214 protein-coding genes and 7 pseudogenes (2 of these 221 running past the window's edge) are annotated in these 224491 nt (G+C 62.6%); 97 read left to right on the forward strand and 124 right to left on the reverse strand.

Features of this window, described 5'->3' with window-relative positions; all coding sequences use genetic code 11:
• On the forward strand, positions 1 to 329 hold the 3' portion of the coding sequence (locus NKH13_RS05165) for a hypothetical protein (protein ID WP_352910930.1). It extends 112 nt beyond the left edge of the window; 329 of the gene's 441 nt are visible here — the last part of the coding sequence; its start codon lies off the left edge, out of view; its stop codon occupies positions 327 to 329.
• Between the two features lie 108 nt (positions 330 to 437).
• Here the strand turns inward: NKH13_RS05165 and NKH13_RS05170 are convergent, their stop codons facing one another.
• The 4 genes from NKH13_RS05170 to NKH13_RS05185 form a co-directional block, all read right to left on the reverse strand.
• Positions 438 to 731, reverse strand: coding sequence for a hypothetical protein (locus NKH13_RS05170; RefSeq protein ID WP_352910933.1), 294 nt, complete (start codon positions 729 to 731; stop codon positions 438 to 440).
• Between the two features lie 38 nt (positions 732 to 769).
• The gene (locus tag NKH13_RS05175; RefSeq protein ID WP_352910935.1) at positions 770 to 1024 is read right to left on the reverse strand and encodes a DUF768 domain-containing protein; all 255 of its coding nucleotides are present in this window, start codon (positions 1022 to 1024) and stop codon (positions 770 to 772) included.
• Positions 1025 to 2224: 1200 nt separating this feature from the next.
• Entirely contained in the window at positions 2225 to 2872 is a 648-nt protein-coding gene (locus NKH13_RS05180) for a hypothetical protein (protein WP_352910937.1), read from the reverse strand.
• Between the two features lie 76 nt (positions 2873 to 2948).
• Positions 2949 to 3212, reverse strand: coding sequence for a hypothetical protein (locus tag NKH13_RS05185; RefSeq protein WP_352910939.1), 264 nt, complete (start codon positions 3210 to 3212; stop codon positions 2949 to 2951).
• Between the two features lie 17 nt (positions 3213 to 3229).
• On the opposite strand from NKH13_RS05185, the pseudogene NKH13_RS05190 reads away from it, so the two are divergent.
• Both NKH13_RS05190 and NKH13_RS05195 read left to right on the forward strand, forming a co-directional pair.
• Positions 3230 to 3478: pseudogene (locus NKH13_RS05190) on the forward strand (AhpC/TSA family protein); the annotation flags it as partial.
• Between the two features lie 438 nt (positions 3479 to 3916).
• Complete coding sequence (locus tag NKH13_RS05195) at positions 3917 to 4294, forward strand: MAPEG family protein (RefSeq protein WP_352911603.1); 378 nt, start codon at positions 3917 to 3919, stop codon at positions 4292 to 4294.
• A gap of 226 nt (positions 4295 to 4520) precedes the next feature.
• Here NKH13_RS05195 and NKH13_RS05200 read toward each other — a convergent pair whose 3' ends face one another.
• The 3 genes and pseudogenes from NKH13_RS05200 to NKH13_RS05210 all read right to left on the reverse strand — a co-directional run bounded on the left by NKH13_RS05200 (position 4521) and on the right by NKH13_RS05210 (position 8236).
• The gene (locus tag NKH13_RS05200; protein WP_352910941.1) at positions 4521 to 6758 is read right to left on the reverse strand and encodes an adenylate/guanylate cyclase domain-containing protein; all 2238 of its coding nucleotides are present in this window, start codon (positions 6756 to 6758) and stop codon (positions 4521 to 4523) included.
• Between the two features lie 215 nt (positions 6759 to 6973).
• Positions 6974 to 7572: pseudogene (locus NKH13_RS05205) on the reverse strand (tyrosine-type recombinase/integrase).
• 454 nt (positions 7573 to 8026) lie between these two features.
• Positions 8027 to 8236, reverse strand: a complete 210-nt coding sequence (locus tag NKH13_RS05210) for a hypothetical protein (RefSeq protein WP_352910944.1) — start codon at positions 8234 to 8236, stop codon at positions 8027 to 8029.
• Here NKH13_RS05210 and NKH13_RS05215 point away from each other — a divergent pair.
• A complete protein-coding gene (locus tag NKH13_RS05215; RefSeq protein ID WP_352910946.1) occupies positions 8235 to 9323 on the forward strand; it encodes an AI-2E family transporter in 1089 nt (362 codons plus the stop codon). The two genes, NKH13_RS05210 and NKH13_RS05215, sit on opposite strands and share 2 nt — an antisense overlap.
• 172 nt (positions 9324 to 9495) lie before the next feature.
• Here the strand turns inward: NKH13_RS05215 and NKH13_RS05220 are convergent, their stop codons facing one another.
• The 6 genes from NKH13_RS05220 to NKH13_RS05245 all read right to left on the reverse strand — a co-directional run bounded on the left by NKH13_RS05220 (position 9496) and on the right by NKH13_RS05245 (position 15606).
• Positions 9496 to 9861, reverse strand: a complete 366-nt coding sequence (locus tag NKH13_RS05220) for a response regulator (RefSeq protein ID WP_352910948.1) — start codon at positions 9859 to 9861, stop codon at positions 9496 to 9498.
• Positions 9854 to 10798 (reverse strand): HWE histidine kinase domain-containing protein, encoded by a 945-nt coding sequence (locus NKH13_RS05225; RefSeq protein ID WP_502912336.1) that lies wholly within the window; start codon positions 10796 to 10798, stop codon positions 9854 to 9856. The genes NKH13_RS05220 and NKH13_RS05225 overlap by 8 nt, the downstream gene beginning before the upstream one ends.
• A gap of 752 nt (positions 10799 to 11550) precedes the next feature.
• Positions 11551 to 13194 carry a chaperonin GroEL gene (groL, locus tag NKH13_RS05230; protein ID WP_352910950.1) on the reverse strand — a complete coding sequence of 548 codons (1644 nt, stop codon included), beginning with the start codon at positions 13192 to 13194 and terminating at the stop codon, positions 11551 to 11553.
• A gap of 54 nt (positions 13195 to 13248) precedes the next feature.
• Entirely contained in the window at positions 13249 to 14505 is a 1257-nt protein-coding gene (hemA, locus tag NKH13_RS05235; RefSeq protein WP_352911609.1) for a 5-aminolevulinate synthase, read from the reverse strand.
• 173 nt (positions 14506 to 14678) lie between these two features.
• The gene (locus NKH13_RS05240) at positions 14679 to 14921 is read right to left on the reverse strand and encodes a hypothetical protein (RefSeq protein WP_027154144.1); all 243 of its coding nucleotides are present in this window, start codon (positions 14919 to 14921) and stop codon (positions 14679 to 14681) included.
• Positions 14922 to 15000: 79 nt separating this feature from the next.
• A complete protein-coding gene (locus NKH13_RS05245) occupies positions 15001 to 15606 on the reverse strand; it encodes an SCO family protein (RefSeq protein ID WP_352910953.1) in 606 nt (201 codons plus the stop codon).
• 194 nt (positions 15607 to 15800) lie between these two features.
• Between NKH13_RS05245 and NKH13_RS05250 the strand changes: the two genes are divergently transcribed.
• The 9 genes from NKH13_RS05250 (at position 15801) to NKH13_RS05290 (ending at position 25054) form a co-directional block, all read left to right on the forward strand.
• The gene (locus tag NKH13_RS05250) at positions 15801 to 16499 is read left to right on the forward strand and encodes a carboxypeptidase regulatory-like domain-containing protein (protein ID WP_502908328.1); all 699 of its coding nucleotides are present in this window, start codon (positions 15801 to 15803) and stop codon (positions 16497 to 16499) included.
• A gap of 91 nt (positions 16500 to 16590) precedes the next feature.
• Entirely contained in the window at positions 16591 to 17736 is a 1146-nt protein-coding gene (locus NKH13_RS05255; RefSeq protein ID WP_352450402.1) for a metallophosphoesterase family protein, read from the forward strand.
• A gap of 11 nt (positions 17737 to 17747) precedes the next feature.
• Complete coding sequence (locus tag NKH13_RS05260; RefSeq protein ID WP_352910958.1) at positions 17748 to 18209, forward strand: c-type cytochrome; 462 nt, start codon at positions 17748 to 17750, stop codon at positions 18207 to 18209.
• A gap of 147 nt (positions 18210 to 18356) precedes the next feature.
• Positions 18357 to 19799 carry a cbb3-type cytochrome c oxidase subunit I gene (locus NKH13_RS05265; protein WP_352910960.1) on the forward strand — a complete coding sequence of 481 codons (1443 nt, stop codon included), beginning with the start codon at positions 18357 to 18359 and terminating at the stop codon, positions 19797 to 19799.
• On the forward strand, positions 19796 to 21460 hold the full coding sequence (locus NKH13_RS05270) for a cbb3-type cytochrome c oxidase subunit II (RefSeq protein WP_352910963.1): 1665 nt from the start codon (positions 19796 to 19798) through the stop codon (positions 21458 to 21460). Before NKH13_RS05265 ends, NKH13_RS05270 begins: the two co-directional genes overlap by 4 nt.
• A 151-nt stretch (positions 21461 to 21611) precedes the next feature.
• On the forward strand, positions 21612 to 21836 hold the full coding sequence (locus tag NKH13_RS05275; RefSeq protein WP_023718671.1) for a hypothetical protein: 225 nt from the start codon (positions 21612 to 21614) through the stop codon (positions 21834 to 21836).
• Between the two features lie 153 nt (positions 21837 to 21989).
• Complete coding sequence (locus NKH13_RS05280; RefSeq protein WP_352910965.1) at positions 21990 to 22112, forward strand: hypothetical protein; 123 nt, start codon at positions 21990 to 21992, stop codon at positions 22110 to 22112.
• A 30-nt stretch (positions 22113 to 22142) separates the two neighbouring features.
• Positions 22143 to 22871 (forward strand): sulfite exporter TauE/SafE family protein, encoded by a 729-nt coding sequence (locus NKH13_RS05285; RefSeq protein WP_352910967.1) that lies wholly within the window; start codon positions 22143 to 22145, stop codon positions 22869 to 22871.
• 56 nt (positions 22872 to 22927) lie between these two features.
• Positions 22928 to 25054, forward strand: a complete 2127-nt coding sequence (locus tag NKH13_RS05290) for a heavy metal translocating P-type ATPase (RefSeq protein WP_352910970.1) — start codon at positions 22928 to 22930, stop codon at positions 25052 to 25054.
• A gap of 8 nt (positions 25055 to 25062) precedes the next feature.
• Here the strand turns inward: NKH13_RS05290 and NKH13_RS05295 are convergent, their stop codons facing one another.
• The 4 genes from NKH13_RS05295 to NKH13_RS05310 are packed head-to-tail and all read right to left on the reverse strand — an operon-like array spanning position 25063 to position 27530.
• Positions 25063 to 26331: an NAD(P)/FAD-dependent oxidoreductase gene (locus NKH13_RS05295; RefSeq protein WP_352910972.1), complete on the reverse strand. Its 1269-nt coding sequence runs from the start codon at positions 26329 to 26331 to the stop codon at positions 25063 to 25065.
• Between the two features lie 6 nt (positions 26332 to 26337).
• Entirely contained in the window at positions 26338 to 26679 is a 342-nt protein-coding gene (locus NKH13_RS05300; RefSeq protein WP_352910974.1) for a c-type cytochrome, read from the reverse strand.
• 53 nt (positions 26680 to 26732) lie between these two features.
• Complete coding sequence (soxZ, locus tag NKH13_RS05305) at positions 26733 to 27059, reverse strand: thiosulfate oxidation carrier complex protein SoxZ (RefSeq protein ID WP_352903451.1); 327 nt, start codon at positions 27057 to 27059, stop codon at positions 26733 to 26735.
• Positions 27060 to 27080: 21 nt separating this feature from the next.
• A complete protein-coding gene (locus NKH13_RS05310) occupies positions 27081 to 27530 on the reverse strand; it encodes a thiosulfate oxidation carrier protein SoxY (RefSeq protein WP_352910976.1) in 450 nt (149 codons plus the stop codon).
• An 815-nt stretch (positions 27531 to 28345) separates the two neighbouring features.
• Between NKH13_RS05310 and NKH13_RS05315 the strand changes: the two genes are divergently transcribed.
• Positions 28346 to 28912 carry an NnrU family protein gene (locus NKH13_RS05315; RefSeq protein WP_352910979.1) on the forward strand — a complete coding sequence of 189 codons (567 nt, stop codon included), beginning with the start codon at positions 28346 to 28348 and terminating at the stop codon, positions 28910 to 28912.
• Positions 28913 to 29178: 266 nt separating this feature from the next.
• On the forward strand, positions 29179 to 29448 hold the full coding sequence (locus tag NKH13_RS05320; protein ID WP_352910982.1) for a hypothetical protein: 270 nt from the start codon (positions 29179 to 29181) through the stop codon (positions 29446 to 29448).
• Between the two features lie 493 nt (positions 29449 to 29941).
• Here NKH13_RS05320 and NKH13_RS05325 read toward each other — a convergent pair whose 3' ends face one another.
• The 4 genes from NKH13_RS05325 to NKH13_RS05340 all read right to left on the reverse strand — a co-directional run bounded on the left by NKH13_RS05325 (position 29942) and on the right by NKH13_RS05340 (position 31722).
• Positions 29942 to 30466, reverse strand: coding sequence for a hypothetical protein (locus NKH13_RS05325; protein ID WP_352910985.1), 525 nt, complete (start codon positions 30464 to 30466; stop codon positions 29942 to 29944).
• A 110-nt stretch (positions 30467 to 30576) separates the two neighbouring features.
• Positions 30577 to 30864 (reverse strand): DUF6074 family protein, encoded by a 288-nt coding sequence (locus NKH13_RS05330; protein ID WP_352910988.1) that lies wholly within the window; start codon positions 30862 to 30864, stop codon positions 30577 to 30579.
• An 85-nt stretch (positions 30865 to 30949) separates the two neighbouring features.
• A complete protein-coding gene (locus NKH13_RS05335) occupies positions 30950 to 31519 on the reverse strand; it encodes a hypothetical protein (RefSeq protein WP_236391415.1) in 570 nt (189 codons plus the stop codon).
• Complete coding sequence (locus NKH13_RS05340; protein WP_287322029.1) at positions 31516 to 31722, reverse strand: helix-turn-helix domain-containing protein; 207 nt, start codon at positions 31720 to 31722, stop codon at positions 31516 to 31518. Before NKH13_RS05340 ends, NKH13_RS05335 begins: the two co-directional genes overlap by 4 nt.
• 104 nt (positions 31723 to 31826) lie before the next feature.
• On the opposite strand from NKH13_RS05340, the gene NKH13_RS05345 reads away from it, so the two are divergent.
• The 3 genes from NKH13_RS05345 to NKH13_RS05355 all read left to right on the forward strand — a co-directional run bounded on the left by NKH13_RS05345 (position 31827) and on the right by NKH13_RS05355 (position 35446).
• On the forward strand, positions 31827 to 32615 hold the full coding sequence (locus NKH13_RS05345) for a hypothetical protein (protein ID WP_352910991.1): 789 nt from the start codon (positions 31827 to 31829) through the stop codon (positions 32613 to 32615).
• 2 nt (positions 32616 to 32617) lie between these two features.
• Positions 32618 to 33763 (forward strand): tyrosine-type recombinase/integrase, encoded by a 1146-nt coding sequence (locus tag NKH13_RS05350; protein ID WP_352910994.1) that lies wholly within the window; start codon positions 32618 to 32620, stop codon positions 33761 to 33763.
• 636 nt (positions 33764 to 34399) lie between these two features.
• On the forward strand, positions 34400 to 35446 hold the full coding sequence (locus NKH13_RS05355) for a hypothetical protein (protein WP_352910996.1): 1047 nt from the start codon (positions 34400 to 34402) through the stop codon (positions 35444 to 35446).
• Between the two features lie 295 nt (positions 35447 to 35741).
• On the opposite strand, the gene NKH13_RS05360 is transcribed toward NKH13_RS05355, so the two are convergent.
• Positions 35742 to 36401 carry an acyl-homoserine-lactone synthase gene (locus NKH13_RS05360; RefSeq protein ID WP_352910998.1) on the reverse strand — a complete coding sequence of 220 codons (660 nt, stop codon included), beginning with the start codon at positions 36399 to 36401 and terminating at the stop codon, positions 35742 to 35744.
• 84 nt (positions 36402 to 36485) lie between these two features.
• Complete coding sequence (locus NKH13_RS05365) at positions 36486 to 37208, reverse strand: LuxR family transcriptional regulator (RefSeq protein ID WP_352789657.1); 723 nt, start codon at positions 37206 to 37208, stop codon at positions 36486 to 36488.
• Positions 37209 to 37360: 152 nt separating this feature from the next.
• Between NKH13_RS05365 and NKH13_RS05370 the strand changes: the two genes are divergently transcribed.
• Genes NKH13_RS05370 through NKH13_RS05380 form a run of 3 tightly spaced genes read left to right on the forward strand, consistent with a single transcriptional unit; the run spans position 37361 to position 40097 of the window.
• Positions 37361 to 38008, forward strand: coding sequence for a cysteine hydrolase family protein (locus NKH13_RS05370; RefSeq protein WP_352911001.1), 648 nt, complete (start codon positions 37361 to 37363; stop codon positions 38006 to 38008).
• Positions 38005 to 39318, forward strand: coding sequence for a type I glutamate--ammonia ligase (locus NKH13_RS05375; protein WP_352911004.1), 1314 nt, complete (start codon positions 38005 to 38007; stop codon positions 39316 to 39318). Before NKH13_RS05370 ends, NKH13_RS05375 begins: the two co-directional genes overlap by 4 nt.
• A complete protein-coding gene (locus NKH13_RS05380; RefSeq protein WP_352911006.1) occupies positions 39318 to 40097 on the forward strand; it encodes an N-formylglutamate amidohydrolase in 780 nt (259 codons plus the stop codon). The genes NKH13_RS05375 and NKH13_RS05380 overlap by 1 nt, the downstream gene beginning before the upstream one ends.
• A 46-nt stretch (positions 40098 to 40143) precedes the next feature.
• Here the strand turns inward: NKH13_RS05380 and NKH13_RS05385 are convergent, their stop codons facing one another.
• Entirely contained in the window at positions 40144 to 40923 is a 780-nt protein-coding gene (locus NKH13_RS05385) for a hypothetical protein (protein WP_352911009.1), read from the reverse strand.
• 145 nt (positions 40924 to 41068) lie between these two features.
• Here NKH13_RS05385 and NKH13_RS05390 point away from each other — a divergent pair, with 145 nt between their 5' ends.
• The 6 genes from NKH13_RS05390 (at position 41069) to NKH13_RS05415 (ending at position 47025) form a co-directional block, all read left to right on the forward strand.
• Positions 41069 to 41701: a DUF4129 domain-containing protein gene (locus tag NKH13_RS05390; RefSeq protein ID WP_352911012.1), complete on the forward strand. Its 633-nt coding sequence runs from the start codon at positions 41069 to 41071 to the stop codon at positions 41699 to 41701.
• Complete coding sequence (locus NKH13_RS05395) at positions 41698 to 42897, forward strand: DUF4350 domain-containing protein (protein ID WP_352911014.1); 1200 nt, start codon at positions 41698 to 41700, stop codon at positions 42895 to 42897. The genes NKH13_RS05390 and NKH13_RS05395 overlap by 4 nt, the downstream gene beginning before the upstream one ends.
• Positions 42884 to 43840, forward strand: coding sequence for an AAA family ATPase (locus NKH13_RS05400; protein WP_352911017.1), 957 nt, complete (start codon positions 42884 to 42886; stop codon positions 43838 to 43840). Before NKH13_RS05395 ends, NKH13_RS05400 begins: the two co-directional genes overlap by 14 nt.
• A complete protein-coding gene (locus NKH13_RS05405) occupies positions 43837 to 45144 on the forward strand; it encodes a DUF58 domain-containing protein (protein WP_352911019.1) in 1308 nt (435 codons plus the stop codon). The genes NKH13_RS05400 and NKH13_RS05405 overlap by 4 nt, the downstream gene beginning before the upstream one ends.
• Positions 45141 to 46172, forward strand: coding sequence for a stage II sporulation protein M (locus NKH13_RS05410; protein ID WP_352911021.1), 1032 nt, complete (start codon positions 45141 to 45143; stop codon positions 46170 to 46172). Before NKH13_RS05405 ends, NKH13_RS05410 begins: the two co-directional genes overlap by 4 nt.
• Positions 46173 to 46236: 64 nt before the next feature.
• Positions 46237 to 47025 carry an RDD family protein gene (locus NKH13_RS05415; RefSeq protein ID WP_352911023.1) on the forward strand — a complete coding sequence of 263 codons (789 nt, stop codon included), beginning with the start codon at positions 46237 to 46239 and terminating at the stop codon, positions 47023 to 47025.
• Positions 47026 to 47775: 750 nt separating this feature from the next.
• Here the strand turns inward: NKH13_RS05415 and NKH13_RS05420 are convergent.
• Positions 47776 to 48462: a D-lyxose/D-mannose family sugar isomerase gene (locus tag NKH13_RS05420; protein WP_352714925.1), complete on the reverse strand. Its 687-nt coding sequence runs from the start codon at positions 48460 to 48462 to the stop codon at positions 47776 to 47778.
• Between the two features lie 141 nt (positions 48463 to 48603).
• Here NKH13_RS05420 and NKH13_RS05425 point away from each other — a divergent pair, with 141 nt between their 5' ends.
• Entirely contained in the window at positions 48604 to 49662 is a 1059-nt protein-coding gene (locus tag NKH13_RS05425; protein ID WP_352714927.1) for a D-TA family PLP-dependent enzyme, read from the forward strand.
• Between the two features lie 13 nt (positions 49663 to 49675).
• On the opposite strand, the gene NKH13_RS05430 is transcribed toward NKH13_RS05425, so the two are convergent.
• The 8 genes from NKH13_RS05430 to hutI all read right to left on the reverse strand — a co-directional run bounded on the left by NKH13_RS05430 (position 49676) and on the right by hutI (position 68054).
• Positions 49676 to 50431, reverse strand: coding sequence for a heme ABC transporter permease (locus NKH13_RS05430; RefSeq protein ID WP_352911025.1), 756 nt, complete (start codon positions 50429 to 50431; stop codon positions 49676 to 49678).
• A gap of 344 nt (positions 50432 to 50775) precedes the next feature.
• Positions 50776 to 52545: a glucan ABC transporter ATP-binding protein/ permease gene (locus NKH13_RS05435; protein ID WP_352911028.1), complete on the reverse strand. Its 1770-nt coding sequence runs from the start codon at positions 52543 to 52545 to the stop codon at positions 50776 to 50778.
• A gap of 364 nt (positions 52546 to 52909) precedes the next feature.
• Positions 52910 to 61480 (reverse strand): glycoside hydrolase family 94 protein, encoded by an 8571-nt coding sequence (locus NKH13_RS05440; RefSeq protein ID WP_352911030.1) that lies wholly within the window; start codon positions 61478 to 61480, stop codon positions 52910 to 52912.
• A gap of 267 nt (positions 61481 to 61747) precedes the next feature.
• A complete protein-coding gene (locus tag NKH13_RS05445) occupies positions 61748 to 62335 on the reverse strand; it encodes a HutD/Ves family protein (protein ID WP_352911032.1) in 588 nt (195 codons plus the stop codon).
• A gap of 8 nt (positions 62336 to 62343) precedes the next feature.
• A complete protein-coding gene (hutU, locus tag NKH13_RS05450) occupies positions 62344 to 64014 on the reverse strand; it encodes a urocanate hydratase (protein ID WP_352911035.1) in 1671 nt (556 codons plus the stop codon).
• Between the two features lie 32 nt (positions 64015 to 64046).
• Entirely contained in the window at positions 64047 to 64865 is an 819-nt protein-coding gene (gene hutG, locus NKH13_RS05455) for an N-formylglutamate deformylase (RefSeq protein ID WP_352911037.1), read from the reverse strand.
• A gap of 421 nt (positions 64866 to 65286) precedes the next feature.
• A complete protein-coding gene (gene hutH, locus NKH13_RS05460) occupies positions 65287 to 66822 on the reverse strand; it encodes a histidine ammonia-lyase (RefSeq protein WP_352911039.1) in 1536 nt (511 codons plus the stop codon).
• Positions 66819 to 68054: an imidazolonepropionase gene (hutI, locus tag NKH13_RS05465; RefSeq protein WP_352911041.1), complete on the reverse strand. Its 1236-nt coding sequence runs from the start codon at positions 68052 to 68054 to the stop codon at positions 66819 to 66821. Before hutI ends, hutH begins: the two co-directional genes overlap by 4 nt.
• Positions 68055 to 68152: 98 nt before the next feature.
• Here hutI and NKH13_RS05470 point away from each other — a divergent pair, with 98 nt between their 5' ends.
• Both NKH13_RS05470 and hutC read left to right on the forward strand, forming a co-directional pair.
• Positions 68153 to 69505 (forward strand): formimidoylglutamate deiminase, encoded by a 1353-nt coding sequence (locus tag NKH13_RS05470; RefSeq protein ID WP_352911043.1) that lies wholly within the window; start codon positions 68153 to 68155, stop codon positions 69503 to 69505.
• A complete protein-coding gene (hutC, locus tag NKH13_RS05475; RefSeq protein WP_352911045.1) occupies positions 69502 to 70263 on the forward strand; it encodes a histidine utilization transcriptional repressor HutC in 762 nt (253 codons plus the stop codon). The genes NKH13_RS05470 and hutC overlap by 4 nt, the downstream gene beginning before the upstream one ends.
• Before the next feature lie 124 nt (positions 70264 to 70387).
• On the opposite strand, the gene NKH13_RS05480 is transcribed toward hutC, so the two are convergent.
• The gene (locus NKH13_RS05480) at positions 70388 to 70732 is read right to left on the reverse strand and encodes a RidA family protein (RefSeq protein ID WP_352714942.1); all 345 of its coding nucleotides are present in this window, start codon (positions 70730 to 70732) and stop codon (positions 70388 to 70390) included.
• 212 nt (positions 70733 to 70944) lie between these two features.
• Here NKH13_RS05480 and aztA point away from each other — a divergent pair, with 212 nt between their 5' ends.
• The 4 genes from aztA (at position 70945) to NKH13_RS05500 (ending at position 74114) form a co-directional block, all read left to right on the forward strand.
• On the forward strand, positions 70945 to 71751 hold the full coding sequence (gene aztA, locus NKH13_RS05485) for a zinc ABC transporter ATP-binding protein AztA (RefSeq protein ID WP_352911047.1): 807 nt from the start codon (positions 70945 to 70947) through the stop codon (positions 71749 to 71751).
• Positions 71751 to 72626 carry a zinc ABC transporter permease AztB gene (gene aztB / locus NKH13_RS05490; protein WP_254817491.1) on the forward strand — a complete coding sequence of 292 codons (876 nt, stop codon included), beginning with the start codon at positions 71751 to 71753 and terminating at the stop codon, positions 72624 to 72626. The genes aztA and aztB overlap by 1 nt, the downstream gene beginning before the upstream one ends.
• A 22-nt stretch (positions 72627 to 72648) precedes the next feature.
• Positions 72649 to 73590 (forward strand): zinc ABC transporter substrate-binding protein AztC, encoded by a 942-nt coding sequence (aztC, locus tag NKH13_RS05495; RefSeq protein ID WP_352911050.1) that lies wholly within the window; start codon positions 72649 to 72651, stop codon positions 73588 to 73590.
• 185 nt (positions 73591 to 73775) lie between these two features.
• Positions 73776 to 74114: a protein tyrosine phosphatase family protein gene (locus NKH13_RS05500; RefSeq protein ID WP_023674411.1), complete on the forward strand. Its 339-nt coding sequence runs from the start codon at positions 73776 to 73778 to the stop codon at positions 74112 to 74114.
• Between the two features lie 13 nt (positions 74115 to 74127).
• On the opposite strand, the gene NKH13_RS05505 is transcribed toward NKH13_RS05500, so the two are convergent.
• Positions 74128 to 74595: an Lrp/AsnC family transcriptional regulator gene (locus tag NKH13_RS05505; RefSeq protein ID WP_023674409.1), complete on the reverse strand. Its 468-nt coding sequence runs from the start codon at positions 74593 to 74595 to the stop codon at positions 74128 to 74130.
• Between the two features lie 141 nt (positions 74596 to 74736).
• On the opposite strand from NKH13_RS05505, the gene hppD reads away from it, so the two are divergent.
• From hppD to NKH13_RS05520, 3 genes are all read left to right on the forward strand, one after another.
• On the forward strand, positions 74737 to 75852 hold the full coding sequence (gene hppD / locus NKH13_RS05510) for a 4-hydroxyphenylpyruvate dioxygenase (protein ID WP_352911054.1): 1116 nt from the start codon (positions 74737 to 74739) through the stop codon (positions 75850 to 75852).
• Positions 75853 to 75921: 69 nt separating this feature from the next.
• On the forward strand, positions 75922 to 76149 hold the full coding sequence (locus NKH13_RS05515; RefSeq protein WP_352662998.1) for a type II toxin-antitoxin system Phd/YefM family antitoxin: 228 nt from the start codon (positions 75922 to 75924) through the stop codon (positions 76147 to 76149).
• The gene (locus NKH13_RS05520) at positions 76146 to 76520 is read left to right on the forward strand and encodes a type II toxin-antitoxin system VapC family toxin (RefSeq protein ID WP_352911057.1); all 375 of its coding nucleotides are present in this window, start codon (positions 76146 to 76148) and stop codon (positions 76518 to 76520) included. Before NKH13_RS05515 ends, NKH13_RS05520 begins: the two co-directional genes overlap by 4 nt.
• On the opposite strand, the gene NKH13_RS05525 is transcribed toward NKH13_RS05520, so the two are convergent.
• The 6 genes from NKH13_RS05525 to hmgA are packed head-to-tail and all read right to left on the reverse strand — an operon-like array spanning position 76499 to position 80899.
• Positions 76499 to 77059, reverse strand: a complete 561-nt coding sequence (locus NKH13_RS05525) for a DinB family protein (RefSeq protein ID WP_352911059.1) — start codon at positions 77057 to 77059, stop codon at positions 76499 to 76501. The two genes, NKH13_RS05520 and NKH13_RS05525, sit on opposite strands and share 22 nt — an antisense overlap.
• 1 nt (position 77060) lies before the next feature.
• On the reverse strand, positions 77061 to 77348 hold the full coding sequence (locus NKH13_RS05530) for a hypothetical protein (protein ID WP_352911062.1): 288 nt from the start codon (positions 77346 to 77348) through the stop codon (positions 77061 to 77063).
• A 30-nt stretch (positions 77349 to 77378) separates the two neighbouring features.
• The gene (locus NKH13_RS05535; protein ID WP_352911065.1) at positions 77379 to 77624 is read right to left on the reverse strand and encodes a hypothetical protein; all 246 of its coding nucleotides are present in this window, start codon (positions 77622 to 77624) and stop codon (positions 77379 to 77381) included.
• Between the two features lie 44 nt (positions 77625 to 77668).
• Positions 77669 to 78691 carry a fumarylacetoacetate hydrolase family protein gene (locus NKH13_RS05540; RefSeq protein WP_352911068.1) on the reverse strand — a complete coding sequence of 341 codons (1023 nt, stop codon included), beginning with the start codon at positions 78689 to 78691 and terminating at the stop codon, positions 77669 to 77671.
• Positions 78688 to 79575 (reverse strand): MBL fold metallo-hydrolase, encoded by an 888-nt coding sequence (locus tag NKH13_RS05545; RefSeq protein WP_352911070.1) that lies wholly within the window; start codon positions 79573 to 79575, stop codon positions 78688 to 78690. Before NKH13_RS05545 ends, NKH13_RS05540 begins: the two co-directional genes overlap by 4 nt.
• A 10-nt stretch (positions 79576 to 79585) precedes the next feature.
• Positions 79586 to 80899 (reverse strand): homogentisate 1,2-dioxygenase, encoded by a 1314-nt coding sequence (hmgA, locus tag NKH13_RS05550; protein WP_352911072.1) that lies wholly within the window; start codon positions 80897 to 80899, stop codon positions 79586 to 79588.
• 153 nt (positions 80900 to 81052) lie between these two features.
• Between hmgA and NKH13_RS05555 the strand changes: the two genes are divergently transcribed.
• Positions 81053 to 81496, forward strand: a complete 444-nt coding sequence (locus NKH13_RS05555; RefSeq protein WP_352911075.1) for a MarR family winged helix-turn-helix transcriptional regulator — start codon at positions 81053 to 81055, stop codon at positions 81494 to 81496.
• Between the two features lie 206 nt (positions 81497 to 81702).
• Here the strand turns inward: NKH13_RS05555 and tdh are convergent, their stop codons facing one another.
• Positions 81703 to 82737, reverse strand: a complete 1035-nt coding sequence (gene tdh, locus NKH13_RS05560; RefSeq protein ID WP_352911078.1) for an L-threonine 3-dehydrogenase — start codon at positions 82735 to 82737, stop codon at positions 81703 to 81705.
• 67 nt (positions 82738 to 82804) lie between these two features.
• A complete protein-coding gene (locus NKH13_RS05565; protein WP_352911079.1) occupies positions 82805 to 83992 on the reverse strand; it encodes a glycine C-acetyltransferase in 1188 nt (395 codons plus the stop codon).
• A 264-nt stretch (positions 83993 to 84256) separates the two neighbouring features.
• Between NKH13_RS05565 and NKH13_RS05570 the strand changes: the two genes are divergently transcribed.
• Complete coding sequence (locus NKH13_RS05570) at positions 84257 to 86329, forward strand: putative bifunctional diguanylate cyclase/phosphodiesterase (protein ID WP_352911081.1); 2073 nt, start codon at positions 84257 to 84259, stop codon at positions 86327 to 86329.
• Positions 86330 to 86334: 5 nt separating this feature from the next.
• Here NKH13_RS05570 and NKH13_RS05575 read toward each other — a convergent pair.
• Both NKH13_RS05575 and NKH13_RS05580 read right to left on the reverse strand, forming a co-directional pair.
• A pseudogene (locus tag NKH13_RS05575) lies at positions 86335 to 86567 on the reverse strand (type II toxin-antitoxin system Phd/YefM family antitoxin).
• Positions 86568 to 86595: 28 nt separating this feature from the next.
• Positions 86596 to 87024, reverse strand: a complete 429-nt coding sequence (locus tag NKH13_RS05580) for a MarR family winged helix-turn-helix transcriptional regulator (RefSeq protein WP_352714969.1) — start codon at positions 87022 to 87024, stop codon at positions 86596 to 86598.
• Positions 87025 to 87141: 117 nt separating this feature from the next.
• On the opposite strand from NKH13_RS05580, the gene NKH13_RS05585 reads away from it, so the two are divergent.
• On the forward strand, positions 87142 to 87549 hold the full coding sequence (locus tag NKH13_RS05585; protein WP_352650330.1) for a hypothetical protein: 408 nt from the start codon (positions 87142 to 87144) through the stop codon (positions 87547 to 87549).
• Between the two features lie 140 nt (positions 87550 to 87689).
• Here the strand turns inward: NKH13_RS05585 and NKH13_RS05590 are convergent, their stop codons facing one another.
• Entirely contained in the window at positions 87690 to 89735 is a 2046-nt protein-coding gene (locus NKH13_RS05590; protein ID WP_352911083.1) for an oxidoreductase, read from the reverse strand.
• A gap of 114 nt (positions 89736 to 89849) precedes the next feature.
• On the opposite strand from NKH13_RS05590, the gene queF reads away from it, so the two are divergent.
• Complete coding sequence (gene queF, locus NKH13_RS05595; protein WP_023674394.1) at positions 89850 to 90311, forward strand: preQ(1) synthase; 462 nt, start codon at positions 89850 to 89852, stop codon at positions 90309 to 90311.
• Between the two features lie 29 nt (positions 90312 to 90340).
• Here queF and NKH13_RS05600 read toward each other — a convergent pair whose 3' ends face one another.
• The 5 genes from NKH13_RS05600 to NKH13_RS05620 form a co-directional block, all read right to left on the reverse strand.
• Complete coding sequence (locus tag NKH13_RS05600; RefSeq protein WP_352911085.1) at positions 90341 to 91525, reverse strand: mandelate racemase/muconate lactonizing enzyme family protein; 1185 nt, start codon at positions 91523 to 91525, stop codon at positions 90341 to 90343.
• 11 nt (positions 91526 to 91536) lie between these two features.
• On the reverse strand, positions 91537 to 92079 hold the full coding sequence (locus NKH13_RS05605; protein ID WP_352911086.1) for a hypothetical protein: 543 nt from the start codon (positions 92077 to 92079) through the stop codon (positions 91537 to 91539).
• Positions 92080 to 92083: 4 nt separating this feature from the next.
• Positions 92084 to 92563, reverse strand: a complete 480-nt coding sequence (locus tag NKH13_RS05610) for a DUF3828 domain-containing protein (protein WP_352911088.1) — start codon at positions 92561 to 92563, stop codon at positions 92084 to 92086.
• A gap of 105 nt (positions 92564 to 92668) precedes the next feature.
• Positions 92669 to 94318, reverse strand: coding sequence for an ABC transporter substrate-binding protein (locus tag NKH13_RS05615; protein WP_352911089.1), 1650 nt, complete (start codon positions 94316 to 94318; stop codon positions 92669 to 92671).
• Between the two features lie 41 nt (positions 94319 to 94359).
• Positions 94360 to 95910, reverse strand: coding sequence for a trimethylamine methyltransferase family protein (locus tag NKH13_RS05620; RefSeq protein WP_352911092.1), 1551 nt, complete (start codon positions 95908 to 95910; stop codon positions 94360 to 94362).
• A 92-nt stretch (positions 95911 to 96002) separates the two neighbouring features.
• On the opposite strand from NKH13_RS05620, the gene NKH13_RS05625 reads away from it, so the two are divergent.
• Entirely contained in the window at positions 96003 to 96905 is a 903-nt protein-coding gene (locus NKH13_RS05625; RefSeq protein WP_352911095.1) for a LysR substrate-binding domain-containing protein, read from the forward strand.
• 17 nt (positions 96906 to 96922) lie between these two features.
• On the opposite strand, the gene NKH13_RS05630 is transcribed toward NKH13_RS05625, so the two are convergent.
• Entirely contained in the window at positions 96923 to 97912 is a 990-nt protein-coding gene (locus NKH13_RS05630) for a zinc-dependent alcohol dehydrogenase family protein (protein ID WP_352911097.1), read from the reverse strand.
• 103 nt (positions 97913 to 98015) lie between these two features.
• Between NKH13_RS05630 and NKH13_RS05635 the strand changes: the two genes are divergently transcribed.
• Positions 98016 to 98918: a LysR family transcriptional regulator gene (locus tag NKH13_RS05635; RefSeq protein ID WP_352911100.1), complete on the forward strand. Its 903-nt coding sequence runs from the start codon at positions 98016 to 98018 to the stop codon at positions 98916 to 98918.
• Positions 98919 to 98998: 80 nt separating this feature from the next.
• Complete coding sequence (gene mutL, locus NKH13_RS05640) at positions 98999 to 100858, forward strand: DNA mismatch repair endonuclease MutL (protein WP_352911102.1); 1860 nt, start codon at positions 98999 to 99001, stop codon at positions 100856 to 100858.
• A gap of 241 nt (positions 100859 to 101099) precedes the next feature.
• Here the strand turns inward: mutL and NKH13_RS05645 are convergent, their stop codons facing one another.
• A complete protein-coding gene (locus NKH13_RS05645; protein ID WP_352911105.1) occupies positions 101100 to 101993 on the reverse strand; it encodes a DMT family transporter in 894 nt (297 codons plus the stop codon).
• A gap of 90 nt (positions 101994 to 102083) precedes the next feature.
• Here NKH13_RS05645 and NKH13_RS05650 point away from each other — a divergent pair, with 90 nt between their 5' ends.
• Positions 102084 to 103010 (forward strand): LysR family transcriptional regulator, encoded by a 927-nt coding sequence (locus tag NKH13_RS05650; RefSeq protein WP_352911107.1) that lies wholly within the window; start codon positions 102084 to 102086, stop codon positions 103008 to 103010.
• A gap of 235 nt (positions 103011 to 103245) precedes the next feature.
• A complete protein-coding gene (locus NKH13_RS05655) occupies positions 103246 to 103479 on the forward strand; it encodes a DUF2093 domain-containing protein (RefSeq protein WP_031211156.1) in 234 nt (77 codons plus the stop codon).
• 251 nt (positions 103480 to 103730) lie between these two features.
• On the opposite strand, the gene lpxK is transcribed toward NKH13_RS05655, so the two are convergent.
• From lpxK to NKH13_RS05695, 8 genes are all read right to left on the reverse strand, one after another.
• Positions 103731 to 104759, reverse strand: coding sequence for a tetraacyldisaccharide 4'-kinase (lpxK, locus tag NKH13_RS05660; protein ID WP_352911110.1), 1029 nt, complete (start codon positions 104757 to 104759; stop codon positions 103731 to 103733).
• A gap of 1 nt (position 104760) precedes the next feature.
• Positions 104761 to 106077 (reverse strand): lipid IV(A) 3-deoxy-D-manno-octulosonic acid transferase, encoded by a 1317-nt coding sequence (gene waaA, locus NKH13_RS05665; protein WP_352714994.1) that lies wholly within the window; start codon positions 106075 to 106077, stop codon positions 104761 to 104763.
• Complete coding sequence (locus NKH13_RS05670; protein WP_352911113.1) at positions 106074 to 106853, reverse strand: lysophospholipid acyltransferase family protein; 780 nt, start codon at positions 106851 to 106853, stop codon at positions 106074 to 106076. The genes waaA and NKH13_RS05670 overlap by 4 nt, the downstream gene beginning before the upstream one ends.
• A 5-nt stretch (positions 106854 to 106858) precedes the next feature.
• The gene (locus tag NKH13_RS05675) at positions 106859 to 107104 is read right to left on the reverse strand and encodes a DUF4170 domain-containing protein (RefSeq protein ID WP_352911116.1); all 246 of its coding nucleotides are present in this window, start codon (positions 107102 to 107104) and stop codon (positions 106859 to 106861) included.
• A 74-nt stretch (positions 107105 to 107178) separates the two neighbouring features.
• Entirely contained in the window at positions 107179 to 107985 is an 807-nt protein-coding gene (locus NKH13_RS05680; protein ID WP_352911118.1) for a 3'(2'),5'-bisphosphate nucleotidase CysQ, read from the reverse strand.
• Positions 107972 to 109315: a TldD/PmbA family protein gene (locus NKH13_RS05685; protein WP_352911121.1), complete on the reverse strand. Its 1344-nt coding sequence runs from the start codon at positions 109313 to 109315 to the stop codon at positions 107972 to 107974. The genes NKH13_RS05680 and NKH13_RS05685 overlap by 14 nt, the downstream gene beginning before the upstream one ends.
• Before the next feature lie 252 nt (positions 109316 to 109567).
• The gene (locus NKH13_RS05690; RefSeq protein ID WP_352911124.1) at positions 109568 to 110818 is read right to left on the reverse strand and encodes an NAD(P)/FAD-dependent oxidoreductase; all 1251 of its coding nucleotides are present in this window, start codon (positions 110816 to 110818) and stop codon (positions 109568 to 109570) included.
• Positions 110819 to 110827: 9 nt separating this feature from the next.
• Positions 110828 to 112216, reverse strand: a complete 1389-nt coding sequence (locus tag NKH13_RS05695) for an aminotransferase-like domain-containing protein (RefSeq protein ID WP_352911126.1) — start codon at positions 112214 to 112216, stop codon at positions 110828 to 110830.
• Positions 112217 to 112526: 310 nt separating this feature from the next.
• Between NKH13_RS05695 and NKH13_RS05700 the strand changes: the two genes are divergently transcribed.
• From NKH13_RS05700 to NKH13_RS05715, 4 genes are read left to right on the forward strand one after another with little or no spacing between them, the layout of a single operon-like run.
• On the forward strand, positions 112527 to 113696 hold the full coding sequence (locus NKH13_RS05700; protein ID WP_352911128.1) for an ABC transporter ATP-binding protein: 1170 nt from the start codon (positions 112527 to 112529) through the stop codon (positions 113694 to 113696).
• A gap of 5 nt (positions 113697 to 113701) precedes the next feature.
• Entirely contained in the window at positions 113702 to 114751 is a 1050-nt protein-coding gene (locus NKH13_RS05705) for an ABC transporter substrate-binding protein (RefSeq protein WP_352911130.1), read from the forward strand.
• 5 nt (positions 114752 to 114756) lie between these two features.
• A complete protein-coding gene (locus NKH13_RS05710) occupies positions 114757 to 116037 on the forward strand; it encodes an ABC transporter permease (protein WP_352911132.1) in 1281 nt (426 codons plus the stop codon).
• 2 nt (positions 116038 to 116039) lie between these two features.
• Positions 116040 to 116864, forward strand: a complete 825-nt coding sequence (locus NKH13_RS05715; protein ID WP_352911135.1) for an ABC transporter permease — start codon at positions 116040 to 116042, stop codon at positions 116862 to 116864.
• An 82-nt stretch (positions 116865 to 116946) separates the two neighbouring features.
• Here NKH13_RS05715 and NKH13_RS05720 read toward each other — a convergent pair whose 3' ends face one another.
• A complete protein-coding gene (locus NKH13_RS05720) occupies positions 116947 to 117555 on the reverse strand; it encodes a DUF8692 domain-containing protein (protein WP_352911138.1) in 609 nt (202 codons plus the stop codon).
• Between the two features lie 380 nt (positions 117556 to 117935).
• Positions 117936 to 118997: an EF-P lysine aminoacylase EpmA gene (gene epmA, locus NKH13_RS05725; RefSeq protein ID WP_352911141.1), complete on the reverse strand. Its 1062-nt coding sequence runs from the start codon at positions 118995 to 118997 to the stop codon at positions 117936 to 117938.
• Positions 118998 to 119111: 114 nt separating this feature from the next.
• On the opposite strand from epmA, the gene efp reads away from it, so the two are divergent.
• A complete protein-coding gene (efp, locus tag NKH13_RS05730; RefSeq protein ID WP_292661679.1) occupies positions 119112 to 119678 on the forward strand; it encodes an elongation factor P in 567 nt (188 codons plus the stop codon).
• 143 nt (positions 119679 to 119821) lie between these two features.
• Here the strand turns inward: efp and NKH13_RS05735 are convergent, their stop codons facing one another.
• Positions 119822 to 120829, reverse strand: coding sequence for an AraC family transcriptional regulator (locus tag NKH13_RS05735; RefSeq protein ID WP_352911144.1), 1008 nt, complete (start codon positions 120827 to 120829; stop codon positions 119822 to 119824).
• 226 nt (positions 120830 to 121055) lie between these two features.
• Here NKH13_RS05735 and NKH13_RS05740 point away from each other — a divergent pair, with 226 nt between their 5' ends.
• The 4 genes from NKH13_RS05740 (at position 121056) to NKH13_RS05755 (ending at position 125056) form a co-directional block, all read left to right on the forward strand.
• The gene (locus tag NKH13_RS05740; RefSeq protein ID WP_352911146.1) at positions 121056 to 122438 is read left to right on the forward strand and encodes an FAD-binding oxidoreductase; all 1383 of its coding nucleotides are present in this window, start codon (positions 121056 to 121058) and stop codon (positions 122436 to 122438) included.
• A 477-nt stretch (positions 122439 to 122915) separates the two neighbouring features.
• Positions 122916 to 123956, forward strand: coding sequence for a glycosyltransferase family 2 protein (locus NKH13_RS05745; RefSeq protein WP_352911149.1), 1041 nt, complete (start codon positions 122916 to 122918; stop codon positions 123954 to 123956).
• Positions 123931 to 124623, forward strand: a complete 693-nt coding sequence (locus tag NKH13_RS05750; protein WP_352911152.1) for a class I SAM-dependent methyltransferase — start codon at positions 123931 to 123933, stop codon at positions 124621 to 124623. Before NKH13_RS05745 ends, NKH13_RS05750 begins: the two co-directional genes overlap by 26 nt.
• The gene (locus NKH13_RS05755) at positions 124616 to 125056 is read left to right on the forward strand and encodes a GtrA family protein (RefSeq protein ID WP_352911612.1); all 441 of its coding nucleotides are present in this window, start codon (positions 124616 to 124618) and stop codon (positions 125054 to 125056) included. Before NKH13_RS05750 ends, NKH13_RS05755 begins: the two co-directional genes overlap by 8 nt.
• Here NKH13_RS05755 and NKH13_RS05760 read toward each other — a convergent pair.
• From NKH13_RS05760 to NKH13_RS05770, 3 genes are read right to left on the reverse strand one after another with little or no spacing between them, the layout of a single operon-like run.
• A complete protein-coding gene (locus NKH13_RS05760; RefSeq protein WP_352911155.1) occupies positions 125053 to 125685 on the reverse strand; it encodes a hypothetical protein in 633 nt (210 codons plus the stop codon). The two genes, NKH13_RS05755 and NKH13_RS05760, sit on opposite strands and share 4 nt — an antisense overlap.
• Complete coding sequence (locus NKH13_RS05765) at positions 125672 to 126835, reverse strand: putative hexosyltransferase (protein WP_352911158.1); 1164 nt, start codon at positions 126833 to 126835, stop codon at positions 125672 to 125674. The genes NKH13_RS05760 and NKH13_RS05765 overlap by 14 nt, the downstream gene beginning before the upstream one ends.
• Positions 126836 to 126876: 41 nt before the next feature.
• The gene (locus NKH13_RS05770) at positions 126877 to 127212 is read right to left on the reverse strand and encodes a hypothetical protein (RefSeq protein WP_352911160.1); all 336 of its coding nucleotides are present in this window, start codon (positions 127210 to 127212) and stop codon (positions 126877 to 126879) included.
• Between the two features lie 92 nt (positions 127213 to 127304).
• Here NKH13_RS05770 and NKH13_RS05775 point away from each other — a divergent pair, with 92 nt between their 5' ends.
• The gene (locus NKH13_RS05775) at positions 127305 to 128051 is read left to right on the forward strand and encodes a gamma-glutamylcyclotransferase (protein WP_352911162.1); all 747 of its coding nucleotides are present in this window, start codon (positions 127305 to 127307) and stop codon (positions 128049 to 128051) included.
• On the opposite strand, the gene NKH13_RS05780 is transcribed toward NKH13_RS05775, so the two are convergent.
• The 7 genes and pseudogenes from NKH13_RS05780 to NKH13_RS05810 all read right to left on the reverse strand — a co-directional run.
• Positions 128038 to 130020 carry a glycoside hydrolase family 127 protein gene (locus NKH13_RS05780; RefSeq protein ID WP_352911164.1) on the reverse strand — a complete coding sequence of 661 codons (1983 nt, stop codon included), beginning with the start codon at positions 130018 to 130020 and terminating at the stop codon, positions 128038 to 128040. The two genes, NKH13_RS05775 and NKH13_RS05780, sit on opposite strands and share 14 nt — an antisense overlap.
• 28 nt (positions 130021 to 130048) lie before the next feature.
• Positions 130049 to 130906 carry a carbohydrate ABC transporter permease gene (locus NKH13_RS05785; RefSeq protein WP_352911166.1) on the reverse strand — a complete coding sequence of 286 codons (858 nt, stop codon included), beginning with the start codon at positions 130904 to 130906 and terminating at the stop codon, positions 130049 to 130051.
• Positions 130906 to 131832: a carbohydrate ABC transporter permease gene (locus NKH13_RS05790; protein WP_352911168.1), complete on the reverse strand. Its 927-nt coding sequence runs from the start codon at positions 131830 to 131832 to the stop codon at positions 130906 to 130908. The genes NKH13_RS05785 and NKH13_RS05790 overlap by 1 nt, the downstream gene beginning before the upstream one ends.
• A gap of 172 nt (positions 131833 to 132004) precedes the next feature.
• Complete coding sequence (locus NKH13_RS05795) at positions 132005 to 133258, reverse strand: ABC transporter substrate-binding protein (RefSeq protein ID WP_352911170.1); 1254 nt, start codon at positions 133256 to 133258, stop codon at positions 132005 to 132007.
• Between the two features lie 70 nt (positions 133259 to 133328).
• Positions 133329 to 134378: a LacI family DNA-binding transcriptional regulator gene (locus NKH13_RS05800; protein WP_352911173.1), complete on the reverse strand. Its 1050-nt coding sequence runs from the start codon at positions 134376 to 134378 to the stop codon at positions 133329 to 133331.
• Positions 134379 to 134627: 249 nt separating this feature from the next.
• Positions 134628 to 136037 (reverse strand): DUF6600 domain-containing protein, encoded by a 1410-nt coding sequence (locus NKH13_RS05805; RefSeq protein ID WP_352911175.1) that lies wholly within the window; start codon positions 136035 to 136037, stop codon positions 134628 to 134630.
• Between the two features lie 204 nt (positions 136038 to 136241).
• Positions 136242 to 136398 (reverse strand): annotated as a pseudogene (locus NKH13_RS05810) (LacI family DNA-binding transcriptional regulator); the annotation flags it as partial.
• Between the two features lie 363 nt (positions 136399 to 136761).
• On the opposite strand from NKH13_RS05810, the gene NKH13_RS05815 reads away from it, so the two are divergent.
• The gene (locus NKH13_RS05815; RefSeq protein ID WP_352911178.1) at positions 136762 to 137748 is read left to right on the forward strand and encodes a 5'-nucleotidase; all 987 of its coding nucleotides are present in this window, start codon (positions 136762 to 136764) and stop codon (positions 137746 to 137748) included.
• Positions 137749 to 137982: 234 nt separating this feature from the next.
• Here the strand turns inward: NKH13_RS05815 and NKH13_RS05820 are convergent, their stop codons facing one another.
• The 4 genes from NKH13_RS05820 to NKH13_RS05835 all read right to left on the reverse strand — a co-directional run bounded on the left by NKH13_RS05820 (position 137983) and on the right by NKH13_RS05835 (position 140604).
• A complete protein-coding gene (locus NKH13_RS05820) occupies positions 137983 to 138615 on the reverse strand; it encodes a class I SAM-dependent methyltransferase (protein ID WP_352911181.1) in 633 nt (210 codons plus the stop codon).
• A gap of 108 nt (positions 138616 to 138723) precedes the next feature.
• Positions 138724 to 139137, reverse strand: coding sequence for a nuclear transport factor 2 family protein (locus tag NKH13_RS05825; RefSeq protein ID WP_352911184.1), 414 nt, complete (start codon positions 139135 to 139137; stop codon positions 138724 to 138726).
• 83 nt (positions 139138 to 139220) lie between these two features.
• Positions 139221 to 139820 (reverse strand): NADPH-dependent F420 reductase, encoded by a 600-nt coding sequence (locus NKH13_RS05830; protein WP_352911616.1) that lies wholly within the window; start codon positions 139818 to 139820, stop codon positions 139221 to 139223.
• A gap of 31 nt (positions 139821 to 139851) precedes the next feature.
• Complete coding sequence (locus NKH13_RS05835; RefSeq protein WP_352911187.1) at positions 139852 to 140604, reverse strand: SDR family NAD(P)-dependent oxidoreductase; 753 nt, start codon at positions 140602 to 140604, stop codon at positions 139852 to 139854.
• A 185-nt stretch (positions 140605 to 140789) separates the two neighbouring features.
• On the opposite strand from NKH13_RS05835, the gene NKH13_RS05840 reads away from it, so the two are divergent.
• The gene (locus tag NKH13_RS05840) at positions 140790 to 141713 is read left to right on the forward strand and encodes a LysR family transcriptional regulator (RefSeq protein ID WP_352911619.1); all 924 of its coding nucleotides are present in this window, start codon (positions 140790 to 140792) and stop codon (positions 141711 to 141713) included.
• A gap of 148 nt (positions 141714 to 141861) precedes the next feature.
• Here NKH13_RS05840 and NKH13_RS05845 read toward each other — a convergent pair whose 3' ends face one another.
• The gene (locus NKH13_RS05845; protein WP_352911190.1) at positions 141862 to 142761 is read right to left on the reverse strand and encodes an HNH endonuclease; all 900 of its coding nucleotides are present in this window, start codon (positions 142759 to 142761) and stop codon (positions 141862 to 141864) included.
• A 626-nt stretch (positions 142762 to 143387) separates the two neighbouring features.
• On the opposite strand from NKH13_RS05845, the gene NKH13_RS05850 reads away from it, so the two are divergent.
• Both NKH13_RS05850 and NKH13_RS05855 read left to right on the forward strand, forming a co-directional pair.
• Positions 143388 to 145118 (forward strand): adenylate/guanylate cyclase domain-containing protein, encoded by a 1731-nt coding sequence (locus NKH13_RS05850; RefSeq protein WP_352911621.1) that lies wholly within the window; start codon positions 143388 to 143390, stop codon positions 145116 to 145118.
• 229 nt (positions 145119 to 145347) lie between these two features.
• Positions 145348 to 145890: a dihydrofolate reductase family protein gene (locus NKH13_RS05855; RefSeq protein WP_352911192.1), complete on the forward strand. Its 543-nt coding sequence runs from the start codon at positions 145348 to 145350 to the stop codon at positions 145888 to 145890.
• A 191-nt stretch (positions 145891 to 146081) separates the two neighbouring features.
• Here the strand turns inward: NKH13_RS05855 and NKH13_RS05860 are convergent, their stop codons facing one another.
• The gene (locus NKH13_RS05860) at positions 146082 to 146984 is read right to left on the reverse strand and encodes a LysR family transcriptional regulator (protein ID WP_352911193.1); all 903 of its coding nucleotides are present in this window, start codon (positions 146982 to 146984) and stop codon (positions 146082 to 146084) included.
• A gap of 146 nt (positions 146985 to 147130) precedes the next feature.
• Between NKH13_RS05860 and NKH13_RS05865 the strand changes: the two genes are divergently transcribed.
• Positions 147131 to 148027 (forward strand): MBL fold metallo-hydrolase, encoded by an 897-nt coding sequence (locus tag NKH13_RS05865; protein ID WP_352911196.1) that lies wholly within the window; start codon positions 147131 to 147133, stop codon positions 148025 to 148027.
• Between the two features lie 91 nt (positions 148028 to 148118).
• Here NKH13_RS05865 and NKH13_RS05870 read toward each other — a convergent pair whose 3' ends face one another.
• From NKH13_RS05870 to NKH13_RS05890, 5 genes are all read right to left on the reverse strand, one after another.
• A complete protein-coding gene (locus NKH13_RS05870; RefSeq protein WP_352911199.1) occupies positions 148119 to 148988 on the reverse strand; it encodes a patatin-like phospholipase family protein in 870 nt (289 codons plus the stop codon).
• Positions 148985 to 150235 carry a M16 family metallopeptidase gene (locus tag NKH13_RS05875; protein ID WP_352911202.1) on the reverse strand — a complete coding sequence of 417 codons (1251 nt, stop codon included), beginning with the start codon at positions 150233 to 150235 and terminating at the stop codon, positions 148985 to 148987. The genes NKH13_RS05870 and NKH13_RS05875 overlap by 4 nt, the downstream gene beginning before the upstream one ends.
• Before the next feature lie 289 nt (positions 150236 to 150524).
• A complete protein-coding gene (locus NKH13_RS05880; RefSeq protein ID WP_352911205.1) occupies positions 150525 to 151889 on the reverse strand; it encodes a M16 family metallopeptidase in 1365 nt (454 codons plus the stop codon).
• 97 nt (positions 151890 to 151986) lie between these two features.
• The gene (gene rsmD / locus NKH13_RS05885) at positions 151987 to 152541 is read right to left on the reverse strand and encodes a 16S rRNA (guanine(966)-N(2))-methyltransferase RsmD (RefSeq protein ID WP_352911208.1); all 555 of its coding nucleotides are present in this window, start codon (positions 152539 to 152541) and stop codon (positions 151987 to 151989) included.
• Complete coding sequence (locus NKH13_RS05890) at positions 152522 to 154450, reverse strand: pseudouridine synthase (RefSeq protein ID WP_352911209.1); 1929 nt, start codon at positions 154448 to 154450, stop codon at positions 152522 to 152524. The genes rsmD and NKH13_RS05890 overlap by 20 nt, the downstream gene beginning before the upstream one ends.
• A gap of 76 nt (positions 154451 to 154526) precedes the next feature.
• Here NKH13_RS05890 and NKH13_RS05895 point away from each other — a divergent pair, with 76 nt between their 5' ends.
• Positions 154527 to 154979 carry a nucleoside deaminase gene (locus tag NKH13_RS05895; protein WP_292653914.1) on the forward strand — a complete coding sequence of 151 codons (453 nt, stop codon included), beginning with the start codon at positions 154527 to 154529 and terminating at the stop codon, positions 154977 to 154979.
• Between the two features lie 71 nt (positions 154980 to 155050).
• On the opposite strand, the gene NKH13_RS05900 is transcribed toward NKH13_RS05895, so the two are convergent.
• Together NKH13_RS05900 and ileS are read right to left on the reverse strand one after the other, a co-directional pair.
• A complete protein-coding gene (locus NKH13_RS05900) occupies positions 155051 to 155731 on the reverse strand; it encodes a hypothetical protein (protein WP_352715085.1) in 681 nt (226 codons plus the stop codon).
• A gap of 195 nt (positions 155732 to 155926) precedes the next feature.
• A complete protein-coding gene (gene ileS / locus NKH13_RS05905; RefSeq protein WP_352911212.1) occupies positions 155927 to 158908 on the reverse strand; it encodes an isoleucine--tRNA ligase in 2982 nt (993 codons plus the stop codon).
• A gap of 301 nt (positions 158909 to 159209) precedes the next feature.
• Between ileS and NKH13_RS05910 the strand changes: the two genes are divergently transcribed.
• A complete protein-coding gene (locus NKH13_RS05910; RefSeq protein ID WP_254817430.1) occupies positions 159210 to 159584 on the forward strand; it encodes an Xre family toxin-antitoxin system antitoxin in 375 nt (124 codons plus the stop codon).
• 2 nt (positions 159585 to 159586) lie between these two features.
• Positions 159587 to 160021, forward strand: a complete 435-nt coding sequence (locus NKH13_RS05915) for an RES family NAD+ phosphorylase (RefSeq protein WP_352911216.1) — start codon at positions 159587 to 159589, stop codon at positions 160019 to 160021.
• A 16-nt stretch (positions 160022 to 160037) separates the two neighbouring features.
• Here NKH13_RS05915 and NKH13_RS05920 read toward each other — a convergent pair whose 3' ends face one another.
• Together NKH13_RS05920 and NKH13_RS05925 are read right to left on the reverse strand one after the other, a co-directional pair.
• Positions 160038 to 160850: a MipA/OmpV family protein gene (locus tag NKH13_RS05920; protein WP_352911219.1), complete on the reverse strand. Its 813-nt coding sequence runs from the start codon at positions 160848 to 160850 to the stop codon at positions 160038 to 160040.
• A 200-nt stretch (positions 160851 to 161050) separates the two neighbouring features.
• Complete coding sequence (locus NKH13_RS05925) at positions 161051 to 161956, reverse strand: alpha/beta hydrolase (protein ID WP_352911221.1); 906 nt, start codon at positions 161954 to 161956, stop codon at positions 161051 to 161053.
• A 351-nt stretch (positions 161957 to 162307) separates the two neighbouring features.
• Here NKH13_RS05925 and NKH13_RS05930 point away from each other — a divergent pair, with 351 nt between their 5' ends.
• Positions 162308 to 162862, forward strand: coding sequence for an HdeD family acid-resistance protein (locus NKH13_RS05930; RefSeq protein WP_352911224.1), 555 nt, complete (start codon positions 162308 to 162310; stop codon positions 162860 to 162862).
• A 77-nt stretch (positions 162863 to 162939) separates the two neighbouring features.
• Here NKH13_RS05930 and NKH13_RS05935 read toward each other — a convergent pair whose 3' ends face one another.
• Together NKH13_RS05935 and NKH13_RS05940 are read right to left on the reverse strand one after the other, a co-directional pair.
• Positions 162940 to 163923, reverse strand: a complete 984-nt coding sequence (locus NKH13_RS05935) for a bifunctional riboflavin kinase/FAD synthetase (RefSeq protein WP_352911227.1) — start codon at positions 163921 to 163923, stop codon at positions 162940 to 162942.
• Positions 163924 to 163932: 9 nt separating this feature from the next.
• Entirely contained in the window at positions 163933 to 164793 is an 861-nt protein-coding gene (locus NKH13_RS05940) for a TIGR01459 family HAD-type hydrolase (protein ID WP_352911229.1), read from the reverse strand.
• A 262-nt stretch (positions 164794 to 165055) separates the two neighbouring features.
• Here NKH13_RS05940 and NKH13_RS05945 point away from each other — a divergent pair.
• Positions 165056 to 165687, forward strand: a pseudogene (locus NKH13_RS05945) (LysE family translocator).
• Positions 165688 to 165693: 6 nt separating this feature from the next.
• On the opposite strand, the gene NKH13_RS05950 reads toward NKH13_RS05945, so the two are convergent.
• Both NKH13_RS05950 and NKH13_RS05955 read right to left on the reverse strand, forming a co-directional pair.
• Positions 165694 to 166518: a DUF2189 domain-containing protein gene (locus NKH13_RS05950; protein WP_352911232.1), complete on the reverse strand. Its 825-nt coding sequence runs from the start codon at positions 166516 to 166518 to the stop codon at positions 165694 to 165696.
• 143 nt (positions 166519 to 166661) lie between these two features.
• Positions 166662 to 167366 (reverse strand): glutathione S-transferase family protein, encoded by a 705-nt coding sequence (locus tag NKH13_RS05955; RefSeq protein ID WP_352911234.1) that lies wholly within the window; start codon positions 167364 to 167366, stop codon positions 166662 to 166664.
• A 108-nt stretch (positions 167367 to 167474) separates the two neighbouring features.
• Here NKH13_RS05955 and NKH13_RS05960 point away from each other — a divergent pair, with 108 nt between their 5' ends.
• The 3 genes from NKH13_RS05960 (at position 167475) to NKH13_RS05970 (ending at position 169866) form a co-directional block, all read left to right on the forward strand.
• Positions 167475 to 167840, forward strand: a complete 366-nt coding sequence (locus tag NKH13_RS05960) for a winged helix-turn-helix transcriptional regulator (RefSeq protein ID WP_352911237.1) — start codon at positions 167475 to 167477, stop codon at positions 167838 to 167840.
• A 516-nt stretch (positions 167841 to 168356) separates the two neighbouring features.
• On the forward strand, positions 168357 to 169196 hold the full coding sequence (locus tag NKH13_RS05965) for a hypothetical protein (protein WP_352911239.1): 840 nt from the start codon (positions 168357 to 168359) through the stop codon (positions 169194 to 169196).
• Positions 169197 to 169347: 151 nt separating this feature from the next.
• On the forward strand, positions 169348 to 169866 hold the full coding sequence (locus NKH13_RS05970; protein WP_352911241.1) for a CAP domain-containing protein: 519 nt from the start codon (positions 169348 to 169350) through the stop codon (positions 169864 to 169866).
• Between the two features lie 45 nt (positions 169867 to 169911).
• Here the strand turns inward: NKH13_RS05970 and NKH13_RS05975 are convergent, their stop codons facing one another.
• The 5 genes from NKH13_RS05975 to NKH13_RS05995 all read right to left on the reverse strand — a co-directional run bounded on the left by NKH13_RS05975 (position 169912) and on the right by NKH13_RS05995 (position 177337).
• Positions 169912 to 172596 carry an EAL domain-containing protein gene (locus NKH13_RS05975; RefSeq protein ID WP_352911243.1) on the reverse strand — a complete coding sequence of 895 codons (2685 nt, stop codon included), beginning with the start codon at positions 172594 to 172596 and terminating at the stop codon, positions 169912 to 169914.
• Between the two features lie 173 nt (positions 172597 to 172769).
• Positions 172770 to 174305: a DHA2 family efflux MFS transporter permease subunit gene (locus tag NKH13_RS05980; RefSeq protein WP_292653931.1), complete on the reverse strand. Its 1536-nt coding sequence runs from the start codon at positions 174303 to 174305 to the stop codon at positions 172770 to 172772.
• 312 nt (positions 174306 to 174617) lie between these two features.
• A complete protein-coding gene (locus NKH13_RS05985; RefSeq protein ID WP_352911245.1) occupies positions 174618 to 175796 on the reverse strand; it encodes an HlyD family secretion protein in 1179 nt (392 codons plus the stop codon).
• Positions 175793 to 176272: a MarR family winged helix-turn-helix transcriptional regulator gene (locus NKH13_RS05990; protein WP_352911623.1), complete on the reverse strand. Its 480-nt coding sequence runs from the start codon at positions 176270 to 176272 to the stop codon at positions 175793 to 175795. The genes NKH13_RS05985 and NKH13_RS05990 overlap by 4 nt, the downstream gene beginning before the upstream one ends.
• 156 nt (positions 176273 to 176428) lie before the next feature.
• Positions 176429 to 177337 (reverse strand): LysR substrate-binding domain-containing protein, encoded by a 909-nt coding sequence (locus tag NKH13_RS05995; protein WP_352911248.1) that lies wholly within the window; start codon positions 177335 to 177337, stop codon positions 176429 to 176431.
• Between the two features lie 150 nt (positions 177338 to 177487).
• On the opposite strand from NKH13_RS05995, the gene NKH13_RS06000 reads away from it, so the two are divergent.
• The gene (locus NKH13_RS06000; RefSeq protein WP_352911250.1) at positions 177488 to 178876 is read left to right on the forward strand and encodes an FAD-binding oxidoreductase; all 1389 of its coding nucleotides are present in this window, start codon (positions 177488 to 177490) and stop codon (positions 178874 to 178876) included.
• A gap of 40 nt (positions 178877 to 178916) precedes the next feature.
• Here the strand turns inward: NKH13_RS06000 and NKH13_RS06005 are convergent, their stop codons facing one another.
• Entirely contained in the window at positions 178917 to 179852 is a 936-nt protein-coding gene (locus NKH13_RS06005) for a bifunctional helix-turn-helix transcriptional regulator/GNAT family N-acetyltransferase (protein ID WP_352911252.1), read from the reverse strand.
• A 218-nt stretch (positions 179853 to 180070) separates the two neighbouring features.
• On the opposite strand from NKH13_RS06005, the gene groES reads away from it, so the two are divergent.
• Together groES and groL (NKH13_RS06015) are read left to right on the forward strand one after the other, a co-directional pair.
• A complete protein-coding gene (gene groES, locus NKH13_RS06010; RefSeq protein ID WP_006203049.1) occupies positions 180071 to 180367 on the forward strand; it encodes a co-chaperone GroES in 297 nt (98 codons plus the stop codon).
• A 62-nt stretch (positions 180368 to 180429) separates the two neighbouring features.
• A complete protein-coding gene (groL, locus tag NKH13_RS06015) occupies positions 180430 to 182085 on the forward strand; it encodes a chaperonin GroEL (protein WP_352911254.1) in 1656 nt (551 codons plus the stop codon).
• 95 nt (positions 182086 to 182180) lie between these two features.
• Here the strand turns inward: groL (NKH13_RS06015) and NKH13_RS06020 are convergent, their stop codons facing one another.
• Positions 182181 to 182780, reverse strand: coding sequence for a TetR/AcrR family transcriptional regulator (locus NKH13_RS06020; RefSeq protein ID WP_352911257.1), 600 nt, complete (start codon positions 182778 to 182780; stop codon positions 182181 to 182183).
• A 97-nt stretch (positions 182781 to 182877) separates the two neighbouring features.
• Between NKH13_RS06020 and NKH13_RS06025 the strand changes: the two genes are divergently transcribed.
• The 3 genes from NKH13_RS06025 to NKH13_RS06035 are packed head-to-tail and all read left to right on the forward strand — an operon-like array spanning position 182878 to position 184791.
• Complete coding sequence (locus tag NKH13_RS06025) at positions 182878 to 183888, forward strand: zinc-dependent alcohol dehydrogenase family protein (protein WP_352911260.1); 1011 nt, start codon at positions 182878 to 182880, stop codon at positions 183886 to 183888.
• A gap of 52 nt (positions 183889 to 183940) precedes the next feature.
• Complete coding sequence (locus NKH13_RS06030) at positions 183941 to 184387, forward strand: OsmC family protein (protein WP_352911262.1); 447 nt, start codon at positions 183941 to 183943, stop codon at positions 184385 to 184387.
• A 17-nt stretch (positions 184388 to 184404) separates the two neighbouring features.
• Positions 184405 to 184791 carry a nuclear transport factor 2 family protein gene (locus tag NKH13_RS06035; RefSeq protein ID WP_352911265.1) on the forward strand — a complete coding sequence of 129 codons (387 nt, stop codon included), beginning with the start codon at positions 184405 to 184407 and terminating at the stop codon, positions 184789 to 184791.
• Between the two features lie 6 nt (positions 184792 to 184797).
• Here NKH13_RS06035 and NKH13_RS06040 read toward each other — a convergent pair whose 3' ends face one another.
• On the reverse strand, positions 184798 to 185409 hold the full coding sequence (locus NKH13_RS06040; RefSeq protein WP_352911268.1) for a LysE family translocator: 612 nt from the start codon (positions 185407 to 185409) through the stop codon (positions 184798 to 184800).
• A gap of 86 nt (positions 185410 to 185495) precedes the next feature.
• Complete coding sequence (locus NKH13_RS06045; protein ID WP_352911270.1) at positions 185496 to 185915, reverse strand: nuclear transport factor 2 family protein; 420 nt, start codon at positions 185913 to 185915, stop codon at positions 185496 to 185498.
• Between the two features lie 218 nt (positions 185916 to 186133).
• Here NKH13_RS06045 and NKH13_RS06050 point away from each other — a divergent pair.
• Positions 186134 to 186577 (forward strand): annotated as a pseudogene (locus NKH13_RS06050) (cupin domain-containing protein); the annotation flags it as partial.
• A 96-nt stretch (positions 186578 to 186673) separates the two neighbouring features.
• A complete protein-coding gene (locus NKH13_RS06055; protein WP_352911626.1) occupies positions 186674 to 187006 on the forward strand; it encodes a helix-turn-helix domain-containing protein in 333 nt (110 codons plus the stop codon).
• Positions 187007 to 187040: 34 nt separating this feature from the next.
• Here NKH13_RS06055 and NKH13_RS06060 read toward each other — a convergent pair whose 3' ends face one another.
• The 7 genes from NKH13_RS06060 to NKH13_RS06090 form a co-directional block, all read right to left on the reverse strand.
• Positions 187041 to 187382 (reverse strand): YkgJ family cysteine cluster protein, encoded by a 342-nt coding sequence (locus NKH13_RS06060; RefSeq protein WP_352911628.1) that lies wholly within the window; start codon positions 187380 to 187382, stop codon positions 187041 to 187043.
• A 50-nt stretch (positions 187383 to 187432) separates the two neighbouring features.
• Positions 187433 to 187597, reverse strand: a complete 165-nt coding sequence (locus tag NKH13_RS06065) for a hypothetical protein (RefSeq protein ID WP_352867447.1) — start codon at positions 187595 to 187597, stop codon at positions 187433 to 187435.
• 1 nt (position 187598) lies between these two features.
• Entirely contained in the window at positions 187599 to 188006 is a 408-nt protein-coding gene (locus NKH13_RS06070; RefSeq protein WP_352492579.1) for a hypothetical protein, read from the reverse strand.
• Positions 188006 to 188233 (reverse strand): hypothetical protein, encoded by a 228-nt coding sequence (locus NKH13_RS06075; RefSeq protein WP_352911631.1) that lies wholly within the window; start codon positions 188231 to 188233, stop codon positions 188006 to 188008. Before NKH13_RS06075 ends, NKH13_RS06070 begins: the two co-directional genes overlap by 1 nt.
• Positions 188234 to 188588: 355 nt before the next feature.
• A complete protein-coding gene (locus NKH13_RS06080) occupies positions 188589 to 188798 on the reverse strand; it encodes a cold-shock protein (RefSeq protein WP_010915421.1) in 210 nt (69 codons plus the stop codon).
• A 541-nt stretch (positions 188799 to 189339) separates the two neighbouring features.
• Positions 189340 to 190128, reverse strand: coding sequence for an SDR family oxidoreductase (locus tag NKH13_RS06085; RefSeq protein ID WP_352911273.1), 789 nt, complete (start codon positions 190126 to 190128; stop codon positions 189340 to 189342).
• Positions 190129 to 190175: 47 nt separating this feature from the next.
• Complete coding sequence (locus NKH13_RS06090; RefSeq protein WP_352911275.1) at positions 190176 to 190637, reverse strand: RidA family protein; 462 nt, start codon at positions 190635 to 190637, stop codon at positions 190176 to 190178.
• 97 nt (positions 190638 to 190734) lie between these two features.
• Here NKH13_RS06090 and NKH13_RS06095 point away from each other — a divergent pair, with 97 nt between their 5' ends.
• Positions 190735 to 191586, forward strand: a complete 852-nt coding sequence (locus NKH13_RS06095) for a LysR family transcriptional regulator (RefSeq protein WP_352911278.1) — start codon at positions 190735 to 190737, stop codon at positions 191584 to 191586.
• Here the strand turns inward: NKH13_RS06095 and NKH13_RS06100 are convergent.
• Entirely contained in the window at positions 191514 to 192362 is an 849-nt protein-coding gene (locus tag NKH13_RS06100) for an SDR family NAD(P)-dependent oxidoreductase (RefSeq protein WP_352911280.1), read from the reverse strand. The two genes, NKH13_RS06095 and NKH13_RS06100, sit on opposite strands and share 73 nt — an antisense overlap.
• A gap of 75 nt (positions 192363 to 192437) precedes the next feature.
• Positions 192438 to 193066 (reverse strand): annotated as a pseudogene (locus tag NKH13_RS06105) (glutathione S-transferase).
• A 148-nt stretch (positions 193067 to 193214) separates the two neighbouring features.
• Here NKH13_RS06105 and NKH13_RS06110 point away from each other — a divergent pair.
• Complete coding sequence (locus NKH13_RS06110) at positions 193215 to 193394, forward strand: CsbD family protein (protein ID WP_352911281.1); 180 nt, start codon at positions 193215 to 193217, stop codon at positions 193392 to 193394.
• 64 nt (positions 193395 to 193458) lie between these two features.
• On the opposite strand, the gene NKH13_RS06115 is transcribed toward NKH13_RS06110, so the two are convergent.
• Positions 193459 to 194589: a metallophosphoesterase gene (locus NKH13_RS06115; RefSeq protein ID WP_352911283.1), complete on the reverse strand. Its 1131-nt coding sequence runs from the start codon at positions 194587 to 194589 to the stop codon at positions 193459 to 193461.
• Between the two features lie 119 nt (positions 194590 to 194708).
• On the opposite strand from NKH13_RS06115, the gene NKH13_RS06120 reads away from it, so the two are divergent.
• Complete coding sequence (locus tag NKH13_RS06120) at positions 194709 to 195302, forward strand: hypothetical protein (protein ID WP_352911286.1); 594 nt, start codon at positions 194709 to 194711, stop codon at positions 195300 to 195302.
• Positions 195303 to 195363: 61 nt separating this feature from the next.
• Here NKH13_RS06120 and NKH13_RS06125 read toward each other — a convergent pair whose 3' ends face one another.
• Positions 195364 to 195975, reverse strand: coding sequence for a TetR/AcrR family transcriptional regulator (locus NKH13_RS06125; protein ID WP_352911288.1), 612 nt, complete (start codon positions 195973 to 195975; stop codon positions 195364 to 195366).
• Between the two features lie 149 nt (positions 195976 to 196124).
• Here NKH13_RS06125 and NKH13_RS06130 point away from each other — a divergent pair, with 149 nt between their 5' ends.
• On the forward strand, positions 196125 to 196925 hold the full coding sequence (locus NKH13_RS06130; protein ID WP_352911290.1) for an NIPSNAP family protein: 801 nt from the start codon (positions 196125 to 196127) through the stop codon (positions 196923 to 196925).
• A 34-nt stretch (positions 196926 to 196959) separates the two neighbouring features.
• Here NKH13_RS06130 and NKH13_RS06135 read toward each other — a convergent pair whose 3' ends face one another.
• Genes NKH13_RS06135 through choX form a run of 3 tightly spaced genes read right to left on the reverse strand, consistent with a single transcriptional unit; the run spans position 196960 to position 200197 of the window.
• Entirely contained in the window at positions 196960 to 198408 is a 1449-nt protein-coding gene (locus tag NKH13_RS06135) for an amidase (RefSeq protein WP_352911293.1), read from the reverse strand.
• Positions 198409 to 198416: 8 nt separating this feature from the next.
• Positions 198417 to 199265, reverse strand: coding sequence for an alpha/beta fold hydrolase (locus NKH13_RS06140; protein ID WP_352911295.1), 849 nt, complete (start codon positions 199263 to 199265; stop codon positions 198417 to 198419).
• On the reverse strand, positions 199262 to 200197 hold the full coding sequence (gene choX / locus NKH13_RS06145; protein WP_352911297.1) for a choline ABC transporter substrate-binding protein: 936 nt from the start codon (positions 200195 to 200197) through the stop codon (positions 199262 to 199264). Before choX ends, NKH13_RS06140 begins: the two co-directional genes overlap by 4 nt.
• Before the next feature lie 122 nt (positions 200198 to 200319).
• On the opposite strand from choX, the gene betI reads away from it, so the two are divergent.
• From betI to NKH13_RS06170, 5 genes are all read left to right on the forward strand, one after another.
• Complete coding sequence (betI, locus tag NKH13_RS06150) at positions 200320 to 200922, forward strand: choline-binding transcriptional repressor BetI (protein ID WP_502908325.1); 603 nt, start codon at positions 200320 to 200322, stop codon at positions 200920 to 200922.
• A gap of 115 nt (positions 200923 to 201037) precedes the next feature.
• Positions 201038 to 201796, forward strand: a complete 759-nt coding sequence (locus tag NKH13_RS06155; protein WP_352911301.1) for an SDR family NAD(P)-dependent oxidoreductase — start codon at positions 201038 to 201040, stop codon at positions 201794 to 201796.
• 145 nt (positions 201797 to 201941) lie between these two features.
• Positions 201942 to 203339 (forward strand): class II fumarate hydratase, encoded by a 1398-nt coding sequence (gene fumC / locus NKH13_RS06160; RefSeq protein ID WP_352911303.1) that lies wholly within the window; start codon positions 201942 to 201944, stop codon positions 203337 to 203339.
• 128 nt (positions 203340 to 203467) lie between these two features.
• Positions 203468 to 203896: a DoxX family protein gene (locus NKH13_RS06165; RefSeq protein ID WP_352911306.1), complete on the forward strand. Its 429-nt coding sequence runs from the start codon at positions 203468 to 203470 to the stop codon at positions 203894 to 203896.
• 119 nt (positions 203897 to 204015) lie between these two features.
• Positions 204016 to 204441, forward strand: a complete 426-nt coding sequence (locus tag NKH13_RS06170) for a DoxX family protein (RefSeq protein ID WP_352911309.1) — start codon at positions 204016 to 204018, stop codon at positions 204439 to 204441.
• A 262-nt stretch (positions 204442 to 204703) separates the two neighbouring features.
• Here NKH13_RS06170 and ppx read toward each other — a convergent pair whose 3' ends face one another.
• Both ppx and NKH13_RS06180 read right to left on the reverse strand, forming a co-directional pair.
• Positions 204704 to 206236 (reverse strand): exopolyphosphatase, encoded by a 1533-nt coding sequence (gene ppx / locus NKH13_RS06175; RefSeq protein WP_352911312.1) that lies wholly within the window; start codon positions 206234 to 206236, stop codon positions 204704 to 204706.
• Entirely contained in the window at positions 206236 to 208437 is a 2202-nt protein-coding gene (locus NKH13_RS06180; protein ID WP_352911314.1) for an RNA degradosome polyphosphate kinase, read from the reverse strand. The genes ppx and NKH13_RS06180 overlap by 1 nt, the downstream gene beginning before the upstream one ends.
• Before the next feature lie 150 nt (positions 208438 to 208587).
• On the opposite strand from NKH13_RS06180, the gene NKH13_RS06185 reads away from it, so the two are divergent.
• The 3 genes from NKH13_RS06185 (at position 208588) to NKH13_RS06195 (ending at position 210548) form a co-directional block, all read left to right on the forward strand.
• Complete coding sequence (locus NKH13_RS06185) at positions 208588 to 208833, forward strand: zinc-finger domain-containing protein (protein ID WP_254820632.1); 246 nt, start codon at positions 208588 to 208590, stop codon at positions 208831 to 208833.
• Positions 208834 to 208852: 19 nt separating this feature from the next.
• Positions 208853 to 210088: an FAD-dependent monooxygenase gene (locus tag NKH13_RS06190; RefSeq protein ID WP_352911317.1), complete on the forward strand. Its 1236-nt coding sequence runs from the start codon at positions 208853 to 208855 to the stop codon at positions 210086 to 210088.
• A 241-nt stretch (positions 210089 to 210329) separates the two neighbouring features.
• Positions 210330 to 210548, forward strand: coding sequence for a hypothetical protein (locus tag NKH13_RS06195; protein ID WP_352911320.1), 219 nt, complete (start codon positions 210330 to 210332; stop codon positions 210546 to 210548).
• Here NKH13_RS06195 and NKH13_RS06200 read toward each other — a convergent pair whose 3' ends face one another.
• Positions 210549 to 211220 (reverse strand): TIGR02117 family protein, encoded by a 672-nt coding sequence (locus NKH13_RS06200; RefSeq protein WP_352911323.1) that lies wholly within the window; start codon positions 211218 to 211220, stop codon positions 210549 to 210551.
• 104 nt (positions 211221 to 211324) lie between these two features.
• Between NKH13_RS06200 and NKH13_RS06205 the strand changes: the two genes are divergently transcribed.
• Genes NKH13_RS06205 through NKH13_RS06215 form a run of 3 tightly spaced genes read left to right on the forward strand, consistent with a single transcriptional unit; the run spans position 211325 to position 213357 of the window.
• Positions 211325 to 211588, forward strand: a complete 264-nt coding sequence (locus tag NKH13_RS06205; RefSeq protein ID WP_352911326.1) for a metal-sensing transcriptional repressor — start codon at positions 211325 to 211327, stop codon at positions 211586 to 211588.
• Positions 211585 to 212613, forward strand: coding sequence for a cation diffusion facilitator family transporter (locus NKH13_RS06210; protein ID WP_502908324.1), 1029 nt, complete (start codon positions 211585 to 211587; stop codon positions 212611 to 212613). Before NKH13_RS06205 ends, NKH13_RS06210 begins: the two co-directional genes overlap by 4 nt.
• Before the next feature lie 30 nt (positions 212614 to 212643).
• Positions 212644 to 213357 (forward strand): HoxN/HupN/NixA family nickel/cobalt transporter, encoded by a 714-nt coding sequence (locus tag NKH13_RS06215; protein WP_352911329.1) that lies wholly within the window; start codon positions 212644 to 212646, stop codon positions 213355 to 213357.
• 74 nt (positions 213358 to 213431) lie between these two features.
• On the opposite strand, the gene NKH13_RS06220 is transcribed toward NKH13_RS06215, so the two are convergent.
• Entirely contained in the window at positions 213432 to 215348 is a 1917-nt protein-coding gene (locus tag NKH13_RS06220) for a multicopper oxidase domain-containing protein (RefSeq protein ID WP_352911331.1), read from the reverse strand.
• A gap of 376 nt (positions 215349 to 215724) precedes the next feature.
• Between NKH13_RS06220 and NKH13_RS06225 the strand changes: the two genes are divergently transcribed.
• From NKH13_RS06225 to NKH13_RS06235, 3 genes are read left to right on the forward strand one after another with little or no spacing between them, the layout of a single operon-like run.
• Positions 215725 to 215877, forward strand: a complete 153-nt coding sequence (locus NKH13_RS06225; protein ID WP_352911333.1) for a hypothetical protein — start codon at positions 215725 to 215727, stop codon at positions 215875 to 215877.
• 47 nt (positions 215878 to 215924) lie between these two features.
• Positions 215925 to 217433: a multicopper oxidase family protein gene (locus NKH13_RS06230; RefSeq protein ID WP_352911334.1), complete on the forward strand. Its 1509-nt coding sequence runs from the start codon at positions 215925 to 215927 to the stop codon at positions 217431 to 217433.
• A gap of 13 nt (positions 217434 to 217446) precedes the next feature.
• A complete protein-coding gene (locus NKH13_RS06235) occupies positions 217447 to 217887 on the forward strand; it encodes a YqaA family protein (protein WP_352911336.1) in 441 nt (146 codons plus the stop codon).
• 117 nt (positions 217888 to 218004) lie between these two features.
• On the opposite strand, the gene NKH13_RS06240 is transcribed toward NKH13_RS06235, so the two are convergent.
• The 4 genes from NKH13_RS06240 to NKH13_RS06255 all read right to left on the reverse strand — a co-directional run bounded on the left by NKH13_RS06240 (position 218005) and on the right by NKH13_RS06255 (position 222265).
• Positions 218005 to 218754, reverse strand: coding sequence for an amino acid ABC transporter ATP-binding protein (locus tag NKH13_RS06240; protein WP_031194215.1), 750 nt, complete (start codon positions 218752 to 218754; stop codon positions 218005 to 218007).
• Positions 218755 to 218823: 69 nt separating this feature from the next.
• Positions 218824 to 219981 (reverse strand): amino acid ABC transporter permease, encoded by a 1158-nt coding sequence (locus NKH13_RS06245; protein ID WP_352911339.1) that lies wholly within the window; start codon positions 219979 to 219981, stop codon positions 218824 to 218826.
• Positions 219982 to 219985: 4 nt separating this feature from the next.
• On the reverse strand, positions 219986 to 221173 hold the full coding sequence (locus NKH13_RS06250; protein ID WP_352911342.1) for an amino acid ABC transporter permease: 1188 nt from the start codon (positions 221171 to 221173) through the stop codon (positions 219986 to 219988).
• 63 nt (positions 221174 to 221236) lie between these two features.
• Positions 221237 to 222265, reverse strand: coding sequence for an amino acid ABC transporter substrate-binding protein (locus tag NKH13_RS06255; protein ID WP_352911345.1), 1029 nt, complete (start codon positions 222263 to 222265; stop codon positions 221237 to 221239).
• 427 nt (positions 222266 to 222692) lie between these two features.
• Between NKH13_RS06255 and NKH13_RS06260 the strand changes: the two genes are divergently transcribed.
• On the forward strand, positions 222693 to 223862 hold the full coding sequence (locus tag NKH13_RS06260) for a cystathionine beta-lyase (RefSeq protein WP_352911348.1): 1170 nt from the start codon (positions 222693 to 222695) through the stop codon (positions 223860 to 223862).
• Positions 223863 to 224115: 253 nt separating this feature from the next.
• Positions 224116 to 224491 carry the 5' portion of an RNA polymerase sigma factor gene (locus NKH13_RS06265; protein ID WP_352911351.1) on the forward strand. It continues 296 nt past the right edge of the window, so the window shows 376 of its 672 coding nt (coding positions 1-376); the start codon lies at positions 224116 to 224118; the stop codon falls past the right edge of the window.

Raw genomic sequence — 224491 nt, forward strand, 5'->3', positions numbered from 1 at the left:
ATGGCACAAATGACGGTAAGGAGATTGCCCCCGGCGTTCGCATAGTGGAAGTAGGCACTTGGGACTCGGATATGACAGGCATCAAAAGTATTCTAGTGCTCGATGCAGTATTCCAACCTGGGGCTGCCGACAAAGAATCCGTCATGGACAACGACATGGTCTGTTTTATCACCGCTGGTGAGTTCACCATCAAGAAGACGAACCCCGATAAGGAATTTAACGTTAAGAAAGGTGAGTACTATACCTGCGGCAAAGGCAAAACGGACCATGCCACGAACATAAGCAAGGAAGTCGGGATCCACCGGATCTCCGTTCTGATACCTGCCTAAGCGTTTTAGAGGGCCGCCTACTGAGGTGGCCCTTCGCCCCTCCTAACGCATGTCTGGACAAGCCCATCGTCTCGCATGCGCACTCCCCACAAGCGGCGCCGGCCACTTTCAGCCCCTTCGTTCGAAAGTTGGCTTCCAGTCGCGATTGCGCGCTCGCTGCTGGCCTTCGTAATCAGGAATGCATGTGAAGAACACCTGCCGGCGCTCACGACCGGCAGCCTTGCAATTTGAGCAGACAAAAAGCCCGACCAGGTCATCATGCATCGAGCCGTGATCACGGCCGAGCCTTTCAATCAGCGCCTGGATGTCGAGCTTCGTCGATTTGCAGCACATCGGGTGCGCACAATTGACATAGATGGTTTCTCGGGCGGCCAGGGTATCGGCGAGTGTCTTCTGAGGCATGCATGGCGATCTCCGTTGATGGGGTCGCCGCACCGAATTCACTGTCCCCGGTCTGTCGGACGGATGCAAGTCGCTTCCACCATGCCGCCTTCACGATGCAGCATGGCGGCGACAATGACGTCGAAAACGTTCCCGACCTCCTCTTCGATCTCATGTGCCTTGATGCCGCTCTCCTCAGCCGCTTTCAGGGCCTGGTCGGCAAGATCCCTAATGGCGAACGGATCGCTTGACCTTGCGTTAGGCAGATGCTCTGCCATCCATTTGTCGAAGAAGTTGACGCCACGTGTGCTCATCCAGCCATAAGCTGGCGAATGGGATTAAGTTCCTTCTTCCCGTACCATGATCATTTTATTAAATTAGCAATGATGCATGAACGGGCGTATGATCCGCTCCAGCTGGAGCCAAACGCTCTCAGCCGGTACGCCCAGCGGCCAAATCGTCCCCAAATGCCGTCGCGCTATCCCAACAGGTTGTGATGGGTGACGACGTGAGACGGGATAAGCACAATCCGCCAACTATGAAGGGCAAAATCCACGGTTCGCCGGACAACGACGAACGGGGGCATTTGGAGTTCTGCCCAATTTGCGGCCAGACATTCGATAAGCGAAAGCTTGTCGAAGTGCTGCATCATCACCTTCCCGAGCATGAGCCGTTCACGACGGATCGGTGACGGAGGTCGAAGCCACTTCGGTTTTCTGCCAGTTGGATAAAAGTCCCGCCGCACATGCCCCATGACGGCGGGACCCGATCAAGCGACTTGCACCAGTCTGGGGGGATGCGGGGGTGGGCTCGCCCGGTGCACGCAGACCGTCAGGAATCATAGGCGCATCAACTGCAACGCGTCCACCAACCGACGGTGGAAGAAGACTACTGCAGAGCCGGGGGACTGGCTACCCACAGAAGCAGGGCAACACCGATCCCGTAGGGAACCAGCACGACGAGAAGCGTACCCAAAAGCCGGGATCCGCCAAAACAGCCATTTCACTGCGAAGCTGTTCCATCGCGTGTTTCCAAGGAGGGTGTGTTTTCAGCCCTCAGCCGCTGTTCGCGGAGCCGAGCCGTCTTCGCGTCTCGGGCCGCGCGCTCAACATCGATCAATGACCGTGCAGCATCTGACGTGCGCTGCTCTCTCTCATCTCTTTGTGTCCAAGTGGCCAAGCGGCGCTCCCTAAAGTGCATGCCGCCGACCTGGCGGCACGGTGCTGCTTTATCGAACCATGGTCGCAGGCGAGTGTTCCACCAAGACAGCAAAAAATCCCGCCGGACCTTCGGCGCGGTCAGGCTAGGTGGAGAAGTACAGGGCGCCGAAACGCAAGAACCCCCTACGGGACATGCGACAGGCGCGCTTCACGAACGAGCGCGCGACAGCTTGGTGTCCCTCATTCCCAAGGCGCTTTCACCGGGCGGTTCTGGCTGACAAACCCAATCGAAAATAGGAATATGCCAGGACGCCGGGACCCGATCAAGTGACTTGCACCTTTCGGCGGCCCACGTCAGCTTAATTGCAGGTAGCCGCTGACGAGCGCGTTGGCGTTGTTGTCGGTCATGTCGATCGTGTGATTTGCTGGCGATGAATTGTATATTTTGTAGCCGGCAATGGCGAAATTAGCGCTGCCGAAGTTTTCCGTCGCGTCAAAAGCAGGCGATGCCGTGGAGAATGTCGTGTTCCCATTCGTGCCAATATTGGCACCAAAGACGACAAGAGGCGGTGCACCCGGCGAAGCTAAAACCGTCTGTGGAGCAGGATCGCCAGTCGTCGCCTCAGAATTCCATGTCGATGGTACTACAGCAGTTATCGGAACGTTGCCGCGATATATATAGAGGCACTTTCCGGCGCCGATACCGCTGGAGATACCCATGATATTGCCCGCTTCTGTTCCATCCAGAATTTTGTAGTCGACCATGAGCCTATGAACGACGCCGGGGCAATCAACAACGTTCGTAAAGCCTGTGGGTGTCACGGAAGCCGGGGCGCCAATGCCGCTCCCGGCATCGGCTAACACAGCGACATCGCCGGCCTGAAGGCCTGCCGGCCAAGCGATCGTTGCCGCCGAGGTTATCGTGATCGAGATCAGCGTAACGGAGGTCACGCCGGACGGAGCGTATGTGCCCATCATCGCCATCTGACCAATTAGTGCCATCAGATCAATCCTCCGCCAGAGATGCACAGTGTGCGTCAGAACCTTTAGAAAAAACAATGGCGGTCATCTTGCACTCCTATCGATTGGCCGCTGCGGCGTCCGGCAGGCCCAAGGCATCACCGGTAGCGGCCTCGATCCGGTCGAACAGCGTGCGAACGAAGAAAAGATTCTGGATCGGCAGCAGCTTGCGCACGGTATGCAGATCGCTCTGCTTGAAATCCCCGGCCGAAATGGCGCCGGAAATCTGAAACAGGTCGGACGCAGCGTCGAGCGTTGGCCCTAGCAGGGCGCCAGCGGTGTTCCTGGAGGCGTAGCGAGATATCTGCTTGCCCGTGACCATCGAAAGGCCCAGCTTGGCCGGGCGAGATGCCGGAGCCGATGGACCCGTTTGCGGCGCTCGAATATCTGAACAAGAAGGACAGCTACGATATCACGGAAGCGGATCAACAGATGATGGCCACCGGCATGGGGCAGCTCGTCGGCCAGTTCCTGCTCGACCGCGACGGTGTCGTTCGCTGGACCTCCACCGAGGTTCTCGATGGCGGCCTGTTCGGCGCTCCGAATATGCAGGAGCTAATGTCGGCAGCGTCGCACATTGGTCAGTAGCGGCGCAGTTGCGGACATCGGCTGCACGGATAGCAGGTGTTATGCAAACCGTTAGTTCGAGCCGGGGTCGACGCGCTTCGGCGCGAAGCGTTTCACCCACTCGTCGATGCTGATTTGGTGGTGGTGGGTGTCCGGAATGGGCGAATGGGCTTCCTGATCGTGCTGTTGATCTCTGCCTTGTCAACGACAAGGCCCAGCAGTCGGGCCTTGGCCATGATTGACGCGGGCGGCGCAGCTGTCCGCCCATCCAGATATGCCAAGGCATCGTCGGCCCATCTCATCTACGTGGAAGTCTAACGCTTGGTGCCCCATGCGGGATGCCTGTTCCGACCTCGGTGGACAATCAGCCTGGCCAGCCGGCAGGCACACCACGCGGGGTTCTGGTAAAGTCCATGAAGAATGGGCAGGTGGGAGGGTTGAATGAGCTTCGAGCTAGCAATGCTTGCGGCGAGCTGCGTGCTCTGTTTGATCCAAATTGTTATCTCCTCCCACGCAGCCAGCCTTCAGCGAGGTTATCGGTGGACTGCCAGCTCCCGTGACGCCGAAGTCCCCCCGCTCACGGGCATAGCTGGGCGCTTGGAAAGAGCGCTTCGAAACTTCCTTGAGACGTTTCCGGTGTTTGTGGCTGCGGTCTTCCTTGTTCACTTGCTCGGCCGTGAGAGCGCTCTCAGCGAATGGGGAGCTGGTCTCTATGTTTCGGCCAGGTTGGTTTACCTTCTACTCTATGCAGCGGGCGTTCCCTTGCTCCGCTCGCTCGTCTGGAACGCCGCGTTCGTTGGAATTATCCTTCTTTTGCTCGCGTCAGTCTGGCCTTAGCTGTCGTGACCGTATGCCGATCGCCGCTGCGGCGACGTCCGCTTCCTTGACCATCGCGGAAGTTCCAAGAACAACTCTCGAACGACCTCATTGGGTCAGGTTTTGCCGCTTGAGCCGGCGGCCCGAACCGGTAACTAGCGCCAATTCCGGTCGTTTGCGGTTATGGCGAACAAGGTCGCATGTATATCCCGCAAGCAGACTTTCGGCCTTTGCGGCATTTGGGAGTTCACTTGACGACCGAAAATTCGAACTGGTCCCAGCGGTAAACGGCCTTGTATTCGTCGTCGCGCCCCGGCGTCCTGAACACATTGCGATAAATTGCTCCACAGCTTGTCAGCTCTACCGGAAAGGCATTGCACAAGAAATTGCCTTGCACCCACGAGGTTCCCGAGTGGGTCGTTTGGCCAATGGTCTCGCTGACGGCGCCATCGACGGAGGTCGTGCGCTGCATAGGCAGGAACTTGTCAAACGCCAATTTTCCGCGCGTTTCGTGGCCGAACATGAGAGACCTTATTTCCGCGCCTGTGAGCCGGTCCTTCGGATTCATGCCTGCCCTTGCCAATGCCGGCAGATCGGGCACACCTGCCTTGGTCAGGCCGGCCAAAAGGCGTTCGATATCGGCCGTATTCTTGAACACCATGTAGTCCTGGGTGATCAACTGGCTCGTGTCGTATTCCATTCTGCGCGCAACAGCCTTCCTAAACATTTCCAAGGCGGCCGCGGCCTGGTCGGTGCGCCCAAGATGCCCATAGGCCGAAACAAGGACTTGCAGGGCATAGAAGTTGGCCGGTGGATCGGGCGAAGCAAGGTCCATCTTCTCGATGGAGCGAACCGCGCCCTTGAATTTCTCTTGACCGAACTCGGCCAGTCCGGCCTGGTAGCGCCTGTAGTCCATCCACGAGATCGGGTCGACGCGCGCAGCCGCATCGAGATAGCTCAGCGCTTCCTTCGGCCGGCCGTTGAAATTCAGGGCATTGGCCAGCGAGAGATAATTCCAGGAATCGCTAGGATCGAGCGCCACCGATTTCAGAAGAACGGTGACTGCTTCGTCCGAGTTGTGCTCCCTGACCATCAACTCGGCGACCAGTTGATAATAACCCGGCGAGGGATGTCGGGCGGCGAGCTTCAGGGTTTCGTGGACTTTGTCATAGGCCTCGGCTCGCGTGAGTCCCATCACCACGGCCCGGGTGATGTCCGCGTCCCAATAGGCCCAGGCGAGTTGGGCATGAGCCGCGCCGAAATCGGGGTCGAGTTGCACCGCGTGCTGGAAATGCTTCACAGCCTGCGCAAACTCCTCGGGGGTGTTGATGCGGTTATAGATGTCCATCCCTTTGAGATAGACATCATAGGCCTCGGGATTGTTTGTGCCTCCCACGCGGGCGGCCGGCGCGACGCTCACCAGGCGGAGCTGGAGCGCGCCGGCAATGCTGCCGACGACCTTGTCCTGCAGCGCGAACACGTCCGCCCACCGGCCGTCGAAGCGCTCCGCCCAGAGATGTCCGGATGTCGAGCTGTCGATCAGTTGCGCATTGATGCGCATGTTGTCGCCGACGCGGCGAATCGAGCCTTCCAGCAGATAGCGGACGCCCAATGCCGCAGCAATCTCCGCCGGCTTCGTGTCCTTGTGCTTGTAGGCAAAGGCCGCGTTGCGGGAGACGACGAAAAGGCCGGGCACGCGCGCCAGTTCGGTCGTCAGGTCCTCGGTGAAGCCGTTGGCGAGATATTCCTGTTCCTTGTCGTCGCTGAGATTGTCGAAGGGCAGGACTACGAGCGACGGCCGGGCATCTACCGCCTCGCTGGCCGCGGGCGCAGCAGGTTGCGCAGGCCTCTCCCACGGCTGCCACCATGCCGCGGCAAGGCCGAGGGCCAGGATGAGAACAGCCGCCGCTACCGGAAGGCGCCAGGCGCGCGGCCGGCGGCGAGCTTTGAGGGTCGTGCCCGCTGCCGCTGGATCAAGCACCACGCGATAGGTCTGAACTGGTTGGGCAATGTTTTTGACCCTCTGCTCGCCCATCGGCTCGAAGGCGAAAGCCAGTTTCCTCTCCACCTCCTTGGCCACTTTTCCCGACAGGCAGATGCCGCCGGGCTCCGCCAGTTGCTGAAGCCTGGCTGCGATGTTGACCCCGTCACCATACCGGTCCTCGCCCTCGACGATCACCTCGCCGAGGTTGATGCCGATCCGCACGTGAATCTGCTCGGTTTCGGGAAGCGAAGCGTTGCGTTCGCCAAGCCCGCGCTGCAGCGACGCCGCACATTCGACGGCATCGATGACGCTGCCGAATTCGGCCAACATCCCGTCGCCCATCAGCTTGAAGATATGGCCGTGGTGGCGTGCAATTTCGGGTTCAAACAGTTCCTTGCGTCCGGCGCGAAGGCGCTCGAACGTGCCGGCCTCATCGCGCTCCATCAGAGCCGAATAGCCCACGACATCGGCGGCGAGAATCGCGGCAAGCTTGCGGTCCATTGTTGGCCTGGCCCCGCAGGATCATAGTATCAGTTGTTCTGAAAGGAAACCGACCTCACCGGCGCTCAGCAAATCCCTTCTTTCCGCGCTTTCATCGACGGCTGAGGTTTTGTCAATGTCGTATTCACCACATTCGAGACATTCGAGCTTGCCTGCCGGAATGGCTCGTTTGGGTCACGGAGCGCCGCTTCGGGAATGCGACGCTCCGAGTTGCTCTACAATTCGACTTGTTCAGAAATAGCCAACGCGTCGTCCACTTCAATGCCAAGGTAGCGGACGGTGCTCTCAAGCTTAGTGTGCCCGAGGAGCAGCTGCACGGCCCGGATATTGCCGGTCTTCTTGTAAATCTGCGAAGCTTTCGTGCGTCTCATGGAATGTGTTCCATACCGCTTCGGGTCGAGCCCAATGCTCGAAACCCATTTGTCGACAATCCTTCCATACTGCCTGGTCGACATGTGCGGTTTCGCCCGCACGCGACTTGGGAACAAATAGTCCCTTTCGGTGAGACCGCGACGGGTTATCCAGGCACCGACGGCGGCTCGGGTCTGCTCCGTGATCTCGAATTGTACCGGCCGCCCCGTCTTTCTTTGAACAATCACTGCTCGGTCGCGGACAACGCCGGAAAGCGCAATGTCGCCAACCGTGATGGTGACTAGGTCGCAACCTCGAAGCTTGCTATCGATGGCGCGAGATTGAAGAGTGCCAGATCCCGTTCCGCGCCGGACACCTGCAGCCGTGTTCGAATGCTCCAGACCTCGCGCGGTTTGAGAGGAGGCTTCTGACCGACGATGTGGCCTCTGTTCCTGTTAGGCATGGCTCTTCTCCCATGCCACCCTCCGCAGCCGCAGCGCTCAACGCGAGCAGGCGAATGTAACAATGGGCTGACCGAGGATTCAGCCGAATGGTTTACCGGACTCCGGTCGATCGAAGCCGCGGGCCGTCAATGGGCGCAGTCGCGCCATATCCAGACGTTACATCCCGGGGAATTTTAACCGGCATCCTCGTGACAGAAGCGGACCTTCCTCGCCAGGCAGCTATCTCGACAGCCAATCCGGTTGCCTTGCACTCCGGCATCCGTCTTCAAGTCGTCTCGCGCTGAATACACGACTGCGTATATGGAGGTCGCCAAGTGAAACGTTGAGCGCGCCGGGCACATGGGCCAAGAACAAACTCGTCCGGCGGCTGACGTCGATGACGGGTCACGAGGTCCTCGCGTATATGCCCGGGTAAGTTCCTCGCGCATGACCGGCTCCATGTCATCGCGACGATCAGTAGCCGCGTACAATGCGGTCCACCTCGGCGAAGTGGCGCTCGGCAACGCTGTGGTCTTCCCTCGACTGTGTGCGGAGCTGTATACCCTTGAACACCTTGTCGGCGGCTTCGTTGTTGCCTAGTTGTGGGCCACGGGCCGAGTGAACTGGAACCGCCATGACCATGCGCGGGCAGAGACCCAGGCCGCCTCGAGGCTGATTGGTCATGATACCCCTCGGCAAGCCAATTGAGCAGATTCTTGGGATCGGCGCCCTCCTGCTGTTGTCGATTGGTTGCGCCATTGTGCTCTGGCCCTTCCTGTCGGCCCTGTTGTGGGCGGCGGTCATATGCTATTCCACATGGCCCATCTACACGTGGTGCGAGCGGACCCTGGGCGGCCACAGAGGGCTGGCGGCCGCCCTGATGACATTGTCGGTCGCCCTTGTTCTGGTCGCACCGTTCGCCATTATGGTGGCGACACTGGCGGACAGTATAAGCAGCCTGATCACAGCGGCGACCCGCGTCCTCGATCAAGGCCCGCCGGCGCCACCGCATTGGGTTGCAGGGCTCCCGGTGGTCGGCGAGAGCCTCGCTGCCTATTGGGAAGCGTTAGCCCACAACGCACCCGCCTTCATGATTGAGCTCAAGAAGCTGATCGGCCCCGCCACCGACATCGCCGTCGCCAGCGGGACTGTGCTCGGCATCGGCCTTCTCGAACTCGGTCTGAGTGTATTCATCGCCTTCTTCTTCTACCGTCACGGCCGTCAGATGGCAGCGTACGTGCGCGAGAGCGCCGAACGATTCGCTGGTTCGCGCGCTCGGCACCTGCTCACGGTCGTGGGCGCGACCGTGCACGGCGTTGTTTACGGCTTGATCGGCACAGCACTCGCCCAGGCTCTATTGGCCGGCATTGGTTTCTGGATCGCCGGTGTGCCTCAGGCGCTATTGCTCGGCTTCCTTACGTTTGTCCTGTCGTTCGTGCCGGCGGGCCCCCCGCTTGTGTGGGGCTCGGTGGCGCTGTGGCTGTTTGTCCAGGGAGCCGTTTGGTGGGGTATCTTCGTCGCGGTTTGGGGCTTGCTCCTCGTCAGCAGCATTGACAATGTCCTCAGGCCTTATCTCCTCACTAAGTCCAACAGCTTGCCCGTGGTACTCGGATTCTTTGGATTCCTCGGCGGCATTCTCGCCTTCGGCTTCATCGGCGTGTTCCTAGGCCCAACGCTGCTGGCGGTCGGCTACAGCCTCTTCCTCGAGTGGCACGCGGCCGAGGTCAAGGACCGCAGGCACTCCAAGTCGGAGCCGCCGGATGCCGCTTGAGTGATATGGGTCTCCGAGCCCAGTTCCAGCTCCTGTGGAAAATCGGGAGCTGCTCTGTGTCGAGCTATGTGCAGCCCGACTCCAAGTCATGGCCTGCGGGCGGGAACGGCTGAGTCCCGCCGATCACGCGTCATTGGGTCGATATTGATTAATGGAGGATGTGGCTATTCGATCAGCGAGAAAGTAGGCGCGTAAGCATCTCGACCAGTTCCTTATCCATGAACGGCTTCTTCAGGACTGGACGGTCGCGGTAGCCGTCCCTCATGTCGTGACCGCTATAGCCGGTCGAGAAGACGAAAGGCACGCCACGGGCGACGAGTGCGTCGGCAACCGCATAAGTCTGGTTGCCATTCAGGTTCATATCCAGCATGGCGACATCGAAAATCTGCGCGTCAATCAAAGTGAGAGCCTGATTGATGGTCGCAGCGGCGGTTACGGACTCACATCCAAGATCGGCCAGCATGTCTTCGATCATGATGAGGACCAGCATCTCGTCCTCGACAACGAGGCTTCGCCGGCCAGAAAGCAATTTATCCATCCCGAGCACCGTTCGGTGCGGGAAAATTGATCGTGCAGACCACACCGTCCGTCCGGTAGTCGAGATCAACCGCGCCCTCCAGTTCATGAGCCAGACCGCGCTCGATCACCCGCGACCCGAACCCTTTACGGGAGGGTGGCCTTACAGGCGGGCCGTCTTTCTCCTGCCAGCGCAGGATTAGCCGATCGTCATCCGACGACGGCTCAATCATCCATGAGATCAGGACTGAGCCAACCTTGTTGGAAAACGCGCCGTATTTCACGGCATTGGTCGCGAGTTCGTGCAACGCAATGCCAAGGGCAAGCGCTGCTTTCGGGGAGGCGCGGATATTGCTGCCCGTAATGACAAAATGCTCAGACCTTCCATTTGCAACCCCGAACGGCTCCAAGGCAGCTTTCGTCAGATCGAGCAGTCCTGCACCTTCCCATTTCTCATGGGTCAACAGATCGTGCGACCGGGAGAGGGCGAACAGGCGCGACTCGATGGCTTCCCGGATCACTTCGGGATCGGAAGTATTCCGCAAAGCCTGCCAAACAATCGATTGCACAGTGGCCAGGGTATTTTTCACGCGATGGTTCAACTCGTCGATGAGCATCCGGGACTGGGCTTGTTCCTGCTTATGATCAGTAAGATCGACGAAGGAGGCGAAATGCTGGACGACATTGCCGCTTTCATTCCGAACAGGACTGATGAGGATCGCCGACCAGAACAGGCTGCCATCCTTGCGGCGATAGGAAATTTCTGAACCGCCGACCGCGTTTCCCGCGAACGCGGCTTCGATGCGCGCCAGCGAATCAGGATCGGTTCCGCGCGCCATCAGGAAGTTGAAGCTCTGCCCGAGCACCTCCTCCCGGCTGTATCCGGTCAGTTCGAGAAAGGCGTCGTTGACAAAAATTATCGGATTTTCGTGTTTTGCGTCCGTAAACACCATCGCCATTCGTGTCGTCTCAGCAGCGACGACGAAAGGGCCAAGATCTTTCCGAAAACCCTCGACCTCGGCCTCGGCGATTTTCTGACCGTCGGATTTGATGGGCTACTTCTGGCATGCACCACCCTGTCCTGTTATCTGCCAGGCCGCAGCCAGTAAGCGGCATCATAAGCCGCTCAGAGTTCTTCCGCCAGTGGATAGGAAGCTATGCCTTCCCGTGAGTGGGTATCTTGCCGAATGATTTCGGTATTGAGGCGTTGCTCAGTACCAGCGACCGCGGCCAAACCAGCCGCCGCCGCCTAGCAGGACAAGGACGATAAGTATAATGAGCAGCGTGGTGGTATCCATGTGAGTCTCCTGGGAGTACTCTTAGACATCTCGCCGCTCTTTTTTACTAAATGGTGAGTTGTCGGGTCATCGCACTCCAACCTCAAACAACGTTCCGCACGCTTTCTTGTCCATTGGAACGAATGCACATCCACAGTCGGTCAGTTGTGAGGGTTTTCAGATGCCGGCGGGTCAATGACGGCTGCCAGCGCTGCTGCAGCCGACGAAGTTCTACGTCCGCCTACACACCCATTAGGGCCCTTCTCGGTACCACCGGGGACGGTCTGGAACGGGTCAGTTTTTCCGGTTCCTGAACCGGGAGGTTGCGCCATGAGCCGACCTTGCATCCCGTGATCCTCGACGACTTGTCTCACCTCGATAGCGGACGAGATCATTGTTGATGGTCGCGAGCCCGGATTACGGCCGCGAAGAGGTCAGAAATCCAAATCCATATCGTGATGATGATGCTCGTGACCGGGAAGCTCCGGCGGCGGCGGGCCAGGCACTTCGGCCACCATGGCCTCCGTCATGATGAGGAGGCCCGCCACCGAGGCTGCGCCCTGGAGCGCCGTTCGCACCACCTTGGCCGGGTCGATGATGCCCTTTGACACCAGATCCCCGTACTCGCCCGATTGGGCATCGTAGCCATAGGCGTTGTCGTCCTTTTCGAGGATCCCGGCGATGACGACCGAGCCTTCCAGCCCGGCATTGATCGCGATCTGCCGAGCCGGCCAGGTGATCGCCTTCCTGACAATCGCGATACCGACCTGCTGGTCCTCGTTGCTGCCCTTGAGCTTCTTGAGCGCCCTGCCGGCGCGCAGCAAGGCGACCCCACCGCCCGGGAGAATGCCCTCTGCAACCGCGGCTCTTGTCGCGTTCATAGCGTCATCGATGCGATCCTTCTTCTCCCTGACCTCGACTTCGGTGGCACCGCCGACCCGGATCACGGCGACGCCACCGGCGAGCCTGGCCAGCCGCTCCTGGAGCTTCTCGCGGTCGTAGTCGGAGGTGGTTTCCGCAAGCTCCAGCTTGATCTCGGCGATGCGGGCCTCGATTCCTTCCCGCTTGCCGGCGCCGCCGACGATCGTGGTGTTTGCCTTGTCGATCATCACCTTCTTGGTGCGCCCGAGCATATCGAGGGAAGCATGCTCGAGCTTGATGCCCAAATCTTCCGAGATCACCGTTCCGCCGGTCATCAGCGCGAGATCCTGCAGCATCGCCTTACGACGGTCTCCGTAGGCCGGCGCCTTCACGGCTGCAACCTTGAGAGCGCCGCGCAATTTGTTGACCACCAGCGCCGCAATCACCTCACCCTCGACATCTTCGGCGATGATGAGCAGCGGCTTGCCGGCCTGCACCACCTTCTCCAGCAGCGGCAGTATTTCGTTCAGGCTGGACAGTTTCTTCTCGCTGATGAGGACAAAGGCATCCTGCATCTCGACCCGCATCTTTGCGCGATTAGTGACGAAATGGGGCGAGATATAGCCGCGGTCGAACTGCATGCCCTCGACGAATTCGAGTTCGGTTTCGAGCGACGTCCCGTCCTCGACAGTGATCACGCCGTCATTGCCGACCCTCTTCATGGCGTCGGCGAGGCAGCGGCCGATCTCCCTGTCGCCGTTGGCCGAGATGGTGCCGACTTGCGCAATCTCGACGTTCGAGGTGACCTTCGTGGTGTTGTTTTTGAGTTCCGCGACGACGGCTTCGACCGCGAGATCGATGCCGCGCTTCAGGTCCATGGGATTCATGCCGGCGGCCACCGCCTTGGCGCCCTCCCGGGCGATCGCATGCGCGAGCACGACGGCGGTGGTCGTGCCGTCGCCGGCCAGATAGGAGGTTTTTGTTGCTATCTCGCGCACCATCTGAGCGCCCATGTTCTCGAACTTGTTGTCGAGTTCGATTTCCCTGGCGACGGTCACGCCGTCCTTCGTGATCCGCGGTGCGCCGTGCTCCCTGCCGATCGCGACGTTGCGCCCCCGCGGGCCAAGCGTGACGCTCACCGCATTCGCCAGAGTGTCAATGCCGCGCAGCATTCTGTCGCGAGCCTCGAACGAAAACATGATTTCCTTGGCAGCCATTTCCTTGATCCTTAAGACCCAATTTTCGGGAAAGGCGACGCCTCATTCGGCCGCTCAGGCGAGATTGTCCCGTGGCAGCCCAAGCCGGTTCCAGACATCGAACAGAGCTGCCGCGAGCCGATCAATCATGATGTCCTCATGACAGGGTGTCGGCGTGATGCGCAGCCGCTCAGTTCCCTTCGCCACGGTCGGATAATTAATCGGCTGGATATAGATGTCGTGCTCGCTCAGCAGCAGGTCGCTCGCCGCTTTGCAATGCGCCGGATCGCCGATTGCCACCGGAACGATATGGGTGTCGCTCAGGATGACCGGCAGCCCAGCGGCACCGAGCGCCGCCTTGACCCGCCGGACCCGGTCCTGCTGGCACTTGCGCTCCCACTGCGAGGTTTTCAGATGCCGGATCGCCGCTGTGGCCGCGGCGCAGATCGCCGGCGGCAACGCGGTGGTGAAGATGAAACCCGGAGCATAGGAACGAACCGCATCGATCAGCACAGCACTTCCCGTGATATAGCCGCCGAGGCAGCCGAAGGCCTTGGCGAGCGTGCCTTCGATCACATCGATCCGGTTCATGGCGCCGTCGCGCGCGGCGATACCGGCGCCGCGAGGGCCGTACATGCCCACAGCATGGACCTCGTCGAGGTAGGTCAATGCGCCGTAACGATCGGCGATTTCGCAAATGCGATTGATTGGCGCGACGTCGCCGCCCATTGAATAGAGACTTTCGAAGACGATGAGTTTTGGCCGATCCGGATCCGCCGCCTTCAACAATTCCTCGAGATGATCGACGTCGTTGTGGCGGAAGATGCTCTTCTCCGTACCGGACTGGCGGATGCCCTCGATCATCGAATTGTGGTTGAGCGCATCGGACAGGATCAGACAACCGGGGATCAGCTTGGCGATAGTCGAGATGCCAGTCTGGTTCGAAACATAGCCGGACGTGAAGACCAGTGCCGCCTCCTTGCCGTGGAGATCGGCAAGCTCGCCCTCAAGCTCTACGAGCGGATGGCTGGTGCCGGAGATATTGCGCGTCCCGCCGGCCCCCGTTCCCAGGCGGATAGCAGTCTCCACCATGGCGGCGACCACCCTTGGGTGTTGACCCATCCCGAGATAGTCGTTGGAGCACCAGATCACGACGTCCTTCGGTCCATGCGGGGAATGCCACACGGCATTGGGAAAGCGCCCGGCGATGCGCTCAAGGTCCGCGAACACACGGTAGCGCCGTTCCTCCTGCAGACGCGCGATCGCATCCGCAAAGAAACCGTCATAACTCGTAATGCCTGGCTCCAAGATATTGCCTTGCCCATCGGCCATATCGCCCGCATTTCCGGTCATCGGAGGTCCAAATCGCCGCGGCGCAATGACGTTCTTTACGCCGCCGGGTTTGCCGGTGTGCAACGCTGTGGATTCCGCCATCGCCCGATTCCCCTGCTTGCATACGAACGATGTCGAAGCGCAATGCGCGCCGGTCCCGCTCGCATCGTTCCTCACGACCCGCGTTCAGGAAGGTCGAAGTTGAGCTGCAGCATTCGCGCTATGTTTATCAGAATCGTCTCGCAGACCTTATCTTGATTGGGATCCAGATATTTGACAGTCCAGTTTGCCCCGTTCTCCTTGGTTTCGAGCCGCTGAATCACAAAATCGGTGACGTGCTCGCATCCCGGCTCCTTATGAAGATCCGCGAGGATCAATGCCTTAAGCTCCGAAGCTTCCTTTGTATGCCTTTGCATGGCCGCTTTCCTTCCGGATGACAACTGCTATGCATTGATCAACTGCATAATCGTGATCTCCGTCATGCCAGGGCTCGTGTCATCGCACCAATTCACCCAACGCAGCGGCAATACCGCTGCTTGGTGTGTCAGAGTCTAGCCCCTCCACGAATTGCCCCTGTGGGTTCATGATGTATATGTAGGTGCCATGATCCATTAGGTAGTCGTCATCGCCCGCCTCGCCCTGGCGCGCCACACCATAGGCGCCATATGCCTCCGAAACCGCAGCGATCTGTTGCGGGCTGCCGGTCAGCCCGACGATCCGCGGATCGAACGCCGCGGTAAAGCTTCCCATCACCTCAGGCGTGTCGCGTTCGGGATCGACGGTGATGAAGAGCGGTTGCAGTTTTGCGGCGTCGGGGCCGAGTTCCTTAATCGCCGCGGCGATTGAGGACAGCGTCGTCGGACAGATGTCGGGGCAAGACGTATAGCCGAAGAAAACCAGCAGCCATTTGCCGCGATAAGTCTCATCCGTGACCGTCGTTCCGTCCGGCGCCGTGAGCGTGAATGGGCCACCGACCGTCACAGGCGCCGTGTCGGCCCGCACGAGCGGTGGGCAGATCGACAGGGCCGCTGCGAATATGATGCAGAAGAGGGTATGCAGACCGTAGGCCCAGGGACTGAGGAGTCCATGCCGCCGCTTCATCAAGTACCTCCGGCACTTCAAGAATGACGCATCAACCTCCGCGTGTGTTTGTGATTAACACACTCGCCTAAACTATCCCACTTTATCATATTTTGATGCTGAATGGCTAGACATGGTACTGGTTTAGCTCTACTTTTAAGCATTGCCCCTCATCTCTCTAGAAGGAGGCGGCTTTTATGACGATTCGCGAATTGATGAGCGGACTAGCGGCGATCGCTTTCGCTGCGACAATGTCCGCGCCTGCCCAAGCCTACGAAGTGGGTCCGGTCACGGGAGGCGGAACGATCGAGGGTACGATCGTCTACCGCGGCGACGTGCCGACAACAAAGATCATCCCCACCAAGAATATCGAGGTGTGCGGCGACCCCCGCGAGGAGCCGCTGATCCAAGTCGGCAGCGAGCAGGCCGTGCTGAACGCGGCGGTGCAGCTGGTCGACGTGGCACAGGGAAAGGCCTGGCCGCAGCCCGGAAAGCTGCCTGAGCTTAACAACCTCAAATGTCGCTTTGAGCCCGCGGTGCAGATGATACCGGCCGGTTCGTTGGAGGTGGTCAACAGCGACCCAGTGCTCCACAACACTCACGGCTATTATGGCAAGCGCACCGCCTTCAACGTGGCGTTGCCCAATAAGGGCCAGCGTATACCGGTCGAACTGAAGCGTGCCGGTACTGTCCGCATCGATTGCGACGCGCATGGCTGGATGGAGGGCTGGGTCTATGTGGTGGACAATCCCTACTACGCGGTCACCGGCGCCGATGGCAAATTCAGCATAACCGATGTTCCGCCGGGGGAATACAAGCTCGTGGCGATCCATCCCTTCACCGGGCCCATCGAGCAGCCCGTAACGGTAGAGGAGAATAAGGCCACCAGTCTGACGATTGAACTGAAAAAATAACAAAATGGGCGACCTGCTGATTCAACAGGGTCGCGTTCCCTGCGAGAAGACCGACGCTTTAAGAAACGGTCTGCACTGAGGAGGAACCCTGATGTCTGACGAGCTTGACCGCATTCGGCGCGAAATGCATGCGGTGCTGCAGCAGCCTGGCGTACGCCCCGACGACTCGCTCCAAATCACCCGCCGCACCTTCATTCACAGATCGCTGCTGTTCGGCGCTGCTTCCGTCGGCCAGACGTTCGCGTGGTGGCCGCTGCTCAACACCATCGACGTCGCTCACGCCGCCGAAGCGCCCTTCAAGTTTGCCTGGATTTCGGACACCCATCTCTACGAGAGATCCCTCAACACGCGCTTCGTCGACAAGGTGGTGCGCGCCGTGCAAGAGGTCCAGGCCATGGATCCGCCGGCCGACTTCCTGATCTTCGGCGGCGACCTGGCCCAGCTCGGAAAGATCGAGGAACTTGAGCTTGGCGTTGAGCTCCTCAAGGATCTGACGATCAAGAAATACTACATCCCGGGCGAGCATGACTGGTATCTGGATATGGGCAAGAAGTGGGGCGAGTTGTTCGGCCAACCCAATTGGACCTTCGATCACAAGGGCGTGCGCTTCATTGGGCTCGATACGGTCAGCCGGGGACCGGACTACTGGACAGCGAAGAAGATGACGCCAGAGGAGCGCATGGGCCATATGGCTACCCTCGACGGCACGGTAGCCGGCGCGTGGGCCGGCGTCGGCCGCGACCAGCTCGACTGGATGCAGAAGACACTCGCCGACTGGGATAAGTCCAAACCGATCGTCATCTTCAGCCATAATCCGCTGTACGAGTACTACCCGCCCTGGAACTTCTGGGTGCGCGACTGGCGCGAAGTGAATGACGTGCTGAAGCCTTATACCAAAGTCACCAACATCCACGGTCATGTGCACCAGGTGCTCTACAACGAGATCGGCAGCATGCGCTCGATCGGCATGCTGGCGACCTCCTGGCCGTGGCCGTATGCGCCGGAAGGCCTGCCCAAGCTTACCAAGCCGATGATCCGTGTCGATCCGGGCGATCCCTTCGACGGGGTCGGTTGGGAAACCGTGAACGTCAACGCCGACGATAAGGTCGATGTCGAGTACATCATGTGGGGCCGCAAGGAGGTGTTCGTCCAGTCGCCGGAGGACCACGACAAGAGCATTGCGGAAGTCATACGGTCACGCATCGCCGACAAACAGTACCCATGGGCAAATCCGTAAGGGTGGTGGCTATGATAAACACATCGACATTCCTCTGCATTCTGAGGCGTTCCACCGTCGCCGGAGCAGTCGTCGCAGCTGCTGTCGTCGGGCCGGCCAGTGGCAACAAGGATCCGGTGACGCCAAAGCAGCTGAAACTCTATCAAGAAGCGTTCATGGAGGAGGTCAGGAAAGGAGACCTCCTGTTCCATGGTGATGCGGCGATGAAGGAGCAGTTGGGCGTCAAGCTGTCGAACACCGGCTGGGCCTGCGCCATGTGCCATCCGATGGCATCCGATACCCATCCGCAGGCGTTCCCGAAGTTCCAGGCGTCGATGGCCAAGTTCGCGACACTGCGCGACATGATCAACTGGTGCATCGAGAAACCAAGCCAGGGCGAGAAGATCGATCCCGAATCGGAGGCGATGAAGGCGCTCGAGGCGTACATCACTTGGTCGAACAGCGGCTCGGTGTTGGTGCCAGGCAAATACTAGTCTCGACGATAGCCGGGGGCACCGGCTTCAGGGAGCGCGAAGCGAGTCCGCCATCGGAGTGACACCTCGATGGGGAACGGTAGGCTTAAAGCAGTCGTGCGGCCCGGGAACCGCGCGGGGAAGGGCCATGCGTTGGCAGAGACTGGGATGGAGCTGCGCGGCAAGTTCGCGAATGTGGACCTGGATGCGCTGGTCGACAAACGGGTCGTGCGGACCTGGCTTTATTTCGGCATGTTCTGGCTGATGGTTACGCCATCCGTCGGCGTCATGATCTCGGGCACCTTCAACTACCCCGACTATCTCGGATCGGGGAACCTCGAGCTCACCTTCGGCCGGCTGCGCCCGGTCCACGTCAATGGTGTCATCTTCGGCGCCTTCTCGACGCTTTTCATCGGCCTTTGCTACTATCTCGTGCCGCGTCTGTCGGGGGTGCGGGTGATATGGTCGGAGTGGTCGGTTCTTCTCGCATGGGTCTGGAACGTCGCAACGCTTGCCGGTTTGGTCGGCTTGCTGCTCGGCGACAGTGACGGTTTGGAAGCCGGAGAGCTTCCGCTCTACGCGAAGGTCGCATTCTTCATCGTGGTGGCTGTTGCTACCGCGCAGTTCCTGATCACGATCAGTCGAAGGCTCGAGCCGGCGATCTATGTCGCGCTATGGTACCTGATCGCCACTTTCGTGTGGACGACGATGAACTTCGTGCTTGGAAGCTTCATCCTGCCATACACGATCTCGGGCATCAACAGCGCCGCCTTCCATGGCCTCTATCTCCACTACATCGTTGGGCTGTGGATAACGCCCGCGGGCTACGTGATCATCTACTATTTCCTGCCGGTCAGCGCGCGAAATCCGCTCTATGCCCATAAGCTCTCGCTGGTAGGCTTCTGGTCCCTGGCACTGTTCTACCCGTTCGTCGGCATTCACCATTACCTCTACAGCCCGATCGCGGACTGGGCCGAGACCTTGGCCGTCGTCACGTCGATGCTGCTGATCATTCCGGTGTGGACGGTGCTGGTGAACTTCTTCGGCACTATGATGGGCAGGTGGCATGAGTTCGGCAGGAACTTGCCGGCGAAGTTCCTGATCATGGGCTCGCTCATGTATCTCGTCGGCTGCTTCCAGGGCTCGACCGAGGCGCTGCGGCAGCTGCAGCAGCCGACCCATTTCACCGATTTCGTCATCTCGCATTCGCATCTCACCGTGTTCGGCACCTTCGTCGTCTGGGCGATGGGGGGCCTCCTCTATACTTGGCCGCGGCTGTTCGGGCGCGAACTCTGGTCCTTCAAGCTCGGCAACTGGTCGTTCTGGCTGATCACCGTCGGCATCACGACCATGGGCCTGGTCCTCACAGCGGGCGGGCTGCAGCAGGGTTATCAATGGATGAATGGGGTCGAATGGCTCGACTCGCTCGTCTGGGTGAAGCCCTACTGGCTGGCGCGGACCCTGGCAGGCATCAGCATGGATCTCGGTATGTCGCTGCTGGTGGTGAATCTGATGCTGACCGCACTGACCAGCCCGGCGGCTGAGGCGCGACGCGCCCGCGGGCCGGTGGAGGCGCCTATCCCGGCGCCGGCGGGAGGGCCCGCGCAGTGAACGTTCGCTTCTTCGCGCTGTTCGCCGGCGTCTTCTGCATCACCCTTGCGGTGATCACGCAGGGCGTGCTGCCCTTCGTGGAGCCGTCCTCGCGAACTACGCGCGTGACCTCGGTGGTGCGCACGGATTTCGGCCAGCTGAAATGGACGGTTTCAGAGGCGACGGACTACACCGAGCAGCAGCGTCGCGGCCGCAACATTTACCTGCGCGAAGGCTGCTGGTACTGCCATTCGCAATTCGTGCGGCCGGTGACCGGCGAGATCCGCCGCTGGGGACCGGTCAGCGAGGCGGGCGAATACGCCTATGACGTGCCGCACCTGTTAGGCACACGCCGGATCGGACCGGACCTGACGCGCGTGGGCCTGAAATACAGCGACGAATGGCACCTGGCGCACTTCTACAATCCGCGGATGCTGGTGCCGGACTCGATAATGGCGCCGTATCGCGGCCTCTTCCACGAGCCCGATGCAGCCGTCCGTATCGTTGACGACGGCGCTGGCAATCGGACCCTGGAAAGGACAGAGGTCACCAAAGGCCTGTTCGACTTCGACAGCAAGCAAGCGATCCAGCTGACGCCCAATGCATACGGGTTGCTGTTCGTGCCGCTGAAGGCGCGCGAAAGAAGGCCGATCATCCTGACGCCGAACGACGAATACACAGGCGAAACCGTCAGCATCGCGGCGGAGACGGAATCGCTGGCAGCGCTTGTTTCCTACGTCCAGAAGCTCGGCACGAACCGGGGTAAATGGCGCGATCTGTTCGAGCCGCAAAGCCTGGAGGTCATGGATGCGACGATGCCGCGCTCCGAGGAATGGATTGCTTATGGCAAGGAAGTCTATGAGCGCCGCTGCATCGGTTGCCACGGTGCCAGAGGCGACGGCAACGGGCCGGCCGCCACCTTTATGTTTAACCAGCGGCCCAGGAACTTCACGTCTGCAGTCTTCAAGTTCAGATTGACAAAGGAGCCCCTGCCCACGGACGGCGACATGCTGCGCACCATTACTCGCGGCATCCGCGGCACGGCAATGCCCCCTTGGTACGAACTGCCGCTCAACGATCGGCTGGCGGTGATTCAGTACATCAAGTATGAGCTAGCGGTTGACCGTTCCGATCCCGCCAGCCCTTACGCTTTCTTCGTCGAGGAACCGCCTGGCCCACCGTTGTATATCGGGCGCCCGCCGACCCCGTCCCAGACGATGCTGGACCGTGGTAAGGAGGTTTGGCAGGTGGCGAAGTGCTGGGAGTGCCATGGCCAAGGTGGCAAGGGCGACGGCGAGAAGGCGGCCGGCCTCAAGGATGATATCGGGTTCGCCATCGTGCCGGCCGACCTCACCAGCGGCCAGTTCAAGTCTGGCCCGGCCGTCGAAGACATCTTCCGGACGATAACTACGGGCCTCAGCGGCACGCCGATGCCGTCCTATCGGGATGCCTTTCCGGACGAGGACCGGTGGGCGCTTTCCTATTTCGTGGTGGCGCTTTCCGCCTATAAAGACCCGCTCTCGCTGCAGCCGCTCTCGATCAAGAAGGAGGCCCGCGCGGCGCTGAACGATCTGGAACTGGTCGCTGACAAGCCGGAGCGAGCCTATGTGCCCGATCCGTCGGTGCCGGCGTCCGGCCCGCCAGCTCCGCCTGGCGAGGAACAGGCACCCGCCGGAGGTTAGCGCATGCTCGGTTTTGAAGTCACCGGACCCTATGCGGGCGCCATGCTGATGAGCCTGGCGGCCCTGTTCTTGTTCATCTGGGGCGTCCTGTCCGGCGCGTTGAGCGGCACCGACAAAGCCGCCAATGGGTTTTTTGAAAGGGAAATGGAGAATGAGCGATCTGCAGAGCAGCGATCCGGAGAGCCCGACGCATCCGGAACTGGATGTGCGTCAAAGCTCGCACCCTGAACTGGAGGACTATGCCGGCGGCCTGATACAGGCGCGTGTGGGATTCATTCCGCTATGGCTTCTCGTCGTCTACGTGCTGCTGTTCGCCTGGGGGCTGTACTACATGTATGTTTATTGGGGCGGGCTCGGGCCCGGCCGTCTGTTCTAAGTAGACGGTCGCAAGGGCTGGTAAGACAGGAGTGATGGAGACGATGATAGCCAAAATTCTCCTTGGGGTCGCCGCATTGAACCTCCTTTTCCTGTGCTTCGAGCTGGCGATAAACGTGCTTCGTCTTTATTTCGGCTGAGATAGGAGCAGCGGATGCTACAGGACACCGCCTTCAAGCTTGCTGACGCCGGCTTGCCGCAGATGCTTGGCTTCCTCATCTATGGCGGCTGCACCGTCGGCTTTATCCTCTTTCTTTTGTATCTTGTGCGGCAATAGCGCCGCGTCCGCGCCACTGCGCAAACGCCAATGATCTACTACCTCGTGATCTTCGCCGCTGGATTTGCAGGCAGCTTTCATTGCATCGGCATGTGCGGCGGCTTTGCCTGCGCGCTGGGCCGCGATCAGCGAGGGGGAGGCGCAACCGTCCTTCGCCACCTGCTCTATAATACCGGACGATTGACAACCTATTGCTTTTTGGGCGGGCTCGCGGGCGCGATCGGTCAGGTCATCTGCACCACGCAAGGGCTAACGGCGGCGCCGCTCTTGAACGGCTCCCTCGACATCGCCCAACGAATTCTCGCGATCGTCGCTGGCCTGCTCATGATTGCCATGGCGTTGCAGTTCTTCGGCTTGCTGCAGGTCTTTCATCGCCTTGCGATCGGATTTGGCGGCAGCACATTTGCATTGTCCCTGCGCGGTCTGTTGACGGCCCGGAGCAGCGCCGCACCGCTCGCCTTTGGCGTTTTCAACGGCTTCCTGCCGTGTCCCCTGGTCTATGCCTTCGCCGCCCAGGCGGCGAGCACCGCCGGAGCGCTTCCCGGGTTTCTCGTCATGGCATCGTTCGGACTGGGAACCTTCCCCGCGATGTTGATGATGGGCGGCGTTGGCCGGATACTCGGGCCAGCCTGGCGGCGGCGCGGCGTGCGGCTGGCTGGTGGTTTTATTCTTTTGCTCGGTCTCATCACGCTCGGCCGTGGTCTCCTGCCTTCCGACACGCATATCGGCCTTGCCTGGCCAGGTGGGCATCCCGCATGACTGCGCATGGCGATATCCTCTGTAGCCATTGTTCGCTGCCCGTCGGTCTGCGCCCGATGGAGCGCAGGCTCAACGGTGAGGCTTGCGCGTTCTGCTGCTACGGCTGTTGTATCGCCTTTCAGGTGAAGAGCGGCAGACACGAAGAGTGGGAAGCCGCCTGGCTTCTGATCCAGCTCGGCGTGGGAGGCTTTCTCTCCATGAATATCATGATGTTCAGCCTCCTCCTCTATTCGGACGCGTTCACGGGCGTCGATGCGGGCGTGCTGCCGTGGATTCACTTTTTGCTCTGGATCTTCGCCACGCCGGCGGTGGTGATTCTCGGCGGACCCTATCTGCGCGACATGTGGCTCAATGGCATTCAGGGACGAGTGACGTCGTCGGCACTCATCGTGCTTGGCGTCGCTGCCGCTTACCTCTATTCGGCATTTGCCGTGTTCGAGGGCAGCACGCATGTCTATTTCGACACCGCCGTGATGGTGCTGATGCTATTCACAGTTGGCCGCTATCTCGAGGCTGTTGGCCGCGCCAGGGCGGCGCGCGACCTCGAACCTCTTCTGGCCGCAGAAAGCGAGAGCGCGACCGCGGTCGATGGCGCGGCAGAGATCCGCCGTCCGGTGCGGGAGGTGACGGCCGGCATGCTGGTGCGGGTCCGGCCAGGCGAGCGCATTCCGGTCGACGGCGTGGTTGTCGAGGGGGAATCGAACACCGATGAAGCCGTAATTACCGGAGAAAGCCGGCAAGTGACAAAGCGCGCCGGCTCCAAGGTGATTGCCGGCAGTATCAATATCGACGGCCCGCTCCTGATCCAAAGCAGCGGTGACGGAACCGCAACCCGCTGGGCACGGATTTGCCGGTCGGTGCGCGAAGCGCTGGGTCGTCGCAGTCCAACCCAGCGCCTTGCCGATCGCGTCGTTGGCGTGTCCGTGCCGCTCGTCCTCGCCCTCGGCGGGCTGACGACCGTTTACTGGGCCCAGTCATTGCCGTTCGATCGGGCGTTGCTGATTGGCCTCTCGGTGCTGGTGGTTGCCTGTCCTTGTGCCGTCGGCCTCGCTGCTCCGATGGCGACATCGCTCGGCATCGGCCGGCTGGCGCGGCACGGCTGCCTCGTCCGCGACCCCGGCGTGCTCGAGACACTCGCGCGTGTACGGTTGCTCGCCTTTGACAAGACCGGCACTCTGACGGCGGGCAAAGCGCGTCTCGTCGGCGTCGAACGCGAGGAGGTCGGCATCGACGAAGTACTGGCGCGCGCCGCCGGTCTGGAGCGCCATTCCGAGCATGGTCTGGCGCGGGCCATCGCGGCAGCCGCCGCTCAGCGGGGCATCACGCCGCTCGTCACCCGCGAGGTCCGGATGGTTCCCGGCCGTGGCATCCGCGGCAACGCCGAAGGCCGGCCCGTGGCGGCAGGGAACGGCAGATTGATGAATGATCTGGGCTGGCCGCTTCCCCCGTCGCTAGCCGAGCGTGCACGGTCGCTGGAGGCGAGCGGTCATTCGGTGGTCTATGTCGGTTGGGGCGAGCGGGTTCACGCTGTGCTGTCGCTCGATGATTCGCCGCTTCCCGAGGCGCAGGCCGCGATCGCGGCCCTGCGTGAGCGCGGGCTCGACGCCACGCTGTTGACCGGCGACTTGGCGCAAGCGGCGGAGCGGATCGCGGCCCTGGTCGGGATCAAGGAGGTCCAAGCGGGCCTTTCGCCGGAGGCCAAACGGCTGGCCTTGGATCGGCTCCGCCATGACCACGATTCGGTGGCGATGGTCGGCGATGGACTGAATGACGGGCCGGTTCTGGCCGCCGCAGATGTCGGTATTGCCGTCGGCTCCGCCACCGATCTCGCCCGCGAGACTGCGGCGCTCGTGCTGCCTGCGGAGGGATTGTGGATGCTGCCCTGGATCGTCGACGTGGCCCGCGCGGTCCGCAGGACCATCTTGACCAACCTTATGTGGGCGTTCGGCTACAACCTCGTCGCCCTGACGTTCGCAGCATTCGGACTTCTGCAGCCAATCCTTGCGGCGGCGGTCATGGCCGGCTCGAGCATCCTCGTGGTGGTGAATTCGCTGCGGCTGGAGCGGCTGCCCGATCCTGTTCCAACGCTGATCCCGGAGCAACGATCCGGCGCCGAGGCGGAGCGCGCCCAGAATGGTGACGGCATTTCCGCAATGGCCGGCCCGGCCGTCGAGCGGAGTTGAGTTTCGTTTCAGCCAAACACGTCGTGCGTGAAGGCGTCGTACCAGCCTTCCGCGGCGCGCGCAGCCTGCCGGCGGACCTCGGTGCTTTCCTCGACCTTGCTGACGAAGCTGATGACGCTCTTGAGCTTTCCGTCGACGGGCTTGAAGCTGATGGCGTTGCTGAACGCATCGTCGGGGGCGAGATAGGTGTAGCAGGTGTTGAACAAATGCGCCGGGAAACGCGCTGATCCGGTGAGATCGGCCGCGATGGCAAAGGCGCAGGCTTTGGCCTGGCTGTTGGCGCAGAAGGCGGATTTCGGCATATCCCCGCCGATGATCGCGTCGCCGACCAGATGGACGCCGGGCTGCAGCGCCGATTCGAAGGTGACCGGATCGACGGGACACCAGCCCGACTGATTGGCGAGCCCTGCCTGCTGCGCCAAGCGCCCGGCCATTTGCGCCGGGATGACATTGGCCACCGCGGCCTTGAATGTTGCTCCCTCGGTGATCACCGACCGGGTCTTCGCGTCGATCGCCGTGACCCCGCCAGTGAACTGGGCCGGTAGCCATTCGATCATTCCCGGATAGTGGCGGTTCCAAGCGTCCTGGAACAGGTCCTGCGCGTTGAAGCTGTCTTTCGAATCGAGGATCAGAATTTTGGCCCTGGGTTTGCTGCGCTGGAAATAGGAGGCGATGAGCGAAGCGCGCTCATAGGGGGCGGGCGGACAGCGAAACGGATTCGGCGGGACGACGATGACGAACAGGCCGCCGTCCTCCATGCTTTCCAGTTGCTGGCGCAACAGCCTGGTTTGCGGCCCTGCATTCCAGCCGTGCGGCATGATCTCCATCGCAGCTTCGTCATAGCCCTTAAGCGCCCGATCCCTGAATGCGATGCCTGGCGCAACAACGAGACGGTCGTAGCTGAGCTTCGAACCGTTGTTCAGCGCAACGGTTTTCGCCGCCGGGTCAATCGCTTCAGCGGATTTATGAATGACGGTGATGCCGTATTGCCTTGCCAGCGCTTCATAACCATGGCTGAGCGATTTGAACGGGCGGAGCCCGGCGAGATAGAGATTGCTGAAGAAGCAGGTCGTGTAGCTCTGCCGCGGTTCGACCAGGGTCACCTCGATAGCCGTGGCGCTGACGGCGAGATATCTGGCGACCGTTGCGCCGCCGATGCCGCCGCCGATCACGACGACACGCGCCTTGGCCTGGCCCCGCGCCTTCGGCTGGTTGAGCGCCGTTAGCAATGCTGCTCCAGTCAGGCGGCCGAACTCGCGACGCGTCAAGAATTTCATGGCGCGCTACTTTCCCTGCGCTGCGACGTAGCGCGCGACGCTCGCGATCTCCTCGTCGCTGAGCGACAGCGCGATAGCGTGCATGATGTGATTTGGACTCTCGCTCGCCCGGTAGGCAAGCAGGGCGTTGGTGAGCCTCTCCTCACCAAGCCGGATGATGCTGGGAATGCCTGTGCCGCCGCCATCGAGACGATGGCAGGACGCACAGGTCGCGGCGAGTTGAGCGCCTTGATCCGCCCCCGCCGCCGCGCCGGATTGACTGACGAGAAGCACGAGGCTCGCTGCAATCGCAGATCTCGCGACGGGGCGCATGCTGAATACCCGTCTGTTTTGGAGTTTTCCGGTCACGCTCCCACTCAACTTGTCACGCCATAATTCGCGCAGTCGATTGCGTCGCCACCTCAACCGACCGTGAGCTGGTGCGACAACGTATAGACGGCACCGCCGTCTTCCTCCCAGACGAAATCGAGCCGGCCGCTCTCTGTCGCGCGCAGGGAAAATTCGAAGAACGGGTTAGCCGAAATCGCCTCGTGTAGATCGACGCTGAACACCACGGCGTCGTTACAGCGGCAGACAAACTGGTTAATGATCTTGCGCGGGATCACATTGCCTTGATCATCGTGGCGCAGCCCTGTTTCCATCTCATGGCTGATGATGGTCTTGACCTGGAAGACGTCGCCCTTCGCCGCAGCGCTTGGTACGATCACGCGTGGTGTGGGGGTGATCACTGTCCGGCTCCCTCTCAGATGTCAGGCGCAGCCATTTGTGGCGACGTCAACCCAAGCCGTGGTCATCAGCAGATTGCCGTCATTCATTTCGGCGACTGCGATGACATGCTGCGGTTTGGCAAGGCGGATGCGGGTCGACACGCGGGGCAGGCTGCGTTGCGGGACGAAATGGAAACTGGCCACTTCGATGATCGGGTTCTGCGGCGCGAACACGCGGATTTGCCTCACGTGGTCGGCCTCCGTCATGGGGCTGTCGATGTCGAGGCTCATAGGCACGGTGTAACCGGTCGGGAAGACCGCCGGCATTATCAGGTGAAGGCGGTCCGACTCCGTGGCCGTCCGCCCGATGAGCTGTTTGACGAGTTCCAGCGCTTCATCGTTCGCACGCGCGCTCAGCGGCGAGGAGAGCGCGACTCCGGCAAACCCTGCACTCCCGGCGATCAACACATCGCGGCGCGTCAAGCTCATCATCCCGGTCTCCGCCTTTTTTGCGTCACTCCGAAGACACACATCAACAGCGGCAGGAGGCGGCGCAATCGGACACATCAGTGCGGCAGCTTTGAAGTTTAGCACCGCCAACCGCTGCGAGCAAATCTCTTAGAAGTGTCCAAGGTCTCTTAGCCGCCCTCAAAACGGTCAAGGCATTGCAGGAAAGGACGCTCCTGCGTTTGTCGGATTTCTAATCACGCTCTTGGCCGGCTATCGGACGCTCGAACTAACTGGAGCGCTCTGAACAGCGCCAGCGCAATGTCGGATTTACAAGCATGTGCGACATTCATGATAGGCTGAAGAAGGACCGGTTAGGGTCAGGTTTTACCGTTCGAGCTGGCCACCGGAATGGGCAACTAGCGCCAGAAACGGATCTATAGGCTGGTCAAACTCAAGGTCGTGTTCGACCATTTCCGGACCTTCGTGTACCATCTGCGGAGGGCCGGCAATTAGGTCGAAGCAGCATACCGCTCAGCCTTGGATGCCGTGACGACGAGAACGGGCATATCGAACGCTACTGCGCCGCCCGCCCGTTGCCCTCATGCAATTTATGTGAACGGAACGTCGCCACAGGCATTCACCGGGGCGGTTCCGTGCTGAACGCGAAGAACCTGCGCGCAGGCGATGCCGCTGTGCCGTGCCAATCGGCAGCTTTGCCCATTCCAAGATTGCGGGTCCCTGATATATTACTCTGACCATCTCGTTCGCAGGATCCGTTTTGCGCATGCAGCCGGCAACTCGAGCGAGGGCGTAAGCAAGCCTTCCTTCCCGCCGACGCGCCGAACCTCGGAGGTGTTATGCTAGTACTGGTTTTCGGCCTCGTGATCTTCTTCGGAATCCATTCTGTTCGGATCGCCGCCGGCAGCTTTCGTGATGAGCAAATCGCCACAAACGAGCGGCGCTGGAAGGGACTTTATTCGCTCCTATCGATCATCGGCTTCGTGCTGATCGTCTGGGGCTGGAGTCTTTATCGGCCCAATGCGCCTGAGATCTACGAGCCGCCCTCTTGGGGCCGCCATGTCGCGTCGGTGTTGGTGCTCGCCGCATTCGTCTTTCTGGCAGCCGCTTACTTGCCCACGGGTTCAATCAAGCATCGGCTGAAGCACCCGATGCTGGTGGGCATCATCCTTTGGGCCATCGGCCACCTCCTGGCCAATGGCGACCTTGCCTCGCTCCTAGTCTTCGGAGCGTTTCTGGTTTACGCGATTGTCGATCTCATTGCCGTCATTCCACGCGGCGATCCGGCACCCGCGGTCGTGCGACCGCGTAGCGACCTGATTGCTGTGGGCATCGGCTTGGTGGCTTTCGCATTGTTCGGGCTCTGGCTGCACGGCTGGCTGTTCGGAGTCTCGCCCTTCGCTTGAACGTCGGCAGCGACGGCGCGCCTTCGAGGATGTCCTGGCGAATCCCACCAGTTGCCGCGGATCGAGCGCCTCGCAGACGCCACAGGGAACCAATGCTTGGCATAAGGTCGGCACATCAGAATTTTGATCCATAGACGGCTCCAGCCGGCAACGTTGCAGTAATTCGGCTCGGATCGCGCCTTGCTTTGCCAACCGCGCGCGACGCTGTAAACACGAGCGGTACGGGATACAATTATCGGAGCGAATGCGTCCCCGGGATGGCTCAGATGTCCTCCGTCGATTCTCGGGAGTTCCCGCTAACTGGCCCTGCCTCGTCTGGCCGCCTTGGCCCGCCGGATGGTTTCGAGGATCCTATCTGGATCGCGGAAAGCTATCTTAGTGGCTCGGGCGGCATGATGGAGCACGAGGCCGAACTGTTTGTGGAGGGAGCGCGAAAGGCCGGACTCAGAGCCTGGGCTGCCGGACTCAAGGACAATCCCAATCTGATCCGTGCGAAATCATGCGACGAGGAACGCGCCAAATCCTCGGAGGGCTGACCAAAGGGTCCGCGTTCACTCATGCTTCGCCGTGGAGGTACAGCATAACCTTGCGGCGCGACAAGGCTGCATCAACGTCGCGCCTGCGCTCGCTGGGCGTCGCGCCCCAACAGCACAAGGCAGTCGTTTCGGCGAAGGTCCGAGAAGTGTCGATATTTTCACCTTCCTAGGGACGCAGGCACAACGCCAGAATGAAGGCCGCGACAAGCAGCATGGCGACTAGTTCCCAGTTAATCCGGTAGATCATCGATCGACTGCCGACATATTCGCGCCATTGCCTGGACAACCGCCAAGGCTGCCATTGTGCGTTTGGTCCTGCCTCCGTTGCGATAGTTGCCGTTCCGCTTGCCTTCAGGTGCGCCACCGCCCGCACCGTGCATGCGACAGACTGCGCTGCCCCTCACCGCTGGCGATCGACACTGGCAACCCGTCCGCTTCGACCGAGCATGACACCGAGGCGCTAGGTTCATGAGGTTGACGTTATTTTTTTCCGTCACCCTGCCCCCCCATGCGAGACGTTGCCGACAATAGCTTGGCCGCCTTCGTTCACCGTGACGTGCTTCACCGTGACGTGCTGCTGGCCGCCCGTGCGGTATTTCTTTAGGGCTTCGACCTGGGCCACGAATGTCCTGGTGAGCTTGTTGAAAGCACGTTCGGCGCTGTCTTGCTGCGGGATAGTTTCGCAGTGAGCAAGGCGGCGGGCGAACGTCATTGTCGCCATGTGCACCGCAGCCATCTGGGATGCCAGCATAGCTTCGATTTGATCCTGCGGTTCAATGCCTTTCACGATCGAGGCGACAAAGGCCGTTCCCTTATCGTCTGGCGTTTTGCCGTGGCTGCCGACATTCACCAGCTGGCGCAGGAGGCCATTGATGAAATCTTCGTCCGATGATCCGAACGCTTTCTGGGCTGCCGTATGGTCGATAGTGACGGTGCTTCCGTCGATCTTTAAGAGGCGCGACGGGTTCGATTGGTGCGCGTGATCGGGCGCGGGGAGGACTTTTGTTTTTGCCGTCATGGATTAGGCCGCCAATATTTCATGAATGCAATTCGCGGCATCTCGCCCTTGCAGGACAGGAACTCTTGCCACCGCCCGATCATGCAGCGTTACCGGAAGGCCAATCGATTTCATGCTGCACCATTGGTTTCGGGTTGACGGTAATTCCGGATTCTGCCGAAAACCTCGTCGGCAAACGCCCGAAGTTCCTGGTCAATGACCTCGTCGGCCAGGCCAGCGGACACCATTTGCGTCCGCATGCCCGCGATGACTTGTTTCCAATAATGGTTTCCGCCCTTTGCGGTCCGATCAGACAGCACTTCGACGGTCCTACGGATCTTCCCGACGCGTCGAACGGTCGGAAACGGCAGTACGGTGCACACCGCATCGTCGATAGCATGAGGGCCCAGCCCGCGCATCGGTATCCCCTCCAAAATATGTATAGGACTTCGGACTTCCGAAATGTGCCTGATATTGAAATCTTTGACCTTTTCGGTACGAAAATCATCGCGACACCTTGCGCATTTCGGAACTCCGAAGCGGGGACATTTCGGAAGTCCGAAGCGGCGTTTTTTTCTTGCGCCCGAGCTTGCCGCGCTGTTCGGCCTGTTGTTTCCTGACGGTCGTTGACCACGCCTTTGCCATCGCCATTGTGCAGCGCCGCCATTCGTTGGTCGCTGGCGCGCCCTCATAATCACCGGTGAAGGTCAGGCGGTATGTGTTCGGATGCGATGTCCCGTCGCCAGCTTTGCCGCGCTGGACCCGGATGATGCCCTTGAACTCTAACTCGCCGGTCGCGTCGGCGACGTATTCGCCGGTTACGCCGTATTCGATGAACTGCGTGTGGGTCACGATCAGCCGCCCATTGCAAAGCGCCGCATGGGAGACATGTTCTATAAGGATCCGAAAGAGCGCTCTGTGGGCGTTGCCGCTGAGCGTCCGAAACGCATCGGATTCCATGAAGTCGCGCGTCAACCACTGCCAACCGTTCTCTTCGGCCGACGGCTTGGTGTGCTTTCTCACAAGGTTGTAGGTCTTACCCTTGCACGTCCGGTCTTTCTGGACAGCGCTCAAGCCGCCCTCCCCAGGTTCGCCCGGATGCCGAGCTTCTCGGCAAGAGGTGCTACAGGCACCATGATTTTCCGGCCGATTTTGATTGTGGGGATATCGCCGCGCTTTGCAGCCTCATACGAGCCATTTCGGCTCAGTCCATAAAACACGGCGCCGGCGTCCGGGACCGATAGTGTTGGGCGGTTCAAGGCATCTTCGAGGGTCATGTGTGCTCCTTTCGATGCCTCAATTTACTTATTCGTCCTTGCTAGTGCCAGCACAATGCCATACGTTGCGTTACAAATGTTAAGACAAATAAGGTGATTGAGCGATGGCAGGAAAGCGGGCCGCCGGCGGCGGACGGAAACCCAAGGGAGAGTTTGCCGGGAAGTCCTCGGCATTTTCCACGCGGATAACACCAGAGTTGCGCGCTGCTCTGGACAGCGAAAGTGAGAAAACCGGAAAGTCTGTTTCGCAGATTGTCGAGCGGCGCCTGCGCGAGAGCTTCGAGGAGCAGAAGCGGATGCAGCGCAACCTTGGAAAGGATCACGTTAAGGCGCTGGCCTATCTCGTGGCCCACATGACAACTAGGATTGAAAGTTACACGAAGGCGCGCTGGCACCAAGACATGTTTACCAATCGCGCAGTCGCCTCGGCGATTGCTACTACCGTGGGCCGGTGCCGTCCGGAAGGAGACACAGACGATATAAGCGCTGCTCTCCCGGCGGTGGACGAGCACATCGCGCAAGCGGCGGAAATGTTCAAGCAAACCACTCCGGACATGGCAGAGCGGATGTCATATTTGCGCAATCCGGAAGCGTTGGGCATGTCCGTGGCAGTGCCCTTCCTCGACTACCCTGATGAACCGCCGCCGCTGGGTGACAAGCGCGATTGGCACGATGAGATGTATCTGATGCCTTTCGTGTGGAAGGCGCTCCGAGAAGAGGACGCTCCCAAAATTGGAGAATGGCTAGGGGAAGATAAGGATGGACGTCTCGTATTCGGGAATTTTCCTCCAGAAGATCTATCAGACGAAGAAAAGCGGAAGTGGCTGGCAATGCAGCGACGAGGCTTGAAGCGTGCTGTACACAAAAGCACCTCGAAAACAGGGGAGTCCTGATAATGGCTAAGGTCCGCAAACGCACCCTCCCCTCCGGCGAAGTCCGCTGGCTCGCCGACTATTTCGACGCTGGCGGCAACCGCCGCTCAAAGCAGTTCGACAAGCGCAAGGATGCCGACGCCTATTTGGTCAAGGTGCGGCGCGACCTACAGCTCGGCGTCCATGTAGCAGACAGCGCCTCGATCACGATCAAAGAGGCAGCTAAGCTGTGGCTGGAAAGGTGTGATGCCAAAGGACTGGAGCGCTCCACGCGCACAGCCTACGCCGAGCACGTGAACATCCACATCGTGCCGCTGATCGGCGCCAGGAAGCTTTCGCAGTTCAATACGCCGCACGTCCATGCCTTCGCCGATGAACTGGCAAAGGATCGATCGCCGGCCATGGTCAAGCGCATCGTGCGTTCGCTCGGCGCGGTCTTCGTTGAAGCAAGGCGGCGTGGCTTGGCGGCGACGAATCCGGTGTCAGATGCCAAGGTGAAGACGAACGACCGCCGCAAGTCGAAGCGGCCAGAGATCCCCACCAAGGCGGAATTGCGCACGATCCTCGACGCCACCCCCACCCAAGGCAAGCACCGCGCACTGATCGTCACTGCCCTGTTCAGCGGCTTGCGTGCCTCCGAGTTGCGCGGCCTAAGATGGAACGCTTTCGACCTCAAGCGCGGCGTTCTGACTGTGAAAGGCCGGGTCGATGCATGGGGCGATTTCGGGCTGCCGAAGACATCGGCCGGCGAGCGCGACGTGCCGTTGGCGCCGATGGCAATCAACGCGCTGAAGCAGCAGCGCCTCTCCGTCGCGAACGGTCCCGATGGCTTGGTGTTTCCTTCCGACGAAGGAACGCCGCTTGACCACCACAACATTCTTTCCCGCGTCTGGACGCCCCTGCTCGTCGGTGCCGGGCTATTCCGCCTTCACCCGACCAGGCTCGACGCCGACGGCGCCCCGCTCAAAATCGCCAAGTACAACTTTCATGCCCTGCGTCATGCGGCGGCGAGCCTGTTCATCGAACAAAAGCTTTCACCGAAGCGCGTCCAGATGATCATGGGGCATAGCTCGATCACGGTGACGTTCGACACATACGGCCATCTTTTCGAAGACGACGCCGCCGATCAGACGGCAGTTGCCGAGATCGAGGCCCGGCTACTTTCGTAGCGAAGACTGCAACACGGCTGCAACACAAGGCGAAATTTCCTAGCGAAAACAACGGATCAATCTGTCTCTGACTCCGTTAGTCCTGGTTCGAATCCAGGTTCCCCAGCCAACGACTTCCCGGATGAAATCAAAGCGCAACTGCCCGAAAGCCTAAACCCCGCGTGCGAGCTGTCGTTCTTTGATACGGTGACCGTGCACTTTTTACCATGTCGCCCCCGCCGCATGGTGCACCTTGCCCGCGTTCCCGGTCTGCCGCATCCCCAAGCACCGTACGTAAGGGCGAACCGAAGTGTTTTCACGTCCGAAGACTATGTGTTCCACAAGAACTGCTCGTCGAGTATTGCCGCATCGCCGATGTCGCGGTTTTCGATGCACCCGTGGGCCGAGCATCGCCGGGCAAACCGGCAAAGCCGTGAAACCTGGAAAAACGAGGCAGGTGGCGAAAGGAAATGGTGCACTGTCACCGTAATCGCCAAATCACGATATGCGATCCCCTTGCCCTACTGAGGGGCGGAAATCCTGCTATGCAGGGAGAGTTGACGAGAGGGTTGTTTGCGGGCGTTATGGCCCGAGATTGCAGCGGGGTTTTCATGAGTCAAGCGGAACTGGGCAAACTTTGAAGATCGAGTGCGCGAAATGGCAAGCCTCATATGGTCTCGCCCCTGCACTCCTCAACGCGTCGGCGGAGTTAATATTGACGGCGTCACGATACTTAAGGCCGAATTGCAATGTTTCGTTGAAATAACAGAGGAGAAATCTCTGTCAAAAGTTCGCGAAGACGTCATAAAGCTCCATACCGCGAAGAACACCATGTTCTCAAAGGGGGTTATGGCAAGATGTTTCTGCATAGTAAATGGCAACATCACGCCCGCAATGCGAGATGCAGGGAGAGAGCAGCATATTCATGTTCTTTCATTTGACGAATTCAGTAAGCAATTTTTTGATTTCGACTCTTACTCGTCGATTAGGATGTCAGCACCTTTCGGTAGCTCCATCAATCCTTTAACTGGCGAGACTGATGATACAAAGTATGTTCCGGTACGATATTCTGTGGATGGCAAAAAGGGTGACATCTCGACAAAGGACGTAACTGAATACTTATTGGGCGGAAAGAACGTCGTTTTACTTGGCGAATACGGGAGTGGAAAGAGTCGGTGCATTCGAGAGGTGTTCACTTTGCTCAGCGAAACAGCAACGGTGAACTTCTGCCATCCTATTGCAATCGATCTGCGTAAATCATGGGGACTGCGTCAGAGCGGGGAACTGATTAGGCGTCACTTCAATGAGCTCGGGCTTGATTCTCTAGAAAGCAGCGCAATTAAAGCGTTTAACGCCAAGTCTATCATCTTTTTTCTTGATGGTTTTGATGAAATAGGCTCTCAGTCCTGGAGTAACGATAGCAATCGCCTAAAATTTATTAGAGCAAAGTCGCTAGAAGGCGTAAAGGACGTTGTTCAAAAGAATGCCGGAGGCAGCCTTGTGGCCGGGCGCGAGCATTATTTTCCGAGCACGGATGAGATGTTCGCGGCGTTGGGGATAAACCCACAAAACACAGTCGTAATCCGCTCTAAGAGCGAATTTAGCGAAAGCGAACTCCTCGAGTACTTTCAGAATAGAGATATTGATGTTGACGTGCCAAACTGGTTACCTCGCCGACCGCTTATCTGTCAGACTATAGGTTAGCTCGCTGCAGACGAATTTGAAAAAATGTTCGGAGAGGACGGGGACGAGATCTCCTTCTGGAACCATTTTATGGACGTTCTGTGCCAGCGCGACGCAAACATACATGTTTCCTTCGACGCACCTACAATATTGCGAATATTTGTACATCTTGCCCGTTTGACGCGCACCAAGGCATCAAACGTCGGACCTATATCGCTTGCGGAACTACAAAGCGCATTCGAGGCGGCCACTGGAACGGCTCCTGTTGAGGAGGCTTCTGTAATGCTGCAACGTCTGCCGAGTCTAGGTCTAACCATTACAATACAGCTGCATATCGCTTGTTATTGCTCTCCCAGAACGGCAGCTGCCTCCCCCGCCGAACCAACAGCGAATGCCCAATCCCCAGGATCTTCCGCACACTCGCCAGCGCCGCCTCGTTCACCTCGATATATGCGACGATGTACCATTCGCCGTTTTCTTCCCTGGCCATGCCCATCGGCTCGGCCCGCCATTTGAGGGCGCCGTGGTGGGGCATGAAGTAGGTTTCCTGGACGCCGCCGACGGCGCTGAGGCCCTCGTCGAGAGCGTATTCCATCACCGCGCAGCACAGCTGTGTCAGCGTGCCCCTCAGCCCGGCAGTTCGCTTGTCGGGAACGACAAATGTGCGGGTCCATTCGGCCCAATCGGGACGTCTTGGGACGCCCGATTTTTCGCACATGTGAGAAAAAACCTCCGAGACCATGTGCGGCTCGCTCGTTGGGATCAATCGAGCCGAAGTCACTACGCGATCGTCTTCAATGCCCAGCAGGTATGTCGCCGCGTCTGTATCGAATTGATCCAGTTCGCGACCATCCGGGCTCGGAGGGCGCCAGCGCTTTTGATGCACGAAGAAATCGTGCCGCCGGCGCAGAAATTCGTCGAATTCGTTTTCGTAGAGATGCTTGTTATGCGCGTTGACTACGTGGGCCGTTATCATGGTGCGATCCCCCGATCGTTGTCGCGGGGGATATTTGCAGCCTCGCTAATGTACGTCACCTGTCCGATAGGACAATTGACGCGTTTAGGGGTGGATCAGGCGCCGGCGCACTGCCTCGACGACCGCCTGCGTGGTCGTTGCGACGCCAAAAGCCTCGCGGGCCCGCGTTGAGTGCCATTTGACCGTGCGTTCGGTCAGGCCGAGGATCTGGGATGTTTCCGACGAGGTCTTGCCGGCCGCGGCCCACAACAGCACCTCTTTTTCGCGGTCGGTCAGCACGCCTTCATCGTCATCATTGTCGTCCGCCAACGCCTGGATCGACATGCCGGCATAGACCGCCATGGTCACCAGTTGCACTTGATGGCGTGGCGAGAGATTGCAGGACTTCGCGGAAGAGGCGAACGACAGCACGGATTGCCAATGGTGAATGCTGAGCATCGGCACAGCGAAGCCGCTACAGATGCCGAACTCCGTCGCCTCGCCGGCGACGCGTCGTGAACCTTCCGTATCCGACCACTTTGCCGGAACTTCGGACCAAAGGAACGGCTTCAGGGTTTTTGCCGAGTAGATGCAAACACCATCGACGGCGGCGTGCTCGGCCTCGACATAGCGTTCGAACCAGCCGGCCGGCCAGCCATTCAGTTCAACCATCGGCGCAAGTTTCTGGCCACTGAGCGGAACCCCGCTCAGGATAAGGTGCTCGAAGCCGAGATTCCTCACGGTATCAAGAAGGTCGCTCAGCAGCGGCCCGGTGGCTGTATGTTTCCTGCAGCGTTCGACAAAGTCGAACACGTCTGAATCGATCATGACAGAGACCCCCGTCTCCACGCCCGAAAACAAAGTTTAACTCAAATTAGCGACTTCGAATACTCCCAATAAGTGTGTCCGCCACGCAGGACGCGTGGACCAAAATCAGCTAAATCAGCCGGATTATGATCAGCAACACAGGACCAGAAAGCATGACTCCAGCATTGCCGAAACGAAACGAGCCGTTCCGGGCCGGCGAAACCGCGCTGCTCTTGGTCGACATGCAACGGGTCTGGCTGGAGCCCGGCGCAGATCCGGCGCATCCGGAGCGTGGTCCCGATCACTATTTCTACCGGCAGACGGCGTCGCAAACGATCCCCAACCAGGAGCGCCTGCTGGCGGCGGCGCGGGCCAACGGCGTCGAGGTGATCCATACGATCATCCAGAGCTTGACCGAAGACGGCCGCGATCGCTCGCTCGACCATAAGCTGACGCCGATCCACATCGCGCCGAGCCGGCCGGAGGGCCTGCCGGTGCCGTCGCTGGCGCCGGTTGGCGACGAGATCATGCTGCCGAAGACATCGTCGGGCGTCTTCAACTCGACCAACATCGACTATGTCTTGAAAAACCTCGGCGTGCGTTACCTGATCGTCGCCGGCATCATGACCGACCAGTGCGTCGACATGGCGGTGCGCGATGCCGCCGATCGCGGCTACCTCGTCACCTGCGTATCCGATGCTTGCGCCGCCGCCTCGCAGGAGCGCCATGACGGCGCGCTCAAGGCGTTTGGCGGCTATTGCTGGGTCGCCGATACCGCCACCGTTACGGCCCGTTTCGAAGCCTTGGGAAAAGCCGCATGACCGTCGAACCGCTGGTTGCCGTCGTCACCACCGACCTTTCGGCGATCACGCGCGGCCGCTCCGTCGTCGAAAGCAGGCTGCAGAAGATCGCTGCGACCGGCGTCGGCTGGCTGCAGGCCAACCTGTCGCTGACACCGTTCAACTCAATCGTCGATCCCAATCCGTGGGGGTCGTCCGGCGACGTGCGGCTCATTCCCGATCTCAACGCGCGATTTCGCACCGCGCTGACCGGATCGGCGACGCCCTTCGATATGGTCGCCGGCAACATCGTCGAACTCGACGGCAGCCCGTGGGTCGGCTGTACACGGACCATGCTCAAGGATGCGCTGGCGGAATTGAGGGCGGCGACCGGGCTTTCCGTCATCGCCGCCTTCGAGCATGAATTCCATATCGAGGGCGACTTTGGGCCGGCTCATTCGATGTCGCTCGCCGCACTGCGCCGCACCGATCCGTTCGCCGCCAATCTGATGGCGGCGCTGGCGGAATCCGGCGTCGCGCCCGAAGTGGTGATCGCCGAATTCGGCACCGACCAATTCGAGGTGACATGCGAGCCAGCCGATGCGCTTGCCGCGGCCGATCGCGCCGTTGCCATCCGCGAGGTCACGCGCGAAGTGGCGCGATGTGCAGGCTGGCGTGCGAGCTTCGCGCCCAAAACTGCTCCCGATGCCGTCGGCAACGGCGTCCACATCCATTTCAGTTTCGTCGACGAGGCTGGCAAGCCGGCGACCTACGATCCGGCACAGCCGGGCAGTCTTTCCAGCCAGGCCGCTTCGTTCTGTGCCGGCGTGCTGCGCCACTTGCCCGCGATTACCGCCATGACGGCGTCGAGCGTATCGTCCTACTACCGGCTGAAGCCGCACAGCTGGAGCTCGTCCTACACCTGGCTTGCCGATCGCGACCGCGAGGCGAGCCTGCGCATCTGCCCGACGGTGACGCTCGGCGGGCGCGATCCGGCGCGGCAGTACAACGTCGAATACCGGGCGGCCGACGCCACCGGCAATCCCTATCTGTCGCTGGCGGCCATCGTGCGCGCCGGGCTGGAAGGGCTGAAGGCCAAGCTGCCGGCGCCGCCGCTGGTCACCGGCGACCCGACGCTGATGAGCGCCGCCGAGCGCAACAAGCTTGGCCTCGTAAGACTGCCGGAAACGCTGCCGGCGGCACTCGACGCGCTCGTCGCCGACAAGACCGTGACCGGATGGTTCGCGCCGGTGTTTGTCGAGACCTTTGTCGGCCTCAAGCGGCATGAGACCGAGCGCCTCGCCGGTCTCGACCAAGTGGCTGTCTGCGATCTCTACCGGACGCTGTATTGATGGCTGAGCCGCTCGCTAACGCCATCCTACCTGAAGGTTGGCCTCCCGCGGTCGATGCAATCAACGAAACGGGGCGTTCCGATATCGTTTTGATATGCGAGCACGCTTCCAATCATATTCCGGCAGAGTATGCGCGGCTCGGTCTCGACAGCAGCCATTTGCAGCGCCATGTCGCCTGGGATATCGGCGCCGCCGCAGTGACCCGCACTCTGTCGAAGCTGCTCGATGCTCCGGCTTTCCTCAGCTCCTATTCGCGGCTTTTGATCGATCTCAACCGGCCGCTTGGTTCCAGCGGCAGCATTCCGGTGCTATCGGAGGACACTGACATCCCCGGCAATGTCGGCCTCGATCCGGAGGAACGAAGCCGGCGTGCCGGAATCATGTTCGCGCCGTTCCATGACCGCGTGGCCGCCCACCTCGACGAGCGGGCGAAGCAGGGCAGAGCGACGCGGATCGCGACGATCCACTCCTTTACGCCGGTCTTCCTCGGTGTTCGCAGGCCCTGGCACGCCGGCGTGCTTTACGATCGGGCAATCGATTTCGGCCAGGCAGTGCTTGCCGGCCTGAGCACCGACAGTGGGCTCAACGTCGCGGCAAACGAGCCTTATGTGATCAGCCGCGACGGTGACTACGCCATACCGGTCCATGGCGACGATCGCGGCATTCCCGCCGTCCTCATCGAGATCAGACAGGATTTGCTGGCGAGCCGCTCCGGCATCGAGGAATGGGCGAAGCGTCTGGCCGCAGCGTTGCCGGCGCAGCAGAAGGAGGCTTCCTGAACAAGTTCGGCTTCCCGATGCGATGAAGGCGGCAGATCCCTTGCCGCTACGAGAATATTTCCGACAGTTCTTCGACGCTGGTGCCTTCCTTGACCTGACGCAACTCGACATAGCTAACCGCAGTAGCAATCGACATCACCATCGACGTTACGCTCGTCACCAATGCGTCCACCACAGCACCCACCATCCCTCCTCCAAACAGGGCGGTTGCGGCGCCAAGCGCCAACTGAATGGTCACCACGGCGATGATCAGGATAAGGAACAGGCCGAACAGCGCCCAGCGGCTTCCCTTGGTCAGGTCGCGGCTGCGCGCCATGCTACCGAATACGCCGAGTCGCTCTTGCACCAGCGCTGGCACTGCGACCGACCAGCGGAGCGCCAAAATGATGCCAGGCACGATAAGCAGCATAAAACCGATGCCCGCGCCCAAACCGACCAGCAGAGCAATCGCGAGTGTCGGCAAGAGAAAGGAGACTGCTTTCGCGATGCAATCACCGAACGAAGGCTGCTTGCCATTCAAGTCCTCGATGGTTGCACGCACCAGCGATGCCTGGAGCAACAACGAAAGGATGTAGGAAACCAGCCCGAAGCCTATCGCGATGTTGGAATAGCTCCACACGAAAATTGGCTCAATCGAGGCAGGCACCGGGGTAACGGTTGCGAGCCGACTCAAAGCCCAAAGCTGAAAACCAAGTGTCGGCAAGCCCGAAAATACTGCGGCAAGCCCCAGGCAGAGCCCTGCATTACGGCCAATGACCGCAAAGCTATTGTTGAACACCCTGCCAATCTGGAATTTCTCAGGCCGTTCGAGTGTCATTGACGTCATGATGCTTCCCCCTGCCCCACCGCCGCATATCGCTGGCCGCGCCGGCAGCAAATCTGCCAAGATTGACGGTCGCCGTCCAGCCCACTTGCAATTGTTCCGCTGCATTGTCAGTGTCGGCCGGGAACCACAGGTTGCAGGGGAGCGGGTGGCGTTGGCACAGCCAGGCACAGCGGAAGCCGAACGGCTGACCAATCTGCACAAGCAGCTGATCGCCGATGAGTCGATCCAATTCGACCTGCCGGCCTATGTGCCGCCAAAGCCGCCCGAGTGGCTGAAGCCGCTGCAGGATTTTTTGTCGTGGCTCGGTCCATACATGATCTATCTGTTCTGGGGGGCGGTGATATCGGGCGTCGCAATCATCCTGCTTCTGGTCTTCCTCGAGGTGAAAGGCATCGCCTGGCGCCTGCCTTGGCAGCGCGCCCGGCCGGAGGCCGAAGCCGAAGAGACCTGGCGCCCAGACGCCGGCGCCGCGCAGGTCCTGCTGTCGGAAGCGGACGCGCTGGCTGCGCGCGGCGACTATGACGAGGCGGTTCACCTTTTGCTTCGGCGCAGCGTCGCCGATATTGCCGGACGGCTGCCGGATTTCCTGCGCCCGTCGCTGACCGCGCGCGACATCGCCGCCGCCCCTTCCCTGCCGGCAAGGGCACGCCATGCGTTTACCGAGATCGCCCGCATTGTCGAGGCGGCGCTGTTCGCGCGCCGGCCGGTCGGCGCGGAAGGCTGGCGGCAAGCACGCGGCGCCTATGAACGTTTCGCCTTCCGGGATGCCTGGACGTGAGCGCACCTGCGGTCGAGGCACAGGAGCCGTTCAATCGAAAGACACTGTTTTGGGGAATTTTCGCCAGCCTGCTTGCGGCAGCCGGTTTCTTCCTGCTGTCCACCTATGCCCCCGACTTCCGGCAGCCCGGCAATGGCGGCGCCACGCCGCTATCGAAAAGCGGCGTCGGCTACGCCGGTCTGGCGGAATGGCTGCGGCTTACCGGCGAGGCGCCCTTGATGGCACGGACCGAAGACGATCTTGCCAGAGATATACTGCTGATCGTCACCATCTCGCCCGACAGCGACCAAGAGGCGCTTGACCGCATTCTTGAGCTTCGCGATGACCGCGAGACTCTCTTCGTGCTGCCCAAATGGCAGACCTTGCCCCTCCAGCAGCACGAGGGATGGAAGATGAAAATCGAGCGTTTGCCCGACACCGTAGTCAACGGTTGGCTCGGCCGGATCGTCAAGGCCAAGCTCGGTGTCGGCAGGAGCACCGTCGAGCAACTCGAGATCCGGGGCCATCTCGTCGCCGCGCCGCAAGACATGCAATGGGTTGCCGACGATCACCCGATCATTGCGGCAGGCAGCGGCAAGGCCGTCCTCGTCGAATTCCAAGACAAACCCTTTTTCATCCTGACCGATCCCGACCTAATCAATAATTCCGCGCTTGGGGATGCCGAAAAGGCGGTCGCGGCGCGCGACCTGATCCAATGGCTGCGGCCTGGCAAGGGTCTGGTCATGTTCGATCTGACGCTGCACGGCGCGGGGCGAAAGTATGATCTGGCCAAGCTCCTGGTCGAGCCGCCGTTCCTGGCGTTGACACTGACGATCCTGGTCGCCGCGGCGCTGGCGTTCCTGCATGGCCTTGGCCGGTTCGGCCCGCCGCGCGCTGACCAGCGTGCGATTGCCTTCGGCAAGCGTGCGCTGGTCGATACGACGGCGATGCTCATGCGGCGTGCCGGCCGGCTGGACGAGTTGGGAGGCCGCTATGCGGCCTTGATGCGGGTGCGCGCCGGCGCGCTGCTCGGGGCACCGCAAGGGTTGCAAGGCAAAGCGCTCGACCGCTGGCTCGACTCTCGCGATAAGGAGGAAGTCGACGGATTCACGATGCGCTCGCAAGCCGCTGGCGAGGCAAAGAATTTGAACCAGATGCAACAGGCGGCAGAGCGGCTGCACGACTGGACGGCAAGGAGGCTCGGTGAACGTCGATGATGTGAAGGCCCTGGCGACACGGATCAGGGAAGAAGTGGCCAAGGCGATCACCGGGCAGCACGATACGGTCGACCTGATGCTGACCGCCTTGTTTGCTGGCGGGCATATCCTGCTCGAAGGTCCTCCCGGCACGGCCAAGACCATGACCGCACGCTGCTTCGCCCAGGCGCTTGGGATCGCCTACGGGCGCATCCAGTTCACGCCGGACCTGATGCCCGGCGATATCGTCGGGTCGAACATCTACAACTTCCAGACCGGGCAGTTCACGCTGACGCGCGGTCCGATCTTCTGCGATCTTCTGCTTGCCGACGAAATCAACCGCACGCCGCCCAAGACGCAAGCCGCATTGCTCGAGGCGATGCAGGAACATGCGGTCACCTTCGACGGCACCACGCATTCGCTCGGCCGCAATTTCATGGTCGTCGCGACCCAGAATCCGATCGAGCACCAAGGTGTCTATCCGCTGCCGGAGGCGCAGCTCGACCGCTTCCTGTTCAAGCACCGCGTCAGCTATCCCGGCCCCGAGGAAGAACGAGCCATTATCGTCCATCACGGCGGCGGCTCCGCCTCGCACGACATCGCGCAATATGGCATCAAGGCGCAGACGGACCGCGAGACGCTGCAGGAGGCACTCGCAACCGTCGGCTCCGTCACCCTCGTCGACGATGTCGTCGGCTATATAGCGGCGCTGGTTCGGGCTACGCGCGAAAATGCCGATCTGGAAGTCGGAGCCAGCCCGCGCGCGGGCGCCATGCTGGCGCGGGCGGCGCGTGCCCGGGCGGCGCTGGACGGACGCGCCTATGTGATCCCCGACGACGTCAAGGCGCTGGCAGTGCCGGCGCTGCGCCATCGCGTCATCCTTTCGCCTGCCGCCCAGATCGATGGCCGCCTGGTCGAGCAGATCGTCTCTGACCTGGTCGACCAGACGGAAGCACCACGTTGATCTATCCCAGCGGCCGAGCGGTATGGGCAGCAGCGGCCGGCGCGGTGCCGGCCTTCCTGGTCGCGCTGGCACTGCCGTCGTTCTGGTATCTGGGATTGCTGTGGAGTTGCCTGCTGCTTGCCTTCCTGGCGGTGGATGCCGCGGCCGGACACGGACGGGCATCGCTGAATGCCAGCATCGATGCGCCGCAGCAGGTCGGTGTCGGCGGGGAATTCGGCGTGCAAATCGCCGCCCGTCACTCGGGGTCGCGCGCCGCGGAGGCTCGCGTCGGACATGATGCGCGCCTGGCGCCGGTGAGCGGCAGCGGTGGGACTTTGCGGCCGACGGCCGGAGGCGGGTCGCTCGACCTTCGCTTCCAGGCGCTGCGGCGCGGCGTCGCCAGCTTCGACCGTCTATGGGTGCGCTGGCGCGGGCCGTTCGGGCTGGTCTGGAACCAGGTCGTGCTGCCAGTGGAAAGCAAGGTCGCGGTGCTGCCCGACGTCAGCAGCGCCCGCGGCGAGGCGATCACGCTGCTGCAACATGCGGCGCTTGCCGAAGGCCATGCGCAGCGCCGCGCCGGTCAAGGCCGCGAGTTCGACGCGCTCAAGGATTACCAGCCGGGCATGGGCCGGCGGATGATCGACTGGAAGCGCAGCGCCCGCCACGGCAAGCTCTTGGCGCGCGAGTTCCGCATCGAGGAGAACAACAACATCGTGCTGGCCATCGATAGCGGACGCCTGATGTGCGAGCCGGTCGACGGAGTGCCGAAGGTGGACCGGGCGGTGACGGCCGCCTTGCTGTCGGCATTCATCGCGCTGAAGGGCGGCGACATGGTCAGCCTGTTCGGCTTCGATGCAAGGCCGCGCGTTTCAAGCGGCGCGGTACGCGGCCCCGCCAGCTTTGCGATGATCCAGAAACGGGCCGCCGAGATCGACTATTCCAGCGAGGAGACCAATTTCACGCTGGCATTGACGACGCTGGCGGCGCGGCTCGACCGCCGCTCGCTGGTCATCATCTTCACCGATTTCGTCGATCCGATCAGTGCCGAATTGATGCTGCGCACCGTGGGCCGGCTCACCGAGCGGCATCTCGTGCTGTTCATGATGATGAAGGACACCGAACTGGAGGGCCTGGCCGACATGCCGCCACGCTCCGGCGAGGACGTTGCCCGCGCGGTCGTTGCCGGAGGGCTCTTGCGCGAAAGGCAGGTCGTCATCGGCCGGCTGCGGCTGCTCGGGGCGCATGTGATCGAAGCCGACCATACCCGGCTTGGTCCGGCGCTGGTCGAGCGTTATCTGCAGTTCAAGCAGGAGGATTTGCTGTGACGGCGCCAGTGCCCGGCAATGCTGTAGGCGGCGATGCGGTACGCCAGTCGCTGGCCAGCTTCCGCCGCGAGCGCGAGGCCGACTGGAAAGCATTCGAGGCGCTGCTCGCGCGTGTCGAGAAGCGTGCGCCGCGGACGCTTTCCGAAGAGGAGCTGCTGTCGCTGCCCCTGCTCTATCGATCGGCGCTGTCTTCTCTTTCGGTGGCGCGGGCGACATCGCTCGACAACGCGCTGGTCGCCTATCTCGAAGCGCTGTCGTTGCGCGGTTATTTCTATCTCTACGGCGCGCGGCGTGGGCTGCGGCAGCGCCTCGCCGATTTCTTCCTGCACGACTGGCCCGAAGCCATTCGCGACCTGTGGCGCGAGACATTGGTTTCGGTTGCGCTTATGGTGATCGGCATTGGTGCAGGCGCCTGGCTGGTGGCATCCGACAAGAGCTGGTTCGACGCGATCATCCCGCCCGGCCTGGCAGGAGGCCGCGGCCCCGACACCTCGGCCGAACTGCTGCGCAGCATGCTTTATGATGGCGACAATGGCTTTCTCTCAGGCTTTGCCGCCTATCTGTTCACGCACAACGTCCAGGTCGCAATCCTGGCCTTCGCCCTTGGCTTTGCCTTCGCCGTGCCGACGGTACTGCTGATGCTGTTCAACGGCTGCATGATCGGGGCGTTGTTCCAAGTCTATTGGTCCAAGGGGCTTGGCATGGAGCTTGGCGGCTGGCTGGCCATCCACGGCACCACCGAATTGCTCGCAATCTCTTTGGCCGGCGCGGCCGGTATGCGCATCGGCACCAGCATCGCCTTTCCCGGCGAATTGACGCGAATGGCGGCAGCGGCTCGCGCCGGACGCATCGCCGCGAACGCCATGGTCGGGGTCTCGGTCATGCTGCTGTTTGCCGGGCTGCTCGAGGGCATTGGCAGGCAGACCATCACCAGCGACGTCACGCGCTACGCCATTGGCGGTGGCATGCTGGTGCTGTGGATCGGTTATTTCTATATGTTCCGGGCGGTGCGGCATGGCGATCGTTAAACGCGCTGCCTTCGCGGCTATACGACCGCTGATCACGCCCGAAGGCGTCGATCTCCGGATAAAGTTGGCCGACGCCGGCACGCGGGCTGCCGCCTTCCTTCTCGACGTCGTGTTCATCGCCGTAGCTGCAATCGTGATCACGATCGTCGCGCTGTTCGGGGTGGGAGGCCTGGGCAGCGAGGGATTTCAGCCGCTCTTCGTCGTCTGGATCATCCTGATCTTCTTTCTTCGCAACGCCTACTTCACCGTCTTCGAAGCGGGCCGGCGTGCGTCTACGCCCGGCAAGCGGATCGTCGGCATCCGGGTCGCGTCGCGCAGCGGAGACGGCCTGTCGATCGACCAGGTGATAGCCCGCAACCTGATGCGCGAGATCGAGGTGTTCCTGCCGCTGTCGATCATCGCCGGACGCAGCGGGACCGACCTCGCCGACACGCTGACGACCGTGTTCGGACTGGTGTGGACGCTGCTGTTTGCCTTGTTCCCGCTGTTCAATCGAGACCGCATGCGGATCGGCGACCTGTTGGCGGGGACCTGGGTGGTCGAAGCGCCGAAGCGCGCCTTGCTTGAAGACCTGTCGGCACGGCAGGATCCGGCGGCCGGCGCGTTCCGGTTCAGCCACGCCCAGCTCGATGCCTACGGAATTGCCGAACTCCACAAGCTCGAGGAAGTGCTGCGCCGCGACGACTATTTCGCATTGCGGACGGTTGCCGAAACGATCGGACGCAAGATCGGCGCGGCACCACAAGCCCATGACGCACGCGCGTTCCTGACGGCGTATTATGGGGAGTTGCGGGCGCATCTCGAACGCAAGCTGCTGCTGGGCAACCGCAGGGCCGACAAACATGCGCGTTAGACCAGGAGTGGAAATGCACGAAAAGCGTGCGCAGCAGCCCATTGCCACCGAAGATTGACGCTTGACCGGTGCCATCTTCTCCCGCAAATTCAGTCTCGCGGGGTTGAAATGCCTTTCCCTCCGAGGGTGCTCGTGTTCCCTATCCTCTGGCAGTCGCAAGCGGATGTTGCGAGAAAACTCCTCGAGAGTTCCAGGTTCTACGGAAATCAAGCTGCAAGGAGACTTCCTTGGCCACTTTCGTCACTCAATCCACTTTCCAACGAGCTGGCAGCCAAATGGTGTGGTTTTGGAAGCTCGGAACAGGCGATGCCTACTGGGGGTACTCGGTACGTGCGGCAGTCGTCCTTCGCACGGCCACTTTGCGCTGGGAAAGCCTGTATACCTACATCGACGAGACAGGCCAGACCGAGGTAATACAGACGAACGTATCAGACGATATGCAAATAAGATTCGCGGCGATAAGTTCTCCCTGAGGAGCCAAGACATGCCAATAGCGCTTCACGCGGTATACGATTCCCGAGGCGTCATCATTGCTGCCTCACGAGTCGATTCCGACGATGACAAGTCGGCCCCGGCGCCAATCCCACAGCCCGGCGAGGGCAATTACTACGCGCTAATCCCGCTTGACGAAGCCCACGTCAAAATGCCGCTGGATCAGCTGTGCACAACGACTCGGGTCGACTTGCGACAGAAGCGGCTGATTGCCGAGGACCTTCACTCTCAAGCGTAAGTGTTCCTCGCCACCCTGCCCTACCCCACCCACTTCTCATAATCGGACACCAACAGGTGCAGCGGTGCTGTGTCCTCGTCGATGTCCGCGAAGCGGCCGATCGGCTCGCGGAAGACGTTGTCGGTGAGATCGTCGTTGACGGTCGAGACCTCGCCGATCAGCACGTCCTTGCCCTCGGCCCAGAAGGCGTGCCAGACACCCGGCAGCAAAGTGACGCTCTGGCCTGGGTCGAGCTTCAGGAGCCCACCCGCAGGTAGTCTGTGGATGGTTCCGTCGACAGGCACCGATACTTCGGCCTTCGGATCGATGCCGCCATCGCGATCATGCATGAACAGCTCCAGCACCAGTTTGCCGCCGCCACGGTTGATGATGTCCTCGGCCTTGATGTTGTGGCGGTGCATCGGCGAAAGCTGATCCTTGCGCGAGATCATGATCTTCTCGGCATAGAGCATGCCCATGCCCTTCTTCATGTCCTCGTAGCGGCCGTTGCGAACGGTGAACAGGAACAGGCCGAGGTCGTCGAACTTGCCCTGGCCGTAGTCGGTGATGTCCCAGCCAAGCCGAGAAGAGAAGATCGCCGCCGAATCCTGCCGGCGCGCCTTCATCTCTTCCGGGGTCCAGTAGGCGAAGGGCGGCATGATGTAGCCGAACGAGCGGATGAAAGCGTCGGCGTCGCGGATGATGTCGTTGATGGCGGAGCGTTTCATGATCGTGGTTCCTTCTTCAGGCGGCGCCTACAGCGCATAACCGAACACCGATCCGGTGTCGACGTAAACCGCATTCTGGCCTCATGACATCGGCGACGATCAGGGCCATAAGTCCCGACAAATTCCCAAAGGTGACATTCCATGCGCAGCATAGACGACCTCGATACGCCAGCGATCCTGATCGATGCCGACCGCGCCGAAGCCAATATCGCGCGGGCGCAGGCCCATGCCGACAGCCATGGGCTGAAGCTCCGGCCGCACATCAAGACCCACAAGCTGCCCTATTGGGCGAAGAAGCAGGTCGCGGCGGGCGCCATCGGCATCACCTGCCAGAAGATCGGCGAGGCCGAGGTCATGGCCGATGCCGGACTGACCGACATCTTTCTGCCCTACAATATCCTCGGGCGGGCCAAGCTGGGGCGCCTCAAGGCGCTGCACGGCCGCGTAACCCTGTCGGTGACGACCGACAGCATGGACACCCTGATGGGACTTGCCGCCACCTTTACCGATCCCGGCCACCGCCTGCCGGTGCTGGTCGAATGCGACACCGGCATGGGCCGCTGCGGTGTGCAGTCGGCCGGCGAAGCAGTCGCGCTGGCGAGCGAGATCGACAAGGTCCGGGGGCTCGTCTTCGGCGGCTTGATGACCTACCCGGGGGCGGGCCGCGCCGTTGAGACCGAGGCGTGGCTCGCCGATGCGCAGCAAGCGCTTGCCGCATCCGGCCTTGCCTGCGATCGTATCTCCAGCGGCGGCACGCCCGACATGTGGCGTTCCGGCGAGCATTCCGTCGTTACCGAATACCGCCCCGGCACCTACATCTATCTCGACCGCTACCAGGTCGCCAAAGGCGTCGGCAGCCTCGACGATTGCGCGCTGACGGTGCTGTCGACGGTGGTCAGCCGTCCAACGCCGACGCGCGCCATACTCGACGCCGGCAGCAAGGCCCTGTCTAGCGACACGCTGGGGCTCGCCGATTTCGGCGAGCTGCTGGGCATTTCAGGCGCAAGAGTGACCAGCCTCAGCGAAGAGCACGGCAATGTCACGCTGTCAGGCGACGCCGAGCTTCGCATCGGCGAGCGCGTGCGGGTCGTGCCCGACCATTGCTGCGTCGTCACCAACCTGTTCGACGAGGTGCATCTGATCGAAGGCGAGACGGTGATCGAGACGCTGCCGCTCAAGGCGCGAGGACGTATGGCTTGATCCTGTCGGTTGGCTAACGCTCGGCTTGCCTCGCGGCAACCCGGCGCATCGAAATGACGCGGCGGCGCCGGATCTCGGTGCGCATTGCCGTCAGATGCAGCGCGAAGAACAGCACTGTGAAGCCGAGTGCCATCACCAGCAAGGGCCACAACAGGCTTGGATCGATGGTCGGCCCGCCGAGCCGGAACACCGACGCCGGCTGGTGCAGGGTGTTCCACCAGTCGACCGAAAATTTGATGATCGGGATGTTGATGAACCCGACCAGGGTGATGATGGCGGCGGCCCAGGCGGCGCGCCCGGCATCGTCGAGCGCGCGGGTCAGGGCGATGATGCCGAGATACATCAGGAACAGGATGAAGACCGAGGTCAGCCGAGCGTCCCACACCCACCAGGTGCCCCACATCGGCTTGCCCCAGATCGAACCGGTGATCAGCGCAAGGGCGGTGAAGACGGCACCGATGGGCGCCGCCGATTTCAGCGCCACGTCGGCCAGCGGATGGCGCCAGACCAGCGTGCCCAGCGCCGAGACCGCCATCAGCGTGTAGCACATCATGGCAAGCCAGGCGAAAGGCACGTGGATATACATGATGCGCACGGTGATGCCCTGCTGGAAGTCCTCAGGCGCCGTGAAGCTCATATAGAGACCCACAGCGAGGACGATGGCGGCGACGCTCGCCAGCCAAGGCACGACCTTGTCGGCCAGCCCGACGAACCGCGTCGGGTTGGCAAGGTCCATCCAGCCGGAGAGGCGTGAAGTCGTGTCGCTCATGCGGCTTTACATAGACCCCCGGCGGAGTTGCGGCAACCACAGGCGGCGTACGGGGTCTCCCGTTCTCCCCGTGAACGGCGGGGCAATCGCATTTGGATTCTTGCGAAGATGGACCCCCACCCTAACCCTCCCCACAAGGGGGAGGGAACGCTGCCGCCCGCCTTTACTTCCGCTTTGGCGCCGAAAGGCAGGCAATTTGCAAAGGTCAGCGCCAACGGAAGTCTCCCTCCCCCTTGTGGGGAGGGGTTAGGGGTGGGGGTCCATCGTAGAGCGAAAGCCGCGGCTTTCCACCTGCGATAGCCCGCCTTCCCACTGTGTTCCCACAAGGGGAGAAGGGAGAGCACTCAGGCGGCTTCGTTCACCGGACGGCTAAGGCGGCGGACCTCCTCGTCGTTGAGCAGGCCGCCGGCGCGCAGCAGGCTGGCGAAGCGGCCGTTGCGCAGCGACAGTTCGGTGAACCCACCCATCTCGACCACCCGGCCCTTGTCCATGAACACGACCAGATCGGCATCGCGAACGGTGGTCAGGCGGTGGGCGATGATGAAGGTGGTGCGGCCGCGCCGCAACTCGTCGATGGCGTCCTTGACGCGGTCTTCCGTCTCGACGTCGAGCGCGCTGGTCGCCTCGTCGAGAACCAGGATGGGCGCGTCCTTCAGCACGGCGCGGGCGATCGCGATGCGCTGGCGCTCGCCACCGGACAGCTGTCCGCCGCGTTCGCCGACGACCGTGTCGTAGCCCTCGCACTTCGACAGGATGAAATCCTGCGCGGCGGCGGCGTTGGCCGCCGCATGGACCTCGTCATAGGTCGCCTCCGCACGCCCGACGCGGATGTTGTCCTCGATCGAGCGGTTGAGCAGGCCGGCATCCTGGAACACGGTGGCGATCGAATGGCGCAGCGATTTGCGGGTCACCGTGCGGGTGTCGATGCCGTCGATCAGGATACGGCCGCTGGACGGGGTGAAGACGCGCTGCAAAAGGTTGATGAGCGTGGTCTTGCCGGCGCCCGTCGGGCCGACGATGGCGACGGTCTGGCCGGCCTGGACCTCGAACGACGCGTCGTCGACGCCCTGCCCGGAGTTGCCGAACTCGAAGCAGACATTCTCGAAACGCACGTGACCGGTGACGTTGACGAGCTCGCGCAGCCCGTCGGGCTCGGCGGCATCGGAAGCGGAGTCCTCGAGATAGTAGAATTCCTCGAGCTTGGCGCGTGCCTCGGAAATCTGGTTGGCGAAAGCCGACATCTGGTCGAGCCGGGCAATCAGCAGCGTGGCAAAGCCGGTAAAGGCGATGACGTCGCCGATGCGCAACTGGCCGTGTGTCACCAGATAGGCGCCAATCAAGAGCACCACCATCATCGAAATCGTCGACGACAGGCGATGCAGCGCGTTGGCCATCGCCCACCAGTCGAGCACCGGATTCTGTGCGTCGAGCAGGTTCTTGACGTAGCGCTTCAGCGCCTCGGTCTCATGGCCGATGCGGTTGTAGCTCTGCAGGACGGCGACGTTGCTGACCGAGTCGGTCACATGCGCAAACACCTTGTGGTAGTGCCGCTCCACGGCCGCCTGGCCTTCCTTGGTGCGCCGCATCACCAGCCGTCCGATGCCGACATAGAGCGCGCCAAGCGCCAGCAGCACCATCGACATGCGGATATCCATGCTGAGCGCTGTGGGCACCAGCAGAACCAGCGCAACCGCGGTCGACAGATGCTGCCGCATGAATTCCAGCCAGAGGCTGAACAAGGTCTCGACGGCACGCAGGAGCGTGTGCAGGGAATTGGAGGTGCCGCGCTGATGATGCCAGGCAAGCGGCATGGTGATCACGCGCTCGAACGATTGGCAAAGAACCTCGCTGCGCCGCTGGTGGGCAAAGCGATCGGCGCCGCGCGCTACCAGAACGAAGGCGATGATGTTGAAGGCGCCGAGGCCGGCCCACATTGCGAGCGTCGAGAATACCGAGCCGCGGTCCGAAATGGCATCGATCACCCGGCCGAACATGATCGGCTCGAGGATGGCGATAATGGCAAGCGCGACATTCGCCCCGCAGATAAACGCAACGCGTTTCCTGTCGGCAGCTAGATAACCGAGCGCTCGCCAGTAGATTTGCAGAAGTGACACTTCAGCTACTCCGCCAATTATTTATGGTGCAGTGCGTCATTTTTTGACTCGTATCGGTTGACGCGTCGCAAAACAATGCTCGTCTACCTCTTCCGTTCCCATTCCGCGAACAAAAGATGACGACGCTTCGAAATTTGCCGTGATCGTCTAACAGTTTGAGATAAAAGGTGAAATGTCAGCGTTGCGGCAAAATCATGGCAGCTGGAAAGCACTGCCACAATTTTAATCAGCAAGACCCCGGGCACGACGTCTAAAGTCGTGTGCAGGCATTCAGCAAGGTCAAACGCAAATATAACCGGTAGAGGCACTTGGAGCGCCCGCGCGTGCCCTGGGGAACCCTGAGCGACGCTCCAAGTCTTTGAATCTAGGTCGGTATTCTAACGACCACCTCGGCATTGTTTCCGGCTTTTGGCTCGAAGGACGAAGATTTGGTCTTCGTGCCATTCACTTCAAGTGAGATGGCCCGGGCCTTTTTGTCGCGGACGACGCGTACCTTGATCTCGGCGCCCAGCATCTTCAGGGTTGCCGAATAGCCGTCCCAATGGCTGGGAAGTCGCGGCGTGAATTGGATGCGCTGTCCGCGGCGCTCTATGCCGAGAATGCTCTCGACCGCAGCGCGATAAAGCCAGCCCGCCGACCCGGTATACCAGGTCCAGCCGCCTCGGCCGCCCTTGTCTTGCCCGGAATAAACATCGGCCGCGACGACGTAAGGTTCCACCCGGTAGCGCTCTGCCGCGGCTTCATCGAGAGCATGGTTGACCGGATTTAGCATCGAAAGGCAACGGTAGGCATCGTCGGTGCGACCCATCTCGGCGAGCGCAATAACGAACCATGTCGCGGCGTGCGTGTATTGGCCGCCGTTTTCACGGACCCCCGGCGGATAGCTCTTGATGTAGCCCGGGTCCCTTTCCGTCTTCGAGAAGGGCGGGGTGAACAGTTTGACGATGTTGAGCTCGTCGTCGACGAGCGCTTTCATCGCCTGCCCCATTGCCGTGGTCGACCGCGCCGGGTCGCCCTCGCCCGAAAGCACGCTCCAGGACTGGGCGATCGAGTCGATCTTGCACTCGTCCGATTTGCGCGAGCCGAGCGGCGTGCCGTCGTCGAAGCTGCCGCGCCGATACCACTCGCCATCCCAGGCAGTGCTTTCCAGCGCCCGCTTCAGCACCTCGGCGTGCTTCGTCCAGGCTTGCACGCGCTTGGCATCGCGCTCCGCCTTGGCGACAGCGGCAAAGTCGCCCAGCGTCTTCAGCAGGAACCAGCCCAGCCATACGCTCTCGCCCTTGCCGTGCTCGCCTACGCGGTTCATTCCGTCGTTCCAGTCGCCGCCGAGGATCAGCGGCAGCCCGGCCGGGCTGCTGCGCTTGACGGCAAGATCGAGCGCCCGCGCGCAATGGTCATAGAGCGAGGCTGTCTTCTTCGAGATTTCCGGGATGAAGAAAGCATCGTGCTCGCCTTCGCCCAGCGGCTGCCCTTCGATGAAGGGCAGTTGCTCCTTCAGGATCGCGGTGTCGCCGGTCACCAGCAGGTAGCGGGCCGTGGCGTGGGCCAGCCAGACCACGTCGTCCGAGATCATGGTGCGGACGCCGGCCTCGGTGCGCGGCAGCCACCAATGCTGCACGTCGCCTTCGGGGAATTGCCGCCGCGCCGCGTTGAGGATCTGATCACGCGCCAGCCTGGGGTCATGCGCCAGCAAGGCCAAGGTGTCCTGCAACTGATCGCGGAAGCCGAAGGCACCGCTCGCCTGATAGAACGCAGAGCGGGCACGGATGCGGCAGGCCAGGCTCTGGTAGGGCAGCCAGTGATTGACCATGGCGTCGAGTGCCTTGTCCGGCGTCTCGACCTGGATGGTGTCGAGAAAGCCGCGCCATGTGCGCTGGTTGTCGGCCAGCCGCTGATCGAAATCCCTGGAGCGATGGGTCTGCACCAGCGCGCTGGCCTCCTCGGGCGAGGCCGCGTCGCCGAGCAGCCAGAGCAGCGTGACGTCGCCACCGGCAGCGATGTCGATGTCGCGTGCGATGGCGGCGCAGGGATCGTCGCCGGCCTCGACACGGCCCGACAGGCCGGCGCCGCTCAGCACGGCATGCGGAAACTCGCTCGTGCCTTGCCTGCCGATGAACTCGCCGCGGTCGGCGGTGACCGAATGCACCGGACCGTCGGCGGCCAGAAAGGCGATCCGCTCGCCGAAATCGAGCCCATAGGGATTTTGCGCCAGCAAAGCGCCGGTCGCGGCATCCCTCGACGGAACGATGCTTGCAGCGGTGCGCGAGCGATGGCCGCCAAGAACCCATTCCGCATAGGCGTAGACGCGCAGCCGCATCGGCACCGAACCCGAATTCTGGATGCGCAGCCGCGATATCTTCACCGGATCGACGGGATCGACGACATGGGTCAGGTCCATCGACAGCGGCCCGCGCTTTGAGCGGAATGTCGAAAAACCCTGCCCGTGCCAGGTTTCGTAGGTCATTGTCGGATCACGCACCACGGCAGCCATTGGCGAGAACGCCCTGCCACTGGCCTGATCGTAGATATAGATGCCCTCGCCCGGGCGGTTGGTGACCGGATCGTTCGACCATGGCGTCAGTTGATAGTCGCGGCTGTTGCGGCTCCAGGTGAAGGCAGCGCCTTCAGCCGATATGTGGAAACCGAACGATGGGTTGGAGATGACATTGATCCACGGCTGCGGCGTCGTGCGCCGGCCGGCAAGACGCACGACGTAGTGGCGTCCGTCGCTGTCGAAGCCGCCGAAACCGTTCCATTGGTCGAGCCCGCTGCCGTCGACGCGGCCCTCGATCAGTGCCTGGGCGGCAGATGCGTGCGACGTCGGCACCGGCAAGGACGGCTCGCGAAGGGCTGCAAGGTCTGCCGGCTGGAGGGCGGCGTCTCGCGCCTGCAGTGCCGCGGTCTCGGCACGCTCGATCTGGTCGAAGATGGTGCCGTTGCGCGTATGCAGCACCACCCGAGCGACGGCGAGCAAGGTCCTGTAGGTCGTTTCCTCCATCAGGTCACGGCGCACCGCGAAGATGTGCTGGCGGGGTCCGAGCTCCTTGCCGCGCAACCGGCTGTTTTCGCACAGCGTCTCCACCGCGCGCTGCAGGTCCTGCACGTAGGATGACGCCTGCTCGTTGACGACGACAAAATCGATCATCATGCCGCGGGCACGCATGTATTCCTGGAAGCGAAGCGCCTGGGCGACGATCTCCAGATCGGCGACATCGGCGATCCTGACCAGGAAAATCGGAAAATCGCCGGATATGCTGGTCGGCCACAGGCTGGACTGCCTGCCGAGCCCGGAGACGATGGATTCGCCCGGAAGGCGCAGGAACGGATCGGGATAGATCAGATAGCGCGCCAGCTTCTGCACATTGGCGGCGTCGGACAGGCTGAGGCCAAGGTGTCGGGTCTGCACCTGCGAGCGCGTCCAGGCGAGCATCGCCTGGCGGGCGAAGCTTTCGGGATGGTCGAGCCGTGCGATGGCGGCATCCAATTCGGCGCGATGGGTACCGACGACGGTCCAGAAGGTCAACGAAATCTTCTTGTTGGCCGGCACACGCACCTGCCGGCGAAGCGATGCGATCGGATCCAGGGTGAAGCCGGAATGGCCGCCAAGCTTGGCGCCGGGATCAAAGGCAGCCGCCTCGGTGATGGTGCGGCCGCGGCCGATGAAGGCGCGCCTGTCGGTTTCCGCCTCGGCGTCTCGCGCCGATCCAGACGGGTCGGTGACGAAATGCACCATGGTGACGTCGGGTTCGTCCTTTTCGCGCTTGCGCCTGGTGGCGAAGATCGCGCCGTTGTTCGGCGCGATCTCGGTTTCCACGAACATCTTCGAAAAAGCCGGATGGGCATTATCCGAGGGCTCGGAGCCCAGCACCAGTTCGGCAAACGAGGTTACTTCGATATGCCGGTCGGCGGGGCCATCATTGTGGAGCGTCACCCGTCGGCCCTCACCATTGCCTTCCGAGATGACGATACACTCGACTTCCGAACGCAGCGATCCGATCGATTTGACGAAGCTCGCCTTGTCGTCGGAAAACAGCGTCTGCGCACGCTCGCCAGCGGCGCGCTTCGGCTCGGCGGTGGCCGACCACCAATCGCCGTTGCTGGCGTCGCGCAGGAAAATATAGGAACCAAGGCGGTCCTCGGTCGGATCCGGCTGCCAGCGCGTGACGGCAAGTTCGCCCAAGCGGCTGTAGCCGGACCCGGTGGCGGTGACCATGACCGAGTAGCGGCCATTGGACATGACACTGGTCGAGCGCAGCGCCCTGAGCGGATCGAGCACGATGCGCGTATCCGGGCTTTCCAGCTCGGTCTCGTCCTTCGAGCGCTCGTCGGCCTCGGTCCTGACGGTCGCGGTCGGGATGTCGCGCGGCGCCCTTTCCTGCAGCAGCAATTCGGCCGACTCGATCACCGGATCGCTGTGGAAGCGGTCGCGCAGGCGCCCTTCGAAGATCGCATCGGCAACTGCGGCAATCGACATGCCGGAGTGGTGGGCCATGTAATTGAGCACGACGGCGTGGTCGGTGCCCTCGGGGACGCGTTGCGGCGTGAAATCCACCGCGTCGTAAAAACCGTGCCGGCCCAGTGCGCCCAGCCGCCTCAGCCTGGCCAGGTTCTGGACGGATTCATGCGGCGTGAACTGCGCTGCCAGGACGGTCGCGTAAGGCGCGATCACCGTGTTTTGGCCAAGGCCGCGCTTCAGGCCGAGCCCGGGCACGCCGAAATTGGTGTACTGATAGGTCAGCTCGCGGTCGCGGGCGTTGTAGGCCGCTTCCGAAATCCCCCAGGGAACGTTCTTCGAACGGCCATACTGGATCTGGCGCTTGATGATGAGCTTGCTGGTCTGGTTGAGAATGCTGCCTTGCGGCTCCTTCATCACCAGTGGCGGCATCAGATATTCGAACATCGAGCCGGACCAGGACATCAGTGCGCCCTGGAAGCCGATCTCGACGATCGGCCGGCCGAGCCGGAACCAGTGCTCGGTCGGCAAATCGCCCTTGGCGATGGCGAACAGGCTGGTCAGCCGCGCCTCGGAGGCCAAAAGGTCGTAGCAGCTTTCGTCGAGCTGATGCTCCTCGACCCGGTAACCGATCGACAGGAGCTTGCGTTCGGGCCGCATCAGGAACGAGAAATCCATCTCGAAGGCGAAACGGCGCGTGCGCTCGCGCAAGGTCAGAAGCTTGGCCCGCAATGCCGCGACGGCGTTTTCGTCGCTGTGCGCGTCGTGCACATGCGCCTCGCAGGTGGCTTCGAGCCTGGCCGCCCAATCGGCGATGGTGTCGCTCTGGGTCGATGCGGCTTCGGTGTGGATGGCTGTCGCGAGCTTGCGTATCTCGCCGGCCAGGACGGCCAGGTTGATGGTGCGGATCGACGCCATCTCCGGCTGCGCCTTGATCAATTCGACCGCCCTACGCATGCCGTCGAGACGGTCGGCGAGCCGCTGGCGCAAGGGCCGCAATTGACGCCGGTCGTCGGGCAGTTCCTCAAGGCTCTCGTCGAGGATGGTGACGGTGTCGAGGATGCCTTCGAAGTCGCCCTGCACATGCACCGACGGCGCTTCGGCCCATTCGGCGCAGGCAGCGGCCACGGCCACCAGATGGCCGGCGAGATTGCCGCTGTCGACGGCCGAAATGTAAAGCGGGTAGAGCGGCTTCAGGGTCGTCGTGTCATACCAGTTGAAGAGATGGCCGCGGTCGCGCGGCATGCTCTCGATGGTCGACATGGTCGCGTCGATGCGGTTGACGGCGTCGGAGAGGCTGATCCAGCCGAAATCGCGCGCCGAAATCACCGACAGCAGGTAGACGCCGATATTGGTCGGCGAGGTGCGGGGCGCCACAACGGGGGCCGGGCTTTCCTGGAAATTATCCGGCGGCAGATGGTGATGCTCGGCCGTCACGAAGGTCTCGAAATAGTGCCATGTACGCCGCGCCACGGTGCGCAGCGCGTGGATGTCGGCGGCCGATATGCGCAGGCGGTCCTCGGTTTCGGCCGAACGGCTGATCCAGCAGGCGATCGCGGGCGAGCCGATCCAGAACAAGGCAAAGAAGAAGGCGACAAAGGCGCCGGTGGAATCGGCCAGCACCGGGACGGCGAGGCCGACGACGCCGATGATCACCGCGCCGTACATGATGCTGTAATAGGAGCCGAGATCGTTGTCGCCGCCCTTGTGTGCCTGCGAGGCGGTGCGCCATTCGAGCAGGTTCTGGCGGCTGACGAACAGGCGGTAGAGCGTTCGGATGATTGCGTCGCCCATCATCCAGGCTAGGTGCGCCATCAGCACGATCTTCAGCGCTACCAGGGCGGTACCGAATGCAACGTCGCGTGCCAGCGCCGAGAAATGGCCGCGCGGCGTCTGATCGCCGCTCTTCGGCAGGATGGCGTTGACGATGTCGAAAGTGGGCGCCATGAACAGCGTAAGGATCAGCAGCGCCTGCCATTGCGCGGCCTGCGTGAAGGGCAGCAGCGTCCAGCCGGCGATCGCGGCCATCACCCAGAAGATCGGCGTCACCGAGCGGCGCAGATTGTCCACCATCTTCCAGCGCGACAGCGCCGGCACGTTTGAGCGCGGGCCGAGGATGAAGCCCAGAAGCTGCCAGTCGCCGCGTGCCCAGCGATGGTGGCGCGACGCATCGACCGAATAGCGGGTCGGATAGTCCTCGACCAGTTCGACGTCGGTGACCAAGGCCGATCGCGCCAGCGCGCCTTCAAGCAGATCATGGCTGAGGATGGTGTTTTCCTCGATGCGGCCCTTCAGCGCCGCCTCGAAGGCGTCGACATGGTAGAGACCCTTGCCGGTGAAGGAACCGTCGCCGAAGATGTCCTGGTAGAGGTCCGACACGGCAAAGACATACGGGTCGAGCCCGCGATTGGCGGAAAAGACACGCTGAAAGAACGACGCCTCGTCGCCGCTGGTCAGCGACGCAGTGATGCGCGGCTGCAGGATGGAATTGCCTGCGATGACCTCGCGCCGGGCCACGTCGAAATGCGGACGGTTGAGCGGGTGGCAAAGCTTGCCGGCCAGCGCGGCGACGGCGTCGCGGGTGGTGCGGGTGTCGGCGTCCAGCGTCATCACGTGGACGACGCTCTCCGGCAATGGCACTTCCAACGGCAGGAAGGTGGTGTCGCTGTCGCCGCGCAGCAGGAGGTTCAATTCGTGCAGCTTGCCGCGCTTGCGCTCCCAGCCCATCCAGACGCCTTGCGACGCGTTGTAGAGCCGGCGCCGATGCAGCAGATAAAAGCGCGGCGCGCCTTCCGAGGGATAGCGGGCATTCAGCCTGGCGATTTCGGCACGTGCGAATTCGAGGATTTCGACATCCGCCGTATCGATCTCGGTCTTCGAGTCAGGCCAGTCGGAAAGCAGCGCGAAATAGACCTCACCCGCCGTGTTGGCGAGGTGATGCACCTCGATGTTGCGGATGTTCTCCTCGACATCGTCGCGCGAGCCGATCAGCGACGGCACCACGACCAGTGTGCGTGCCTCGGCCGGCACACCGTGCCTGAAATCATAGCCGATGAGACGTGTCGGCTTCAAAAACAGCGAGACGACGGTGTTGAAGAATGCGAGCGCGCCTTCGCTGGCCGGCACTGCGAACAGGGCCAGCATCAGGACGATCGACGGCACCGACAGGCCGAGATTGACAAGCGCATTGCCGGAAACGACCAGAAGCAGGACCGTCAGCGCAAAGACCGGCACGACGATGCCCAGCCATCCGGTCTTGCGGAATGTCCGGCTGATCGTCTTGCCGATGGTCGGCCGATAGCCGATCGACCGCTCGAGCTCCATCCGGCGCGGGCCGACGAGAAAGAAGCCGACGTCGGTGTGAGCGATCGGGCCGGTTTCGGAGCCCGGTGCATCGGCAGCATGGCCGGCGAGTTCGATCGCCCTTTCGGCAACGCGAAATTCGGAGAGATCGGAACGGCGTGCCAGCTCCTCGATCGCAGTCCGGTATTGGTCGCGCGAAAAGAAATCGAGCGCGGCGAAATCGGTGCGTTCGCGCAGCAAGGTGTCGATGCGGCTGACGCCCTCGAACCACACCGTCCAGTCGATGTCGTTGATGAGGCGCAGGCCGCGGATGATGTTGCCGGTGGTCACGTTGCCGCTGGACAGCGTGTGGTGCTCGCTGAGGATGATTTCCTCGGCGTCGGAGCCGGTCCTTTCCAGCTCGCCCTCCAGCCATTCCAGCGCCCTGCCGGCATTTTGCGAGCCGTCACGCAGCCGGTAGAGCAACTGGGTGGCGAAGGTGGTGTCCTGCGCATGGGCGCTGTAATGGGAAAGTATCGCCTGCCGGTCGGCGCTGTCGTCCGTCGCCAGCACACGGTCGGCGACCTCGTTGGCGATCTGGCGCAGTTCCCGCGTGCGATTGACGCGGACCGCGATGCGGCGAAGGTTCTCGATCAGGACGAAGCGCAGCAGCGACGGCAGCGCCCACAATTCGCCGATCTTCAGCGGCTCGACGGACTGGAAGCCTTCGACGATCGCCTTGAACATGGCCGACGAGACGGAACTGTCGGAATGCGCGACATAGGTCCATGCGACCGCCAGCGCGCGCGGCACGCTGGATCCGTCGGACAGTTTCAGCGTCGGCAACTGGCGATAGAAGCGGCGCGGCAGGTCGCGCTTGACCTGAAAAATGGTCTCCTCGACCAGGTAGTTGTTGTCGAGCAGCCACTGCGCCGCGGGCGTGATCGTTTCGCCCCTCGCCTGGGCAGCGTTGGTGGAACGGTAGACATCGAGAATCTTCCTGGCGCTGTCGCGGATGCGCGCCTGAAAATCGAAAGGCGTCAGACCGAACAAATCCTTGGCATCGCCATTGGCAAGGGCTGCGCCCAACGCTCGCAGCCGATCTTCCGGCAGGAAATGGGAGCGTATCGGCTCGTCGGTGACAGCCGGGAAGCTGGCGCTCGTCTTTTCGATCTGTGCGAGATTGGTCTGGATATTCATCTAAGGTTCCGTGTTGGGGACGCAGTGCGGCGTCACCGCCACGGCAATGTCCCTAAAACCGGTCCAAATGCAATTGGTTGCATCGCAACACTTGGCCGAATGTTTGTTTCCGCACCACGACAAGGTGTCGTCTTTCGACAACGTCCAGGCGAGCGCTCCGAGCATCGTTTCGGCCTCTGATCGGCGGAAGATTCAGGCTTTTTCGTGATGCAGCGACCAGCTTACGCGATATTTGGCCGGCATCGCGATCATGTTTGGAAACAGGCGTTAATCGTTGCCGGCAATGAGGTCGATGCGGATCACGAACAGCATCGCCGGCCGGACGGGATGCAGGCGCAGTTCCGGCGCTTGCGGCCCGAGCAACAGCGCATCGAGCGGCCTAAGTTGCATGGGCGCCGCGCCGGCCACCCTGAGCTCGCCGTCGAGGGACAGGATGAGTGTTTCATCGGCTCCAGCCCGGATTTTCGTCGGAGCCGAAATCAGCAGGCGCTCGACCGTGTGGGCCGCCCGGGCGCGGCGGGTCATGACGTTGAGGTCGGTGATGGGACCGGCGATCAGCGTGGCTTGCGTCGGCACGTCGGCTGGAAAGGCAAGTGGGGCGGAAGCCTTGGTGATTTCGACCGGCGGCCGGCCGGCGATATCGAGGACCATGCCCTCGCCTACCAGCAACGCCAAGGTCCGGTCGACGCCGGGAAATCCGGAAAACGGGCCGCCGCCCTCGACCAGCGCCATCGAGACGCGCCAGTCGAAATCGTCGAGCCCAGCACCTGGCGGCGAGACGGCAATCTCCGTCGTCACCCCGCCGCCGTTCTTCCACGGCATCGACCGGTATTCGGCTGCCCGAAGGATGCGCAAGGCGCGGCTCAGCCCAATATGCCGGGCAGGTTGAGCTGGTTCTCCCTGGCGCATTCGATCGCAATGTCATAGCCGGCATCGGCGTGGCGCATGACGCCGGTCGCCGGGTCGTTCCACAAAACCCGCTCCAGGCGCTTCGCCGCCTCTCGCGTGCCGTCGGCGACGATGACCATGCCGGCATGCTGGGAAAAGCCCATGCCGACGCCGCCGCCATGGTGCAGCGACACCCAGGTGGCGCCGGAGGCGGTGTTGAGCAGGGCGTTGAGCAGCGGCCAGTCGGAGACGGCATCGGAGCCGTCCTTCATCGCCTCCGTCTCACGGTTCGGCGAAGCGACCGAGCCGGAGTCGAGATGGTCGCGGCCGATGACGACCGGTGCCTTCAGTTCGCCCCTGGCGACCATCTCGTTGAAGGCGAGGCCGAGCCGATGGCGGTCGCCAAGGCCGACCCAACAGATGCGTGCCGGCAGGCCTTGGAAGGCGATGCGCTCGCGCGCCATGTCGAGCCAATTGTGCAGATGGGTGTTACCGGGCGTGAGTTCGCGCACCTTGGCGTCGGTCCTGTAGATGTCCTCGGGATCGCCGGAAAGTGCTGCCCAGCGGAACGGGCCGATACCGCGGCAAAACAGCGGACGGATATAGGCCGGCACGAAGCCAGGGAAGGCAAAGGCATTCTCGAACCCCTCCTCCTTTGCCACCTGGCGGATGTTGTTGCCGTAATCGAGCGTCGGCACGCCGGCGTTCCAGAACGCCACCATCGCCTCGACATGCTCGCGCATTGACGCGCGGGCAGCCTTTTCCACCGCCTTCGGGTCGCTGGTGCGCTTCTCGCGCCACTCGGCCAGCGACCAGCCCTTGGGCAGATAGCCGTTGAGCGGGTCATGCGCCGAGGTCTGGTCGGTGACGATGTCGGGGCGCACGCCTCGCCGAACCAGTTCCGGCACGATGTCGGCGGTGTTGCCGACCAGGCCGACCGATTTCGCCTCACCGGCTTTGGTCCAGCGCTCGATCTTCTCGAGAGCCTCGTCGAGCGTGTCGGCGCGCTCGTCGACATAGCGGGTGCGCAGCCGGAAATCGATGCGGTCGGGATCGCATTCGACGGCCAGGCAGCAGGCGCCGGCCATGACCGCGGCGAGCGGCTGGGCACCGCCCATGCCGCCGAGGCCGCCGGTCAGGATCCATTTGCCCCTGAGATTGCCGCCATAGTGCTGGCGGCCGGCCTCGACGAAGGTCTCGTAGGTGCCCTGCACGATGCCTTGCGTGCCGATGTAGATCCATGAGCCGGCCGTCATCTGGCCGTACATCATCAGGCCTTTCCTATCGAGCTCGTTGAATTTCTCCCATGTCGCCCAGTGCGGCACGAGGTTCGAATTGGCGATCAGCACGCGCGGGGCGTCCGGATGGGTGCGGAACACGCCGACCGGCTTGCCGGATTGCACCAGCAGCGTCTCGTCGTCTGCAAGCGTCTTCAGCGAGGCAACGATGCGGTCGAAATCGTTCCAGGTGCGCGCCGCCCGGCCGATGCCGCCATAGACGACCAGCTCGTTGGGATTTTCGGCGACGTCCGGGTCGAGATTGTTCATCAGCATGCGCAGCGGCGCTTCCGTCAGCCAGGTGCGGGCGTTGAGTTCGTTGCCGCGCGGGCTGCGCACTTCACGGATGTTGTGGCGAGGATCGGTCATGATTGTCCCTTTCGAGTGAGGCGCGCTGCGCATCAGCGCTCCGCCCAGGCGATCGCGGTTTCCAGGATCTTCTTCAGCGTGACGCGGATCGGCGCCGCGAATTTGGCATCGTAAGGCACCGGCCAATTGCCGGGCATACCCTTGCCTTCGGGCTCGCGCAGATAGCCGCGGTTGGAGAGCTCCATCTGCAACGCGTGGACGCCGGCTTGCGGCTGGCCGAAATGGCGCGTGATCCAGCCGCCCTTGAAGCGGCCGTTGACGACGTAGCTCTCGCCGGTTTCGGCGAGACTCTGCGTGACTTTCTCCTGCAGCGTGGGATCGGCGCTCTTGCCGTCATTGGTGCCGAGATTGAAGACCGGCAATTTGCCTTCGAACAGGCGCGGCAGCACCGAGCGGATCGAATGGCAGTCATAGACGACGATCTTCGCATGCAAAGCGCGCAGCCTGTCGATCTCGGCCTGCAGAGCGGCATGATAGGGTACGAAGAATTTTTCGCGGCGTTCGTCGATCTCCGACGGTCCCGGCTCTTCGCCCTCACGGTAGAGCGGATCGCCGTCAAAGGTCTCGGTCGGGCAGAGACCGGTCGTCGTCTGGCCGGGATAGAGCGAAGCGCCCGACGGATCGCGGTTGACGTCGATGACGGTGCGCGAAATCGCCGTATGCACGACCGTCGCGCCAAGGCTCTCGGCAAAGTCATAAAGCTTGTCGATCCACCAGTCACAGTCGCGGCGGCCGAGCCAGGTCGAGATTAGCCGGCTGTCGAGGCCGGCGAGGTCGATGCCGGTGTGCGGGATCGAGACCAGCAGGGGTGCTGTGCCTCGGGTGACGGTGAGCCAGGAGGGTGAGGTCATCGGAAGTCTCCGCGCGACAGAACGCGACCTTGCAATCGTCCGTGAACACCGACCTCGCTTTTTGCCGGCCGTGTCGTATTTTGTTCTTGCTTTGTGCCGGCAGCTATGCTAATAATTTCAGTATGGTGCTGATTCGGCGCGACAACCCGCCCTCGAGGCGGGCTTTTTGTTTCTGACTTTGAAAGTTTCGGTGTTGCCGGGCTGAGGTTGGCGGGACAGCGCCCCCCTCTGTCCTGCCGGACATCTCCCCCTCTAGTGGGGAGATTGGCGGTCACGACTGCTTTCGCCAATCTCCAACGTTGCAGAAATGAACGCAGGGCCGAAGCTGCCAATCTCCCCCCTGGAGGGGGAGATGTCCGGCAGGACAGAGGGGGGCGCGACGGAACACGACCCATGCCGGCGTAACGCAGCGACGACGGCCTCACGACGTCACCCCCGGCAGCTTTACCGCGCTTGCCGCTTCCACCGCCGCACCGCTGCGTACCATGGCGATGGCCTTCTCCATGTCGGGGTGGAAGTGCCGGTCGTTGTCGAGATGCGGCACCTCTGCCCTGACCAGCCGGCGCACCGCCTGGAGTGCCGCGCTCGAGACCAGCGGTGTATGGAAATCGCAACCTTGTGTGGCAGCCAGCAATTCGATGCCGATGACGGCCGTCGCATTCTCGACCATGCCGATGAGGCGGCGCGCTCCATGCGCCGCCATCGAGACATGGTCTTCCTGGTTGGCCGAGGTTGGGATCGAATCGACGCTGGCCGGATAGGCTTTTTGCTTGTTTTCAGAAACCAGCGCTGCCGCCGTCACTTGCGGGATCATGAAACCGGAATTCAGCCCCGGCTTGGGCGTCAGAAAGGCCGGCATGCCCGACAGTGCCGGATCGACCAGCATCGCGATGCGCCGCTCCGATAGCGAGCCGATCTCGCAGACGGCGAGTGCGATCATGTCGGCGGCGAACGCCACCGGCTCGGCGTGGAAATTGCCGCCCGAAAGTGCGGAGTCATCCTCGGCAAAGATCAGCGGATTGTCGGTGACGCCGTTGGCCTCGGTGCCGAGCGTGTCGGCGGCCTTGCGAAGCACGTCGAGCGCTGCGCCCATCACCTGCGGCTGGCAGCGCAGGCAGTATGGATCCTGCACGCGCTCATCGCCGACGCGGTGCGATTCACGGATGGCGCTGCCGGCCATCAAATTGCGCAACGCCTCGGCCGTCTCGATCTGGCCGCGATGCTTCCGGAGCAGATGGATGCGTGGATCGAACGGAGCGTCGGAGCCCTTGGCGGCATCGGTCGACAGCGCGCCGGCGACCAGCGCCGACTGGTAGAGCACTTCCGCTTCGAACAAAGCGGCCAGCGCATAGGCGGTCGAAAACTGGGTGCCGTTGAGCAGCGCCAGGCCTTCCTTGGCGCCCAATGTCACCGGCTCCAGGCCGTGCGAAACGAAGGCGACCTTGGCGGGAAAGCGGCCATGCGGGGTAAAACATTCGCCGACGCCGATCATCACCGCGGTCATGTGCGACAGCGGCGCAAGGTCGCCAGAAGCGCCGACCGAGCCTTGCGCCGGCACCACGGGGATAACGTCGTTGGCCAGCATCGCCTCGAGCAGTTCGATCGTCCGCGGCCGCACGCCGGAGGCGCCCTGTGCCAGGCTGGCCAGCTTCAGCGCCATCATCAGCCGGCAAATTGCGACGGGCATCGGCTCGCCGACGCCGGCGGCATGAGACAGCACGATGTTTCGCTGCAGCGTCTCCAGGTCGGCGGCGGGGATGCGGACGCTGGCCAGCTTGCCGAAGCCGGTATTGATGCCATAGACCGGCTCGCCTTTGGCAACGATCCTGGCGACGGCCTCGGCGCTGGCCTTGATCTTCGGCCGGCAGGCATCGTCGAGCCGCAGTGCGGCGCCGCGATAGATGGCGCGCCAATCGGCCAGCGTCGCATTGCCTGGCCTTAGCGTGAGTTCAGTCATTGTCCCCTCCAGATGCGGGCATGCAGCGGGTTGAAGCCCATGCGGTAGACGAGCTCGGCCGGGCGCTCGACGTTCCAGATCGCCAGATCGGCGGATTTTCCGACCTCCAGCGTGCCGGTCTGCCCAAGCAGCCCGAGCGCCCGGGCAGCCTCGCGCGTAACGCCGGCAAGGCATTCATCGACGGTCAGGCCGAACAACGTGGCCGCCATGTTCATGGTCAGAAGCAGCGAGGTCAGCGGCGACGTGCCGGGATTGTTATCGGTGGCAACGGCCATCCTGACGCCATGCTGGCGAAACAGGGTGATCGGCGGCTTCTTGGTCTCGCGTATGAAGTAGTAGGCGCCGGGCAGGATGGTCGCCACGGTTCCTGCCTTCGCCATCGCCGCCGCACCGGCCTCGTCGGTATATTCGAGGTGGTCGGCCGATAGCGCACCATAGCGCGCCGCAAGTTCCGCGCCGTGAAGATTGGACAGCTGGTCTGCATGGAGCTTGACCGGCAGGCCCGCCGCCTTCGCGGCATCGAACACGCGGGCAATCTGCTCGGGCCAAAAGGCAATGCCTTCGCAAAAACCGTCGACGGCATCGGCCAAGCCCTCGGCCGCGACGGCCGGCAAAATCTGGTTGGCGACAAGATCGATAAAGGCGTCCTTGTCACCTTTTGCTTCTTGAGGCAGCGCATGAGCGCCGAGGAAAGTGGTTCTGACCGTCACCGGCCGCTCACCGCCCAGCCGTCGCGAGGCGCGCAGCGACTTCTTCTCGTTTTCGAGGTCGAGGCCGTAGCCGGATTTGATCTCGACGGTGGTGACGCCTTCGGCGATCAGCGCATCGAGGCGCGGCAGCGACTGGGCGACCAGCTCGTCCTCGCTGGCGGCGCGCAGTGCCTTGACCGAGGAAACGATGCCGCCGCCGGCCCTGGCGACCTCCTCATAGGTGGCGCCGGCCAGCCGCATCTCGAATTCATTGGCACGGTTGCCGGCATGGACCAGATGGGTGTGGCAGTCGATAAGGCCAGGCGTGATCCAGCGGCCTTCGCAGTCGGTCGCCTCGGCGCCCTCGCGGAGTGCTGCCGGCATGTCGGCTTCCGGCCCGGCATAGACGATCCGGCCATTGCGCACGGCGATTGCACCGTGCTCGACGACGCCTAACCCGGCGCTGCTTTCGGCCATGGTCGCGAGCCGCGCATTGCGCCAGAGGCGAAGCTCCCCTGCCCGGCTTTTGCTCTGTGCAGTCATCATCTTTTCCGTTTCAATCGGTGGCGATTATGTATATACATATCAAAAGGCACTGCAAGCGCTATCATCGCATGGCAGGCCGGGATTTGGAGAAAAACGTGACGGCAATCTTTGCGGAACAGGCGCTTCTGCCCGACGGCTGGCACAGCAATGTGCGGATCGTCATCTCCGACGGCAGGATCGCCACGGTCGAGGCGAATACCTCGCCTCTGCCTGGCGACGAGCGCCACGCCATCCTCTTGCCCGCCATGCCGAACCTGCACAGCCACGCCTTCCAGCGCGGCATGGCCGGCCTTGCCGAATTGCGCGGGCCTTCCGCCGACAGTTTCTGGAGCTGGCGCGAGGTGATGTACCGCTTCGCGCTGGCGATGACGCCGGACCAGGTCGAAGTGGTCGCGGCCCAGCTCTATGTCGAGATGCTGGAGGCCGGGTTCTCGCGCGTCGGCGAGTTTCACTATCTCCACCACGACCGTGACGGCCGGCCCTATGCCAACATCGCCGAGATGGCGGAGCGTATCATTGCTGCAGCGTCCGAGACAGGCATCGGGCTGACTTTGCTGCCGGTGCTCTACGCGCATTCCTCTTTCGGCGGCGCTGCGCCAAATGAAGGCCAGCGGCGATTCATCAACGATGTGAACCAGTTCTCGCGGCTTGTTGAGAAAAGCCGCGAATCCATTCGCGCGCTGAATCAAGGCGTCGTGGGCGTCGCCCCGCACAGCATGCGCGCTGTGATACCGGAGGAACTCGCCGCGCTCACAATGTTTGCACCGGACGGGCCGATCCACATCCACATCGCCGAGCAGATGAAGGAGGTCGAGGATTGTCTTGCCTGGTCCGGCGCGCGGCCGGTCGAATGGCTGCTTGCCAACGCCAACGTCGACCAGCGCTGGTGTCTGATCCACGCTACCCACATGACCGAAGCCGAGACGATCCAGATGGCGAAAAGCGGCGCCGTTGCCGGCCTCTGCCCGATCACCGAGGCCAATCTCGGCGACGGCACCTTTGCCGCGCCCCTGTTCATGCAGCATGGCGGCCGCTTCGGCATCGGCTCGGATTCCAACGTGCTGATCGGCCTGCCCGATGAGTTGCGCCAGCTCGAATATTCGCAGCGCCTCGCTCACCGCGCCCGCAACGTGTTGGCGGTGGCCCGTGGCTCGACCGGCCGTGCTTTGTTCGATGCGGCGCTCGAGGGTGGCAGTGCCGCGCTTGGCGCCGGCCCCTCGCAGATCGCAGCAGGTGCCTCGGCCGATTTCGTCTCGCTCGACGGCAATCATCCATCGCTGGCCGGCAAGACGGGCGATGCAATCCTTGACGCCTGGATTTTTGCCAACGGCACCAAGGTCGATTGCGTCTGGGTGCATGGCAAGAAACTGGTCAGCGACGGCAGGCATGCCAGGCGCGAAGCCATCGCCGAGCGGTTCCGCAAGGTGATGACGGTGCTTTCGGCATGAGCATGATCGAGACAATAAGCGCGGATTCTGGAAGCGCGGACGGCGGCGAGGCGCTTTCGCTGCACCAGCGCATCCTGTCGGACATCAGCGAACGGATCCTGTCTGGGGCCTGGGCGCCCGGCCACCGCATTCCGTTCGAGCATGAACTGACGGCTGAGTACAATTGCTCGCGCATGACGGTGAACAAGGCGCTGTCGCAGCTAGCCAAGGCCGGGCTGATCGAGCGCCGGCGTCGTTCGGGCAGTTTTGTCCGCCGGCCGCAATCGCAGGCGGCCGTTCTCGAAATCCACGACATCCGGATCGAGGTCGAGGCACTTGGCCTGCCCTACCGCTACGAGCGCGTGGCGCGAAACAGAAGACGCAGCAGCGCCGACGACCGCGCCCTGCTGGAACTCGACGTCGCTGGGCCGGTGCTGGTGCTGGAATGCCGGCATTTCGCCGGCAAGCGGCCATTCGCCCACGAGCAGCGGCTGATCAACCTGGCTGCCGTGCCGGAGGCCGCCGAAGAGGCGTTTTTCGACACCGCGCCCGGTCCGTGGCTGATCGGGCGCGTGCCGTGGAGTGCCGCCGAGCATCGCATCCGCGCGGTTGCCGCCGAAAGGCATATCGCGGCGGCGCTCGACATCGAGACGGGCGCGCCGTGCCTGGTGATCGAGCGGCGGACATGGAGCGCGGAGCACCCCGTCACCCATGTCCGGTTCACCTATGCGGCGGAGAACCACACGCTGGTCGCGCGGTTCACGCCGTCGCAGGGGTAAACCCTCCCCCTTGAGGGGAGGGTCGCGGAGCAAATTGCCGCATGGCGGCATTTTGTGACGCGGGGTGGGGTCGGTGCAACCTCGCCGACCCCACCCCTCGAGGGGGAGGGTTAGAGCTGCATTCTCAAATCGCCGCGGTAACAATAATCTCGACCAGATATTCCGGTCCGGCAAGCTTGGCTTCGCCCGTGGCGCGGGCCGGCGTGTTGCCCTGCGGTATCCACTTGTCCCACTCCGCGTTCATCTCGGCAAAGGTGCTCATGTCGGCCAGCCAGATGATCGCCTGCAGGATCTTGGTCTTGTCGGTGCCGGCCTTGGCCAGCAATTCGTCGATCGCCGCCAGAATGTCCCTTGTCTGGGCGCCGACGTTTCCGCCCGGCTTGCCGACCTGACCGGCCAGATAGACGGTGTTGCCGTGGATGACGATCTGGCTCATGCGCGGGCCCACATCGATGCGACGAATGCTCATTGGATATTCCTTCTCCTCTTGTCAGCTGCGCCTGTTTAGGGGCCGGGTTCGCCGGGGGCAAGGTCGCTCGAGCGGAACTTCTTGAGCCAAGCCAAAGCACACAATATGACGGCCCGGCCGCAATTCCGCCCGATTGGCTTGTTGACTAATGTAATAACATCACATATCGAATCCGCCCCTGCAGCACCGATCGTCGCCCCATGGATCGTCACATGAGCCAAACCTGCCTGACCTTCCGCGACCTGACGCTGGGCTACAACAGCCATCCGGCGATCCACCACCTCGATGGTACGATCCGCAAGGGATCGTTGACGGCGGTCGTCGGCGCCAACGGCTCCGGCAAGTCGACGCTGATGAAGGGCATCGTTGGCGTCCTGAAGCCGATGGCCGGCGCGGTGATCCGGGCGCCGGGCGTGCGTGCCGCCTATCTGCCGCAGCAATCGGAACTGGACCGCTCCTTTCCGGCCCGGGTCGTCGACCTGGTTTCGCTGGGCCTGTGGCCGCGGCGCGGTATGCTCGGCCGCTATACAAGGGAAGATCGCGACTCGGTCAGCAAGGCGCTGATGGCCGTCGGCCTCGGCGGCTTCGAGAAGCGCCCGATCGACACACTGTCGGGCGGCCAGCTGCAGCGCACGCTGTTTGCCCGCGTGCTGTTGCAGGATGCCGAGCTCATCCTGCTCGACGAGCCGTTCAACGCGGTCGACACGAAGACGGTCGGCGACCTGATCGCGCTGATCAAGCGCTGGCATGGCGAGGAGCGCACCATCATGGTGGTCGTCCACGATCTCGACCTGGTGCGGCAGAATTTCCCCGAAACACTGCTGCTGGCGCGCCAGCCGGTCGCCTGGGGCGAGACCAGGGAGACGCTGCGGCCGGAGAATCTGTTGCGTGCGCGCCGCTTCCACGAAGCCTGGGAGGACAACGCGCCATGGTGTGAGCCCGGCGAGCATGATCACGAGCACAGTGGCCACGAGCACTTGCACGACCATCATCACGGCTCCGGGCCGAGGGCGGCATGATGGACGTGCTTTACGGTCTTTTCGTCGCTCCTTTCGCCGACTACGCCTTCATGCAGCGGGCGCTCGCCGGTTCGATGATGCTGTCGCTCGGCGCCTGCCCGGTCGGCGTGTTCCTGATGCTGCGGCGCATGAGCCTGTCCGGCGACGCCATGGCGCATGCCATCCTGCCCGGTGCTGCCGCCGGCTTCCTGTTTTATGGCCTGGAAATCCTGCCGATGACCATCGGCGGACTGATCGCCGGCATCATCGTGGCGCTCGGCGCCGGTGCCGTCTCGCGCTTCACCATCCAGCGCGAGGACGCCTCGATGGCGGCCTTCTATCTGATTTCGCTGGCCATCGGCGTGCTTATGGTGTCGATCCGCGGCTCCAGCGTCGATCTCATGCATGTGCTGTTCGGTACGGTGCTGGCGCTCAACAACGAGGCGCTGACGCTGATCGGCGGCATCGTCGTGGTGACGCTGGCAAGCCTCGCCATCTTCTGGCGGGCGCTGGTCGCCGAATGCCTCGACCCCTTGTTCCTGCGCTCGGTCAGCCGGATGGGCAGCCCGGTGCATTTCATCTTTCTCGGCCTTGTCGTGCTCAACCTCGTCGGCGGCTTCCAGGCGCTCGGCACCTTGCTGTCGGTCGGGCTGATGATGCTGCCGGCGGCCGCCGCCCGTTTCTGGACCTCCCGCGTCGAGCCTATGTGCGTGCTGGCCACAGTGATCGGCTTTGCCTCCTGCATTGCCGGGCTGCTGTTGTCCTACCATGCGTCGCTGCCCTCCGGCCCGGCCATCATCCTGTCCGCCGGCGTCGTCTATTTCGCCTCGATCCTGTTCGGCACGCGCGGCATCCTGCGCGCCCGTATCGTCCACCACCGCCACAGAACCGCCTGATCCCAACAAAGGAGACCCGTCAATGCTGAAATCGATCCGCGCCGCCTTGGCCGTGAGCGTTATAACATTAACCGCCCTTGGCGCGTCGTCGGCCTTCGCTCAGCCGTTGAAAGTCGTCGCCAGCTTCACCATCATCGGAGACTTCGCCAAGAATGTCGGCGGCGATCGGATCGATCTGACCACCATCGTCGGGCCGGACGGCGACGCCCACGTCTACGAGCCGAGCCCCGCCGACGCGGTGGCGATGGCCAAGGCCGACATCGTGCTGGTCAACGGCCTGCATTTCGAAGGTTTCCTGCAGCGCCTGGTCGACGCCAGCGCCACCAAGGCCTCGATTGCCGTGCTGACCAAGGGCGTCACGCCGATCAATTTCAAACCCGAATTCGCCGAAGCCGACGCCGCCGAAGGCGCGGAAACCGATGGCGGCAAGACGGTCACCGATCCGCACGCCTTCCAGTCGATCGCCAATGCCAAGATCTATGTGAAGAACATCGCCGACGCCTTCTGCACGGCCGACGCTGCGGGTTGCGACAGCTACAAGGCCAATGCAGCCGCCTATACGCAAAAGCTCGATGCGCTTGAGGGCGAAGTGCAGGCGGCGATCCAGTCGATCCCGCAAGAGAAGCGCGTCGTCATCACCTCGCACGACGCCTTTGGCTATTTCGAAAAGGCCTACGGCTTGACCTTCCTGGCCCCGGAAGGCGTGTCGACCGAGTCGGAACCTTCCGCCGCCGACGTCGCCAAGCTGGTCAGCCAGATAAAGCAGGACAAGGCGGCGGCGATCTTTGTCGAGAACATCACCAACCCGCGGCTGATCGAGCAGATCGCCAGCGAGACCGGCATCAAGGTGGGCGGCACGCTCTATTCCGATGCGCTGTCGCAGCCCGACGGCCCGGCCTCGACCTATATCGACCTGATGCACAACAACATCGCCCAGATCAAAGGCGCGATCCTCGGCAGCTGAGCCGACCGATCCGGTTCATCCAGCCGGGCTGGCGCATGATGCGTCCTGGCGACATGCGGCGTTAGCCCGGCTGGATTTCCGGCATCGAAATCTCTATCTGCGCGGATGGATTTCTTTTCGCGCGGATTGCCGACCGGGTCAGGGAGTGGCAAGACTGCCGCTAACCAGATTGCGAGGACACCGCCATGGAATACCGTCAGATCAGCGAGGACTATTCGGTCTCGGGCCAGATCCAGCCAGAGGATGTCGCGACCATCAAGGCGGCCGGCTTCAAGAGCGTGATCTGCAACCGGCCGGACGACGAGCAGCCTGGACAGCCATCGGCCGACACCGTCAAGGCGGCGGTCGAGGGCGCCGGGCTCGCCTTCCGCTACATCCCCGTCATCAGCGGCCAGATCACGGCCGAGAATGTCGAGGACCAGGCCGAGGCGCTTGACGAACTCGAAGGCCCGGTCTTCGCCTATTGCCGTTCCGGCGCCCGCTGCACCAATCTCTATGGGCTGATCCAGCAGTCGAAGGGGTGAACGTTCGCGCCCCTCAGATCGGCAGCGCGCCGGTTTCCTTCAGCGTCTCCAGCACGATCGCCGTCTTCACGTGCTGCACCGATTCGTGCGGGAGAAGCACGCCGTTGACGAATTCCGACAGCGACTTCAGGTCGGGCGTCACGACTTTCAATATATAATCCATCTCGCCGGTCAGCGCGTGCGCTTCCTGCACTTGCGGCAGCCGCGCCACCAATTCGCCGAAACGCCGCGCATTGTCGCGGTTGTGGGTGGCGAGCGTCACCGAGATGACGTTGACCAGGGAAAAGCCGAGCTTGTCGCGGTCGAGCACCGCCCGGTAGCCCTTGATATAGCCGTCCTCCTCCAGCCGCTGGCGACGACGCGAGCATTGCGAAGCGGATAGGTTCACCCGTTCCGACAGATCGTTGTTGGTCAGCCGTGCATCGCCCTGCAGCAGAGCCATTATCTTGCGGTCAAACTGGTCGATGCGCGCCTCATCCATGAATTTCAGCTCCGCAGTGCACAACTCGCGCATGATCAGACCATTTCAAGCGTTTGAATGCAAGCAATTTGCATCCGCTCCGCGCTATGATTGCGCCCAGATACGGCCGACGCGGCCGATGCCAGATTTCGGAGCAATGCCATGGGTCCCTTCCCGCACGACGCACCGCCCGCCAAGATCAGCAAAGCCAATCCCGCCGGCACCGACGGCTTCGAATTCGTCGAATTCGCGCATGCCGAGCCGGAAAAACTCGCCGAGCTGTTCACCCGCATGGGTTATGTGCCGGTCGCCAAGCACCGCAGCAAGAACATCACCGTCTGGCGGCAGGGCGACATCAATTATGTCGTGAATGCCGAACCCGGCTCGCATGCCATGAAATTCGTCGACAAGCACGGGCCTTGCGCCGCCTCGATGGCATGGCGGGTGGTCGATGCCAGGCACGCCTTCGATCACGCTGTGGCCAAGGGCGCGACGCCCTATGAAGGTAACGACAAGACGCTCGACGTGCCGGCGATCGTCGGCATCGGTGGCTCGCTGCTCTATTTCATCGAAACGTACGGCGAGAAGGGCTCGGCCTATGACGCCGAGTTCGACTGGCTCAGCGAGCGCGATCCCAGGCCGGAAGGCGTCGGCTTCTATTATCTCGACCACCTGACCCACAATGTCTATCGCGGCCAGATGGACAAATGGTGGGATTTCTACCGCGACCTGTTCGGCTTCAAGCAGATCCATTTCTTCGACATCGACGGCAAGATCACCGGCCTGGTCAGCCGCGCCATCACCTCGCCCTGCGGCAAGATCCGCATCCCGCTGAACGAGTCCAAGGACGAGACCAGCCAGATCGCCGAATATCTGAAGAAGTATAATGGCGAGGGTATCCAGCACATCGCGGTCGGCACCGACGACATTTACGGCGCCACCGACAGGCTGGCCGCCAACGGCCTGAAGTTCATGCCGGGACCGCCCGAGACCTATTACGACATGTCCTTTGCCCGCGTGAACGGCCATGAAGAGCCGATCGATCGCATGAAGAAGCACGGTATCCTGATCGACGGCGAAGGCGTCGTCGACGGCGGCACGACCAAGATCCTGCTGCAGATCTTTTCGAAAACCGTGATCGGCCCGATCTTCTTCGAGTTCATCCAGAGAAAGGGCGACGAAGGCTTTGGCGAGGGCAATTTCCGCGCCTTGTTCGAGTCGATCGAGCAGGACCAGATCAAGCGCGGCGTGCTGAAGGTGGACGGCAAGGCAGCGTAGCCAGCTCGGCCGAGATGCCTTGTGGTTTGATCAGTTATGACCTAAATTCTGGTCATAAGAGGTCTGACCATGAATGTTCCGATGGCAAAAGCGAAGGCCCAACTCTCCGAGTTGGTGAAACGTGCCCAGGCCGGCGAAGAGATCCATCTGACGCGGCATGGAGAGGTGGTGGCGACCTTGAGCGCGCCCACCCGGGCTGGCGGGAGCAAAGGCCTTTTTGGGGCCCTGAAAGGCCAAATTCGGATATCGGATGATTTTGATGAACTCGGTCCCGAATGGGACGAGTACATTAAATGAGCCGCCAATATCTGGTGGATACTCATATTCTGCTTTGGGTACTCAACGCGGATTCACGCCTTTCGGATCACCATCGCGACATCTTTCTTGCGGGCGAGGATGTGGTCGTCAGCGCCGTCTCGGTAGCAGAGATCGCCATTAAGAAATCGCTCGGCAAAGTCACGCTCACAGGCAACATCGTGGAAATCCTGCGATCGAACGGCATTCCGATCCTCAGTGTGAATGAACTACACGCAGCCAGGCTTGAGCATCTGCCGTTCCATCATCGCGATCCCTTCGACCGTCTGCTCATCGCACAGGCTCAAATTGAAGGTCTGACGGTGGTCACTGCGGATCGACATTTCTCAGCCTACGACGTCGCGTTGGTCTGATCATCCAGCTCCAGCCGCTCGACTTCGGCTTTCCTCAACTTCACATCGTAATCGAGGAAGAACTCGTCGAGTTGCGGCGGTTTCACCGAGGTGCCGGACAGCATCGCGTGCACCTGGCCGCGATGATGGATGTCGTGGATGAAGAGATGGGCGAGCAGGTCGCCGATCCGTTCCGGTATCATGCCGTCCTCGCGCCGGTCGGTGACGACGCGGCGATCGAGGTCGTCCGTCGACAGGCGGTCGCAAAAAGCGATCAGCCGCCGGTCGGCCTCCGTCCGCTTGCCAAAGAGCGCGTCCGCTTCGTCGAAGAGCAAGAACTCATCGTAGGCCGCGGCGCCGACGCCGCCCTCTTCGAGAAAATCGAGATAGAGATAATCGACGGCCAGGATGTGATTGAGCGTTGCCTTGATCGATGGGAAGAAGCTTATCCTTTCAGCCTCGAATTCGCCGGGCTCAAGCTGCAGCACGGCACGATAGAGCCGGTCGTTGGACCACAGATTGTTGCGCGCCATGCGGCGGAAATGGTTCAGCAGGTCCATGTTACACACCAGCCCAGGCAATCAAATTCACAGCGATACCGATAGCACCTATGGCTAGCAGACGAGCGATCATACCGCGGCGCAGCGCTTGCGTTTCAACATCGCTCGCAACATCCCGATTCATAGCGACGTCAGCAAGCTTCGGCCGATGCGCCACGCTACTGAAGTTACGCAGTCCTTCAGATCGATCCTCGACCTGACGGCAGAGCCGGATGGCCGAAATCAAAAGCCAGGCAGCAGCGATGCCAGAAATTCCCACAAACCAAAGGTAAGTAGCGGTGTAAGGCATCTTGGGTCCACCAGCGCTAGGAACGATTGATCACGCCGGTGACCGGACCAAAGACAAGCCTGCCCACATTAGCAGGAATCCAGCCAAAACAATCAGCAGCAGCCCGATCATGCGCCGCCGCATGGCCTGCGTTTCCTGGTCCAGCGCGACATTCGTGTTGGTGACGGTGTGAAACATCATCGCCTTGCGCGGAAAGCCGCTGCGGTTGGTCAGGTCGGGCGAGCGCGCCTCGATGCGATAGCTCAGGCGGATCGCCAGGATGAAGATCGCCAGCATGACAAGGGCCCAGACACCGCACAGCAGATAGAATGTCTCGCCCGTCATTCTCTTGCCCCCTCGTATTTCTCGACCTTCTGCTCGATGGCGCCGAAGATCGAATGCCCGCCCCTGTCCTTCATCTCGATGCGCACGGTATCACCAAAGCGCAGGAACGGCGTTTTCGGTTCGCCGGCTTCGATGGTCTCGATCATACGCAACTCGGCGATGCAGGAATAGCCGGCGCCGCCTGCCGAGACAGGCTTGCCCGGCCCGCCGTCGAGCTTGTTGGAGACGGTGCCCGAACCGACGATGGTGCCGGCAGCCAGTGGCCGCGTCCTGGCGGCATGAACAATCAACACCGGAAAGTCGAAGGTCATGTCGATGCCGGCGTTCGCCCGGCCGAACGGTTTGCCGTTGAGATCGACCAGCAGCGGCAGGCTGACCTTGCCGCCATCCCAGGCGTCGCCCAATTCGTCCGGCGTCACCGCTACCGGCGAAAAGGCCGATGACGGTTTCGACTGGAAGAAGCCGAACCCCTTGGCGAGCTCGGGTCCGGTCAGGCCGCGCAGCGTCACGTCGTTGACCAGCATGACCAGCCGGATCGCTGCCCGCGCCTCATCGAGGCCAGCACCCATTGGCACGTCGTCGACGATGACGGCGACCTCGCCTTCCATATCGATGCCAAGTGTCTCGTCGGTCATGCGGATTGGGTCGCGCGGTGCGAGGAAAGCGTCCGAGCCGCCCTGGTAGATCAGCGGATCGGTCCAGAAGCTTGCCGGCATCTCGGCGCCGCGCGCCTTCCGCACCAGCTCGACATGGTTCACATAGGCCGAGCCGTCGGCCCATTGGTAGGCACGCGGCAGCGGCGAATGAGCGTCATGCTCGTGAAAGCGGGCAGACGGCACCGCATTGTTCTCCAGCGATTCGGCCATGGCAGCGAGATGCGGCGCGATGCGACGCCAGTCGTCGAGCGCCGCCTGCAGCGTCCGCACAAGGAACGACGCATCGGTAAACCGCGTCAGGTCACGCGAGACGACGACGAGCTTTCCATCGCGCGTCCCGTCCTTCAAGGTGGCAAGCTTCATGCGGTTTCCTCTCCTGGCGCAGCTTTGGTGCTGCTTAATTCCACAACAAGGCCGTCGCGGCCGATCGTCAAGTCGCCGGCCCATGTTTTCCTGACGGCGGCAATCCAGTCGGCTTCGCCGATCTCCGGATCGTCGGCGGGAATGAGGTGGTTGAGGACCAGTCTTTTGACGCCTGCATCACTGGCGATGCGGCCCGCTTCCTCGGCAAAGCTGTGGCTGGCAAGCAGGTGTTCCCTCAGCCTTGCGCCGTTGCCGGTCTTGGCGACCAACCGCTCGATGCCCTCTGCCAACATGGCCTCGTGGACCAGGACGTCGGCGCGTTGGGCGAAATCCGACAATGGCGGAAAGAATGCGGTGTCGGACGAGAAGACGATGCTTTGCACGGCTTGCTCGAAGCGCAGCGCAAAGCAGTCCGTCACCGGCGGATGATCGACGCGCAAGGCCGATATTTTGAGACCGCGCTCTTCGACTACTTTGCCTTCGCCAAACTCGACAATCGAGACCAGGTCGTGGAGATCCGGCCTGCCTTCGTCGGCGATGCGGATCTCGATGTCGAATTCCATTGCCTGGCAAAAGCGCTGCCAATAATGGCCGATGCCGGGCGGGCCGAAGACGCTGACCGCTGTCGCCAGGCCGGCCGTCCATGCAGTGTGGATCAATGGTCCGAGTTCCAGCACATGGTCTGAATGCAAATGCGTGATGAAGATCAGGTCGAGCGCCTTCAGGCTGACACCGGCATCGGTCAGCCCGCGCGTTATGCCCAGCCCGCAATCGACGACGAGGGTGCGGCCGCCAATCTCCAGCAGCGACGAACTCGGCCACGGTCCGCCCGGCCGGAGCGCCGGACCACCCTTCGAGCCAAGAAGCACCAGACGATCTGTCATGCGACGGCGCTCAAGACCAGTCGCCCTCGGGCGTGCCGTTGAAGCGTTTCTTCAGATCGGCCCAGCAGTCGATATAATTGTCCTGCCGGGTTTCGAGCTCGGCGCCATAGCGGGTCACCATCTGCGGAAAGCGTGTCTCGAACATGAAGGCCATGGTGTTGTCGAGCTTGACCGGTTTCAGCTCCGCGCGCGAGGCTTTTTCGAAGCCAGACGCATCGGGTCCGTGAGCCAGCATCATGTTGTGCAGACTGATGCCGCCGGGCACGAAGCCCTCTTCCTTGGCATCGTACTGACCATGAATCAGGCCCATGAACTCGCTCATGATGTTGCGGTGATACCAGGGCGGGCGGAACGTATCTTCGGCGACCAGCCAGCGCGGCGGGAAGAGGACGAAATCGATATTGGCGGTGCCTTTCTCGCCGCTCGGCGCGGTCAGCACGGTGAAGATCGACGGGTCGGGGTGGTCGAACAGAATCGCACCGACCGGCGAAAAGGTCGCAAGATCATATTTGTAGGGCGAATAATTGCCGTGCCACGCCACCACATCCAGCGGCGAATGGTCGATCTCGGTGACATGGAACTGGCCACACCATTTCGCGATCAGCCGGCACGGCGTCTCCTTGTCCTCGAACCAGGCACAGGGCGTCTTGAAATCGCGCGGATTGGCCAGGCAGTTGGCGCCGATCGGGCCGCGATCCGGCAGCGTCAGCTTGGCGCCGTAATTCTCGCAGACATAGCCGCGCACTTGCGGATCGACCAGTTCGACCTTGAAAACCAGGCCGCGCGGCAGCACGGCGATCTCGCCCGGCCTGAGGTCGATGACGCCCATCTCGGTGACGAAGCGCAAGGCTCCAACCTGTGGCACGACCAGCAACTCGCCGTCGGCATTGAAGAAATGGTCGTCGACCATCGAACGGTTGGCGACATAGATATGTGCCGCCATGCCGGTCTGGCCGAGCACGTCGCCGGCGGTGGTGATCGAGCGCATGCCGGCAATAAAATCGGTCGGCTCCTTCGGCATCGGCACTGGGCTCCAGCGGTACTGGCCGAGAGCGAGCTGGTGGTCGCCGACATTCGGCGCGCTCTTCCACAGCGGATAATTCGCCGGTTTGAAGCGGCCGGTGTGCCTGACGCTCGGCCTTATCCGATAAAGCCAGGAGCGCTCATTGGTGCCGCGCGGCGCGGTGAAAGGGGAGCCCGAAAGCTGCTCGGCATAAAGGCCGTAGGCCGGCCGCTGCGGCGAGTTTCGCCCTTGCGGCAGCGAGCCCGGCAATGTCTCTGTCTCGAAGTCGTTGCCGAAACCCGGCATGTAGGAATAGGCCATGGAATCCTCCCGAATTCATAGTCCCGGAGCATCGTCTACGCATTCCGAAAGATGCTCCGAGTTGACCAGAGTGGTTTCATTTGTAACCATCGAAAATGTAACCATCAATGGTGATTTCGGCGCGGGCCGCGAGCCTGCCCAGTGAAGGCCAAAATGGAACCCGAAATCCTCGAGCTGGAATCCTTCCTGCCTTATCGGCTCTACCGTCTTGCCGATGCCGTCAGCCGCGAATTCTCAAGAATATACAAGGACCGTCACGGCCTGACCCGGCCCGAATGGCGCACGCTTGCGGGACTTGGACAGCACGGCACGATGACGGCGACGGCACTCGGCGAGCAATCGGCCATGCACAAGACCAAGGTTTCGCGCGCGGTCGCCGAACTCGAGCGCCGCCGCTGGCTCATCCGGACGCCAGACGAAAAGGACCGCCGTGTCGAGCATCTGACGCTGACCAAGGCTGGCGTTGCCGCCTATCGCGAGATGGTGCCGCTGGCGAAAGCCTTCGAGCGGGAGTTGCTGGCAAGGCTGAGCGCAGATGAACGTATAGCAGTCGCGGAAGGGGTGGCCGCGCTTGAGACGGCTTTGTATGGGGATTAGGTCCTCAGCAACTTTTGATGCAGGCGGGACAGCACCCCCCTCTGGCCTGCCGGCCATCTCCCCCTCAAGGGGTGAGATTGGACGTCGCTTCGGCTTTCGCCAATCTCCAAAGAAGAGCGATGTCAGCGAAGCTGCTAATCTCCCCCCTTGAGGGGAGATGGCCGGCAGGCCAGAGGGGGGTGCTGTCCCGCCAACATTTCTGATCGTTACCAGTCCATCACCACCTTGCCGGAGTTACCGCTCTTCATTGCCTCGAAGCCGGAGATGTAGTCGTCGATGCCGATGCGGTGGGTGATCAGGCCACTGACATCGAGAGGACCTTGCACCAGCGCGATCATCTTGTACCAGGTCTCGAACATCTCGCGGCCGTAGATGCCCTTCAGATGCAGCATCTTGAAGATGACCTTGTTCCAGTCGATCTCGAAGCCGGTCGGCGCGATGCCGAGAATGGCGATCTTGCCGCCATTGTTCATGGTATCAATCATGTCGCGGAACGCAGGTGCGGCGCCAGACATTTCGAGGCCGACGTCGAAACCCTCGGTCATGCCGAGCGCCGGCATCACGTCGCGCAGCTTCTCCTTCGATGCATCGACGACATGCTGGACGCCGAGCTTTTTCGCCAGCGCCAGGCGCACCGGATTGATGTCGGTGATGACGACTTTTCGCGCCCCGACGCATTGGGCGACGAGCGCACCCATGATGCCGATCGGCCCGGCGCCGGTGACCAGCACGTCCTCGCCAACGAGATCAAAGGACAATGCGGTGTGAACCGCATTGCCGAGGGGATCGAAGATCGCGGCGATCTCGTCGGGCACGTCGTCGGGGATCGGCACCACATTGTGCTGCGGAATCGCAAGGTATTCGCCAAAGGCGCCAGGCCGGTTGACGCCGACGCCTAGCGTGTTGCGGCACAGATGCCCCCTGCCCGCCCGGCAGTTGCGGCAATGGCCGCAGACGATATGGCCTTCGCCGGAAACGCGCTGGCCGAGTTTGTACTCGGTCACCGCCGTGCCGAAATCGGCGACGGTTCCGACAAATTCGTGGCCGGTCACCATCGGAACCGGCACGGTCTTTTGTGCCCACTGGTCCCAATTGTAGATGTGGACGTCGGTGCCGCAGATCGCAGTCTTCCTGATCTTGATCAGCACGTCGTTCGGACCGATTTCCGGCACCGGCACTTGTTCCATCCAGATGCCCGGCTCGGCCTTGGCCTTGACCAGCGCCTTCATCATATTCGACATTCTTTTGTCCCCAGAACCTTAGTCGCTTGAATCTCTTGATCCGGAATCGCTTTTCGGTCCCGGCCGTTCAGGAAATCACGCCGAGTTCGCGACCGACTGCGGCGAACGCCTCAACCGCACGATCGATATCTGCGCTGGAATGGGCGGCCGACATCTGCGTGCGGATGCGCGCCTGGCCCTTCGGCACCACCGGGAAGGAAAAGCCGATGACATAGATGCCGCGCTTCAGCATGCGGGCCGCCATCTCCTGCGCCAGCGTCGCGTCGCCCAGCATCACCGGGATGATCGGATGGTCGGCGCCGGCCAGTGTAAAGCCGAGCCTGCCCATCTCGGAGCGAAACCGCGCTGCGTTGGCATATAGGCGCTGACGCAACGCGTCGCCATTGCGGATCAGTTCGAACACCCGGATCGAGGCGCCGGCGATCGCCGGCATCAGCGTGTTGGAAAAAAGATAGGGCCGCGAGCGCTGGCGCAGCCAGTCGACCACCTGCTTCCTGCCCGAAGTGTAGCCGCCGGACGCGCCACCCAATGCCTTGCCGAGCGTGCCGGTGATGATGTCCACCCTGCCCTCGACGCCACAATGTTCGGCCGAGCCACGGCCATTCCTGCCGACGAAACCAACTGCATGGCTGTCGTCGACCATGACCATCGCATCGTATTTGTCGGCGAGGTCGCAGACGCCTTTCAGATTGGCGACGATGCCATCCATCGAGAACACGCCGTCGGTGGCGATCAGCCGGAACCGGCAGTCGCGCGCCTCTTTCAACCGCGCTTCGAGATCGGCCATGTCGTTGTTGGCGTAGCGGAAGCGCTTTGCCTTCGACAGCCGTACCCCGTCGATGATCGAGGCGTGGTTCAGCGCATCGGAGATGACCGCATCCTCTTCGCCGAGCAGCGTCTCGAACAGGCCGCCATTGGCGTCGAAGCAGGAGCCGTAGAGGATGGTGTCCTCCATGCCGAGGAAATCAGAAATGGTCGCCTCGAGCTGCTTGTGTTCTTCCTGCGTGCCGCAGATGAAGCGCACCGACGCCATGCCGTAGCCGTAGCGGTCGAGTGCCTGCTTGGCCGCACCGCGCAGTTCGGCGCTGTCGGCGAGGCCGAGATAATTATTGGCGCAGAAATTCAGCACCTTCTCGCCACCGACCTCGATCTCGGCCGATTGGGTCGAGGTTATCACCCGCTCGGATTTGTAAAGGCCTGCCGTTTTCAGTCCTTCGAGCTCGCTGTCGATGTGGGAAAGGAATGCTTCGGTCATGATCGGGCCCTGTTGAGATCGACGAGGACTGTCGCGCCGCGCGGACGAAAAATCCATCGCAAAAGCGACCGCTTCGGTGGCGGCAATGGCACGTCAGAGGCAACGATGTTCGAATGCGGAGGTGCCGCGAAAGATTGCAATAACCACTTTGCGGATTTCCCGCCACGGTCGCCACCGCCGGCCTGCTGCCGTCCCAAACCTGTTAACACTTTGAAGCCAAAGGTTATCGCACAAGAATTCGTTGGCGAGAGGCCGCCTCAGAAAATGTCGCAGCAGCCGGTGCACGCCGTTTCGGGCAGGCTCATACTCCTCATCAAATCCGGATACTGGCTGGCTCTGCTGATCATAGCCGCCATGGTCATGGCCTCCTTCATCCTGCTGCAACAGGTGATGGCGACCCAACGGCACAATCAGGCGCTGCTCGATATCGTCAGCACACAAAAAGCCCTGTCGCAGCGCATCGTCTTTCTTGCCGGCGCGACAGGCAGCGCTCAGCGCGATAAACAGCGCGCTCTGGTTATCGCGCTCAAGCAAGCGACGGTGGAGTTCGAGAAGAATTACGATCTGCTGCTCGAGCGGACCGCCGCCGATCCGGTGTCGCCGGCAAGGTTCGATCCGAAATCGATCGAGAGCGTGCTTTTCGCCAAGCCGTACCATCTCGACTATTTCTCGGTTGGGCTTATCGCCAACGGCGAGCGCCTGATCTCTTCATTCGAATCGCGGCTCAACACGACCGGCAGCGGCGGCTACAAGGGCGGCGAGGAGCGCGTCAACCTGGACGCTTCCGTTGCCAATGCAACATTGTCGGGCTACGCAGCACTCGGCCAGCGCATCAGCGCCTACGCGGACCAGCGCTCCGAAAGGCTCCTCGATCTTCATCGCACATTGTTCTACTCGACCATCGGCGTCATCCTGCTGGTGGCACTTTTCATTTTCCGGCCGATGTCGAATGCCATCCTGCGCCGGACGCGCGAGCTGGTCGATGCGCGCAATTCCATGGCCTTTATTGCCGTACATGACGGGCTGACCGGCCTGCACGACCGCACTTTCCTGACCGATCATTTCGATACGTTCATCAGTTGTGCGCGGCGAAGGCGTGAACGGGTTGCCGTAGTGCAGTTCGACCTCGACCGGTTCAAGCAGATCAACGACGCGCTCGGCCACGCCGCCGGCGATTATGTGCTGGTGGTGGCCGCGCAGCGTATGCGCGATTCCTGCCGGACGTCGGATCTCAACGTGCGTCTCGGAGGCGACGAATTCGTCGTCGTCCTCAACGATGCCGGCAGCACCGAGGACATCGATATCGTCGCCAGGCGCATGCTGGCCAAACTCAATGAGCCGGTCATATTCCGAGGTACGACGATCCATCCGGGCGTAAGTGCCGGGATTGCGGTCTACCCGATCGATGCCGACAATGCGGAGGACCTGCTCGTCCATGCCGACCTGGCGCTGTATTCAGCCAAGAAGCAGGGCGGCGGCAGTTTGTCGTTCTTCTCCGATGAGCTGAGGCGCGAACTCGACAGTCGAAAGCAGCTCGAGCTCGACATCAGGGTCGCCATCTCTGAGAAGGCGTTCGAAGTCTATTTCCAGCCGCAGGTGTCGCTGTCGGACGGCGCCATCAGTGGTATCGAGGCTTTGGTTCGCTGGAGGCATGCCGAACGCGGCATGATCGCGCCGGGCGAGTTCATTCCAATCGCAGAAAAATGCGGCTTGATGTCCGAGATTGGCCGCATCGTCATTGCCAAAGCGATCGACGAAGCAGCCGAATGGAACCGCGCAGGCATCACCTTCGGACGGATCGCCGTCAACGTGTCCGGTTCGGAGCTGCGCGAGACAGATTTCGAAGTCTTCCTGTTCGATACGCTCGAGAGGGCCGGCCTGCCAGCGCACAAACTATCGCTGGAGATCGTCGAATCCGTCATTCTCGACGACGAGAAGACCGGTATCGCGGCAAAGCTGCGGCACATCCGCGCCGCCGGCATCCATCTTGAGCTTGATGATTTCGGCACCGGCTACGCATCGCTCAGCCATGTCAATCCAAACGAGATCGACCGGCTGAAGATCGACCGCCGTTTCGTCCAGAACATCAACGAGAACGGCGGCAACACCAAGATCGTGCGTGCCCTCACAGAACTCGCTCGTGGTCTCGGCATCTCGATCGTTGCCGAGGGCGCTGAAACCGAAGCCGAGCTCGACTCGCTGATGGCGATCGGCTGCGACCAGGTGCAAGGCTATTCCATCGCTTTCCCGATGCCCCCGGACAGGGTGCGCGAATGGTTGGTGGCACGGGCGCCCAAGAAGGCCAGGCTGACGGTGCTGCAGGGCAGCCGGGCGTAGATCCGTCATGGTCCGGCCTTGCGAACCGACCTGATAAGCCGAGGCGGAAGGTCATCCTCATCACCCGGAAATGCTGCCAGCAATTGTCCAAAGCTGGGCACACGCGGAGTCTTTCGTAGTCCTGAAACGACGAAATGACCGCCTGCTTGCGCCCAGGCCGGGTGATGACGGCCGGTTCTCCCGCGACGACCTCATCAAGCACCGCCGAGAGTGTAGCCCGGGCATCCTTCAGCGAAATTCGCGCAGGCCTTTGCTAGCCTTAATTTCTAACCCTCGACATTGGCCCGCAACGCGGCCAGCACCTCTGCAAACTCCGCCAGCCTGTCGTCGGACAGTCCTTTCCGCAGCCGCTTGTCGAAGGCTAACGCGGCGGTGCGCAATTTCAGGAACAATGCCTCTCCGGCTTGGGTCAGCTCCACCTGGTGAACCCGGCGGTTCTCGGGATCGCGGCGCCGCATCAGCAGGCCTTGCGTCTCCATGGCGTTGAGATGGTGGGTCAGCGTTGCGCCCCGAATGCCGATCATGCCGGCTAGCTCGCGTTGGTTGGCCAGCTCCCGCGACTTGACCGACAGCAAAGTGACCCAGACCGGCAGCGTGCCGCCGGCTTCGACCAAGGCAGCGTCGAACGCCTGCGCAACCAGCTTGGCGGTGCGGGCGAGATTCATCCCGATCGGCGGGCGGTCAAAGGGCGTCATGGTCCAACACTAGAACAAGGGCAAAGCCTATGGAACCGGCTCGAGCTTATGCGTTGACATCTAATCATTTGATATCTATCCATATGGTTAGCGGTGGGCAAGAGAGGAAATGCGGTCATGCAATATGTCTACATCATCGTCCTCGGCCTTCACGTCATGGCGGGCGTGTTCTGGGCCGGCACCACCATCGCGGTCGCCCGCGAACCGGAGATCAGGGCGGAACGTTTCTTCCGGCCGCAAATGGGCGCGGCCGGCGTGGTTTTCCTCACGGGTTTGCTGCTTTGGTATTTCTTCCACAACGGCTCTTTCGGCTCCATGGAGAAAGTCCTGGCGCTGGGCATCTTGACTGCGTTGATCGCCGCCGCGGTTCAGGGCGCACTGGTGGGTTCCGCCAGCAGGCAGCTGGCCGGCGCTGATGCGGCGAAGCAAACCCAGTTGCGCGCGAAGATGACAAAAGGCGAACGCATCGCCGGCGGGCTGCTGGTCATCACCGTGTTCTGCATGGCCACCGCCAGGATGTTTTGAGCGTCCTGCCGCAATCGCAAGATCGTACGGTGCCCGGCGATGGCCGGCGGCGTGCGCGGCGCGCAGACCGGACCGAAGTACCGTGGTGGCTCTCCGTACGGAGGTTCGGCTGCGCGCCACCAATCAATCCAAATTATTCCTCAGATTCGCAAGCCGAACCTGATGCCGTCATAGATGGCGGCGTGGATGTTGCGCGAGGCGACTGCATCGCCGATGCGGAAGAGCACGAAGCCACTCTGCGGATTGCGCAGCGGAAAGATGTCGCCGCCATTGATCAGTTTTTCGTAATCGATCGCGCCGGCGTTCTTCGACAGCGGCTTCAGCGCCAGATAGAGATCGTCGAGCGGCAGCGTGCCGTGCTCAACCACCACCTGGTTGACCCGCCGCTCTCCGCGCCAGCCATCGGCGAAGTCGGAGGCGAGCTCGGCGATCAGCTGGTTGCCCTCGCGTCGCACCGAACGCAGCCGTGTGTTGATGGTCACCGTGACACCCTTTTCCTGGAAGGCGCGCATGTAGGGCACATGGTTCATGCCGCCCATTTCCGGGGCGAAGAAGCGCTCTGGTGAAACCAGCTCCAGCTTGGCGCCACTATTGGCGATCAGTTCGGCAGCACCCATGCCCTGATGGCCGCCATTGTCGTCATAGAGCAGTACATTCTCGGCCGGCTTGACGCTGCCGGCCATGATGTCCCAGCTCGAGGTGACGAGATTGTCGCCCGCCGTCAGAGGCGGGTTCTGCGGCAGGCCGCCGGTGGCGATCACCACGACGTCGGGCGACAGCGCCAGCACGTCGTCCTTCTCCGCCCAGGTATCGTAGCGGATCTCGACACCGAGCCGGTCGAGTTCGGCTAGACGCCAGTCGATGATGCCGATCAATTCCTTGCGGCGCGGGTTCTGCGTTGCCAGCCGCACCTGGCCGCCGGCCTGGCTCGATGCTTCCAGCACCGTCACCTGGTGCCCGCGTTCGGCGGCGACGCGCGCTGCCTCCAGCCCGCCGGCGCCGGCGCCGACGACGACCACCTTCCGCTTCGGTCCCTCGGTTTTCGGAATAATATGCGGGATATCAGCCTCGCGGCCCGTCGCCGCATTGTGGATGCACAGCGCCTCGCCGCCCTCATAGATGCGGTCGAGGCAATAGGTGGCGCCGACGCAAGGGCGGATCTCGTGCTCGCGGCCCTCCATCACCTTTCTGACGATATGCGGGTCGGCGATATGGGCACGCGTCATGCCGACCATGTCGAGCTTGCCGGCGGCGATGGCGTGGCGCGCGGTGGCGACGTCGGAAATCCGCGCCGCATGGAAGGTCGGGAATTTGGTCGCCGCCCTGATCTCGCCGGCGAAGTCGAGATGCGGCGACGACCGCATGCCGGTCACCGGAATGACTTTTGTCAGCGCGGCATCGGTCTCGATCGAGCCACGGATGATGTTGAGGAAATCGACCTTGCCGCAGTCGGCCAGCCGCCTGGCGATTTCGACGCCCTCCTGTTTCGACAGGCCTTTTTCGAAATCCTCGTCGGCGACCATGCGGATGCCGACGACGAACTTTTGGCCGACCGCGGCACGCACCGCATCGAGCACCATGCCGGTGAAGCGCAGCCGGTTGTCGAGCGAGCCGCCGAAATCGTCGTCGCGCTGGTTGGTGGCCGGCGACCAGAAGCCGTCCATCAGGTGGCCGTAGGCCTCGAATTCGATGCCGTCGAGACCGGCTGCCTGGCAGCGCTGGGCGGCCGCCGCATAGTCGGCGACGATGCGCTCGATATCCCAGTCCTCGATAATCTTGGGAAAGGCGCGATGCGCCGGTTCGCGCACCGGCGAAGCCGACAGGACCGGCAGCCAGTCGGCCTTGTTCCAACCGGTGCGGCGGCCGAGATGGGTGATCTGTATCATCACCTTGCAATCGTGCTCGTGGCAGGCATCGGTAAGCTCGGCGAGCCATGGCACGATGCGGTCGTCATAGACATGCAGATTGCCAAAAGCGGCCGGGCTGTCGCGCGAGACGATCGCCGAACCGGCGGTCATGGTCAGCGCCATGCCGCCCTTGGCCTTTTCGGCATGGTAGAGCCGGTACCGCTCCTTTGGCATGCCGTCCTCGGAATAGGCCGGCTCATGGCTGGTCGACATCACCCGGTTCTTCAGCGTCAGATGCTTGAGCTGATAGGGCTGGAGGAGCGGGTCGTTGCTAGTCATCGTCTTCCTGCTGTTTCAAATTGTGCTAATGAGCGGCAAATTTTTGTTTTTACGCATGTCGCGCTCCCAAAATCGCTGCGCAGTTTTGGGCGACATGCAGCAAGGAACCTGCTCATGACCGATACGAAAAACCTCACCCAGCTCGGCACCAACGTCGAGGCGCCACAGAGCCCTGAAGCGGCAGTCCTGGAAACCGTGCCGTTTTCGCGCGGCGACGGCCCGCCGGCCATCGTTCGCTTCACCTGCCCGGAATTCACTTCGCTCTGCCCGGTCACCGGCCAGCCGGACTTCGCCCATATCGTCATCGACTACGCACCCGATGCGCTGCTGGTGGAATCGAAGTCGCTCAAGCTGTTCATGACCTCGTTTCGCAACCATGGCGCCTTCCACGAAGAATGCACCGTCATGATCGGCCGCCGCATCATCGCCGCGACCAAGCCATTGTGGTTGCGCATCGGCGGCTACTGGTATCCGCGCGGCGGCATTCCGATCGACGTGTTCTGGCAAACCGGCGCGCCGCCGGAAGGTGTGTGGCTGCCCGACACCGGCGTCGCCCCCTATCGCGGGCGCGGGTGAGCCTGAGCTTCTGAGGAAAACACGTTGCATCAGTTGAGCGGGAGCCGCCGGTAGCGGTCGGGATTGTTCGGGTCGCTGAAATGGCCCATCGGCCCGTGTTCGGCGAAGTGGCCCGCCCAGCGCTTTATCGCAGCCGGATCGAGTTCGACGCCCAGCCCGTCACCCTCCGGCACGCGCACCGTATTGCCCGTCTGGCGGAAAGGACCGTCCTTGATGATATCGCCGATCTGCCAGCGAAACAGCGACTGCGATGCTTCGGTGATCCACGGTGTCGCCGCCACGACGTGCAGATAAGCCGATGTCATGATGCCGAGATCGTTCGAATAGCACCAGAACCCCTTGCCCATCGCCTCACAGGCGGCGATGAATTTCAGAGTTTTCGACAATCCGCCGAGTGCTGCGAAATTGCAGACGAAGTAATCCGGCGCACCGAGCGCGACTGCCCGTCTGAGATCCGGGATGTGCGTGGAGAACGGAATGCGCGAATGCTGGCGCAGCGCTGCCATCTCCTCGAAGGTCGCGACCGGATCCTCGTAATTGCGGATGTTGAACGGCTCGATCTCGCGCAGTACCCAGCGCGCTGTGGTCAGCGACCACTGCATGTTGGAATCGAGTTTGATCTGCGCCTTATCGCCAAGCGCCTCGCGCAGCATGCGCACTGTCCTGATCTCGAGCTCGGGATCGCCCATGATCAGCTTGCCCTCGAAGATCGTCGAGCCGTGCTGATCTCGCATGCCGAGACAGTAGTCGACGATCGCTTCGGCGGTCATCTCGCCGCCGGCTCCGCCTTGAGCGGGGCGAAAGGCGAAATATTCCGAAAACGGAATGTCCTTGCGCACCGCGCCGCCGAGCAGCTTATAGAGCGGCATACCGAAGACCTTGCCTCTTATATCCCACAGCGCCAGTTCGACGGCGCCGAACGCCACCGTGGCTGCGTTCTCGCCGGTGTTGGCGGTGATCTGCCAGGGCGGCACACAGCGCGCCTCGCAGTCGGCGATGTCGAGCGGATCGGCGCCAATCAGCGCCGGCGCGATCTCGGCCTTGATCACCTCGCCGAAATGCCACCATGGCGCCTCACCCAGTCCGACCACGCCTTCGTCCGTCTCGACCTCGATGATCGATTTCGAGGCGCCGCCGTAGAGACCAGCCGTCCACCAGAACGGAGCATCGAGCGGGACGTTGACGTGGGCGACGCGGATGTTGCTGATCTTCATCGGTTCCGTTCTCACTCACACTGGTATTGGCTTAGCGCCCATTCGCCGGTCACCGAGAGCAGGTCCGATATCTTCCAGTCGCCGTCGACCTTTTTGAACTTCCATTCCAGCCGGTGCGGATTGCCGGAGACGACGAAAGCGACGACGACCTTGGCCTCGTCGCCCCTGACCGCTTCGATGGTCTTCAGGCTCTTGTCGATCTCCGCCTTGTCGTATTCGGCATTGTCGAGCGCCATGTTGGGATCGAGGCACTCGCCCTGCCCCGACTTCCGCAGCGCGTCGCTCTTGTCGAGCACGGACTTTGCCGGATCGGTGAAATGGCCCCGCTGAGCCGGATCGACCTCGAGCCCGGCGTGCTCGTAGAACGGCTTCACCACCGCCGTCGGCGAGCCAGGCTGCTCGGGTGCGGCCGGCGCGTTTTCTGCCGGCGGCAAAATTGCCGGCGGAGGTGCCGCACTGTCGGCCGGCGCGCCCAACAAGCCCTGAGCGGCGGCGCTGCTCAATCCGGCCAGCAGCCACGCAGTCGCCAGAACCCAGGGACGGCGGCGGAGCACGGCATCACTCCGGCGGCTGCCCGGCCAGGCATTCGAGCGCACTCAGCGTCCAGCCGCTGGTCTTCGAGGTAATGTCGGCGATCTTCCACTGGCCGTCGACCTTTTTCAACGACCAGACCATTTCGCGTTTGGAATCATCGCCTTCCGGGAAAAGGTTGAACGTCGCCGTCACCTCGGCGCTGTCGCCATTGAGCGTTTCAGCCAGGGTCAGCGTCCTGGCCACGGTCTTCTCGTCATAGTCCTGCGCATCGAGACCAGGGGCGAAGTCGATGCAGGGAACTTCATCCGGATGGTTCTTTGCCGCGTTGTCGTTCAGTTCGAACAGTTTCGTCACCGGCGCGGTGAAGCGGTCGCGATATTGCACATCGGCCTCGAATTTGACCGACGGGACATAGAAGAACTTCACGGCGTTGGCAGCAGGGCCGGCAAACGCGGCCGCCGGCAAGGCCATCGAAAGCGCGGCAACAAAAAGTGGCAGTTTCATGCGTGTCCCCGATTGTTCACTGACGGAAGCTATCAGTACCACGCATCTTGCCTGTCGGCTTTCTTGCGGTCCATGAAATCCTGCAACGCGTCCTCTGCTGGCAACTCAGGCGTTCAGCCAGACGTTCTGGAGATCCATCTCGAAGGTTTGGTGGACACCGTAGTTCTTCACCTTCTCGTTCATGTGGCTGAACAGCTTCTGCCAAAACGGCTGAATGATGACGCCCGAATCCTGGAGGATCTGCTCGATTTCCTTCATGACCTCGCGGCGCTTCTCGACGTCGATGAGCGAGAGAGCCTGCTTGAGCTTGGCATCGAAATCAGGGTTCGAGTAGCCGGTTTCGTTCCAGGCCTCGCCGGTGCGATAGCCCAGCGCCAATACCTGAACGCCAAGCGGGCGCATGTACCAGATGGTCATCGAATAAGGATATTTCGTCCAGTCGTTCCAGAAGGTCGAACCCGGCAGCACGGTGCGCTTCACCTTGATCCCGGCATCGCGCAACTGGCCGGCAATAGCGTCGCCGGTGTTCTTTTGCCAATCGTCCTCGACGGTGATCAGTTCATGCTCGAAGTCGGCCTGCCCGGCCTCCGCCATCAGCTTCCTGGCCCCCGCGGCGTCGCGTGTCTTCTTGGGCAGCGCGTAGTATTCCGGATGAATCGGGCTGACGTGGTGGTTTTCACCAACAGTGCCTCGCCCGGCGTAGCCAAGTTCGAGCACCGCTTTGTTGTCGACGGCCATCTGGAGGGCGTTGCGAACCCGCTTGTCGTCATAGGGCTTGTTCGTGATGTTGGTCCGGGCGACAAGCGTGGTCGCTGTCGCGACCTCCGATTTTACCAGCCCCATCTTGTCGAGAATGTCTATGAAGTCGGCCGGCGTCTCGAAGTTGAGATCGATTTCGCCGGAGTCGAATGCATTTATCGAGGCGTTGAAATCGGTTCCGTAGTCGATGAATTCGACGCCGTCGAGAAGCGCTTCACCGCCCCACCACTTGCCAGTCTCACGACGCTTGACGATCGCTTTCTGGCCGACCGAATAGGACACCAGTTCGAACGGCCCGGTGCCAATCGGCTTCTCGATCGGATTGGCGCCATCGGCGTCGAAGTTGCGATGGACCACGAGCGCCGGATAGTCGGTGAAGTTCGGGATCAGCGAGATGTCCGGTTCGTTCAGCTTCAGCTTCACCGTGTTGTCGTCGACCTTGGTGATCGCCCCTTCCCTGGCCTTGCCGGTCTTTGCATCGATCAGCGCACCAACGCGCGCGGCCATGGAATTGCCGGCGGTAGCCTTCTCGCACCAGCGCGTCAGATTGTAGACCACGTCATCGGCGCCGAAAGCATCGCCGTTGTTCCAGGTTATGCCCTTGCGCACATGCAGCACGTATTCGGTGGCGTCGTCGTTGACCTCCCAGCTTTCAAGCAGAACCGGCTCGAATGTGAACTGGCGGGTGTAGCGGACAAGCGGCTCGAGCCAGCAGCGTGAAATGTTCGCAAGTTCCACCCAGTCGTAAGTGCGCGGATCCTTTTGTGCCTTCACCGACATCGAAACGTGGAGCGTGCCGCCTTTCTTCGGCTCTTCAGCCAAAGCCCGCTGCGGCACGGCAAGGCCGATCATGCCGTAGGCAAAGGCCGTCGATGCGCCGAAGGCGCTTGCCAGAGCCAGAAACTCGCGCCGATCCACACGACCTGCACGAGCCTCGCTGGCCATCGCTTCGATGGCGCTCGGTACGCGATCACCGTTGCTTCTGAAGAGTGTCATTTTTTCCTCCGTTATGGTTCCCATCGGGTCTTCGCCCGTTATCAACTAACGCTGTCCGGCAGTTTCTCCTCGCGCCGCGCAATCAAATCTTTGAGACCATCGGCGATGCCCTCATCGAGCTTCGGCTCCTCGTAATCGGCGAGCATGTTGCGTGCTTTCTCGCGGCCGCGGGTGTCGTGGTCCTTTGCGCCTTCCGCCTTCCACTGTTCGTACGAATTGAAGTCCATGATGCTGGGGATGAAGAAGGCGGACTCGAAATGTTCGAGCGTGTGCTGGGTGCCAAGGAAATGGCCCTGCGGTCCGACCTCGCGGATCGCCGCCATAGCCTCCTTGAAATCGTCGAATGGCAGCCCGCCAGCATATTTGTACCAGCCGACAAGCTGCTCGCAGTCGGTCGCAAATTTCGAATAGCCGCAGGTCAGGCCGGCCTCGAGCCAACCGGCGGAGTGCCAGATGTAGTTGGCGCCGGCAAGGATGGCCGCATGCATCAGCATGTTCGCCTCGTAGCCCGCCTGGGCGTCATTCAGCTTCGAGCCGACATGGAAACCGGACGTGCGCCACGGCAGCCGATACTTCCGCGCCAGTGCGCCCATGAGATACATCATCTGGGCAGCCTCCGGCGTGCCGCCCATGGGAGCGCCGGTCTTCATGTCGACCGTCACCATGAACTGTCCGTAGATCTGCGGCGAACCCGGACGCAAGAGCTGCGTGAACGCGACGCCCGCCAGCGCTTCGGCATTGACCTGCGCGACCGCACCGACGGCAGAGGCCGAAGTCGAGGCGCCGCAAAGGGCGAACGGCGCGAGGATCAGCGGCTGGTTGTGGCGCGCATAGACTTTCATCGCGTCCAGCATGGTGGCGTCCCAGACCAGCGGCGAATTGCAGTTGGTGATGGCCACCAGGACTGGGTTGTCGCGGACATAGTCCTCGCCGAACACGATGCCTGCCATCGCCATCGTGTCTTCGGCTCGATCCTTGGAGGTCACGATGCCCATGAACGGCTTGTCGGAGTGCTTCAGCGCCGAATGGATGATGTGGAGGTGACGCTTCGGCACCGCGATTTCCATCGGCTCGCAAATGATCGAGCTCGACGAATGCAGTGCCGGCGCCATGTAGGCGAGCTTGTGGAAATTGTTGAGGTCGGCGAGTGTGCCGTAGCGCCTGTTGTTGTCGAGGTCGCGCACGTAAGGCGCCCCGTACATCGGCACGAAGATGGAGTTGTTTCCACCCACACGTACGGAACGCTGGGGATTCCTCGCATTGAGCGTGAACTCCGACGGGACCTTCGATACGAGGTCCATCAGCAGGGCGCGGTCTATGCGGACCCTTGTCTCCGAGACATCGGCGCCCGCCGCCTTCCACATTGCGATAGCCTCGTCGTCGCGGAACTCGCATCCCACCTCTTCGAGGATGCTGAGCGATTCCTGGTGGATGAGCTCCACCGCCTCGTCCGGGACCATCTGATACACCGGAATCTTGCGAACCAGGGTCGGAAATGACGCTACGGGAGCTCCCCGCAGCGCCTTGCGTCCCAGGCGGCCACCCGCGCGACGATTGGTGTGTTCGCTCACTTCAACGGCCGGTGCGTTCATGGAGGCTCCATATTCCTGTTGGCAACCAATCTAGTCAGACAAAATGCAGCTGTGACGCTGGAAAATCCTGATCTCTTGTATAAGCTCAGCTTATGCGAAACTTACGCCACCTGCTGCCGTCGGCCGGCAGCCTGATCGTCTTCGAGGCCGCCGGGCGGCTGTCGAGCTTTACCGCCGCCGGGCGCGAGCTCGGCATGACGCAGGCTGCCGTCTCCTATGCGATCCGTGGGCTCGAACAGCAGCTCGGCGCGAAACTCTTCCAGCGCCGCCATCGGCAAGTCAGCCTTACCGAAGCCGGCGACCGCTTTCATGCTGACGTCTCGCTCGGCCTGTCGCACATCCGCAAGTCGGCGGAGGATCTGCGCCAGATCGCCGTCGGCGCTCATGTGACGCTCGCCGCCTCGACGGCCTTCGCCTCGTTCTGGATGATGCCGCGCCTGCAGCAGTTTCGCGACGAATTGCCGGGCATCGACCTGCGCATCCAGACCGCCGACCGCGATCTCGACATCATCGCCGAGGATATCCCGCTCGGTGTCCGCGGCGGCGAGCCCAGGGAATGGCCGGATTATCATTCGCTGCCGCTGGCCGATGAAGTGATATTCCCCGTCGCCGGCGTTAGTTATGTGGCCCGGTTCGGGCTGCCGGAGAGCGTCGCGGACCTTCCATCGCACCGCCTCATTCATCTCGAAGAGCCGTTTCGCGAGGCCGCCAGCTGGGACGAGTGGTTCGCCTCGGCCGGTGTCGACATCGCCGATGCCGGGCGTGGCTTGCGTATCAACGACTATGCGCTGGTGATCCAGGCAGTGATGGAAGGGCAAGGCATCGCGCTCGGCTGGGGTCACCTCGCCGAGCGGCTGCTGGCATCAGGGCTGCTGGTGCGCGTCACCGGCCACACGATGACGACCGGCAAGGGCTTTCATGTCATCTGGTCGAGGAACCGCGAGCTCAGCGACAACGCCCGCAAGGTACGGGACTGGCTGGCGGCGCAGGCGTGAGGCCGATAAATGCCCAGTCACACCGTCACGACGATCTTGCCGAATTGTTCGTTGGACTCGAGATAACGGTGCGCCTCGACGATCTGGTCGAACGGAAAGGTTCTGGCGATTGCCGGCTTCAGCGAGCCGGTGATCAGCCCGTCAAGGATGAATGTCTTGGCGGCCTGCAGCCGGGCCGGATCGCGCACGATCTCGTGGACGAGATAGCCGCGCAGCGTCAGTGTCTTGGCCAGCACTGCAGGTAGCGGAAAAGGTGTCGGGTCGAGGCTCAAGCCGCCATATTCGATGAGAATGCCACCCGGCGACGTCGCTGCCGTCAGAGGCTCGAAGATCGGCCCGCCGACGGCGTCGAACACCACGCGCACGCCGTCCGGGCCGGCGATTTCCTTCAGCCTGGCTGCCAGATCCTCCTCTGCCGAGGCGATGACATGGGCCGCGCCGAACTCAAGCAAAGCCCGCTTCTTGGCAAATGTCCGTGTGACCGCGATTGGGGTCGCGCCAACCAGGTTGACGATCTGGATCGCCGCAAGTCCGACGCTGCTCGAGGCCGCGGTGATGACGACAAAGTCCTGCCTGCCAAGTTTGGCAATGTCGATCAGCGCGCCGTAGGCCGTGAGATATTGCATCCACGCGGCGGCGGCTTCTTCCCAACTCAGCGATGCTGGGTGCTTGACGACGAGCTCGGCGGGATACGTGGCAATCTCACCATAGGCAGGCCAGCGGGCCATCGACAATGGCGGAACGATGCTGACGGCATCGCCCCGCGCAAACCCATCCACGCCTTCACCGACCATCTCGACGATACCTGCCGCCTCGAGCCCAAGACCGGAAGGCAACGGCGCGGTCTGGATGTAGGTCCCCGAACGCAGCAGCGCCTCGGCCCGGTTTATACCCAACGCCTTAACACGGATCTGGACCTCGCCCCGCCCAGGCGCAGGCATTTCAACATTCTCGATGCGCAGAACCTCGGGACCACCAAGCTCATAAAAACGAACGACACGCGCCATCGGTCATAACTCCAAAAGATTTGAACTGAATGTGCTATGCCAGCGGCGATCAGGCAGATAAATAGCTGCTTGAGTAGAGCAATAGAAACTGACAGTTTTGAATATGGATCGCCTTACCAGCATGGCCGTGTTCGTCAAAGCCGTCGACCTTGGCTCGTTCGCGGCCGCGGCGGCGGCTCTTGATCTGTCCGGGCCGATGATCGGCAAGCATGTCCGGTTTCTCGAGGAGCGCCTGGGCGTGCGCCTCATCAACCGGACCACGCGCCGCCAAAGCCTGACCGATTTCGGGCGGGCCTATTATGAGCGCTGCCGGCTGGTGCTTGCCGAAGCGGAGGCTGCGGATGCGCTTGCCGCCGACCAGCTTGCCGAACCGCGCGGAAAGCTGCGCGTGCTCATGCCGGTGCATTTCGGCCGGCGCTGCGTTGCCCCGATCCTGTTCGGGCTTGCACAGCAATATCCGGCGCTGGAACTTGACCTGTCGTTCAGCGACGCCATCGCCGACCTCGCAGAGGACGGCTGCGACCTTGCCATCCGAACGGGCGACCTGGAGGACCAGGCCGGGGTGATAGCGCGTCGTATCGCGCGCCAGCACATGGTCGTCTGCGCGTCGCCGTCCTATCTCGACAGGCACGGCGAGCCACAGGAAATAGATGACCTCGGCAGCCATCATGCGATCATCTACCGCCGGTCCGGGCGTGCCGTTCAGCCGTGGCTATTTCCGCGCAACGGCGACCCCGCGATTGAGGTCAGGCCAGTCAGCAGATTGCGGCTCGACGACCTCGATGCCATCGCCGATGCCGCGGCCGCCGGCATGGGGCTCGCCTGGCTGCCCTACTGGCTGGTTCGCCAGCGCATCCAGGCGGGCATGCTTGTCCCGCTATTGCCGGAACAATCCCGGTTTCTCTACGACGTTCATGCCCTGTGGTTGCAGACGCCTCATCTGCCGATGAAAGTCCGCCTTGCCGTCGATGCTTTGGCGGCAGCGCTGCCCAAGCTCATGAGTTGAAGTGCACGGCCGCGGTCAGCTGCGTGGATTTCCTCAATTCCGCCCTCCCGCATCGACCACGAATCCGCCTATAGTGCCCCATGCCCATCCGCCAGCTTTCCGAAACGATGATCAACCAGATCGCCGCCGGCGAAGTCATCGAGCGTCCGGCAAGCGTGGTCAAGGAACTGGTCGAGAATGCACTCGACGCCGGCGCGACGCGCGTAGAGATCGTCACCGCCGGCGGCGGGCTGAACCTGATCCGCGTCAGCGACGACGGCTCGGGCATTCCGGAAAAGGAACTGGCGCTGGCGATCGCGCGCCATTGCACCTCCAAGCTCGCCGACAACATTCACGACATTCGCTCGCTTGGCTTCCGCGGCGAGGCTTTGCCGTCGATCGGCTCGGTGGCGCGGCTGTCGATCCGCTCGCGCACCGCGTCCAGTGAAAACGCCGCCGAGATCGGCATCGACGGCGGCCGCGTCTCCGCCGTCAGGCCGGCGGCGGCCAATCGCGGCACCACGGTCGAGGTGCGCGACCTGTTCTTCGCCACGCCGGCGCGGCTCAAATTCATGAAGGGCGAGCGCGCCGAAAGCTCGGCCATAGGCGACGTGGTCAAGCGCATCGCCATTGCCTTCCCCGCCGTGCGCTTCACCCTTGCCGGCCCGGACCGCTCGACGCTGGAATTGCCGGCGACCTACGACAGCCCGGAAGGCCGGCTGCGTCGGGTGGCACAGGTGATGGGCGCCGACTTTCCCGACAATGCGATTGCCATCGACGCGGTGCGGGACGGCGTGCGTCTCGCCGGCCATGTCTCGGTCCCCTCCTTCACCCGCGCCAACGCGCTGCAGCAATACGCTTATGTCAACGGCCGCCCGGTGCGTGACAAACTGATCGCCGGCGCCATTCGCGGCGCCTTCGCCGACGTGCTGCCGCGCGACCGCCATGCCGTCACCGTGCTGTTCCTGACGCTCGATTCGGCGATCGTCGACGTCAACGTCCACCCGGCCAAGGCAGACGTGCGCTTCCGAGACCCGGGGCTGGTGCGCGGGCTGATCGTCGGCGCCATCCGCGAAGCGCTGGCCAATGCCGGCATCCGCGCCGCCACCACAGGGGCCGCCGGCATGATGGCAGCGTTCCGGCCAGGCGCCGCATCCTATGCGCATGGCGGCCCGGCCAACGGCCATCGTAGCTACGAGGCCACCTATCGGGCCTCCGGCTTTGCGGGTTTCGATCCGGCCCGTTCGCCGCAGCGGCCGCTCGATATGGGCTCTGCAAATGGCGGGCTCGGCGAGGACGAGCAGACGGCCTTCGACGCCGGACCGCTGCACAGTGCCGACGCGCGCGCCGGGCAAAACGAAGCGGCGGAGACGCTGCTCGGTACGGCGCTGGGCGCCGCGCGCGCGCAAGTGCACGAGAACTATATCGTTGCCCAGACCAGGGATTCGCTTGTCATCGTCGACCAGCACGCGGCGCATGAGCGGCTGGTCTACGAGGCCTTGAAGAACGCCCTCCACTCACGCGCGGTGCCGTCGCAGATGCTGCTGCTGCCCGAGATCGTCGATCTGCCGGAGGAAGACGCCGAACGGCTCGCCATGCACTCCGAGACGCTGGCCCGCTTCGGCCTCGGTATCGAGCGCTTCGGCCCCGGTGCCGTCGCGGTGCGCGAGACGCCGTCGATGCTCGGCGAGACCAACGTCCAGCAGCTGGTGCGGGACCTCGCCGACGAGATCGCCGACAACGACACGGTCGACACGCTGAAGGAGCGGCTGGACAAAATAGCCGCGACCATGGCCTGCCACGGCTCGGTGCGTTCCGGCCGCCTGCTCAAGGCCGAAGAGATGAACGCGCTGCTGCGCCAGATGGAGGCGACGCCCGGCTCCGGCACCTGCAACCATGGCCGCCCGACCTACATCGAGCTCAAGCTGGCGGATATTGAGAGATTGTTCCGGCGGCGGTAGGGCCTGCGGCTTACGACGTCCGCTGGCGCAGCCCCTCTCCGGCCGCTCCGCGGCCACCTCTCCCCCACTTTAGTGGGGGCGAGGAAACGCCAATCGCCAAAGGCCGCAACCTCGGAAACCTTGGGTTCCTCGCCCCACAAGGTGGGGAGAGGTGGTTTGCGAAGCAAACCGGAGAGGGGAAATCAAAAAGAGCCGTTCGATACGGCTTTTTTGATTCACGCAAGCCTTCGTACCCGCTGATTCACCTCTTCAAATTCACCACGATGACACCGCCGAGCGCCAGTGCGCCGCCGATGATGCCGAGCAGCGTCGGCACCTCGCCCAGCCAGAAGAAGCCGATCAGCGTCGCCACCGGCGACACCAGATAGAGGAAGTTCGAGGCGCGTGCGGCGGGCAGCCGGGAAAGCGCTGTTGCCCACGCGGCATAGGCGATCAGGCTGGGCACGATGCCGAGAAAGATGACCGCGCCGAGCCCGGCGGTATCGGCGACCGCCGCCTGCGCCAGACCGTTCGGCAGGAACGGCGACAGGCAGAGCGCGCCAAGCACCATGTTCGAGGCCGAGATGGTCAGCGGGTGGTGGCGACCAAACAGCGGCTTCTGGACGATGGTGTTGACGGCCGAGCACAGCGCCGAGCCGAGGACAAGCAGCGCACCATTGTTGAAATGCAGCCCTTGCCCCTCGCCCATGGCGATGATCCCGATGCCGGCGAAGGACAGGAATGTGCCGGCCCAGGCCAGGCCTGAGAAGCGTTCGCCAAGCAGCGCCATGGCCATGATGGCGGTGAAGATCGGGCTGACATTGATGATGAAGCCCGCCGCGCCGGCCGAAACGGTCAGTTCGCCGAAATTGAGCATCACCGTGTAGAGCGCGACGAACACGGCACCACCGAAGACAAAGCGCCAGAGTTCGTCGAGCCTGGGCAGCGCCGGCCACTTGACCGCGAGGAAGATCGCCGCCGGAACCGCGGCGATGGCAAAGCGCAGCGCGCCGAGTTCCAGCGGCCCGAAGGCGGCAAGGCCGGCGCGGATCGCCGGAAAGGCGGAGGCCCAGCCGATCACCGTCAGCGCCACCGCGATGGCCGCCGTGGCATCCATGCGCTGTGTCGTATTCAACGTGCCGGTGTAAGCGCTCATCTCGGTGTCCTCGCGATCCAATGCCACGAAGTAGAGAAACGCTATTGTGGGCCGGTTGACAAACGAACAAATCGAGGATCACCTGTGACTATGGATCACAGCTCAGACTCGATGCTGCCGCTTGAAACGCTGCGCGCCTTCGACGCCGCGGCACGCACCGGCAGCTTTTCGGCGGCGGCCGAGAAGCTCAACATCACCCATGGCGCCGTCAGCCGGCAGATCGCCAAGCTCGAGGGCTGGCTCGGGCTAAAAGTCTTCGATCGCGGCGCGCGCGGCGTCTCGCTGACCCTCGAGGGCAACCGCCTGCATCTGCGCACCACGGAAGCCTTCGCCCTGATCGCCAGCAATTCGGATCGCTGGGTCGAGCCGCGCGGCACGGCGGTGGTGCGGCTGACCTCGATCCCTTCGGTCAGCGGGCTGTGGTTGATGCCGCGCATGGCGGCGCTGGAGAACCACCCGTCCAAGCTGCGTATCGTGCTCGATGTCGACATCCGCCAGGGCGATCTTGCCGACGAGGGCATCGACCTGTCGATCCGCTGCGGGCGCGGTCGCATTCCGGGCCGGATCTCGGTGCAGCTTTTCGAAGAATATGTGTTCCCGGTCGCCTCACCGGAATTGGCCAGGGAAATCGGCCGCGGCGATCCGGCCCGGCTGCTCGAATTTCCGGTGATCAACGATTCCGACGCTTCGGCGTGGCGCGCCTGGTTTGCGGCGCAGGAGATGGACTATCGGCCGCGGCCGCACGACCGCCGTTTCGAGGATTACAACCTTGTGCTCGACGCCGCCGCGCACGGGCTCGGCATTGCGCTGGCACGTCCGCCGTTGACGGTGGACCAATTGAAGTCGGGCCGCATCGTCGCCGTAGACGAACGCAGCGCGCTCAGCCCGATATCCTACTGGCTCGACCGGCCGCTGGGGCGCCCGCGCGCCGCCGCCGCCGAACTCGCCCGGCGCATCGCAGTCCAGGCCGGGCTGGCAGCGGAGAAGATCGAAGAGTTTATCATCGCCGAAGAATGAGATGCCTGAAGCGCGTCGCGTTCGACCGGCCTCATGCGACGCGCTTCAGGTTCTTGTGTTTATGCATGTCGTTATCGCAAAAACCGCTGCACACTTTTGCGCGACATGCATTGGCATCCGCTTTGCCGGCTTGTTCGAGCAAGTGTCACCAGAAACAGAACCAGGCAAGGCCAACCAAGCTTGACCTCGCCGCAATTTGTGGCGATGACATCGTCATGAATTTCGGCACCACCCCATGATGAACCGTTTCGAAGGCCCCGGCGGCAAGGAAGCCCGCATCCGCTATCTCGATGGCGACTTCCAGGTGACCAGCCCCGGCGCCTTCGTGCGCTGTGCGGTGACCGGCGAGAGCATCCCGCTCGACGAGCTTAAATACTGGAGTGTCGCCAGGCAGGAACCCTATGTGAATGCCGCCGCCTCGCTGCGTCGCGAGATCGAAGCGCATCCGGAACTGCGCCGCCGACGCTAGTCCGACGCAAATGGAAGCCGCCCCGTTGCGACGCTTCGCGCCTGCCTCTGCCGCGGCGTCAGGCCGGCAACACCGAAACCTTAGAGATTATCCTGAAATAAAAAACCCGCCTCGAGGGCGGGTCGTCGGCGAATGATCACCATATTTAAATTAATAGCATAGCTGCCGGCACAAAGCAAGAACAAAATACGCTCGACCGGCGGAAAGCTGCAAATTCCGGTCCCGCATCGCCTCGGTGCTCGAGCTGCCGGTCAGCCTTTGAGCCGGCGCTGCCGCCAGGCATCCAGCGTCTCGTCGATGATGCGTTGCGGCACATGGTCGAGCTCGAAGACGGTGTCGATCTCCAGCACGTCGAGCCGGTCGAGGAATTCCGGCGGTGCTGCGCCGTGACGCAGGCGGGCAGCGTCCTTGGCGGTGGTAATGAGGCCAAGCCCGGCTTTACGTGCGGTCGCCGCCAATTCGGCAAGCTCGTCCGCACTGTAGAAATGATGGTCAGGAAATGGTCGGGTCAGCGCAAGCTCGCCGCCGGCCTCGGTTACCGTGTCGAAAAACTTGTCGGGATGGCCGATGCCGGCGAATGCCAGGAACCGCCTGCCGGCCAGCGTCACGTTGCTGCTCGGGGCAGTGTGCGCCTCGAAGATCGGCCTGCCGGCGCGCGCTGCCTGGCGCACGACCGTATCGGCCGCGGTGCCCTCGCCCATCTTCAGCAAGGCGCTGGTGAAGACCAATTGGTCGACGATGTTTGCCCGCAGCGGCCCGCCGGGGATGACGCGGCCATTGCCGATGCCATGGCGCGCGTCGACGACGACCAGCGCATAGTCGATGTGGATGCGCGCGCTCTGAAAACCATCATCCATGATCAGGAAATCGCAGCCGAGCTTCTCCAGCAGAAGCCTGGCGCCGGCGGCCCGGTTCGGCGTCACCGCGACCGGCGCGTGTTCGGCCAGAAGCAGCGGCTCGTCGCCGACATGCTTGGCGGCGTCGTGGTGCGGATCGACGATATGTGGCTGCGCGAAGGAGCCGCCATGGCCGCGCGACAGGAAACCGGGATTGAGCTGCATGCGCCTGGCCTGCTCGGCCAATGCGATCGCCACCGGCGTCTTGCCGGTGCCGCCGACGGTGAAGTTACCGACGCAGAGCACCGGCGCCTCGACTTTTTCGCGCGGCGCGTGCCGCAAGCGGCGACCGGCGACAAGCGCATAGACGGCGGAGAGCGGCGACAGCGCCGCGACCCGCCAGTCCGGCTCTTCCCACCAGAAGGGCGGCGCTTCCGAGGTCACGTCAGCGCCCGTTCGCGCCCTTCAGGCGCGACTTGACGACCAGCGGCTGGATATAGGGCTCGAGCGACCTGAGCGTATGTGCCAGCGCACCGCGCATCTCGTCGACGGTCGCCGCACCCGCCGCCATCATTTCGTGACGAGCCGCCTCGTTGGTCAAAAGGAAATTGACGGCGCCGGCCAGCATATCGCGGTCGCGCACCAGCTTGGCGCCGCCACTGTCGAGCAGACGCTGATAGGCCTCGCGAAAATTCTGGACGTTGCGGCCGGCAAGCACCGCTGTCTCCAGCATGGCCGGTTCCAGCGGGTTCTGGCCGCCCTCGGAAGTCAGCGAACGGCCGACAAAGGCGATTTCCGTCAGCCTCAGATAAAGCCCCATCTCGCCGATCGTGTCGCCGAGCAGAATATCGGTATCGGCGGTGATCCTGTCGCCCTTGCTGCGCTGCGCCAGCTTCAGGCCCATTCCGGAAATCTGGGCGGCCAGCTGCCCGGCGCGATCGGGATGGCGCGGCACGATGATGGTCAAAAGCCCGTGGTGGCGCTTGTGCAGCATGGCGTGAACTTCGGCGGCAACCGCCTCTTCGCCGTCATGGGTCGAGATCGCCGCCCAGGTCGGGCGGCCGCCGATCTGGCGTTTCAGCGCCGCCAGTGCCCGTTCGTCGACCGGCGGCGGCGCGGTGTCGACCTTGAGATTGCCGGACACGGTGACCGGCCGGGCGCCGAGCGAAAGGAAGCGCTCGCCATCGAGGTCCGACTGGGCGACGACATGGGCAAGATTTTCGAACAATGCTTCGGCAATGTTGGCGCGCTTCTTCCAGGATTTGAAGGAGCGGTCGGACAGCCTGCCGTTGACCAGAACCTGCGGCACGCGGCGGGCGCCGAGTTCCAGGATGGTCATCGGCCAGATCTCCGATTCGGCGATGATCGCCAGGTCCGGCTGCCAATGGTCGAGGAAGCGGCTGACCGCCGGCTTGAGGTCGAGCGGCACATATTGGTGGATGATGCGGTCGCCCAGCCGTTCTTCGGCGACCTGCGCCGAGGTGACGGTGCCCGTCGTCAGCACGACGTTGACGCCGTAATCGAGAATGCTCTCGACCAGCGGCACGACGGCGATGGTCTCGCCGACGCTGGCTGCATGGATCCAGATCACCGGGCCTTCGGGGCGCTCGCGTCCGGCGACGCCGTAGCGTTCACGCCGGCGAATGCGATCCTCCTTGCCTCTGGATGTGCGCCAGGCGACATAAGGTCCGACCAGCGGGTAAGCGGCGGCCCCGGCGAAGCGGTATGCCGTCAGGAAGGCGCGCGCCCAGCGCATACTCATTTCGAACCGTCCACAAGGCGATAGGCCTCGGCGGTCGCGGCATTGAGCGAGGCCGTGACCTCCTGGCGCTTGCGTTCCATTTCCGCGGCGTCTGCGTTGGCCGGCACGAAGACAGGCGTGCCGACGACAATCGAGGAGCGGCCGAAAGGCAAGTTGATCGTCGTCTTGTCCCAGCTGCCCTCGATCACCTTGCGGCGGCTGGTGGCTATTGCGGCAGGCAGGATCGGCCGGCCGGACAGCCGCGCCAGGAGGACGACGCCGAGCCCCGCATCGCGCGGCGTGCCGTGGGGAATATCAGCTATCATGGCGACATTCTTGCCGGTGGCGAGCGACTTTTTGAGGGCGATGAGCGCCTTGGCGCCGCCCTTGTCGAGATGCCTTGCGCTTTCGCGCCCACCAGAGCCGCGCACCGCCTCGATGCCGAATTTCTCGACCATCAGCGCGTTGAGCTCGGCATCGGCGCTGCGCGACACCATGGCAACCAGCGGCCGTCCCTTGGGATAATAGGCCGGGGTCAGCAGGTGCTGGCCGTGCCAGAGCGCGATGATGCCAGGCTCGAACTGCGCATAGGCGCCGCCGGAAAACTTGGCCGATCCGTCGACCATGCGGTTGGTCAAGCGGACAAGGCGGACGAAATACGCAAACAGGGCGGCAAGCGCATTCTTGACGAATCGCGACTGCGCCAGCGGTTCGCGGATCTTGCGCCAGAACGTCTTCGGCTTGCGACGTCTGACCGCCGACCGCGGGGCTGATCGCTTGACCGCTTCATGGTTCATCGATGTCAACCGGCAGCCTTGTTTTCGGGATCGAGCAGGCGGTGCAGGTGAACGACGAAGTAACGCATATGGGCATTGTCGACGCTGGCTTGCGCCTTGGCCTTCCAGACAGCGTGCGCCGATTGATAGTCCGGATAGACGCCGACAATATCGAGCGCGTCGAGATCGCGGAATTCGGTGCCGCCCAGCTTCTTGAGTTCGCCGCCGAACACCAGGTGCAAAAGCTGTTTCTTTCCGTCTTCAGCGGCCATGTCGATCCTTCACATATCGTGAGTTTGGGACAGGTCTAGACCAAAGCCGCCGACTTTGGAACTATTGATAGTCGTCAATTGTCCAGCCCGGCGATGACGCCGGCGAGCACGGCGAGAAGTTCGCCGCTGCCGGCGGCGAGCGGTCCGTGACGGATCACTTCGCCGGCATAGAGCGGCGCGCGGCCGTGCCGATCGAGCAAGGCGCCGCCTGCCTCGCGCAGGATGAGATCGGCCGCGGCGATGTCCCAGTCATGCGCGTTGGCCTTGACGAAGGTGGCATCGAGCTGGCCCCCGGCGATCATCGCCAGCCGGTAGGCGAGCGAAGGAATATAAGGCACTCGCTTCAGCCGCTTGTGCCATTTCGCCGGCAGCAGGTCGATCATCGGCTTCGGTCCGGCGATTTCGGCCGTTTCCGACGGCGGACGCACGCTGATGCGCTTGCCATTCAGGAATGCGCCCTCGCCCGGCAGCGCCCAATAGATTTCGCCCTTCGCCGGGCAGTCGAGCACGCCGGCGAGCGTGCGGCCGTTCTCGACCACAGCGACGCTGACGCACCATGTCGGCAGACCTTCGAGGAAGCCGCGCGTGCCGTCGATCGGATCGACGACGAAGGTGCGGCGCGCGACGAGCCTTACCGGGTCGTCGACGGTTTCCTCCGACAGCCAGCCATAGTCCGGCCGGGCCGCCAGCAAGGTCTCGCGCAGATATTTGTCGGCGGCGTGATCGGCTTCGCTGACCGGCGAGGTGCCGCCCTTCATCCACACTTGCGGATTGTTGTTGAAGTACTGCATGGCAATGAGCCCCGCCTCGCGGGCGGCGTCGCGCAGCAGCTGCAGGTCTTCAGTAGCGCCGGCCGAGACGGCCGGCTCAAGCTCCGGCAAGGGTCATTCCTTCGATCAAAAGCGTGGGCGCGGCAGTGCCGAAATTGCGGTCGAGATCACTCGCCGGAACCATGTTGAGGAACATGGTCTTCAAATTGGAGGCGATGGTCACCTCGGCGACGGGATAGGCCAGCTCGCCGTTTTCGATCCAGAAGCCGGACGCGCCGCGGCTATACTCGCCCGTCACCATGTCGACGCCCTGGCCGAACACTTCGGTGACGTAGAAGCCGGTCTTGAGCGACTTGATCAGTTCTTCCGGCGTATTTTCCCCGGGCTCGATGGCGAGATTGGTCGACGATGGCGAGACCGACGAGCCGCTGCGCGAGCCGCGCCCATTGGTGACGAGACCGAGTTCCCGTGCCGCCGAGGTCGACAAGAACCAGTGGTTGAGCACGCCCTTGTCGACCATGAACAGTTTTTCGCCCTCGACGCCTTCGCCGTCGAACGGGCGCGAGGCCTGTCCACGGCGCCGGAGCGGCTCGTCGGTGACGGTGATTGCGGCCGAGGCCACCTTCTTGCCCATCATGTCGCGCAGAAAGCTGGTCTTGCGCGCCACCGCGGCGCCATTGATGGCACCGGCGAGATGGCCGGCAATGCCGCGCGCGACGCGCGGATCGAACACCACGTCGACCGGCCCGGTCGCAGCCTTGCGCGCGCCAATGCGGCGTACGGCGCGCTCACCGGCCTTGCGGCCGATGTCTTCCGGCGCGTCGAGATCGGAAAAATGCTGGCGCGAGGAGAATTCGTAGTCGCGTTCCATGCCGGTGCCCTCGCCGGCGATCACGCTGGTCGAGCGCGAAAAACGCGAGGCGACGTAATGGCCGACAAAGCCGTGCGAGGTGGCGAGCACCAGGCCGCCCAGCCCGGCACTGGCGCCGCTGCCGGCCGAATTGGTGACTCCTTTGACGGCAAGCGCCGCCGCCTCGGCGGCAAGCGCTGCTTCCTTCAACTGGTCCGCCGATACCTTTGTGGCATCGAACAGATCAAGGTCGCGCGGCTTCTTGACCAGCAGGACCGGATCGGCGAGCCCCTGATAGGGATCCTCGGGCGACACCTTGGCCATGGCGACGGCGCGCTCGGCCAGCATATTGGGGTCGGATGCCGCCGTTGCCGAAACGCTCGCTACCCGCTTGCCGACGAAGACGCGCAGCGAGACGTCCTCGCTCTCGGACGCCTCTGTGCCTTCGACCTTGCCGAGCCGCACCGACACGCCGGTCGAACGGCCGCGCACCGCAACCGCATCGGCGGCATCGGCGCCGGCCCGTTTGGCGGCCTCGACCAGGGCCGCGACGCGGTCGGTCAGTTTCGCTGCGTCAAGCGTATCGGTCATGCGCATAATCCCGTTGCTTGCGGCCGGCTATAGGGCAGCCGCTGCTGCACCATCTATTGTCCCGGTGCGGCTTCTGCAATGGGAGAAGCGGGCAATCAGGAGGCATCTAGCCCCAGGTCGGCGCGACCGATCTAGAGCTGGTGCGTCCTTCTAGACGCACAAAGGACGGCTTAGATCTTTGATTTTGCACCTACGCTGGCCTGATCGGAAACAGACTCCTGATCTCAACCCGAAGGCGAAATGTTCGATTGATCAGGCGCGGAAGCGATCAGCCGAAAACGCCGCGACACGCGCTGGATCGCCGCGACCAATGATCAGCTCTGCAACCAGGCGTGCAGTGATCGGAGCGAGCGTCAGGCCAAGGTGGCCGTGACCGAAGGCATGGATCACCCTGGAGCTGCCGCGCGACCGACCGATGACCGGCCGGGAATCGGGCAGCGACGGCCGGAACCCGAGCCACTCGGATGACGGCCGGCCGAGTTGTGGAAAGAACTGCCTGACACCGCGGTCGAGCAGCGCCAGCCGGCGTGGATTTGCCGGCGCTGCAAGCCCGCCGAGCTCGACGGTTCCGGCAACGCGCAGCCGGTCGGCCATCGGCGTCATGTAGAAGCCGAGATCGACCGGACAGACCGGACGATTGAGCAGAGGCGGTTCGGTCGGGAATTCGAGATGATAACCGCGCTCAGTTTCGAGCGGGATCCTGTCGCCGGCCTGCATGGCCAATGCCCGCGATTGCGCGCCCGCGGCGATCACAACCGTGTTCGCCTTGATGCGAAAGCCGGAACCGCTGAGCCTGACACCGTCCGCCTCGACCCGCAGTCCGGTTATCTCAGCCTGCGCCACCGACACGCCGCGGACGGTCGCGGCATTGAGCAGCCGCCGCATCACTGTCTTGGGATCGGTGACATTCATCGAGTCCGGGAAGTATAGACCGCTGGCCCCCGTCGCGGGCAGGCCAGGCTCCAGCGCGGCGACCTCTTCCGGTGTCAGAACCTCTTGATGGACGCCAAACCCGGCGCGCAGCGCCCTGCCCCCGGCGGCCTTGGCGAAATCGCTCTCGCGACGATACAGGTAGAGACAGCCGTTGCGGCGCAGCAGGTCTGCCATGTCAGCCTCCTTCGCCATCTCCACCCAAGCCGGCAGGGCCTCAGCCAGAAGCCTGGCGAGCGCCAGCGCATTGGCTCGGGTGGCCGCCGGAAGCGACTGCCGCACGAATTGAACCAGCCATGGCGCAAGCTGCAACAGCGCCGGCCAGCGCAAGGAAAAAGGGCTTTCGGGATCGAGAAGCAGCTTTGGCAGCGCGCGCAGCACAGCCGGATTGCCCACCGGCATACAGGCATATTCGGCAATCGTTCCGGCATTGCCGAACGAGGCCCCGGAGCCCGGCTCATTGGGGTCGATGAGCAGGACTTCGCGACCCTCAACTGCGACCCGGAGTGCCGTCGCAAGTCCGACAACGCCGGCACCGACAATGGCGATTTCGACCGTTTCCGACGTTGCCATCATTAGATCCTAGACGAAGCCAGGCAATTGCAGATGGCCGGCCGATAGCAATTCGGCCATGGTGTTCAGGGCCGTGCGCAGATCGTCGAGCGAGCGCGCGGCGCCGACATTGATGCGCACGCCGTGCTGTACCGGCTCGCGCCCAACCGCGAAGGCATCACCCGGGAGCACGGCAACGCCACGTTCCAGGCAGGTGCGAGCGAAACCCGCGCCCCGCCACGGCTCCGGAAGGCGCAGCCAGGCATGCGTCGAAGTGGGGTGGTTCTGGACATCGTAGCGGCCGAGGATTTCGGTGAGGATGGCCTGGCGCTGGCGAAGCTCCTGCTTCTGCGTTTCTATGATGCGCGCCGCCAAGCCCTCTTCTATCAGCCGCGCGCCGATCAGTGCAGTCAAAGGACTGATGCTCCAGCAGTTGATGCGCAAAGCCGCTGCGACCTGGCCGGCTATGGCGCGTGGCGCGATCACAAAACCGAGGCGCAGTCCTGGGGCAAGGCATTTCGACATGGCGCCGATATGGATCGTCAGTTCGGGCTCGAGGCTGGCAAGCGATGGCGGCGGATTGTCTGCCAGGGGGCGGTAGACGTCATCTTCGATGATGAGGACGTTGTGGCGGCGGGCGACAGCTATCAGCTCGTGCCGGCGCTCTTCGGATAGCGTGATGGTCGTCGGGTTGTGCAGGGTCGGGACCAGGAAGACCGCGCGTGGGCGGAGCTGCGCGCAGGCCGCGTCGAACGCGTCGGCCCGCATGCCGCCACGGTCCATCGCGACGCCTCTGAGGTCGAGCCCATGCACCCGGCACAGCGCGTTGATGCCCTGATAGGTCACTTCGTCGGCGAGCACGACCTCGCCCTGCCTGGTCACCGCGCCAAGCACGCAATCCAGCCCATGCTGGGCGCCCGCCGCCAGCACCACACGGCCGGGATCGCCTTCCCCCGCCACCGGGCGCATCCACTCGGCGATTGCCGTCCTCGCCCAAAGCGGCCCCTCCGGCGGATGATAGTCCTGAAGCGTGGCATAGTGCCGGTCCTTGGACAGGCGCGGCAGCAGCAGCCCGAGCGCATCGAGATAGGCCGAGGTCGCAGGTCTGTTGACGGAGAGGTCGATAACGCCGGTGTCGTCGCTCGGCGCCGACACGAAACCTGGCCTTTCGCCGCCATTGCGGGCCGCGACCGTTGTGCCGCGTCCGGGCCGCGCTTCGAGCAGGCCGCGCTGCTGCAGCGTCGACAGTGCGCGCGTCACCGTGGTGACATTGATGCCCAGTGCGCGGGCGATCTCGCGCTGCGGCGGCAGCCGGTCTCCAACAGCAAGTGTGCCAGCCGTGATCCGTTCGGCAATAGCGTCGGCAAGGCGCCGGTAGACCGGGCCTTCATCCGAGGCGAGTTGCAGGTCCTGAAGCATGCGGATTGGCGGATTCGGTGTGTTGACGCTCTGGCTACCGGCGCATCTAGCATAAGACAATGCTCCGGACAATAGTACTTGTCCGGTACATATTTCCAAAATCCGGCTGAAAAATCTCACACAATCCCGACGAAAGCCGCTTGACGGCCAAACTTGTCTGCATCTATGGTCCTTTAGAGATCGATTGTGTGAGCATACAAGTTTGGTTTGCCGCCTTGTGCGGCAGCGTCACGCGAGACCGACACATGCACGGCAAGCATCACCTCGTTTCAACAAGCAGCCTCTGCCGCAGCTCGACGGATTTCCGTCCGTGACCGCCGAAGCGACAGCCTTGTCACGCGACAGTGCCGAGCCTGCACGGGCAGCCGATGCCGGCAGCCATGGATTTGTCGAATTCATCGATGTCGAGAAATCCTATGACGGCCGCACCTTCGCGGTAACGCGGCTGAACCTCGGCGTTGCGCGCGGCGAGTTCCTTACCCTTCTCGGACCCTCCGGTTCGGGCAAGACGACGACGCTCAACATGCTTGCAGGGTTCGAACGGCCGACCAGCGGCGTCATCACGCTTGAGGGCCGGTCGGTCGACAGGCTGCCGCCCTACGAACGCAACATCGGCATGGTGTTCCAGAACTACGCGCTGTTTCCGCACATGAGCGTTGAGGAGAACGTCGCCTTCCCGCTCTCCGTCCGCAAGATCACCAAGACGGACGTTGCATCCCGCGTCGGCCGCGCGCTCGACATGGTGCGTCTGCGGCAGTTCGGCGACCGGCGGCCGGCACAACTCTCGGGCGGCCAGCAGCAGCGTGTCGCGCTTGCCCGCGCGCTGGTGTTCGAGCCGAGCCTGGTGCTGATGGACGAGCCACTCGGTGCGCTCGACAAGAAGCTGCGCGAGCATATGCAGCTCGAGATCAAGCAACTGCACACGATGCTCGGTGTCACCATCGTCTATGTGACACACGACCAGAGCGAGGCGCTGACCATGTCGGACCGCGTCGCCGTTTTCAACAATGGCGGGATTGCCCAGCTCGGTTCGCCGGATGATCTCTACAACGCGCCGCAAACTTCGTTTGTCGCAAGCTTCATCGGCGAGAACAATACGCTGCTCGGCAAGGTCGACCGCGTCTCTGGCAAGGAGTGCCGCGTTGCGCTGGACGGCGGCGGTTCGGTAACCGCGCTGGCCATCGGTGTTGCGGAGGGCGCGGCCTGCCATGTCGCTATCCGCCCGGAGCGGCTGAAGCTTGCGCCCGCTTCGAACGGAGCAAATGCGTTGGCCGGCACGGTCGATGGCCGCATCTATCTCGGCGACCACCAGCGTCTTCTGGCCAAGCTGGAAAACGGACAGGTGCTGACCGTCAAGGTCGGCCCCGAAGCGACCATGGGCAACGGGGAACCGGTCACGGTTTCCTGCACGCCCAACGACTGCCGCGCCTTTCCGGCAGATGCCGGAACGGGCGGTTCCATCTCGAAAACAGGGGAATAACAACAATGAAAATCACCAAAGCACGGCTGTTCGCCTTTGCGGCAGCCACAGCATTCATCACCTCAGGACATGTCGCCTTCGCCGACGAGCTTTCGATCATGGCCAGCGGCGGCGCCTGGCAGGATGCCCAGCGCAAGGCATGGTTCGAGCCGTTCAGCAAGGAGACCGGTGCCAAGATCGTCGAGCAGGAATATCTTGGCGATCTCGGCAAGGTCAAAGCCATGGTCGACACCGGCAACGTGCCGATCGACCTGGTGACGGTCGAGACCGCGACCGTGCTGCAGGGTTGCGACGCCGGCATTCTCGAGCGCCTCGACTATTCCAAGATCGCGCCGCGCGAAAAATTCCTTGAAGGCTCCGCGCTCGACTGCGGCGTCGGCCTCGACGCCTATGGCGACGTGCTCGCCTATGACCCCAACGTGCTGAAAGAGGCGCCGACCTCGGTGCTCGATATCTTCGACACGACCAAGTTTCCGGGCAAGCGCGCGATGCGCAAGTTCCCGGCGCAGAATCTGGAATGGGCGCTGATGGCCGATGGCGTCGCGCCGGCCGATGTCTACAAGGTGCTGGCAACGCCGGAAGGCGTCGACCGCGCCTTCAAGAAGCTCGACACCATCAAGAAAGACATCGTGTGGTGGGATGCCGGCGCACAGCCGCCGCAGCTCCTGGCATCCAAGGAAGTGGTGATGACCACCGCCTGGAACGGCCGTATCCAGAATGCGATCGACAAGGACGGGGCGCCATTCAAGATCGTCTGGAACAACCAGATCCTCGAATACGACATGATCGCCATTCCGAAGGGCGCCAAGAACCCAGAGCTGGCCTACAAATATCTTGCCTATATCAGCCAGCCGGAAAACAACGCCAAGCTCGCCAGCTACATCACCTACGGGCCGGTGCGCACCGATGCAGCTGCCTTTGTCGCGCCGGACGCGCTGCCCAAATTGCCGAACGCGCCCGACCATATGAGCGCTTATCTGGTCGCCGACACCGAATTCTGGGGCGACTATGGCGAGGATCTGGTCAAGCGCTTCAACGCCTGGCTCGCGCAGTAGGAAAAATGACGGCGCTTGAGCCCACGGAACTGGATCGGCCGCGCATCGAGCGCGACCGGTCGGCCGCCGATGCCAAGGCGGCGAAATCCGTCACGGCAAAACTTCGGCGCGCCGAGTTTGGCGACCGGCTGCGGTCGCTGGCGCTGGCGGCACCTTTGCTTGTGCTGCTGGCGCTGAGCTTCGGCATCCCGATCGTCCTGCTGCTGTCGCGCGCCGTCTATGATCCGACGATTGCCGACGCCCTGCCGCAGACCAGCCAGGCGCTGCGCGGCTGGAACGGCGCGGGACTGCCAGGCGATGCCGCCTTCCTGGCCCTTGCCGCCGACCTCAGGGACAATCAGGCCAGGGGCACGGCATATGAACTCGCCAAAAGCCTGAACGCCCGCCTGCCCGGTGCGCGCAGCCAGGTGCTCAAGACGGTACGCCAACTGGAGGCTGCCGACAGGCCGCCGCTGGAGGTGATGAAAGCCGTGCCGTTCTGGTCGGCGCCCGGCACGTGGCCGGTCATCGAGAGCGGCACCCACAGCGTGACGTCGTTCTACCTGCTGAGCGCGCTTGATCTGCGCTGGAATGCCGACGGCGGCATTGAAAAGGTGCCGCCGGAACAGGCGATCTTCCTGCAGGTGTTCATGCGCACATTCTTCGTCGCCGCGGCGGTGACGCTGGCCACGCTGATACTGGGCTTCCCCCTCGCCTACCTCATCGCCTCCGTGCCCAAGGGCCTCGCCGCCATCCTCATCGTCGCGGTGCTACTGCCATTCTGGACGTCAATCCTGGTGCGAACAGCGGCGTGGACAGTGCTCCTGCAGAAATTCGGCCTGGTCAATGATTTGCTGTTGTGGCTCGGGATTGCCGACGACCGGCTCGACCTGATGTACAGCCGCATAGGCCTGATCATCGCCATGACCCACATCCAGCTGCCGTTCACGTTGCTGCCGATCTATAGCGTCATGCGCACGATCCCGGCCTCGCAGATGAAGGCCGCCTATTCGCTCGGCGCAAAACCCTTCACCGCGTTCCGCCGCGTCTATCTTCCACAGGTTTTTCCGGGCGTCATGGCCGGTTGCCTGCTCACCTTCATTCTCTGCCTGGGCTACTACATCACGCCGGCGCTTATCGGCGGGGCAAGCGACCAGCTGATCAGCAATTTCATCGCCAACTACGTCAATGTCGAGCTGAACTGGGAGATGGCGGCAGCACTGAGCTTCATCCTGCTCGTCTTCACCCTGGCGCTGTTCGGTATCTTCGCCCGCATCCTCGGCCTCGACCGTCTCAAGCTGGTGTAGCCATGCTGCTGTCTCCCTATCCGACGACAGGCGAAAGAATCCGCATCACCCTGCTCTGGCTGTGGTGCGGCATGGTGATCCTGTTCCTCCTCGTGCCGATCCTCGTTCCGGTTCCCTTGTCGTTCAACAGCGGCGCCTTCTTCATCTTTCCGCTGGAGGGATTTTCGACGCGCTGGTACGCGGTCGTGCTCGGCACCCAACGCTGGCAATCCGCGATCGGCAACAGCCTGATCGTTGCGTTCGGGACGACGCTGATCGCGACGATACTCGGCACGTTGACAGCGATTGCGCTTTCCGACGAAAAGTTTCCCGGCCGCCGCATCGTCATGCCGCTGCTGCTGTCGCCCCTGATCGTGCCGGTGGTGATCACCGCCGTCGGCTCTTATCTGTTCTATGCCCGCGTCGGCCTAGCCAGCACCTATGCCGGCATCATCCTGGCGCACACGGCGCTCGCCAGCCCGTTCGTCGTTGTCACGGTGGGAGCGAGCCTCACCGGCTTCGACCGCAATCTGATGCGCGCTGCCGCCATCTCCGGAGCAAAGCCCATCACATCATTCTTCAGGGTGATGCTGCCGCTGATCCTGCCCGGCGTGCTGTCAGGGGCCGCCTTCGCCTTTGTCACCTCGTTCGACGAGGTCGTCGTGGTGCAGTTCCTGGCCAGTGCCAATCAACGCACCATGCCGCTCGAAATGTTCATCGGCCTGCGCGAAAAGCTCTCCCCGGCAATCACCGCCGCCGCCACGCTGATGATGGGGCTGTCGATCATCCTGCTCGTCGTCGCTAATCTTCTGGCTCGCCGTGGCAAGCAGCGACCGCGCATTGAGTAGGAATGTCCTTGCGGCGGTCGGGTGAAGGCATACGAGCCCTGTCAGGCGTCGGCGCTAGTCGAAGATGCGGCGTGTGCGACAGTCAGCCTGTAGAGTTGGGATCGGCTGGGTCCACCCACGGGTGACCCAATCGTGTCACCATCGCCGCGTACCCAACGGCACCTGCCGCCCAAAGGAAAATGCCAAGCTCTTTGACGGCGTCTTCGGCGATGTCGACCGCCGAACCCGGGGTAGGAAACAGCTCTCCCAGCTGGTCGATCGCTGCTGACATCGCGAGTAGGGAGCCCGCGGCCACAAACACGATCGTGCCGTCGAATGTCTTCCGTCGCAGCCGAAAGAACCAGAACAACCCTGCGACGGCGTAGGCAATCATCGTAACAATCTCTGGTATCGCAAAAACGGGCAGCACGTCCTCATGGATCAACAACAGGTCATCGAGGCCCATGACCAGGGTAAGGCCGCCGAGAAACGTGCAATCCCATCGGCGCGTGAGCAGACCAGCAAACAGGGTCGCCGCACCGGTGCCGATCCATAGCGAAGCACCTAGGGACGAAATCCACCCCGTATAGAAGCCGACATCGGCGGCTGCAGATGGATCTCGATAGAAGATCGTAGCGTCCAGACTAAGACTTTGCGCGGCGAACAGCGCGGCCAAGAGCATCACAACGTTAATCGCTGCGGCCGCAAGCATGACCAAGCGCCAGGACATCCTCCATTCGCCGCCATGCTTTGTGTCCAGCGCATTCTTGTCTGGCATTGTGCCGAAGCCCATTCTGAGTACGACGGCCGGTAGCTCCGCTGCGCCGAGCACTCCGCCAGCACTATGCCGGCCCGCCATGATGGCGGCAACACACGGAACGGTTGCAGCGCTTCGCCCACGATGAGGTCGTCGTGGTGGAGTTCCTGGCAATGCCAACGGCCTGCGCGAAAAGCTCTCCTGGCAATCACCGCCGCCGGCACGCTGATGATGGATCTCTCGATCATCCTGCTCGTCCTCGCTAATCTTCTGGCCGACGCCGCCAGCGGAGGCTTGGCCTGACCATGTAATTGGTTCCAGATCTGACGCGCCGGTCAGCAAAACCTATCGTCAGAACCGACCACCGGCGTCCAGATCACGTCGTCGATCCGGAGCGCGCCGGTGGCGAGCATCACCAGCCGGTCGAAGCCGAGCGCCGCGCCGCTCGCCTGCGGCATGATGGCAAGCGCGGCGAGGAAATCCTCGTCGATCGGGTAGCGTTCGCCATAGACACGCTGCTTTTCGTCCATTTCGGCGGCAAAGCGTCGGTGCTGCTCGGCCGGGTCCGTCAACTCGCCAAAGGCGTTGGCCAGCTCGACGCCGCAGCAATAAAGCTCGAAGCGCTCGGCGGTGCGCGGATCGTCGGCGCTCGGCCGGGCCAATGCCGCCTCCGAGATCGGATATCCGAAAAGAATGGTGGCGCGCCTCTGCCCCAGCGCCGGTTCGATTTTTTCGACCATCACCCGGCTGAACAGGTCGGCCCAATTGTCGTCGGGCGCGGTCCGCAATCCGGCCTGGACCAGGGCGGCATGCAAGCCCGCGCGGTCGGTGCTGCCGTCGGCTGCAACCGTCGCCAGCAGATCGATGCCGGCATGGCGCATGAAGGCTTCGGCGACGCTCAACCGTTCCGGCTCGGCAAACGGGTCGGCCTCGCGGCCGCGGAAGCTAAAACGTTTCGCTCCGGCCCGTTCGGCCGCCAGCGCGACGAGCTCGGCGCAATCGCGCATCAGGCTCTCATAGGTCTCGCCGACGCGGTACCATTCGAGCATGGTGAACTCCGGATGGTGCAAGGGGCCGCGCTCGCGGTTGCGCCAGACAGCCCCGAGGCTGAAGATGCGCTCCTCGCCGGCGGCAAGCAGCTTCTTGCAGGCGAATTCCGGTGACGTGTGGAGGTAGAGCGGCTGGCGGGCGCCGTCGGGCCCGATCGCCAAGGTGGCAAAGGCCGACAGGTGCGCTTCATTGCCGGGCGAGACCTGCAGGGCCGATGTCTCCACCTCGACGAAGTCGCCGCGGGCGAACCAATCGCGCATGCCGGCGGCAATGGCATTGCGCAGGATCAGCCGCGGCCGGCGGTCGGCATGGACATGCGGCGTCCACCACGGCGAGGCGGCGGTCATCGGCTTCAGGGGAATTGCACAGAGGGCTGGCGATTGCGGCCAAGATGCGCTAGGCCGCACGCAACGGCCTCTCCAGCCGATTTGCGCCAACAAATTTTATCAGGATGGAAACCCGTGAAGGTCATCGCCAGCTCCTTACGCAAAGGCAACGTCGTCGAAAAGGACGGCAAGCTCTATGTGATCCTCTTTGCCGAAAACATTCATCCTGGCAAGGGTACGCCGGTCACCCAGCTCGACATGCGGCGTATCTCCGACGGGGTAAAGGTTTCCGAGCGTTACCGCACCACCGAGCAGGTCGAGCGCGCCTATGTCGAAGAACGCGAGCACACGTTCCTTTACCGCGACGGCGAAGGCTTTCACTTCATGAACCCGGAGACCTACGATCAGGTCGCGGTGCCGGAAAGTGTGGTCGGCGACATGGCGCCTTATCTGGTGGAAGGCATGCCGGTACAGATCTCGCAATACAACAACATCGCCATCTCGCTGGTGCTGCCGCAGCGCGCCACGTTCGAGGTGGTCGAGACCGAGCCGGTGACCAAGGGCCAGACGGCGTCGTCATCCTACAAGCCGGCAACGCTGTCCAACGGCGTGCGCACCCTGGTGCCGCCACACATCAGCGCCGGCACCCGCGTGGTGGTGATGACGGCCGATGCCGCCTATGTCGAGCGCGCGAAGGATTGAGGCGCGAAGCCTGAAACGCCTCGCCGAAAGCGTCGAGGCGGCCGGTCATCGTCTACCGCTTTGTGCCAGCAGCGGGTTTCGAATTCTGGGACGATATCGACGCGGCACGCAAACTGAAGCGTCAACGCCCTGCCAATTCTTTCCTATTGGACGGTGCCAGCGGGCAATCTCTGAGCCTCGAGCAACGCCGACCGTCCCTTTCGCCAGGTGCCAGGTGGAATGCCGACGAACTTTTTGAAGGCGCGATTGAAGGCGGCTTCCGACTCGTAGCCGACCTCGGCACCCGCTTGCGCGATGCTCATTTCGGGCCGTTCGAGCAAACGTCCTGCCAGTTGCAGACGCCAGCGAGCAAGATAGTGCATGGGCGAGACCTCGACATAGTGGGTAAAGCGGCTCGCAAATGCTGTGCGCGAGAGCCCTACTTCGCGGGCGAGCCGGTCCAATGTCCATTCCTCTCTGGGGCGAGCGTGGATGAGCCGGAGCGCCTCGCCGACATGTGGATCCCGTAGGCCTGACAGCCAGCCGCGCGAATCGTTGGGGAGGGTCTCGAGATGGCGGCGGATGATCTCGACAAACATCAGCTCGCTCAGCTTGGCGAGGATCGTTTCACAGCCCGCCCGCCCACTGCCACCTTCGGCCAGCGCCAGCCGAAAAAGGTCGATAACCCAGCTGCTTCCATCGGCGGGCTTGCGGGCACACAGGATGGCCGGCAATGCGGCGAGGAGAGGATTAAAGGGACGTGCATCGCAGCCAAGATACCCGCAAATGAACCGGGTCCGCTCGTCTCCGCCGCCACCATGGATCACCGCGAACGGCAGGCTCTCGTCTATCGGTCGATAATACATCGCCATATTGGGTTCGCCCCGTGCCCCGGGCGAGGAGCTCAACACATTCGGAACACCACCGGGGAAGACAACGACATCACCGGCGTTCACGAGCACCGGGGGCACCGAATCGTCTCCCAGCGCGGCCCAGCACGAGCCCGACATCACGGCATGAAAAGAAATGATGTGCTCTGCCTCCGGCATGATGGCGGCGGCAATGTCGGCCGTGCCCGGCGACTCGCCGACCCAGGGAGAGCTAGCGTCGACGTCGAAATAGATCGCACCGGTGAGGCGAACGGCTCGGAGCACATCGGAAAGGACATCCATGCACTACACCTCCGGAAACGATCGGCTACTCCCTTTGACAACGAGGTTTTCGGCCAGGCATCTCGAACTATCCGGCAATACAGCCGCCCGAGCAACTACCCATCCGGTCTAATCCTAGTCTGAACGATCGGGCAACAGAAATGGACGATGTGACATTTGCGGGAGCAGCGGACGGGACTAGCGTTTCGTCGGCCGGCCGACAGGTCCAATAACAGGGAGGAATGTCATGAACGATGAAGACATCACCAAATTCGCAGCAAGCCTGCGGGGCGAAGTCATCCGCGCCGGCGACGCCAGCTATGACGAGGCCCGCAAGCTCTACAACGGCATGATCGACAAGCGGCCGCTGATCATCGCCCGCTGTGTCGACGTCGCCGACGTGATCACAGCGGTGAATTTCGGCCGCGACAACAATTTGCTGGTTGCGGTACGTGGCGGCGGCCATAACGGACCAGGATTGGGGAGCTGCGACGACGGTCTGGTGATCGACCTGTCGGCGATGAACGGCGTGCGCGTCGATCCGGATTCCCGTACGGCGCGGGTAGGCCCGGGTTGCACTCAGGGCGACCTCGACCATGCCACCCATGCCTTTGGCCTGGCCGTACCGGCGGGCATCATCTCGACCACCGGGGTCGCCGGACTGACCCTGAGCGGCGGCCATGGCTATCTGACGCGCAAATATGGCCTGACCATCGACAATCTGGTCGAGGCCGATGTCGTGCTTGCCGACGGAAGCTTCGTCACAGCCAGCAAGGAGCGAAACCCCAACCTGTTCTGGGCGCTTCGCGGCGGCGGCGGCAATTTCGGCATCGTCACCAGCTTCGTGTTCAAGCTCCACCAGGTCAGCATGGTCTTTGCGGGGCCGATCGCATGGGATCAGCGCCACGCCCGTACCATCATGCATCATTATCGCGAGTTCCTGCCGAACGCGCCCGAAGAACTCGGGATCTTTCTCGGGCTCAAGACCATCCTGTCGAGCGCACCGTTCCCGGAAGAGTTTTGGGGAAAGCGGATGTGTCTGCTGATGTGCTGCTACAACGGCCCTGAGGAAAAGGGCAGAGAGGCGCTGGCTCCGCTGCTCGATGCGCTGCCCGCGCCCTGGTTCAATTGGATGGGAACGATGCCCTATCCCGCGGTGCAGAGCATGTTCGATGGGCTCTACCCGAAGGGGATGCAGTGGTATTGGCGGGGCGATTTCGTCAAGACGTTGTCCGACGAGGCGATCGACGCTCATCTCAAGCAGGCGGCGAAAACACCGAGCGAGCTATCGCTCATGCATCTCTATCCGATCGACGGCGCGGTCCATCGCGTCGGCAAGGACGAGACACCCTGGAATTACCGTGATGCGACCTGGTCGATGGTCATCGCCGGGATCGATCCGGACCCACAGAAAGCGGGGCCGGTGACGCGCTGGACCAAGGCCTACTGGGAAGCCGTGCATCCGTTCGATCTGGGTGGCGCCTACCTGAACTTCATGATGGATGACGAGGGTGAGGGACGGCTCAAGGCGGCTTATGGCGATAACTACGAGCGCCTGGCCTCGCTGAAGAAGACATACGACCCGAACAACCTCTTCCGGGTGAACCAAAACATCCGGCCTGCTGCTTGACGGCGGTCCTCGTCAGGCCGGCAAAGCGTTGTGTCGTACCGGCTGCGGCCAGCTTAGGCCCAGCCCGGTACGATAGGTTGCCGGTCAGGACGCTCGCCGGCCTTGCAAGCGCGATACTCGGCCGGGCTCGGCGACCATGTTCCATGAGCCACGTCTGACATGCAGCAAAAGCGGTCGGCCGCACGCTCAGGTCACCCGTAGCGCTGCTTCAACCGGCAAGTCCGGGAGAGGCAATGCGGTCAAAGGGTTATGCCTCAGCGGCTGCTTCCCTTCAGGCCGATCGCGCCGGCAGCCTACCGATAATTCCACGCTTCGATGCGGACGTCCGACGTCACCACGACACCCTTCAGTCCTCCTCGAGGACCGGTATCCACTTCAGAATTAGCTAAATTAGCAGTTTCTTAAGTGACCTTGGAACTTTGTAGCTTGCGTTCCATTTTCAACCGCATGCGAGAGTCTGTGGTCCAAGGGGCTGGAATGACGGTGAACAGGTCACCGCCGCGCTATTCGCTGGTCTTGCCCATATACAATGAAGAACAGGTGCTGCCTCGGCTTATCGAGCGCATCAGTTCGCTTATCGGCAGGCTGGACGGCGAAACGGAGGCCATCTTCGTCGATGACGGAAGCGTCGATGGAAGCGTCGAATACCTTCAAAAAGTGGTCGCCGCCGAGCCGCGCTTTCGGCTGATCGAATTTTCCCGCAATTTCGGCCACCAGGTGGCGATTACCGCCGGTATGGACGCCGCTGCGGGCGATGCCGTCATCGTCATGGATGCCGACCTGCAAGACCCGCCGGAAGTCGTTCTCGATCTGGTGGCTAAGTGGAAGGAAGGCTTTGAGATCGTCTATGCTCGCCGAGTCAAGCGCGAGGGCGAATCCTGGTTCAAGGTCTTTACGGCAAGTCTATTCTATCGACTGCTGGAGCAAATGACCTCGGTCGATATTCCGCGCGACGTCGGTGACTTCCGCTTGGTCGGCCGCAAGGCGCTGGAAACCTTCAAGCGTATGCCTGAACATGACCGCTTCGTCAGGGGCATGTTCGGCTGGATGGGCTTCAAGCAGACGGCTGTGCCATTTGAGCGCCCCGCGCGAACCCTGGGCCAGACCAAATACCCATTCTGGAAAATGATGCACCTCGCAGTTCACGGCATCGTCAGCTTCTCCGAGAAGCCGTTGCGCCTGGCGCTCTGGGGCGGATTGGCCATTTCCGCGCTTGCGGGGGCCTTTGGCGCTTACGCCATCTTTGCCTGGTTTTTTGAAACCGGTATCATTGCCGGGTGGACATCCACGGTGGTGATCGTGTCGCTCCTGTGCGGGATCAATCTTTTCATGACCGGCGTGGTCGGACTCTACGTCGGCAGCATCCATGCCGAGGTGAAACGCCGCCCGCTTTATGTGATCGATCGGCTCACCGGCTTCGACGAGGCGATGCGTGCCGGCTCCGGTGAGCGCCGCCGGTCATTTCACAAGCCCAGGAGTGGAGTCCCCGCCAATGGCCGAACTCTTCGACAGCTATAAATCCCACTATGGCGAGGCGGTCGAAGGGTCCATCCGGTTTTCCGGACTCAGCCACGACTTCTTCCTTGTCGCCAAGGCGGATCTGCTGCGGCGTCTGGTCTTCGAGCGAAAGCTTCGGGAGGGTGGGTCGGCTGTAAGAGCGCTGGATGTTGGCTGCGGCGTCGGTTCGCTCCACCCCCACCTCGACGGCGCTTTCGACAGCCTCGATGGTTGCGACGTGTCGGAGCAATCAATTTTGCGCGCCGGCAAGGACAATCCAGGTGTGACCTACAGGGCCTGTACCACGCCGAGCCTGCCCTACGAGGATGGCGCGTTCGATCTGGCTTTCGCCAGTTGCGTCGTCCATCACGTTCCGTCCTCCTCCTGGCTCGATTTCTTCCTAGAAATGCGGCGCGTCGTGCGGCCGGGCGGCGTCGCCTGCATCATCGAGCACAATCCCTATAATCCACTGACGCGCCTTGCTGTGTTCCGGTGTCCGTTCGACCACGACGCGGTCCTGCTCAACTCCGCCAACGCAGCGTACCTGTTTCAGCAGGCCGGCTTCACAGACATCCGATCCGAGCATTTCCTGCTGCTGCCGTCGGCAAAGCCCTTGGCCAGAAGGGTCGAGCGGGTATTCGCGCCTTTGCCGCTTGGAGCGCAGTATGCGTGCAGTGCGCATGTCTGAGGGCCGTTCGACCAGCGACGCCGGGCTGAGGCTGCTGGCGCGCTTCGGGTCGGTCGGCATCGCCGCAACGATCCTTTATGCAGTGATGGCCACCGCTTTGGTAAAATGGCAACGGTTCGGCCTCTCGCCGGTCGGTGCCTCGCTCGCGGCTTACACCGCAGCCGCCCTGTTTTCTTATCTCGCGCATAAGTTCGTGACCTTCGCGTCGAGCGGATCGCATCGATCGGAAGCTCCGCGTTTTTTCTTGCTGACGGCGACAGGCTTCGCCGTCGCCTACGCGGCGCCGGCGCTTTTGACGGCCAAACTCGGCCTGCCGCCGATCATTGCCATTCTGGTTACATGCTTGCTTGTTCCGGCGGTCAATTTTCTCGTGCTCGATCGCTGGGTTTTTGCGCAGCGAAGACCCGGCAAGCAACGCGATCGCCTGCCCTAACCCGGCTCAATAGGATCGAGCCGGAACGACAACAATTTGATGGCGCGCTTGTAGATGTTGCTGGCGGCCGGACTTGGCGGAATGCCGTCGAGGTAGTTGAAGGCGACATCGAGTATCCTGGCCTCGGCGAGGGCCGCCGTTGGAACGACGAACGAGACCGTTCGCGGCTCTTTGCCGGACAGCGTCACCGCATGCACCCGAACGCCATTCACCGAAATCATAACCCGCTGCGTGACCTGCGGCGGGCGAATGACGGCGGCCATTTGCAGCGTGGCCGTCACGCTGTCGCGGAGCGGCGGTATCTTCAGGCGAAGCCGCGAGGTCTCGCCCAGGGAATGGGTGCCGTCGGCAACGGGCCCCGACCAGCCGCAGACCCTCATGCCGGCTGCCTTTTTGGCGCCGTCGGACCGGAACGACACCGTCTCGCCTAGGGTATAGCTGCCGACCGCATCGCGATTGAGGCAGGTCGTCGTCCGGTCAATGTAATAGGCGCGATAATCGGCGTTGACATTCGGATTAAGAGCAAGCGCAAGAATGACGGTTTCTGTTCCCGCCAGAACCGCCGCCAGCGCGTAGCCGCCGAACGAGGCGGAGCGCCGATATGGCTCCGGAAAGCTAGACCAGGGCAAGATAGCCTCCGATCCATGCCACGGTCATGAAATAACAGGCGCTTAGGAAGAGGCCCAGAGCCGCGAGATAAGTCAGCTTCGACACGGACAGCAGCATGGCTAGCAACATTGTCAGAGGCGCAAGCCCGACGACGTATCTGACCATCGACGCCAGGTTCGTGATCAGCGGCAGGATGATGCAGCAGGCGCAGAACAACGCGGCGCCATACTGCCTGCGAACCGCCAGAACCGCCGATAGCGCCAGTCCTATGAGTGCGGCGAGCGCGCTCCATTGCGGCGCCGTAGGCAGCCATCCAGTTGTCGGAAGGACCGAGAGCCCATCCCATACAAAAGCGAGCGGATTGCCCGCCACCCGTCCAAACGCGCGCTGGACATGCAGGAAGGCAAAGCCGTCGCCGAGGGTCAGATGGAGGAACAGGACGTAGGCGAATAGACCGGCAGGCGAGATGAAGATCGCGACGAGCAGATCCGGTCGGCCAAGCAGCCAACGCGGGAACGACAGCGTCGGCCCGCCCTTTGCGCGGTAATCCCTGAACATCTGAATGACGGTCGCGAATACAACAAGCACTCCGACGAGCCTGGTTGCCGACAGGAGAGCCGATGACAGTCCAGCAGCCAGATAGCTGGAGCGTTTGAGCGCCAGAAAAACGCACGAAGTCAGGAGCACGAAAAGAGGTTCGGTCAGGAAAGTCGTGAAGTGATAGGAGAACGGGCCGCTGAGCAGGAAGGCGCAATACAGCACATAAGCGCGCATGTTCTTCTCGAGCAGTGGCCACGCCACCAGGCAGGCGGCATAGCTGCACGCAATCGATGTGATCGATGCGACCAGGATGGTCGGGAAAGGGAAAACAGACCGGATGGCCGCCACCAGCATCGGATAGAGCGGGAAGAAGCCCCAGCGTCCGACATTGCTCTGGCCTGGAATGGGAAAGCGCTCATAGCCGTGTTCGGAAATGCCGACATACCACGCGCAATCCCAGCGGCAGAGCGCCTGGGCATAGGCCGCGAAGCCGGGTTCTGCCGAAACCGAAGCAAATGCGGCATAGCGAATGGCCAGCCCACTGACGACGAACGCCAACGGCACCGCGACGACGGCTACCGCAACAAAGCGGCGACCGGCGTTCGGACGCGCGACAGCTTCGAGCGCCAAAATCTGCCTCCACCCGTTCAAATGGCAGGCGCCACTCAAAGCTAGATGACGCGCCCCCCGGCGAATTCAAGCCGTGCGCGCGGCTCAAATTGGCGATACCGCCTATCCGGCGTCACTGAGCCAGACCAGCTCTCGCCGGGGTCGCGGTTGTCCCAGGCGAAATACGACACGGCGGTGACTTTCGCTTCCTCCACAGCCCGCGGTTCAGTGCGGTAGAACCCCTCTTCCCAGTTTTCGAAAGCCTCCTCTTTGGCAATTGCCGAAAACGTGACGCCGCCGCCCAGATGGTTCGGCTGCTTGTGTGTCTCGATCTCAGCGGTTCGCGGCAGAGCGATGCGGTGCCGTGGCTGGAATTCGACGCGCAAGCTGTTGTACATGACGGTTCCAATCCCGATACCGCGCCGGTGTATTCGGCCCTTGAGAATCCTCCAGCCTTCGGCAACATGGCGGCAAAGCTGAGAGCATGAGGATGAGTAAGGTCATTTCCGCCGCATCGCGGCGTCGGTCGGCGCCGCGCAAGTCACCGATGGCGCTGACCGAGGCGCTGGTCGCCCGCACCTTGCGGGCGGTCGAGGACGCCGGGCCGACGCCGGGCATGGTCTACATGACCGATGCCGATTACGCGCGCATTCGCGACGAGGTGCTGGCCGGCGCGCCGGCCGGGCCGGTGAAGCTGTTCGCCTATGGTTCGCTGCTGTGGAAGCCGGCCGGCGAGGTCAGGGGTGGCGAACGGGCCGTGGCGACGGGCTGGCACCGTTCGTTTTGTTTTACGGTGCAACGCTTCAGGGGCACCGTCGAGCAGCCCGGCCTGATGATGGCGCTCGACCGCGGCGGCCAATGTCAGGGCATGGTGTTCGAGATCGCCGAGCCCGTGGCGGCCAATCTCGAAGCGCTGCTGCGCCGTGAGATGACCATCCTGCCGGCCGTCAACGTGCCGCGCTGGCTGCAGGTCAGGACGGGCGACGGCATGGGCCAAGCGCTTGGTTTCGTTGTCGATCCCGCCAATCCGCGCTATGCCGGCAAGCTCGAAAAGCGAGCGATAGCGGCGACCCTGGCCACGGCCGTCGGCCATTGGGGTTCAGGCGCCGAATATCTGTTCGAGACCATTCGCCATCTCGACGCGTGCGGCATCCGCGACCGCAATCTCTGGCAGCTGCAGGAGCTTGTGGCCGAGGAGATCGGTCGGGCGCCGCCGTCGGGCTTCATTCGTCCCTGAGCCAGACCAGCATCTCGCCGGGGTCGCGGTTGTCCCAGGCGAAATACGGCACGGCGGTGATTTTTGCTTCCTCGACCGCCGGCGGTTCGGTGCGGTAGAGCCCCTCTTCCCAGTTTTCCAAAGCCTCCTTTTTGGCAATCGCCGAAAGCGTGACGACACCGCCCAAAAGGTTCGGCTGCTGATGCGCCTCGATGTCGGCCGTTCGCGGCAGGGCGATGCGGTGCAGCTGGCTGGAATTGTCGGTCTCCTCGACGCAATAGATCAGCGGTCCGCGTGCCAGTGCGACACGGCCGATATCCTGCCGCACCTGCGGATTGGCGTAGAGGCGGTCGACGGCCATTTCGAGGTCGAGCTCGACGCGGTCGCCCTTGCGCCATTCGCGGCGGATCGCGGCATAGCCGTCGCTGGTGATAGCATCCAGATGGACATCGGCGCCATTGACCTTAAGCGCCGCCTTGCGGCACCAGGCCGGCAGCCGCAGATGCAAGGTGAACTCGGTCGGAGCTTCCGGTTCGACGGAGATCGAGACCGCGCCGTCCCAGGGATAGTTGCTGGTTTGGGTGAGCTCTATTTGCGTCCCGGCGATATCGAAACGAGCCGTGCCGTTTCCATAGAGATGGACGGCAAGTGCTGTGTCCGACAGGCCGTAGAAATAGCTGCCGATCGAGGCGACCATGCGGCCGACATTGGGCGGGCAGCACGGGCAGCGGTGCCATTTCCAGCGGTGGTGGGCGCCGCGGCTTTCGAGCGGATTTTCGTAGAAGAACAGCGAGCCGTCCAGCGACAGGCCGGAGATCGAGCCGTTGTAGAGGGCCCGCTCCATGATGTCGGCGTAGCGCGCATTGGGACCCATGCCGAGCATGCGGCTTGCCCAGAACACCAGGCCGACCGAAGCGCAGGTCTCGGCATAGGCGGTATCGTTGGGCAGGTCGTAATCGGCGGTGAAACCCTCATTGTGCGAGGACGGCCCGAGGCCGCCGGTGACGTAGAGGTTCTTGGTCATGAGATCGTCCCACAACCGGTCGAGCGCCACCCGCAGCGTGTCGTCGCCATATTCGGTGGCGATGTCGGCCATGCCCGAATAGAGGTACATCGCACGCACCGCGTGGCCGACGACCTTGTCCTGCTCGCGCACCGGCTTGTGCGACTGGTTGTATTCGTAGGTTTTGAAATGATAGGCCTTGGGGTCGGCGCCGCGGGCGCGCGCCTCCTCGTCGAAATAATGCGGCTGCTGGCCCCGCTGGTCGATGAGGTATCTGGCAAGCTCCATGTATTTGCGCTCGCCCGTCACCCGCGCCAGCTTGACCAGCGCCAGCTCGATCTCCTCATGGCCGCAATAGCCCTTCTTCTTGCCGGGCTCGGGACCGAACGTCTCGGCGATATGGTCGACATAGCGGCACATGATGTCGAGCAGCTTGCGCTTGCCCGTGGCCTGGTAATAGGCGACCGCGCCTTCGATCAGGTGGCCGGCGCAATAGAGCTCGTGGCAATCGCGCAGATTGGTCCAGCGCAGGCCGGGCTGGATGCGCTGGTACCAGCTCGACAGATAGCCGTCGGGCTGCTGCAGCTTGCCGTACATGTCGATGACGGCGTCGATCTTCTTCTCGAGCTCGTCGTTGCGGCGGCGGTAGAGCGAATAGGCGGCGGTCTCGATGGTCTTGCCCCAGTCCGAGTCCCAGAACATCTGCGTGGTCACCGTCGATCCGGTGAACTCGTTGCCGGCGGTTGCCGCCTCGTCCGGTGAGGGTGAGTGGAACGGAATGACGACGCCGGGCGATGGCCGGTCCGGGTCGATCTGCTCGAGCATGCGCGCCTCGACGCAGCGGTCGTAGAGGATGCCGGCGGTTTTGCTCGCGACTGCATCGACGCGGTCGCCCCAAAAGCCGCGCACATCGACCTGCGGCACCGGCAGCGGGCGGAAGGCGAGTTTCGGCTTGGCGCCCTGACTGGCGGATTGCGATGCGGTCATCAATTTACTCCGGTTCGATTTCTTGTGGTCACTTGACGGCCCCTGCCATCAGGCCGCGGATGTAGAAGCGCTGCAGCAGCAGGAAGAGCACCAGGCACGGTACCATCATGACGGTGACGCCGGCCTGCACGGCGCCCCAGTCGATGGCGCCGAAGCGGCCGGACTGCAGTGCGGTCATCATGATCGGCAGCGTGAATTTCGACTGGTCGGTCATCAGCACCAGGGCTGCCAAAAACTCGTTCCAGGCGCCGAGGAAGGCAAACAGCGCGATGGTGACGATGCCCGGCCAGACCAGCGGCAGCATCACCCTGAGCAGCATGGTGACATTGTTGGCGCCGTCCATGCGCGCGGCCTCCTCGATCTCGCGCGGCACCGCGTCGAAGGCGTTGCGCATCATGAAGATCGAGAACGGCAGCTGCAGCGTGACGTAGACGCAGACCAGCCCGGTCAGTGTGTTGTGCAGGCCGATTTTTGTCAGCACCAGGAAGATCGGCGTCAGGATCGACTGGAACGGGATCATGATCGTCGACAGGATGACGACGAACAGCAGGTTCTTCAGCGGAAAGCGGAAGCGCGAAAAACCGTAGCCGGCGAGCACGCTGACGATCACCGACAGCACCACCGTCATCACCGAGACATAGATGCTGTTTTGCGCCGGCAGCCACAGGCCATCGCCGAAGGTGTTGAGCGTGGCGTAGTTCTCAAGCGAAAACCCAGTCGTCGGCCAGGGCGGCAGCGGCGGCTGGCGCGCCTCCTGCGCCGGCTTGAAGGCCGAAAGCACAGTCCAGGCGATCGGCGCCAGGAACAGAATGGATGCGGTGATGCCGGTCGCATGCTCGGCGATCTGCATGCCGATGCGGCGTTTGCGGCTCCTTGCCTGCGCCATCAGTCGACCCCCTCTGGCTGGCGCAGCAGCCGCAGCTGGATGAGGCTGAGCGCCACCAGGATGACCAGCAGGATCATCGAAAGGGCCGCGCCGTAGCCGAGCTTGAACGACACGAAGGACTGGTTGAAGATCCAGTAGACGGCGGTCAGCGTCTGGTTGCGCGGGCCGCCGCGCAGGATGATGTAGAACTGGTCGAAGGCGAGGATCGAGCCGGCCACCGACAGGATCAGCGCCAGCGCCAGCGTGCGGCGCATCAGCGGCAAGGTGATGGCGCGGAAACGCGCGAATGGCCCTGCCCCGTCGATCATCGCCGCCTCTTGCAGATCCGGCGGGATCGACTGCAGCCCGGTCATCAGGATGATCATGGTGAAGCCCGCCACCTTCCACACCACCATGGCGATGATCGACCAGAAGGCCGGTTGGAAGGTCGCCAGCAGGTTGAATTTCTTCTCGGTCAGGCCGAGGTCGAAAGCGGCCGGGCTGAACAGGCCGGAATCGACGTTGAGCAGCCACGACCACAAAAGGCTCGCCGAGGCGAAGCCGATGACGGCCGGCATGAAGAAGGAGGTGCGGTAGAAGCCGGTCAGCTGCCGCGGCCTTTCGATGAACAGCGCCAGCGGAAAGGCGACGGCAAAGATCGCGATCGTCACCACCACCGTGTAGTAGCCGGTGAACTTCAGCGCGTTCCAGAAACGCGTATCGCGCAGGATCGCCCAATAATTGTCGAGGCCGACAAAGCTATGCGCGCCCATCAGCGGCCAGTTGTGCAGCGACATCCAGGCGGTCATGCAAAGCGGCACAATGAAGAAGACGACGACAAGAGCGACGGCCGGCGCGACATAGAGCAGGCCGATCCACTGCCGGCGCCCGGCGCCGACGAGTTTTCTGGGGCGCGCCGGGGCGGAGATTGCTGTGATGGTGGTCATGCGGGTCTTCCATTGGTGGGACGTCCCCCTCCCCCTTGAGGGGAGGGTCCGGCCGAAGGCCGGGGTGGGGTCGCCTGCGAAGTGCTCCAACAGAAAAGAAAGCGTCGAGCACTGCCGCAACGACCCCACCCGGACCTTCGGTCCGACCTCCCCTCGAGGGGGAGGTGGCGCTTTACTTCTGCGGCGCCGAATCGATGATCGACTGCATGGTCTCCTGCGCATTGGCGATGGCGCCGTCGACGTCTTCGCCGAAGAAGACCTCGTTCATCATCTGGTTCCACGGACCGTTGGCCGAGTTGATCAGGTCGTTGAACACCACCGAATAGGGCGTGCGGCCCTTGCCCATGGCTTCGGCGGCGACCTTGTAGCGCGGGTCGAGGTCCTTCAACGCCTCATTGGCGATGTCGCCTCGCACCGGCAGGCTGCCGTATTTCGCCAGGATGGTCTGGCCTTCGAGCGAATAAGCGAAGTCGAGGAACTCCTTCACCACCGCGACCTTGGTGGTGCCTTTGGTGACGACGAAATTATCGCCGCCGGCAAACGACGACCAGCCGCCATCCTTGCCCGGCAGGAAGGTGATGCCGTAGTCGATATCGGGATATTGCGTGTTGAGCGCGCCGATGGCGAAAGCGCCGGAGGGCGAGATGCCGATATTGCCGGTGGCGAAGGCGGCAAAGAAGTTGGAGCCGGTGTCGGTCTGCGCGCCTGAAGGCACCAGGTCCTTCTTGACCATCGAACGGTAGAGGTCGATGGCGCCGCGCATCTGCGGCGTGTCCAGCGTCGCCTTCGAGCCGTCCTCCGTCAGGATGTCGCCGCCCGAGGCCCAGATCAGCGGCGTGAAGGTGAAGATGTTGCAGCCGCCGCAATTGCCGGAGAAATAGAAGCCCTTGATGTCGCCGCCGAGCGCGTTGACCTTTTCGGCATCGGCTTCGATCTCGGCCCAGTTGGTCGGGCCTTTTTCAGGGTCGAGGCCGGCCTGTTTGAACAACTTCTTGTTCCAGATCAGCACCGAGCTATCGGCCGAGAACGGCAGCCCGTAGATGCGGCCCTTATAGGTGCCGGTCTTGACATGCGCCGGCGACAGGCTGGCGAAATAAGGCAGCGATTTCGCCCAGTCGGTGATGTCCTCCAGCTGGCCTGCGGCGGCGAAGGACGGCGTGTAGATCAGGTCGAGCGACAGCGCGTCGGGCGCCGTGCCGCCGGCGGCGGCCGCACCGTATTTCGGGATGATTTCGGCGTTGGGGATGATGTCGAGCTTGATCTGGTTCTGATGCCCCTTGTTGAAGGCATCGACGATGCGCGGCATGAAGTTCGAGCCGTCGGCGCGAACCCAGATGTTGGCGGTGTCGGCGGCGGCCGAGCCGGCTGTTGCCAGCGTGCCCAGAATGCTCGCGGCGATGGCGAGCCCGGTAATGGTGGTTCTCATGCTTCTCCTCCACATGGTTCTAATTTAGCCGCGCCCCCAAGCAGGTGACTATCGACACGGCCCGTTTCGTTCAGCCGTCCGGCGGACGGCCGCATGACTGACGCACCACCAGCCGGCACGGCAGTTTTCTGATGCCCGGCAAAGCGGGTTCGCCGCCGACGAGCGAAAGCAGGGCAAGGCCGGCCTCGCGGCCAAGTGCTGCGAGATTCATATCGACCGAGGTCAGCGGCGGGCGGGTCGCCTCGGCGACGATCTGCCAATTGTCGAAGCCGATGACGCCGACCTCGTCCGGCACGCCGATACCGCGCTCGCGCAAAGCGTCGATGACGCCGCGCGCGATCTGGTCGTTGCCGCAAAACACCGCATCGGGCTTTTCGCCCGTGCCGTCGTCGCCGTCGAACAGTTTTCTGACCGCCTCATGCCCCCAGGCTTCCGACCACGGGCCGAGCAGCGGCTCCATGACGGGCAGGCCGTTCTCGGCCAGCACCTCGCGATAGGCCTGCGCCCGCGCGTGCACCACGGCAAAACTTGCGGGACCGCTGACATGGGCGATGCGCCGCCGCCCGAGGCGGCAAAAGTGCTCGACCGCCAGCCGCGCCCCGCCGGCATCGTCGGATACGAACGCGATGGCGTTGGGATCGGGCTCGGTGAAGGCGTAGATCGCCGGAATGCCGAGATTGGCGAGGTCGACCGGCAGATGGCGGTCGATGCGCTTGCCGGTGGCGATGATGCCGTCGACGCGCTTGTCGAGCATGGCATCGACATGCAGCTGGGCAAGGCGCGGGTCGTCCTCGACATTGCACAGGAACACCGAGACGCCGGCATCGACCAGCGCATCGGAAACGCCGGCCATCAGCGGCAGCGAAAAGCGGCCATAGGTGTCGTTGGTCAACAGCCCGACGGTAAAGGAGCGCCGCCGCAGCAGGCTCTGCGCCAGGCTGTTCGGGCGAAAGCCAAGCCGCTGCGCCGTCTCGCGAATACGGGTCCGCGTCTCGGCCGTCATCCGCCCTTGCCCGTTCAGCGCTTTTGACGCCGTGGCGACGCTGACGCCGGCAATGGCGGCCACCTCGCGCAAGGTGACCGGCTGTTTGGCGGGCGTTGGCTGCGCATCGGACGCCATGATTTGGATTTCGATCCTCCCATTGAGAAAAGCTTTTCTCTTATGGCCCCTGCGGGTGCTGAATGGTGGGGTCAGCGGCTGCGGGGCGATTTGGGAAAAGGTTTTCTCAGAGGGAGATTAGGACGAAGGATGTGGGGATGGCAAGGGGGAATGGCCTGGTTGTTCGGGCAGGCAACTGCGAATGTCTGCCCTAGGTCCACGACGGGCACCGCGATCGAATAATCGCGGTGCCGAAGTCTACCCGCAGAGCTAGCAGTTCTCAGTCTGTGGATCGCACGCCTTGTTTTTCTGTTTCTGTGGCTTGGGCTTGACCGCCTGCTCGGGCTCGGCCTGCTGCTGCTCGGCCGCTGGCTGCTCCTTGGCCTTCCGCTTCTCAGGCTTGGCAGCCTGCTCCGGCTCAGCCTGCTGCTGCTCGGCAGCGGGCTGCTTCTTGGCCTTCCGCTTCTCAGGCTTGGCCGTCTGTTCGGGCTCGGCCTGCTGCTGCTCGGCGGCGGGCTGCTTCTTGGTCTTCGGTTTCTTAGGCTTGGCCGCCTGTTCCGGCTCGGCCTGCTGCTGCTCGGCGGCGGGCTGCTTCTTGGTCTTCGGCTTCTCAGGCTTGGCCGTCTGTTCGGGCTCAGCCTGCTGCTGTTCCGTGGCGGGCTGCTTCTTGGTCTTCGGCTTCTCAGGCTTGGCCGCCTGCTCGGGCTCAGCCTGCTGCTGCCCGGCGGCGGGCTGCTCCTTGGCCGTCGGCTTCTCAGGCTTGGCGGTCTTTTCCGGCTCGGCCTGTTCGCTCGTTGCTGCGCCTTCGGTCGGCTTCGATTTGCGGCCAGCCTGAACCTGCTTCACCTCCTCGATGTCTTTGAGCTTAGCTGGTTTGGCATCGGCATCGGCTTTCACCTCACCTTGAAAGACCGTGACCGTATCGTTTTCCAATTTGCCGGACTGCTCGGGCGCGTCGGTCTTGCTGACCTTGACGGCAGTCACCTCCTGGTTCGTCTCCTTCTCGATCACATCAACATCAATGACTTTGTTGATCACCACATTGTTCTGGATCGTCACGTCGCCGGCCGGCTCGGCCGCCTCGACGATGCGCACAAACTCCGGCTCATCCCGGATAACGACGGTAGAAATGTCCGCAGCAAGGAATTCGCGGGTGGGGACCACAACCCAGTAATAATCCGGCGTCGTGTCGAAGGTCACCTCGATTGAAATCAAATCCGGATCGCGGCGCGGCGGCAGCGGAGCCCAAATCATGTGCTCCCTGTCACGACGCCAACTCACCCATGCCGGCGCCCAACGGGTGCCCGGAACCCAGTACCAGCCGATATCGTCGGCATAGCCCCACCGGCCGTAATGGTACGTCGCCCAGCCGAATGGCTCGTCGGATATCCACAGCCAGCCATACTGCTCGGTATAGGCCCAGTGTCCAACGGTATACGGACGCCAACCGTCAGGTACATCAACCGGCACGAAAACGGTCGCTCCGTGATACGAGACCCAATCACCATAGGAAGACAGGTCTTCGTAGAATGTGCTGATCGAAACGGTGGTGGCAGCCCTTGCCTCGGACACAAGCGACAACGGCATGATCGGGTTGGGAATTTGGACGACCGTGAGCAGACAGGCGGTTACGCCGCCGAGCATCAGTCGCACCGCAATTTGGGCAAGGACGCGTTTCATCGTAATCTTCCTCCGAAACAGATCGCCCTTCATCCTACAAACCCGCCGGCTGCCGGATTGTTCCACTTTGCTGACGTTACCCGCATCCCCTCCGGCAACGGCTTGGCATCGCACCATGATACCAAATATCAGAGTTGCTTCATGAGGGCGGTGACCGTCACAAATGCGCGGCGAAGGCGCGGCGATAGGTCGTTGGTCAGCGGGCCCGACGGTAAAGGAGCCGCCGCAACAGGCTCTGCGCCAGGCTGTTCGGGCGAAAACCCAGCCGCTGCGCCGTCTCACGAATCCGCTCGCGCGTCTCGGCAGTCATCCGCCCCTGCCCGTTAAGCGCTTTTGAGGCGGTTGCAACGCTGACGCCGGCAACGGAGAGGCCAGTAGCGTGTCGATTTGGGTGGTTGGCGACGCTTGAAGGACTGAGAAAAGGTTTTCCCAGAGGAGGTTAAGATGCGAATGCTGGGAATGCAAGCGGGTATAGTGGGGTGGGTGAGGCGAGCAGCGGTTACCAGTCAACGACCGCCTTGCGCCCAAGAACAGACGCTCGCGGCCAGCGCGGAGTTTGAAAACCCTCAAGCAGCGGGCGATTAGTCGCTTGACTGATAGGATGATGGCAACCCAGTTGTGGTAGTAGACTTAGGTAAGTTAATCACACGTCTCCAATGCTTTGAAATACGCAGTTGTGAAAAGGGGTTCCTCCAAGGCGGGCCCAGGTCGGGAGTTAGCGCACATGGAAGTCATGGATGCCGCGCTTAGGGCCGAGGACGACAAGGGAAATCGCGATCCAGCGGCTGCGCTTAGATCTAGCCCTCTCCGCATCGGTATCTCTACGCGCGCGCTTTTTGACTTGGAGGAAGAGCATCGCATATTCGAGGAGTACGGCGTCAAGGCTTATGCCGCTATGCAGCTCGAACGGGAGGGAGTCATCCTCGGCAGGGGCGCCGGCTTCGAGGTGGTCGAGCGGTTACTCGCGCTGAACGATCCCGGCGCGGCGCCTTATGTCGAGGTGATCCTCTTGTCGCAGAATTCGCCAGACCTCTCGCTCCGGGCCTTCAAGTCGATCGATCACCACGGGCTTGTCGTTAAGACGGGTAGTTTTACTAGCGGGCGGTCGCTTGCGCCCTTTGTACCGGCGTGGGGCATCGACCTATTTCTCTCGAACGCGGACGCGGACGTAAAAGGAGCGGTAATTGGCGGTGCGGCTGCCGCCCGGCTCGGCTTGGCACCTAAGGACCGTGCCGAAACGCCCTCGGGCGAGGTCCGGGTCGCGTTCGACGGCGATGCTGTCGTGTTTGGTCCCGAGTCCGACGCGATCTACAAAGAGGATGGATTGGACGCCTTCCTAGCTCATGAGACCGCGAACGCGAGCAATCCAATGGCGCGCGGCCCGTTTGGAAATTTTCTTCATAAGCTGTCCGCGTTGCGGCGAGTTTTCCTGGATGAGGGTAACGTAAGCAAGGTCCGCATCGCACTAGTCACGGCTCGGAACGCCCCTGCCCACGAGCGTGTCATTCGCACGCTGAGGGCTTGGGGGACACCTGCCGATGAGGCGCACTTCGTCGGAAGCCGTGAGAAAGCACCTATATTAAAGGCACTCGGTGCGCACATTTTCTTCGACGACCAAGAGAAGCACGTACTCGGCGCGGCGGCAGTGGTCCCCGCCGGCCATGTTCCTGGACCGCACGATCCGGCTGCACCGGTGATACCGGCAGGTTGACTCGGCGTGTTTTAAGATCGCGTCTCTCTTGGTCCAAGGTCAACAAGGCGCCACGAGCGGACGCTTGGCGAGTATGACCCGAGCGTCTCGATTGGGCCGTTAGCGGACGATCCGGTTTCAACCAACTTCTGCGGTAAAGCGGTCGTTCCGAAACCGACCCACAATGGGTCGTCGCATTTGTCAAAGCCGCGTCCCGTGCGAGAGCCGACCTCATCGTTGGCGAGTGGCCTAGTGTCAGATCTTCAAAAACCGATAGGCGAAGCGATCGGTCTCGCCCTTGATCGAGGGATCGAAGACCTTGATCGAGTGCGAATCGTCCTTGTTCGCGAGGATGGTGCTTTCCGCGTCCAGTACGAAGCCAGCCGCCTCCACCTCCTGCCGAACGGATGCAGGCTCAATACGATGCAGCGACTGGGGGTCGCTCGTGCCCGCCCCGACGGCGGCGGCGTGGTCTACGATGACGTAGGACCCACCGGGCTTCAGCCGCTCATAGACCGCTCGATTGAACTGGGCCGCCGTCGCGCCCCTGGCCTGAATCAGCGCGGTGTGGAGATCGTGGTAGAACAGGTGCAACCACAGGACATCCGCTGGCTGCGTGACCTCCGGCATCGCCACGAGGTCCGCCGAGACGGCCTCGACGTTCCCTCGGCCCGGCTCCTTCGAGAGCGTCTGGATGCGGCCGACCGGATCGTTCTTGAAGTGGGCGACCTCGGCCGGCACGAAGCTGTAGACCCGCCCCTCTGGTCCGACGATGTCGGAGAAGAGGCGCGTCCAGTCTCCGTCGCCAGGGTACACGTCGATGACGGTGGAGCCCGCATCGATGCGGGCGAACCGGATCAACTCGGATAGCTTGGATTGGTCGTACATCGGAATCTCCCTTACGGTTAGGCATTCGACGAGCGGGCGGCGTGCGAGGCGGGCAATCCACGGCTGATCCACCGTCTACCCCGAGCCGATGGCCGCAGAGGGCCAGCGCTACGCGAGCCCGGACGCGTCCATCTGCGAGGCCCGGGCCAGTGCTTGCGTGTCGACATATTCCCGGATGTTGGTCAGCCTACCATCCCGGACCGTGATGGCGAAGATCCAGTCGTCCTCGAACGTCCTGTTCGTAGCTTTGATCTTTCCCCTCGCGAAGCCGACGACGAGGACCCGGTCTCCTTGCGCTACGAACTCCCGGGGTTCCGTGGACGTTTCTATCGACTTGGATGCCGTCTCAAGCAAATCCGCCATCCCGGCGTGTCCGTGGCGCGTTCCGGCCAGCGGCCAGTCCTCGCCCGGGATGATCCACTCGATGTCTTCGGCGGCCAGCGCCAGCAGAGCCTCCCTGTCGCCGCGGCCGATCGCGGCGAAGAAGTCCTTCACCGTCTGGATGTTCTTCTCAATGCTCATGGAACTTCTCCATTTCGCACGGATCGCATCGTGCTCGATCCGATCCGTGCATCGTGGCCCTGCCGGTTGGCACGTCGTGTTCATCAGTCGAACTTGACCAAGTCCTTGAAGATCAGTTGACCCCAGCTATTTCCGCGCGCCTGGACTAGCAATCCGCCTTCCGAAAGCCCGCCAAGTTTGATCGGCGCGAAACCGAGCTTTTCCGCGAGCGCACCAATCTCCGCTGCGGCAGCGTCATCGTCGCTCGCCAGGAACACGACTCTCCTGCCACCATGCACGGCCGGGTCTTGGTCAAGGGTGGCAGCGATCAAATGGTTGAAGCCCTTGACCAGTCTTGCGCCAGTGAAGGCCTGTGCGACGAACTTGGACGAAGGCTGTCCTCCCAGTTCCTCAGGGGGCACGCCGTAGGCATTGGTCACATCGATGATCGTCTTGCCCTGCCAGCTGGGGAGCGCCTTCGCGACATCCGGGTGCGCTTCGAAACGGACCGCCAAAAAGATGATGTCCGCCTTGACCGCTTCCGCCAGTGTTTTGGGGATGATCGTGGGTCCGATCGCGGCCGCGTCGGATGCAAAGCTTTCCGGGTCGCGCGTGATTGCCACGGACACTTCGATGCCCTTGCGGGCAAACGCCTTGGCGAGAGCGTGACCGATCTTGCCGAAGCCGATAAGTGCGTAACTCATAATGCTTCTCCGATCCTGTGTTAACGCCGGGTCAGACCTGCGCCATGCCTCCATCGACCGCCAGATCCACGCCGGTGATGTAAGAACTTTCATCTGAGGCGAGGAAGGTGACGGCAGCCGCAATTTCCTCTGGCTTTCCCCTGCGACCCATTGGGATCTGTGACGCAAACTGGGCGGCCGCTTGCTCGGCTTGCTCGGGGGTAAGGCCTGTCGTTGTCTCTAAGGCGGGGGTCTCGATTGGCCCGGGGCTCATCGCGTTCACGCGGATTTTGCGGTCTTTCAGCTCCAGTGTCCAAGCGCGCGCAAAGTTGCGCACAGCAGCCTTACTCGCGGCGTAGGTGCTAAACCCTGGAACCCCCAACACGTTCGACACTGAAGAGTTCAGGATAATCGAACCGCCGTCTTTGAAGAGAGGAAGGGCCTTCTGCACCGTAAAGAACAGACCCTTCACGTTCACATCGAAGGTCTGGTCAAAATGGGCCTCAGTAGCGACCGCGAGCGGTGCGATTGTCCCTGCGCCCGCGTTCGCGAAGAGAATGTCGATGTGACCATGTTTCTCTTTCACGATGGCATAGAGGTGGTCCAGATCTTCCAAGCGCGACACGTCGCCGACGACCGCCGTAACGTTTCTCGTAATGAAGGCTGCGGCCTCCTTCAGCTCTTTCTCTCTTCGCCCGGTGATCACGACGTGCGCACCTTCTTCCACGAAGCGCTTGGCTGTCGCTAACCCGATCCCGCTGCTTCCGCCCGTGATGACTGCGATTTTACCTTCGAGTGCTTTCATAATCTTTTGTCTTTCGCTGATTGGCTGTACGGTGAGGTTTCATCGAGATCCTCAAAATGGGTTCGCCGAAGTCAGGCGGTGAGTGCGGAATCGCGCACATCGGTGGTGCGAAAATGATCCAGCTACTACAGATCAGTGTGTTAGAATGGGCTTGGAAGGCGCACCGCGCGGTGCCGGATTGCACCATGATCGACTGGGATGACATTCGCTACTTTCTTGCCGTCGCGCGCGGAGGCTCGGTGCGGGCTGCCGCCAAGCGCCTCGGCGTCAACCACGCGACGGTGCTGCGACGCATCGCCCAGCTCGAGGACCGCCTCGGGGCGCAGATGTTCGAAAAGCTGCCTTCGGGCTACCGCCTGACGGCTGCGGGCGAGGAGGTCCTCGAGCTCGCGAACCAGATGGAAGCGTCGTCGCACCAGCTGGAGACGCGCGTCTTCGGGCGCGACCAGAGCGTGCGCGGGCTTCTGCGGGTGACGTTGGCTCCGTCCCTCGCGACACACCTGCTCATCGCGGACTTCGCCGATTTCGCGCGTCTGCATCCGGACATCGAGATGGAGATCTTGTCGTCCGGCGAGCTCGCAAATCTGACCAACCGAGAGGCCGACGTCGCCATCCGCGTCGTCTACGACCGCAAAACCCTGCCGCTCAATCTTCACGGCCAGAAGGGACCGGAGCTGTTCGGCGGCGTCTACATGTCCTGCGATCGACTAGCCGCATGGCGTGCGGGCGCGCCTGATCCCATCCGGTGGATCGTCATAAGCATTCATGGAATTCCGGAATGGGCCAGCGAGGGTGAGGTTCGCACCACGAGGATCCCATTCAGGACCACGGACGGCGAGGCGCAGATCGCTGCTGTACGGCAAGGGCTCGGGATGACGACACTGCCGTGCTTCATTGGCGATGCCGACCCCCTACTGGTGAGGGTGCCGGGCACCGATCTGCACATGTACGGAACGCTCTGGCTTCTCACACAGGGTGAAACACGCAAGACGAAGCGCGTGCGGCTCTTCACGGAGTTCGTATCCCGCAGGCTCGCCGCGTACGCTCCGCTTCTCGGAGGGCTGTCCATATCGCGCGAGGCGACGGTGCAGCTGTCGCCGGCTACATGACCGAATGGCGGCTTCTAGGAGCAAGGAAACTTTGGCACGAATGACCGAATGTAAGGCGCATTGCTGCCATTCGAGAAGCGGACAATGAAGGTCGCCAAGTGGTCAAAAGTGGCCGTTCCAACTCACCCACCAACACGCCGGCGGCGCCTCACTGCTTAAAGCAGTTCTCGCGGTGCCACTGCAAGAAACGAGGATGCGGGCGCTCAGACTGTCGGCGAGGCGGAAGTGCACGGCGAGTCTTGTTTGCGAACGCCTGCACGCTGTCGAGGTCATTAACCTGTCGCGAGATCAGGATTTCCAGATCGTCGGATAGGCTGATCAATCCGCGATCGAACATCCAATGCGCTGTACCGGACAGTGCGATCCCATTGTTGACAATATCGGGACCGTTCGCTTCAACCGGTCGAATATGCGCCGCGGAAACCTCTGCTCGGCCGCCGCCATTTATCAACTTGAGTCCCGTAATCGCGCAGCGTTCGTCATAGGCACGCAAGACGATGCGGCGGAAAATACGATCTCGTACGATTCGTGACCCAATGTAACTCACGCGGTCACGGCTCTGCTCGAACTCGAACGGCGCTGGCTCATCCTGAAAGCCAAGCGACGTGCCGCTCTCATCAACGCGCGGCAGCAATAACTCATTACTGTCCAAGCCGAGATCGATAATGCGGTTGAAGTCGGTTGGACTGATTGGCCGGACCGCCGATTGGGCGCGACCGGAAATCCGCCCTTCGTCGTTAAGTACACTCTTCTCAACGATGCCATTCGCGCCGTTAAACGGAACAGGATTGACGAAATCGAGGTAGGTTCCGGGCTCGATCAGAGCGAGGTACATATCAGGCTTCGCAGGATCGGGGATGACCTGTTGGACTTTGGCTACGGCGAAATAGCCGCGGCTCTCTTCTACCTTGCTGGGCTCATAGTAGATGATCCAGTCGCCGACGCATGCTTCAACCCGGCGCAGATATTGGCTAGGAAACTGGTATTGCTCAGCCGGGTGGTCTTTGTAGATCGAATCTGACCGGTGAATGAAGACCCCGAACCCCATGATCTTTCTACAATTTGTTCTTTGGAGATGCCTGCCCCAGGTAATATCATCCGACCTTGGGAGCTTAGTCCAGGTCGGAGAAGCTTTTCCCCACCTATCGGTCTTTGGAAGCTAATGGGGAACGCCCCTCCCCATGACAGAACGCGGCTCTAATTCACCGGGCCTGTCGCAAAAGCCCCGTCCCATCCGTCCCCCGACAGAAACGACCCCCCATGAGAAAACTCATCATCAGCGAATTCATCAGCGTCGATGGCATTGCCGAGGTCGAGAAGCTGCCGGGCGTGACCTGGAACGATGAAATGCAAAAAGTTCAAGGATGACGAGCTGGCCGACAGCGGCGCCATGCTTTTGTGCGCACGACCTATGAGATTTTTGCCGGCTCGTGGCCTAAGGAGACCGGAGACTTCGCCGACCGGTTCAACGCGCTGCCGAAATATGTCGCGTCGACGAGTTTGACGCCGCGTGGATCGGGGCGTCTCCGGCGATTGATGCGATCGAGTTCGCAGCCACCAGGCGGAAGGCGCCCTTTCTTGCTGCTGCGGTAGGAAGACTTCGTGATTCAGCCACCAACCCAAATTGCTGGATTTGGCAGCCCAGGAAGTATAGGCTTGGTTTTTGGTTCAGCGATGGAACAGAGACTAGCCGCAATTCTGGCTGCCGATATGGCGGGCTACAGTCGGCTAATGGAGGCCGACGAATCCGGCACGCTCGCACGCCTTCGCACCCATCGCATAGAACTGGTCGATCCCGCCATCGCGAAGAACAAGGGCCGGATCATCAAGACCACCGGAGACGGCATGCTCGTTGAGTTCCAGAGCGTGACCGATGCCGTGAAATGCGCCGTGGAAATCCAACAGCGCATGAAACGGCGCAATTCGGATGTGCCGCAAGAACGGCGCATCGAATTCAGGATCGGCATAAATCTCGGCGACATCATTTTCGACGATGATGATATTTTCGGCGACGGCGTCAATATTGCCTCGCGCATCGAGCAACTCGCCGACGTCGGCGGCATCTGCGTGACCGCAGCGGTGGCGACCCAAATTGCCGACCGTCTCGAAATTGCCATGGAGGACCTGGGCGAGAAGACGTTAAAGAACATCAGCCGCCCGGTTCGCCTCTATCGCGTTGGGTTTGACAGTCCTGTCCTGCCACAAGTCGAGGCAAAGCGATCCATCTCGAAACCTTCGATAGTGGTGCTGCCATTCAGCAACATGAGCGGCGACCCCGAGCAGGAATTTTTCGCGGACGGACTGACGGAGGACATCATCACGGAACTGTCCCGCCACCATGAGCTGTTCGTCATCTCGCGCAATTCCGCCTTCGTCTACAAGAACCGCGCCGTGAATGTGCGCGAGGTGGCCGAAAAACTCGACGTCCAATACCTGGTGGAGGGAAGCGTCCGCAAGATCGGCGACAGGGTGCGCGTGACGGTTCAGCTCATCGACACGGCGAATGACGCTCATATCTGGGCAGACAAATATGACCGGAAGCTGGACGACATATTCGCGATTCAGGATGAGGTGACCGCGGCGATCGCAGCCACGCTGCCCGGTCGTGTCGAGGCGGCTCAGCGGGACCAGCTCGCGCGGGCGAAACCTGCAAATATGGCCGCGTATGAATGTGTGCTTGCTGCCAAGGTGCTGCATCACCGAAGCACGATTGCGGATAATGAACGCGCGCAAACCTTGATAGAGAGGGCCGTCGCGCTCGACCCCGATTATGCCCATGCCCATGCCTGGCGGGCCTGCATTCTTGGCCAGGCCTGGGTCCATAACTGGTGCGAAGACAGGGATGCCGTCTGGAACAACATTAAGGCAGCGCTGGACAGGGCGCTGGCGCTGGACAACAACGATGCCGATGTCCACCGCATCCTCGCCGCAGTGAACGTGAACAACAATGAGCTGACCACAGCGCGCTACCATCAAGAGCGGGCGCTGGCCCTCAATCCCAATTACGACCTCGTGGTGGTGCAGCAAGGCGAGTTATTGACGTGGCTGGGGAGGCCGGAAGAGGGAATTGAATGGATCCGCAAGGCAATGCAGTTGAACCCGCACCACCCGGAGAGGTTCTGGAGCCATCTGGGAAAGGCGCATTTCGCCGCGCGCCAGTATGGCGAGGCGATCGAAGCTTTCATGCATCTGTCAACCATGGACTCGGTTCAGCACGCTTTCGCCGCTGCCTGCTACGGCTGGCTCGGCGACGAAATCGCGGCCGCGGCGCATCTAGGCAAGATCAGAACGCTCGATCCCCAATTCGACCTCGATTCATTTATCGCCACCCTGCACTATGCCCAGGAGTCTGATGTGCAGCACGTCCGCGAAGGACTGCTGAAAGCCGGTATTGCCCACCTGTAGGCAGCCGGTAACTACGAACCAGATCCAATCGGGGACAGGCAAAAAAGACCGGCCTCCGATACGGACCTTGTGGCATGACTGAACGACGGGCAGGCCGGAGAAGCTTCTCCCACGGTATCGGTCTTTGGAAGCGAACAGGGGAAAGCCCTGCCCCTGAAAAAGCGCCGCGCTAGTTGATGGCGCAGTTCGCACAAGACCCGCGCCCGCCTCCGGCAGAAAGGAACCCGCCATGCGAAAACTCATCGTCACCGAATTCATCAGCGTCGATGGGATCGCCGAGGTCGAGAAGCTGCCGAGCGTCGCCTGGAACGACGAGATGCAAAAATTCAAGGACGACGAGCTTGCCGATAGCGGCGCCATGCTTTTGGGGCGCACGACCTATGAGATCTTTGCCGGCTCGTGGCCCAAGGAGACCGGAGATTTTGCCGACCGCTTCAACGCACTGCCGAAATATGTCGCCTCGACCAGCTTGACGGCGCTCGACTGGCAGCCGGCAGAGCTGCTGACTGGCGCCTTGCCGGACGCGGTCAGAGGGATGAAGCAAGGCAGCGGCGGCAACATCTATGTGCATGGCAGCCTCAGCGTCGCGCAGGAATTGCTGCGCCACGGCCTTGTCGACCGCATCAGGCTGCTCAGCTACCCCGGTGCCGTCGGCCAGGGCAAGCTGCTGTTCCCGCCCGGCGCGCAATTGCCGCTCGAGCTGATTTCGGCCAGGCAATTCAGCAACGGCGTGGTGGCGCTGGAATATGCGGCTGGAATGGGCAAGCCGTGATGAAGGCTAATCTCCCCCCTTGAGGGGGAGATGGCCGGCAGGCCAGAGGGGGGCGGTTCGACCGGGCGCGGCCTGCCTCTTGCGTCGGTGGGGGTTGGCGCATTACGCGAGACGACCCCCTCTGGCCTGCCGGCCATCTCCCCCTCAAGGGGGGAGATTGGCAGCTTCGGCCAAGGGCGCCTCGCCCAAATCTACCGCCCCCGCCCGCCTGCCTCCACCTTCTGCACGGCCGCAATCAGCATCTCGACAAACCTCATCACCTTGGGCGGGCGGAAGCGGGCGGCGGGGTAGACTGTGTAGATGCCGCCGGAGGGCAGCCGCCACTCGGGCAGGATCTGCACCAGCCGCCCGGCGGCCAGCTCGTCCCGCACCAAAAAGTCCGGCAGCACCGACAGGCCGGCGCCGGCGCGGACCGCCGCCAGCACTGCCGGCGTCGCGTCGATCGCAATCGTTGCCTGCATGCGCACGGCCTGCTCGTCATCGCCGCGCGAAAATTGCCATAGCAGCGGTTCGCGCAGCGCCATGTTGGCGACGAAGGGCAGCCCGGCAAGATCTTGCGGTTCGCCGGCGGTGAACCGGCCTGCAAAGCCGGCGCCGCATACCATGAATTGTTGGAAGGTGCCGATGCGCCGCGCCTGCAGGCTGGAATCGGCCAGCCAGCCGACGCGGATGGCCACCTCGATGTGGCCGGAAACCAGGTCGATCGTCTCGTCGCCCAGCGTCAGCTCCACCCGGCAGGCGGGATAGCGCGCGCTGAAGGCGGCGACCACCGGCACCACCGCCGACGTGCCGTAGTCGTTAGACGCGGCGATGCGCAGCGTGCCGGTCGGCTCGGCGGCGGCCTGCGCGAGCTCGTCGAAGGCATCCTCGGCCTGCTGCAGGACCTGCAGGCAGCGGGCATGGAATGTCCGGCCGGCCTCGGTCGGATGGACGCGCCGCGTCGTGCGGATCAGCAGCGTCGTTCCGACATCGCGCTCCAGCCGAGCTACCTGCTGGCTGACGACCGCCTTGGTGATGCCCAGCCGCTCGGCGGCCCGCGTGAACGATCCGGCATCGACCACCGCTGCGAAATAGGCCAGACGGTTCAGGTTCATGCTTCGCTCATGGCAGGTGCAGCTCATTGTCAGGCAATGGCATACATTACGTCTATTTTGTCGGCCTTCAATACGCATTCCGCTTTTGCAATCTTGCGGGCATCGAGGCTGCGCGCCGCCGAGTTCCGCATTCCCAGGAGACATCCATGTTCACACGGAGAGCCATCATGAAAACCACCCTCGCCGCCGGCGCTGCCGCGGTCTTTGCTCCCGCCGGGCTCGGCCATGCGGCCGGCGGGCTTTCCTGGAAGCATTTTCCCGCTGGGCAAAACGGCTTCTTTCGCGCCCCGGTGCTGGTCTCCGGCGCCGCCGAAGCCGTGCTGATCGATGGCGGTTTCACCTACCCCGACGGCCGGGCCGTGGCCGAGGCGATCAAGGCGACGGGCAAGACGCTCACCACCATCTATGTCAGCCAGTCCGACCCGGACTATTATTTCGGCCTCAAGCCGATCAGGCAGGCGTTCCCGCAGGCACGGGTGATCGCCGCGGCCGAGACGGTGGCCGCCATCAACGGCAATGTCGAAAAGAAGCTTGCCGTCTGGGGGCCGCAGCTGAAGGAGAATGGCCCGCAGGCGCTGGCCGATGTCGTCATCCCCGAAGCGTTCGACGGCAAGGCGCTCAGCGTCGATGGCGAGAGCATCGAGATCGTCGCCGCGGAAGGCCTCGCCAACCGGCGCTATCTCTTCGTGCCGTCGCTGAACGCGGTGTTCGGCGGGGTGATGATCTTTGCCGGCGTGCATGTCTGGACCGCCGACACGCCGACCAGGGAACTGCGCGCCGCCTGGCTTGCCAATCTCGAAAAGATCGCGGCGCGCAAGCCGGCGATCGTCGTGCCCGGGCACATGGCCCCTGAGGCCGCTACGGACCTTTCGGGCGTCGAGCACACCAGGGCCTATCTCGTCGCTTTCGAGGAAGAACTGGCCAAGGCCAAGGACGCTGCCGCGCTGAAGAGCGCCATGGAAGCCCGCTTCCCCGGCCTCGGCATGGGCGTCGCGCTCGACATCGGCTCCAAGGTCGCCACCGGCGAGATGAAGTGGGGCTGAGATTGGCGCCAATCTCGAGCTGATCCGCGCCACTTACGAAGGATACACGCTCATGGTCCAGCGGGCGCTGACGCCCGACGACTGACGGCTGTCATCCGCCGAGACGGTTTGTGCGCTTGCTGGTTTCGGCCTTGGTGCAGGCCTCGACCGCCTTTTCGATCTCGCGCTTCAGTTGGTCCTTGATCGCCACCGTCTCGGCCATCAGCGCCTCGACCTTCATGAAATCGAGCACCCGGTATTTCGACACCGCCGGCCGGATCAGAATGTCGGGCCGGCTCTGGTTGAGCTTGCTGGCGATGATCGACTGCATCATCAGCTGCGTGGCGCCGAACATCAGGTCGACGGAGGTCGGGAATTTGCGCCCGGCCTCGGTCGGCGCGCCGACCACGTCGACGGCAATGATGATGTCGGCGTCGAGCTCGATGAGGTCGAACGGCACGGGATTGTAGATGCCGCCGTCGATCAGCAGCCTGCCGTCGCGCATCACCGGGCGGAACACCGCCGGGATCGCCGCCGAGGCGGCCAGCGCCGAATGCAGCTCGCCTTCGTCGAGCACCGCGAGCTTGTGTCCGTAGAAATCGGTTGCCGTCACCTTCAGCGGTATTTTGAGTTCGGCGAAGGTCTCGGGAATGGCGTCGGGGAGGAATGCCTTGAGGATGCGCTCGACATTGAACTGGCTGACCCGCAAGCCGCCCTGCACCGCCTCGGCAAAAGTGCCGGGCCGCGCCCGCCACATGCGCGTCGCCACTTCGGCGCGGCGGCCGAGGATCGAGCGCGTATAGTCGTGGATGTCCTTGCCGGTCATGCCCGAGGCCATGCCGGCGCCCATGATGGCGCCGATCGACGAACCGGCGATTGCCGCCGGCCTTATGCCCAGCTCGTCCAGCGCCTCGATGACATGGATATGCGCCAGCCCACGCGCGCCGCCGCCGCCAAAGGCGATGCCGAAGCTAGGGCTCATCCCTTGTTGGCCGCGCCGAGCTTCGGCCCGACCACCATGACCGCCGGCTCGGCGGAGAGCAGCTTCTTCGCCGCCGCCTTGACCTGGTCCAGCGTCACCGCGTTTATCAGCGCGGCACGGCGCTGCATGTAGTCAATGCCGAGCTTGCCGAGCTGGATCTCGACCAGCGTTGAGGCAATCGCGCCGGAGGAATTCAGATTGTTGATGGCATAGGCACCGATCATGTATTTCTTGGTCGCCGCCAGCTCGGCTTCGGTCGGCCCCTCCTCGGCCATGCGCTTGACCACGTCGCGCACCACAGCCAGCGTCTCGGCCGCCCTGTCGGCGCGGGTCGAGGTGGTGATGGACAGCGCCTCGGAATGCTGGTGGTCGACGAGGTCGGAGCTGACGCTATAGGCCAGGCCGCGCTTCTCGCGCACCTCGTCGAACAGCCGCGAGGTGAAGGTGCCGCCGCCGAGGATCTCGTTCATCAGCACGGCGGCGAAGAAGTCCGGCGCATTCCGCTTCACGCCGGGATAGGCGAGTTGCAGCGAGGCCTGCGGCTGGTCATAAACGACCTCGAGCTGCTGGCCGAGCTTCAGGTCGATGTCGGGAACGGGCGTAAGCGCCTGCTTTTCCGGCAGGCTGCCGAACACCAGGTCGAGCTTCTGCTTCAGCGTCTCGGCGTCGATGGCGCCGACCACCGCGACATGCAGGCCGTTGCGGGCGAAATTCGCCTTGTGGAAGGCGCTGAGATCGGCCGGCGTGATCGTCGCGATGCTTTGCCTGGTGCCCTGGTCGGGCCGCGCATAGGGATGCCGGCCGTAGATCGCGTCCAGCCATTTGCGTTGGGCGAGCGTGTCGGGATCGCGCTCGTTGGCGATGATGCCGGACAGGATCTGCGAGCGGATGCGGTCGATCGGCACCTGGTCGAAGCGCGGCTGGTTGACCGCCACGCGCAACAGGTCGAAGGCGCCGTCGCGCTGCTCGGCCAGCATGCGCATCGAGCCGTAGATGCCGTCGCGCTGCGCATCGAAGCTCATCTCGGCGCCGACATCGTCAAGCTTGATCTGGAAGGCCTCGCTGTCGAGGTTGCCGGCGCCTTCGTCGAACAGGCCGCTCATCAGATTGGCAAGCCCTTCCTTGCCGCGCGGATCCTGCGTCGCGCCGCCATCGAAAACGAAACGAATGGCGACGATCGGCACCGAATAATCCTCCACCAGCCAGGCGGTGATGCCCTTCGACGAGGTCACCTCCTGGATGTTCATGGCGGCGCGGGCGGAAAGCGCCGGCAGGACGAGGAAGACGAGGGAGAGGATGAGGGTTGCTAGAAGAGGACCGGCGTGCGCGCGCTTCCCTTCTCCCCTTGTGGGAGAAGGTGGATCGGCGCGAAGCGTCGAGACGGTTGAGGGGTGTTGGACGGAGTGCCGTTGGTGCCAAGCTGGAACACCCCTCATCCGACCGAGCTTCGCTCGGCCACCTTCTCCCACAAGGGGAGAAGGGGAGGAGCCCACGAGGGGAGAAGGCAGAGCGGGACCATGCTGGCTCATCATCAAATCAATTCCCAGCCTGGGTTTGCGGCAGAAGATAGCCGGTCGTTGCGTGGTCGAGATTGAGATAGCGGGCAGCGACCGCCTTGACCTGGTCGGCGGTGACCTTGCGGATGCGGTCCGGCCATTGCTGGACATCCTGGACGTTACCGCCGGTGGCGAGCGTCGAGCCGTAGATGTTGGCCATGTCCTCCTGCTTGTCGCGGGCAAAGATCATCGAGCGGACGAAACGGTCCTTGGATTTTTCCAGCTCGTCGCTGGTGACGCCGTCTTTCGCGATGCGGGCGATCTCGGCGTCGACCGCGGCTTCGATGTCGGCAAGCTTGGCATCGCCGCGCGGCGCGCCATAGACGGTGAAATTGGTGTCGTCGAGCATGGTGCCCTGGAAGAAGGCGCCAGCCTCGGCGGCGATGCCTTGCCTGACGACAAGCTCCTGGTAGAGCCGGCTGCGGTTGCCGCCGCCAAGGATTTCGGACAGAACGTCGAGCGCTTCGGCTTCGCCCGGTTTTGCCGTGTGATAGGACGGAACCACCCATTGCGTGGTGAAGCTCGGAACGCTGACGCGCCCGTCGGTCAGCGTCACCGTACGCCTGGTGTTCTGTTCCGGCTCGACCGGGCGGATGCGCGGCGGCAGATCCGGGCCGCGCGCGACCTTGCCATAGGTCTTTTCGGCCAGCGCTTTGACCGTTTCCGGCTCGACATCGCCGGCCACCACCAGCACGGCGTTATTGGGCGTGTAGTATTTGTTGTAGAAGGCCATCGCGTCGGTGCGGTTCAGCTTCTCCATCTCCTGCATCCAGCCGATGACCGGAATGCGGTAGGGCTGGTTCTGCCACAGCGTGGCGTCGATCTCCTCGTCGAGCACCGCCTGCGGATTTGAGTCGATGCGCGAGCGGCGCTCCTCGAGGATGACGTCGCGCTCGGTCTTGATGACATCGTCGTTGAGGATGAGATTGCGCATGCGGTCGGCCTCGAAGCCCATCATCTCACCGACCGCCTGCGGCACCACCGTCTCGTGAAAGGCGGTGTAGTCGTAGGAGGTGAAGGCGTTGTCCGAGCCGCCGATGGAAGCGACGGCGCGGTCGAGCTCGCCGGCCGCATGCTCGCTGGTCGCCTTGAACATCAGATGCTCGAAGAAATGGGCAATGCCGGACTTGCCCGGCGGCTCGTCGGCGCTGCCGATCTTGTACCAGACCATATGGGTGACGATCGGGGCGCGGTGATCGGGGATGACGACGACCTCCATGCCGTTGTCGAGCAGGAAATCGGTCACGACGCTATCGTCAGGATTGTTATCCGCCAGAGCCGGCGCGGCCATCACCAGAGCCAGTCCCAAGAGCGTTCCGCGCAGCCATTCAGCCTGAAATGTCATAGATGGCTCCGGTTTGTGATGGGACGATAGGCGGGGTTGCTGGTCGAGGCAAAGCGAATTGTTCGTCATTTTGAAGGCGCCATCGTGGAAGCCGAACTCAGGCGGCCTCGATGAACCGGATGACCGTCTCGCCATAGTTGCGCTCGTCGACAACCGAAAAGCCCAGCCCTGCCTCGAACGGCGCCGCCGCCGCTTCCTCGATGACGCAGAGCGCGCCAGGGGCTAGCCAGCCGCCGGCCTTGGCCGAGCGCAAAGCGCGTTCGCCAAGGCCCTTGCCATAGGGCGGATCGGCAAAGACCAGGCCAAATGCGGCGATGGTGCCCGCCTCGCCCAAGCCCGTCGCGTCGCGGCGGAATATCTTGGTGCGGCCGGTGAGGCCGAAGACCTCGACATTGGTGCGGATCAGGCCGCGCCCTTCGGCGGATTCTTCGATGAAGACAGCGTAGGAGGCGCCGCGCGACAGCGCTTCGAGGCCGAGCGCGCCGGTGCCGGCGAACAGGTCGAGCACGCGCGCGCCGTTCAGTTTTTCGGGAAAGCGATGCGTCAGCACGTTGAAGACCGCCTCACGCGTGCGGTCGGTCGTCGGGCGGATGGCAAAGGTGCGGGGCGTCGCCAGCGGACGCCCGCGAAACTCACCGCCGACGATCCGCATTGCTTCCCTTCGGGCCGCCACGCGGCCGGTCGCCACCACTATCCGGACGCTCGCCGCGTGGCTTTCCGAACGGCTTTGCGCCGCCGCCTTGCGGCTTGCCGCGGGGCTTGCCGTAAGACGGCTTGAACGAGGCCTTGCGCGCCTTGTTTTCTGCCGCCTTGGCGGCATCTGCCTCAGCCCTGCCCTTGCCGATCGGCCGTGCGCCCGGCGCCATCCAGACATTGGCCTTGCGCTGGCCCGGCGGCTCGATCGGCCGCTGCTCGCGTTCGGATTTCTTCCCACCGAAGCCGCCACGAGGCTTGTCGCCACGGGGTTTGTCCCCGAAGTCGCCGCGTTCAGGTCTGGGGCCACGCTCGCCAAAGCTCTTTTTCGGCCCAAAGCTCCTGTCGGGGCTTGTCGACAGCTTGCCGAGCGCTTCGTCGCGGCTGCCTTCGCGGCGCTTGCGGTTCTTAATCAGGCCGCCCTCGCCGATCGGCCGGCGTTCGCCGTCGCGGGTGAATTTCGGCCGCTCGGGCTCCTCCTCCCGCTCACGCCTGACCGGTTTGTTGGAAAACGGCTTGGCGATATCGGCATCGAAATTGGCGCCTGATTCCTCGACCAGGCGCTCACCGAGCTGGTCGCGCAGCACGCGGCCCTTGATCTCCAGCACATGGCCTTCCGGCAAATCGTCGAGCTGGAACGGCCCGTAGGAAATACGGATCAGCCGCGTCACGTCGAGACCGAGCGAGCCCAGGATGTTCCTGACCTCGCGGTTCTTGCCTTCGCGCAGGCCGAGTGTCAGCCAGGCGTTCGAGCCCTGCTCGCGGTCGAGCGTCGCTTCGATGGCGCCATAAAAGACGCCGTCGACGGCAAGGCCTTCGCGCAGGCCGGCAAGCGCGCTTTCTTCGACCTTGCCGTGGACGCGCACGCGATAGCGCCTGAGCCAGCCGGTGGCCGGCAGTTCGAGCACCCGCGACAGGCCGCCATCGTTGGTGAGCAGCAGCAGGCCTTCGGTGTTGATGTCGAGCCGGCCGATGGTCATCAGCCGCGGCAGCCCAGGCGGCAGCACGTCGAAGACGGTTTTGCGGCCTTCGGGATCGCGGTTTGTCGTGACCACGCCGGCCGGCTTGTGGAACAGGAACAGCCTGGTGCGCTCGATCGGCGGGATCTCCATGCCGTCGAGATGGATGATGTCGCCGGGCATCACGTTGAAGGCCGGCGAGGACAACACCTTGCCATTGACCTTGACGCGGCCGGCCGCAATCAGTTCCTCGGCGTCGCGGCGCGAGGCCAGGCCGGCACGCGCCAGCCGCTTGGCAATGCGTTCGCCGGCTTCTTCCGTTGCCTCGACGCGACGCGGGCGCGGCTTGAAGCCGCCTTCCGATGCCGCCTGTGCCCTTTGTGCCCCATGGGGTCGATCGCCGCCAAAATCACGTTTGGGACGATCGCCGAAGTCACGCTTGGGATGGTCGAAGCGCCTCTCGCCGCCCTCGACTTCGGCAGCTGCCGGCCGGTCGCCGCGCGGTGCGTAAGGCTTGCGCGGACCTTCGCGATTTTCATAAGGCTTGCCCTCCGGACGCGCCCCTTTGCTGAACGGCCTGTCGCCGCCTTTGAAGTCGCGCTTCGGCCGCTCGCCTTCGGCAGCTTCTGGCCGGTCGCCGCGCGGCGCATAAGGCTTGCGTGGACCCTCGCGCTTTTCATAAGGCTTGCCTTCCGGACGCGGCACTTTGCTGAACGGCCTGTCGCCGCCTTTGAAGTCGCGCTTCGGCCGTTCGCCTTCGGCCGCCGCCGGCCGGTCGCCGCGCGGAGCATAAGGTTTTTTGGCGCCGAAGGACGGCTTGCCGCCCTTGCCGCGAGCGCTATCGCGACCGCGCGGCCCCGCCGGTTTCGGGCCGGCCTTGCGCGGGAATTTCTTGTTTTTGTCGTCCATGTGGCCTTTGCTCGTTTGCGCGGGTAGTAACAGGATCGCGCTCTAGTGGCGAGGAGATAATCGGAATGGAAACCGCGTGAAGCGGCAGGATTTCATGGCGCTGGCGCTGAAAGAAGCCGAAGCCGCCGCCCTGCGTGGCGAAGTGCCGGTTGGCGCGGTCGTCGTCGGCGGCGATACGGTCGTTGCGAGTGCCGGCAACCGCACCCGCGAGTTCGCCGATCCCACCGCCCATGCCGAGATGCTGGCGATCCGCGAGGCCTGCCGCAAGCTTTCCAGCGAGCGGCTCAGCGGCCACGATCTCTATGTGACGCTGGAGCCGTGCGCCATGTGCGCCGGCGCCATCTCCTTCGCCAGGCTGCGCCGGCTCTATTTCGGCGCTGCCGACGAGAAGGGCGGCGCAGTGGTCAACGGCGTTCGCTTCTTCACGTCACCGACCTGCCACCATGTGCCCGACATCTATCCGGGCATGGCCGAGAACGCTGCAGCAGCGCTGCTGAAAGACTTTTTTCGCGAGCGACGCGGACCCTGATTTTCTGGTCCGCCAGACGGTCCAAATCCAAGTCAACCAATCCAGGCCAGAAAGTCTCTGGCGCCGTCAGGCTACCAAGGCAGCCAGTCGAACATGCCGCCACTCTTGCTCTTGGCGGCCGCCTCCTTCTTGAGGCGTCGTTCCTTCTTGTACTCGTCCTCGCCGAGGTCGCCCTGCGGCGCAGTGTCGGCAGCAGCGCGGTATTGCACCGGCGGCTCGCTCAGATATCTGCGGGTGGTCGGGTCGCCCTGTTTGCCTTCAGCCCGGCGGCGCATGATTTCCGCGGCGCGGCCCTTGTCCGAATCGGCCGGAGTCCAGGCTGGCGGGTGGCTCGAGCCCGACTGCTTCAGCGCGGCCTTGACCGACGCCGGATCCGTCTGCACGTCATCGATGACCTGCGCCTGGTAGGCCGGGTCGTCCTGATGCAGCGTGGCATCGGCGCGCAGGCGGGCACGGCGCTGCTCCGGCGATTCGGGCCATTCGGCGCTTGCCGTCTCGATGCTTTCCTGCGGCGGCGGCAAGACTTCCTTCTGCCCCGGTCCTGGCTTCACCAGCGTGGGGCGCGGCTTGTAGTCGATACTATCCTTGCGCTTGGGTGCGAAGGAAAACGCCCCGGTGAGGTCACCGGCAAGCTGCGCGCCCGCGGTCTTGTCGGTCCCGTAAGTGGGCGAGCCCATGCAGCCGGACAAAGCGAGGCCCGATACGACAAGCGGCGCTAGCAGCGCAACGCGCGCGTAAGTTCTCTCGGTCATGCCAAAAAGTCCCACTGTAGACAGCCTCTCGATTGCCGCCGGCCAAAGAAAGGTCCGGTCCCCATCGCCTATGCTCTTCCGACGGAATTCCGGCGACAATTTGTCGTCCGGAGTTTCGCGTGTTTACCTCAACCACTCGTTAAGGGCAACGCGCGGGGGCCGATCGGCCGCCCGCCGTGGCATTTGTGCACCGCCTTAGAGGCGGCTCAAAGCTTTCAGCTCATGCAGGACAGCGGCGTCACGGGCCGAAACATCGGGGAATTCCGGATCTGAGCCGACATCGGCGGTGTAGCGCCAGGAGCGCGCGCATTTCACCAGGCCGCGGTCCTCCGCCTTCTCGACGACCACGGCGACGCCCTTGACGTCGTCGAGGGTAAAGCTGCCCGCCGGCGCCTTGCCGTGCACGATTACCAGATCGCTGGTGATCGCCATCTCGGCCATGTCGACATCGGCGATCGCCGCTTCGAGCACGGCATCGTCGAGGGTGACGACCGGCACCGCTTCCAGCGAAGAGCCGATGACCTTCTGCGCACGGGCGATTTCCAACGCGCCGGTGACGACACGGCGGACCTGCCGCACCTTGCGCCACTTCTCCGACAGCGCCTCGTTCTTCCAGTCCGCCGGGATCTCCGGGAACTGGTCGAGATGCAGGGAGACCGCATCCGGATGACGGTCGAGCCAAGCCTCTTCCATGGTGAAGGGCAGCATCGGCGCCAGCCATTTCACCAGGCAGTCGAAGAGATGGCGCACCACCTGGACGGAAGCCTTGCGCTTCACGCTGGAAGGCGCTTCGCAGTAAAGCGCGTCCTTGCGGATGTCGAAATAGAGCGCCGACAGCTCGACCACCATGAAGTCGAGCAGCGCGCGGGTGATGCGCTTGAATTCGAAGGCGTCGTAGCCTGAGCGTACGACTTCATCGAGTTCAGCGAGCCGGTGCAGCATCAGCCGCTCCAGCTCCGGCATCTTGTCCAGCGGCACCTCCTCGCCGTCGTCATGGGCGAGCGTGCCCAGCATCCAGCGAACCGTGTTGCGCAGCTTGCGGTAGGCGTCGATGTTGGTCTGCAGCACGTTCTTGCCGAGCCGCTGGTCTTCCCAATAGTCGGTCGTCACCACCCACAGCCGCAAGATGTCGGCGCCGGACTGCTTGATGACGTCCTGCGGCACGACGGTGTTGCCGAGCGACTTCGACATTTTCCGCCCCTCCTCATCCATGGTGAAGCCATGGGTGACGACGGTGTCGTAGGGCGCCCTGCCCCTGGTGCCGCAGCTTTCGAGCAGCGAGGAGTGGAACCAGCCGCGATGCTGGTCGGAGCCTTCGAGATAGACGTCGGCCGGCCATTTCAGGTCCGGCCGGCCTTCAAGCGTGAAGGCATGCGTCGAGCCCGAATCGAACCAGACGTCGAGGATGTCCATCACCTGCTGCCATTTCGAGGCATCGTGATTGCCGAGGAACCGCTCCTTGGCGCCGGCGGCGAACCAGGCGTCGGCGCCTTCCTTCTCAAAGGCGTCCATGATGCGCTGGTTGACCGCCTCGTCGCGCAGCACATTGCCATCGGCATCGGCAAAGACGGCGATCGGCACGCCCCAGGCGCGCTGGCGCGACAGCACCCAGTCGGGGCGCTCCTCGATCATGGCGCGGATGCGGTTCTGGCCGGCGGCGGGCACGAAGCGGGTATCGTCAATGGCCTTCAGCGCGCGGCTGCGCAGCGTCGTGCCGTCGCCAAGCTCCTTGTCCATATAGACGAACCATTGGGGCGTGTTGCGGAAGATGATTGGCTTCTTTGAGCGCCAGGAATGCGGATAGGAATGCTTCAGCCGGCCGCGCGCGAACAGCGCGTTGCGCTTGATCAGCTCGTCGATGACAGCCTGGTTGGCATTGCCCTTTTTGCCATTGTCGTCGATGACGCGCGCCGCTCCACCCTCGCGGTCCGGGCCGAAGCCCGGCGCGTCCTTGGTGAAGAAGCCGGCATCGTCGACCGTGAAGGGAATCGCAGTGTCGATACCGCGCTGGCGAAGATCAGAGGCTGCATCCATCCAGGCGTCAAAGTCTTCGCGGCCGTGTCCCGGCGCGGTGTGGACGAATCCGGTGCCCGCATCGTCGGTGACATGATCGCCGGCGAGCATCGGCACGGGAAAATCGTAGCCGCCGCCTAGAGCTTTGAGGGGATGCGAAAGCGTAAGGTTTTCAAGCTCTTCGGCGCCAACGTTGCGAAGCCGATTCAGAGTGACCTTGGCCTTCGCGGCAGCGTCGTCCGCAAGCTTCTCGGCAAAGATCAGCTTTTCGCCGGGCTGAGGACCAAAGGCGTTCTCGGCCGCCGTAACCTCGTAGAGACCATAGTTGATGCGCGGCGAGTAATTGACGGCGCGATTGCCGGGGATTGTCCACGGCGTCGTCGTCCAGATGACGACGTTGGCATCAAGCAGATCGAGCGACGTCTGCGTCAGCTTGGGATCCAAGGCTGGCTGCCCATCCTCGATGTTGATGACCTGGCGAGCGAGGCTGACGACCGGAAACTTCGCCCAGATCGTGTCCGACTCATAGTCTTGGTATTCGACCTCTGCCTCGGCCAGCGCGGTGCGCTCGACCACGCTCCACATCACTGGCTTGGAGCCGCGATAGAGCTGGCCGGACATGGCGAATTTCAGCAGCTCGCCGGCGATCCGCGCCTCGGCGTGGAAAGCCATCGTCGTATAAGGATTGTCGAAGTCGCCGACGACGCCGAGGCGCTGGAATTCGGAGCCCTGCACCTTGATCCAGTGCGCCGCAAACTCACGGCATTCCTGCCGGAACTCGTTGACCGGCACCTCGTCCTTGTTCTTGCCCTTGGCGCGGTACTGCTCCTCGATCTTCCATTCGATCGGCAGGCCGTGGCAATCCCAACCCGGCACATAGTTCGAGTCATAGCCGCGCATCTGGAACGAGCGGGTGATGACGTCCTTGAGGATCTTGTTCAGCGCATGGCCGATATGGATGTTGCCATTCGCATACGGCGGGCCGTCGTGCAGCACGTATTTTTCGCGGCCGGCTGCGTCTTCGCGCAGCTTGCGGTAAAGGTCCATATCCTGCCAGCGCTTGACCAGCAGCGGTTCCTTTTCCGGCAAACCGGCGCGCATCGGGAAATCCGTCTGCGGCAGGTAGAGCGTTTTGGAATAGTCGATCGTCTCGGTATCAGTCATTCGTCTGCCATATGCGTTGCCCGGCGGCAAAAGGGCCCGGGCGTTGAACTATCATGATCTGGAAAAAGCGCGAGAGGCCGCGCGCAAGATTCCCGGCGGCTCCGGCGGCCGTCAGGCCGCCCGGAACACCGGGCCTGTAATTCGTATCGCAGTCGCGAGAAGGCGCGAAAAGCTCGTCATGGCTGGGCTTTTAACCGACAGAGGCGATATTGAAAAGCCCGAACTCTGATGCTTCCTTGCGCTATGTGCCAATTGCGCATACATTTGCAGGCAAATGGCCTGCAGTGCCAAGGAGACGTTCATGTCGGTCGCAGCAAGGGCAATTCGCGCAACACACGACTTTTCCGTCCCTACGGACAAGATCGATCATCTGCGCAGTCTGGGTTTCAGTAGCGAAGAACTCTATCGTATCGTTGCCCCCCGCCGCACGCTGGCGCGTCGCAAGGAACATGCCGAGCCGCTTTCGCCAGCTGAATCCGACCGCGCCCTGCGCCTAGAACGCATCGCCGAGCAGGCGGATCGGGTATTCGGCAGCCATGAGAAAGCCCAGCGTTGGCTGAGAAGCGAGATCATAGCATTGGATGGTGCAAGGCCGATCGATCTCCTCGAGACAGAGACCGGCGCCCACGTCGTTTCCGAAGAGCTTATCCGCATCGACTTTGGCATGCTTGCCTGACGATGCGCATCTGGCGCATCTCCAATTTCGCGGATCTCTCGGGTCGTGGCGGAACGCTCGTTGATGGAAGATGGAACAGGCGCGGGATGCCCATCGTCTATTGCACCGACCACCCTTCCACGGCACTGCTGGAGATACTGGTGCATGCGACGCGCGAAACCGTTCCGGAAACCTACCAGCTTATCGAAATCGACGTTCCGGACGGAATAGAAATGACCGAACCGGTTATCCATGACGGCTGGGACAAGGACATGGAATCGACACGGCGACAGGGCACGGACTTTCTCTCGGCCAATCGTTACGCGCTCATGAAAATTCCTTCGATCATAATGCGCAAAGCAAACAACTATCTGCTCAACCCGACCCATGACGATGCGTCACGCATTACGATTGCGGCCCTATACCGTTATCCGTTCGACAGCCGTTTGATCAAATGAGCCGACGCCTACCCGCTCACATCGAGAAATCGAAGCGATAGGTCGTCGACACGCCGATCATGAACTGATCCCTGGAGCCGCGCTCCTTGACCAGGCTGGAATCGGCGGCCGGGCCCATCAGGCGGGAATATTCGCCGAACAGGCTGGCCGTCATCGGCTCGGTCACCTTCCAGGTCACCGCGCCGCCGATGCCCGCCGACTTCACCCCGCCGCCGGGATGATATTCGCTGAGCCCCGAGGCCAGGGACTCCTTGGCATCAACGCCGTAATAGGCGTCGAAATAGTCCGATGAGGCGAACGAAACGCGCGGTCCGCCCGAAATCCTGACATCGGGCGTCACATCGTAAAAGGCGTCGGCGGCGATGTCGGCGACAAAGCCGTTGTGGGCGCGAATGCCGTGCCGCAATTCGGCGCGGGCACGCAGCCAATCCAAAGGATAGAATTCGAAGAAGCCGCCAGCCTCCCCGCCCCAGCGCACCGGGTCGAGACCCTTCAATTCGTCGGCGTCACCACCGTCGCGGGAAAACAGGAACTTGCCTGTCAGGCCGGCGCGGACGCCGCCATCGTCGATCAATGCCAATGAGATATTGTCGTTGCGCGACGTGAAGCGCGCCGCGGGACCAGCCTTGCCGAGCGAGATGATCGGCGAGGCGCTGAGCAGGTATTTCTTGCCGCCCTCGAAATTCGGGGCAACCATGCCGGTGGCGCCGACCGTCAGGTACCAGTCTCCGGACAGCCAGCCGAAGGTGCCCTCGCCTGCCTTGGCAACGCCGCAGGTGCCGAGCATGAATGCGGCCAAGACCGTCGGGATCGTCGGGACAGACCGCATCGTTACTCCATACGTCGAACGCGTTGGCCAATACAACCAGCCTTGACTGAAGCCATGGCGCCAGTTCGGTAAAATTTGACTTAATGTCCGTAACATTGGCGGCGTTGGCCGGCCTGTTCCGGATTGCAGCGAACTGTACTGGCGCACCAAGATCCCAGATCAAGACGTCTGGAATACGCCAGCAGTTGCCTCTGCAAGGGTTATAAATACTCGCGGACAAGCATGCCGGCGCTGTGAAGAGCGCGCCGACCGGCACTCAACCCCGCATTCCAAACCGGCCAAGCGTGAATCATATGCGGCCAAATTTCGAGACGTACTTTGACGTCAGCAGCGCCAGCGGCTTCCGCGAGCCGAGTTGCGTCCGACAACAGCGTCTCGGCCGAACCGGCTTGTATAAGCATTGGGGGAAATCCGCTCAGATCGGCGAACAAAGGCGAGATCAGCGGATCGCGCCGACTAGCACTATGGGGAACATAGGCGGCTGCCAGTTCCTCTAAATACGCCCGGTGGATGATAGGGTCGATCGCGTCCTTCGTTGATAGTGTCGCGCCGGACATCGAAAGGTCCGTCCAGGGCGAAACCAGCCAAAGACATCGCGGCAAGGGCTCGCCTGCCGCGCGCAATATACTGACCAGGCACAGGGTGAGGTTGCCGCCCGCACTGTCGCCGCCAACCACAATGCGATCCGGCGCGATCCCTTGCCGCCTCAGAAAGCGCCATGCCGTGAGTGCGTCTTCATGTTGTGCGGGGAAAGGATGTTCCGGTGCGCGTCGATAGTCGATCGCGAGGGTGCGCATTCCCATTGCCCGACCTGCCTCGGTAACCATTCGACGATGACTTTTAAGAGAGCCGGAGCAGTAGCCACCACCGTGGAAAAAGAGCAGAACCTTATTCCGGTCACTCCCAGGCGCCAGGGACCACTCGCCCGCGAGGCCATCGCAATCCACATGCTCGCATCGGATGTCCTCCGCAATCGGCCATACCGAACCGACTTCGTCGAGCCGTGCCCGGCGTTCGTCCCAGCGGACCGTTCGCGGCTTTGAGGTCAACAACCTCCGGACGGCGTTGATCTCTGTCAGATCGAGGTGTTCGTCCACATCGCCCATTTTGCTTCCCTAGTCTTGCCAAGCGTTGAAAACGGCATACAGCGGCAGCCACACGTCATCGACAAAGGGCCAATGCCAGCGCTGGAAATTTTTCGTTACACTTGCGCCATGGCGAATACACGGGACGACGGGTCGCCCGTAAACCCGCTTGTCATCTTTTAGCACTGGCCCACTCCCCGCACATGATCGAATATTCCATCTGATATTTGGCCGCTTCGGGTCAAAAGCGGAGGTCTGGCAAGCGGATCGCTCGGGAGTGTGGCGCTCACACCCTGCTCGCTTTACGAGAAGGCCTATCGGCGTTACCTTCAAAGCCGGCAAAAAAGGGCAAGTAGTCTTGAGGGAGAGGCGATGACACTGCACGGCGATGCCTTGAAAGATGCGATCAGCCAGACGCGGGCGAAATGGGGATGGTTCGTCGCGCTCGGGGTGCTGCTGCTTGTCTTCGGCGGCATCGCCTTCGGCAATCTGTTCATCGCAACCGTCGCCTCCGTCTTTGTCGTGGGCTGGCTGATGCTGATGGCCGGCGTTGTCGAAATCATCCATGCCTTCGGCGTGAAGACATGGGGCCGCTTCTTCTATTGGCTGCTCAGCGGTCTCCTCTACGCCGTCGCCGGCTTCTTCGCCTTCGACAATCCGGTCCTCGCCTCGACGGTGCTGACCTTCCTCCTGGCGGTCGCGCTGCTTGCCTCAGGCGTGCTCAGGGCTTGGGTCGGCTACAGCCACCGGCCGCAGCCGGGCTGGGGCTGGGTGGTCGCAGCCGGCATCATCAGCGCACTGGCGGGACTGGTCATCGCCATGGGCTGGCCGGTCAACAGCGTGTGGGTGCTGGGCCTGTTCCTGGCCGTCGACCTGATCTTCCAGGGCTGGACCTTCATCGCCCTTGGCCTGGCGCTGAAGAGATAAATTCTGGTTTGAGCATGATTTATCGGAAAACCGGTTCCCACTTTTTGCTTCGCTGACCTTCAGTTCGGGACGATGCTCTAAAAAGCTACGGCCGCGTCGAGCCCGGAAAGCGGCCTGACGCCGGCGAGCAGTGCCTTCGCCTCAGCCTCGTCGCGCTTCATCTGGGCGACCAGCGCGTCAAGCCCGTCGAACTTCACCTCCGAACGCAGGTAGCCGAAAAAGGACACGGCACAAATCTCGCCGTAGAGGTCGCCGGAAAAGTCGAAGACGAAGGTCTCCAGCAGCGGCGCGCCATTGTCATCGACGGTCGGCCGGCGGCCGAAGCTGGCGACGCCATCATGAAGCGAACCGTCGGCGCGGCGGAAGCGGACGGCATAAATCCCTTCCTTAAGGGTGGCTTCCGGCGAAAGCCTCATGTTTGCGGTCGGAAAACCGAGCGTCCGGCCGAGCTGCTGGCCGCCGATCACCTCCGCCTCGACGGTGAAACGGTAGCCGAGCAGGCCGGCGGCCTCGGCCACATTGCCCTCGCACAGCAGCGTGCGTATGCGGCTCGACGACACCACCTCGGCGCTTTCGTCGCGAAACGCATCGACCAGCGTGACGCCGAAGCCGTGGCGCTCGCCGGCCGCCATCAGATAGGCCGGGCCGCCCTGGCGGTCCTTGCCGAAGTGGAAATCGAAGCCGGTGACGGCGTGGCTTATGCCGAGGTTGCGCTCGAGCACGCCGGTGACGAAAGCCTCCGCCGACAAGGAGGCGAACTCGCGTGTGAACGGCTGCTCGACCAGCGCCGCAAAGCCCAGATGCGACAACAGCCGCGCCTTCATCGGCGGCGGCGTCAGCACGAACAGCGGCATGTCCGGCCTGAACACCTTTCGCGGATGCGGCACGAAGGTCAGCACCAGGGCAGGTACGCCGCGACGCTCCGCTTCGGCGCGCGCACGTTCGAGCACCGCCTGGTGGCCGCGGTGGACGCCGTCGAAATTGCCGATCGCCACCACGCCGCCGCGCAGATGGGCCGGCAGCGGTGCGGTTGCGGAAATGCGTTCGAACATGGCCGTCATGGCTTGAACCTATTGCAGCCTGGGAATCACTGCGACCGGCCTGTAGCCGTATTTTTCCAGGAAGGCGGCGAGCCTGGCCGGATCCGGCTGCAGCGCTTCACCGTAATCGCGGGCATGGATGCCGCCCGATACGTAAAGCACGTCGAAGCCATTGTCGGCCGCGCCCTTGATGTCGGTCATCATGCCGTCGCCGATGGCCAGAACTTGTGAACGCTCGACCGGGCGGCCGAGAATGTCGGCGATCTCCTTCATGGCGACGTCATAGACCGGCGCATAAGGTTTCCCGGCGATCAGCGTGCGCCCGCCAAGCTGTGCGTATTCGCGGGCCAAAGCGCCTGCGCACCAGATCATGCGTTCGCCGCGCTCGACGACGATGTCGGGATTGGCGCAGATGAAGGGCAGGTTTCTGGCACGCAGCCTCTGCAGAAGATCGGCATAATCTTCCGGCTTCTCCACCTCGTCGTCGAACAGGCCGGTGCAGACCACACCGGATGCTTCGAACTCCTCGACGAGTTCGACGTCGAGGCCCTCATAGAGCGTGAAATCCCGATCGGCGCCGATATGGAAGATCTTTCGCGGCCCTTCGGCGATCAGGTCGCGTGTAACGTCGCCGGACGTCACGACAAGGTCGTAGGCGGCGGGAGGAACGCCGATGGCGTTCATCTGCGCCACCACGTCGGCGCTGCGGCGCGGCGAATTGGTGATCAGCACGACAGGTATTTTCGCCGCGCGAGCAGTGATCAGCGCGGCAGCCGCCGCGGGGAAATGCCATTCGCCATTGTGCACCACGCCCCAGACGTCGCACAGGATGGCTGAATAGGCTCCCGACAGGTCTGTGAGCGAACCGATGATGTCGGGCGAATCCGCCATGCCGTTGTCCTTGTATCATGATGGTTGCAAGCGCCGCGACCGACGGTCCGTAGCGGCCGGCCCGGATTAGCCGAAGCGCTTCGCCATGTCACCAGCTTTCGTTGTGTCCGCACGATTGTCGCACGGGACACATCGTCGGCTGAAGGCGATGGGATTGGCGACTAAGGCAGGGGGCCCGGCGCGCTGGCGCAAAGGCTCCTGCCCTCATGCCCTTGCGGGTGATGGAAGCGTGTGGTGAGTGTCCCCACCCGGAGATGCGCTCTTGCCTGAACCCGCCAACCACTTTGCCTTCGCGCTGGTCTGCCTCGGCATGGTGCTGACGCCCGGCCCGAACATGATCTATCTGATCTCGCGCTCGCTGTCGCAAGGGCCGAAAGCCGGGCTGATCTCGCTGGGCGGCGTGGCGCTCGGTTTTTTGTTCTACGTGCTGTCGGCGGCGTTCGGCATCACCGCGCTGCTGCTCGCCGTGCCCTTTGCCTATGACGTGCTGCGCCTTGCCGGCGCGCTCTATTTACTGTGGCTCGCCTGGCAGACGGTGAAGCCCGGCGGGCGCTCGCCCTTCCAGATCCGCGAGCTGCCGAAAGACAGACCGCGCAAGCTGTTCGCCATGGGGCTGATGACCAACCTGCTCAAGCCGAAGGTGGCAGTGCTCTATCTGTCGCTGCTGCCGCAATTCATCAGCCCGGCAAGGGCCACGTGCTGTCGCAGCTTCTGGTGCTCGGTGCCACGCAGGTCGCGATCAGCCTGACCGTCAATGCCATCATCGCGGTGACGGCCGGCTCGATCGCCGTTTTCCTCGCCGGGCGGCCCTTATGGATTGTGATCCAGCGCTGGATGATGGGCACGGTGCTGACCGCGCTGGCCGTCAAGATGGCAACCGACGCGCAACGCTGATCGGTCCTACATCGGCCGCCTGACCTGCTGTGCCCGCTCCGGTTCGACCACCCTGCGGTAAAGATGCCAGGTCGCGTGGCCAAGGATGGGCATGACAACGGCAAGCCCGGCAAATAGCGGGATCGAGCCGATGACCAGGAGCACGGCGACCATCAGGCCCCACAGCGCCATCTGCAGCGGGTTTGTCATAACTGCCCTTGCCGACGTCTCGACTGCCGAGACCGCGCCGACGTCACGATCGAGCAGCAGCGGAAAGGCGACGACCGTCGTCGCCAGCACGATCGCGGCGAACGCGAACCCGGCCAGGTTGCCGAGCAGAATCAGCATCCAGCCCTTGCTGGTCGTCAGCACCTCGCGAATAAAGCCGACAATAGAGGCCGGAGGCTGATTGCCGTACAGGCTGGTGTAGATCGATTGCGCGGTGAACAGCCAGAGCAGGAACAGTACCACCAGCATGATACCGATGACCGCAATCGCGGGCAGCGCCGGGGAGTGGCGCACGTCGAGCGCATGCCACCAGGATGTATCCATGCCGAACTCGCGCCGGCGGCTGATTTCGTAAAGGCCGATAGCAGCGAACGGACCGACCAAAGCGAAGCCGGACATCAGCGGATAGATGAGCTGGATGGCGTTCGAGCCCGACGTCCACTGCGTCAGGATCAGGCCGACCACCGGATAGATCAGGCACAGGAACACGTAGTGCGACGGCTTGGCCCAGAAATCCTCTACGCCGAGACGGAGCGCATCGAGCAGATCCTCGGTGCTGATGCGGCGCACCGTGGGCTGTACATGCATTCCACCTGCGTCCGCCATGACATGAAAGCCGGCCATAACCTTTCTCCCGTGTGTCGGGGCGGTCACCGCCAGGATGGCCGCCCGCAGCTGCCACTTCAAGAACGGCGATATGATATCCGATCTCGGCACGCTTGTCGCGACCGCCCGCCGCCGGGGGGCCGGGCGGCTGAACGAACAGATTAGGCCGCGAAGCGATCGATCACCTCGGCCAGCGGCACGTGACCGAGGCAAGCGCCGGACCCGGCGGGCTTTTCGCCAGCTTCGACAGCGAGCGCGTATCGCACGGCCGGATCAGCTTCGATGCGGCGGCGTAGCGCCGCCAGCTTGGGATAAGCCGTGCCGTCGACCGCCTGGTGGAACTCCGCCCAGCGCGCCACGCCGATCAACGTGGTATCGGCAAGCGTCAGCCGGCCGCCGACCAGAAAGTCCGTGTCGAGGATCATCGCCTCAAGCTGATCATGGCGGTTGGTAACGACCTTGCGGCCAAAGTCACGCAAGGTTGCCAGCAGCACCGGATCGGCCGACTCCATTTCATATGCAGCCCAGAGCGGGGTGAAAGCGGCGGTGAAACCGGTGTTCACGAAAGCCATCAGCTGATGCATCCGGTCGGCTTCTGGCGAGCGGGGCTCGAAGCTGATACGGCGTTGCGTGTCGCGGGCTTCGAGCCAAGCGGCAATCGCCATGGTCTCGGTGAGCACCCTGCCCTCGTCCGTGATCAGCACCGGCGTTTCCTGACGGCCGTTGATGCTGGCATAGGCATCGTTCTTCATCTCAGTGAGCATGTCGACACGACACAGGCGGTAGGGTTGTCCGACGCGTTCAAATGCAGCGACAAGCCCCATCGAACTTCCCAGCGGGAAGCCGTAAAGGAGGATAGGTTCCATTTCTTTGTCTCTTCCATGATTTAGGGATTACGCTGCGCAGCGAAACTTGACCCTAAACGCTGGTCGCCCCATGTAAATTACGCACTATTCTGTAACCAGGTTCCCGCCATGAAAGATGTCGTCTCTCGCTGCCCGATCGAAGAGACAATGCGTGTGCTCAGCGGTCGCTGGCCCACCTTGCTGCTCTACTATCTCAAGGATGGTACCAAGCGCTTCAGCGACCTGAGGCGTGACAACCCGACAGTGTCGCACCGCATCCTGGCGCTCGAACTGCGCAAGCTGGAGGAAGCCGGGATCGTGCGGCGAACGGCGCATGCCGGCTATCCGCTACGCGTGGATTACGACCTCACGGAGCCCGGGCTCAAGCTTGTGCCGCTCATCGACGCCCTGGGCGACTGGTGGGAACATACCGAGGACGACCGGGCCGGCCGGGCTACATCGACGCCGGAAACGAGTCTGGACACAGCCGCCTAGCCGGTGGTGAAAATCGGACGCTTGCCACCCGAGGCTGGACAGCCGCTTTGGGTCGGATCCGGGCCGAATACCGACATGCACCGGCAGCGCCAGAAGCTCATTGCCGAGCAGATACTCTAACGTCGCATTTTGGGCCGCAAGCGGACTGGCCGCTTTTAGGTCCTTGGACCATCGAGCCGGCCTCAGTTCGGATCTGCCGACGTTGCTTTCGACCGGCCCTGTGACCACGGCGGCTTCCACCGGATCGCCAGAAAAGCGAGGCAAGCGAGGGAAGGCAGCGTCAAGTTCGAGCCAGAGATTAAGAAGAACGGAGCCATCGCCGCATAGGCGTCTGCCTCCGTGGGTATGGACGGATTCACTCATGCGCAATATGAATGACGATGAGGCTGCCGTGGCGCTCACATTTTCGCCGCGTCGCTAAGGCGGGTGGCGCTCGTTCAATGCCGCTGCGCGGGGCGGGTTGGCCTTCTGGTCTAACGCCGCCCGCAGAAGTGTCGATATCAGGGGATCTGGTCAATGACCGACAACAAGCCAGACGTTACCAAGGATTGGCAAGCGACGCAGGGCCAGAAGTCCTCCGCCACGCGTCTTCGCCTTTTCGCCGCACTCTCGTGGATCGTCGCCATTGGCGGCGAGATCTACGGAATTATGCTGCTTCGCCAGAACAAGTTCGACCAGGGACACCTGCCGCTGATCATCGGCCTTCTGGTCGGCATCGCGATTTTCGCAATCGCCGGCAACTTGCTGTGGAAGGCGGCCAACAGGCACGATCCGGCCCGTGCATCCGACGCGGCCAGGTTCTTCTTCCAAAACCAGCTCGGCGCAATCATCACGCTGATTGCCTTCCTCCCGCTGGTTTTCCTGATCCTCACCGACAAAAACATGGATCCGCGGACCAAGAAGATTGCCGGCGGTGTCGGCGCTGCGCTGGCCGTGCTCGCGACGGTCACGGGGATCAGTTTCAAACCCCCGTCGGTCGAACAGTACACCCAGGATATGAACGCATGCGCAGCCCAGATCAAGTCGGGGCAGCCCACCACCGCCTGTTCGCCCGATGTCGCCGTTCAGGCGCAGGCGATCGCGACGGACACCGCCGCGGTGGCGGCGGCGACGAAGAACGCGAGCCACCCCGCCGGTCAGGATGTCGTCTACTGGATCGCGCCCGAAAACGGAGCCGCGAAGTCCGCCGAGCCGCATGTTTTCCACCTCTGCGCAGGCGTGAGTCCGCTGAAGGACAAGACCGTGAATAGTGGCTCCGTGACGGAGGCCTATGCACAGAACGCCATTCGCATCACGAAGCAGATCGATATGGAACAGAAGCAGTGCGGGTTCACCGCCACAACCAGCACCAACTGAACCCGCCTGCGCTCGCCCCCGCACTAGCGCCTTGGATCAGTGGGGGCGTCGTCAGCGGAGCTCGGCCCTTTTGTTGCGCTGCGGGTCGGCTTGCGCGAGATTCTGGTCCCCTGCCCGGCAAAAGCCATGATCACCGCTATGTCAGGCGGGAATGACCGTTGCGAAAATCGAAAATGATGAAGGCAAACCTGGCCTAAACAGGCGCATGCTGCTCAGAGCTGCCGGCCTTGGCGCCGTTGCCGGGCTCGTCGCCTGCGCCACCGCCGTGCTGCCCACCGGTGAAGGCGCCGGTGTCTCTGCTTCCGCCGCCGGCACCCTGACCGGCATTCGAGCCTCAGCCGGTCTTGGACCGCTTGTCCCCGATGCGCGGCTCGAGCAGGCGGCGCTGCAGCAGGCCGGCTACATGGCGCGCGGCGGCCGAATGAACCACACCACCGGCTGGGGCAAGGACTTTGCCTCGCGCGTCAAAGACAACGGCATTGCCGGCGCTGCTGCCGAAAACATAGCCGAAGGCCGCTTCGACCAGCAGAAGCTTTTCGATATCTGGGTACATTCGCCAGGCCACCGCCGCAACATGCTCGACCCGCGCTTCACCCGCTTCGGCCTCGCTTATGTACGCGACGGCCGCGACAGCACGCTTCGCTACTGGTGCCTTGTGCTCGGTAGATAAGCTTGCGCCATTGATCGGCGGAGGCCCTGCCGGACGACCGACCCGTCAGTCTTTGCGGCCGCCGAGCAATTCCTCGATGTCCTGCGCGCAAACCGGTTTGCTGAAATGATAGCCCTGCATTTCGTCGCAATTGTTCCTGCGCAGGAAGGCAACCTGATCATCTGTCTCAACGCCCTCGGCGATGACCCTCAGGTTGAGATTTTGCCCCAATGAAATCACCGCGCTGGCCACAGCCTGGTCGTTCTCGTCGGCGGCAAGATCGTTGATGAAGGACTTGTCGATCTTCAGCCGCGCCACGGGAAAGGTCTTGAGTGCGCTGAGGCTAGAATAGCCTGTGCCGAAATCATCGATTGAGATCTGGACACCCAGGCTTTGCAGGGCGTTCATGGTCGCGACGGCGAGCTCGATATCCTGCATGATAAGGCTCTCGGTCACCTCCAGCTCGAGATACCTGGCCTCCAGGCCGCTGTCCTTCAGCGCGCTGACGATGCGATCGATCAGGTTGCGTTCCCTGAATTGCCGCGGCGACACATTCACGCAAACGGTCAAGGGCGGCAGCCCTGCGTCTTGCCAGGCTTTGTTCTGCCGGCACGCCTCATTCAGAACCCAGTCGCCGATCGGTACGATCAGACCTGTCTCCTCGGCGGTCGGGATGAACATCGTCGGCATTACCGTGCCAAGCGTTGGATGGTTCCAGCGTATCAATGCCTCGACCGCAAAAACCCGACCTGATCGAAGGTCCACCTGCGGCTGGTAGAGCAGCGTGAATTCCGAACGCGCCAAGGCGTTTCGCAACTCTTCCTGAAGCACGAATTTTTCATGCGCCCTGGTGTTGAACTCGGGAGCGTAAAACTGGAAATTGTCGCGGCCGAACTCCTTGGCGCGATACATCGCCGCGTCGGCATTTGCCAGCAGCGTATCGGGATCCGTCCCATCCTTGGGATAGTTGGCAATGCCGATGCTGGCCGTCGCCCGTACAAGATGCGCTCCGAGCTGAACTGGCTCGGCGAGTGCAGCCCTGAGCTTTTGCAAGGTCTCGGAGACGAGATCGACGTTCGCCGGCTGGTCGAAAAGCACGACGACGAATTCGTCGCCGCCAAGCCGCACGACGGTATCGGTCGCCCGGACGCAGTCGACCATGCGACTTGCGACGATCTTCAGAAGCTCGTCGCCGGCATTGTGGCCGAGCGTGTCGTTGACGAATTTGAAATTGTCCAGATCGATGAACACCACCGTCACCCAGCGATCGTATCGCTGGGCGTACAAGACGGCCTGCGAAAGCCGGTCCTCGAGCAAGGCGCGATTGGGAAGCCCGGTCAGCACGTCATGATTGGCCATGAAGTGGATCCGGTCTTCGGCCTGTTTGCGTTCGATGGCGATCCCGGCGATGCGCGTGGTGAAATCGATCAGGCGGGTCTCGGCCTCGGTCGGTTCGCGCACCGTCATCGAATACATCGCAAAGACGCCAAGCACGACGCCCTGATGCGACAGGATCGGGGTCGACCAGCATGAACGCAAACCGTGCGGCCGCACGAGTTCGCGATAATCCTGCCAAAGCGGATCCTGCATGATGTCAGCGACGATCACCGGTTCGCGCCGATAGACTGCGGTTCCGCAAGACCCTGCCTTGGGTCCGACCGCGGCGCCGTCGACGGCGTCGGTGTAGTCTCTCGCCAGGCTCGGCGCAGCGGCGTGGCGCAAATGGGTGCCATCCTTGTCGAGCAGCAAGACCGAACCGAATATCCCCGCCAGTTGGGATTCGACCAGATGCATGAGCCGCTCGAGCACGTCGTCGAGGGGAGCACTCTTTGCGATCATCTCGAGGATATGCGCCTGCCCGTCGCGCAGGATTTCGGCCTGCTTGCGCGCAGTGATGTCGCGGGCAATGCCGACGAGGCCAAAAATGTTGTTTTGAACGTTGCGCAACGGCAGTTTCGTAGACAGGAACCATTTGCCGGTGCCTGACGCATCGACGACGAACTCCTCCTCGTCGATCATCGGTTGTCCATCGCGCATCAGTTGCTGCTCGATGAGGCGAAATTTCTGCGCAAGTTCCGGCGCATGAAGGTCGAAGTCGCTCAGACCGATCATGTCGCTCGTGCTGTCTCGACCGCTGTCGGACGCAATGGCTCGGTTGGCGACGACGAAGCGGCTTTCGGTGTCCTTCACCCACATGTAGTCAGGCACCAGGTCGATCAGCGTCTGCAACGAGATACGCTCGTCGACGACCAAGCGGTTGGCGCTGAGCTCGCTGATGTCCTCGTGCGTGGCCACCCAGCCGCCGTCGGGCATCGGCTGGTGGCAAACCTGAATTGTCCGGCCGTCGGCGAGCACGGCTGACCAGTTTCTCGAAGCCGTGCCGGAATTGACTGCCCGGGCCAACGGCAGATAGGCGTCCGCTTTCATCGGCGAGGTCCCGACAGCGACGCGACGTTCGACGATTTCGCGCAGAGCCAGGCCCGGCTGCAACTGCTCCGGCGCAAGGCGATAGATTTCCGCATAGCGGCGGTTGCACAGGATCAGCCGTTCATCGGCGTCAAAAAAGCAGATGCCTTGCGAGATGTTCTCGATCGCGGTCTGGAACCGCAGTGCCTGGTCCTGAAGTGCCGCAATCGTGGCGCGAAGCTCGCGCTCGAGGGCCTCATATGAGGCAGTCGCCAGTTGTGCCAGAGTCGTCAAATTGGCGGATTCGGGCGCTTCGGCGGTTTGCCTGGATGATTTCGTGGCCAAACACAATTCCTCCCGCTGATGCTTGAGGCAAGCAAAGGAGGCTCGCCTTTAACCCAAAAGCGACTGCATATTGGTCCGGATATACTAATGGCAGGTGAACCGGCTCAATGCCGACGCGACCGGTACAGGCAACGGAGCCTCGAGCCGGTCGCGGTTGCGGTAAGCCCTGAGGCTTAGTCCATGTGCGCGGCAGGCGCCCCACCGGCGGGCGGCGCAGCCTTTGGCTTGCGCAGCAGGAAAACAAACGGGACGGCAAGCAGTGTCATCATCATCAGCAGCTTGAAGTCATTGACGTAGGAGATCATCATCGCCTGTATGTTTACCATGCGATCCATCAGCGACAGCGCCGTCGGATCGCCGCCCGCCGCTGCCGGCGACGCCGCCCAGAGGTTGGGATTGAACGGATTGACATAGGCCGAGAGCTCCGCGTGGTTGATTTGCGTGTTACGCACCAGCAGAACCGTCACCACCGACACGCCGATCGACGAGCCAAGATTGCGCACCAGGCTGAACAACGCCGTTGCATCGGTGCGGAAGCGTGCGTCGAGCGTGGCGAAGGCCACGGTGGACAGCGGCACGAACACCATTCCCATTCCAAGGCCCTGGATGACGCCGGAGCTGAGGATAAGCCAGTTGTCCATCTGCGGCGAAAAGCTCGACATCGTGTAGAGCGATTGCGCGGTCAGCAGGAAGCCGATGACGACGAGGATTCTGGCATCGATCCTGTGCATGATCCGCCCGACGAACAGCATCGCAATCATCGTGCCGACACCGCGCGGCCCCAGGACGATGCCGATGGTGAGGGTCGGATAGCCGAAGATGGTCGACAGCATTGGCGGCAGCAGCGACATGCTCGCCAAGATGAGCACGCCCATGACAAAGATGAACGCCAGCCCGGTGACGAAATTGCGATCGAGGAAGATCTTCGGGTCGATAAAGGGGTGCTCCGCCGTTAACGTATGTATGGTAAATACCCAGAAGCCGGTGATGGAAAGACCAAGCTCGATCCATATCTCGATCGAGGAAAACCAGTCGACCTCGCCGCCGCGATCGAGCATCAGCTGCAGCGCGCCGACACCGAGCGAGAGCATGGTGAAGCCGAAGAAATCGAAGCTGCGCACCCGCCGGGCGACGCTGGGAAGATATGCGGCCATGCCGAGGAAGGCGATGATGCCGACCGGCAGGTTGATGAAGAACACCCAGCGCCAGTTGAAATTCTCGGTCAGCCAGCCACCCAGCGTCGGGCCAAGGATCGGTCCCAGCATGATGCCGGCGCCCCAGATGGCCATTGCCTGGCCGTGGCGTTCCCTGGGGTTGATGTCGAGCAGGAAGGTCTGCGACAGAGGCACGATGGCCGCGCCGAACACGCCTTGCATCAGCCGGAAGAGAACGATGGTCTCCAGGCTCCAGGCGATGCCGCACAGCATGGAGAAGACCGTGAAGCCGACCACGGCCGTCAGGAACAGCTCCTTGCGGCCGAAGCGATCGGCCAGCCAGCCGGTCACCGGCGTCATGATCGCGGCGGCAACGATGTAGGAGGTCAGCACCCAGTTGATGTTGTCGGGGGAGGCGCCGAGATCGCCGGTCATGGTCGGCAGCGCAACGTTGGCGATCGTCGTGTCGAGCGCCTGCATGATCGTCGCCAGCATGAGCGCAACTGTGATCAGGCCGCGGTGCGGTACTTCGCGAAAGGGTTCTGGGCTGCTCATGACGTAAAACTTCCAGCAGGTAACAAAAACGTGTACATTAGGTTTCCGGACGGCGAGGCCCTCGCTGTAGAGAGACCCTCATCGCGGTGGGACGCGAGCATCGATGTGGGGGATACATCGACTGAGCGTCTCGACAAAGCGGGCGCCTGCCGCCCGGAAACCTGAGGACCGAAGATCCTGAGCGGAGTTGTCTGCTCAGGGAGGCTAGAGTGCAGCCCGTCTACGCATTCAATTTTTCCTGCGCCTCCCTCGGACCAATCCTGTCACCTGCATCCATCTCGCTGTTTGCTATGCGGCCGCTGTTAGGCCTCCTTACTTGGCCTCGCCTGCCGTGGCGCGGCGGAAAATGCTCGGCAGCCCGCGGGAAACGCCGGTGTCCACCGTGACGGTCGCGCTCATGCCGGTGCGCAGCGCCATCTTGGCGTCGGCATCGGCCAATTCCAGGCGGACCGGAATGCGCTGCGTGACCTTGACCCAGTTGCCGGTGGCGTTCTGCGCGGGCAGCAGCGAGAACTCGGCCCCGGTGCCGGCGCCGATCGCCTTGACGGTGGCTTCGAACGTCTTGCCCGGATAGGTGTCGACCACGATTTCGGCCTTCTGGCCCGGCTTCATGTTTGTGAGCTGGGTTTCCTTGAAATTGGCGTCGACCCAAGTGTCGCCGGTCTCGACCAGCGAAAACAGCGGCGTGCCCGAACCGACATACTGGCCGACCTTGAACGAAGCGGCCTGGCTGACGATGCCGTCGGCAGGCGCCTTGACCGTGGTCTGGACCAGATCGTAGGCCGCCTTGTCGCGTGCGGCGAGCGCCGCCATTACCGTTGGATGCTTGTCGGTCTCGATGTCGGGATTGCCGCCAAGTGCCGCCTTGGCGCTGACGATCCCTTGCTGGGCCACGGCCAGTTGCTGCTTGGCCTTGTCGAGGTCGTTCTTGGCCTCGTCCAGCGACGACTTGGCGTTGATGCCCTTGTGGGCAAGGTCGGCGGCGCGGTCATATTGCGACTGCGCGTACTGGACCTGGCTTTCGTCGGACTTCTCCTGCGCCAGCGCCTGGCTATGGGCCGCACGCAGCTGCTCGACATTGAGCCGCGCGCCCGCCACCGCCGCGTCGGCTTGGGCCAACGCGATCCGGTAGGGCTCGGGATCGATGGCGAACAACACGTCGCCCTGCTTGACAGACTGGTTGTCGAAAATGTCGACCTGAACAATGCGGCCCGCCGCATCGGCGGCTATCGACACCTTGGCCTGCTGCAGATTGGCGTTTTCGGTCTCCTGATAGCGGCCGCCGGTCACCCAGACATAGCTGCCGCCGGCGATCAACGCAGCGGGCAGCACAAACATCAAAAGGAAGCGGCCGGCACGACGCTTCTTCTTCGGCGCCACCGGCGCCGGAGCTACCTGCGCAGCGACCGTTACCGGAGCTGCCGCCGGCTTCGCGGGAGCTTCCATCTCCAGCTTGGCCGCATTCTCATCTACTTTGGCTACCGCGTTCATGCTGCTGCGCCTTCCGTATTCTTCACTTTTTCCGAGGGCGGCGTGTCACCATCTGCAAGATTCTGCACCATTGTCTCCAGCGCCTTGACCAGGACGCGGCGATCTTCCGGCGAAACGCCAACGAGCGATTCCTCATAAACCTCGCCGGCAAGGCTCTTGACGTGGGCGTAGGCCGCGTTCGCCTTGGCGGTCGGGAAAATCATGCGCACCCGCCTGTCGGTTGCGTCCGGACGGCGCTCGATCCAGCCGCCCTCCTCCATGCGATCGACAAGACGCGAGACGCTGATCGGCTCGATTTCCAGAAGCTCGGCAAGCCGCGCCTGCGCGACACCCGCCTCCTTGGCGACGCGGACCAGAAGCCGCCATTGCGCCGAAGAAAGGCCAAAACCGCTGGCGCGCGCCTCGAAGCGCTTGCGCATCAGGCGCTGCACGTCGTGGATCAAAAAGCCCAATCTGTCGATGCCATCGGAAACCATGAGCGACATATATAATAAGCGTGCTCATAATTCAAGGAGCCGGATTATGCCAGAAGCCGGCAAGTGTGCATGGCAGTCAGTGCAGGGCGATCGTGGTTAGCAATTTATCACCCCGGGCGCTTGTGACGAGTATGCAGAAGATCGGCGTTCAGATGCTCAGACTATCGATCTCATCCAGGCGGAAAAGGCTTCGACATGCGCTTGTCGGGGGTGATTGGCTACGCAGGCAAGGTAAAAGCCATAGCCTGGCAGAGAGAGATCATGTGCCTTGACCAGCCTGCCAGCCTCGAGTTCGCCACTGACGACCACATCGCTGCAGATAGCGATGCCTTGGCCTGCCGCTACCGCGTCAATCGCGTGCAGCTCTTCGCGGAAACTTAAGTCCCATGCCTGGTTGGCATTGGGGATGCTGGGATCGATCGAGCGTGCGATCGCCAGCCATCGCTGCCAAGTCGGCGCTTCCGGGTCGCGGTTCGTCCAATTGAAATGGATGAGCGGGTATTGCAGCAGATCGGCGGCGCGCTCGATCTGTCGGTCGCCTCCTGCGAACAGCTCCGGGCTGCATACCGGAAAGAATGCGTCCCGAAAAATTTCCTGCGCGGGAACATCGCGCGGCATCCTGCGCGCATAGCGGATCGCGACGTCGGCGTCACCGCCTCGCAGGTCGAGAACGGCGTCTGTCCCGATGATCTCCAGTGGAATGTTCGGATGCTGTTCGCGCCACTTCGACAGGCGCGGAACCAGCCATCGGCTGGCAAATGCATTTGGGCTCGTCACGCGCAACGGGCGTTGGCCAACACCGGCCGAGGCTGATGCTATTGCCGCAGCGAAAGCGTCGAAGCCGCTGCAAATTACCGGAAATAGCCGTTCGCCCACGCCTGTGAGCACCAGCGGTCGTGGGCGCCGCCGGAACAGCAGTTGCCCACAGACCTCCTCCAGCAATCGAATCTGGTGGCTGATGGCCGTTGGCGTCACTCCGAGTTCCGTCGCGGCCTTCCTGAAGCTCATCAGCCTGGCAGCGGCTTCGAAGGCGCGAAGCGACCCGAGCGGCGGAAGTTTTCTCATCCAGGCAGCTTAGATGAATTTAGCTCATCCAGCGACTGAGATATTCGATTTTGCAGCGAATGGCGTCGCATGAGATCATTATGATCCGACACATGTCGGTGAACGAAAGCGGCCTGTCCAACCGTGCCAGATCACGAAGGGTATCCCTCGATGAGCATGTTCAAGCTTATAGACGGTTCCGAGCCGACGTTGCAGGCGCCAGATATCGCCCGGCTCAGGCAGGCGATTCGCGGCGATCTGATCCTTCCGGACGACCCTGGCTATGACCAGGCGCGCAGAGTTTGGAATGGCATGGTCGATAAGAGGCCGGCGGCTGTCTTCTATTGCGCCGAATCCAGCGATGTCGTCACGGCCGTCAACTTCGCCCGATCGCAAGGCTTCCTCGTCGCCGTCCGCGGCGGTGGTCATAACGTCGCCGGCAGTTCGGTATGCGACGGCGGCGTGGTGATCGATGTGTCACGCATGAAGCGGATCGAAGTCGACCCGATCCGCCGTGTTGCGCGCGCAGAAGCTGGCTTGAACCTGGGCGAGTTCGACGCAGCCACACAGGTCCATGGTCTTGCGACGACCATGGGTGTCAACGCGGATACCGGCATAGCCGGACTGACACTCGGCGGCGGTTTCGGCAAGCTTGGCCGCAAACATGGACTGAGCTGCGACAACCTTGTCGCTGTCGAAATCGTGACGGCGGACGGCCGGTTGCTCACGGCAAACGCGGCCGAAAATGCAGATTTGTTCTGGGGCATTCGGGGCGGCGGCGGCAATTTCGGAATAGTCACGACTTTCGAATACAAGCTCCATCCCGTGGGTCCGCTCCTCATCGCGGGATCGATGCTATACCGCTACGAAGAGGCACGCGAAGCGATGCGGTTCTACCGTGCGTTCTCGAGCGGCGCCCCAGATGAGCTGAGCCTGGATGCAGCACTTGTCACGGCGCCCTCGGGCGAGCGCTTCTTCAGCATATCGGCGTGCTACATCGGCCCGCTCGACGAGGGCCAGCAAATCATTCAACCTCTGAGAGAGTATGGTCGGCCGGTTGAGCGCCAGATTGCTCCTGTCCCCTATCTTCAAATCCAATCGGCCGGGGACAGCCTCTTTCCGCGCGGGCGGCGCTACTACTGGAAGGCGCAGTTCATGCGCGAAATCACAGATCAGGCGATCGATACCATGCTTGCGGCTTACATGACTGCACCCAGCGAATCGCTTCTGGTCCTGCAGCAGGTTGGCGGCGCCATCTCGCGAGTACCGATGGACGGAACGCCCTACGCCAACCGGGATGCACTTTACGATTGCTTCCCGATATCGATCTGGGACAATCCGTCTGACGACGAAACGCACATCCGATGGGCGCGTGACCTGTGGGATGCAATGAGACCGTTCTCGACCGGCGGCGTCTATGCCAACAATCTCGGCGAAGAGGGCACTGATCGGGTTCTGGCAGCTTACGGCGAGAATTATCCGAGGTTGGCCGCACTAAAAAACAAGTATGATCCTACCAATTTCTTTCGCTTGAACCAAAACATTAAGCCAACAACCTGAGCGACCGCCGCAGGCCGATGCCCGGAATTCTGTAGCGCTGCTACAACTCCAAATTCCAGTTCTGGCCGACCAGATCCTTGCCGAAGGAATGATGGCGCTCCTCGTTGGACAATTTAAAGCCCGCAGCCTCATAGATGTGGCGGGCGGCGGCGAGCACGTCGTTGGTCCACAGCGTCAGTGTCCTGTAATCCTTGGCGCGGCAAAAGCCGACACATTCCTCGACCAGCCGCTTGCCGATGCCGAGGCCGCGCGCCGACGGCTCGACATAGAGCAGGCGCAACTTCGCCACCTCGTCCGACTGGCGCACGACGAAGACCGAGCCGACGACCTCCGCTTCCCGCTCGGCGATCCAGCTGCGTTCCCATTTCGGATCGAAGGATTTGACGAAGGCACCGAGGATTTCGGCGACCAGCGCTTCATAGGTTTCGTCCCAGCCATATTCCTGCGCGTAGAGCAGGCCCTGGCGATGAATAATCCAGCCGATGTCGCCGACTTGCAGAGGCCGCAGCATATAGGGAATTTTGGGCTCGGCGCTTCCGCCCAGCAAACGCTGCACCGTCTGCATGGCCTTGACCAGCCTGTCCTGTTCGGCAACCGAAAGCCGTTCGAGCAAAGCCGCGACCTGGTCGTGCGAACCCTGGTTCAGCGGAGCGAAGGCCTGCCGCCCGGCCTTGGTCAGCGCGATCGACGAGCGCCGCGCATCCGCCTCGATCGTGGCGCGCTCGACCAGATCACGCTCCTCGAACTTCTTCAGCAGCCGGCTGAGATAACCGGCATCGAGGCCGAGGTCGCGCCCAAGATCCGTGGCGGTCAGGCCATCGCGATGCGCCAGCTCATAGAGCACCCGCGCCTCGGTCAGCGAGAAGGTGGTTTTCAGCAGCCCTTCGTCGAGCAGCCCGATCTGGCGGGTATAGAAGCGGTTGAAGGCCCGCACCGCGTCGACCTGCTCGTTGCCTGGGTGATGATGAATGGTCATGGCATCCTCCTCCCGGCAAGATCAGCCATTTAGTTGACTTAGTCAAGGATCCTGTTTGAAGCAATTGTCCTGATGATGCTCACCGGGCGCCTTGACTCGCGCGAGTTGCCAGCCTATTTCAGCGCCACGTTAGCACTCCTCCAAGATGAGTGCTAACCACATGTCCGGCGCCGCCGGACGGAGGAACTGTTCTCACCATTCTCATCGAGGAATAAAAAATGGCAAAGTCGAAGTTCCGCCCGCTTCATGACCGCGTGGTCGTTCGTCGGGTCGAATCCGAATCCAAGACCGCGGGCGGGATCATCATCCCCGATACGGCTAAGGAAAAGCCGCAGGAAGGCGAGATCATCGCCGTCGGTTCCGGCGCCCGCGACGAAGCCGGCAAGCTCGTCCCGCTGGACGTCAAGGCCGGCGACCGCATCCTGTTCGGCAAGTGGTCGGGCACCGAAGTCAAGCTCAATGGCGAAGACCTTCTGATCATGAAGGAATCCGACATCATGGGCATCATCGGCTGAATATCGGCCACACCCTCACTTAAATCTTCGGGCTCAATTCAAGCCCCTGCCAGGAGCTAAAAATGGCTGCCAAAGACGTAAAATTCTCCCGCGACGCTCGTGAGCGCATGCTGCGCGGCGTCAACATCCTCGCCGACGCAGTGAAGGTCACGCTCGGCCCCAAGGGCCGCAACGTCGTCATCGACAAGTCGTTCGGCGCACCGCGCATCACCAAGGACGGCGTCACCGTCGCCAAGGAAATCGAGCTTGAGGACAAGTTCGAAAACATGGGCGCGCAGATGGTCCGCGAAGTTGCTTCGAAGACCAACGACATCGCCGGCGACGGCACCACGACCGCGACCGTTCTGGCACAGTCGATCGTCCAGGAAGGCCACAAGGCGGTTGCCGCCGGCATGAACCCGATGGACCTCAAGCGCGGCATCGACCTCGCCGTCGCCGACGTGGTCGCGACGCTGATCAAGAACGCCAAGAAGATCAAGACCTCGGAAGAGGTTGCCCAGGTCGGTACCATTGCCGGCAATGGCGATGTTTCGGTCGGCTCGATGATCGCGGAAGCGATGCAGAAGGTCGGCAATGAAGGCGTCATCACCGTCGAGGAAGCCAAGACCGCCGAGACCGAGCTCGAAGTCGTCGAAGGCATGCAGTTCGACCGCGGCTATCTCTCGCCCTACTTCGTCACCAACGCCGAGAAGATGGTTGCGGATCTGGAAGACGCCTACATTCTTCTCCACGAGAAGAAGCTCTCCAACCTGCAGGCCATGCTGCCGATCCTCGAGGCTGTCGTGCAGACCTCGAAGCCGCTGGTCATCATTTCGGAAGACGTCGAAGGCGAGGCCCTGGCCACGCTCGTCGTCAACAAGCTGCGTGGCGGCCTGAAGATCGCCGCCGTCAAGGCGCCGGGCTTCGGCGATCGCCGCAAGGCCATGCTGGAAGACATCGCCATCCTCACCGGTGGCCAGGTCATCTCCGAAGACCTCGGCATCAAGCTCGAGAATGTCGGCCTGAACATGCTCGGCCGCGCCAAGAAGGTGTCGATCTCCAAGGAGAACACCACCATCGTCGACGGCGCCGGCAAGAAGGCCGAGATCCAGGGCCGCGTCGCCCAGATCAAGCAGCAGATCGAAGAGACCACCTCGGACTACGACAAGGAGAAGCTGCAGGAACGTCTCGCCAAGCTGGCGGGAGGCGTTGCCGTCATCCGCGTCGGCGGTGCGACCGAAGTGGAAGTCAAGGAAAAGAAGGATCGCGTCGATGACGCCCTCAACGCGACCCGCGCGGCCGTCGAAGAAGGCATCGTTCCCGGCGGCGGCGTCGCACTGCTGCGCGCTTCGCTGACCATCAAGGCAACCGGTGCCAACTCCGACCAGACCGCGGGCATCGCCATCGTGCGTCGCGCGCTGCAGGCTCCGGCCCGCCAGATCGCGTCCAACGCCGGTGCGGAAGCATCGATCGTTGCCGGCAAGATCCTCGAGAACAAGGGCGCGACCTTCGGCTACAACGCCCAGACCGGCGAATATGGCGACATGATCACCATGGGTATCGTCGATCCGGTCAAGGTTGTGCGCACGGCTCTGCAGGACGCGGCCTCGGTCGCTGGCCTGCTGGTCACCACCGAAGCCATGATCGCTGAGGCTCCGAAGAAGGAGTCGGCTGGCGGCGGCATGCCTGGCGGCATGGGCGGCGGCGGCATGGGCGGCATGGGTGGTATGGATTTCTAATCCAAGCAATCCATCAAGTCTTCAGATACGGAAAGGGCGACCGAGAGGTCGCCCTTTCTGCTTTGAGAGCAAGCCGCTAAGCTCAAACAGCGGCGTCAATGCACCGCGGCAGCGGCGCCCTTAGCCAGCAATGCCCCCTCAATCAGCGCGGCGACCTCATCGGCTACCGCCAGCACCGGGGCGCGGTCGTGGGTGGCGCGCGCGATCACCATCAGCCCTTCCAGCGATGATTCGACCAGCAGCGCCAGCGCATGCGCGCGGCGCTCGGGCACCCCAGCCCTGACGAAGGCGGCCCCGAGCAGGCCTATCCATTGCTCGAAAGCCGACCGGCACAACTCGGCCAGTTGCGGCATGTCGTTCGGCGAGTCCAACACCACGGGCGCGATCGGGCAACCGAGCGTGAACTGATTGTCTTCCAGCATGCGCGCGACCGACTGGTAGATGTGGTGGACAGCCACCGCCGGGTCCTTTTCGGCAGCGAGCGCGGCGTCTAGCCTCTGCGTCACATCGGCGACGCTGTCGCGCGTCACCTCGATGACCAGCTGATCCTTGCCGCCCGGAAAGTGAAAGTAGAGCGAGCCTCTCGGTGCAGCGGAGGCGCTCAAGATGTCGCTGAGCGACGTGCCGTGGTAGCCGCGCTGCCTAAGCAGCAGCGCCGTCGTCTCGAGTATGCGGGTGCGGGTGTCGTTCGCCATGTCAACCTCTGCCAGGAGTGAGCATTATAGGCCTTGCCTCGAATATGACAACCGGTCTACATAATATGTAGATCAGTCTACATATAGAGAGAAGCAGATGCGCAGTTATCGCCTTGAAGGAACGAGCGGGACCAAGGGCCTGGTGATGCGCGACGAGGCGCAGCCGACGCCGAAGCCGCACGAGATCGTCGTGCGTGTCCGCGCCACCTCGCTCAACCGCCGCGATACGATGATCCTCAACGGCACCTATCCGCTGGCGCCGCGCCAAGGCGTTATCCCGCTGAGCGACGGTTCCGGCGAAGTCGTTGCCCTCGGCGAGGCCGTCACCCGCTTTGCCGTAGGCGACCGCGTCACCGGCAGTTATTTTGCGCGCTGGATCGATGGCCGCATCAATGCCGGTCTTATCGACCAACTTGGCTGCACGCTGGACGGGATGCTGGCTGAATACGCCGTGCTCGACGAGCAATGGGCGGTGCCGCTTCCCGATCATCTCGACTGGCATCAAGCGGCGACGCTGACCTGCGCCGGCCTGACCGCCTGGAATGCCGTGACGGCGGCCGAGATGCCGAAGCCCGGCCAATGGGTTCTTGTCATCGGTTCAGGTGGCGTCGCGCTGTTTGCGCTGCAATTCGCCAAGCTGCTCGGCTGCCGTGTCGTGGCCGTCACCTCGCGCAACGAGAAGCTGAACCGGCTGCGGGCGCTCGGCGCCGACCTCGTCGTCTCGACAGCCGGCATGCCGGAATGGGGTGCTGCGGTGAGCGAGCAGACCGGCGGCATCGACCTCGTCGTCGAGACCGGCGGCCCGCCGACCTTCGCACAATCGATGATCGCCTGCGCCCTTTACGGGCGCATCGTGCTTCTCACCATACAGGATGCGAAAGGCGGGACCGTGCAGATCCCCGGCCCGGTCTACCAGCGCAGCCTCGCCACCATCAGCCGCCTGTTCGTCGGCAATCGCACCAACCTCGAAGCCATGCTGCGCGCCATCTCGGTGCATCGGCTCAAGCCCGTCATCGACAAGGTGTTCGCCTTCGACGAGGCCAACGACGCCTACCGCTATTTCCAGCAAGGCGACGTCTTCGGAAAAGTGGTCGTCGACGGCGCCTGACTGGTTCGCCCCCAAAAAACTGATCAACCCTCAAACTAAAAGGAGAGACACAATGACCATTCGTGAAGCAGAGGCCCAATGGCAGGGATCGTTGAAGGAAGGTTCGGGCCGGCTGAGGCTCGGCAGCGGCGTCTTCGAAGGTGCCTACTCCTTCCCGTCGCGTTTCGAGAACGGTCCCGGTACCAACCCGGAGGAATTGATTGTGGCGGCGCATGCCGGCTGCTTCTCGATGGCGCTGAGCGCCATCCTCGGCCGCGAAGGTCACACTCCCGCGCACATCCACACGATCGCGAAAGCGCATCTCGGCGCCACCGCGGCCGGACCGACGCTGACCCGTATCGAACTGGAGACGGAGGCAAGCGTCGCCGGGCTGGCGGCGGCGGATTTCGAGCGGCTGGCGCAGACCGCCAAGGAGAGCTGCCTCGTGTCGCGGGCGCTGGCCGGCGTCGCCGTGATCACGCTCAAGGCCCGCCTCATCGAGGCCGCTACTGATCACTGAAGGGAAAGGAATATCCAATGACACAGGAACTCATCATCGATATCGCCGCAGCCGAACGCTCCGCCGAAACGGCCGAAATCATGCGGCGCTACAACGACGTCTTCCAGCGCCACGACCCGTCGGCGCTCGACGATCTGGTGGCGGAAGATTGCGTGATCGAGAACACCACGCCAGCCCCGGACGGTGCCCGCCGCATCGGCAAGGGCGCCTGCGTCGAACTGTGGTCGGCGATCGCGACCGGACCCGGCACGCGCTTCGACATCGAAGAAACCTTCGTCGCCGGCGACCGGGCGACGATCCGCTGGCGCTACTGGATGGCCGACGGCAATTCGCTGCGCGGCGTCAACCTGATGCGCGTGGCGGACGGGCAGATCGTCGAGGCCATGGGCTACGTGAAGGCATAAAGCTGTCTACCGGTCCGCCAGCGCCAGTTTGGCGCCGAGCATGACAAAGGCTCCGGCGAAGGTGCGGCGCATCCAGGTCAGCACCTTTGGCCGCGACACGACATGGCTGCGGATTGACGCCGCAAAAACGCCGTAGCCGACAAAGACCACGAAGGTGAGCACCATGAAGACGCTGCTGAGCTCCAGCATCTTCGACAGCGCATGCGATTCGGTGGTGCTAACGAATTGCGGCAGGAAGGCAAAGAAGAAGATCGACAGCTTCGGATTGAGGATGTTGATCAGAATGCCGGAGGCGATCACTTTGCCGGCCGAGCGCGGCGCGACATTTTCGTCGACGCTCAGGCCGCCCTTCTCCTTCAGCGTGTTCCAGGCCATGTAGAGCAGGTAGGCGACGCCCAGATATTTCAGCGTCTCGAAGGCGACGGCACTGGTATGCAGCAGAGCCGCCAGGCCGGTGATGGCGGCCGCCATGTGCGGAATGATGCCGAGCGTGCAGCCGAAAGCGGCAATGATGCTGGCCCGCACACCACGTGAAAGCCCGGCGCTCAGCGTATAGAGAACGCCGGTACCGGGCGAAGCCACGACAATCAGCGACGTCAACAAAAATTCGATGCTCACGGATGGTCTCCCGGTGCTGGCCCTGCCGCCGGCAGCGTAGTCAGCGAAACGTGCGGGCACAAGCCAGCCTGAGAGCCTATGCGCATTCAGATCATGCTGTTGGCGTGCAGCTTGCTATCGGCAATGGGCTGCCGAACTTCCCAGTGTTCGACGAGCTTACTTTCGTTCAGCCTGAAAATGTCGACGATGGCCAAGCCTTCCTCCTCCGGTTCACGTTTTGCGTGCATGTGCACGATGACGAAATCCCCTTCGGCAAAAATCCGCTTCACCTCTCCCTTCACGAGGGGAAATGACTGTTTGAGCTGCTGCAGATAGGCTTTGAAGCCCTCCCCACCATCCGCAATGTTCGGATTGTGTTGTATGTAGCGTTCGCCAAAATGCATCGAAGCAGCTTCGATGTTGCCCTGGTTTACCGCTTTGTCGATGAAGTCCAGGACGATCATCTTGTTGGTCTCGAGCGAACTATGAGCCTTGGCTGGAAGTGGATTTGATGGTTCGTCACGCATGTTTTGCTCCGTCAGGTGCCTGCTTCTGCCCGGCGTGGACAGGAGCGTCCGCACGCCAACATTGCCAACATAATCTGTCGCGATTGTGAGATGGTCGATACGCTATTCCGCTAGATTCTTATCCGATCGTCTAATAGCGTCGTCCTATTCATCGTTGGAGGATGGTTCTCGTGGACGCCTTGTCCGAAGTTCTTGCTTCGCTGAGATTTGGCAGCGCCATGATCGGCAGCGCGACCCTGCATCGGCCATGGGGTATTTCGGTGGATCCGACAAGGAATGCCGCCATCCACGTCATACAGAACGGCGAATGCTGGCTGCGGCTAGCCGGTGAAAAGGTGCCGATCCGCTTAGACCAGGGAGATGTCATCCTTGTCGCGAGCGGTATCGGGCATGCCCTTTGCAATCCGGCGGATGCACCGACGGCATCGATATCCGCCGTCCTTTCCGCAAATCAGAGCGGACCAGAACCGAAAAGCGAGCGCGCCGCGACAACTCTTCTTTGTGCGAGATATTCACTCGACGGCGTCGGGCCATACCCGATGGTTTCGCTGCTTCCTCCGCTGATTCATTTGACCCGAAATCAGATAGGCACCAGCGAGCCGCTGCGGCTTGCCCTGGAACTTCTGCAGGTCGAAGCGAAAGGCGATCTCGGCGGCCACGACATTGTCGCCCCAAGCCTTCTCGACAGCACGTTGATCTTCTTGTTGCGTGCCTGGATCGAACATCAGCCACTCGGAACGGGGGGATGGTTTGGCGCCTTGCGCGACAAAGGCATTGCGCAAGCTTTGCGGCTGATCCACGAGCGGCCGGGCAATCCCTGGACTGTCGCTTCCCTTGCCAGCGGCGCAGCACAGTCCCGGGCCACCTTCGCGCGTCGCTTCGCTCAACTGGTGGGACAGCCGCCGCTGTCCTATGTGACCCGGTGGCGGATGAACCTTGCCGCCAAGGCCCTGCGGGAAACGAACCAGAACATTGGCGAGATCGGGCGCGCCGTCGGATATGAATCGGTGCCGTCGTTCTCGCAGGCATTCAAACGGTTGACCGGACGATCGCCCGGCCTCTACCGCAGCGACTTTCGATCATCTGACTGAAGAAATTCAAACTGGGACGCCAGCCCGAGGGCCGTCATTCAAGCGTCGGCAGTCCGTGAGCCCGGCGCGCCATCAGGCAGTCGTCATCGCCCGGCATGCAGGCGCGGCAGACGTCAGGACGGATCTCGTAGATGCCGCAGGCGGTCGACTTGCCGACCTCGCCGCACAGTGCCGAACAGCGCGCGCCGTCGCAGCGCATGCCGGCTTCGTCGGCAGCCACGTATTTTTGCGGGATAAGGTCGAGCTGCGCGTCATCCTCGGTGGAGAAGCGCGGCCATCTGGACGAGTAGGCACAGCAGGCGCCACAGGTCTGGCAATCGAAGGCAACCGGACCGGCGCCCTCTTGTGGCGACGAAAAATCCTCCGCGACCGCCAAGGCAAGCGGCCTTGGCGCGGATTTCCGGCCGGCATTTTGCTGCAAGGGCGCTATTTCTTCTTCGGCTTGCGCGGCGGCGCTTCGGCCGGCGACCTGAACAGATCGGTGCCTGCTTCGGCGGCTTCACCGGTTTTTGGCGCGGCGGACGGCTTGGCCGGCTTCACGGCGGCAGCAGGTGCTGCCGGTTGGCCCTTGGCGGAAAACTTGATTGCCATATCAATCCTCGTCAGAGAAACGCGATGATGGCGCATTCGGATTGCGAAGGCGGCCGATGAGCGCCGAAACGGCCGTGATGTTCATTTCTTCGGGCGACCAGTTCCTGGCTTCCTCGATGTGCCGGGGCGCCAGCTCGCGATGCGTGCTGCCGCTGTAGGCGGCATCCTGAAAGGTCACGCGCTCGTGGGTCTTGGCGTTTTCCCGGACGTATTCGATCAGATAATTGGGGCATTCGGCACGGCCGCGGACGCCGAGCCGAACCTGGGCATCGCCGTGGACACGCCGGCAGCGCTCGAGCTTTTCAAGCACGCGCCGGACATATTCGACCGGCTTGTCGAGTTCGCTCACGACATCGGCGATGGTCGAATCGGCGGCGATCGCCTTTTGAGGCACACGTTTGGTGGCCATCAGCGTTTGCCTGCGCGTCTTGGCGAGGCCGCGAGCGCAACCGCTGCCGCCATTTCGTCGGCTTCCTTTTCCAGGCGCAGTTCGCGCAGCCGCGCGGTCTTGGCTTCGCGGGCCTGGCTGACGGCATCCCGTTCGGAATTGATGCGGTCGAGCGACATCGACTGGGTCCGCGTCTTGCTAAAAATGGATTCGGCCTGGTCGCGGGGTTTTTTTGAAGGTTCGGTCAAGGTCTTTCTCCCGGTTCGGAGCGCGCCGCCGAAAAAGTGACGAGACTGGTCTTTTGGCCAGGATCCCGCACAAAGCAATACGGCAGCCGGTTTCAAATTGCTGGAACGTCCTTACAGCCTCTTAGCACGTCCGGGCCGTCGAGCAGCGCTCTTTCGGCGGTCGAAGCGCAAAAATGAAAAAGGCCAGGCACCGCCTGACCTTCCATGAGAGCGCCCGCGCATCCCGAGAGACGCGCAAAGAAACGTTCTTCTCATGCGCATGAGCGGGGACTTAACCTCCCCGCGACCATGCGCCGGAATTTGCCATTCACCGGTGCCAGTACATCCGTGGTCACCGGTGAGGCTGAATTCCGTCTTAGGCCGCCTTCAACTGGTCGGCGGACATTTTGCCCGACTTGTTGTCGCGGACCATCTCGTAGCCAAGCTTCTGGCCCTCGACGATGTCGCGCATTCCGGCGCGCTCGACGGCTGAGATGTGGACAAAAACGTCGGCAGAACCGTCGTCAGGTTGAATAAAACCAAAACCCTTGGTGGCGTTGAACCATTTAACTGTGCCTGTGCTCATAACGAACCCTTTCCATGGCAAATATTCGTTCGTCGTCATGCGGATGCACAACAACGTTTGTCTCGATTTTGATGGGGAAGTTCGTCAAAGGCGCGCCTCGGCGCGCGGATAACAAAAGTCGGTCAAACAAACATCGACAAAATTCTTGTAGACTTCTTTGCGCGCTGTGTCAATTTTTTTGATTTGCCACACTCGCAGAGACGCGCGGCGGCGACCCGCGCTCCGGCAAATCCGACAGCAAAACCGGGCTACTGCCCGCCGAAAAACCACTTAGACCGGTTCATCGTTCACGGAAACGATGAACCGCTCTATCTCTTTGTTTTTGCGCAATTCCGGACGGAAAACCGTTCACACTTTTCCTGGAATTGCTCCAGCCGGGAACCATTTTGGCGACGCGAGCATTACTGTCGATGTCGAAAGCCGTTCTCGAAAGAGCGATTTTGAGAAAGGCGGACGACAAACAGGACGCCCCCCGCGCAGATAAAAGGCACGAGGGGCGTTCCTGCGTGATGCGACCATTCGCGCCGCTGCACCCTTCCCCTCACAGCATGCCGCGGCTGAGCCCGCCATCCACCGGCAACGCCACGCCGGTGACATAGGCGGCTGCGTCGCTGGCCAGGAATGCGGCAACCGCGCCGAATTCGGCGGGAGTGCCGTAGCGCTTTGCCGGGATTTCAGCCTGACTCTCGGCGGCGATCACAGCAGCGTCGACACCCCTGTCGGCGGCGTCCATGGCGTCGAACTGTTTCGTCCGGTCCGTCGCAAAACGGCCCGGCAGCAACAGGTTGACGGTGACGCCGTCCGCCGCCACTTCGCCGGCCAGCGTCTTGGCCCAGCCGGCGAGCGACGCACGCAGCGCGTTCGAGGCGGTAAGGCCGGGGATCGGCTCACGGACGGAAGTCGAGGAAACGGCGATGATGCGTCCCCAGCGCCACGCCCGCATGCCGGGCAGGAAAGAAATGGCGATGCGCATCTGGCTCAGCACCATGCTGGTGAACTGCTTCTCCCAGACGCTCGCATCGAAGACGCTGGCCGCGAAGGGCGGCGGGCCGCCGCCGTTGAGCAGGACGATGTCGATCCGCTGATGCTCGCCCTCGACGGCACGGATCAGCCGGGAGACGCTGTCGTTGTCGGAGAGGTCGGCGCTGAAGGTCGAGCAGATGTGGCCGGCGGCCTCGATCGCGCGCCGCGCCGCATCCAGGGTCTTCTCCCCTCGTCCGACCAGGATGATCTCGGCGCCTTTCGCCGCGAGCGCTTCGGCGACGCCGAAACCGAGGCCCTTGCCTCCGCCGAGAACAAGCGCCTTCCTTCCCTCAAGATTTGCAGCCATCAAGCCAAGCGTCCTCCTGGTTTCACTGCCCATTTCGGGCGACTTCCCTAGCGGACATGCACGATAGCGTCGGCTTCGACCGGAACATTGGCCGGCAAGCCGGCCATGCCGAGCGAGCAGCGGGCGTGCTCGCCACGCTCGCCGAAAACATGGAGCAGAAATTCGGATGCTCCGTTGCAGACCTCCGAATAGGCCGAAAAGCCGGCCGCCGCATTCACATAGACGGTCAGCTTGGCGAATTTCACGACACGGTCGAGATTGCCGTCCAGTTCCTTGTCCAGCCAATAGACGATGTTGGCCGCGCAGAGCCGGGCGGCGTTCTGCGCAGCAGCCAGATCGATCTCTCTGCCGACCTGGCCGATCGCGGCGATCTCCTGCGCGATCTCGGGAATCTGACCGGAGACATAGACGATGTCGGCGACCCGAACCGTCGGCGAGAACGGCAAAGCAGGCCGCTCGAGCGATGGCCAAGCGACACCGAACTCCTCAAATCTTCTTCTGTAGGACAAGGTGGCTGCTCCTGTTTCCGTTCGTGCGAGCGGACCTTGAATTCAGATCGGGCTTTCGGATAGCCTGATAGTGCTGACACAGCTATCAGGAATTCTTATGACTGAAGATATCGACGTCAGGCTGCTGCGCGCCTTCGTCACCGTGGCCGATACGGGAACGATGAGCCGGGCGGCCGATCGGCTTGCCCGCACCCAAGCGGCGGTGAGTATGCAGCTTCAGCGCCTCGAGGGTGAAGTCGGCGCCGAGCTGCTGCGCCGTTCGCCGCGCGGCGTGACGCTGACCGAGGCCGGCGAGATCCTGCTCGCCTTCGCCCGCAAGGCCATCGCGATCGGCGACGATGCCAGGCGCGAGATAGAAGGCCGCAGGCTGGTCGGCCGTGTCCGGCTGGGCATCGTCGAGGATTTGGCGGTGACGCGGCTGCCGTTGATCATTGCCGACTTCCGCCGCCGGCATCCTTCCGTGGAGATCGAGCTGACATCAGCCAGCAGCACCGATCTCAGCAAGTCGCTGGGCGAAGGAAAATGCGACATCGTCATGGCCGATCCGGCGCGCTTCACAATGGCGCCGCGAGGCCATCTGTCACGACAGCTGGTCTGGGCGGCAAGCCGCATGATCGAGATCGATGACGAGGTCGAGCTTCCGCTAATCATCTTCGAAGGCGCCTGCTCCTGGCAGGACAGAATGCTGGCTTCGCTCGCCGAGGCCGGGATCGGCTGGAAGATCGGCTGCCGCGTGTCGACCTTCGCGACACTGATCTCGGCGCTGAGGGCCGGGCTTGGCATCGGGCTTCTGCTGCAGGAAGGACTACCGCCCGACTGCCAAAGCCTCAACGGACGCTTCAACCTGCCGCCGGCGCCGATGGCGGATTTCGGGGTCTATCTCGCGAGGGACCCGTCGCGGCTGGTCGAGGAGTGTGGCGATTTCCTGCGGGCGGGATTCGAAGCGTAGCGAAAAGATCTGACGCCGTTCACCGTTCCTGGTCGGTCGGGCGGATAACGATCTCGTTGACGTTGACGTGTGCCGGCTGGCTCACTGCGTAGAGAATGGGCCGCGGCGATGTCCTCGACGGTCAGCGCCTTCATGGCGGCGAGCCGCTGGTCGAGCCCGGCCTTCGCCGCCGGGTTGGTGATATGGTCGCCGAGCTCGGTGCGCACCAGGCCGGGCTCGATGACGGTGACGCGAACCTTATCGGCATAGACTTCGCGGCGCAGCGATTCGGAAAAGCCGACGACGCCGAACTTGGTTGCCGCGTAGCCGCTGGCGCCCGGATTGGCGACACGGCCGGCGACCGACGAGACATTGACGATGTGACCTTTGGCGGCCCTCAGATGCGGCAGCGCCGCTTTGGTGACGCCCATCAGCGCCAGCAGGTTGATCTCGACCATGCGGCGCCAGTCGTCGAGCACCGCCTCGGCGGCCGGCGACAGAAGCATCACCCCGGCATTGTTGACGAGGATGTCGAGGCGGCTCCATTCGGCGACAACCTTGTCGACCATGGCGCTGACATCGTCGTTGCTGGTGACGTCGGCCTCGATGCGGAGCGCCGTGCCGCCGGCCTTTTCGATACGCGCGGCCAGCGCTTCGAGCCGATCGGCGCGGCGTGCGGCAATCGCCACCTTTGCCCCGGCGGCGGCCAGCGCCACAGCGGTTGCCTCGCCGATGCCCGATGAAGCGCCGGTGACGAGAGCGACCTTGCCGGCCAGTGCGGAAGAAACAGCTATCATGGTGAAGTCTCCAAAGCCCCTGCCCGATCTTCAGATAGGCCGCGGGGCGCGAAGTGGAAGACCGGCTTTGCTTGGTTACTCGTCTGGGCCGGGCTCCGGCCAAGGCTCTTTCGCCGCCTCGGCATACCAGTGGCGCATCGCCGGCATCGAAAGCACGGCGTCGACATAGGCGCGGGTATCGGTTGCCAACATGCCGCCATAGGTGTCGAAGCGGGTGACGACCGGCGCGTACCTGGCGTCGGCCGCGGTGAAATGGCCAAACAGAAACGGCCCGCCTTTGCCGTATTTTTCGCGGCATTGCCGCCACAGATCCTCGATGCGCGCCCGTTGCGCCTCACCTTCGGCGTCGAGCGGCTTGTGGCCTTTCGGCCGGCGCAAATTCGTCGGCCAGCCATAGCGGACCTCGCGAAAGCCGGAATGCATCTCTGTTGCCGCCGAGCGGGCCAGCGCGCGGGCGCCGATATCGGCCGGCCAGAGCTTTTTCTCGGGAAACAGCTCGGCGAGATATTCAAGGATGGCAAGGGTTTCCCAGACGATCCGGACCTCGCCGTTCGGCAGCCGATGGTTCAGCACCGGCACTTGGCCGTGCGCAGGCGCACAAAACCTTCCTCGAACGGGATCTCCAGATGCTTCATCGCCAGCCATGGCCTCAGCGACCAGGACGAGAAGCATTTGTTGCCGATGAAGAGCGTGAATTCAGCCATTGTCCCTCCGGCCCTGTCTGTTCGGGCGTTCTGGTGCACCCTATCCTGTCGGCTTCGCGGCCGGAAGCTATCCCAACTCGACCGGCCGAACCCGGAACCTAAGCGATCCGCGACCGTTTCTCCAGGCGAACGGTTCAGGAGATGCGAGATGGTGAACAAGGATCAGGTTGCCGGCGTTGCCAAGCAAGCCAAGGGCTCGGTCAAGCAGGCCGCCGGCAAGGCCACCGGCAACAAGCGCGCCGAGGCCGAAGGCAACGTCGACAAGGCGACCGGCAAGATGCAGAAGGCTTACGGCGACGTGAAGGACAAGGTGAAGAAGGCGCTTTGACGCCAGCCCTTCGCAAACCAGGAAAAGGCGGCTCGGCCGCCTTTTTTGCGTCCTCTCCTGCCCGTCAGAAAATCAGGCTTTTGCTGTACGCATTGGTGAACGTGACCTCGCCATGATCTCCGGCGGCTTCGCCCAGCACCACATCCATGCTGTTTTCGCTCACCCGCGCCAACGCAAAGCCGCCCATGAAGGCAGCCTTCGGCTTGAACATATCGAGCCCGTCACGGTGGTAGATCATCGGCGTCGCGTGCTGGTGGCCATGGAAGATGCCGACGACGTTGTAACCCTTCAGCACAGCCAGCAGCGCCTGCCTGTCGGCTTCGCTCCACCAGTGCGGCGGACCCGTGCCGCCGTCGTCGAAGGTTTTCTCGGCGGCGTCCCATCTTTCGATCGAAAAAGTATCCCAGCCGTAATGCTGGAACAGGATGACCGGGCGGCCGTCGCCGGCATAAGTCGCCAGGTCCTGCTTCAGCCATGGCAGGCTGCTGGCGGCGCCATGACCGGTATCGCCGGCAAAACGGTGCGTCTGGACAAGATGCAAGCCGCCCCAATCCCATGAATAGCAGTCGGTCTCGACGTCGTAGTCGGTCGCCGGCGCAGGCGGCTTGAAGAACACGCCGGGGCGGTGGTTGACCTCGACGTGGTCGCGCATTTCGCGGCGATACCAGTCGACATGAGAGCGCGGGCCGTTCTGGTCGAGGTCGTGGTTGCCGAGGCCGACATAGACCGGCATGTGCACGCGGTCGGGGCCGACGCCTTGCTGGTAGCGCTGGCTGAACTGAAGCAGCTGCGTGCCCTCGCTGGGCTGGGTGATCTGGCCGCCGCCGTCGTCGGTGATGTCGCCGCCAACGACGAGGCCGAGCGGTGTGCCGATGTTGCCCGTCGAGCGCAGGCCGGTGGCAACGCCATCGATCTCAGCCGGCCATTGCCGGTCACCGACGCCGTTGAGTGCGGCGACATTGCGCAGCAAGGCAGCGTCGGTCTTGCCCTCCTGCTCGCAATGCGGGCTCAATCCGTTCGCCATGCGGCAGGCATGGACATCAGCGATAAACAAGAAGGTGGCGTCGATCGGCGGAATGCGCTGCCCGGTCTGGCCGAAGGCCGGGCGCGAAACGGCGCCGGCCGCGGCAAGGCCCGCTGCCTTCATCAGGAAGCTGCGCCGGGAGACCGGTCGGGCGGAAATGCGATGCATCATGCGCTAAAATTCAGCACGACGCGGACCGGCAGTCCAGTTGCTCGCAAAGTGTGTCGACACGTTCTCTCAGGTCTGGCATTGCTTTCGGCATTCAACTTGCGCGGGCAGAGGAGGACGCCATGAACACTGCATCCATCGGCATGACAATGGCCATTCTGGCGATGACGAGCGCAGCGCATGCCTCCGAGTGCATCGACGCCAAATCGGCCAAGGCCGGCTTCATTCTCGAAAGGCCCGGCATCCACAGCGAATTTCGTCCGGCGGCGGGCGGAATGGTTGCCGTGGCCAACAAATACCAGTCGCAATCGCCGCAGTCGCAGTACCTGTTCGGCGGGCTGATCGAAGTGTTTCGCGACAGCAGCACGGGGCAGCTGGCGATGATCCCGTTTTCCGATCTCAGGAAGGTGTTCCCGCTGAAGGCGGGGGCTAAGAGCAAGATCGTATTTGCCCGTCTCGCACCGAACAAGCCGCCGAAGGGCACCGAGACGCTGGAGATCAACGTCAAGGGCAAGGAGACGGTCAGCCTGGGTGATTGCAAATACTCCGTGCTCGCGGTCAAGCAGACGATCAGGAGCGAGGCCGGCGAGACGCGGGACGAGTTTACCGCGCTCTACGCACCCGACCTGCAGGCAGTTGTGGCCAGGCGCTATGACGAGGGCACCAGTGCCGAAAGCGTGGTCGGCTACGAGCTGATCAAGCCGCTGCCGAATTAGGAGCTCGGCCTTCCCGCCTTGGTCGTGACATCAGCGACAGGGCGCCTCTGTCCTGCCGGCGTCAGAGGGCTCTGTGCAGTATCCTGCTACGTCGCCTCGTTCCTGTTTTGGACGACATAACTCCCTGCTCCAACGCCATCAGGCAGTCGCGCAGCACGCTTGCGTCCTGTGCGGTCTTGGCCATCGACATGGCGCCGGAATAGCTGGCGACGGCTAACGCTGCAAAGCGCTGCGGATCGGTGCCCAGCTCCCGGCCCGCCTGCTGGTCGGCGCTGATCTTGTCGGCGATCGCCTGACGCCAGGTCGAAAAAATGCCGGCAAGGGCAATGCGGAAATCCGGATCGGCAAGCGACAGCTCATGCGCCAGGTTGTTAAGCGGGCAGCCGCGCACGAAACCCTGCCGCTCCAGCTCCGCCGCGACGGCCGCGAACACGGAGCGCACGCCCTCGCGCGCTGAGGGAGCCTCCCGCACCGGTGCGATCCATGTCTCTTCTACCGCGGCGGCGACCCGCTCCTCGATCACTGCAAGCGCCAGCGCCTTCTTGGTTGGGAAATGGTGGTGCAGCGCGCCGCCGGTGACGCCCGCCGTCGCCATCAGGTCGCCCATGCTGGAGGCGTGATAGCCGCGTGCCTGAAACGCCTCCTCGGCGACATCGAGCAACTTTTTGCGCATGCCTTCGGGGTCGTTGGTGCGTTTTTGAGCCCGCGACTTTGGGCGAGCGGTTATCTCTGCTGACATCTTCAGACGATAGCAGATTGACAAAACAGGACAACCGGTCTGTTTTATAAACAGGATGACTGTCCTGTTTTGGAGATCCAGCGATGAACCTGCCTTTGAACGCCGAATCTAAATCCGATCTGCTCGCCTCGCCCGTTGTCGAACTCCGGCAATACACGCTGAAACCCGGCCGGCGCGAGACGCTGATCGGCGTCTTCGACAATCAGCTGATCGAGGGCCAGGAAACGGCGGGGATGACCATCATCGGCCAGTTCCGCGATCTCGACCGGCCGGATATGTTCGTCTGGCTGCGCGGCTTCGACGGTATGGAAGCGCGGAAAAACGCTCTGACCGCCTTCTATGACGGGCCGGTCTGGGCTGCCTGGCGCGACGCCGCCAACGCCACGATGATCTCATCCGACGACGTGCTGCTGCTGAAGCCGGCCTGGCCGAGCGCCGGCCTAGACCTCTCGGGATCGCAACGGGCAGCCACACCGGATTTCGAAAAACCAACCGTAAGCAATGATTTGCAGGCAATTGTTGTCATCAGGATTCATCATTTGCGGCCGGGCCTGGAAGCCGGCTTCGCCAGGGATTTCCAGACCGGGGCTCTTCCGGTGCTTGCCGCACTTGGCGCAAGGCCGCTCGCCGCCTTCGTCACCGAGCATGCCGAAAACAGCTTTCCGCGGCTGCCGGTGCGGGCCGGCGAAAACGTCTTCATCAGCATCACGGGTTTCGACAGCGCCGAAGCGCACGCTCGCCACGAGGCAGCCTTGGCTGCCTCCCCGGAATGGCAGGCATTCGAGCAGGCCGCGCAGCGGGAATTGGCCAGGCCCGTGGAGGTTCTGCGCCTGGCGCCGACGGCGCGATCGCTGCTCGGGCGCCGGTATGACCAACGCCGTTGAAGCGCCTATATCCGCCGGAGTCCCCTCATCTGGTTCACGCCTGAAAATGCCTGGCATGGATCACCTGATAACGCGCCGTCCATGCGGTTGCCTGCTCCAGGTCAAGGGAAACGCGAAGCAGCCGGTGATCCTCGTTCTTGCGGCCAATAAGCTGGATGCCAATCGGCAGGCCGCCTTTCGACTGGAACAGCGGCAGGCTGGCGGCCGGTTGGCCGGTGACATTGAAGATTTCCGTGAAAGGCGCAAAGCCGTAGGCCCGGCTCGCCCAAGCCTCGTAATCGAAGACAGCACCATCGCCATGGATGGCGCCAAGCCGGGGTGGCAGGTCGGCCGTGGTCGGCGTCATGATCAGGTCGAACGCATCGAAGGCTCTCGCCATCGCCAGCGAAGCGCTGTGCACGTGGTCTTGCGCCCTCAGATAGTCGGCGGCCGAAGACCGCCGAAAACAGTCGAGCGCGTGACGAGTCAGGCCTTCGATTTCGCCAGCCGCCGGCATCCGCCCGATCTCATCGGCGCGCTCGTCAACCAGCCGCGCAACCTCCGACATCCAGAAGATGCTCCAGTCCGCTCCGGCGCTGGCTTCCCGCGGGAAACGCGCCTCTGTGACCTCGTGCCCCATATCCTCGAGGAGGATTATGGCTTCCTGGAATTTTTCCCCAATCTCGGACGCGACCGGCGTGCCATCCGGCCGGTGCGCCAGGCACGCGACGCGTAGACGCTCGCCGGCGGAAGACAGCCAGTCCAGGTAGGACGGCACCGATTTCGACACGGAGTAAGGCGCTCCTTGTTCTGGACCGGCAGTCATGTCCAGCATGGCGGCGCTGTCCCGAACGGTGCGGGACAGGACGTTCTCGGCGTAGAGCCCGGCGCCGACCTGACCTCGACCAGGCCCGACAGGCGTGAGCCCGCGCGACGGCTTCATGCCGAACACGCCGCAACAGACAGCCGGCACCCGGATCGAGCCGCCGATATCGGAACCGTGGGCGACCGCCACCATGCCGCTTGCCACCGCGGCAGCAGCACCACCGCTCGAACCGCCCGCCGTCAGCGAAAGATCCCAGGGGTTCAAGGTGGGGCCGCGAAAGCTGGGCTCGGTCACGAAGTCGTTGGCAAATTCCGGCGTGTTTGTCTTTCCCAGCAAGATCAGACCGGCGGCCCGCCAGCGCCGGACGATCTCGCTGTCGGGCTTCGGCTCGGCGTCCTTGAAGTAGAGCGACGAGTGCGTCGTCGGCCACTCCCGTACATTGACGCCGGTGTCCTTGACCAGGAAGGGAATGCCGGCGAGTGCGGCTTGCCGGTTGCAGCTTGCCGCGGCGGAAAGCGCCCGGTCCGCATCGATTAGTGTCACGGCATTGATGGCGGGATTGATGCTTTCGATCGCCTCGATAGCCGCCTCGACGACCTCGATAGGCGATAATTCGCCCGAGCGAACATGCCCGGCCAGGGCGACGGCATCCAACGCCACGTATTCGGAAAGATTCATGACTGCTCTCAGCCCGGATTGCCGGTCGCTTCGAGGTCGGCTTCATTCCAGACCTTGAAATATCGGGCGATGGCTGCCGCAACCAATGCCGGATCCTCCCAATGCGAATTATGCCCGCATCGCGCCGCGCTCACGAGCTTGGCGGCAGGGATTTCTTCGAGGAGCCGCCGTTGGTGCGTTTCGTCGAAGAGAACGTCGCGCCCGCCAGCAATGACAAGCGCCGGCAGGCGCAGCGTGCGCGCCTTGTCGGTCAGATCGATGCGCCGAACCTGCTCCAGGATTGCGCGCCAAAGTGCCGCCGGCATGGCTGACGCCTCCTCCGCAGTCATGGTCAGGAAGTCCGCTGGAACCTCGGCCTCGCAGGCATGCCAATAGTCATAGAACGGATCGGCCGGCGATATCGGATCTCGAAGCGCCCGCACACCAATGGTCATCGGGTGGTCCTCACCGATCTGCGGCCGCAGCGTTCCGGCCATCAGCACCAGGCCGCCGATCATCTCGGGGTAGCGCGCGGCTGCCTCGATCGCCACCATACTGCCCAGGGAATGCCCGACCAGAACCGGCCGCTCGAGCCGCAATTGCTCGATCAAACCCGCCACGTCTTCCGCGAAATCCGCCGGGGCGAAGCCGCGTGTGCCGGCCGGCGAGGCGCCATGCCCGCGCAGGTCTGGCATGACAAGCCGGCGCCCGGCGAGATGCGGCGCCAGCAAGGAGAAGCTGCGGCTCGTGTCGGAGAAGCCGTGCACCAGCACCAGCGCGGGCTCCTGACCGTCGATTTCGACGCAGGCCGTTTCAGCGCAGCCGGGACCGACCCTGCGCTTGCGGCCGTTCCAGCCCGCCTGATCGGCCGATATCACAGGCCGAGCTGCTGCTTGACTGCATCGAGCGCGGGCTTGCCATCGAATGTGGTGACACCGGCAAGCCAGGCGCCGAGCCTATCCGGATTCTCCTTGATCGCCTTCAGGCCGGCTTCCTCCGGCTTCATGCCGTCGTTGATGAGATAGCCCATGCCGAGATTTTCGAAATCGATATCGAAGGCGAGGTTCTTCAGCAACTGCCCGACATTCGGGCACTGCTGCAGATAGCCCTTGCGCACCTGCGTCGTCACCGTCGCGGCGCCGAAGTTGGGGCCGTAGAACTTGTCGCCGCCGCTCAGATATCTGAAGTCGTACATCGTGTTCATTGGATGCGGCGCCCAGCCCTGGAAGACGATGAAGCGCCTTTCCTTGATCTCGTAGCCGACCTCGGAAAGCATGCCGGCTTCACTCGATTCGACGACCTGCCAGCCATCGAGGCCGAGCGACTTATCAGCGATGGCGTCCATCATCAGCTGGTTGGAGCCCGGCTCGATGCCGTACATCTTCCTGCCGAACTTGTCTGCGAACTTTTGCAGGTCGGCAAAATCCTTGACACCGGCCTCCCAGACGTAAGTCGGTACGGCAAAGGTGTATTTGGCGCCGACGAGATTGACGCGCACATCGTCTACCGAGCCGTCCTTCTTATAGGGCCCGTAGTAGGTGATCATCGCCGGATCCCAATAGCCAAGGAACACGTCCAAATCATTGTTCTTCAAGGATTCATAGATGACGTTGATGCCCAGAAGCGAGCTTGCCGGCTTGTAGCCGAGCGCATCGAGCAAGACGCTGGTGACGCCGGTGGTGAAGGCAAGGTCGTTCCATCCAGGCTCGGCCATGCGCACGACCTTGCATTGCTCGGGTTCAGCCGCAAAGGCCGGCTGGCTAGCCAGCAGGACGCACAGCGAGGCGCCCATTCCAAGGCTACGAAGCATTTCGGTTCTCCTCATTTCATCAACAGTGTTGACCACTCGGTTTTTATATTGTCCCGCTGGTTAATTCTTGATCTCGACGGACGAAAATGTCAACGTCGGTTTTCGATGCATGGATCCGGCCCGTGAAACTCAAGCGTCTCAGCGACATACGCCGCAAAGAGCTGCGGCAAGCTGCCTTTGCCGTGCTTCAGCGCGAAGGCATAGCTGGCGCGACCATCGAAAAAGTGGCGGCACAGGCCGGCGCGTCGAAGGGCATCGTGCTGCACTATTTCAGCAGCAAGCGGGAACTGTTCGAGCACGCCATGCGGGAATCGAACCTGGTGCTGCGTCATGCGGTGGTCGAGCGGCTGAGACAGGCGCGCACGCCAATGCAACGGATGGACGCCATCATTGAAGGCAATTTCGAGCCGCATCTTTTCCAGCCGTCCCTCTGCCATGCCTGGCTTTCGCTTTGCGCGGAGGTGCCGCGCGACGAAAAGCTGGCTCGCATCCAGAAGGTGATCCATGCGCGCATGCGCTCCAACCTGCTATCCGGCCTGCGCGGTCTGGCGCCGGCGCGCGATGCTGACGAGATCGCTTTCGGCGTCACCGCCCTGATCGACGGGCTGTGGTTGCGGCTTGGCCTGCAGCCCGGCAGCGTCACGCGTGAACAGGCCATTCATCAGGTCAAGGATTTCGTCGCTACGCGGCTGGCTGTTCGGCGCGGTGCAGCCGCTGCCGAATAGACCATCGTGCCCGACAGCCGAAGTTCATACTGTGAGATAGGCCGGCGGCTTGACGACAATCGGCGACGGCGCTGCTCTCCTTACCAGACAAGACGGCAATGCGCGGGAGTGTTGGATGAGACTAGGCGGCAAACGGGCACTGGTCACCGGCGGCTCGGACGGGATCGGGCTGGCAATCGCCGAGGCGTTTTTGCGCGAAGGCGCGGACGTGCTGATCGTCGGCCGCGACGGCAAAAAACTCGAGGCCGCCCGCAAGCAGCTCGGGGATAATGTCGAAACGCTGTCGGCCGACCTGTCGGCCAGTGCCGGCATCGATGCCGTGGTCGAGCATGTCAAACGCGGCCCGCCTGTCGATATCCTCGTCAACAATGCAGGCGTAGCGTTCCTGGTGCCGTTCGAAACCGTCAGCGAGGACCAGTTCCAGCAGTCCTTCGCACTCAACGTCACGGCGGTATTCTTCCTCACTCAGCGGCTGTTGCCGCATCTCGCGCCGGGCGCGGCTTCGGTGATCAACATCTCGTCCTATTTCGCGCACAAGATGATCCCGAAGCGGCCGTCCAGCCTCTATTCGCTGTCGAAGGGCGCGCTCAATTCGCTGACCAAGTCGCTCGCCTTCGAGCTCGGGCCGCGCGGTATAAGGGTCAACGCCATCGCGCCCGGCACGGTCGACACGGCGATGCGGCGCAGGTCGATCGAAAATCTGCCTGAGGCCGCGCAAGCCGAGCTCAAGGCCTATGTCGAGCGCAGCTACCCGCTCGGCCGCATCGGCCGAACCAGCGACCTTGCCGGCATCGCGGTCTATCTCGCGAGCGACGAAGCGGCATGGACCAGCGGCGGTATCTTTGCCATCGACGGAGGGTACACGGCGGGGTGAGGAGCGCGCGCTCTTCTTTCTCCCTTGCGGGAGAAGGAAAAGGCGCTGCTTCAACCGATTTGCATCCCCATCGTCCGCAATCTCCGCTTGAACGCGTTTGTGCAACGCGATACGCCGTTTGCAAATTGCAAACCGGAGAGACTTCGTGAGCGTGCCAGAGACCAGAACCGAAACCGACACGTTCGGTCCCATCGAGGTCGCCGCCGACCGCTATTGGGGCGCGCAGGCGCAGCGTTCGCTGGCCAATTTCAAGATCGGCTGGGAGAAACAGCCGGCCTCGATCGTGCGGGCGCTGGGCATCGTCAAGCGGGCGGCAGCGGAGGCCAATATGGAGCTGAAGCGGCTCGATCCGGCGATCGGCAAAGCCATTATCGAGGCCTCCCAGGAGGTCATCGACGGCAAGCTGAACGAGCATTTCCCGCTGGTCGTCTGGCAGACCGGTTCTGGCACGCAGTCCAACATGAACGCCAATGAGGTGATTTCCAACCGGGCGATCGAGCTTTTGGGCGGCGTCATGGGGTCGAAGAAGCCGGTGCATCCCAATGACCACGTCAACATGAGCCAGTCGTCGAACGACACCTATCCTACGGCCATGCACATCGCCTGCGCCGAACGCATCATCCACGATCTGCTGCCGGCGCTGAGACATTTGCATGCGGCACTCGAGGCCAAGACCAGGGCTTTCGCCCACATCGTCAAGATCGGCCGCACCCACACCCAGGACGCCACGCCGTTGACGCTCGGCCAGGAATTCTCGGGCTACGCGGCGCAGGTCGCCTCGTCGGTCAAGCGCATTGAGATGACCCTGCCCGGTCTGCAGGAATTGGCACAGGGCGGCACCGCGGTCGGCACCGGCCTCAACGCGCCGGTCGGTTTTGCCGAAAAGGTGGCGGCGCGCATCGCCGCAATCACCGGCATCGATTTCGTCACCGCGCCGAACAAATTCGAGGCGCTGGCCGCCCATGATTCCATGGTCTTCTCGCACGGCGCCATCAATGCCTGCGCGGCAGCGCTGTTCAAGATCGCCAACGACATCCGCCTGCTCGGCTCGGGCCCGCGTTCGGGCCTAGGCGAATTATCGCTGCCGGAAAACGAGCCGGGCTCCTCGATCATGCCGGGCAAGGTCAATCCGACCCAATGCGAGGCCATGACGCAGGTTTGCGTGCAGGTGTTCGGCAACAACGCGGCGATCAGCTTCGCCGGCAGCCAGGGCCATTTCGAGCTCAACGTCTACAATCCGCTGATGGCCTATTGTTTCCTGCAATCGGTACAGCTGCTGGCCGACGCTTCGGTGTCGTTCACCGACAATTGCGTCGTCGGCATCGAGGCCCGCGAAGACAACATCAAGGCAGCGCTCGACCGTTCGCTGATGCTGGTGACGGCGCTGGCGCCGACAATCGGCTACGACAACGCCGCCAAGATCGCCAAGGCGGCGCACAAGAACGGCACAACGCTGCGCGAGGAAGCGCTGGCCACCGGGCTGGTCAGCGAAGCCGACTATGAGCGGCTGGTACGGCCGGAGGACATGACGCACCCAGGGTAAGTTGATCGCGAAAACGTTACCTCGGTGAACAATCCGTAACCAATCCGACGTCTTTGGTGAACAGTCGGCATGCGCTAACTGGACGGCTATCCCAAGTCGTTTGGCCAAACCCTTCTGGAGAGTTACGCATGTCCACCAACACGTCCACCAACACTTCGTTTGCCGGCACCGCCTCCGGCGCCTCGGGCACGATCCTGCTCGGCCGCATCCTGCTTTCTGTCATCTTCCTGCTTTCCGGTTTCGGCAAGCTGACGGCCATTGCCGGCACCGCCGGCTATTTCGGCAGCCTCGGCCTGCCGCTGCCGATGGTGACCGCCATCGTCGTCGGCCTGATCGAACTGCTTGGCGGCCTCGCCATCCTCGTCGGCTTCCAGACCCGGATCGTCGGCTGGGTGATGGCGATCTTCACAGTCGCCACCGCACTGGTCGCCCACACCGGCTGGGACGATCAGATGCAGATGATCAATTTCATGAAAAACCTCGGCATTGCCGGCGGCTTCCTCGTGCTCGCCTCGTCGGGTGCCGGCGCCTATTCGATCGACGCCAAGCGCGGCTGAAGCGGCCCAGCATTTCCTGAACAAAGGGGCGCGGAATTTTCCGCGCCCCTTTTTCGTTGTCGGTTTATATCTGCTGGCTGGAACTCTGCTAGGATCGGCCGCCGATATCGGAGGAGACCATGCCTCGCAATGCGCTGCTCTTGCTTTCCCGGCTGCTGCTCGCCGCGCTGTTCGTGCCGTCCGGCTTCCATGCGCTTGCCGACATCGCCGGCACATCGGGCTATTTCGCCGGCCTCGGCCTGCCGCTGCCGACGCTGGTGGCTTGGGCGACAGGCCTGTTCGAGCTGATCGCCGGACTGCTCATCCTCGTCGGCTTCAAGACACCTATCGTGGCACTGCTGCTCGCTGCCTTCTGCATCGCGGCGGGCTTCATCGGCCATTATGGTCAGGGCGGCGACGATCCGACGCTGACCTTCATGCATTCGCAGATGCTGATGAAGGACATCGCCATATCAGGCGGTTTCCTCGCGCTGGCAATGGCTGGCGCCGGCGCATGGTCGGCTGACGGGCGGATGCCCAGAGCAATTGCTTCACCCAAAAGCTAGCGCTCGACTCGTCCACCTGCAGAAGTCGGCGCCGCCCCTCATCTGCCTGCCGGCATCTTCTCCCCGTATAGTGACGGGGAGAAGGAAGCTGGCCGCGACCCCGGCACCCTTTCTGCAACGCTAGGAGTAAGCGAAATCTGTTGCGAAGGGATCTTTCTCCCCGTCGCTATACGGGGAGAAATGCCCGGCAAGGCAATGAGAGGCAGCGCCAACCTGAAGCGATTGCCTTGAGGCGGAGCTAAGATTACTTGGCTGAGACAGCCTACTTCACCGTCATGCTCGGCCCGCCCTCGACTGCCAGCACCAGCCTGCGGTTGGTGACCCTTGCCAGCTGTGCCAGCCGGCCGGCCGGCCGCTCGCCGTAAAGATCGGCCAGCGCTGCCGGCAGCACCAGCGCCAGCACGCCATTGCCGCGGTTTTCCCATTTCAGCCGTGGCATGACGCCCGGCATTGCCGCGGTCAGCAAATAGACGACGCGCAGCAGTGCCGCCAGCACGCGGGCGCGTTCGAGATAGCGCGGTGTCGCCAGCCCACGGATTTCCGGAGCGGCTTCATTGAACACCCCCTCGTGGCGAAACAGGCTGACAAGCGCCAGGAAGGCGCGGCCGGGATGGTCGACGCCAATGAACGAGGCGTGGGCGATGATGTTGAGCGATTGCTTGCCGCGATATTCGGGATGGGCACGCCAGCCGATATCGGCGAGCAGGCAGGCGGCGTGGCGGTAGCGCGCTTCATCCCTGGTTTCGTCGATGCCGAAGGCGGCGAACGCCTTCCCGGTCCATTCGACAAGCTCATGCGCGTGGTCGACCGAGCGCGAGCGCAGGCGGGCAAGCTCTTCCGCCGCCGAGATCAGCGGATCGGCTTTCTGCTCGGCCTTGTCGAGCAGCGAATAGAGAAAGCCCTCGCGCACGCCCAGCGCCGAGACGATGATCTTCGAGGGCTGCATCGCCGCCATGATCTCCTGCAGCACGATGGCGCCGTAGGGCAGCAGCGAGCGGCGGTTCTTGGAGACGCCCTCGATGCCTTTGATCTTATCGATCTCGGCCTTGGCGACCTGCCGAAGGAAGTTTGCGGCGCTTTCGATGCCGATCTCGTAATGGTGCATGACGCCGAGCGGGTAGTTGGTCATTTCCATGTGCAGCCGGGCGAGGTTTCGCCAGGTGCCGCCGACCGTGTAGAAGGCCCTGCCCTGCCCGCCCTTCAGCAGCTTCGCCCGCGCCAGTTGCTCGCGCGTGATCCTAGCCGCCTGGGTCAGCGAGTTCTTCGCCATGTCCTGCAGGCGCAAGCCGCCCAACGGCAGCGTGATGCCGTCACCGATCGTCTCACCATCGATGTCGATCAGTTCGAGGCTGCCGCCGCCAAGGTCGCCGGCAATGCCGTTGGCCGGGTGGAAACCGGAGATGACGCCGAGTGCCGAATAATGGGCTTCCTCGCGGCCGCTCAGCACCTGGATCTCGGTCTTGAGCACGTCCTCGGCGCGGTGGATGAAGTCGGGGCCGTTGACGGCCTCGCGAGCGGCGGCGGTCGCCAGCACATACATGCGCTCGGCGCCGGCCTGGTCGGAAAGCGCGTGGAAGCGGCGGAACTCTTCCATCGAGCGCGTCACCGCCTCGGGATCGAGCTTTCCGGTCGAAACGATGCCGCGGCCGAGGCCGGCCAGCATCTTTTCGTTGAAAAGCAAGGTCGGCGAGCGCGCCAACCCCTCATAGATGACAAGACGGATCGAGTTCGACCCGATATCGATGATGGACAGCGGTCGGCGGTCCTGCAGCCGGCCCTGGGACGCTGAAATCATCAGCCCGTCGCTGCGTTCTGTTTCTTGCGGCGCTTGAACTGCGCGATGCGCTTGGGGGCATGCGACTTCAACGCATCGCCCCGTCCGGACAGGCTCGGATTGGTCATGAAATATTCCTGCGCGTTGAACGGTTCCTCGCCCTCTTCCAGCACGACGCGCCGGGAGGTTCCATCAGCCAATACGTCGAAACTTTGCTGGTTGTCCATGATGTTGCCGAGCATGATCTGGCCGAGCACCTGTTCATGCACAGTTGGATTGGTGATCGGCACCATGGTCTCGACGCGGCGGTCGAGATTGCGTGGCATTAGATCGGCCGAGGAGATGTAGACGATCGCCCCGTCCGATGGCAGGCCGTGGCCGTTGCCGAAGCAATAGATGCGGCTGTGCTCGAGGAAACGGCCGACGATCGACTTCACCCTTATGTTCTCCGACAGGCCGGGCACCTGCGGCCTCAGGCAGCAGATGCCGCGCACGACGAGATCGATCTCGACGCCGGCGCGGCTGGCGTCATAAAGCGCATCGATGATGATCGGATCGACCAGCGCATTCATCTTCATCCAGATGCGAGCCGGCCTGCCGTCCAGCGCGTGGCCGATCTCGTCCGAAATGTGCTTGAGAATGCGGTTGCGCAGCGTGAACGGCGATATGGCCAGCCGCATCTGCTCGGCCGGTTCGGCATAGCCGGTGATGAAGTTGAACAATTGCGCAACATCGCGCGCGATCGTCGGGTCGGTGGTGAAGAAGGACAGGTCGGTGTAGATGCGGGCGGTGACCGGGTGGTAGTTGCCGGTGCCGAGATGCACGTAATTGCGTAGCCTGCCGTCCTCGCGCCGCACGACCAGCGACATCTTTGCGTGGGTCTTCAGCTCGAGGAAGCCGAAGACAACCTGGACGCCGGCGCGCTCGAGGTCGCGGGCCCAGCGGATGTTGGCCTCCTCGTCGAAACGCGCCTTGAGCTCGACCAGCGCCGTCACCGACTTGCCGGCTTCCGCCGCATCGACCAAAGCCCGCACGATCGGGCTGTCGTTGGAGGTGCGATAGAGCGTCTGCTTGATCGCCACCACTTCCGGATCGGCCATCGCCTGGCGCAGGAACTGCACCACCACGTCGAAGGATTCGTAAGGGTGGTGGACGATGATGTCCTTCTCGCGGATGGCGGCAAAGCAATCGCCGCCGTGCTCACGGATGCGCTCGGGGAAGCGCGGATTGTAGGGCGTGAACTTCAGATCGTCGCGGGCGACGGCGACGATCTCCGAGATCTGGCTAAGCGCCAGCGGGCCGGTAAGCACGCTGATGCGGCTGGCCGAGACGCCGAGCTCGCCGGCGACGAAATCGCGCAATTCGGCCGGCATCAGCCTGTCGAACTCGATGCGGATGACCGAGCCGCGGCGTCGCCGCTTCAGCGCCGTCTCGAACAGCCGCACCAGATCCTCGGATTCTTCCTCGACCTCGATATCGCTGTCGCGGATAATGCGGAACGTGCCGGAGCCCTTGACCTCATAACCGGGGAACAGCTTGCCGATGTAGAGGCTGACCGCCTCTTCGAGCGGAACGAAGCGGACGTGATGCTTGCGATCCGGCAAGCGGATGAAGCGCCTCAGCGCCACCGGCAGGCGCAAAAGCGCGCTCATTTCCTCGCCGTTCTTGCGGTGGCGCAATTGCAGCGCCATCGAGAAACCGAGATTGGGAATGAACGGAAACGGATGCGCCGGGTCGATCGACAGCGGCGTCAGGACCGGAAACACCTGCTCCTGGAAATGGTCCTCGAGCCAGGTCTTCTCGTCCTTGGTCAGGGCATCGCGGGTGATGCTCTCGATGCCTTCCTTGTTGAGCTGCAGCATCAGCGCCGAAAGGCTGTTCTGCTGGTCCTCCTGCAGGCGCTCGACCTCGCGCAGCAATTGTTCGAGTTGCTGCTCGGGTGTGCGGCCGTCCGGGCTCTTCAGCACGATGCCCTCGCGCACCTGGCCGGCAAGACCGGCGACGCGGACCATGAAGAACTCGTCGAGATTGGCGGCCGATATCGACAGGAAGCGAACCCGCTCGAGCAGCGGATGATTGGCGTTCAGCGATTCCTCGAGCACGCGCCGGTTGAATTGCAGCCAGGAAAACTCGCGGTTGACGAAGCGGTCAGGATTGCCGCCTTCGCGGCTCGCCGCCTCGATGGTGATGAATTCGTTCTGGACCGGCTTCAGTTCGTTCATAGTTCCTGCTCTTCTCACACCTGTCCGCGGATTACGGTGTTAACCGGCTTAACTTATCCTCTGACAGGCTTTTGCGACAGTTTCATTTCATCGATCTTGCAAAGAGACGGGTTATGATCCAGATGCAACCGACAAGATCAGGAGACGACGATGGCAGGCGGTTCCATTCCCCATTTCCAGAACGATGCGGGCTATCCGGCAATCGACATCGGCGTCAAGGAATTCATGTGCACCGGCGCCAATCCGCCTTTCGATCACCCGCATGTATTTCTCGACATGGGCGACGACAATGAAAAAGTCTGCCCCTATTGCTCGACGCTCTATCGCTATTCGCCGAAGCTGAAGGCATTGGAAACGCAGCCGCCGGGCTGCCTCTATATCGACCAGGCCGCCTGATTCTTCCGCGACAAGCCTGATGCAGGAAACGCAGTCCCGGCAGGTCGTCATCGCCGGGGCGGGCGTCGCCGGGCTGACCGCGGCACTGGCCTTCGCCGACCGCGGCTATCGGATAAAACTGTTCGAACAGGCGCAGCACCTCGAGGCTGCCGGCGCCGGCATCCAGCTTTCGCCCAATGCGACACGCATTCTTCGACAATTAGGCGTACTCGATCGGCTGTTGCCGACGGCGGTGCGGCCGGAGGCGGTCGTACTCAAGGATGCCCCCACGCTGCGCGAGCTGGCGCGCGTACCGCTTGGCCAGGCAGCCGAAACGCGCTGGGGAGCGCCCTATCTCGTCGCCCACCGCGCGGATCTGCAGTCAGCGCTGATGGAGCGGATAGCCGAGCGGCCCGGCATCGAACTTGTCACCGGCGTTCTCGTCGTCAGTGCCGCCGTCAAACCCAATGGCATCGCCGCAACGATAGAGGTTGCCGGCACGGCCATCGAAACGGAAGCATCGTTGCTGATCGGCGCGGATGGCGTCTGGTCGTCGGTGCGAGAAACGCTTGCCCGCAACGCGGCCGAATTCGGTAGTAGCCGGTTTTCAGGTGAGCTGGCGTGGCGCGCCACCGTCGGTGCCGACAGCCCTGCCGGACAAACCTTTGCAGCGATCGGTGCGCCCGATTGCGTTACTGCATTCCTCTATCCCGGCTTCCATATGGTCGCCTATCCGGTGAGCCGTGGCACTGTCTTCAACCTCGCGGCCTTCACCAGGGGCGAGCGCATCGCCGAGGGCTGGTCGGGGCATGCCGACCCCGCCAGCCTCTCAAGCGCCATGCGCGATACCGCGCCGGCGCTGGTCCGTCTGGTGAGCGAGGCCGCGCCGTGGACGGCATGGCCGATCCACACCGTCGAGCAGCGGCGGTGGACGACGCCGGAAGGCATCGCGCTGATCGGCGATGCGGCGCATGCGATGACGCCCTTTGCCGCACAGGGCGCGGCGATGGCGATCGAGGACGCGGCGACGCTTGCCGGCTTCGTTGCCGCTTCGCCAGCCGATCTTGAGGGGGCGCTTGCCGCCTGGGAACAGGCGCGGCGGCCGCGCGTCGCCCAGGTCGCCCGCCGCGGCGCCGTCAACCGCCTCGCCTGGCACGCGGCCGGGCCGGTGGCGATGGCCCGCAACCTGTTCCTGGCGATGCGCTCACCCGAAAAACTCGCCGCCGATCTCGACTGGCTCTATGGCTGGCGGGCGTTGGACGATGGCGCGCGATGATACGCACGACAGGCTGGCGGGACAGCGCCCCTCTCTGTCCTGCCGGACATCTCCCCCACTTGGGGGGAGATTGGCCACCACATATTGCCTTTCGCCAATCTTCAAGGTTGCATGACCTAGCAAGGCACCGAAGCCGCTAATCTCCCCCCTCGTGGGGGAGATGTCCGGCAGGACAGAGGGGGCGCGAAGGAATGAGAGGTTAGCATTCGACAGCAATACCCCCGCCTAGTAAGAACGAGCTATGGCCAAGGTCATCCGATACGCATTTGACCCAACAAATTCGCCTCCGCTGACAGATGTCCAGAAAGCGGAAATCGCAGCGCTGAAAGCACGTTCGACGGATGATGTCGATACGAACGACATCCCTGAATTGACCGAAGAATTCTGGCAGAGCGCTGTCCGAAATCCATATTTCAAGCGGATCGGCCGGACCGCAGAACCGATTGATGAGCCTAAATAGCTAATTGTAAAGCCGCATCGACAGGCCGAGCGAGGCTGGCAGCGGGTTCCACCAGCCGGTGCGCAGGCCGGCCGTGCGCAGTGCCGCCGCCGTCCAGGTGTTGCAGCCGATCAGCGCATTGAAATGGCCATTGGCTTCGAAGAACCGGTCGAAGCGGGAATAGGCCGCATTCTCGATCGGAATGGCCCCGTTCGGCCCCTGCTGGAAGCTTGCCGCAATGTAATCGAGCAGCGCGGTAAAGCGTTCGTCGCCGATGTCGAAGCCGGCGACGTCGGGATGCGGCTCGGCGATTTCGCCGGAAATGTCGACATGCATCACCGAGGCATCGACGGTCAGCGCCTTCATCACCGGCACCGCCTTCAGCGCCGACCAGGTCGGCGTCTCCAGATAGAAGGCGCGGCCGCCCCAGCCGAAGACGACGTAGCGGACCTCCACCATGTCGGCTGTAATGCCGGCATCGACCGGGAAATGGAAGCGCCGGCGCACATCGTCGTCGACCGGGATGGCGATGTCGGTGTGGATTGGATTTTGCAGCACCAAGATACGGTGGCTTGCGCCGATCGGATCGGCAACGGCCGCCGGCCAGAGCGGGCGCGGCAGCAGCGTGCCCAGCGCTACCGCTAGCGCTATTGCAACGGCCAGCAGGCCAAGAAAGCGGGCAAGCTTCTTCATGGGAAAGGCATAGAACAAGCAATGCTCAAGGTGAAGCCTCTCCGGAACTTGCGCCACTGACAAAGCGCTTGACGCATATCCTCCCCGGGAGGATATGCTGAGGCATGTCAGATCACCTCCACGCTTCGCATCCTTCCATCATAAAGCGCCTGAAGCGCGCGCAAGGCCACCTCGCGGCGGTGCTGGCCATGATCGAGGCGCGTCGCCCTTGCGTTGATCTGGCGCAGCAGCTTCATGCCGTCGAAAAAGCGATCAGCAGCGCCAAGCGCGAGCTGATCAACGACCACATCGAGCATTGCCTGACGGACAGCGTAGAAACCGGCGGCAACTCGCTGGCGGAACTCAAGCAGCTGGCGAAATATCTATGAATGCCATCGTAGCCCGCATTCTGGACTGGCTCGGGTTCGGCTCGCACGCCGCACATCATCACGGCGGTCACAGTCCGCACGGTCACACCCATGGCGTCATCGATGCGACAATTGCCACCACCGATCGGGGCATCTGGGCAATCAAATGGTCGTTCGTAATCCTGGCCATCACCGCGGCATTGCAGATGGTCGTGGTTGCGTTGTCGGGAAGTGTGGCATTGCTGGCCGACACGATCCATAACATCGGCGATGCGACCACGGCGATCCCGCTATGGATTGCGTTCGTGCTGGCGCGGCGCAAGCCGTCGCGGATCTTCACCTATGGCTTGGGCCGGGTCGAGGATCTGGCCGGCATTATCATCGTGCTCATCATCCTGTTCAGCGCTGTAGTCGCCGCCTACCAAGCCATCGACAGGCTGATTAATCCACAAGTGGTGACACACCTCGGCTGGCTGACGGCGGCGGGCATTGTCGGCTTCCTCGGCAACGAGGCGGTTGCCGTGTTCCGTATCCGCGTCGGTCGCGAAATCAACAGCGCGGCACTGATTGCCGACGGCTACCACGCCCGCACCGACGGACTTACCAGCCTTGCCGTGGTCATCGGAGCCATCGGCGTCTGGCTCGGCTTTTCCTTGGCCGACCCGATCGTCGGCCTGCTGATCACGATTGCGATCTTCGGTATTGTCTGGCAATCGGCCCGCTCGGTGCTGACCCGCATGCTGGATGGAATCGAACCCGGTGTGATGGATGAAATCCGACATGCCGCCGAGCATGTTCCGGGCGCGCATATTGTCGATGCCAAGGCGCGCTGGGTCGGTCATAGATTGCACGCCGACATCGCAATTGCCGCAAACGAAACCCTGCCGCTGTCGGAAGCGAACAAGATCGCGGCAGCGCTGAAGGACGAACTGTCCCAGCATATGCCAGCCCTGGCCGAGGCGAATGTGCGGTTTTCAACCGGACATGGAGAGAACGACCATCCGCGCCCTCACGAGCACACGCATGACCACGGCCAAATGCACTGACGCTCGCCCATTTTTTGCTAGTCTCGTCCGATGTTCCAGACCCTCGTCGAATTTCAGCGCACGATCTACCTGACGCTCGGCGAGCAGATCAAACTGCTTTCGGCCGGAGGCAATTGGCTGGCGTTCATGGCCTTCCTGCCAATGGGCGTCGTGTTCGGGGCTGCCCATGCGCTGACGCCGGGTCACAGCAAGGCCGTCCTGGCGACTTATCTTGCCGGTTCGGATGCGAAGGTCTCGCGCGGCCTGCTCGTATCTATCACGCTGTCGTTCACGCATGTGACGATTGCCGTTCTGATTGCGGCTCTCTCGTTACCACTGGTCTCAATAGCATTGGGCAGCGTCGGCCGCGCTCCGCTTCTGGAGCATATCAGTCGCGGGCTGCTCGGCCTCATTGGCGTCTCGATGCTCTGGCGCGCTTTGAGCCACAGCCATCACCACAGACACGAGGGCGAGGCTGTCGGCGTCATGGCAGGCCTGATCCCATGCCCGCTGACGCTTTTCGCGATGACTTTCGCCATCTCCAGGGGTGTTCCGGCAGCGGGCGTCCTGTTTGCCATCACCATGATGGTCGGCGTGGCGGTGACGCTGTCCTGCGTTGCGGTGTTGTCGATCCTGTTTCGGGAACGGCTTGTACAGTTTTTCGCGCGCCAGCCACGGCTGTTCGAAACCATCTCCCGGGCCATCGAGGGCGCCGCCGGTCTCGCCCTTGCCGGAGTCGCTGTCTGGCAGATCACCTCAGCTTGAGGGAAAATTTGGCCCCAGCCACTGCATGGCGTCCGGGCCGGTGCAGCGGTTGGAACGAGCCTAGGCGACGCCGGTCATGTCACATCGATCACGACCATCAGCCCGCCGCCGCCCTTCTCCTCGACATTGTTGTTCGTGGTGTGATGCGGGATATGGCAATGGATCAGCCATTTGCCCGGACGCTGCGCCTTCCAGATCACGTCGTAGCGCTGACCCGGCCCGACATTGACCGTATCGGCAAGGAAACGACCCGAGGCAGGGATCGTCTCGCCGTCGCGGGCAATGACCTCGAACGGCCCGCCATGGATATGCATCGGATGGATGAAGCCGTTGTTGGTGCCGATGAACCGCACCTTGAGCGTCTCGCCGACCTTCATCGGGATCGTCTCGGTCGAGGGATAGGCCTTGCCGTTGATGGTGAAGAAATTCGGCATGCCGCCCTCCATCGGCATCGACGGGTAGGTCAGCCCTTCCCGCACCAGCCACTCCTGAAGCTCGATGACGTAATCATGGTCGGCCGCGACCTCATCGGCGGGATTGGCGGGATCGATGATCAGCGCACCGTAGAGGCCGAGCGCCTGGGTCCGGTCCGGCTTGGCATGGGGGTGGTAGAAATAGGTTCCGTGCTGGGTTGCGGTGAATTCGTATGAATAGGATTGGCCGGGCTCGATCGGCGCCTGCGTGATCTCGGACGGCCCATCCATCTGGTTCGGCAGGATCAAGCCATGCCAATGCACCGTCGTTTCCTCAGGCAGGCCGTTGGTGACGTTGATCCTGACCCGGTCGCCCTGGCGAATGTGAATTCGCGGGCCGGGAATCTGGCCATTATAGGCATAGGCGTCGACCGCGACGTCCGGCAGGATCTGCCAGCGGACCACCGAAGGCCGGAGCTCGAACACCTTGATGCCGTTCTCCATCCGAAACGGCAGGTCCTGGTCACCCTTTGCCGTCAGGCCATAAGAGGCGGCCACGAGGCGCGGATCGGTTGCTGCCATGTCGCGCATCGTATCGGCCGGCGTGTCGCGATCCATGATCATGCCTTGCGGCATGATCACCCCGCCGACGTCGCGTGCCGACAGCGTCAGGTTCAGCCAGTTCGCCGGCGCGACCATGCCGATGGCGAGCGCCAGCAGGGAGACGGCACCTAGGGCAGCGACCTGCGGCGTCGTGGCATCTGTCTCCATGTGATGGCCGCCGCCTTTGCCTTTGTGGGAAGCCATATCGTGGCGCTGTCCGCGACGGCCACTGGCGTCGGCCTGCTGCATCTGCATCTGCGCATGTTGCCTCGTGGCAGGCTGCTCTCGACCATCGATGCCGGCTGCCTGCGCGCGCTGCGTCATCAGCCCATGCTTCAGCCCCCGGGCGACCAGCCAGACATTGGCCGGGTAGGCAAGCGCAAAGCCGGCGATGACACCGATCGACATTACACCCCAGAACAAAAGCTCCGTCGGTTCCATCGCGCGCATGTCGCGGCCCATCATCAGAAAACTCATGACCGGCGCCATGCCGGCCATCATGAAGTTCATCGAGATGAATTCGGGCAGGAAGCTCTTGCGCACGTTCTCCCAATAGGTGCCGCCCATCATCGATTTCATGAACAGCGACTGGAAGATGAACAGGCCGAAGGCAAAGCCGGCGAGATATTCGACGATCAGGTCGATCCACATCGGCAGGCCGAGCGCCGCCGTGACGGCGGCGGCAAGAATGATGCCGGTGGCATCTCCGGCGACGCAGTGGATGGTGGAGCCGACGCCCTGCTTCCAGAGCGGCCGGGTGAAGAGTTCATGCTCGCCCGGCCGGGGCTCCTTGTCGGCGAGCACGTAGAGCAGCAAGCCGAGCGGACCCATATAGAGGGTAACCAGGATGAAGCCCCATTTCATCACCACCGGCTCGGGATTGTTGCGATATTGGTCGAAGCCGACATAAAGCGTCGAAGCCAGCGCCAACGCGAACCAGACGACGAGGAAATAATCGATCGGTTGGATGAGCATCAGGATGAACCCTTGACCTGTCGCCGCACGCGCCCACGCGGCTTGTTATACAACTCCTAATGGCAACAAACGCGGCTGGCGCGCTTATGATCCGCGTCGGCCGTGCGCTGTTCAGGCAGGCCAATTTTTCGTTGTAACCGACTGATCTGCTGACGCCTGCCCGCAGCTCATTTCCGGAACTTTCAGTCTTATCATTGCGGCTCTCCTCTAGTGGGGTCGTTATGAGGCTTCCCATCACAGGAAGGTCAAGGGCTTTTGAGCCACCTCAAATCATCGCCGCCGTGCCGAGGCAGCACATCGCAAATTTGCCTCTTGACCTTCCCGTGATGGGAACCTTTATGTCGTGTGGCAACTGCCCGGTTGGAGTTGCAAGCCCATGACTGCCGTCACTCCTCGAATCCCAGACGAGCCTGTTTCCGCTCCCGCGATTCAGATTGGCACCGAGGGCATGACCTGCGCCTCCTATGTCGCCGGCTGGCATGACGTGACCGAGGCTAATGTCAATCTGGCTACGGAGCGTGCCACCTGAGTTATACCGCGTGCCGACGCGCGTGACCTTAATCTCGGAGACAACACATGGATCGACGCAGTTTTCTGGCGGCAGGCGTTGCCACGGTTCTCGCCAGACCGCGCGCCATCGCCCAGATGAAGATGGACGAGATGCCCGGCATGGATATGGGCGGTCACGCGGGTCACGACATGGGCGCGGCACCAAAAAGCGCGGCCATGCTGCCTGAGGGCCAGGCGTTGCGCGAGTTGCCGCTGCTAGCCAATGAAGCCAATGCGCCGCGCCTGTTCAGAGCAAACCTCACGGCTGAACCCGCCATGGTTCGCTTTGCAGAAGGGCTCGACACGCCAATCCTTGGGTACAATGGCATGAGCCCGGGGCCATTGATCGAGGTGACTGAAGGCGACCGTGTCGAGATTGCATTCACGAACCGAATTCCTGAAGAGACGAGCACCATCCATTGGCATGGCATGCCGGTTCCGGCTGACCAGGATGGCAATCCGATGGACCCCGTTGCGACGGGCACGGAGCGCACCTACAGCTTCGAACTGCCCGAAGGAAGCGCGGGTTCGTATTGGTACCATCCGCATCCACACGGCAAGACGGCCGAGCAGGTCTATCGCGGACTTGCCGGCGCGTTCGTGGTCAAGCCGAAGGCGGACCCGATCCCGGCCGAGTATGGCGACACTGTGCTGGTGTTCACAGACCTTCGCCTTGCCGCCGACGGCACCATGCCGGACAACACCATGGTCGATTTGATGAACGGGCGCGTCGGCGATCACGTGCTGGTCAACGGACAGAAAAATCCCGCGCTATCGGTCCCGTTTGGAACAAAGCGGCGATTTCGGTTCTACAACGCGACTAACGCTCGCTTTTTGCGGCTCTCCTTCGACGGCGCACCCATGACGATCATCGGCACCGATGGCGGTCTGCTGGAGGCGCCGGTGGCAGCCAAGGATGTCCTGCTCAGCCCGGCGGAACGCCTTGAACTGATCGTCTCGTTTGAGAAGCGCGGCCCCGTCACCCTGAACACGCTCGACTACGATCGCGGCTGGATGGGCGCAGGCCGCCCCGCCGATGCAGGCCTGACATTGCTTACGGTCAATGTTTCGGACACACCTGCAGAGGCGTTTCCTCCGCTGCCGGAAAAGCTTCGACCAATTGCACAACTTGGCACCCCTGCCGTCAGCCGGCGTTTCGTGTTCACCGAAACGATGACGATGAGCGCGACGGATATGCAGATGGGCTTCCTGATCAACGGCGCGGCGTTCGACATGGGCCGCATCGACGTGGTGTCGAAAACAGGACAGGTCGAGCTCTGGGAAATCGTCAACAATGCCGACATGGACCATCCGTTCCATGTTCACGGGACGCAGTTCCAGGTGGTCGAGCACGAACGTGGTGGGCAGGTCTCGAAACCGGCCCATCTCGCCTGGAAGGACACGGTCAACGTGGCGCGCGGCGAGACGGTGCGGCTCTTGCTGCGCCAGGATCGCCCCGGGCGGAGGATGTATCATTGCCACATCCTGGAGCACGAGCAGCTTGGCATGATGGGCGTCATCGACGTGCAGGCATAGCCGGTCGCTCGACGTGGCTGCACTGGCAATCTATGGCGCCCTGTTCACCAGCGCATTCCTCGCCGCAACCATCTTGCCGATCTCGTCGGAAGTGATGCTCGCCGGCTTGGTTGCCGCCGAACGTGGCGATCCGGTGCTGCTTTTTGCGATCGCCACAATCGGCAACACGCTCGGCTCGGTGGTGAACTGGATGCTGGGGCGTGGCATCGATACGCTGCAATTCAAGCGATGGTTTCCTATCACTCGTGAACGATACCAGCGGGCGAGCCGGACCTTTCGCCGCTTTGGCGCGTGGTTGCTCCTATTCGCCTGGCTGCCGGTCGTCGGGGACGCCTTCACCGTCGCGGCAGGCGCGGCCCGCATGCATCTCGGCGTATTCGTGATGCTTGTCGCATTGGGCAAGGCTGCACGATATGCGGTGATCGTCGCAGGAGGATTGTGGCTGCTAAGATAGTTCCCGATGTTCGCCATCGACCAAAGGGCAGATCCTCCCGAGCATCACCGCTCGTCGAATACGGCCCGAGCAAGACAGAGAGCCCGGTCCGCCGGTCTTGTCCCGAACCGTACAGGATCAGTGCAAGATCTGCGACAGGAACAGTTTCGTGCGCTCATGGCGCGGGTGGTCGAAGAACTCGGCCGGCGTGTTCTGCTCGACGATCTGGCCTTGGTCCATGAAGATCACCCGGTTGGCGACTTTGCGCGCAAAGCCCATCTCGTGGGTGACGCAGAGCATGGTCATGCCCTCCTCGGCCAGCCCGACCATCGTCTCCAGCACTTCCTTGATCATTTCCGGGTCGAGCGCCGAGGTCGGCTCGTCGAACAGCATGATGCGCGGGTTCATGCACAGCGAGCGGGCGATCGCCACGCGCTGTTGCTGGCCGCCGGAAAGCTGACCGGGATATTTGTTGGCCTGTTCCGGAATCTTGACGCGCGTGAGGAAATGCATGGCGATTTCCTCGGCCTGCTTCCGCGGCATCTTGCGCACCCAGATCGGCGCCAGCGTGCAATTCTCCAGGATGGTCAAGTGCGGGAACAGGTTGAAGTGCTGGAACACCATGCCGACCTCTCGGCGCACCTCGTCGATCTTCTTCAGATCGTTGGTCAGTTCCTTGCCGTCGACTATGATCTTGCCCTTCTGGTGTTCCTCCAGCCGGTTGATGCAGCGGATCATCGTCGATTTGCCGGAGCCAGACGGGCCGCAGATGACGATGCGCTCGCCGCGCATCACCTTCAGATTGATGTCCTTCAGCACATGGAATTCGCCGTACCATTTGTGCATGGCAATGATGTCGATGGCGACATCGGTGGTGGAAATGTGCATCTTAGCGGCATTGACCTTGATCTCTTCCGCGCTGACGGCGTTTTCTATGGCCATAACAAGGTCCCCTTTTTAGCGTTTGTGGCCGGTGTCGAGACGGCGTTCCGTGTACATTGAATAGCGCGACATGCCGAAGCAGAACAGCCAGAAGATGAAGGCCGCGAACACCAGGCCGGATCTGGCCGTCTGCGGCGTCGCCCAGTTGGCGTCGGAGAAGTTCTGTTTGACGATGCCGAGCAGGTCGAACATCGAGATGACGATGACCAGGCTGGTGTCCTTGAACATGCCGATGAAGGTGTTGACGATGCCGGGAATGACCAGCTTCAGCGCCTGCGGCATGACGACCAGACCCATCTTCTGCCAGTAGCTGAGGCCGAGCGAGTCGGCGCCCTCATACTGGCCTTTGGGGATCGCCTGCAGGCCGCCGCGCACCACTTCGGCCATGTAGGCGGCGGCAAACAGCGACACGCCGATCAGCGCGCGCAGGAACTTGTCGAAGCTGACGCCGGCCGGCAGGAACAGCGGCAGCATCACGCTGGCAAAGAACAGCACCGTAATCAGCGGGATGCCGCGTACCGTCTCGATGAAGATCACGCACAGCAGCTTGACGATCGGCATGTTCGAGCGCCGGCCGAGCGCCAGCACGATACCGATCGGCAGCGACACGGCAATGCCGACGAAGGACAGGCTGAGCGTCACCAGCAGCCCACCCCAACGCGACGTCTCGACATGCGGCAGGCCGAACATGCCGCCGACCAGCAGAACGAAGGCGACGACCGGCAGCGCCAGGAAGAGAAGGATGGCGTTCAGCCCTTTGCGCGGTACGCGCGGTATGAGCAAAGGCACCAGCAGTGCCACGAACAGAATGGCCACCACGATCGGCCGCCAACGCTCCTCGACAGGATAGGTGCCGAACATGAACTGGCCGAACTTGGCGTTGACGAATGCCCAGCAAGCACCGGTCCAGCCATCTGGCTGGATGCCGCCTTGCGCCACGGTGGCGCAGACCGAGCGGTCCGGTCCGGTCCACTGGGCGTTGATGAAGGCCCAATTGATGATTTGCGGCAGGATCATAGCGACCAGCGCGATGCCGACGATGGTCAAGATGGTGTCGCCCGTGGTGGCAATCAGGTTCTTGCGGATCCAGGCGGTGAGGCCACGCTCGCTCGACGGCGCCGGCTGCGCCAGCGTCATCTCCGTCCGCACCCAGGACATGTCGTGTTCCTGCATGGCCCTACCTCTCCACCAGCGCCATCCTGGCATTGACGACGTTCATGATCGCCGACGTGATCAGGCTGAGCGCGAGATAGACAGCCATCATGATCACCACGCCTTCGACCGCCTGCCCGGTCTGGTTCAAGACAGTGCCGGCAGTCGCCGTCAGGTCCGGATAGCCGATGGCGATGGCGAGCGAAGAGTTCTTGGTCAGGTTCAGATACTGGCTGGTCAGCGGCGGAATGACGATGCGCATCGCCTGCGGCACGACGACAAGCCTGAGGATCGATCCCGAGCGCAGCCCGAGTGCCGCGGCCGCCTCGGTCTGGCCCGTGCTGACGCCCCTGATGCCGGCGCGCACGATCTCGGCGATGAAGGCGGCCGTATAGCAGGACAACGCCAGATAGAGCGACAGGAACTCCGGCCTGACCTGAAAGCCACCGACCAGGTTGAAGGTCGATTGTTTCGGGAATTCGAAGCTCAGCGGAAAGCCGCTCAGCGCGTAAGCCAGCAGCGGCAGGCCGACGATCAACGCTATGGATGTCCAGAGCACCGGGAACGGCTGACCCGTCGCCATCTGCCGCTGTCGCGCCTTGCGGGCGACGAACCAGGCCATGGCAATGCCGAGGAGCAGAGCGACCAGGATCAGCCAGGAGCCTTCGCCCCAGACAGCGCGCGGAAAATAGAAGCCGCGCTGGTTGAGAAAGGAGCCGAACGGCAAATTGATGCTCTCGCGCGGCGGCGGCAGCACAGCAAGCACGCCGGAATACCAGAAGAAGATGACCAGCAGCGGCGGGATGTTGCGGAAGACCTCGACGTAGACAGTGCAGATCTTCCTGATCAGCCAGTTGCGCGACAGTCGGCCGATGCCGACGATGAAACCGATAATGGTGGCGGTGATGATGCCGAAGACGGCAACGATCACGGTGTTGATAAAGCCAACCAGGATGGCTCGGAAATAGGTCGAATCCGACGAATAAGCGATCGCGCTTTCGCTGATATCGAAGCCGGCGCGGCCCTTGAGGAAGCCAAAGCCGGAAGCGATGTGCAAGCGCGTCAGATTGACGAGGACGTTGTGGGTAACCCACCAGACCCCGGCTACAAGCAGGACGAGGACCACTGCCTGAAAGAATATACCGCGGACGCGAGGATCATTGATGAAGGAACCGCGGCTTGGCTCCTCGCGAAGAACTTCCTGCGATGCCATTCGACAGTCCCCTGGAAAGAGAGACCGGAAGGCAGACGATCTGCCTTCCGGATCCATTTTCGATCAGCGGATCGGCGGAGCGTATTGCAGGCCGCCCTTGGTCCACAGCGCGTTGATGCCGCGCGCGATCTTCAGCGGGCTGCCCGAGCCGACATTGCGCTCGAACATCTCGCCGTAATTACCGACGGCCTTGACGATGTTGACGACCCAATCGTTGGAGACCCCGAGATCGGTGCCGATCTTGGTGTCGGCTTCCTGGCCGAGCACGCGCTTGATCTCGGGACTATCCGAGTTCTTCATCTCGTCGACATTGGCCTTGGTGATGCCCAGTTCCTCGGCGTCGAGCAACGCGAAATAGGTCCACTTGACGATGTGGTACCATTGGTCGTCGCCCTGGCGTACGGCCGGCCCAAGCGGTTCCTTGGAGATGATTTCGGGCAACACGACGTGGTCGGCCGGCGCACCGAGCGTCAGGCGGATGCCATAGAGGCCCGACTGGTCGGTGGTGTAGACGTCGCAGCGGCCGGCGTCATAGGCGGCGTTGACCTCTTCCAACTTTTCGAAGACGACCGGGTTGTACTCCATCTTGTTCGACTTGAAATAGTCGGCAAGGTTGAGTTCGGTCGTGGTGCCGCTCTGCACGCAGACCGCCGCGCCCGAAAGCTGCAGCGCCGAGTTCACGCCCGGAAGCTTCTTGGCGTTGATCATGAAGCCCTGGCCGTCATAATAAGTCGTGCCGACGAAGTTCAGGCCGAGTGCGGTGTCGCGATTGATGGTCCAGGTGGTATTGCGCGACAGGATGTCGATCTCGCCCGACTGCAGAGCGGTGAACCGCTCCTTGGCGCTGAGCGGCGTAAACTTCACCTTGGTGCCATCGCCGAACACGGCGGCCGCCACAGCGCGACAGAAGTCCGCGTCGATGCCTTGCCACTCACCCTTGTCGTCCGGCGCCGAGAAGCCGGCCAGACCGGTCGAGACGCCGCATTGGATGAAGCCCTTCGCCTTGACATCGTCGAGCGTGGCCGCCGAGGCCGCCGAAGCCGCCAATCCAAACGCGGCGGCGCCCAAAATGCCGATTGCAATGTGTTTCATGACCCACAGACCCTTTTCTGTTTTTTCCAGGCGAACCTGACTTTTTCCCGTGTGAACGCAGCTATGTATTCCGGCCCGTTACCGGAATCCCGCATCGTAACCGACGCGCTGCCTCCCATTCACGAACAACATCGAAGGCGATTATTCCTGTGAGGTCAAGGGAAATGACCAAATCCGAAAGACTTTGAAAACCCACCGCCTGAAATGCCTGAAATTGCAGACAAACGCGCTCGCAAATTGGTCAGCGCGCCAATAAAGCCGGCAAAGTCCGACCGTGACTTGCCAAGCGCACCTAGCAGCCGCCCAGAGGATCTACGGCGCACTGCTGAATTGGCATATTCAAGACCTTGGCCTGGCGAGTGCGGTGCGGTTGCGCGGCCAATGCCGCCGCACTATGGCTAACGACCTACCCATGGGACGAAAAGCAATGGCAAAAGACGGCAGCGAGACGGGCATCAACACGCGGCTCGCCCATTCCGGCAACAACCCGCATGACTATTTCGGCTTCGTCAATCCGCCGGTGGTGCATGCCTCGACCGTGCTCTATCCCAACGCGGCGACGATGGCTTCACGCAGCCAGAAATACACCTACGGCACGCGCGGCACGCCGACCACCGATGCGCTGAACAGCGCGATCGATGCGCTGGAAGGCTCCGCCGGCACGGTCGCGGTGCCATCGGGCCTGGCCGCGGTGACGCTGCCGCTGCTCGCCTTCCTGTCGGCCGGCGATCATCTGTTGATCGTCGATTCCGTCTATCATCCGACCCGCAACTTCGCCGACACGATGCTGAAGCGGCTGGGCATCGAGGTCGAGTATTACGAACCGCGCATCGGCGCCGGCATCGCAGCGCTGATCAAGCCCAACACCAGGGTGGTGCTCACCGAATCGCCGGCTTCCAACACTTTCGAGGTGCAGGACATACCGGCCATCGCCAAGGCAGCACATGCCGCCGGCGCCATCGTCATGATGGACAACACCTGGGCGACGCCGCTCTACTTCCGCCCGCTCGATCACGGCGTCGACATCTCGATCCATGCGGCGACGAAATACCCTGCCGGCCATTCCGACGTGCTGCTCGGCACGGTCTCGGCCAATGCAGCCTGCTGGAATCAGCTTTGCGAGACCTTCAACACGCTGGGCTGCTGCGCCGGACCAGACGACGTCTACCAGGTGCTGCGCGGCCTGCGCACGATGGGCGTGCGGCTGGAGCGCCATCAAAAGAGCGCGCTTGCTCTCGCCGGCTGGCTGGAGAGCCAGCCGGGCGTGGCGCAGGTGCTGCATCCGGGGCTGCCCAGCCATCCCGACCACGCTTTGTGGAAGCGCGATTTTTGCGGATCGAGCGGCATCTTCTCTATCGTTCTTGCAGGCGGCGGACAGAAGCAGCAGCACGCCTTCCTCGACGCGTTGAAGTTTTTCGGCCTCGGCTATTCGTGGGGCGGCTATGAGAGCCTTGCCGTGCCGGTATTCCTGGGCGACCGCACCATCGCCAAGGGCCCGTATGACGGGCCGCTGGTGCGCCTGCAGATCGGGCTCGAGGATGTCGAGGATTTGAAGGCCGACCTGGCGCGCGGGCTGGCGGCTGCCGCAGAGGCCTGAGCCAGCACCTTTCCAGGCTGAGCCAGGAAATCGGCGTAACAGCCTGGAAAAATTGCGATCCTGAGCGATGTCATGGCGACCGACCAGCCGATGATACGGCGTCTACAAAATAGAAACGCCGGTGTGGTGGAGGCGGTAGAATAGCCTCTGCCGGCGCTTGATGCGGATCGAGGCTGGCCGGCGGATTGGTCGGGAACCTTTTGCCGGCCGATGCATCCAATGTCGCGATGAGAAGCCTATCAGGAGATCGGCCATGCCTGCTGCGTTGACGGCAACGCCCGCCGCTTCCGGCGACATGCAGCTTGTCGGCCGCGCGCTGGCACGCGATGGCGATGCATTCCGCACCATCATCAAGACGCACAACCAAAGGCTCTACCGCATCGCCCGCGGCGTTGTGCGGAACGACAGCGAGGCCGAGGACATCGTCCAGGAGGCCTATGTCAGCGCCTTTGCCCATCTCGAGGCCTTTCGCGGCGATGCCTCGCTCGCCACGTGGCTGTCGCGTATCGTGATCAACGAAGCGCTCGGCCGCTTGCGCAAAAGGCGGCGAATGGTAGCGATGCCTGAAAACCCGCAAGCCGAAATCATCCGGTTTCCCCTCAACCCGAGCGACGATCCGGAGCGGACGA

Origin of the sequence: Mesorhizobium sp. M1348, from assembly GCF_040317925.1 — a bacterium.
In the GTDB taxonomy this organism is placed as follows: domain Bacteria; phylum Pseudomonadota; class Alphaproteobacteria; order Rhizobiales; family Rhizobiaceae; genus Mesorhizobium.

Coding starts and splice junctions, on each gene's coding strand:
- NKH13_RS05535 (WP_352911065.1), bottom strand. CDS start 77,624: ATGCTGGCGATCTTCATCCTGGCGATCCGCCTGAGCTATCGCATCGAG.
- NKH13_RS05350 (WP_352910994.1), top strand. CDS start 32,618: ATGGCTAAGGTCCGCAAACGCACCCTCCCCTCCGGCGAAGTCCGCTGG.
- NKH13_RS05705 (WP_352911130.1), top strand. CDS start 113,702: ATGAAAATCACCAAAGCACGGCTGTTCGCCTTTGCGGCAGCCACAGCA.
- hppD (WP_352911054.1), top strand. CDS start 74,737: ATGGGTCCCTTCCCGCACGACGCACCGCCCGCCAAGATCAGCAAAGCC.
- hutG (WP_352911037.1), bottom strand. CDS start 64,865: ATGACCTCACCCTCCTGGCTCACCGTCACCCGAGGCACAGCACCCCTG.
- NKH13_RS06210 (WP_502908324.1), top strand. CDS start 211,585: ATGAATGCCATCGTAGCCCGCATTCTGGACTGGCTCGGGTTCGGCTCG.
- NKH13_RS05850 (WP_352911621.1), top strand. CDS start 143,388: ATGGAACAGAGACTAGCCGCAATTCTGGCTGCCGATATGGCGGGCTAC.
- NKH13_RS05855 (WP_352911192.1), top strand. CDS start 145,348: ATGCGAAAACTCATCGTCACCGAATTCATCAGCGTCGATGGGATCGCC.
- mutL (WP_352911102.1), top strand. CDS start 98,999: ATGCCCATCCGCCAGCTTTCCGAAACGATGATCAACCAGATCGCCGCC.
- tdh (WP_352911078.1), bottom strand. CDS start 82,737: ATGTCGAATATGATGAAGGCGCTGGTCAAGGCCAAGGCCGAGCCGGGC.
- NKH13_RS05830 (WP_352911616.1), bottom strand. CDS start 139,820: ATGAGTTACGCACTTATCGGCTTCGGCAAGATCGGTCACGCTCTCGCC.
- NKH13_RS05515 (WP_352662998.1), top strand. CDS start 75,922: ATGAATGTTCCGATGGCAAAAGCGAAGGCCCAACTCTCCGAGTTGGTG.
- NKH13_RS05980 (WP_292653931.1), bottom strand. CDS start 174,305: ATGAGCAGCCCAGAACCCTTTCGCGAAGTACCGCACCGCGGCCTGATC.
- NKH13_RS06025 (WP_352911260.1), top strand. CDS start 182,878: ATGCGCAGTTATCGCCTTGAAGGAACGAGCGGGACCAAGGGCCTGGTG.
- NKH13_RS05540 (WP_352911068.1), bottom strand. CDS start 78,691: ATGAAGCTTGCCACCTTGAAGGACGGGACGCGCGATGGAAAGCTCGTC.
- NKH13_RS05870 (WP_352911199.1), bottom strand. CDS start 148,988: ATGAGCCCTAGCTTCGGCATCGCCTTTGGCGGCGGCGGCGCGCGTGGG.
- NKH13_RS05815 (WP_352911178.1), top strand. CDS start 136,762: ATGGAAGTCATGGATGCCGCGCTTAGGGCCGAGGACGACAAGGGAAAT.
- NKH13_RS06220 (WP_352911331.1), bottom strand. CDS start 215,348: ATGCTCATCCAACCGATCGATTATTTCCTCGTCGTCTGGTTCGCGTTG.
- NKH13_RS05690 (WP_352911124.1), bottom strand. CDS start 110,818: ATGGCAACGTCGGAAACGGTCGAAATCGCCATTGTCGGTGCCGGCGTT.
- NKH13_RS05545 (WP_352911070.1), bottom strand. CDS start 79,575: ATGACAGATCGTCTGGTGCTTCTTGGCTCGAAGGGTGGTCCGGCGCTC.
- NKH13_RS06165 (WP_352911306.1), top strand. CDS start 203,468: ATGTCCACCAACACGTCCACCAACACTTCGTTTGCCGGCACCGCCTCC.
- hutC (WP_352911045.1), top strand. CDS start 69,502: ATGAGCATGATCGAGACAATAAGCGCGGATTCTGGAAGCGCGGACGGC.
- NKH13_RS06035 (WP_352911265.1), top strand. CDS start 184,405: ATGACACAGGAACTCATCATCGATATCGCCGCAGCCGAACGCTCCGCC.
- NKH13_RS05925 (WP_352911221.1), bottom strand. CDS start 161,956: ATGGGCGATGTGGACGAACACCTCGATCTGACAGAGATCAACGCCGTC.
- NKH13_RS05655 (WP_031211156.1), top strand. CDS start 103,246: ATGATGAACCGTTTCGAAGGCCCCGGCGGCAAGGAAGCCCGCATCCGC.
- NKH13_RS05785 (WP_352911166.1), bottom strand. CDS start 130,906: ATGGCGCAGGCAAGGAGCCGCAAACGCCGCATCGGCATGCAGATCGCC.
- NKH13_RS05565 (WP_352911079.1), bottom strand. CDS start 83,992: ATGACCGAAGCATTCCTTTCCCACATCGACAGCGAGCTCGAAGGACTG.
- NKH13_RS05670 (WP_352911113.1), bottom strand. CDS start 106,853: ATGAACCATGAAGCGGTCAAGCGATCAGCCCCGCGGTCGGCGGTCAGA.
- epmA (WP_352911141.1), bottom strand. CDS start 118,997: ATGACCGCCGCCTCGCCGTGGTGGACGCCGCATGTCCATGCCGACCGC.
- NKH13_RS05440 (WP_352911030.1), bottom strand. CDS start 61,480: ATGAATATCCAGACCAATCTCGCACAGATCGAAAAGACGAGCGCCAGC.
- NKH13_RS05880 (WP_352911205.1), bottom strand. CDS start 151,889: ATGACATTTCAGGCTGAATGGCTGCGCGGAACGCTCTTGGGACTGGCT.
- NKH13_RS06110 (WP_352911281.1), top strand. CDS start 193,215: ATGGTGAACAAGGATCAGGTTGCCGGCGTTGCCAAGCAAGCCAAGGGC.
- aztA (WP_352911047.1), top strand. CDS start 70,945: ATGAGCCAAACCTGCCTGACCTTCCGCGACCTGACGCTGGGCTACAAC.
- NKH13_RS05935 (WP_352911227.1), bottom strand. CDS start 163,923: ATGACGGCCATGTTCGAACGCATTTCCGCAACCGCACCGCTGCCGGCC.
- NKH13_RS05915 (WP_352911216.1), top strand. CDS start 159,587: ATGCGCATCTGGCGCATCTCCAATTTCGCGGATCTCTCGGGTCGTGGC.
- NKH13_RS05310 (WP_352910976.1), bottom strand. CDS start 27,530: ATGATGAGCTTGACGCGCCGCGATGTGTTGATCGCCGGGAGTGCAGGG.
- waaA (WP_352714994.1), bottom strand. CDS start 106,077: ATGAGTATGCGCTGGGCGCGCGCCTTCCTGACGGCATACCGCTTCGCC.
- NKH13_RS05805 (WP_352911175.1), bottom strand. CDS start 136,037: ATGAAACGCGTCCTTGCCCAAATTGCGGTGCGACTGATGCTCGGCGGC.
- NKH13_RS05325 (WP_352910985.1), bottom strand. CDS start 30,466: ATGACGGCAAAAACAAAAGTCCTCCCCGCGCCCGATCACGCGCACCAA.
- NKH13_RS05695 (WP_352911126.1), bottom strand. CDS start 112,216: ATGCTTCAGGACCTGCAACTCGCCTCGGATGAAGGCCCGGTCTACCGG.
- NKH13_RS05840 (WP_352911619.1), top strand. CDS start 140,790: ATGATCGACTGGGATGACATTCGCTACTTTCTTGCCGTCGCGCGCGGA.
- NKH13_RS06155 (WP_352911301.1), top strand. CDS start 201,038: ATGAGACTAGGCGGCAAACGGGCACTGGTCACCGGCGGCTCGGACGGG.
- NKH13_RS05600 (WP_352911085.1), bottom strand. CDS start 91,525: ATGAAGATCAGCAACATCCGCGTCGCCCACGTCAACGTCCCGCTCGAT.
- NKH13_RS06135 (WP_352911293.1), bottom strand. CDS start 198,408: ATGAATCTTTCCGAATACGTGGCGTTGGATGCCGTCGCCCTGGCCGGG.
- NKH13_RS05650 (WP_352911107.1), top strand. CDS start 102,084: ATGGATCACAGCTCAGACTCGATGCTGCCGCTTGAAACGCTGCGCGCC.
- NKH13_RS05580 (WP_352714969.1), bottom strand. CDS start 87,024: ATGACGCCCTTTGACCGCCCGCCGATCGGGATGAATCTCGCCCGCACC.
- NKH13_RS05820 (WP_352911181.1), bottom strand. CDS start 138,615: ATGTACGACCAATCCAAGCTATCCGAGTTGATCCGGTTCGCCCGCATC.
- NKH13_RS05290 (WP_352910970.1), top strand. CDS start 22,928: ATGGAGCGCAGGCTCAACGGTGAGGCTTGCGCGTTCTGCTGCTACGGC.
- NKH13_RS06070 (WP_352492579.1), bottom strand. CDS start 188,006: ATGGCCACCAAACGTGTGCCTCAAAAGGCGATCGCCGCCGATTCGACC.
- NKH13_RS05790 (WP_352911168.1), bottom strand. CDS start 131,832: ATGACCACCATCACAGCAATCTCCGCCCCGGCGCGCCCCAGAAAACTC.
- NKH13_RS05615 (WP_352911089.1), bottom strand. CDS start 94,318: ATGACACTCTTCAGAAGCAACGGTGATCGCGTACCGAGCGCCATCGAA.
- NKH13_RS05220 (WP_352910948.1), bottom strand. CDS start 9,861: ATGGATAAATTGCTTTCTGGCCGGCGAAGCCTCGTTGTCGAGGACGAG.
- NKH13_RS05240 (WP_027154144.1), bottom strand. CDS start 14,921: ATGCAAAGGCATACAAAGGAAGCTTCGGAGCTTAAGGCATTGATCCTC.
- NKH13_RS05720 (WP_352911138.1), bottom strand. CDS start 117,555: ATGCTTGCGGCCGCAGCGATTAACGTTGTGATGCTCTTGGCCGCGCTG.
- NKH13_RS06095 (WP_352911278.1), top strand. CDS start 190,735: ATGACTGAAGATATCGACGTCAGGCTGCTGCGCGCCTTCGTCACCGTG.
- NKH13_RS05635 (WP_352911100.1), top strand. CDS start 98,016: ATGGATCGCCTTACCAGCATGGCCGTGTTCGTCAAAGCCGTCGACCTT.
- NKH13_RS05500 (WP_023674411.1), top strand. CDS start 73,776: ATGGAATACCGTCAGATCAGCGAGGACTATTCGGTCTCGGGCCAGATC.
- NKH13_RS05330 (WP_352910988.1), bottom strand. CDS start 30,864: ATGCGCGGGCTGGGCCCTCATGCTATCGACGATGCGGTGTGCACCGTA.
- NKH13_RS05265 (WP_352910960.1), top strand. CDS start 18,357: ATGGAGCTGCGCGGCAAGTTCGCGAATGTGGACCTGGATGCGCTGGTC.
- NKH13_RS05770 (WP_352911160.1), bottom strand. CDS start 127,212: ATGTACAACAGCTTGCGCGTCGAATTCCAGCCACGGCACCGCATCGCT.
- NKH13_RS05480 (WP_352714942.1), bottom strand. CDS start 70,732: ATGAGCATTCGTCGCATCGATGTGGGCCCGCGCATGAGCCAGATCGTC.
- NKH13_RS06130 (WP_352911290.1), top strand. CDS start 196,125: ATGAACCTGCCTTTGAACGCCGAATCTAAATCCGATCTGCTCGCCTCG.
- NKH13_RS05745 (WP_352911149.1), top strand. CDS start 122,916: ATGACGGTGAACAGGTCACCGCCGCGCTATTCGCTGGTCTTGCCCATA.
- NKH13_RS05950 (WP_352911232.1), bottom strand. CDS start 166,518: ATGGCCGGCTTTCATGTCATGGCGGACGCAGGTGGAATGCATGTACAG.
- NKH13_RS05940 (WP_352911229.1), bottom strand. CDS start 164,793: ATGGCGGATTCGCCCGACATCATCGGTTCGCTCACAGACCTGTCGGGA.
- NKH13_RS06255 (WP_352911345.1), bottom strand. CDS start 222,265: ATGAAACACATTGCAATCGGCATTTTGGGCGCCGCCGCGTTTGGATTG.
- NKH13_RS06185 (WP_254820632.1), top strand. CDS start 208,588: ATGGCAGGCGGTTCCATTCCCCATTTCCAGAACGATGCGGGCTATCCG.
- NKH13_RS06215 (WP_352911329.1), top strand. CDS start 212,644: ATGTTCCAGACCCTCGTCGAATTTCAGCGCACGATCTACCTGACGCTC.
- NKH13_RS05360 (WP_352910998.1), bottom strand. CDS start 36,401: ATGATAACGGCCCACGTAGTCAACGCGCATAACAAGCATCTCTACGAA.
- NKH13_RS05710 (WP_352911132.1), top strand. CDS start 114,757: ATGACGGCGCTTGAGCCCACGGAACTGGATCGGCCGCGCATCGAGCGC.
- NKH13_RS06085 (WP_352911273.1), bottom strand. CDS start 190,128: ATGGCTGCAAATCTTGAGGGAAGGAAGGCGCTTGTTCTCGGCGGAGGC.
- NKH13_RS05995 (WP_352911248.1), bottom strand. CDS start 177,337: ATGAGAAAACTTCCGCCGCTCGGGTCGCTTCGCGCCTTCGAAGCCGCT.
- rsmD (WP_352911208.1), bottom strand. CDS start 152,541: ATGCGGATCGTCGGCGGTGAGTTTCGCGGGCGTCCGCTGGCGACGCCC.
- NKH13_RS05340 (WP_287322029.1), bottom strand. CDS start 31,722: ATGACCCTCGAAGATGCCTTGAACCGCCCAACACTATCGGTCCCGGAC.
- NKH13_RS05875 (WP_352911202.1), bottom strand. CDS start 150,235: ATGAACATCCAGGAGGTGACCTCGTCGAAGGGCATCACCGCCTGGCTG.
- hmgA (WP_352911072.1), bottom strand. CDS start 80,899: ATGGCCTATTCCTACATGCCGGGTTTCGGCAACGACTTCGAGACAGAG.
- NKH13_RS06200 (WP_352911323.1), bottom strand. CDS start 211,220: ATGAAGAAGCTTGCCCGCTTTCTTGGCCTGCTGGCCGTTGCAATAGCG.
- NKH13_RS05800 (WP_352911173.1), bottom strand. CDS start 134,378: ATGGCGTCCGATGCGCAGCCAACGCCCGCCAAACAGCCGGTCACCTTG.
- NKH13_RS05825 (WP_352911184.1), bottom strand. CDS start 139,137: ATGAGCATTGAGAAGAACATCCAGACGGTGAAGGACTTCTTCGCCGCG.
- NKH13_RS06180 (WP_352911314.1), bottom strand. CDS start 208,437: ATGAACGAACTGAAGCCGGTCCAGAACGAATTCATCACCATCGAGGCG.
- NKH13_RS05280 (WP_352910965.1), top strand. CDS start 21,990: ATGCTACAGGACACCGCCTTCAAGCTTGCTGACGCCGGCTTGCCGCAG.
- NKH13_RS06205 (WP_352911326.1), top strand. CDS start 211,325: ATGTCAGATCACCTCCACGCTTCGCATCCTTCCATCATAAAGCGCCTG.
- NKH13_RS05215 (WP_352910946.1), top strand. CDS start 8,235: ATGATACCCCTCGGCAAGCCAATTGAGCAGATTCTTGGGATCGGCGCC.
- NKH13_RS05505 (WP_023674409.1), bottom strand. CDS start 74,595: ATGGATGAGGCGCGCATCGACCAGTTTGACCGCAAGATAATGGCTCTG.
- NKH13_RS05985 (WP_352911245.1), bottom strand. CDS start 175,796: ATGAACGCGGTAGCCAAAGTAGATGAGAATGCGGCCAAGCTGGAGATG.
- NKH13_RS05970 (WP_352911241.1), top strand. CDS start 169,348: ATGACCGTTGCGAAAATCGAAAATGATGAAGGCAAACCTGGCCTAAAC.
- NKH13_RS06170 (WP_352911309.1), top strand. CDS start 204,016: ATGCCTCGCAATGCGCTGCTCTTGCTTTCCCGGCTGCTGCTCGCCGCG.
- NKH13_RS05890 (WP_352911209.1), bottom strand. CDS start 154,450: ATGGACGACAAAAACAAGAAATTCCCGCGCAAGGCCGGCCCGAAACCG.
- NKH13_RS05210 (WP_352910944.1), bottom strand. CDS start 8,236: ATGACCAATCAGCCTCGAGGCGGCCTGGGTCTCTGCCCGCGCATGGTC.
- NKH13_RS05900 (WP_352715085.1), bottom strand. CDS start 155,731: ATGACCGAGAGAACTTACGCGCGCGTTGCGCTGCTAGCGCCGCTTGTC.
- NKH13_RS05250 (WP_502908328.1), top strand. CDS start 15,801: ATGAGCGGACTAGCGGCGATCGCTTTCGCTGCGACAATGTCCGCGCCT.
- NKH13_RS06030 (WP_352911262.1), top strand. CDS start 183,941: ATGACCATTCGTGAAGCAGAGGCCCAATGGCAGGGATCGTTGAAGGAA.
- NKH13_RS05200 (WP_352910941.1), bottom strand. CDS start 6,758: ATGGACCGCAAGCTTGCCGCGATTCTCGCCGCCGATGTCGTGGGCTAT.
- NKH13_RS05795 (WP_352911170.1), bottom strand. CDS start 133,258: ATGAGAACCACCATTACCGGGCTCGCCATCGCCGCGAGCATTCTGGGC.
- NKH13_RS05990 (WP_352911623.1), bottom strand. CDS start 176,272: ATGGTTTCCGATGGCATCGACAGATTGGGCTTTTTGATCCACGACGTG.
- NKH13_RS05630 (WP_352911097.1), bottom strand. CDS start 97,912: ATGGCGCGTGTCGTTCGTTTTTATGAGCTTGGTGGTCCCGAGGTTCTG.
- NKH13_RS05175 (WP_352910935.1), bottom strand. CDS start 1,024: ATGAGCACACGTGGCGTCAACTTCTTCGACAAATGGATGGCAGAGCAT.
- NKH13_RS05735 (WP_352911144.1), bottom strand. CDS start 120,829: ATGGATGTCCTTTCCGATGTGCTCCGAGCCGTTCGCCTCACCGGTGCG.
- NKH13_RS05255 (WP_352450402.1), top strand. CDS start 16,591: ATGTCTGACGAGCTTGACCGCATTCGGCGCGAAATGCATGCGGTGCTG.
- NKH13_RS05385 (WP_352911009.1), bottom strand. CDS start 40,923: ATGACGTCAATGACACTCGAACGGCCTGAGAAATTCCAGATTGGCAGG.
- NKH13_RS06195 (WP_352911320.1), top strand. CDS start 210,330: ATGGCCAAGGTCATCCGATACGCATTTGACCCAACAAATTCGCCTCCG.
- NKH13_RS06045 (WP_352911270.1), bottom strand. CDS start 185,915: ATGCGTGACGAACCATCAAATCCACTTCCAGCCAAGGCTCATAGTTCG.
- hemA (WP_352911609.1), bottom strand. CDS start 14,505: ATGGCCGATGGGCAAGGCAATATCTTGGAGCCAGGCATTACGAGTTAT.
- NKH13_RS05420 (WP_352714925.1), bottom strand. CDS start 48,462: ATGAAACGCTCCGCCATCAACGACATCATCCGCGACGCCGACGCTTTC.
- NKH13_RS05380 (WP_352911006.1), top strand. CDS start 39,318: ATGGCTGAGCCGCTCGCTAACGCCATCCTACCTGAAGGTTGGCCTCCC.
- NKH13_RS06005 (WP_352911252.1), bottom strand. CDS start 179,852: ATGACCATTCATCATCACCCAGGCAACGAGCAGGTCGACGCGGTGCGG.
- NKH13_RS06240 (WP_031194215.1), bottom strand. CDS start 218,754: ATGCACATTTCCACCACCGATGTCGCCATCGACATCATTGCCATGCAC.
- NKH13_RS05260 (WP_352910958.1), top strand. CDS start 17,748: ATGATAAACACATCGACATTCCTCTGCATTCTGAGGCGTTCCACCGTC.
- NKH13_RS05285 (WP_352910967.1), top strand. CDS start 22,143: ATGATCTACTACCTCGTGATCTTCGCCGCTGGATTTGCAGGCAGCTTT.
- NKH13_RS06080 (WP_010915421.1), bottom strand. CDS start 188,798: ATGAGCACAGGCACAGTTAAATGGTTCAACGCCACCAAGGGTTTTGGT.
- NKH13_RS05960 (WP_352911237.1), top strand. CDS start 167,475: ATGAAAGATGTCGTCTCTCGCTGCCCGATCGAAGAGACAATGCGTGTG.
- NKH13_RS05755 (WP_352911612.1), top strand. CDS start 124,616: ATGTCTGAGGGCCGTTCGACCAGCGACGCCGGGCTGAGGCTGCTGGCG.
- choX (WP_352911297.1), bottom strand. CDS start 200,197: ATGCTTCGTAGCCTTGGAATGGGCGCCTCGCTGTGCGTCCTGCTGGCT.
- ileS (WP_352911212.1), bottom strand. CDS start 158,908: ATGACTGATACCGAGACGATCGACTATTCCAAAACGCTCTACCTGCCG.
- groES (WP_006203049.1), top strand. CDS start 180,071: ATGGCAAAGTCGAAGTTCCGCCCGCTTCATGACCGCGTGGTCGTTCGT.
- NKH13_RS05835 (WP_352911187.1), bottom strand. CDS start 140,604: ATGAAAGCACTCGAAGGTAAAATCGCAGTCATCACGGGCGGAAGCAGC.
- NKH13_RS05645 (WP_352911105.1), bottom strand. CDS start 101,993: ATGAGCGCTTACACCGGCACGTTGAATACGACACAGCGCATGGATGCC.
- NKH13_RS05625 (WP_352911095.1), top strand. CDS start 96,003: ATGCGAAACTTACGCCACCTGCTGCCGTCGGCCGGCAGCCTGATCGTC.
- NKH13_RS06000 (WP_352911250.1), top strand. CDS start 177,488: ATGAGCATGTTCAAGCTTATAGACGGTTCCGAGCCGACGTTGCAGGCG.
- NKH13_RS05865 (WP_352911196.1), top strand. CDS start 147,131: ATGTTCACACGGAGAGCCATCATGAAAACCACCCTCGCCGCCGGCGCT.
- NKH13_RS05590 (WP_352911083.1), bottom strand. CDS start 89,735: ATGACTAGCAACGACCCGCTCCTCCAGCCCTATCAGCTCAAGCATCTG.
- NKH13_RS05345 (WP_352910991.1), top strand. CDS start 31,827: ATGGCAGGAAAGCGGGCCGCCGGCGGCGGACGGAAACCCAAGGGAGAG.
- NKH13_RS05525 (WP_352911059.1), bottom strand. CDS start 77,059: ATGGACCTGCTGAACCATTTCCGCCGCATGGCGCGCAACAATCTGTGG.
- NKH13_RS05275 (WP_023718671.1), top strand. CDS start 21,612: ATGAGCGATCTGCAGAGCAGCGATCCGGAGAGCCCGACGCATCCGGAA.
- NKH13_RS06115 (WP_352911283.1), bottom strand. CDS start 194,589: ATGATGCATCGCATTTCCGCCCGACCGGTCTCCCGGCGCAGCTTCCTG.
- NKH13_RS05965 (WP_352911239.1), top strand. CDS start 168,357: ATGACCGACAACAAGCCAGACGTTACCAAGGATTGGCAAGCGACGCAG.
- NKH13_RS05530 (WP_352911062.1), bottom strand. CDS start 77,348: ATGCCTTACACCGCTACTTACCTTTGGTTTGTGGGAATTTCTGGCATC.
- NKH13_RS05930 (WP_352911224.1), top strand. CDS start 162,308: ATGACACTGCACGGCGATGCCTTGAAAGATGCGATCAGCCAGACGCGG.
- NKH13_RS05225 (WP_502912336.1), bottom strand. CDS start 10,798: ATGGCGATGGTGTTTACGGACGCAAAACACGAAAATCCGATAATTTTT.
- NKH13_RS05920 (WP_352911219.1), bottom strand. CDS start 160,850: ATGCGGTCTGTCCCGACGATCCCGACGGTCTTGGCCGCATTCATGCTC.
- NKH13_RS05195 (WP_352911603.1), top strand. CDS start 3,917: ATGCTTGCGGCGAGCTGCGTGCTCTGTTTGATCCAAATTGTTATCTCC.
- NKH13_RS05170 (WP_352910933.1), bottom strand. CDS start 731: ATGCCTCAGAAGACACTCGCCGATACCCTGGCCGCCCGAGAAACCATC.
- aztB (WP_254817491.1), top strand. CDS start 71,751: ATGGACGTGCTTTACGGTCTTTTCGTCGCTCCTTTCGCCGACTACGCC.
- NKH13_RS06225 (WP_352911333.1), top strand. CDS start 215,725: ATGACTGCCGTCACTCCTCGAATCCCAGACGAGCCTGTTTCCGCTCCC.
- NKH13_RS05685 (WP_352911121.1), bottom strand. CDS start 109,315: ATGACCGATACGCTTGACGCAGCGAAACTGACCGACCGCGTCGCGGCC.
- NKH13_RS05570 (WP_352911081.1), top strand. CDS start 84,257: ATGTCGCAGCAGCCGGTGCACGCCGTTTCGGGCAGGCTCATACTCCTC.
- hutI (WP_352911041.1), bottom strand. CDS start 68,054: ATGACTGCACAGAGCAAAAGCCGGGCAGGGGAGCTTCGCCTCTGGCGC.
- NKH13_RS06190 (WP_352911317.1), top strand. CDS start 208,853: ATGCAGGAAACGCAGTCCCGGCAGGTCGTCATCGCCGGGGCGGGCGTC.
- NKH13_RS05740 (WP_352911146.1), top strand. CDS start 121,056: ATGAACGATGAAGACATCACCAAATTCGCAGCAAGCCTGCGGGGCGAA.
- NKH13_RS05955 (WP_352911234.1), bottom strand. CDS start 167,366: ATGGAACCTATCCTCCTTTACGGCTTCCCGCTGGGAAGTTCGATGGGG.
- NKH13_RS05780 (WP_352911164.1), bottom strand. CDS start 130,020: ATGACCGCATCGCAATCCGCCAGTCAGGGCGCCAAGCCGAAACTCGCC.
- ppx (WP_352911312.1), bottom strand. CDS start 206,236: ATGATTTCAGCGTCCCAGGGCCGGCTGCAGGACCGCCGACCGCTGTCC.
- NKH13_RS06230 (WP_352911334.1), top strand. CDS start 215,925: ATGGATCGACGCAGTTTTCTGGCGGCAGGCGTTGCCACGGTTCTCGCC.
- NKH13_RS05295 (WP_352910972.1), bottom strand. CDS start 26,331: ATGAAATTCTTGACGCGTCGCGAGTTCGGCCGCCTGACTGGAGCAGCA.
- NKH13_RS06250 (WP_352911342.1), bottom strand. CDS start 221,173: ATGGCATCGCAGGAAGTTCTTCGCGAGGAGCCAAGCCGCGGTTCCTTC.
- NKH13_RS06245 (WP_352911339.1), bottom strand. CDS start 219,981: ATGCAGGAACACGACATGTCCTGGGTGCGGACGGAGATGACGCTGGCG.
- NKH13_RS06260 (WP_352911348.1), top strand. CDS start 222,693: ATGGCAAAAGACGGCAGCGAGACGGGCATCAACACGCGGCTCGCCCAT.
- NKH13_RS06020 (WP_352911257.1), bottom strand. CDS start 182,780: ATGGCGAACGACACCCGCACCCGCATACTCGAGACGACGGCGCTGCTG.
- NKH13_RS05365 (WP_352789657.1), bottom strand. CDS start 37,208: ATGATCGATTCAGACGTGTTCGACTTTGTCGAACGCTGCAGGAAACAT.
- NKH13_RS06065 (WP_352867447.1), bottom strand. CDS start 187,597: ATGGCAATCAAGTTTTCCGCCAAGGGCCAACCGGCAGCACCTGCTGCC.
- NKH13_RS05845 (WP_352911190.1), bottom strand. CDS start 142,761: ATGGGGTTCGGGGTCTTCATTCACCGGTCAGATTCGATCTACAAAGAC.
- NKH13_RS05370 (WP_352911001.1), top strand. CDS start 37,361: ATGACTCCAGCATTGCCGAAACGAAACGAGCCGTTCCGGGCCGGCGAA.
- NKH13_RS05610 (WP_352911088.1), bottom strand. CDS start 92,563: ATGAAACTGCCACTTTTTGTTGCCGCGCTTTCGATGGCCTTGCCGGCG.
- hutH (WP_352911039.1), bottom strand. CDS start 66,822: ATGACTGAACTCACGCTAAGGCCAGGCAATGCGACGCTGGCCGATTGG.
- NKH13_RS05245 (WP_352910953.1), bottom strand. CDS start 15,606: ATGAAGCGGCGGCATGGACTCCTCAGTCCCTGGGCCTACGGTCTGCAT.
- NKH13_RS05430 (WP_352911025.1), bottom strand. CDS start 50,431: ATGAGCGACACGACTTCACGCCTCTCCGGCTGGATGGACCTTGCCAAC.
- aztC (WP_352911050.1), top strand. CDS start 72,649: ATGCTGAAATCGATCCGCGCCGCCTTGGCCGTGAGCGTTATAACATTA.
- NKH13_RS05775 (WP_352911162.1), top strand. CDS start 127,305: ATGAGTAAGGTCATTTCCGCCGCATCGCGGCGTCGGTCGGCGCCGCGC.
- NKH13_RS05185 (WP_352910939.1), bottom strand. CDS start 3,212: ATGGTCACGGGCAAGCAGATATCTCGCTACGCCTCCAGGAACACCGCT.
- NKH13_RS05715 (WP_352911135.1), top strand. CDS start 116,040: ATGCTGCTGTCTCCCTATCCGACGACAGGCGAAAGAATCCGCATCACC.
- hutU (WP_352911035.1), bottom strand. CDS start 64,014: ATGACCGATCCTCGCCACAACATCCGTGAAGTGCGCAGCCCGCGCGGC.
- NKH13_RS05750 (WP_352911152.1), top strand. CDS start 123,931: ATGGCCGAACTCTTCGACAGCTATAAATCCCACTATGGCGAGGCGGTC.
- NKH13_RS06125 (WP_352911288.1), bottom strand. CDS start 195,975: ATGCGCAAAAAGTTGCTCGATGTCGCCGAGGAGGCGTTTCAGGCACGC.
- NKH13_RS05620 (WP_352911092.1), bottom strand. CDS start 95,910: ATGAACGCACCGGCCGTTGAAGTGAGCGAACACACCAATCGTCGCGCG.
- groL (WP_352910950.1), bottom strand. CDS start 13,194: ATGGCTGCCAAGGAAATCATGTTTTCGTTCGAGGCTCGCGACAGAATG.
- NKH13_RS05425 (WP_352714927.1), top strand. CDS start 48,604: ATGCGCAGCATAGACGACCTCGATACGCCAGCGATCCTGATCGATGCC.
- NKH13_RS06120 (WP_352911286.1), top strand. CDS start 194,709: ATGAACACTGCATCCATCGGCATGACAATGGCCATTCTGGCGATGACG.
- groL (WP_352911254.1), top strand. CDS start 180,430: ATGGCTGCCAAAGACGTAAAATTCTCCCGCGACGCTCGTGAGCGCATG.
- NKH13_RS05520 (WP_352911057.1), top strand. CDS start 76,146: ATGAGCCGCCAATATCTGGTGGATACTCATATTCTGCTTTGGGTACTC.
- NKH13_RS05375 (WP_352911004.1), top strand. CDS start 38,005: ATGACCGTCGAACCGCTGGTTGCCGTCGTCACCACCGACCTTTCGGCG.
- NKH13_RS05315 (WP_352910979.1), top strand. CDS start 28,346: ATGCTAGTACTGGTTTTCGGCCTCGTGATCTTCTTCGGAATCCATTCT.
- NKH13_RS05860 (WP_352911193.1), bottom strand. CDS start 146,984: ATGAACCTGAACCGTCTGGCCTATTTCGCAGCGGTGGTCGATGCCGGA.
- NKH13_RS05585 (WP_352650330.1), top strand. CDS start 87,142: ATGCAATATGTCTACATCATCGTCCTCGGCCTTCACGTCATGGCGGGC.
- NKH13_RS05355 (WP_352910996.1), top strand. CDS start 34,400: ATGGCAAGCCTCATATGGTCTCGCCCCTGCACTCCTCAACGCGTCGGC.
- NKH13_RS05675 (WP_352911116.1), bottom strand. CDS start 107,104: ATGGCCGCTGAAGACGGAAAGAAACAGCTTTTGCACCTGGTGTTCGGC.
- NKH13_RS05910 (WP_254817430.1), top strand. CDS start 159,210: ATGTCGGTCGCAGCAAGGGCAATTCGCGCAACACACGACTTTTCCGTC.
- NKH13_RS05320 (WP_352910982.1), top strand. CDS start 29,179: ATGTCCTCCGTCGATTCTCGGGAGTTCCCGCTAACTGGCCCTGCCTCG.
- NKH13_RS05180 (WP_352910937.1), bottom strand. CDS start 2,872: ATGGCACTAATTGGTCAGATGGCGATGATGGGCACATACGCTCCGTCC.
- NKH13_RS06100 (WP_352911280.1), bottom strand. CDS start 192,362: ATGATAGCTGTTTCTTCCGCACTGGCCGGCAAGGTCGCTCTCGTCACC.
- NKH13_RS05555 (WP_352911075.1), top strand. CDS start 81,053: ATGGAACCCGAAATCCTCGAGCTGGAATCCTTCCTGCCTTATCGGCTC.
- queF (WP_023674394.1), top strand. CDS start 89,850: ATGACCGATACGAAAAACCTCACCCAGCTCGGCACCAACGTCGAGGCG.